Genomic DNA, 230686 nt, shown 5'->3' with positions numbered 1-230686 from the left:
CCACTTCAAAGCTCATTTTTCGAGCGCGTATATCAACGTTTTTTAACACGACCGTTAAATGATCGCCTATGCGGTGAGTGTTCTGTCCGTTGGCGACTTGCTGTTTTTGGGCATCAAACGTATATGTCTCGCCTAGTAGACTCATCATACTGACTAAACCTTCTGCTCCTGTATTTTCAAGCGTCACAAACAAACCAGCATTATTCATTCCTGATATAGAGGCACCAAAAGTGTCACCGATAAAAGGTTGCATGTATTTACACATAAGTGCACTTTCGACTTCTCGGCTAACCGTATCAGCTAAACGTGATTGCCCAGAACAATGGTGACTTAAAAGCGCTACCTCTTCAGCCGTGTAGGGGTATGCATTATTCGGCACAGCCTTGCTGGTTGATACGTTGAGCTTTAATTGACGCAATAACCGTTTGAAACCGGATTCAGACTTGCTGGCGTCATTAGCGAATTTATTGCTTCGTAGCGTTGCTCTTATCGCGCGATGGGTTAACAAATCTGGGTAGCGTCTTATGGGCGAGGTGAAATGTGCATACGCCTCATAGGCTAAACCAAAGTGTCCTTGATTCTCGGGGGAGTATTCCGCCTGGCTTTGCGAGCGTAGTAACAACATTTGAATAAGTTTTGCATCAGCCCTGTGGTTCACTTTTTTCAACAAGTCATTGTAATGTTGCGGGCTTGGACTATCTCCGCCGCCAAGGGTTAAGCCTTTCTCAGTCAAAAATGCACGTAATGCCGTGAGTTTCTTTTGCTGTGGACCTAAGTGCACTCTAAATAAACTAGGAATTTTATGACGTTGTAAAAATTGTGCCGTAGCGACATTCGCGCATAACATAAATTCTTCAATCATGCGGTGAGCGTCATTTCGCTTTACGGGAGAAATACTCGCAATATTTTTGTGTTTGTTCAGCTTGAGTGCAAGTTCTCGCGTTTCAAAATCAATCGCACCGCGTTGCTTACGCTGCTTAATTAGCACCTGAAAAAGAGCATGTAAATCCTTAACATGGGGAACGATGGCTGGGCTAGAAGCGGCGGTGGTTTTGCCAAGCTTACTGTTTGGCTGAGTGACGAGCGCATTCGCTTGATTGTAGGTTAGTCGTGCATGAGATTGAATCACGCCTTCGCTAAAAGCTGCTTGAGTAACGAGCCCTGTTGCGTTGATAGTCATCTCACACATCATCACCAAGCGGTCTTCATGCGGATTCAACGAGCACAAGCCGTTAGACAATGCCTCGGGCAGCATTGGGACAACTTGATCTGGCAGATAAATCGATGTGGCGCGCGCTTGCGCTTCAATATCCAATGCGTCATTGGGTAATACATAATGCGACACATCAGCTATTGCTACCAATAAACGCCAATTTCCTGCTTGAGTTTTTTCACAATAAACGGCGTCATCAAAGTCCTTCGCATCAGCCCCATCGATAGTGACAAACGGCAAACTGCGATAATCTGTGCGCTGTGCTTTGTCCGCTTGTGATACTCGCGTGCCATGTGTATTTGCCTTGTCGAGCAATGTTTTATCCCACTGGTCAGAAATACCGTGGCGATAAAGCGCCAATGTGCTTTCTATGCCAGCATCGGTTGCATTGCCTAATACTTCAGTAATTTCAACTTGTGTTTCTTGGCGAAAGTCAGGGTAGTGGGTAATTTTGCCACTCACATATTGGCCGACGCGCGCTTGGTTTAAGGCGCTGTGTTCAACATGAATTGTGTGTGAAACTTTAACGTCATCGGGCAGTAAAAAGTAATGCTTACCTTTGCGTTGCAACATACCCACAACGTGGGTGGTATTGCGCTTTTGTACTTTAATCAGGTTACTGTAGGCACGTTTTGCGTTTTTCCCAGGCTCTACTAGCACCTGTACCACATCACCATCAAATACATGGTTCAGTTGGCTCTTTGGCAGAAACAAGTCTCTTTCGACATCGCTATAGGTAACAAAACCAAAACCCTCAGGGTGAATACTGATAGGGCCGCTAACCAGCGAATCAGGATCAATTAATTGATAACCCTTGCGTTGAAATGATAGTTGCCCGTCACGCTCCATTGCACGCAAACGTCTTCTAAGCGCTTCTTTTTCTTGAGGGGAATTGAGAGCTAAAGCATCTGCTATTTGTTCGCGATTTAAATGTTTTTTTAGGCTACTAAAAAGACTAAGAATGAACTCGCGGCCAGGGATGGGGTTGTCATACGTACGGATGGTGGATAATTGTGCGGTTTGATTCAAATTAATAAAATTCTCTTTGAGCCGCCGGTTGCTTTGTACTGGGTATTTTCAAATTAGGGATATAAAATTCTTAATGTAGGAAAAGGAATACGGGTTGAAGCATAAGGCGGGATGACTCGGAGTATGAGCCGGAATAGAAAAACGAGGTTTGTTTAAACTCGTTTGACGGGGTATTCAATAGTTGTTTGAGATAAACATAATATTTGTTCCACTCATCACTGAGTATGAGTGAAACGATAGCGCAGCATTTAACTGCGCAGCTTAACAAGGTTTAGATACAAACGATGTTTTCAGCTTGAGGGCCTTTTTGGCCTTGAGTCACGGTAAACTCTACACGTTGGCCTTCAGCCAATGTTTTAAAGCCTTCGCTAACGATTGCGCTGAAATGAGCGAAAACGTCAGGACCAGATTCTTGCTCGATAAAGCCAAAACCTTTATCTTCGTTGAACCATTTTACAGAACCAGTAGTTTTAGTAGACATAATAGATATCCTAGAAATAATTAATAAGTGCGCCAAAAAATTGCGGCGATAAAGCATGTGAGGAAAACGAATATTTTACTGAGGATAACGCGAAGAATTACAAATAAACTAATAACTAGAGTACTACAAATAACTAACATCGTGGGATTCAAAAAATAAGCTTCTTCTCAAGCTCGGCGCAAAGATACTCCTGATTCTTAGTATAAGTCAAGCAAATATTGAAGTCATTAAGGTTTAAATCAAACGCTCTCATCGGGGCGCTTGCAAAACTTGATTGCATGAGAAGTGCAGAATAAAAGTCGTGGTACCGTTATTTTTTTTGAAAAAATGGCGGCAATGTTTAAATTTATATTTGTTTATATTTTGCACGTCACTCGCTCAAAAGTGCGTTTCAAAAACTAAGAGTGATACACCTCTATAATTCACTTTTATAAAGTCGCTTTTAAACACCTTAAATTTTAAAAATATCAATAATTTCATATTCTTGAAGCGATTTAGTTGGCCATTTACACTTTGTTTACATATTATATTTTGACTGATTTTTTTGGGTTTCTACCCTGCAATACTCATGTCGTGAATGGTTAATAAAACACGGCAGATTTCACTCAAATTTAAGGAAGTAAATATGTCGACTGAAGATTTAAACGATTTGCGTATGTCAGAAGATGTGCGTCCACTTTACCTCGCTGTAAAGAAACACATTGAAGAGAATGTTATCCCGATCCAAGAAGAGTTTTATTCAATTGGTGAGAAGCTTGCTGATCGTTGGAGTTACTCTGATCGTCAAATGGAGTTATTAGAAGGGGCCAAAAATAAAGCCAAAGAGGCTGGTCTTTGGAATTTCTTTCTGCCTGATGCGGAAACAGGGCAAGGCCTAACGAATTTGGATTATGCCTATATTGCGGTTGAACTGGGTAAAGCTCCACTCGCCTCTGAAACGTTAAACTGTTCAGCGCCTGACACGGGAAATATGGAAGTGTTAGAGCGTGTCGGTACACCTGAGCAAAAAGAAAAATGGTTAAAGCCATTGCTACGAGGTGAAATACGCTCTTGCTTTGGTATGACAGAGCCTAATGTTGCCTCTTCTGATGCGAAAAACATTTCAACATTGGCGGTTGAAGATGGCGATGACTGGGTCATCAACGGTGAGAAGTACTATATCTCTGGTGCCGGTGACCCGCGTTGTAAAGTCATGATCTGCATGGTGAAAAGCAGCCCTGATGCCCCTGCACACAAACAACAATCACAAATTCTTGTGCCACTAGACACCCCAGGTGTAACAATTGTTGGCCCAATGCATGTCTTTGGTCATGACCATGCTCCTCATGGGCATATGCATATTAAGCTAGAAGATGTACGCGTACCCAAAACCAATATGTTGCTAGGTGAGGGCCGTGGTTTTGAAATATCTCAAGTACGTTTAGGCCCAGGTCGTATTCACCATTGCATGCGTTCAATTGGCCAAGCTGAAGAAGCATTGCAACTTGCCTTAGAGCGCTCAACATCAAGAGAAGCCTTCGGTAAAAAGATATATCAATTGGGCAAAAATGTTGAAGTCATCTCGAAGATGCGAATCGACATTGAAGCCATGCGTATGATGGTACTTAAAGCCGCTAAAGCCATGGATGTATTGGGTAACCAAGAAGCCCGTATTTGGATCCACATGATCAAAGCGATGGTACCTGAGCGTGTATGTGAAATTATCGACCAATCCATGCAAATGCATGGGGCTACTGGTATTTCGCAGTGGTCACCGCTTTCTGCCATGTACGCAGGCCAGCGGACCTTGCGTTACGCTGACGGCCCAGATGAGGTACATCATATGGTGGTGGGGCGAAATGAAGTACGTGAATATGAACGTAATAAGGGTTAACTAAAACCATTTTTTTAAGAGCGCAACATCAACAAGGGTCGGTGATTCTGGCCCTTATCTTTTTCATTCGAGGGCTTTTTTTAAGGAGAGCCAAAATGAGTAAATACAGTATTGCCAAACAATGTATAGCCGATGCATTAGCAGCAGCGAGCGAGGAAAACATTAACGACAGCGACGCATTAGAAGCGTTGATCATTAGTGCTATAGCTCAGATAACCAACACTGCTGGAGCAAAGCGCACAGCCGAGATAATTGATTACGAGCTACGTAATATATCAGGCGCGCTGGACAAAGACTTTTTAAGGGCGAGATAGAAATTATCGGAAGCCACAAGCTATAGGCATTTACCCGGTATTTAATAAGTTGTTGGCGAAACGCTGCGAAGAGGCATCGCCGCCTTTGCTTATCACAAATGAAAGTATTTCCGTTCACAAACGTCATTTTTCATGTGTGAACTCAGGTTTACGTGATCCGTTTTTTTAGTCTTCATCAGTTTCACCTTGCAGCATTTTTACATCATCAATGTAGTAAGTCCCTAGGCCAGATGAGTCATCTTGGGGATCGGTTGGGGAGTAACTTAAATACAGGCTTAAGCGTTCAATAGTGGTATCGGAGGGCAGGTCGCCAGTCGCAGAAAGGCCGCCAAAGAAGAGACTGTATGTTTGAGTGTCAAGATTTATCACAACCACTCCAGAGTGAGGCAAGTTCTCGCGGATATACCCTATCCGTCTTTCTGGACCATTTTGGTCTAATACATTCACGCTTGTCCAACCCTCGCCAGGTCCATCAGGTGTGCGATAAATACGCAAACCGACGAGAGAATAGGCATGCCATTGAGCGGTCTTATAAACGGCAATGAAAAGTGCTTGAGATGACCGATTACCTGGGTACTCAATGACACCGTCCCAAAAAACGTTATAAATACCGTTTGGCTCCGTAGTTGGTCGTGCATGAAAGCCTAAGTGAGGGCCAATCGCTTGTACACTCGTTGCGTGAAACAGGCGCAAGATGTTGTCGCCAGCTTCGCCATTAACGTCTGCAATGACTTTTAACGGAGCCAGCGATGCTGAGCTATTAGCGGTACTACCAGACCACGTGATTTCATCACCAGTAGGATCGCCAGTAAGCGCTAGGTCGGGGAGGTTGCCTGTAGCGTCATTGTCAAAATCAGCTAACAATATCGGTTGTGAAGAGCAGCCTGATAGCAATAACAAAAGCAAGATATTCGAAAGTAAAAAGGTGATAACAGTTGGGTTTTTCATATGATTCTTCCTTGTACGCGTGGCCAAATAAGCAATATTGACATCCATTAATATCGCATCTGTGTACAATTAAGATTAATAAGTAATCTCAATTTCGCAAAGTATTGAGTAAAAAATTACCACGTGTTTCGTCCGAACTAGCTTCGCAACATGGGTTTAATTAAAGGTGTATACGGACTACCGCGCTGTATCAATAGCAGCGAAAAATCCAAAACGAAAAAAGGATTTCGTGGCTTTTACTATCAGCTGCTAAATTACAAGAAAAGGAGTGACCTAGCCAAGACATAAGCCATTGAGCCCCACTGATGCCCCACACATAATCAACATAACTAGGCTCATATTCTGCGCTGACCCTATTACGAACCGCTAAGGTAATGCTGTTTGCCAAGCGTGCTTTAACTAGCGCATTAACCTAGCAATAGTATCTTGCATGGCGTCTGCCCAAACTTGGTATTGTTCGCTGGTTAAATGTAAAAAATCCGGCATGACGGTGTCTAATACTGTTCCATCTTCGGTTAAAAAGACATGGCCTATGTCTAACCAGAATGTGTTTTTATTGTCGGTGAGGTGTTTCACTACATCATTGATGGCATTCACTCTTTTTCGCATGGGCGCATTTTTACTTTTGCTGCGAGGGAAGGTGGCTAATAAAAGTATTTTGCTCTTAGGTAATCGGCTCTGTACCTCATTTAGAATAGCCTTGACCCCAGCGGCGGTGTCTTGGGCTGATTCCACTCTATGCCCGGCGTTATTGGTGCCAATTAATATCACAGTGAGTTTAGGCGTTAGGTTGTCGATTTCACCGTTTTGTAAGCGCCATAGCAAATGCTCAGTACAGTCGCCCGAATAACCTAAATTTAAAGGCTTTAAATGGGTGTAATGTTTGTTCCAAGTGGCCGCGCCAGTGTCCTCCCAAGAGTGGGTAATGGAATCACCTAAGAACAACAAATCCACATCGTCATTTAAGGCTTTTTTCTCATCCATTTTTTGTAAGTGACGCTCCTGCCACCACGGTTCAGTGCGTGCGACTGGCGTAATTGATAGCGCCTTTTCCGAATCAGTCATTTTTGGTTTTCCATGATGGGTAGAAGTGACAAAGGGAGGTAGGGATATTCATCGATGATAAACCAAGTTAACAGCTAACTTCCAATGAGAATCAAGGGACTGTAAGTTCACTATAGTTATCTTGGGGGCTGAATAATTTTATTTCAATTGCTGTAATCTCCCAGTTTCGGCCAACAAGGGTAAATTGGAGCGAGTCAAACTGTATGTAATGCTCGCCATGCGGCTGCTAAATACCCTGTTTTTGAATGTTTGCTTGGTGCTGTATCACTGTGGTTCTTTGCAATGAATATGGCGATCGTGTAACTAGACAGCGCTGCGATTTCCATAACGCACTTCTCTCAAGGGGTAAAAGTAACTGGCTGCAAATGTCCAGATTAACTGCATGCAGCCTTAATAGTTAAAGTGCGCTGATAAAAGCTTTTATAGAGAGTGCAAGCTCTTTGTCTTTTTCAGTACTTAGTTTTCCGTCTACCCAGTGATCATAAAAACTGCCTAAGCTAAATGAACTTCTGACATCAGCGCCCCAAAATGGCATTAACTGCGTTAATGTTTGGATGTTACTTGAACCTCCTCTTGGCCCTGGTGAAGTGCTAAGCAGAAACACAGGCTTATTCGTAGCAAACATTGGATTTTGTAAATCGCCTAAACGTGAAACCCAATCGATTAAATTTTTAAACTCTGCAGGTATTGACCCATTATGCTCCGGAGAAGAAATGATAAATGCATCATATTCAGCGAACAGCGCGCGTACTTGCTTGGCTGTTTCGGGATGTCCTTCGCTTTCCTCTCTATCTAGACTGAAAAAAGGCATTGGATAGTCTCGAATATCTAACATGGCAACTTCATACCCTTCAATTTTGCTTGAAGCCACCTCCAATAACGTCCTATTGATAGAGTGTTTACTATTACTTGCTGACACGGTCAGTATTTTTTTCATAATTAAAATTCCAATGTTTTGTGGGTTTGTTAACAAAATTGAAGGCGAACCTTCGACCATTTTTACAGCGGGTGTATTCTTCGCTAGATTGAGCGCTGTTCATTAGCTGTATTCAAATAAATAAGTGATAAATGAACGTCATCACTCAGCGCGGTAAAATCTAAGTCTTCATCACGGACTAAATAACCATCTTTTACTTCAACACCATTTAGGATCCCTTCACCACCAGTGATATAAGCGATGAACTCGCCCTCTTGAGTCACATTCTTATTTTTACTGAGCAAACCAACTTCAATAATCGTGGGGCTATCAAGTGTGACGTTTTGCGATTTATTGCCACCATAAACACGTACCATTTCATCTTTTTTAAGATCATAAAATTTGTAACTTGCCGGTTCACCTGCTGTTTCGGGTAAAGCCCAAATTTGCAGCATTCTGTTTTCATCAAGGTCTGGATTAATTTCATTGTGAACAAAACCTTCTCCACCAGCACGCTGTGCCTGTACTTGATTGGCCTGCATAGACTTGCCGTTTTCCATTGAGCCCTGATGCTCTATTCTGCCTTCCAACATGACCGTAATAACATCAAGTTCTCTATGGGGATGCATGCGCGTTTCGCCTTGAGGTAAAAAGCGCGCATCAGCCAAATAAATAAAATTACCAAGTCCATTCCATGTATCGTTTTTGCCGCCAATTTTGTTATCAACAATTAAACGGGTTTCTCTTAATCCCGCGAATCCACCTCTGTGTAGTGAATCTTTACGTAATATTTGCATTCTGATGTCCTCTCTCGTTGTGAAGGGGTAAAAATTATTAATTGTTTTGTTTTTTCGAACTGTGCAGCTATCATATTTCTTTTATTTTCGATTAAAAACCAAGTAATACTGACAAATATGTTCGAAAAAACTGAACATTAATGCTAGTGAGGTACGAGTGAAATTATCTTTGGAAGCTTGTGAAGTTTTAGATGCGATAGACAGAAAAGGTAGCTTTGCCGCTGCGGCAGCTGCTTTGTATCGCGTACCATCCACCATTACTTATACGGTACAAAAATTAGAAGAAGATTTAGGGCTCATCATTTATCGCCGAGAAGGCCGAAGATCTATTTTAACGCCTGCTGGTAAAGTATTACTTGAACAAGGGCGAGAATTGCTTAAAGCCGCGCAAAGTATCGTAGAAACAGCGAAGCAAGTGGACAGCGGCTGGGAGTCGCATATCAATATAGCACTGGATACCATTTATGATATTGATGCGTTATATGAAGTGGTTGAGGAGTTTTATGAGCTTAAAACGGGCGTCGAAGTCAACATCACTGAAGAAGTGTTAGCCGGAAGTTGGGAAGCCATTGTTGAACGTAGAGCAGACTTAGTTATCGGTGCCCCACACCCAGAAATAAATACGCAAGGGATTAAATTTGAACAAATCGACGTAGCGAATTGGCAATTTGTCGTAGGGAAGAATCATCCTTTGCGAGAATACGCTCTCCCTTTATCAGAAGAAGATACAAAACCATTTCATTCAATTATTATTCGGGATTCTTCGAAAAAATCTCCTGCTATGACGCATAGAATATTTGAGAAACAAAGCGTTCTGCGCGTTGCCTCGATGGAGCAAAAAATAGCGGCTCAAGTTAGAGGGCTAGGTATTGGTTTTTTGCCAACACATCGCATTATGAATCAACTTAGAACGGGTGAGTTAGTAGCCCTACCCATTTCTAAAGATGCAGCGTTAACGCCGCTATTCATTGGTTGGAGAATCAATAACAAAGGTAGAGCTATCAGGTGGTTTATCGATAAATTTCGTGAGCGTAATCAATAACACAAGACAGGCTGCATCATTTTTATCATGAGTGTCTCTTGATCATCGATTCAGCGTTCCGGTAGTTGTCTCTCTTAACTAAGTTACTTTCATAAAAAATCCGGCTAAATTAGCCGGATTTTTTCTGTGCTTGCTATAACTTTCTATTTTGTCTAAATCATATCTTCAAAAGGGTTTTTCATTCTTAAGTCGATAGGGTTAGCAAATCCAGCAATCCGAATTTCTTGCTCGGTCATTTGAATGTCATCCTCTTTGATAAGATCCTGACCAAAATGATAAATAGTGTCAAAGTTGCCTTGGTTGGCAGATAGGTCATAAGCCATGGCTTTTTCACGTACTTGTTCACGGCGAGACTCATAAGCGGCGATATCTTCACTGCTGTATCGCTTAGCGAGCATGCTATCAACAACGTGAGGCGATAATAACGTCGCAGTGGCATTGTTACCGCCAAATCCTTTGGAGTTCAAAAAGGCGACGTCGATATTTCCTGCACCTTTATCGATATCTGTTATTGAGATATTTAAGCGCTCATCAAACACGTCATCAGCCACTTTATCAATGGTTTTAATACCCGGGATAAATCCATGTTTAAACACCCCAAGACTCACCACTAACTGTTCGGCACTTGCGGGTGACAACGGATGGCCTAAATAGGCTTTTGCCGCAGTCACTGGCCAGTTTTGAATATCAAAAATCTTAGCGACATCATGAAAAATACGTGATTCTGTGGTGCGATTAGCTGGCGTACTTGAACCGTGAGCTTGTATAAACGAGCGCTCACGAACAGACTCATCACCCACAATCGCACGGGCCGCAGCGACAGCCTTAGCCATGGTGATATAGTTACCTGGACCGGGTGCTGATATGGATTTTTTATAACCGTCAGCGTTAATAAATACATCGCTTACTGCGCCATGAATATCCGCCCCTAGCTCTAACGCCAATGCATCGTCCATCAACACCACGTATTGGGTTGATTCTGCTATGGTGAAACCACAATTTTCGCCAAAAGGACGACTAGCGCGGCGATGGTCAACGGTATCAGATTGATCTAAACGTTTTAAATTGTCTTCGCTGGCAAGTGCGCCCATGGTGGCATAACCATCAATGACCTCTGGCAATATAGGGGCTTCGGCATTCCCAACGACGGCCACCCGGCGCTTACCACTTTTTATATCTTCAATGGCCGCACTGAGGTTATAAAGGAAACTGGCACAGGCCCCAACAATTGCACTCGTATGACCTACATTCCCTAATACATAAGCATTCACAAAGTCAGCAGGCATAGTGTTTAAACCTAATGGGCACTGCTTAGTACTGACCCGGCCGCCTTTCAAGCGAGATTGCAGCATGCCACCAAAACCATTTTCATCCAGTTGTGACATAGCATTACTGGCGTATACACCTATTTCGTCTGGTTTGACCGCATCGGCGATTGTTTTCCATTCCATGCCTAATGATCGAATGGCATCTGATGCACCCATAATTGCCATTTGTAAGGCGCGAGGATGAAAGCGGGCATTGTAGTGATCTTCGGGGTTAAATCCGCTGGGTAATTGCCCTGCAACTTTTACTGGGCATTCACGATAAGTGTCTACTTTGAAATCGACTTCGCCGATTATGTTAACCTTCACTCGGTCTTTATCAATATCAGTTAACTGCCAATTTGATGGTATTGGCTCAGGTAATTGTTTACGCGTTAGTTCAAAACAGATACCGGCTTTGTCTGCTGAGTGCATAGTGACGTTTTTTTGCCAATGCACGGCATTAACATCGAAATGGCTTTTTTCGATGGTACGAATCAGCGTCGAATTTAAAATTTGCTCTGAGAAACGCTCAACGATTTCTTCTGGTGTTAAAGTTTGTTGATTATTCTCACGCGCGTTATCAAAAAAGCGCCCGTTTTCAAAACGCACCAACTTCATCATTGTGGCCAAACCAAGCAGGGTTTCTTCTTGTTCACTCGCAGGCAAGCTTTCTATCACCATTCTTTTATAAGCATGATGAAACGAACTGCGACCAGCGGCATTAAAACCACCAAATCCAACGATGACCGGTAATGAAGACATATTTAAGCTACCAATTGTTTGAGTGCCAGCAGTTTACTGCCTAGGTTTAGCTTCTGGCAGGGTCATATTAGCCATAAATCGTGGTGTTTAGGCCACTTGTTCGCTATCTTTGCCAATATCCACAAAATTGAATAAGCCTACTTATGCATAAAATTACCTTTTTACTTTGCGATAATATGCTGGCCACTAGCGCTACTTTGCCTTTTGAAATGTTGCGTGCCGCCGAAAGTGCTGCTCGGGCAAAGGAAGGTAGCCAAGTTGAACCCGTGCTCATTCAAACAACGTCGATAGACAAATTGCCGATTAAAACCAGTATTGGTTTTTCATTGTTACCCGATACCGAACTGGCAGATGTGGGTGACAGCGATATTATTTATTTACCTGCTTTGTGGCGAAACCCCCGGCCAATTGTAAAAAAACATCCCGAAATTTTAGCCTGGTTACGCAAGGCTTATGAAAATGGTGCGATGCTCTCTGCGGTAGGCACAGGCTGTTGCTTCTTGGCTGAAGCAGGATTGCTAAATGACAAACCAGCTACCACTCACTGGCATTATTTTGATCAGTTTCAACGAGACTACCCAAGGGTCAAATTAAAGCGTCAATACTTTATTACCCAAGCTAGCAATCTGTATTGTTCGGCTAGCGTGAATGCAATGGCCGATCTTACCGTGCATTTTGTAAAACGACTCTATGGCGAAGTAATAGCCAGTGTGGTTGAGCGAAATTTTTCCCATGAAATTCGCCGTCCATACGAGAAAACCAGTTATTTTGAAGGCAGCACAAAACAGCACCCTGATGAGGAAATAGTACAAGCGCAAATTTGGCTGCAAGACAATTACAACCGACAGATTAGCCTGAGCGAGGTAGCAGGGCGCTTTGAAATGAGCGTACGCACATTTAATCGCCGTTTTAAAAATGCCACTGGCCAAACACCGCTGCAGTATTTACAAAAAATCCGGATTGAAATCGCCAAAGATTTACTACAAACAAGTAATTTAAACGTAAGCGAAGTAGCAGATAAAATTGGCTATCAAGATGTGGGCTATTTTACCTCTTTATTTGTGAAGCTACTGGCCACCTCACCAAGAGAATACCGAGCAACCGTTCGCGCTAAGTTATTTACTGCTGATTGAAACAGCTTTGTTGTTAACGCTGTGTGCTTTTGTCAGTAAGGCGTAAAAATACCGTTGAGAAAAAGAAGATAAGCGAACATGGTGAACTCGCTAACCTCACAATTTGAGACAAAACAATAAGTAAGCTATCACTGCTCATTTTAAACAATGTCAGTGCTATCATCGCCTGCATGACACATTCATTAAGTATTTAATAGGTCGCTCGACTATGCTTTTTGTCAGCGCCTAGCAATAGGAGAAAAAATGGGGACTTTTGAAACCAGCACTGAAGCCAGTACTGAAACCAGCACCGCAGCGGGCATCGCCACGCAAACATCCGAGCAGGCATTAGCTACATTAAGTGATATGACTCAACACCTTGTGCCTATTCAGTCTGAGGAATACTTACAGCGCATCGCTAAAGCCCAAGCGTATATGCGAGCCCATAATATTGACGCGATTTATCTGAATGCAGGTACAAATCTAACGTATTTTACCGGCATGAAATGGTATGCCAGTGAGCGCATGGTCGGGGCCATTTTGCCAGCAAACGGCGCTGTGCAATATATCGCGCCGCACTTTGAAATTGGCAGTCTAAATGGTTTTAAAGTCATAGACGGCCCCATTCATGGTTGGCAAGAGCACGAGAACCCTTATCGCTTATTTGTTGATGTATTAGAGCAATTAAACATAGCGACTACCGCAACTGTTGGCATAGATGAAAGCGCGCAGTTTTTTATATTCGACGGCATCAATAAAGCCCAAACGGGCTTAACCCTCATTAATGCCCAAGAGGTGACTGCCCACTGTAGAATGCACAAGTCTGATAATGAGTTGGCGTTGATGCAAGGGGCCATGAATATGACACTGGCTGTGCATCAAGCAACCGCAAGTATGTTGCGCCCAGGAATAAGCACTACAGAGGTGGAAGCCTTCATTGAAAAAGCACACCAAAAGGTCGGTGCGCCGGGCAATTATTTTTGTATCGTGTTGTTTGGCGTTGCAACGTCATTCCCACATGGTGTTAAGGATCCGCAAATTCTCAAGGCAGGGGATGTCGTGTTAATCGATACCGGGTGCAAAGTGCACGACTATATATCCGACATTACCCGAACGTATGTATTTGGTGAACCAACGCGTCGCCAGCGACAGTACTGGAACGATGAAAAAGCCGCACAACTTGCTGCCTTTAATGCCGCCCAAATCGGTGCGCCATGTGAAGAGGTCGATGCCGCGGCGCGTCACTATTTAGCCTCACAAGGTTTAGGCCCAGAGTACCAAACACCAGGTTGCCCACATCGCACCGGCCATGGCATTGGTTTAGATATACACGAGTGGCCTTACTTAGTTGGCGGCAATAAAACGCCTTTGGCCAGAGGTATGTGTTTTAGCAATGAGCCAATGCTAGTGATACCCGATGAATTTGGCATTCGCTTAGAAGATCATTTTTACATGACAGACGATGGCCCACGCTGGTTTACCGAGCCAAGCGAGAGTATAGATAACCCGTTTGGGCTGAGAGAAACGGCGGCGAAATAACTCCAGCGTGTTCTATCAAGCAACAAAAAGCCCGCAGACCTTTGGATCTGCGGGCTTTTTTTTAGGCATTCAGAATAGTTCGAACTGGCAGCGCGACGGGTAAACTTACTTCGATTTACCCGAGGTGAATGACCAATTAACTATCACAATACTAGAAGTGGTATGAGGCAGACACTCTAAAACTACGGGGAGTACCCGGTTGTACCCAAGCGTCTGCAAATGAGTTGGTGTAATAATCTTTATCAAATAAATTATCAACTTCAGCGCGTAACGAAATCGACTTTGTTATGTCATAAGCGACGAACGCTCTGGCAGTGGTATAGCTAGGTAGGGTGAAATCGGTACCAAAGTAACCATTTCTTTTGTCTACGTACACTAAGCCACCACCGACTTCGAGGTCTTTACCATCTAGTTCAAGCAATTGAACCAGTTGCAGACTGAGTTGCTGCTCAGGCACATTGAGTAAGTCTGTTCCGGCTTCAATGGTGTAACCAAAATTGCCATCAAAGAAAGCGTTTTTGGTTTTCGCGTCCACATAAGCATAAGAGGCCCAAAGGGTTAACCCGTCAGCTATTTCACCGTTGATGTCTATTTCTATGCCTTGACTTTCGGCTTCGCCAATCGCTGCGTAAGTAAAACTAGTCGGGTCGTCAACCACGAGCAGATTGTCTTGTTCGACTTTGAATATGGAGACCGTTCCAAACAACGCACCATCATTTAGCGTGAACTTAATACCCGCCTCGGCAGAGGTCGACTGGTTTGGCTCAAAGCCGTCACCATTGCTGTCGGTGCCAGATAATGGGCGGAAGTTTTCGCCATAAGCGGCGTACAATGAAAGCGTAACTGATGCTTCATACACTATCCCAAATTGAGGGCTAACCCGTGATTCTGTTTGTTTTGACTGACTTTCAGATAAGCGGTTATTCATTGTTTGTTGATAGTCGTCAAACCGTGCGCCGATACGCACATCAAGCTTGTCGGTTATGCTGATTTGATCTTGTATAAACACACCAAGGGATTCTTGTGTTTCAACGCGATCAATTTGAGTAGAAAAGTCATCTGCTAACGCATTTGCAGCAGTATAAACCGGGGCAAATACGTTGATGTATTGCTCTGTGGTACGGTCACGTAGAGCAAATTGGTCATTCTCAAACTTGTCTGAATCAACACCCACGATTAAACGGTGCTCTACACCTGCTATTTCTAAATTACCGGTTAGCTCAGCGCGAAAGACTTGGTATTTGGCATCATAGTCACGGTAACGGCGAAAACGATTTACTTCATCGTCAACAACGCCAGAAAAACCTGTTTCCGTCGCGAAGCCCTCTAATGAGGTATCACGGTAGTTAGCGCCGAGTAATACACTCCAGTTATCGTCGAAGTCGTGTTGAAACTCTACCTGATGCCCCAGCGTATCAGTTTCAATCGGGCCGTCGGCGGGCTCACCGAGAAAGCGGCTTTGTGGAATGACCCCAAGCTTGTTGTCTATCGCTAACACACCTCGGTCAAAAGGTACTTCTTGATGAGCGTATTCTAATTCGTAAACAAGCGTGCTTTGCTCGCTAATTTCCCACGCAATTGATGGGCTAAAGCCTTCTTTCTTGCTTTTTATCGTGTCACGAAAGCTGCCAGCATCTTCATAGAAGCCGACAAAACGCACCGCTACTTCGTCTGCTAATGGGGTGGTGTAATCTATATCTGCTCGGTATGTATCGTAGCTTCCTGCCGATACCTTTATTTCTCCTGCAGTATCAAAAGTTGGGCGCTTAGTAACAAGGTTAACCGTGCCCCCTGGCTCTCCGCGACCAAATAGTGCGGCACGTGGGCCTTTTAACACTTCAACTGATTCGATACCTGATAAATCGCGAGAGCCGCCAAAGCCTCTGCCTGCATTAAAGCCATTTACCAAATAGTTACTGGGTAGGTTTTCATCACCCACAAATCCCCGCAACGCAAAGCTGTTCCACAGTCCTCCAAAATTATTTTGACGGGCAACAGAGGCCGACAAATCTAATGCTTGGTTTAAATCAATTGCCCCTGCATTTGTTAATGCCTCAGAATTTATTTTCAGTTCTGATTGCGGGGTTTCTAAAGGACTAAAGTTGCCTTGATACGCTTGTCGTGACCCAACAATACTTAAGGTTTCGATAGCATTATCTTGGTCGATGTTTTGTGGCGCAACTTGTTCATCTGCTACAACGCTGTGATGAATAAACAGGCTAGCTAAGCAAGCACTGATATGAGTGAGCTTTAGCCCGTGTGTTACAGGGTTCATGGTAAAACCTTCTTTATAGTTTGAGTGTTATTTATTGGTTGATTGAACGCTATCTGTATTGCGATCGTCTTGTTGTTCAGTAATGAATTTTTCAAAACTTGGCATGTTAATGAGTTCCCTTTTGTCAAACTCGCCTTGAGTAAACAGGAACGGGTAGTGAAACAAACGAAGCTCTTGGTGAAAGTCCCGTACGTGTTGCTCGTATTTAAACGCGGCAACGGCGTCGGTTTCAGCAAGGCGAGTTAACAGGCGTTGCAATAACAAAGGCGGCGAAAGTAAAGATGCATACCCTGCTAATTCATATTTTTTCTTTGCCGCAGCGCGATACTCTTGCGACATTGGAGCTGCGATCTGGTCACCGACTTGTTGAAAGGCGTAATACCATTTCCATTCAAACATGCTTTGCATGGCGACATGGTCTTTCCATTCAGGATAGGTAGCGGTGAACGCATCCATAGTGACTTCTTTAGGCAGATCCCACGCATCATTAACGGCTTCTCGCTGGGTAAACACGATATCGCCACCTTTAGGAGAGTGAACAAGTTTATTAATGCTTAAGTCACCTAAAATTGGAGTAATAAAAGCGAACAATACCCAAATGCCTATTAACCCAGATGCCACTTTTGGGGCGCTGCTTGCGTTCCTGCCCCAGTAAACGCTTAATAACGCCCAAAACACTAAGTAGATAAAGCAGTAGAACGAAACTAACCCTATTGCAGCCAGTGACGTGCCACTGACCCAAGCGCCGACATAAAACGGCAGCATTAAGCACAAGAAAATAGCTATGAAACGTATCGCGCCCCGCGCTCCCCACAACGCCCACGGGGATTTTGCCGTGGTGACGAGTAGGTCGTGCCTACCGCTACTGCGTTCATTGGCGAATAAGTCATGGAACAACAGGATAATAATCAGCGGCGAAAGCGCACTGATCACAAACAGAAAATCAATTTTACCCGCTTGGGTCAGCTCCGCATTTTGGGTATCGCTTTCGTATATTTGCCCTTCGATGGCGAGCATTTTAATACGGTGCTTCCAAGGGTAAATATCGCGCTCCCCCAAGGCCGCAAAGGCTAAATTCGAAGGGGCTGAATAAGTAAGATGGAAGGTGTAATAGGCTAACATCCCAATTTCATCATGCTTATGCTGTGCGTCTGTACGGTCAGCCGCATCGGCTGCTGTTAAGCGCTCAATGGTTTGCTGCTGTTGCTCAATCTCATTTAAGCCACTTTGGACTGAAAACCCAGAGATCAAGATAGCGCAGCCCAGTAGCACCAGTAAGTACTTCTGGCGCAGCATAAATCGCCATTCACGGCTAAGTTGTTTAAACATATAACTCATACTAAGCGTTTCCCTACCCAACGAATGACTATAATGAGCGCTGCTACCCAGGCCAGCAGTTGTAAAAATGCAGGTGCACTGCGTTGTAATCGAAGGCTAGGCTTATCAACAGCGAACGAGAAATCGTCTAACACTTGCCAGTTTGTTGCTGCAACTCGAGCTTTGTCTGACGCATCAAGGTCTTTGTTGCGATTCATGTCATCTTGGTACGTTAGTCGCTCTGCATGCACTTTATTTAAGCTTTGAACAAAGTTAAATCTGAGGTCCTCAGCTTCACGTAAAAACTTATGATGGGTTTCTATGCTTGTACCGGCTGTAAGCATTGATAGTGAGCGAATGGCAACCATAGGTGATAACCAACCGAAATATCTAGATACCTGGGTTTGGTTTACCTCAGTTTGCATGCGTTGCTCGGCAAACTCGTTTAACACCTCTGTTAATTTTGCTTCTGATGTCATGGCGATGACACCTCTATAATTAACTGGCAGTTGCTCAATTGAGTCCACATTGTATTTTTCTAGCAAAGAGGCCTTTATTTGCGCAAATGCAGGGTCGTTGGCGTTGTGACCATCACCTAATTTTCGCAGCTCGGCGATAACAGCAAAATCTGTTTCTAGTTTTCCTGCCGCAGGCACTGTTGTGATTGCCGTTGAGCTAGCAACTCGCGGCATAACCACACACAGTAAAATCCAAGTGAGCGCTAAAGCGGTGAAGCTTTCACTGTTTTTTGAAAGCGCGCTAGAAAATAGCAAAACCAACAAGGCCCATACTGTTAGATAAAGGGCATAACCCAGAATGAAGCCTAAAATAGCGGTGATGCTTTCCCCTTCATGCAGGCTAAAAAGCGCTGAAATGGTTAGCGGCACTAAAATAAGGCCAATGACCGACATTAACGCCAAGCCCTTGCCAGCAATGAGGGTAAACCCTGATGTGCCTTGTGATAACAGATAGGTAAGTGTGTGTGACTCGCGCTCACGACTGACCGAACTATACCCAATAAGAATGAGGAGTAGTGGGGCTAAGGTTTGTACGATAAATGCAGGTGTCAGACTACCCAGCTGAGTTAATGCTGTACCTTGTTTTTGGTCAGCGAACATGGCGCTGTTTTGTCGGTGTCCTTCCAGAAAGATAGAATTTCCAGTGTAGGCATCAACCCCAGGGTCTAACACACTCAGTGGCGATGGAGCTCTAAAAGCATAGTGCCCATAATGCACCATTCTGTGAGGGTGTCTGTCGGGTTGGTCAACAAAAGTTTGATCTGCATCGTTTTGTAATTCATGGCGCGTATGGGTCAACTCCATGGTATTAATGGCGGTAACGATCACAGAAGATAATGTGAGCAATAAGCCGATGGCCAACACGGATATGGCCAATTTAGAGCGCAACCAATATCGCCACTCGTCTTTGGCGACAATCATCATTTTTGCAAGAGGTGCCATTGAAGATGAATGGCCGCTCACGCTGCGCCTCGTTGGGCAAACGCCGCGTGTACTTGTTCGGTTTCAATCTGCCCGCCTTGCGGGGCCGAAAACTCCCCAACAAGTTCACCATCGCGCAATAGGCCGATGCGATCTGCAACTTGGCAAGCACCGTAAACGTCGTGAGTCACCATTAATATGGTGGCGCCGCCAGAGGCAAGCTCACGCACCAGTTGGTTAAATTCATCGATAGCCACAGGGTCGAGGCCCGAAGTGGGTTCATCTAATAAAAAAATGGGGGCTTCGCGCAGCAAGGCCAGCGCGATGGCCGTTTTTTGTCGCATGCCTTTTGAGTAGGTTTGCATGTGACGATCCCGCGCGTTCGTTTGTAAAGCAACGCGATCAAACGCTTGCTCAATCTCTGCATCTGTTTTTTCAATATCTGCTAATGATAAGAAATAATTGACGTTTTCTCTTGCGGTGAGGTGAGTGTATAAGGTCGCAGATTCTGGTAAGTAAGCGGTTTTTTCGCGTACATGGTTCAGGGCTTTCACCACCTCTTTACCATCTACTTTTACCGAGCCACTGCTTGGGGCGTTAAACCCTAAAAGCGTCTTCAGTGTGGTTGATTTACCCGCCCCATTGCCACCAAGCAAAGCGTATATTTCACCCGCTTTAACCTGGAAGTTTAAATTTTTCAAAATAGGGTTATTTTTTATGTTGACGCAAAGCGAACTTGCTTCAATGACAGCCTTAGCCTGGTCTATTTCTATCACACAGAATCCGTATCGTTATAATATAACATAATAAAGATGGCTATGTTATATTATAACGATAAGCATTTGCAACTGACAAATGAGGGCAAGTGAACAATTCTAGCTCATTAATTGGAAACCCCTTAGGTTTGTGCAAAGTGGTCTCGCATCACAATCCAACGAACTGATGGCATGACAAAATTTCACAAACCATTAAATTTGTGGACTTTTTGAAAGCCTCATTTCTTGAAGCTAAAAACCTTTAAATGAGTAGCTCAATGTTTTTGTATTTCTTGAAGCGCATGTAGTCGGTTTATTCAAAAAAGGTTTAAAGACGGAATTTGAATCAGCTTCAGCTATTTTACACTGATCCGTTTCACCCCCCATAAATTCTCACCCATCTTTTTATGTTCAAAATTTGACCAGTAAATCAATTGTGTTTAAATTTGAGTTGAACTCAACTCAGTAGAATGGATTCAAGGGGACTTATGTCAACGCTTAAAACAAAGAATATCGATAACGCATATGCTGCAGGGGACAATGCTGGTAAATATCGACAGACCCAGAGTGAGAAGGTCAAGTTGATACCGGAACATGTGACACGAGCTGATCTAAAACAGGTGGAAGAACACGGCTATATTGTCATCGAGAACGTGTTGTCGAGTGACGAAATTACGACGGTTAAAAATGCAATTTTACCTTTGCTAAATGAAACTGGCAGGAATTCATTTGAAGGATACAAAACACAAAGATTGTACGGCGTTCTGAACAAAACCAGAGCACTGGACCGCTTAGTTGACCACCCGCGCATTCTTGCCTTACTCGACAAATTATTTATGCCAAATTATCTTTTGTCCCAATTGCAGGTCATAAATTTGTTGCCGGGCGAATCTGGGCAGCCATTGCACTTTGATGATGGCTTCTACCCTATCCCTCGGCCTAGGGCACCGCTGGGCGCGGCTACCATTTGGGCAATTGATGACTTTACACAGTCCAATGGGGCAACTGTGATCGTGCCAAATAGCCACACATGGGACGACAACCAAAAGCCCACAGCAGAACAAGCGAAATCAGCAGTCATGAAAGCAGGGTCTGTACTCTTTTATCCCGGAACGTTTTGGCATGGTGGTGGTGCAAACCAGTCAAGTGGTAACCGCCTTGCGGTTACTTGCCAATACTGTGAGCCATGGTTGCGCACTCAGGAAAACTACTTTTTGGGCACACCATTAAACGTTGTTGCGGATTTGTCAGAGGACATACGCAGAATGTTAGGGTTTTCCATTCACCCCCCGTTTATTGGAATGGTCAATGGCATGCACCCCAAAAGACTGTTAGAGAATATGTGATGGAAGGCAAAGCAGCGAAAAAGTCCACTAGAATGCGCTTATTAGAAGCGGCTAGGGTTGAAATTGTTATCGGCAATGGGGATTTAGACGTTGCGAATGTAGCCAAACGGGCAGGGGTCTCTGACGGACTGACATACTACCATTTCGGTAACAAAGCTGGGCTTATCAACGCCATCGTAAATGAATTTTACCACGATTTTGACGACAAAGTTGCAGGCGTCCCCTTTGATGGTGACACATGGAAAGAGAGGGAAAAAGCACGGGTTCATGCCATGGTCTCGTTATTTTATGATGATCCCGTTGCAATGATTGCAGCAACGCGGCTACGAACCGACCCTGCGTTTACCAAAGAAGAATGGCAGCGCAATGACAGGCTAGAGCAATTAGGCGCAAGAAACATCGCCGATGCCCAGCGCAAAGGCGAAATCGATGAAACGTTCAACCCATTAATGTTAGCGTCAATGCTGCTCTCTGGTGTGATGTCAGGTGTTAGAATTGCACTCACCACCAAACCCCCTCTGCCAGTTGCTACAGCCCAACAATCGGTATGGGGATTTGTCGAACGAGCCGCGGGCCTCAAGGGATAGATTTATAATATGAGTAAGCGCATGACACTCAATTGAGTATCAGCAAAAAAAGACGTAGTAGCGCTATCAATAGAGTAGATTGCTGGGTTAATAATTAACTGCATTATTTCATGTACAAACAATAAAGCCTCCGAAATGAAAGTCTTCTTTTACATTTAGCTGCTTTTACAAACACCGAGCAAGCGATTGACCCTGCGCAGCTTAAAACTCGCCGCGTTTACGACCCCGCAAACCCCAGCACACCATCACCAAAGGCTTTGTGGTAAGCATTTTTATCATGGGTGTCCATGTAATTTTTTAATGTAATTATTTTCGGAGCCAGACAATGCGATTGTTAAGCGGCATGCAGGTCTATGGGCCGAACGTTATCGAGATTGATGTTTTGCTTAGCTTGCCAAAGCTCATAGTTATCTTGCATGCTAAGCCAACTCTCAGGGCTTCGACCTAGTACCTTAGATAGTCGCAGTGCCATTTCAGGCGATACTGCACTTTTACCTTTTACCACACGATTAAGCGTAGAAGCTGCAACGCCAAGATGGGTAGCAAGTGTTCTGCAACTGATGCCATGTGGCTCCATGTAGATGGATTCAATAAATTCACCAGGATGGGGTGGGTTGTGCATATTCATTAGTGATAATCCTCGTAATTTAAGATGTAAGCATTCCCGTCCTTGAACTCGAACGTCACTCTCCAATTACCGTTAACTGATATAGACCAAATGTTGGCCCTTTCCCCTTTCAGTTGGTGAAGTGAAAAGCTAGGAAGATTAACGTCATCTATGTCTTGTGCGGTATTGGTAGCAGCTATCTGCATACGAAGCTTCTTCGCGTGCTTTGCTTGAATGCCTGATGTTTTCCCTTTCTCGAAAAACAACTACAGCCCTTATGTTTAAATGACTTAATCATCACCCAAGTGTGGCGCATTGCGCAACACGCTTCAACTGCCCCAACCTAATTAGTTAAATGATAAGTGAAGCACAAACTTTGAGGACATAGTCGCTGTTTTACGTTTTTTACGACTCATACACTCCCAATAACGACTGCGATTTGTCTAATGACAATAAAAGACCGAAATAAAGGACTTCTTTTAGACCTACATACGCATGCGAACCTTTTATAAAGCTGGGGCAGATTACATCACACCGTGTGAACAACCTTGCAAGCCCTAAAATACCTTCTCCAAGGAAATTATGGCTGAGAATTTTGTTATGGGTGTCTTTGTAATTGTTCATGAGTTAGGGAAAACGATGTTTTATGGGGGCTGCTTGAAAGGGCATAAGCTAATTCAACTAAAGAATGTTGTAGATAAAGCAATCAACTGTGTATAATCCTGCGCCATGTTATTAAGCTTGTAAAATTTATTAACTGTAGTGTAAGTTAGTAAGTGATCGATAACTTCAAGGACGATTATGAATAATGTAAACGGCTCGGTTGATACTTTTTTAGGGCTCAAAATCGGGCAGATTCAGAAGAATCATTTTCCTAGGCATGATATTTTGGTCTATTACGGCCCTATCGAGTTTTGGTCTAAGAATCCATTCCGTAATCAACTCGAGGGTTGTGCGTCTGATGAAAATAAGAATGACAGATTACTGATAATTTTACAGACTGGCGGAGGCTCTGCTGAGACAGTTGAAAAGATGGTCGAGATGTCTCGAAATTTTTATGACTGCGTCGATTTTCTTGTACCAGACGTAGCGATGTCTGCTGGAACAATTTGGTGTATGTCTGGCGATAAGATTTATATGGATTATTCATCGTCGCTCGGCCCAATAGATCCTCAAGTTCAAAATAACGAGGGGAAATGGGTACCCGCACTAGGTTATTTGGATAAGTGCAACGAGTTAATTCAAAAAAGTATTGGCCATCCACTCAGTAATGCAGAACTTGTCATGCTAAATAGTTTAGACCTAGCATCGTTGAGACATTATGAACAAGCTCGAGACCTTTCTACTTCACTTCTCAAGAAGTGGTTAGTTGAATTTAAGTTCAAAGACTGGAAGGTGCATCGCACTTCCCCAGACAAGATTGGACAACCTGTGACGGATGATGAGAAAAGGGCTAGGGCAGAAGAAATCGCGACTATACTCAGCAATAATAATAGATGGCATAGCCACAGCAGAATGATAAGCCTCAAAACTCTACAAGAAGAGTTAAGGCTCGAAATTGATGATTACTCCGATGACAAAGATTTGAGAGGGTCAATAAATTTACTGCACGATTTTTGCAATGACTATTTGCACAAAATGGGAAAAGCCGTTTTAGTCGGCTCTAAACACAGCGTTATTTAGTAGGAAGGTTTAACTATGAGTGATTTAGCATTAGAACTTGAAAAAATAATTGAAGCAAAAAAGCAACAGAGCAGTGATATTCGACAGCAATTAGACTTTCTCAAGAAAGCACAGGACAGTGGATTAATCAAAAAACCTGAGTTCAATCTCGCCAGCGTTGTTAACGTAGCTACTGCTATGTGAAAAGCTTAAATTTACTAAAGAGCGTCTCAGCGACGGGGCGTCTTTTAGTTAAATTCAGAGAGAGTAGTTCGCCAATGAAGCTTACGTAGATACCCTTCTTAAAAATTAAATAAATAATTTTCCAGTTTTAAGAAAAAATATCTACAAGAATAGTGAGTGTTTTATCAGAATAATTGTGGATTTTTGCTTGAATACTGAACGTTAAAGAAGGATATGCGCTTGACATCATTCATCAGTTTCTCCGGACCTTCGGCATAGTAGAAGTGTTTTTAAAACTCAGTGGTTCACTGTATCCATTAAGTGCTAACGCCCCCTAATTTTTCCAAAATCGGGCTTAATTTATTATTGTCTTATCCTCACGAATACAGGGCTTTGTTGTAGTCTATGTGCCACACCAACCCTTCATCACTTACTTGATAGAACACAATATGCTTTTCTACAGGAAAGCTTTTTGCTCCATGATAAACATCATCTCTTTCTCGACCAAAATCTGGATATTGAGCTAGTTTCGATAATGCGGATTCAATGGTTTGGGCATACATCTTTGCCTGCAGACTTCCCCAAGCCTCAATCGTTGTTGATATTATTTTAAATAGATCATTTTCGGCTAGAGGGGATAGTTTATAGCTCGGCGTTGTCATTATTGTTCGCTGACTTACTAGCTACCGAGTGAGAAGCTTGTTCAAATATATCCATTACACTGCTATTTGATGATTCGCCAGCAGCTAGCTGCTCGAAGCCCCTAGCGACTTCTTCGCGTAATATTTTCAGTTGCTGGTCTTTAGCAACGTCTTTTTCAAATAACAGCCTCAGACCATCACGGATCACTTCACTTGCGGAGGTATACAGACCATCAGATACTTTTTCAGTGATCCTTCTTTCAAACTCTTTACCTAACGTAATATTCATCACTAACACTCCAATCATTGATGCTCACATTGTGCGCACGATATGCACCTGATTCAAGTTTTCGTAGAATAAAGCGACTAGTAAATGTGTATTCTTTGGCGACGAAGTCGCTGCTTTTGCCTTTCTGCGACTCATACTTTCCCGGTGACGATAGCGACTTGTCAGATGGCCAGACAGGGACGTCTGGACAAGGCGTGTTGCTTTACAGGGATGTTTCCTCACGCCGTTTTGACAATAAAGGCGCTCTTGTTAGCGGATCAGAAAGTGTGCTGGAGCCGGCTTCTTTCTGGTGACTCTTTCTTAGCTGTTGAAGAAAGAGTTACTCGAGCCGCGGGACGCGGTTTGAAAATACGTCATGGATGACGTGGGCGAAGCGCATAAGGTGAGCGAAGCCCATAAGGTGAGCGCAGCTCATAAGGTGCACGTAGTGCATAAAGTAGCTGAAAGCCATAAATAAGCGAAGCGCATAAAGTTCGCGAAGCGAATGCCCCGCACGCGCAGCGTGTAAAGGTGGCCGAAGGCCATAACGTGAGCGCAGCTCATAAGTAAGCAACGCGCATAGTGTGCGCAGCACATAAGTAAGCAAAGCGCATAGTGTGCGCAGCATGTAAAGGTGGCCGCAGGCCATAAAAAACAAGCAATAAAAAACCCGCCGAGGCGGGTTTTCTAAGATTTCAAAGCGGAGCTTTGAGAAACATGATTTACATCATGCCGCCCATTCCACCCATACCACCCATGCCGCCCATATCAGGCATTGCAGGTGCATCATCTTTCGGTGCTTCAGCGATCATCGCTTCAGTTGTGATCATCAAGCTTGCGATTGATGCTGCGAACTGTAGTGCAGAACGCGTTACTTTAGTTGGGTCAAGGATACCCATCTCTAGCATATCGCCGTATGTGTCGTTACCAGCGTTGTAACCGTAGTTGTCAGCGCCATTTTTAACAGCGTTTGTGACGACTGATGCTTCTGCACCGGCGTTAGCGGCGATTTGACGCATTGGCGATTCCATTGCGCGAAGTAGCAATTTAATGCCGTGTGTTTGGTCTTCGTTGTCGCCTTGAAGGTCAACAATTTTAGACGCGGCACGTACTAGTGCAACACCACCACCGGCTACTACGCCTTCTTCAACCGCTGCGCGAGTTGCGTGTAGTGCATCTTCAACGCGGTCTTTCTTCTCTTTCATTTCAACTTCAGTGGCTGCGCCAACTTTGATAACCGCAACACCGCCAGCTAGTTTAGCTAGACGCTCTTGAAGCTTCTCTTTGTCGTAGTCTGAGCTTGATTCTTCGATTTGAGCGCGTATTTGAGCAACACGGCCTTGGATCGCTTCTTCTTCGCCAGCACCGTCAACCACTGTGGTGTTGTCTTTGTTGATAACAACACGCTTAGCTGTGCCTAAATCTTCTAGGGTCACTTTTTCAAGCTCTAGACCGATTTCTTCAGAAATCACAGTACCGCCTGTTAAGGTGGCAAGATCTTGAAGCATGGCTTTACGCCGGTCACCGAAACCTGGTGCTTTAACAGCAGCCACTTTAACGATACCGCGCATGTTGTTCACAACTAGCGTAGCAAGTGCTTCACCTTCAACGTCTTCAGCGATGATTAACAAAGGCTTAGAGGCTTTTGCTACTGCTTCAAGAGTCGGTAGTAATTCACGAATGTTAGATACTTTTTTGTCAACCAATAGGATGAACGGGCTGTCAAGTTCTACAGTGCCGTTTTCTTGGTTGTTCATGAAGTATGGAGATAGGTAACCACGGTCGAACTGCATACCTTCTACCACTTCTAGTTCGTTTTGTAGAGATTGGCCTTCTTCAACTGTGATAACGCCTTCTTTGCCTACTTTGTCCATTGCTTCAGCGATAAGGTCGCCTACTTCAGTGTCAGAGTTAGCAGAGATAGTACCTACTTGGGCAATTGCTTTGCTGTCTGCACATGGAACAGAAAGGGTTTTAAGCTGTTCAACCGCAGCAATAACTGCTTTGTCGATACCACGCTTAAGATCCATTGGGTTCATACCTGCTGCAACGGCTTTTAGGCCTTCAGTCACGATAGACTGTGCAAGTACGGTTGCGGTAGTTGTTCCGTCACCGGCTTCGTCATTGGCTTTAGAAGCAACTTCTTTCACCATTTGAGCGCCCATGTTTTCGAATTTATCTTCTAATTCGATTTCTTTGGCTACTGATACACCATCTTTAGTGATGGTAGGTGCGCCGAATGACTTGTCTAACACTACGTTACGGCCTTTAGGACCTAGGGTAACTTTTACTGCGTTAGCTAGAATGTTAACGCCTGCTAGCATTTTTACGCGAGCGTCATCAGAAAAACGTACTTCTTTTGCTGCCATGATATTAATTCCTCTAAATTTGGTTAACGGTTGATTATTCGACTACTGCTAGGATGTCGTTTTCGCTAAGGATCAATACTTCTTCGCCGTCTAGCTTCTCTGTTTTCACGCCGTAACCGTCGTTAAAAATAACGATGTCGCCGATTTTAACGTCAACAGCTTTCACTTCGCCGTTATCAAGTGTGCGACCATTGCCGACAGCGATAACTTCACCGCGAGTTGATTTTTCTGCTGCTGAGCCCGTTAATACGATGCCGCCGGCAGATTTGCTTTCTTGTTCGTGACGCTTAACGATAACGCGATCGTTTAAAGGACGAATTGCCATTTTCAAATCTCCTGAAAATTCCAATGTTAATAAAGGTTTAAGTTGCCGATTACTCGGACGGTTAAAATGAGCATGGTTTTCACCTTACTCAGAAATTTGTTCTGCGGTCATAAATGGGGTTAGGGGAAATTATCTCAAGTTAAATCGTCAAAAATTTCGTGTTTTTTTACGAAAAGTGCATTTTTTTTTCATTTACCACGGTCTTGCTACTTAGCCCGCTAAGATTCATCGGCATTTTGATGGGCTGATGCTTGCGCCTACATGCCTTTATCTTTGTGAATGCGACCGAATGATTGACTGGCTTTAAAAATGTGTTTTTGGTTGTTGCGCTTGAATATCAGCAAAGCAAGACCAATCTAATGGTTATTAAACGGCAACACGCTACTGTGTTTTGCTGAGCAATTAGGAGTTAAATTATGGCTACCCCCCTTAAAATAGATATCGTTTCTGACGTGTCGTGCCCATGGTGCATCATAGGTTATAAAGCCTTGGATGAAGCACTAGGCAAACTTGACGGTAAAGTTGCAGCGGATATCACTTGGCAGCCGTTCGAATTGAATCCGAACATGCCCCCAGAGGGCCAAGAAATTGTTGAGCATATCACCGAGAAATACGGCATCAGTGTTGAACAAAGTGAGCAGAACCGCGAAATGATTAAGCAGCGCGGCCTAGATGTGGGTTACGAGTTTGGTAATCGAGGCGGTGGTCGTATTTACAATACCTTCGATGCGCACAGGTTGTTGCACTGGGCAGAAGAGGCAGGCAAACAAACAGAGCTTAAGTTGGCCTTGTTCGATTTGTACTTCAAAGAAAGTGGTGACCCAAGTAACCACGAGCAATTGCTCGCTGTGGTTGAGCGTGTTGGGCTTGATAAAGTCGCTGCCCAAGAAGTATTGACCTCGGGTAAGTACACCCAAGAGGTGCGCGAAGCACAGCACTTATACCAATCTAATGGGATTAGTTCAGTCCCTGCGGTTATCGTGAACAACAAACATTTGATCAGTGGCGGTCAGCCTGCTTCCGTGTTTGAGCAAGCATTAACGCAGATTGCCCAAGAAGTGGAAGCTGATAATGTAAACGCCTAACACTCGCTAGCGCGATTGCTGAGTCGATACGTCGGTAATAGATGAGTAAGTAATTAATAAATCAGCAATAAAGAAAAAAGGAGCCTAGGCTCCTTTTTTGTTGGGTACTTTTCTAACGATAACGACAAAGGTAACGATCAAGGTTGCCGCAGCTGCCTATTTACTATCCCAAGCGGTTTTATACAGCGCGATGATTTCATCTTTACTTGCCAAGCGTGGGTTGTTGTTCGGCGAGCCCGAGGCAAGGGCTTGTTCAGCCATTAACGCCAAGGTGTTATTGAACATATCTTTTTGTACGCCAAACTCTGCTAACGTTGGAACCTTCAATGTCGTATTAATAAGCCTGAGTTGGCTAAGCAGTGCTTGGTGCGCTTGGTTTTCATCTGCAAAGTCATTCACCAATCCCATATACAGTGCGCACTGGGCATAGCGTGTAGGGGCGCTGCTGATGGAGTATTCCGTGACGGTGGGCAGCAACATGGCGTTACTTAGCCCATGGGGGACATGAAAATGCACCCCCAATGGGCGGCTCATACCATGCACTAAGGCAACAGAGGCGTTTGAAAAGGCGACACCAGCAAGGGTCGCCCCGAGCATAACGGCTTCCCGGGCTTGCAAATCTGTCGGGTCTTGACAGGTGCGCAGTAAATTCTGCCCAATGAGTTTCATGGCGGCGATGGCCTGCTGATCGCTAAACAGATTCGCTTTGCGACTCACGTACGCTTCTATTGCATGGGTGAGGGCATCAATGCCTGTATCAGCAGCGATGCGCATGGGCAAGCTCAGGGTGAGTTCGTAATCCACTATGGCAGCCATGGGCATTAAGCCTGGCCCCATGCATAGCATTTTCTCGTCTGTGCTGGCATCGGTAATGATGGTGGCTTGGGTCGCTTCTGAGCCGGTGCCTGCGGTGGTAGGAATAGCAATCACTGGCATGCTACGCATATGAACCGTGCGGGGCATTTTGTAATCGCGCATGGTGCCGCCGTGGGTCGCTAATAATGCAATCGCTTTGGCAGTATCAATGGCGCTGCCGCCCCCTAATGCTAGCAAGCAATCGTATTTTTCCTGACGAACCAAATGGACCGCAGGCAGGATGGAATCTTCACTTGGCTCAGCCATGGTCTCGCTAAATAGGCCGTAATCTATGTTTTGCGCTTTTAGTAAGGTAGTGATCTTATCGGTATAGCCAAGGGTGACCATAGTGGCGTCGGTGATGATGCACGGGTATTGGCAGCCAAGGCTTTCAAGGATCGCGGGTAGAGCGTTAATGGCGCCTGCGCCAATTTGCATGATGTTGGGTAGAGTAATCGTGGTCGTCATAGCGCTAATACCTCAATAAGTCATGTGTTTACGCTAACCCATGATCATCAGTAGCGCCATATACAAATATTGTATTGGGTATTTTTTAGGCTAATGGACTAAGTGTGAGTTTTACTGATAAGTGGCAAAGTGAATAGGGTATCGCGCGGTGCCCAAATGACGAAAAAGAGCCACAAAAAAAGGAGCCTAAGCTCCTTTTTATTCAGTGTGGTACGTCAGTAGACTTCGGGCCGCTTACACGCCCATGTAGTCGAGCATACCTTCTGCGGCTTCGCGGCCTTCGAAAATAGCAGTAACGACTAGATCAGAGCCTCGCACCATATCGCCACCAGAGAAGATCTTAGGATTAGACGTTTGAAATGCATACTTTCCTTTAGCAGGAGCGCGTACACGACCCTTTTCATCCAGGATAATACCGTAGTCACCAAACCAGCCCGCAGGGCTAGGCTGAAAGCCAAACGCGATGATGACTGCGTCAGCTTCAATGACATGTTCTGAGCCTTCGATGACAACAGGACGACGACGGCCTTCTGCATCCGGCTCGCCCATTTCGGTTTTCACGCAGCGTACGCCACACGCATTACCATTGGCGTCAAGTTCGATATCCAGCGGTTGTACGTTAAAGGTGAATTCAACACCTTCTTCTTTGGCGTTAACTACTTCACGGCGTGAACCAGGCATGCTGTCTTCATCACGACGATAGGCACAGATAACATCTGTGGCACCTTGGCGAATAGATGTGCGTACGCAATCCATAGTGGTATCACCACCGCCCAACACCACGACCTTTTTGCCTTTCATATCAACGAATTCATCCGCTGATTTTTCAAAGTTAAGGTGACGGTTAATGTTGGCAATCAAGAAGGGCAGGGCTTCGTAAACACCCGGTGCGCCTTCATTCGCAAAACCACCTTGCATTGGCTTGTACGTCCCCATGCCTAAGAACACGGAATCGTATTCATCAAGCAAGGTTTGAAAGTCGATGTCTTTGCCGATTTCAGTGTTGAGTACAAACTCGACGCCCATTTCAGTGAAAATTTCACGACGACGGGTGATCACGTCTTTCTCAAGCTTAAAGGCCGGAATACCAAAGGTCAGCAAGCCGCCGATTTCTGGGTATTTATCATACACAACGGGTTTAACGCCATTACGTACTAGAATATCCGCACAGGCAAGGCCAGCAGGCCCAGCACCGACAATGGCGACTTTCTTGTTGGTGGCTACAACACCTGACATGTCAGGACGCCAGCCCATCTGAAAGGCGGTATCAGTAATGTATTTTTCAATACTGCCAATGGTGACGGCACCAAAGTCATCGTTTAAGGTACACGCGCCTTCACATAAACGGTCTTGTGGACAAACGCGGCCACAGACTTCAGGCAAACTGTTGGTTTTGTGAGAAAGCTCAGCCGCTTCTAAAATTTTCCCTTGGTTGGCTAATTCGAGCCACTGAGGGATAAAGTTATGCACTGGGCATTTCCATTCACAATACGGGTTACCGCAATCTAAACAGCGGTCAGCTTGACCCTCTGTTTGCGATTGGGTCAAAGGCTGATAGATTTCAGCGAATTCTGCTTTACGAACAACGATCGGCTTTTTCGGCGGGTCGATACGTTCTACGTCAACAAATTGGTATACGTTTTTAGACATATGATTCTCGTCCTGCTACTTATTGGGCCTGAATGCTAAGTTCTGATGATGAGCGACTAATGTGCCCCAACAGATTTTTCACATTACTGGTCTTAGGCTTAATTAAGCGGAATTTAGACAACACTTCATTGAAGTTGTTGAGCAAGCCCATGGCGTACTCGCTGCCTGTTTCTTCGTAGTGTTGATTGATGAGGCCACGCAAGTGCTCAGACAAAATAACCTTGTCTTCAATGCCCATAATCTCCACTAGTTCAGGGTTGATACGATGTTCAATATCGTCTAATTCATCCAGAATGTAGGCAAAACCACCTGTCATACCGGCACCAAAGTTAACGCCAACGGCGCCAAGGACCGCAACAATGCCGCCTGTCATGTATTCACACGCGTTGTCACCTGTACCTTCTACAACCGCGACAGCACCTGAGTTACGGACACCGAAGCGCTCACCTGCACGTCCCGCAGCGAACAATTTGCCGCCTGTTGCACCGTACAAACAAGTGTTACCCATTATCGCGCTAACATGTGGGTCAAAGCTGATGTTGGTTGGGTTACTGATAACCAATTTACCACCTGTCATGCCTTTGCCTACATAATCGTTGGCATCGCCCACTAGGTGCATTTCAAGGCCACCCGCGTTCCATACACCAAAGCTTTGACCGACTGTACCGGTAAGCTGAATGTGAATAGGCGCGTCGTGCATGCCTTGGTTACCATGTACTTTAGCAATAGCACCAGAGAGCATGGCACCCACTGAACGGTCAGTGTTGCGAACGTTGTACTTTAATGATGCACCGCGCAATGAAGCGACGGCACCTTGAGCGTCATTTAAAATTTGTACGTTCAAGTCGCCTTTATCCAGAGGGTTATTGGCAATTTCTGAACAGAACAACTTGGTATGCGTACCCGCTTTAGGCTTAGCCAAAATAGGGCTTAAGTCCAAATGGCTTTGCTTGGCGGTTACACCAGGCAGTATTTCAAGCAATTCAGTACGTCCAATCAAGTCATCAAGCTTGGTTACACCAATTGATGCCATGATTTCACGCACTTCTTCGGCAATAAACTTGAAGTAGTTCATTACCATTTCGGGTAAACCAATGAAGTAGTTCTCCCGTAGTTTTTCGTCTTGGGTTGCTACGCCTGTCGCACAGTTGTTCAGGTGGCAAATTCTTAGGTATTTACAGCCTAGCGCTACCATTGGGCCAGTACCAAAGCCGAAGCTTTCAGCCCCCAAAATGGCGCCTTTTATTACATCTAGACCGGTTTTAAGGCCGCCGTCGGTTTGTACGCGTACTTTATGGCGTAAACCGTTTTCAACCAGCGCTTGTTGGGTTTCAGCAAGGCCAAGCTCAAACGGACTACCAGCATACTTAACAGACGTTAGTGGGCTCGCACCTGTGCCGCCGTCATAACCTGAAATGGTAATCAAATCGGCATAGGCTTTAGCAACACCGGTAGCGATGGTTCCCACGCCCGGCTCAGATACTAATTTCACTGAAATTTGCGCAGTCGGGTTAACTTGTTTCAAGTCAAAAATTAACTGAGCTAAATCTTCGATAGAGTAAATATCGTGATGAGGCGGCGGTGAAATAAGCGTCACGCCTGGCACGGCAAAGCGTAGCTCTGCGATGTAGCTGTTGACCTTGTCACCCGGTAACTGACCACCTTCACCTGGCTTGGCACCTTGGGCGACTTTGATTTGAATCACTTCAGCATTGACTAAGTAATGCGGCGTGACCCCAAAGCGACCGGATGCAACTTGCTTGATCTTGGAGTTTTTCTCAGTGTTGAAACGCGCTGGATCTTCACCGCCCTCACCTGAGTTTGATTTGCCACCTAAGCGGTTCATCGCAATCGCCAAGGCTTCGTGAGCCTCAGGGCTCAGTGCTCCGATTGACATAGCAGCGGTATCGAAACGCTTGAATAAGTTTTCAGCCGGTTCAACTTCGCTAATATCAATTGCTGGACTTTGCGCTTTAAGGGCAAGCAAATCACGGAAGTGACTGGGGGAGCGTTCATTCACCAGAGTACTAAACACGCGATAATCGTCGTACTTACCACTGACAACCGCTTTTTGTAAGCTGGTGACAACGTCTGGGTTGTAAGCGTGATACTCACCGCCATGCACGTATTTTAATAAACCACCGTGATCGACAGGCTTGCGTTTTAACCAAGCCACACGGCTTAAGTTAATTTGGTCTTGTTCGAAGTCTTCAAAACCAGCGCCTTGTAAACGACTTGGCACGCCTTGGAAGCACATCTTGGTGACGTCAGCATTGATACCAATGGCTTCGAATAACTTTGAGCTACGGTAGCTGGCAATGGTGCTGATCCCCATTTTAGACATGATCTTGTACAGACCTTTATTAATGCCTTTACGGTAGTTCAACACGCCTTGCATAGCGCTGACACCAAGTTCACCTTTATCTGCCATTTGCTCGATAGATTCATACGCTAAGAACGGATAAATCGCAGTAGCACCTAAGCCTAGCAATACGGCAAAGTGGTGTGGGTCACGAGCCGATGCGGTTTCAACGACTATGTTGGCGTCACAACGAAGTGATTTGTCGATTAAGCGACGTTGCACCGCACCAACAGCCATGGCTGCAGGGATGGTTAAGCGGTTCGCTTTGACATTGCGGTCAGACAAGATAACAAACGCAGCACGTTTAGTTTTGACCAAATATTCGACTTCATTACAAATGCGAGAGATGGCTTTTTTCAGACCTTCTTCCGGCTTGTAGTTTAGGTCAACCACTTCAGAATAATAATGCTCAGCATTGTATTCGCGCAGTTGCTTTAAGTCGGTATAAATTAATACGGGTGAGTCAAACAATACACGATGAGCGTAACCTGAGGTTTCACTAAAGACGTTTTGTTCACGGCCAATACACGTGGCTAACGACATAACGTGATTTTCGCGTAATGGATCGATAGGCGGGTTAGTGACTTGGGCAAATTGCTGACGGAAATAATCGTAAATGGTGCGCTGTTTTGATGAAAGCACGGCCATTGGGGTGTCATCACCCATAGAACCCACTGCTTCTTGACCATCTTTCGCAAGCACTTTAACAATTTGCTGAAGCTCTTCGTAGCTGTAGGCGAACAGCTTGTGGTACGTGGCCATCATGTTGTCGTCAAACACGCGTTGACCAATCAATGACGCATCGCATTGCTCCACAGGCGTTAAGCGACGAATGTTTTCGTCGATCCATTCGCGATAAGGATGGCGGCTTTTGAGCTCTTCATCAATTTCGTTAGAACGCCAAATTTTGCCGTTGTAGGTATCAACCGCCAGCATTTCACCTGGGCCTACACGGCCTTTCTCGACCACGTCTTCAGGTTTGTAATCCCATATACCAATTTCAGAGGCAAGGGTAATCAAACCATCTTTGGTGATGACATAACGTGCAGGACGCAGACCGTTACGGTCCAAGTTGCAGGCAACGTGACGACCATTGGTCAATACGATACCGGCGGGGCCGTCCCATGGCTCCATGTGCATGGAGTTAAACTCGTAAAACGCGCGTAACTCGTCGTCCATGGTGCTGTTATTTTGATATGCAGGTGGCACAAGTAAACGCATGGCGCGGAATAAATCCATACCGCCAGCGAGGAACAGCTCAAGCATGTTATCTAATGAAGACGAATCTGAGCCTTCAGTATTCACAAAGGGGGCTGCATCGGCTAAATCAGGCAACAACGGGGTAACGAATTTGCTGCTTCGGGCTTGCGCCCAATCACGGTTACCACGAATAGTGTTAATTTCACCATTATGAGCTAAGAAGCGGAAAGGCTGCGCCAATGGCCACTTAGGCAAAGTATTAGTGGAGAAGCGTTGGTGGAATACACAAATCGCCGATTGCATGCGCTCATCTGCCAAGTCTAAATAGAACTTTGGCAAATCTTTTGGCATAACAAGGCCTTTATACACAGTCACAAGCGTGGATAAGCAAGCGATGTAAAATTCGCTGTCTTCGCTCATGCGCTTTTCAGCGCGGCGACGTGCCATAAATAAGCGGCGTTCTAAGTCTCGTTTGCGCCATCCAGAAGGCGCATTAACAAAAACGTGCTCAATTTGTGGAACACCTGAAGCGGCTAAATCACCTAGTACAGAGTGATCTGTCGGGACCACACGCCAGCCAGCAACGCTCAATGTTTCGCGTTCTAGCTCTTCGTTCAAAATTTCACGGCCACGGGCCGCTAAGGTGTCGTCCTGATTGAGGAAAATAACCCCTACACCGTATTTTTTACTTAATTTCCAACCGTTTTCAGCGGCTATTTCTTTAAAGAACGCATCCGGTTTTTGAAGTAGCAAGCCGCAACCATCCCCGGTCTTACCGTCGGCGGCGATACCACCACGGTGCTGCATGCGATCCAATCCTTCAATTGCAGTGATGACAAGCTTGTGGCTGGCTTCGCCTTGGGTATGGGCGATTAGACCAAATCCACAGTTGTCTTTGGAATCATTAGGATTATATAAACTCATTGACGTAACTCCTTCAACCGACGACTGGTCAGGGTTGTGTTTTAGGTTGCTGCTGTATTTTTCTATAGCGCTCACGGGTAAACTTTGGCACACAAAAAAAGTGGCCTAATTGCGCCATGTCACGCTATGTATTCTTGTCGTTTTTATTATTGGGGATACCAGTCGAGTATCGAATATTTATACTAAGCAGGCCGTACAAAATACCGAGTTAAAATATATAAATCAATTGAGAAGTGCGAACTTGCTTGAAAAATCCTTACATTAAGTTGGGTTTTACTTATTAACTTCATGCTAAACAGTAGGTTAAGCCTATTCCATTTACTTGGTTATATCCTATGAAATAAAGGTAGTGTTTGCTGTAAAGTGTTAATAAATAGTTAATTTCAGCCTCCGCAAACACCCAGTTCTCCATTGTGATTAGAATAGTTATCCAAAAAAACTGCATAAAAAGTACGCGTATCGATGTGGGAACACTGCTAGAACCTGCCAACAGCGGTGAGATATCTCATTTACACACAGAATAAGCCTACTTGGATTGCCATCGGCCACCAACGATTATCAGTTGACCCTGTGGTCGAACTTGCTAGCATGTCGCGCTTACAGCCTTACATTTAGATTTGAGAGCGATACATGCAGCGAGAAGAATCAGTAGAACCTTGGGCCCTTCGATTCGCCCAGTTTATCAACCGTTTTGGCACCCTGCGTGTCAGCGTACTGTTCGTTATTCTGACCCTAGTGTTTACCATGACCGGTACGTACTTTTTGCGCATTTACATCATTGGTGATGTAAAGCTCGAAGACTTTATGAGTGCGATTATTCTGACTATAGTCAGTGCCCCATGGGTGTTATTTTTCTTCAGTGAGTTGGTTAAGCAGCTTGAGCGCTCCAGAGAGCACCTATCGGACGCAGTGACACAACTTGAACGGCTTCGCGAAGAAGATATTTTGCTTAGCCGAGAGCTACAAAACAATATTAAACAGTTAAATTACGAAATTGAGCAGCGCAAAAATGCACAAGAAGAACGTGAAAATGTATTTGTAGAACTAGAGAACGAAATTAAAGACAGGGCCGAAAAAGAAGAACAGGCTCTGCGTTTATCGACGTTATTACGCTCCATTATCGATGCCTCGCCTGATTTAATTTACTACCGCAATGAAGAAGGACAATTTGCCGGTTGCAACCGCGTCGCCGAGCAAATGACCGGACTGACTGAAGCTGAATTAATTGGTTTAACGCCGCACGAGGTGTGGGAAGAAGAGTTGGCTCGCCAAGTGGCGGCGAGTGACCAAGAAGTCTTAGAGAACGATGTCAGTATTACCGAAGAGATTTGGCTGCGCTTCGCCGATGGTCGCCGTGGGTATTTTGAAATGCGCAAGGTACCTTTTTACGACAAAGACAATAAACGCTTGGGATTATTAGCGTTTGGACGTGATATTACTGAGCGTAAACAAGCTGAGAATATTGTGGCTAAGGCGAGTAAAGATAAAACTAAATTTATCGCCACGATCAGTCATGAATTGCGTACGCCTTTAAACGGCATCGTCGGTTTAAGTCGCATGCTGCGTGACACCAAGCTGGATAAAGAACAATTTGCTTGGGTCAGTACGATTTATGCTAGCGGTATTACGTTAGGTAACATTTTCAATGACATTATTGATATTGACCGCATGGGACGTGACAAGCTTGAGCTGTCTCTAAAAACCGTATCTATCAAAGATTTTACAGAAGAATTGAGCAGCATTATTAAGTTACTTGCGGCAGATAAAGGCCTTGCTTTTGATACCGAGATAAGAGAGCCGCTTCCTGATTTTGTCGAAGTTGATGGCACTCGGTTACGTCAAATTCTGTGGAACTTACTGTTCAATGCGGTCAAGTTCACGCAAAAAGGCAAGGTCAGCCTGAGTGTGGAAGCGCAAACCTCAGGCGATGGTATCAGCCATGTGACCTTCCGTGTGGGCGATACCGGCGTGGGTATTCCGCAAACTGAGCTCGATAAAATATTCGCCATGTATTACCAAGTGAACTTGCCTGAGCATCAAAGTGCCACGGGCACAGGAATAGGTTTGGCTATCTGTCAGCAAATGGTGTCGCTGATGAACGGTGACATTAAAGTCAGCAGTGAAATAGGTAAAGGTACGTGCTTCTCGGTGGAGTTACCCTTGCCGATTAGTAATCGTCCGATGCAAGTGGAAGAGTTGCAAGTACGTGGCCTGAATATCTTGTTGGTAGAGGATATAGAGCTCAATGTAATGGTCGCAAAAGCGCTTTTAGAAAAACTTGATCAGCATGTTGATGTGGCGATGACAGGTGGCGAAGCGATTAAAATGGTACGCGATAAACAATACGATTTGATTCTGCTTGATATTCAACTACCAGACATGACGGGCTTTGATGTTGCAGCTACGTTGCATGAAGAAAGCTTGGTGGAGCAAACCAGTATCGTCGCTTTGACAGCGAATGTGATTAAGCGTCGTCAAGAATACCTTGATAGCGGTATGGATGATGTTATTGCTAAGCCGGTTAAAAAGAGCCGAATCATTGAAGTCTTTAATTCACTCTTTAGTGAACAGCCGTATGAGTCCCACAAACCCAAAGATGAAGAGCCTGATAAAGAGTTAGACGCAATATTGGATTTGGATTTACTGCAAATGTTGGTGGATACCATTGGCCATGAAATGGTCAGCACCAGTGTTAAAGTGTTCGAAGAGAATATGCCTGTTTATTTAGATATTTTGCAGCTCAGCTTAAGTGCCAGTGAAAAAGATGAAGTGTGCTCCCAAGCCCATAAGATAAAAGGCGCAGCTGGGTCTGTTGGCTTGGCTAGGGTGCAGAAAATTGCCAACCAAATACAGCAGGGCGATCACCCCGCATGGTGGGAAAATGTGCATGATTGGGTTGAAGAACTGACCTTTGCCGCCGAAGAAGATATGAAAAAACTTGGTGACTGGCTAACTAAGCAAGATATAGACGATTAAGGGAGAGAGCCGCGAAGTTAGGTGAGTCACTTTATTTAAATCGTCTCTATTTATCTAAACATCCCGTTTTATAGGGCATAAGCATAAATATAGCTTGTGCCCTTCGACCAGTTTATATACAATTCGCGCCGCTTAAAACAGTCACCTTAATTTTAGTTCCTTGTCTCCATACAGTTTGACTGTGCTGTCGAGGCTACAACCGTGAGGAGCAATATGATGCGTCATTACGAAATCGTATTCATGGTTCACCCTGACCAGAGTGAACAAGTTCCTGGTATGATCGAGCGTTATACCGGAATTCTTACCCAGAATGGTGGCACAATCCACCGCATGGAAGATTGGGGCCGTCGTCAATTGGCTTACCCTATCGACAAATTACATAAAGCACACTACGTACTTATCAACGCTGAAGCTTCTGCTGAAGCAGTTGAAGAGCTAGAGACTGCTTTCCGTTTCAACGACGTTGTATTGCGTAACCTTGTTATGCGTACAAAAGATGCTGAAACTGAGCAATCGCCAATGGCTAAAGAAGAGCGTCGTGAAAAGCGTGACGAAAGACCGTCTTCTGAAGACAAGTCTGCAGAACCAGAAGCAGCTACTGCTTCTGACGAACAAGAATAAGGAGACAAAAAATGGCTCGTTTTTTTAGACGTCGTAAATTCTGCCGTTTCTCAGCTGATGGTGTTGTTCAGATCGATTATAAAGACATCGCTATGTTGAAAAACTATGTCACTGAAAGTGGTAAAATCGTACCTAGCCGTATCACTGGAACTAGCGCTAAATATCAGCGTCAGTTGTCAACTGCTATCAAGCGCGCGCGCTTCCTAGCATTGCTTCCATATACTGATTCTCACAAGTAACCCTAGCGAAATTAAGAGGTAGCAAGATGGAAATCATACTACTAAACAAAGTCGCCAACCTGGGCGGCTTGGGTGACAATGTCACTGTAAAATCAGGCTATGCACGTAACTTCTTGTTCCCTCAAGGACAAGCTGTTCCTGCTACTAAAGCAAACGTAGAAAAATTTGAAGCACGTCGTGCAGAGCTTGAAGCAAAAATTGCTGAGCAGCTTGCAGCGGCAGAAGCTCGTGCAGCGAAAGTTGCTGAGTTGGCTGAAGTGACTATCGCTTCACCTGCTGGTGACGAAGGTAAATTGTTCGGATCTGTCGGTACTCGCGACATCGCATTGGCAATTACTGCCGCTGGTGTTGAGATTGCTAAATCTGAAGTTAAATTGCCTACTGGTACTTTACGTGAAACTGGCGAGTTCGAAATCGACCTACAGTTGCACTCAGAAGTAACGGCTACAATCAAATTGGTTATTATTCAAGAAGCTTAATTTAAGCCTGTTTGGATACTAAAAACACTGCCTAGTTGCATTGCACTAAGCGGTGTTTTTTTATGCCTGCAGTTTATTGATTATCGATACGGCGTAGTAGTTTTTGTTGCCATTCTGAGTCTAAGCCTATCGCATTGCTTATTTGGCGTAGTGAATCCGCTGACGTGTTTTGGTCAAAGTGCTGTTGAACAAAAGATGCCACTGATAAAGTTGCATTGGGACGCTCGACAAGTGTGATGCTGTCTCCTAATGTAACTACCCCGTTTTCAAGCACGCGATAGTACCAACCTGTGATCTGCCGGTTTTTAATGAGCTCGACTAAGCCTTTTTGATTCAGTTTTTCTTCAATCTTCCAGCAGGGAATGCGCGGGGAAGTCACCTGCACTGTAATTTCGCCAACGCGATATATATCGCCAATGTTGACGTTTTTATCATGCATATCGGTGCTTGCAAGGTTTTCACCAATGGAGCCCATTACCGCGGTCCTGTGCATCAAAGGGTGGCGCTTTATTATCGTTTCGTAACCACGCAGAGAATATTGGTGTAAAGCGCGCTCAGGGCCACCGTGGTAGCGTTTATCAACCTGAACGTCACCGACAATACCAAGGTGATTTACCTCTGCGCGCTTGACTGGTCGCTTATCAATGCCTGACGGGGCGTGTTTGGGGCCGATGGGGCGGGTAACACCTGTAAATAAACCTAGTACTTTCATATCGCTCTCGTTTTCATTGTCGCTAAACCCGTTGTACTCATTCGCATTTCTTTTTTGTAGCTTTAAACCTTTGTGAGGTAACCTGCGACTCACTTAGTAACCTAGCCAACGAAGATAGAAGATTGACTGAGTATTCGAACGTTGTTGCTGCTAAACATAAGTTTGCCACCGATGAAGAGCGGCAGCTACTGCTAGCAGTAAAAAATGGAAACCGACAGGCATATCATCAGCTGTACCATCAATATATTGGTCAGGTATATGCTTTGTGCTACCGGCTAACGGGAGATAAGGCGTTGGCAGAGGATGCATCGCAAGAGGTCTTTATTCAATTATGGCGGAAAATAGGGGATTACTCAGAGCAAAGCAAGTTCTCGACATGGCTGCATACCGTGACATCCCATATTACGATTTCGTATATTCGTAAGCAGCGTGGCTGGGTTCAGCGCATGTTTAATATAGAAGACTCAAGCGCCGCAAACGATGTTGCTGAACCTTCTGCCGGGGAAGTGGATATTGAAAAGTACGTGACCCGCTTACCTGAGCGCGCTCGTATCGTTTTTGTGTTGCACGCCATTGAGGGTTATCGCCATGAAGAAATCGCGCAAATGACCAATATGGCAGTAGGAACAAGTAAGGCTCAATTCCATCGAGCAAAGCAGTTATTAGAGGAGTGGATGGGGTATGCATAAGCCAGATTTTGAGCAGGTCTTGCAGGGAAAACTCGCCCAGCTAGACACACAAAAGCAACCTGAACGTGATTTATGGCCGGGCATAGAGTTGGCGTTAGTTAAGCAAGAAGACGAAGCGGGTAATGTATTCGACCTAAGCGAGAAGAATGCTCGGGCTAATAGCAATAATCGTTATTGGGCCAAGGCATCAGTGTTGGCAGCGGCTGTCGCTATGCTTGCCTTGGTAAGCTGGAAAGGACTGCTACCTAGTGATGATATGATGAGCGGAGATGAATTAGTGGCCGCTTTAAGCGCTCAGCACGCAGAGCAGAAAAATGCGCTTTTAGTGCAGTTTGAAGGGGAAGTCGCACTCACTAACAATTGGCAGCAGCAATTAACTGAGCTTGATAGTGCCGCTGAGGCGATTAAGAAAGCACTGCAGAACGAACCGAATAACATGGCGTTGTTGAAAATGCTGCAAAGCGTACATCAGCAACAGATCAACTTAATAGAGCGTGTGCATTCACCTAAGTGGTCACAGATCTAGTCAGAATGTTAGGAGTGAAAAATGAAACTAATGATGCTTAAAGGGGCGTTCACAGTAATCGGTATCATGACTGTGTTAAGTGTTTCTGCGGGCGAACAGATCGATCGCACCGTTGAAGCAAACCCTAAGGGATATGTGGAAATAGAACACGTTAATGGACAGGCTGAAATACAGGGTTGGGACAAGCCTCAAGTACAAGTGAAAGGAACGCTGGGCGAGCAAACAGAGCGGTTTGTGTTTGAACGCAGAGGCAACGAAGTGTTAATCAAAGTGAAAGTTAAAAACAGCCGCAAGCACAGCAGTCGCTGGGACCAGGATGACGAAGATCAGCTCGTGATTTTTGTACCGCGCCAAAGCCGCCTAAATTACACAGCCGTGAATGCAGATGTATTGCTCAGCGCTGTTAAAGGAGGTGTTAGCGCAGAAACGGTTAACGGTGACATTAAGGCCAAGCAGCTGGCTGGACGCTTGCGTCTTGAATCGGTCAATGGCGACATTAACGCCAGCGAACTCCAAGGAGATGTGGCTATTCAAACGGTCAATGGTGATATTCGCTCAAGCAGCACCCAAGGCAGTGAAGATAGATATGAAACGGTTAACGGCGACGTGAACGCAGAATCCAGTAGTGAAGAAGTACGGGCTACCACTGTCAACGGTGACGTAAAACTAATGATGCAGACCGTTAAATATGCCAAATTAGAGACCGTTAACGGTGAGCTCAAAATCGCACTAGCACTGGCTGAAGGGGGAGAGCTTAACGCCACTTCGGTGGGCGGAGAAATTGATTTGAATTTTAGGGAAGGGGTTTCTGCGTTGTTTGACATTCGAGCCCACGCAGGCGGAAAAATCACTAACCGTTTAACCCAAGACACAGTACAAAAAGAAAAATACGGTCCCAGTAGCTGGTTAGCCACAAGTACAGGACAAGGCCAAGGTAAGGTATCTGTGTCAACCGTGAATGGTCGAGTGAGTATTTCGAAGGATTGATTCAACTGCCGCCCGAGAGGACAAGCTCGGGCAAAAATACATCGTTTAATATTTTGAATGATTAAGCTACGCGCTCAACCGAAATATGGGCTAGGCCAATTAGCGCTTCTTTATAGACTGACTCTTCAATCGGGGATAAAGCATCGATGGCTTGTTGGGAGGCTTTTAGAGCTTGTTGTTTGGTGTAAGTTAATGCTCCTGTTTGTTCCATAGTCTCTAAAATCGGAGCTAGGTTATCCATGCCGTTACCTGTTTCAATGGCCTCGCGAATAATCGCGGTTTGCTGCTCATTACCATGCCACATAGCATATAGAAGCGGGAGGGTGGGTTTGCCCTCAGCTAGATCGTCCCCCATGTTTTTGCCCATCTCTTCACTGTCAGAAGCGTAGTCCATAATGTCGTCAACAAGCTGAAATGCGGTGCCTAAATACTTACCATAGTCTTGCATAGCGTTTTCAATCGCTTCACTTTGCTTAGTCAGTACTCCAGCTAACAAGGTGGCAGCCTCGAACAAGCGAGCGGTTTTACTATAAATAACCTCCATGTAACTCTCTTCTGTGGTGTCAGGGTCATTACAGTTCATGAGCTGCAGCACTTCCCCTTCGGCAATCACATTGGTCGCATCAGACAATATTTGCATGACGCGCATGCTATCGAGGGTCACCATCATTTGGAATGAACGGGTATAAAGGAAGTCACCGACTAACACGCTGGCTTGATTACCAAACACTTCATTAGCGGTTTCGCGGCCCCTACGCATGGTTGATTCATCAACGACATCGTCATGCAGTAATGTCGCAGTATGAATAAACTCAATGATCGCGGCTAGTGTGTGGTGCTGCTCGGTCTGAATATTCAAAGCCCTTGCCGCTAAGACTGTTAACAGCGGGCGAAGTCGTTTGCCGCCGCTATTAACTATATAAAAGCCAAGTTGATTGATCAGCGAGACATCTGAATTCACCTGCTTTTGGATCAGTTGATTGACTGCGAGCATATCTGGCTCAGCGAGTGAAAGGATGTGGTCTAAATCCATACTTAAAATTCAACTCTGACGATAAGGTATTAATTAGCGTGCGATTTTACAGAAATTACACAGGGTATCCAGCAGACATTATGTAACAATTGCCCGCAAAGACGCGTAGAATATGTGTTGCTGCATATTTGAACAAATAAATTCAATTTGGTACTTGCGACGACTGCACGGTTCACGTACAATTCGCGCCCTGTTTTTGAATATATAGCGCTAAGATTAAGCGCAGAGCGGAGTTAATTATGTACGCGGTTTTCCAAAGTGGTGGCAAACAACACCGTGTGGCTGAAGGCCAAACCGTTCGTCTAGAGAAGATCGAAGTGGCTCCAGGTGAGTCAGTAGAATTCGGTGATATCTTGATGGTGAGCAATGGTGAAGATGTTAAGATCGGTACGCCTTTTGTAAGTGGCGGAAAAGTTACTGCTGAAGTAGTAACACATGGTCGTGGCGAGAAAGTTAAGATTGTTAAGTTTCGTCGACGCAAGCATTCACGTACCCAAATGGGTCACCGTCAGTGGTTCACGGAAGTGAAAATCACTGGTATAAGCGCTTAATAGGAGTTCGAACTAATGGCACATAAAAAGGCTGGTGGTAGTACTAATAACGGTCGCGACTCAGAAAGTAAACGTTTAGGTGTTAAACGTTACGGCGGTGAGTCAGTTTTAGCGGGTAACATTATTGTTCGTCAACGTGGTACTCGTTTCCACGCTGGTAACAATATGGGTATCGGCAAAGATCACACTTTGTTTGCTTTATCAGATGGTAAAGTTCAATTCGAAGTTAAAGGTCCTAAAAACCGTAAATTTGTAAGTATCGTTGCTGAATAATTAGCAATTTTACACAGTTTTAAAGACCCCGCTTGTGCGGGGTTTTTTGTTTGAGACGTCTTATTTATCATTTTGCTTGAATAAGACAAATAAGCACAGTTGTGGTGTAACACCGCAGTAAATGCGAAGTAGTATAAACTCTTTATACTCTTTACTTGAAAGTTGAGTTAACGATGAAATTTGTAGATGAAGCTGAGATCCGCGTAGAAGCGGGTGATGGCGGAGCCGGTACGGTTAGTTTTCGCCGAGAGAAATATGTTCCTGATGGCGGCCCGGACGGCGGCGATGGTGGTGACGGTGGAAGCGTCTACTTAGTTGCAGATGAAAACCTAAACACGCTTATCGATTATCGCTTTGAGAGATTTCATCGTGCTGAGCGCGGTAAAAATGGTCAAAGCGCTGATTGTACTGGCCGTAAAGGAGCTGACCTAGAAGTCAAAGTACCAGTAGGTACTCGTGCAACGGATACCGAGACAGGTGAGCTATTGGGGGATTTGACCAAGCATGGTCAGCGCCTAAAAGCAGCGCAAGGCGGCTATCACGGTTTAGGTAATGCACGCTTTAAAACCAGTACTAATCGCGCCCCACGTCAAAAAACACTAGGTACACCAGGCGATGTACGTATGCTTAAGCTAGAGCTTATGTTACTGGCTGACGTAGGTTTGCTGGGCATGCCAAATGCCGGTAAGTCTACTTTTATACGTAGCGTCTCTGCCGCCAAGCCAAAAGTAGCGGATTATCCGTTTACCACACTTGTGCCTAATTTAGGTGTTGTGCGTTTAGATGCCATGAGCAGTTTCGTGATTGCTGATATTCCTGGTTTGATTGAAGGTGCGTCTGAGGGGGCTGGTTTAGGGATTCAATTCCTTAAACATCTTGAGCGCTGTCGGGTGTTGTTACACCTTATTGACTTGATGCCTGCCGATGGTTCAGACCCAGTGGATAACGCCAAAGCGATAGTGACTGAGTTAGAAAAATACAGTCCTAAGTTGGCCGCTAAACCACGTTGGTTGGTGTTTAACAAAGTCGACTTGATGTTTGAAGACGAAGCACAAGACCTGTGTAAAAAAATCGCGGATGCCATGCACTGGGAAGGTGAATATCACAGTATTTCCGCAGTGCAGGGCAAAAACACTAAAGAGTTATGCATCAAGGTAATGGACTTTATCGAAAGTTTACCCGAAGACGCTATTGAAGAATCTGATGAAGAAGAAGTTGGCTTTAAATGGGATACTTACCATAAAGAGACAGTGGAAAATTATGAAGACGACGATGATTTTGATGACGACGATGATGATGACTTCGATGGAGACGACGATTTCGAAGTGATTTACCAAAAGTAAGCCGCATATGGGTTAGCTGTGAGTGCTCTGTAAAGAGTGCCATGTTAAAAGAGCTCAGCTAACCTAGGTTTACCGAGTGAATAGCAAGTAATGTAGTTGAAAAGTAAGGTGTTCTAGCATGGCAAAGATAGCTATGGTTGCTGCAATGGCAAACCAACGAGTCATTGGTCTTAATAATCAGATGCCTTGGCATATGCCTGCAGATCTAAAACACTTTAAACGTATCACCTTAGGCAAGCCAATTGTGATGGGGCGAAAAACGTACGAATCAATTGGTAGGGCTTTACCCGGTCGCCTCAATATTGTTATCACTAGCGATCAGAATTATCAACTGGCAGATGCGAGCATTGTACATAGTTGTGAGCAAGCAATTGCTGTAGCCACGTCACATATGCGAAATGACGGAATGCCAGAGCACGAGCAAGAAGTGATGGTCATTGGCGGGGGGACGGTTTATCAGCATTTTTTGCCCCACGCTAATCGTTTATATTTGACCTTTATTGATCTAGATACCCCAGGGGACACTTACTTTCCAAATTACTCGGATGGTGCATGGCAAGAGATTGAAAGTGAATCTAACGACCCTGATGAGAAAAACCCCCATTCATATCGCTTTGTTACCTTAGCTAGGTAACCTCTTTGCCTGTTTAGCATCGTTGACTGAGCGTCCTACAAATGTAAACCAATACATATAACCATATGTTCATCTGGAAGTGATGCTAGGTATCAGCGTCAAAAGTGGGGTGGGGGCGTGATTAAAGCCATTGACGCCCAGCGCTAGATTGCCTCACATGGCAATCGGGATAAATGGCACAAACGATGCTCCGAATATTTTCGCTGACACTTTGCCACAGCTTTTATCTCGCCACATAAAAGTAATTATAAGACCTCGCCATTGTTTTCTTTCTTTCGTCCCCCATTTTAATATCTTCAGAACATACATTATTAATCAAAGAAAGTTGGAGAACATATGAGCACAGTGACTTTAAAAGGCAATCCATTTAATACCGTCGGCGCTTTACCAAGTGTTGGTGAAAGTGCGGCTGATTTTCGTTTAGTGAAAACAGATCTATCTGAAACGACCTTAGCTGATTATAAGGGTTCACGCTTAGTTCTGAATATCTTCCCCTCAGTCGATACCCCGACTTGTGCCATGTCTGTTCGTAAATTCAATGAGCAAGTGGGTAAGTTAGAGAACACCAAAGTGTTATGTGTCTCTGCGGATTTACCTTTTGCGGCCGCACGTTTCTGTGGTGCTGAAGGTATCGAAAACGTTGCTACAGGTTCAAGTTTCAGAGGTACATTTGGCACTGACTATGGCGTTGAGTTTGTTGATGGGCCATTAACTGGCTTGTTGTCACGTAGTGTGGTGGTACTTGATGAAAACGGAAAGGTTATTTATACCGAGCAAGTAACTGAAACGGCTGATGAGCCTGACTATGATGCGGCGATTGCTGCGTTGTAATTAATAATTACCTACTAAATTGGTTTTCATTGATATGACTATTTTTTGAAGCCTAAAAAGAAACGAGCCGCTATGCGGCTCGTCTTAGGCGATTACTAACGTAAGTCTGTAATTAAACAGGAACTACGTTGTTCGCACATGGGCCCTTAGGGCTCTGACCAACTTCAAACTCAACCGCTTGGCCGTCGTTCAAAGTTGCATATCCACCACCGCTTTTAATTTCTGAGTGATGAACAAATAAATCTTTTCCGCCGTCTTCTGGAGTAATGAAACCGAAACCTTTGTCCGCATTAAACCACTTAACTGTACCTTGACTCATAATCTACTCTACTTTGTTTAAAATATTGTTTGCAGAAAACCTGCGTTGACCATTGTATAGGTTATTTTTCAGTAAATCCGCTCAATTCCACGTTTACTTCATTTTTTTGCTCGCCAATTTTTCAGACTCCTTGGTTTTCATCAGCTGGCGTGTATTTTGCTCACAGCCCTAGTAGGTCATTAATTTACGAGGTAAAGGCGTCTAAAACGGTAGCGAGAACTAGTCGCAACCTTAGGCATCACGTGCACTAGCTAATTTAACATCGTCTTCTTTAGACTGTGAAAATTTATACACACGCTATGTGTAAATCTTATAAACCTCCATCAATTTTCGCTCGAGTACGCATAGGTATTTAGAGCGAATTAAACTAAAAGGGAACATTATGTCTTATAACGCTTCGTCTTTATTCAAAGAAAATGAAAATTGCTGGCAAACCAGTCAAGCGGCTCATGCTACCCCTTTAATTGACGGAGCTAACTATTATCGGGCCTTACATAAAGCGATTTGTAATGCTAAACGCAGCATTTTCATTGTTGGATGGGACATTGATAGCCGCATTCGCTTATTGCGCGGCGACGAGGAAAAAAACGCCAGCGCCCCATCAGTGATAAGTGAGCTATTAAAATGGAAGGCAGAGCAAAACGAAAATATCAAAATATATTTACTGCGCTGGGACTCATCCCTAGCGTTTTTTAGCCAACGAGAGATGTGGGCAAAAGAAGTGTGGGACAACAAAACCCCAGACAATGTTAAAACCACTCTGGACAGCACGATCCCTATGGGGGGAAGCCAGCATCAAAAGATAGTCGTTATTGATGATGAAATTGCTTTTTCCGGAGGTATGGATGTGTCGACTAATCGCTGGGACACCCGGGAACACCTGATCGATCAACCCGAACGAGTAGGGCCCGACGGTCCTCATGGGCCACTGCATGACGTGCAAGTGCTTACCAGTGGGCCCATTGTTGAAAGTTTCGCTCAGCTTGTCAGGTGGCGCTGGGACAGGATAAACGAGCAAAAAGCGATCCCTTTCTCTCCTGTCAAAAACACTGGCCGCGAGTTACCTGCGTCATGGCCGGACAATTTTCCACCTACCATGGGGGATTTGCCGTGTGCTGTGGCGCGTACGATACCGTTTATGGATGGGGTTGAGCCTGTACAAGAAGTGCGTCGCCTATTGCTCGACCTTATTGCGCAAGCTAAGCGCTTCATCTTCATTGAAAATCAGTTCACCACGCGCCAAGAAGTAGCGGAGGCACTTAATGCTCGTTTAAAGGCGTGTCCAGAATTACAAGTGATAATCGTTAGTTCCTACGAGCCAAAAGGAAAGTTCGAGAGTGAAGCATATTGGGCAAGTAGGATTGATTTCAAACGTATTTTAGAAAACGGGATAGATGAGAATCGCGTTAAAGTGACGTATTCGACGCTGACCAATGAAGCAGGTGAGAGTATCCAAAAGCGGGTGCACTCAAAGGTCATGAGTATTGATGAGCGTTATTTAGTGATTGGCTCATCCAATATTAGCAACCGCTCTATGAGTCTTGATACTGAAGTCGATTTAGTGTTTGCTGGAGACACAAGCCAGAACCAGCAAGATATTATACGCGTTCGTCATGACTTACTTGCCGAGCATACCGGTCGCACCATTGAGCAAGTGGAGCAGATTTTTGAATCGCCAGACCCATTGAATAACCTTTTAAATGACCAAGCGCCTCACGGATACCAACTCGCTGAAGTCCGCGATGATCAATTCACCAACAAGGCGTGGCAACCCGTTTTTAGTTCGTTATCAGATCCAGAAAAACCATTGATTGCACCAATTCAAATGTCCAACGGCAAAGTGGTTGGCGTCGGCAACCCCAAACAAAAAACCATCGTTTTCATGCTGATTGCATTACTGGTACTCGTGCTGGGCGGCTTGATTTTCTGGGCCGGCCATTCCATTCCTTGGCTAACCGCCGATAATTTAGAGCAGTTTTTACAAGACACAAGGGGCACAATGTGGGTCATTCCGACCATTTGTGTCATCTATATCATCGCTGGATTAGTGTTTTTCCCAGTGACGGTTCTATCCCTCGCGGTGGCGGCAGTCTACGGGCCAATATGGGGTCCAGTTTATGGCATGCTCGGCGCTTTGCTTAGCTCAGCAACACTGTTTGGCTTGGGCCATATCATGGGAATTAAAGGGCTGCGCAAAATGGGCGGAGCTAAAGTGCAAGCCGTAGATGATAAGTTTAAAGACAGCGGTGTGGTGGGAGTGGCTGTTATCAGGCTGATTCCTATTGCTCCCTTTAGTCTCGTTAATCTTGTCGCGGGTATTTCATCTATTGGGCTCGTGCAATTTCTGGCAGGTACATTCTTAGGCATGTTTCCTCCAATGATTGCCAAAGGCTTGGTAGGGGATTCATTAGGTAAGATTTTTACAAATCCTTCTCCTGAAACCATAGGTTATTTGGTAGCGGGTATCGCCTTCTGGGCGCTTATGATTTACGTATGCCAAAAGTTAGCACGCATTTATCAGTTGAAAAAAGCAGACGCGAGCTAAGATTTATGCGGATTGTAACTTACAATATTCACAGCGGCGTTGGGGTTGATAAAGTGCAAAGCTACGCACGTATAGGGCAGTTTTTGGCGAGTCAGTGTGTGGATATTGCGCTAATCCAAGAAATGGACACGCGGCCGCCCGAGCGCAGCATTAAGGACGATGTTGAACAATTATGTGCAGGGCACTTTACTCAGCTTATCTCGTCACCCGCTTTGCAAGAATCCAGCGGTTGGTATGGAAATGCTGTCCTGAGCCGTTATCCGGTACTATCCAAAAGAACTTTGGATGTCAGTCAAAGCGGGTTTCAGCCGCGTAATATTCAAGAGGTGGTCTTGGACACAAGTTTAGGCCCCCTTAGAGTCATAAACACCCACAAGGGACTGAAGAAACAAGAAAGACGCAAGCAATTTGCCTTGCTTGCTGAGTACCTACGGGAAAAGATGGCGGGCTCAAAAATACCCATTGTGTTAGGGGGAGACTTTAACGAATGGCAATTTATGACCAAGGCGTTCAAAGATATTAACCAAGTCTTAAATGAAAACCCCGTTCGAGCGACTTTCCCCGTCGCGTGGCCGCTGTTTAGGTTAGACCGGTTGTGGACATCCTTTGATTTAAGCCTCATGAAGAAGCGGGATGCTAACATCAGTAGTATCAGCGCAAGCGTGCTCAAAACGCCACAGACACGTCAGTTTTCAGATCACTATCCGATTTTGCTAGACATAGCACAAAGGCAATAGCGCGTTACTTAAAATCGATAAAGATGTTTGCCGTCAAACGCCCTTGCGCTGGATTGCTACTGATATCGGTTACTGGATTGATTAAGCCCGAGTGCAAAAGATTGCCAGGATAGATGATTAATCGATTTGGTCGATACTCAACTTTGTCATAAAGAGTAAACTGTTCGGTGGAATCGGTAATGTAACCCGCTGCAGGCTCTTCCATACGATTGATGAAGTGTTCGGCAAATTTTAAATAAGTCCGCTCTCTTTCTTCTGAGATACGCTCGAACTGAGTTGCATTGTCCCTAAAAAAGCCTGTTCCACCATGATGGCTGGGACTGATGTAATAAAGCAAGGCAAAATAATAAGGCTGCACGGCATCAAAGTGAGGAATGCGTTGCAAAGTACTTAGATACTTTTCGGGTGTCGCAACCAAAGAGTAGTAGCCTGCTTGGGGTTTAAGTTGCAATGCTTTTGGTATGGCAAAAACTTGCGCTATTTGCCGGTATGTCGCTCGCAGTATCTCAATGATGTAATCTCTGGGCAGCTCTGTGCGAGTTCCTGGGTAATAACCGCTCTTAGCACTGCTAAAGCCGACATCGCCGCAGGCATTTACTTCAATATCTTCTGGGTTTAGCAATAGTTCATCAATAACAATAACCGGCGTTTTTTCAATACCGATGTATTTAACACTAACGCTTCTATTTGGGTTAAGCCTTAATGACGATGCCATTAGCTGGCTATTTTGGTTTGGCAATAGTGACGGATAAAGTCGTTAACATCTGGCCAATTCGACACTTTGCGCTTCACATTATTTTTAATATTATCCAAAAAGCGTTGTAACTCATCGTCACTCATCATGTCTACTATGGGATGGTATTGTTTGGGCATGATGCCTTGGCCTAGCATAACTTGTATCCATGATGTTTCACCAAATAACTCTTCGGCTTTTTTAAAGACTTTTCCGGTACCTTCGAATAATTGCATGCGATGGGATAGCGTATTGGGTATCGGCATGCTTTTGCAATAACGCCAAAACGGCGCGTCTGTGCGCTCTGTTTGATGATAGTGCAAAATAATAAAGTCTTTAATATCTTCCACATCGGCGCGGCTCTGGGTGTTAAATTCATCTACATCGGCTTGTTCTATACCGTTTGAGGGAAACGTCAGCATCAAGCGCACTATGGCGCGCTGAAAAAGATGAATACCGGTGGACTCTAACGGCTCAATAAAGCCAGACGACAACCCTACTGCAATACAGTTTTTGTTCCAATGTTTACGCCGCGTACCGGTTTTATATTTTATAACTCTAGGCTCATTCAGGGTCTCCCCTTCAACATTGGCTAACAAAACCGCTTTGGCTTGCTCATCACTCATGTATTTGCTGCAAAACACTAAACCATTGCCTGTGCGATTCTGTAGCGGTATGCGCCATTGCCACCCTGCTTCACGAGCGATTGAGCGGGTATAAGGTACAGGATTTGGCTTGGCGGTAGTTTGTACCGCGACTGCGCTGTCGCACGGTAACCAGTGGCTCCAATCTTCAAAGCCTGTGTGCAACGCTTGCTCAATCAAAAGGGCACGAAATCCCGTGCAGTCGATGAATAAATCACCTTCTACTACCTCACCAGAGGCGAGTGTGAGCGAACTGATGTCGCCTGAGTTTTCATTTAGATTAACCGTTTGAATTTTACCTTCGATACGCTTACAGCCATGCTGCTCGGCCATTTTTCGTAAAAACTGTGCGTATAACCCTGCATCCAAATGATACGCGTGGTTTTGCTCTTGATTGGCTAACACTGCAAAGCGGCCCTCACGGGAGGCGAGATGCTCTGGCACATAATCGCCAATTTGTGTGACCATGCCTTTTTGTTTGCCTTTAAGCCAAAAATGTTGGAAACCTGCGGCCCAACACCCCTGGCCTAGAAATCCAAACGAGTGAATGTAGTCTTCGCCTTGGGCTTTCCAGTTTTCAAATTTAATGCCCAATTTGAACGTGGCATTGGTGGCCGCCATAAACTCTTGTTCATTTATGCCAAGTAAGCGATGAAAAATATGCAAAGTCGGTATAGTCGCTTCACCGACCCCCACTGTGGGGATGTCGTCAGATTCAATCAGAGAAACCGTTAAATTCTTACCCAGTAACTTAGAGAGTGCAGCCGCAGCCATCCAGCCTGCAGTGCCACCGCCAGCAATGACGACACGTTTAATCGGTTGTTTATCCATCTGTTTATCCTGTTTGTGCGACACGTCGCTCAGTTTATACTTTTAATTTATTCAGCAAACCCGCGCGGATTTTTTTAGCGTTGGGCAAGTCCAGCGGTAGGGTTAGCATGCCTTTGGCATCTGCCGGTATATGCGCATCTTTTAATGAGTCAGGCTCGAATACGTAATGCTCGAACAAGTTCTGCCACGCTTTTCGCTGAGCGTCTGGCAGGCTGCGTAAACTCAATATGGCCAATTCAAGAGCTGCCTCGGGGCGCCCCAAATAAGCGGGGGTATCCCGCCACCAATGTGTAATTAATGCGTTGAACGACTCAAGCCCCGCCACATGGTGCCACCACATACTGGGGATGAATAACGCATCTCCAGGGGCGAGCTCCGTTGTAAGGGATGCATCCAGCGCTTGTTGAAATTTGGGGTAGGTATCAAAGTCAGGATTGTCTAAATCTACCAGACTGATGTCTTGCCCGCCTGGGGATAACTCCATTGGGCCAATATACAGATTTGCCACCTGCTCGGGTGGGAATAACGTAAAGCGCCTGCGCCCTGCAATGCAGCACGCTAGGTTATGGGGGAAGTCATAATGGGCTGCAATCTTGGTTTGGTTGCCTAACCAGATGCTAGTCAGTGGATTAAGCGGGTCTAAGCCTGCATTATTTAAACTGTTAAACTCTGGTAATACACTATTGATTTCAGTGGAGGCGACATAAAAGGTTGGCGGATTTTGCTGGGCCGCTTGTTCGAATAACTTGTCTAGCACTAGGTTCAAATCGACTTTTGAGCCTTGAAAGTTAAAGCCAGTCATTTGTTCATTGTAAAATACGCGGCCGTTATTCTCCGGCGGGCCATAACAGGCAAATACGGGGTTGCCTCGGTATAACCCTCGCAAGTAATCGGCGGCGTGTTTACTGGATTTTCGGGCTTCTTTTACCACTGGCCAATCAGCTGCAAAGTCACGCAGCACTAGAGGTTCGTTCGAGCTAAATACAAAATCAGGAATATTGCCGGGATGGCAATTGGCGATCTCTTTAATGCTTGCTTGTTGACTCATACAAACTGACCCATGTTCGCTAATATAATGATGAGATTAGCGCCTTACATTGCGCTTTGTTTGGCATTTTTGCGATTCAATAGATGGCGTATATTGCCATGAGATGCAATCTGCATATAAATCGCCTGCAAGTAACCTTTTGCATGCAGCTTACTTAGGACGTCTGCACTGAGTTCGCTTAGCTTGTCTTCGTTAATGGTGTAAAAGCCTATCATCTGATGACTAGAGCCATCATTTAGGCCCACCTCAAGGGTAAAGGACTCAAGTAGCTCGTGGGCTAATAATGCATCGATAAAATCCTTGGAGTCGTTTACACCGTGGTGAATGACCTCAAGCATATTGGCAACACTATCTAAATATGGGGTATTACCCCCGTATTCTAGAAACAAGGCTTCTCCGTGCTCGGTGTTGACTCTTGGGTTGTCTAAGTCGATATGCAATACGCGCTGAGTTTTCTCTTGCCCCTCTTCTACAAAGGTTTGATTACCGATAAGAAATGGCTGGCGAGCAACGGTTAATGGAATATAAGCAGCGTCCCACTTTCCATCCTGTAGAAAGAGGTTTTCCTGTTGTTCAAAGCCAAACAAGACTACCGGGAAAAACGCTCCCGTGTTTGCATCTTTATTGAAAAAGATAGGGTAGTAAGTTTGCAAACTTTTAAATTCACTGGGAAAGGTGAGGGCGTACCACACATTGTCACCGTAATCGGCTGAACGCTCAGTGATAACCTTAATATTTTGATGCTCAATACTGTTGAGTAATACGTTATTGGCCATGTTAAACCTCGATTATTGAAAACACAGAGGCCGCTTTTAGCAAGATGCATCCAAGCGGCCTTTATTCGTTATGTGCGTTTTTTATCTTTTACGTAAGACAATATAACGGGAAAATGTCTAACGGTTAGAAGGTATAACGTGCACCTACGCTGTACCGAGCACCGGTTTGGGTAACATCTAGCACGTCAATCTGAGTACGCCCAGAGTTACGGCTGTATTCATTGGTAATATTAATACCTTGAATAAACACGTTTAATCCTTTTATCTGAGGTACGTCATAGCCGATATTGAAATCAATCTGGCTATACTCTTCAGTGTAAACAGGCGCTGGACCCACATCCCCTTGAAAGCCAGATACATAGAACTTATCACGCCAGTTGTATGCAATCCGCGCTGAGAAACCATTCGCTTCATAGAAGGCCACAAAGTTGGCGGTATCACTGATCCCTTGCTCGGCTACTTGATCACCAATAACGAAATTATCATATTCATTCTCGGTATTCACTAAGGTGTAGTTAGTGAACAAACCAAAACCTGTGTCACCAATCAAGTGTTGCAGCGTAAATTCCCAGCCATCAAAGGTACGCTCTTCTGAATCATTCACTGGGGTGAATATATCAAAGTTCATTGCAGCATCAGTGTCTGGGTTGCCAACAATGATAATGTTGCCACTGTCATCTTTGTACACATTAGGGTCAGTTGCGCCGTAAGTGGCAAAGATGTATTCGCGCTGGGCTAAGCCGTCGTTACCGACTGCCGCGAGTGCTTCAGTTTGATACGGGCCATCAGCAGGATTGACAATGTCAAACGTAGTTGAAATCGGTGCAGTAGAAATAAAGTTAGTCACGTCTTTGGTGAAGTAACCCACTGATGCATAGCTGCCTTCTGCGTAATACCACTCGGCGGATAAATCGATGTTGTTTGACTCAAGTGGCTTCAAGCCTGGGTCACCGGTATTACCTGTGCCGCCAGTAATACGTGCGCCTTGGTTCAATGTTTGCCCGCCAATCATGTCACCATAACTTGGGCGACCAATGGTTTCGCTATATGCCGCACGCAGCATGACATCTTCCACCACTTCAATATTGAAGTTAATGCTAGGCAGGGTATGCGTATAACTGCCTGTTCGGGTTTGAAATTCTTGAATGCCGCTGGCCAGAAGGGTGACTTCTGTTGTGCCTTCCCAGCGCGAGCCGTTGTATTCTGGCACGGCAGAGGTGGCGGTAATGTCCGTTTCTTCGTAACGTAGACCAACGTGAACATCGTATGGCATATCGCCAATTTCACCTTGGTAGTTGTATTGAAGATACACAGCGGTCATTTCTTCTTCGGTTAACTGATCCGTCGCTGCTGCGTAGTCACTAGACGGGCAGAATAACGAGCCGCAATCGCCGACTAAGGTGCCATCGGCGAATGATGCCGGTGTAAATAAAGCCTCAGCAGCTGAACGAATACCTTCAAAGTCAAAGGCAAAGTAGGTATTTAAAATGTCGTAGTTTTCAGGGCCGAAGTCGTTAAAGTTGCCACCGTCTACGTCGTCAAATTTGTCGTGAATGGTTTCACGAGGGAATAAAGCATCGTCAAACTGACCTGCAGTCCCTTCGCCGCCCCAGTTATTGCGCTGAACGTTAACTTCTTGGCTATGATTGCTGGCGTCGGTTAACGACACACCGAAATCGATACTGCCGCCATTATCGAACACATATTCACCGCGAAGTTGGGTTTGTTCGATTTCAGCTGTGTTGCGCTCATTGGTAAATACGCTGCCGGTGACAATCATGTCAGACGGTTGTATCGCGTTACCGCCACCTACTGCTAATACAGGGTAATCACCGGTAAAATCTGTTGCTGCTGAAGTACGCACAAAGCCCGCCATGGCCAACTGGTTGCTAGAACCAAGCGGGTTGTTTGGTGTGTTCTTAGCTTCTGAATTATGGTAGTCCAGCTCTAGGCTTAGGCTGTCGTTGACTTGCCAATCTAGATTGACACCGATTGAATCTGTTCTGTCTCGCGTGCCAGCGTCAGACGCACCCATTGAAAGGTCAGTTGGCGTGGCATAGGTTTCTGAGTATAAAAGAGGTGACGCGATAGGGCCGTCAGACCAGACGTTTTCAGATGCGCCAAAGCCATACCATGCTGATACGTTGTTCCATTGGGTATCAATATCACGATTAACATAGGTGTAATCGACAGTCGCAGTAAAGTCATCAACAGGGCTGTATTGCAAGACTAACTGGGCGTTAGTTCGGGTACGTTGTTGCTCTTCAAATTGGTAAATAGTCGTTTGTGGAACGGAGTAAATATCATCATCACCCGGACGGTTCGTTTGGGTATCGTCTTTTGCTACGCCGCCCCATGCCGCATTGCTACCTGACCAGTCATTATCAGCAATACCAGGGAAGCTACGCCAGCCTGTTCCCACACTGGCTTTTTGGCTGCCACTTTCACGCTCTGAGTAACTGGCTGAAATAGCGACACCAAATTTTCCATCGTCAGACGTGTTTGAATATAGGCCAGACAATTCTGGCGTAACAGAGCCACTTTGCGTCGAGGTGTCATCAAGTGCCTGAGCACTGATAGTGGCATGCATACCTGGGTTATTAAGCGGGCGCAACGTAGTAATGTTAATCGTTGCACCGATACCACCGGTGGGCACATGTGCTTGAGACGTTTTGTATACCTCCACGCCGCTAACGCTTTCTGCCGCTAAGTTAGCGAAGTCAAATGAACGTTCACCTGTGGTTGTTGGCAGTTGGCGTCCATTCAACGTCACTAGGTTACGGGTCGGACCAAAGCCGCGCACCGTCACCTGGCTACCTTCGCCATTGTTACGGTCGATTGCGACACCAGAGATGCGTTGTAACGACTCCGCTAAGTTACTGTCCGGGAACTTACCAATATCTTCGGCGTTGATCGCATCAACAATACCTGTTGATGAGCGTTTAACGTCTAAAGACTTGATCATGCTGCCACGTATACCCGTAACGTTAATCACTTCAACGTCGCTTTCGCTCGCTTCTTGAGCTACAGCAGGTGCTAGCATAGTGGCACCTAACAGCACTGATATGCTGCTCGCGAGTCGTGTTTTATAAAATGTTTTAGCTTTCATGTGTGTTCCCGGTTGTCGATGAACGAGTTAGTTGTAAGCGCTTTCATTTACAATTTTAAAAAATGCACTTATGTAAGCGCTTTCATTTAGGTTAAGTTATTTGTTAATCCAGATCAACAAATAATTAACATCAAGCGTGATAACTTTTCGAAAATGCGGCAAGTTATCACCATTTTTTTTAAATAAAGCGGTCTGAAATAGTCATAATGCACTGATTATTGATAACTATTTTGCCGCTTGCCTTGTTTGCGTCACAAGACCTCGCATTTCGAAGTGCGAGGCCTTGTGTTACCTAGACTGTGGGCTGTAATCCGAGTGATTTAATTACTTAGCAGGGCAGCTTATGTCAGCATCACTGGCAGAGTCCGGTACTATGCGGATGTCAGACAGGGAAAGACTCATCGGGCCTTCTGAGCTGAGCGCAAAAGGGATCCCAACCTTGGAAAAGTCTATTGCGCTTAGGGTAAAACACGCTAAATCTACGCTCATGGTTTGCCATGTTTGTTTTTGTTTTAGGTTTGAGCTCAAATCTATGTCGCTAGCGCATGCTCCAGCGCAGTTAAGTTGTAACCATACAGGGGCGTTGATGGCAGAATTCACTTTGTAGTCAAACTGCATCACACTGCTTGCTTCGGTGTAGCTGCGCAAATCCTGTAGGAAGTCATGATAGATGCGCACCTGACCGGCATTTGGCTGTAACCAGTCTATTTTGAATGCATCTTCTTGAACGCGTCTGTCTATGGTTCTGAATTTAAGCCCACCATTTTCTAACATGCTACTGGCTACCGTTGCGCTTTTTTCTGCTGTCACCAGCGCCATTTTCCATGGGGCTTGAACACTTCTATCGTATATCGCAAGAGGTGTTAAGGCTTGGGCATTATCGTTTGCAACTTGCTCAGGAAGTGCCATATCCAAGGTGCTTTTGTCGCCATAATGCAAACCGAATCCGTAGGGTAGTAATGGCGAATCATTTGTATCGAAACGATTAATGTTGGTTTGGGTAGGGCTATTCGGCCATGAGAAAGACAGCTGACCGCTGAAGTCATGCTGAATGTCGCCGTTCGCTGAAGTGAATAATACATCTGCGACACCAGCGCCCTCTGTACCTGGCAACCAAGCAACCACGAACGCATCAGAGGCATTCAATTCAGGGTTAACCCACAGCGGGCGCCCGGTTAAAAACACCGAAACTACCGGTATACCTTGGGCTTTCAGTGATTTAAGTAAGGCTAAATCTGTTTTATTGCCGCGTTGATATTCTAGGTTGTCTAGGTCGCCATTGCCTTCTGCATAGGGCTGTTCGCCAAATACCACTATCGCCACATCAGGTTGCTGAGTGAATTTGCCATCAACTGCAAGCTCGACGTTACCATTTGCTTGAGTAACAGCTTGCTCAATGCCTTGATAAATTGAGGTACCGCCCGGGAAATCCTGGTTGGTGTTACCCGTGCCTTGCCATGTAATGCTCCAGCCGCCTGATTGTTGGCCGATATTATCCGCTCCCCCACCTGCTACGAGCACATTGGCACTAGGAGAAAGTGGTAAAACTTGCTGGTGGTTCTTCAATAACACAAGTGACTCACGCACAGCTTGACGGGCAACGGCTCGATGTTTAGGTGAGCCGATGATGTTTTTATTGCCTGATAAAACCCGTTCCGCTGGAGCAGGTTTATCGAACAAGCCAGCGCGAAGCTTAACCCGTAAAATGCGAGTGACAGCATCGTCGAGACGAGCTTGGCTGATCTCCCCTGATTTTACCTGAGCGATGGTGTTTTCCAGCAACGGTTTCCATGCGCCTGTTGGCACCATGTATACGTCAAGGCCGGCATTCATTGCCTGAGGGCAGCTTTCGTTACTGCAACCAGGAATCTGCCCATGGCCATTCCAGTCACCCACCACGAAGCCGTCAAAGCCCATGCGTTCTTTTAGCACTGAGGTCAGTAGGTAACGATTACCGTGAACCTTATCGCCATTCCAGCTATTAAACGATGCCATTACGGTTTGCGCACCAGCGGTTAAACCGCCCACGTATCCTTGGGCATGAATATCAAACAGGGTTTGCTCATCAGCAATATTGTTACCTTGATCGTCACCGCCCACCGTACCGCCATCACCAATGAAATGTTTAACGGTTGAGATAACCTGACGATCGCCAAGGAAGTTGCTGTTTGCACTGCCTTGTAAGCCTTTTACGATAGAGGCTGAGTAGTCTCTGACGATTTCAGGGTCTTCAGAATAGCCTTCGTATGTTCTGCCCCAACGGTCATCACGAACCGTGGCGACCGTGGGCGCGAAAATCCAATCTATGCCTGTGGCGAGCACTTCTTCTGCGGTGGCTTTGGCAATTTCTTCAATGAGTGCGGGGTTATGAGTCGCGCCCAACCCAATGTTGTGGGGGAAGAGTGTTGCGCCAATAACATTGTTGTGGCCATGTACTGCATCTGTGCCCCACATGGTGGGGATGGTTGAGCCATCTACGCTGTCATCAATGGATGCTTGATACATTTCCTCTGCTAAGCCAACCCAGTCACTGGGGTTAGCGTGTTTGTCGCCATTAGGGAATGCACCGCCGCCATTAAGATAAGAGCCAAACCCGTAGGTACGCATGTCTTCTAGCGTAATGTCACGGATTTCAGGTTGAATCGTTTGCGCCACTTTTTGCGCTAGTGTCATGGTGTTGAGAATATCCGCGACACGCTGTTCAATTTTATCGTCACGTTTAACCGCTATGTCTAACGTGGGCCAAATTTCGATGACGTTTGCGTTGTCTGTGCTGTCAGCTATTTTTGCCGTTGATGTGGTCACGTTTTCTGAAGTAGATTGGCTACAGCCGGCTAACAGCAGGCTCAGGGAGGTGGCCCCCAACATCAGCGCGTGATTAAATTTTAGGTTCATAATGGAAATCTCGTTAAAAAGTTAGACTGATGTTGATGGAGTTGGTTTTGAGCCTTGCACACCATAAAAAGCGATATACAAGTAACAAACCAGTGGCAATACAAAGGATAATTGCAGGCCAATACTGTCAGCTAATATGCCTTGCAGTACTGGCACAATCGCACCGCCGACAATGGCTAAACATAAAACGCCTGAGCCGCGACTGGTTAAATCGCCAAGGCCCGCTAAGGCTAAGCTGAAAATCGTTGGAAACATGATGGAGTTGAATAAGCCCACCATTAATATTGCCCACATAGCCAGCGAACCACTTGATGATATAGCTAAAGCAATAAGGCCCATGGCGCAAACACTGTTGAATGCGAGTAACTTGCCCGCTGGAATTTTTTGCATCACGGCGGCACCAATGAAGCGACCCACCATGGCACCGCCCCAGTAATAACTTAGGTAAGTCGCTGCGGTTGATTCGGCTAAACCTGCAACGTGTTGCTCGCCTAAGAAATTAACAATGAAACTACCGATAGACACCTCTGCACCCACGTAAATAAAAATACACACAGCGCCCAATGTAAGATGGCGATGTTGTAGTGGGCTGCCTGTCGTCGTGCTCTGGCTATTAGCTGTATCGACTGTTTCGGCAGGACTGGTGTCGGGCAGGGTTATTTTTAAAAAAATAATAGCGAGAAAAAACAGCACAGCGGCCAACATGACGTAGGGCAAAATAACACTGTCTGCCGTCATGTTACTTTCATCTATCACCGAGAAAATCAATATTCCGCCAATGATAGGGGCCAAAGTCGTACCCAAAGAGTTGAATGCTTGTGTCAAGGTGAGTCGGCTTGATGCTGTTTCTGGTTTTCCCAGTAGGGTGACAATCGGATTCGCCGCCACTTGCAAAATAGTGATGCCAGAGGCCAGCACAAATAAGGCGCTTAGGAATATCCAGTAGGCGTGGCTGGTGGCTGCAGGCACAAACAGTAAACACCCTATGCAAGCCACAAGCAAGCCAGCGCTAATACCTCGTTGAAAACCTATACGTTTAACTAACCAGCCAGCGGGTACAGACACCAAGAAGTAGGCACCGAAAAAGCAGAATTGAATTAACATAGCTTGGGTGTAACTGAGTGAAAATACACCCTTCAAGTGAGGAATAAGCACATCGTTCATGGCAGTAATAAAACCCCACATAAAAAACAACGAGGTTAAGGAGGTTAACGCAAAACGATAGTTGGGCGTCGCCGCGCCGTTTACTGACTGAGCGGGCACTGCGGTGGTTGGGTTTATCATGTTTTTTACCTGTCAGGTTAAGGTCAATTTAGCAAGTTGAGCTTGTTTTGTTGACCTAAGCGTAACAAAGGAATAACATAAATGTAAGCGCTTTCATTTGGTTTTTTATCTTTGCGTCAAATCAAATAAAGGTTTTGGTAACATCAGATGCGCAATCTGTATTCTTGTAATCTTATATTTACCCTAGGCAACGATTAAGTTAATTATGAAAATATCCCTCGCAGAATCTTCTCCACTCAACCAAGCCGACTTTACCTATGGTGTCGCTACCGCAGCCTTTCAAATTGAGGGGGCTGCCGATTCACGCAGACCGTGTATTTGGGATATCTTTTGTGCCACGCCAGACAAGATCAAAGACGGTTCTGATGGGCTAGTGGCATGTGATCATTTCAATCTTTGGCAACAGGATTTAGCGCTAATTGAGTCTCTTGAAGTAGACGCATATCGTTTTTCAATTTCTTGGCCGCGAGTGATAACACAAAGCGGTGAGTTAGACCCACAAGGCGTGGCGTTTTATATCCAGTTATTGGATGCCCTAAATCAGAAAAATATTAAGCCCTATGTGACGCTATATCACTGGGACTTGCCTCAACACCTAGAAGACAAAGGTGGGTGGCTGAATCGTGAGACGGCTTATCACTTTCGTGATTATGTAGATTTAATCACTCAAGCATTTGGGGATAGAGTTTTTTCATACTCCACCTTGAATGAACCCTTTTGCAGCGCGTATTTAGGATATGAACTGGGCATTCATGCTCCAGGTTTAAAAAGCAAAGCCTACGGCAAGCAAGCTGCGCATCACCTGTTGCTTGCGCATGGGTTGGGTATGCAAATACTTGCTAAAAACAGCCCAAACACCCTAAATGGTATCGTTTTAAATGTGAGCCCGTGCTACCCCAAAACCGATAGCGAGAAAGATAAAAATGCGGCATGGGCGGCGGATCAAAACCTGAACCATTGGTATGCCATGCCCGTGCTTGAAGGGCGTTACCCTGAGTCAATCAACACATTATCTAAAGAAGAACTACCGCCAGTGAAAGAAGGCGATATGGAGCTTATTTGTCAGCCGCTAGATTACCTCGGGCTTAACTATTATACCCGCGAGGTATATGAGGGGGTTGGTAGCAACGATAGGCATAAATGGGTTGACGAATCTCTGCCTTTTACCGAGATGGGCTGGGAGGTTTACCCACAGGGTTTGACTGACATCCTGTTGCAACTAAACAAACAATATACGCTTCCACCTGTGTACATCACTGAGAATGGCGCCGCCATGGCAGATACCTTCGTTGATGGGCAGGTACAAGATACCGATCGTATTGAGTATTTCCAAGGTCATCTGCAAGCCGTAAGCGATGCAGCCGAGCAGGGCGTCGATATTCGAGGCTATTTCGCTTGGAGTTTAATGGACAATTTTGAATGGGCCGAAGGGTACGAGAAACGTTTCGGAATTGTCTACGTAGATTATGATACACAGCAGCGCACCATCAAGGCCAGCGGGTTGGCATATCGAGATTTTATCAGTCGTCGCCACTTAGCTAAAAGCGCTTAGTCGCAAAGGAGTCAGCATGGTTAGCGTTAAAGAAAAAATTGCTTATGGGCTAGGGGATACTGCCAGTAACATTGTCTTTCAAACCGTGATGCTGTTTCTGTCATTTTTCTATACCGACATTTTTGGTATCTCACCGGCGGTGGTGGGCACGCTGTTTTTAGTGGTGCGTATTTTCGATGCAGTGACAGACCCTTTGATGGGGGCTATGACGGATCGCACGGAAACAAAATACGGTAAATTTCGCCCTTATTTACTGTGGTTAGCGTTGCCGTTTGGGGTGATAAGTGTCATGGCGTTCACCACACCTGACTTCAGTGAGCAGGGCAAGATGGTCTATGCCTTTGCCACATACGCATTGTTAATGATTGCCTACACCGCAATCAACATTCCTTACTCTGCACTGGGCGGCGTGATCACCGGGGACCCCAAAGAGCGCGTCTCTGTTCAGTCTTACCGATTCGTTTTTGGCATGCTTGGAGGCTTAATTGTCACGGCCTGCACGCTTCCTTTAGTGGAATGGTTTGGCGCGGGGGATAAAGCCAAAGGGTATCAGTTAACAATTGCCGCGATGAGTGCTGTTGGCGTACTGATGTTTTTAGTTTGTTTTGCCGGTACCAAAGAGCGTGTCGCTGCGCCGAAACAAGATTCTACATTTAAGCAAGACATGGCGTCGTTGTGGAAGAACGATCAGTGGCGAATTTTATCCGGCGTGGCCTTTTTTGTGTTGATTGGCATGGTAATGCGTAACACCTTAGCGATTTACTACGTTAAATACTTCTTACTACGGGAAGACTTAATTACCGCCTTTATTACCCTAGGCATGATTGGCAATATTATTGGTTGCGCGGTTGCCCCTAGCGTGGTCAAACGTCTGTGCAAAATCAAGGTGTACACTGGGGTATTGTTTATCGCAGCAGTCATTTGTGTAGGGAGTTATTGGGTCCAACCTGATCAGTTAATTTTAGCCTTTGTAGTTTATTTTATTGGTAATGTATTTCTGCAAATGGGCACGCCTTTGTTATGGGCTAAAATCGCGGATACGGTGGATTACGGTCAGTTCAAAACGGGTATTCGTATCACAGGTATGACGTACTCTTCGGTGGTGTTTTTCATCAAGCTTGGCCTTGCTGTAGGTGGCGCAATAGTAGGTTGGTTGTTGGCGTATTATGGTTACCAAGCTGATACAACCCAAAGCGCTGAAGCGGTTCAGGGCATACTATTGTCTTTTACTATTTTCCCTGCAGTGGCTTTTATCATTGTATCTTGGGTCATGAGTCGTTATAAACTTGACGATATTAGAGTGACGGAAATTCAACGGAGCATAGTCAAAGAGGCCGTTTGATATTTTCGAGCAAGGTATATTTGAGGTGAAAACAACAGGTTATGGCGACAATTTATCAAGTGTCAGAACTCGCGGGGGTGTCTTTAGCGACGGTATCTAGGGTGATGAATGGTGGTACCCGGGTCAGTGAAAAAACCCGAGAGAAAGTCACCAAAGCCATGGAGGCGCTAAACTATCGCCCTAGTTCTATTGCGCGCTCGTTGGCGTCAAATTGTTCTAATAGCGTGGGGATTTTAGTCTCTGAATTACATGGCCCTATTTACGGCGCCATGATGAGCGGCATAGAAAAGCAACTTCGCACGGCGGGCAAGCACGTTATTATCGCTGCTGGGCACAGTGATGCAGAAAGTGAAAAAGACGGTATCGAGTTTTTGATAGACCGTAACTGCGACGCACTTATTTTGCACGTTGAAGCAGTCAGTGACGAATACCTCATCGAGCTAGCTAAAACTCAACACGCCTTTATTCTAATTAACCGTTACATCCCGCAAATTGCTGATAACTGTATCAGTCTCAATAATCGTCGTGGGGGCTACTTAGCCACCAAGGCCTTGCTAGAAAATGGTCACCGTGACATTGCCTATATTTCAGGACCGTTATGGAAAATGGATGCCAGCAACCGTTACTTGGGGCATCAAGAAGCGCTCTCTGAGTTTGGCATTACCTGTAACGACGCGTTGCTGAGTGAAGGTAACTTCCAAGAGGAAGGGGGCAATGAATGCATGCTGGCGCTACTGAATAAAAATATCCCGTTTAGTGCCGTGGTGTGCGCCAACGATGAGATGGCCGCCGGTGCAATGCAGGCAGCGCGGGACAAAGGCATGGCCGTGCCTAACGATATATCGGTCATGGGGTTCGATAACGTATTGTTAGCCCAGTACATGTACCCGAAGTTGTCTACTGTAAATTACCCTGTGCAGGACATGGGGAAAATGGCTGCAAGTTGGATCTTAAAGAATATTTATCAGGCTAATCAACCCAACATCAGCCACGTGTTTGAGCCTGAGCTGGTTTGGCGTGACTCGGTTATTTCGCTTTAGAAGAGCATTGAGCGCTAGCTTGCGAATATAAAAAGAAAAAACGGCCATTCATGGCCGTTTTTTCATGTTTTGGCGTGTACTTTGTCGCGAAAGACTATTGCACACTCACTTTGGTCAAATAAGCTTTTTGCGCTTGTTGTATTTCACTAATTTCGCCAGTAATTTCAAATGTGTCTTCTAAACGTACATCATCTGAAGCACTGCCGATCATCAGCTTTATTTCACCTGGCTCGACCACAAAACGCATCTGTGCATCGTAAAACGCCAATAGATTGACCGGTAATTCGAATGTGACCTTCTTGCTCTCACCTGCTTTAAGTGCTACTCGCTTGAAGCCTTTTAGCTCTTTCACAGGGCGAGTCACACTGGAAAACACATCGCGAATATACAGCTGAGCTACTTCTTCGCCGTCAACATTGCCGCTGTTGGTTAGTGTAAAGCTTGCGCTTACAGTGCCGTTCGCTGTGGCATTTACGGCATCAATGGACAAATCACCATAGTCAAACGTGGTGTAACTCAACCCATGGCCAAAGGCGAATGCAGGAGCGGTGTCACCAAAAATATAACCACGCTTGGCGGATGGTTTGTGGTTGTAAAACACAGGTAGCTGACCAATCGTTTTCGGCAGGGTTAAGGGCAATTTACCACTAGGGTTTACGTCACCAAAGAGTACATTTGCTACTGCGGTACCCGTTTCTTGCCCTAAATACCAAGCTTCAATAATTGCAGGAGCGTCTTGATACAGGTTACCTAATGTAAGGGGGCGACCATTTGACAGGATCAGCACAGTCGGTGTGCCCGTGGCTAAAATCGCTTCAACCAGTTCGTGCTGTGTACCCAATAAATGCAATGAATCACGATCCCCTAAGTGATTTTCAGCCCAGGCTTCACGGGAGCTCCCTTCATTTGAGCCCACCACGACCACGGCGACATCGCTGCGCTTGGCCAGGGCAACTGCATCATCAATAAGTGCTTGAGCGTTGCTCAAATCGGCAAGCTTCATGTTCTCTTTGTTCCAGCGCTCTTTAGCGTAGCTTTGCGCTTTTACTGACGCGGGTGATGGGTCTTCAATGTCTTGTGTAATAAGGGCACCACGAGAAAACGCGACCTTGACGTTTTTACCTAATTTGTTACGCAATCCGTCTAGAATGGTCACCGTTTGACGTGGAATATCGCTGTAGCCTCCTAATAAGGTTTCATCAGCATGGGGGCCAATGACCGCCACGCTTTTTATTTTGGTTTTATCTAACGGAAGTACCCCATCATTTTTTAACAGCACCATGGCTTTTTCAGCTGTGGTCTGCGCTAAGTCACGGTGCGCTTGGCTGCCAACAATAGCGTTGACTGCGCTTTCATCTGTATAAGGGTTTTCGAATAAGCCTAATTTGAATTTCTCACGCAGAATGCGCGCCACCGCAGTATCGATTTTTTGCATGGATACTTTTTTGTCATTCACCAGTTTTTCAAGCAGAGGAAAGGCATCTCGGTCTGGCATTTCCACATCGACACCGGCATTCAGTGCCATGATAGCGGCATTTTCTTTGGTGCCCGCTAATCCGTGACGGGTGATAAGCTCATTGATCGCATAGTAATCACTGACTAGTAGGCCATCAAAGCCCCATTCATCGCGCAGAATATCGGTTAACAACATTTTATTTGCGTGAGAGGGAACGCCATCTATCTCGTTGTAAGACGCCATCACACTGCCTACGTGGGCTAATGTTACTGCTGCTTCAAAGGGAAATAAAAATACTTCGCGAAGGGCGCGTTCGCCAATTGGCGCGGGGGCGATATTTAAGCCGCCTGTCGGTTGGCCGTGTCCGGCAAGGTGCTTAAGCGTCGCCATAACACGATTTTCAGGAATATTTTGCTCATCACCTTGAAAGCCTTTTACAGCGGAAACACCTAACTCACCGATTAAATATGGGTCTTCGCCCATGGTTTCCTCTATCCGGCCCCAACGAGGGTCGCGAGCAACATCGAGAATTGGGGTCAGGGCTTGGTTGCCACCGCGGGCGCGCACTTCTTGCGCACTGGCTTGATATATATCGTAAATTAACTGTGGGTCCCATGTGCTGGCCATAGCAATTGCTTGTGGGAAACTCGTGGCCTCACTGGCGGCATGGCCATGTAACGCTTCTTCATGAAAAATTGCCGGAATGGATAAACGGGTGTTATTGATTAACCACTTCTGAATCGCATTGGTGTATTTAACGGTATCCGCGGGTGATAGATCTTCACTGGGACGAGCAATGTGGCCTATGCCCAATGGCAGTATTTTTTCGGCCTTGCTGGTCCTAAATGCACCATTTGGTCCTTTTAGTTCACGACCTTCGTGCCACACGGTTTGTAGCTGGGCGACTTTTTCTTGCAGGGTCATTTGACGCAATAAATCACTTACCCTTTGTTCGGTGGGCAAACTGGCGTCTTGGTAACCGCTGGCTGCAAGGCTATTAAATGCTAAGGAGGCCAAGCCCACAGCAAGCACGCTTTTGATCGAACACATTCTCATATTAAATCCCTATTTGGCACTGAAAGTAATGGGGGACGACGTTGGCACTCTTTGGTTGCCGGAATATCCCACGCTATTGACTAGTGTAACGAGATGAAATCATAATGGTCATTGTGACAATTTGTAAATCAATTATTATATTTTAGTAAAAATGCATTTTTTGTCTAAAAAACAAACAGAGGGCTGTTTGTTTACTGATTGTTAATAGAATGATTTTGTTTAAGATGCACTTTGATGTGTCTATCAATGTGTTTATTGGAAAATGTTAGAGCTTGGGGGAAAGCAATTGGATAAAAAAAACAATGACTCATCTAAGCCTCATATGATTGAAGCCTTGTCAGTAGATAATGTGGTTTTGGGAATTGAAAACGGCCGATTGATGGTGTTAACCGCAAAATATAACGCAGGATTAGCCCAAGGTCAGTGGGGATTATTAGGTGGATGGGTCTCGTACGATGAATCAATCGATAATGCGGCTAAGCGCATTTTGAAAATGATTACTGGCGTGGACGACATGTACCTAGAGCAATTTCGTGCATTCGGTGAGGTTCAGCGTTACCCAGCGGAGCGCGTTGTCACTATTGCTTATTATGCGTTGGTGCGCCCTGATTTATATAAGATGATGCCTGGCGGCACCGCGTCGCATGTTGAATGGTGTGATGTACATAATCTACCGACCTTGATTTACGATCACAGCACTATCGTTAAAGCTGTTTTATCTCACCTTAAAAACAAAGTTCGTCACGAACCTGTTGGCTTCAACCTATTGCCAGAAAAATTCACGTTATTACAGTTACAAGAAGTGTACGAGGCGATCCTAGACGTAAAACTCGATAAGCCGAATTTCAGACGAAAAATTTTGAAGATGAATCTTTTAATTGATTGTGAAGAAAAACAGCAGGGCGTGATGCACCGTGCTGCCAGCCTATATCGATTTGATATGGTGGTGTATCAAAAGCTCTGTGAGCACGGATTTAACTTTGAATTTTGATCAGAGCCAGATTGCGCTTTTTAATTCAGGCTTTACTATTTTTGTCATATAAGGGTATTTGAATGGGGTGTGCTAGACAGGGTTTGTCACATATGGTTAACATGACTATAACCAATTTATAGTAGGACATTACAGTGCACACACGTTATTTAACTCTATTGGCTTTAAGTGCCGCAATGCTTTCAGGTTGTTCAGAACAATCTAGCCACAAAGAAGCCGCAAGCGATACGTTGCAAACTACTGCGAGCTCGAACGCGCCTGCAACACATCAACAAAAAACGGCAAAGGTAGAGCACAAAGGCTTGGATGAGTATGGTTCTAAATCTTTACCTTTAGTCAGCAATATATATACCGCAGACCCTTCTGCACATGTGTTTGACGGTAAGTTGTATATCTACCCGTCACACGATTACGAGGCGGGCATCCCACAAAATGATAACGGTGATCATTTCGCCATGCGTGATTACCATATCCTGTCCATGAATGAAGTCGGCGGGGAAGTGACTGAACATGGCGTAGCGCTATCTGTTGATGATGTGCCTTGGGCGGGTCGTCAAATGTGGGCGCCTGATGCTGCCAGCAAAAACGGCCAGTATTACCTCTATTTTCCGTTAAAAGACCAACAAGATATTTTTCGTATCGGTGTGGCTACAAGTGATTCACCTGTTGGCCCGTTTACGCCTGAAGCAGAGCCAATGGCCGGTAGCTTTAGCATGGATCCCGCCGTATTTGAGGATGATGACCAACAGCACTATTTGTTCTTTGGTGGCATTTGGGGAGGCCAATTGCAGCGCTGGACAAAAGGTGAATACAGTTCCCAAGATGACTACCCTGCAGATGATGCACCAGCCCTGATGCCCAAGGCCGTGAAGCTAGCAGATAACATGGTGTCTATGGATGGTGAGCCACAAGACATCATGATTTTAGATGAAAGCGGCAAGCCCATTAAACAGGGGGATTTAGAGCGCCGGTTCTTTGAAGCCGCTTGGGTACATAAGTATCAAGGAAATTACTATCTGTCTTACTCGACTGGCGATACGCACAAAATTGTTTATGCCATGAGTGAGAACCTCATGGGGCCATATACCTTTAAGGGGGTGGTACTTGACCCCGTTATCGGTTGGACGAATCATCATTCTATCGCTGAGTTTCAAGGCAAATGGTATTTGTTCTATCACGATAGCACGTTATCAAAAGGGCAAACCCACTTACGGAGTGTGAAGATGGCAGAGCTGAAATATAACGAGGATGGCACGATTGTCCCTTACCAAGCTTATTATCAATAACGATATTTTTGCCTGAACCTGTGTTCAGGCTTTTTACTTAGTAACGCCCAATTCAAGCTTATAAGTTACCAATAAATAAAGCTTTAATCAGGCGTTATCCACCAGAGATATGAAAGAGGAATAGGTTTTGTCTCAAAATAACGAAAATACACTGATGATCATTCTTGTCAGTTGCGTTGCAACGATAGGGGGGTTCCTATTTGGCTTCGACAGCGGCGTCATAAATGGTACGGTTGATGGATTGCAAGGTGCATTTAATTCCGATAATGCAGGTACTGGCTTCAATGTATCAAGCATGCTGCTAGGTTGCGCTGTTGGCGCATTTAGTGCCGGGCGCTTAGCGGATAGATTTGGACGTCGCCCTTTGCTCATTACAGCAGCCATATTCTTTATTATCAGCGCTTGGGGCTCGGGTGTTTCAACGTCATCGATGGAATTTGTGGTTTATCGTATTCTGGGTGGTTTAGCCGTAGGTGCAGCGTCAGTCATGGCACCTGCCTATATCAGTGAAATTGCGCCGGCGCGTTTTCGTGGCACGTTGTCATCAGTGCAACAAGTGGCCATCATCTTCGGTCTATTTTCTGCTTTTGTGAGTAATTACTTTCTCGCGAATATTGCTGGCTCATCCACTGCCGAGTTTTGGATGGGCTATCAAGCATGGCGCTGGATGTTCTGGATCGAGCTAATTCCCGCAACGCTTTTTCTTGTGGCGTTAATGTTTATTCCAGAAAGCCCGCGTTATTTGGTAATGAGTAAAAACACTGAAAAAGCCAAGCGGGTGTTAAATGCCTTGTACGGCGATGCTCAAGGGCAAACCAAATTGCAAGAAATTGAAGCATCTCGTGAAACGCAAGGATCTAAGCCGAAGCTGACTGACTTGATTGACAAGGTGAGCGGTAAAATACGCCCTATTATGTGGGTCGGTATAGGTCTGGCTGTATTTCAGCAGTTAGTCGGTATTAACGTGGTGTTCTATTACGGCGCTGTTTTATGGCAGGCAGCTGGGTTCTCAGAGTCCGATGCGTTAATGATCAACGTGATAAGTGGTGCAGTGAGCATTGCAGCCGTATTTGTGACTATGTTCCTGATTGATAAAGTCGGGCGCAAACCCTTCTTGTTGATTGGTTCTGTGGGCATGACATTTGCTCTTGGCACCATGGTGTACATTTTTGCTAACTCCGGCCTTGATGCTAATGGCAACTTGAGTTTGGGAGATCAAGGCGTAATTGCACTTATTGCCGCAAATGCTTATGTGTTTTTCTTTAACCTGTCTTGGGGCCCTGTCATGTGGGTGATGTTAGGGGAAATGTTCCCTAATCAAATCCGTGGTTCCGGTTTGGCCGTGGCAGGCTTTGCTCAGTGGGGCGCTAACTTTATAGTGACCTTCACCTTCCCTATATTTTTGGCTTCTATCGGGCTAGCAGGTGCGTACAGCATATACGCACTCGGCGCTTTGATATCCATTGTCTTTGTGTTCAAGCTAGTACAGGAAACGCGAGGCAAAGAGCTGGAAGAAATGCAAGGCTAACCCGTACTGATTTACGCTTAAGAAAGCCGCTGCCTACAGCGGCTTTCTTTTATACGAACTATGTGTCTGGGGTTATTTCACCCACCGCTTTATCCAATACCCCCGCTTTATCCAATACACCCGCTGTATCGCGCAGCACAACACTTTCAACACTGCGCTTTTGCCATCAGCTATGCCCTGACCAATAACAATAATTATCTGCATAATTGAAGCGGGATAGGTGGGTACAGATGAACATGCATAGGCTTCTCTATTCGCTCTGGAATTCTTCGTTGACTCTAGGCAGTAACACTCTGTATCTAAGGAACTCTAGTTAAGTGAGTGCTTTGTACTAGCGACTTAAATGAATAGCGCATCGGTCGAGCAGCTCACTTTCGTGTGCTAATACGCAATCGAATTGATAGCAGGCAAAAAAATAGCCTAACGGGGGTTAGGCTAGTAGGGGGAGCGTATAAACAGGACACTGCTCAGGGGCGAGTCAAAGGCGTGGGAGTGGCCACGTCCTTGATTCAGCTACCCGTCATTAGGTTTTTTAGCCGTATAAAACGTTATTAACCTTGTTCTCTAATAACTCTTGCTGGCCACTGACGTGCTTAGGTTGTAGGTTCTTATCTACGCAGAGGTTAGCGAGTGACTCAAGGTTGAAATCGCCTCCTTGAATACCTTTACCTAGCTCGCCGTTCCAACCTGCGTAGCGATTGCTGACAGCTTGACCAAGGAAGTCATTTTCAATCATCAGCGCGGCTTTTTTCAAGCCCATTGCTAAGTGATCCATGCCGCCGATGTGGGCGATGAACATATCTTGTGGATCTGAGCTTTGACGACGCAACTTAGTATCAAAGTTAAAGCCACCAGATGTAAAACCACCCGCTTTAAGAATTTCATAAATAACCAATGACAATTCTTCAACGCTATTCGGAAATTGGTCGGTATCCCAACCTAGTTGAGGGTCACCTCGGTTGGCATCGATGCTACCAAATAAGCCAAGTGATATAGCCGTAGCGACTTCATGCTGGAACGAGTGGCCGGCCAAGGTGGCGTGGTTAGCTTCAATGTTCACTTTAAATTCGTTTTCTAAACCGTATTGCTTCAAGAAGCCATAAACAGTTGCGGTGTCGTAATCGTATTGGTGCTTAGTCGGCTCTTGAGGCTTAGGTTCGATTAGCAATAATCCTTTAAAGCCAATTTTATGCTTATGCTCAACAACCATGTTCATGAAACGACCGAGTTGCTCACGCTCTTGGCGTAAATCGGTATTTAGCAAGGTTTCGTAACCTTCACGACCACCCCAAAGCACGTAGTTTTCACCGCCTAATCGCTTAGTCGCATTCATAGCGTGCATTACTTGAGTCGCGCCATAAGTGAATACTTCAGGGTTCGGGCTAGATGCAGCACCGCTAGCATAACGTGGGTTACTGAACAAGTTTGCGGTGCCCCACAACAACTTAAGACCCGTTTCTTCTTGTTTGGCTTCTAGTACGTCAGTCATCTGAGCAAAGTTGTTAATGTATTCTTTAATTGAGTTGCCCTCAGGGGAAACATCAACATCGTGGAAGCAGTAATAAGGAATATTCAGCTTTGAGAAAAACTCAAATGCGACGTCAGCTTTTTCTTTTGCGCGCTGCATGGCATCACCTGCTTGCAGCCAAGGGCGATTAAACGTACCTGCGCCAAATACATCAGCGCCGTCCCAACAGAAGTTGTGCCAGTAACACGCCGCTAGGCGTAAATGTTCTTTCATGCTCTTGCCTAGCACCAGCTCTTCTGGGTTGTAATGGCGAAATGCTAATGGGTTATCTGAACTGGTACCTTCAAATTTTACTTTAGGGATATCTTTAAAATATTCAGCCATGAGGCTCTCCTGATTAATGCTGTTGACGTCTCATTGATACACCTCATCATCACAACTGATGGAGTGCGCCACAATTACGTTTTTTAGATTAACTTTTGTGTTTTGTTGGTTTTTAAAATGTCATTGAGCGCGATTTTTCCGTTACTCAATGGGCTAAAAAAATTCTTGGGTTGCCTTGTACAAAGCCGAGAACTTAGCTCGGCGTTGGGCATAAGACTGTGCCTTTTCAAGGTTAGGTTGATACACAGAATCAAGCGTGGGTTGCGGGCAAATCTGTTCGATTGGTTTCTCTGGTTGCATAGCCAATTGCGCTAAGCGAGCGGCACCTAAACCTGGGCCCACATCGCCGCCTTGGCGATAGGTTACTGGGCGCTGCAAAACATCAGCAATAAGTTGTCGCCAATAGGCGCTTTTGGCGCCACCACCAATCAAGGTAATTTCATCCACCTGTACCCCTGACGCATGCAATGCATCTACACCATCGGCGAGGCCAAACGTTACACCCTCTAATACACTGTGGGTCAAAGCCGCTTGTGAGCTCGAGTGGGTCAATCCGAAAAAGGCTCCAGTTGCGTTGGGGTTATTATGAGGAGTACGCTCACCACTTAAGTAAGGTAAAAACAACGGCCCGTTTTGGGTGCTGTCTTGCGTGTTAGTGGTTTGATTTTTGGTGGTTTGCTCCAGTTCTGCTAGCAGCACAGATACTTCTTTTTTAACGACTTGCTCGGCGTACCACTGCAAACAACTGGCAGCACTTAGCATAACGGACATCAAATGCCAGGTCTGGGGCAGGGCGTGACAAAAGCTGTGTACCGCTGACTCAGGATTACTGCGAAAGCCTTCACTTACGGCAAAATACACACCAGAAGTACCAAGTGACAGCATCGCCTGGCCTGGTTTGACAATGCCGACACCAATGGCGCCTGCGGCATTATCGCCAGCACCAGCAACCAGCGGTACGCTTTTCATGTTCCAGCGTTTAGCCACGTCATCAGACAAGGTGCCGGTAATGGCATTGCCTTCAAACAGAGCTGGCATATGAGATTCGTTTAAACCACATACGTTAAGTATGTCAGCATGCCAGCATCGTTTATCTACATCTAACCACATGGTGCCTGCCGCATCTGACATATCCGAGGCAAAATCACCACTGAGTAGCAAGCGTAAATAATCTTTAGGCAGTAGCACTTTATCGATTTTTGCGAACAGTTCTGGCTCATGCTGTTTTACCCATAATATCTTGGGTGCAGTAAAGCCAGGCATAATAATGTTGCCCGTAATCTTCTGTGCATTGGGAACCCGCTGTTCAATTTCTGCGCACTGGGCTTCGCAGCGTCCATCATTCCAAAGTATCGCAGGACGAAGCACCTGTTGGTGTTCATCAAGTAGGGTTGCGCCGTGCATTTGACCTGCAAAACCAATTGCTAGTACATCAGACAGGTCGTGCTGCGCGTGAAGTTTGTCCATAGCAGCGCAGAATCCGTCCCACCAGTCTTGTGGGTTTTGCTCTGACCACAAGGGCTTGGGCCTTGATACTTCAAATGCGCAGGACGCGCTATCTACTATTGCACCGCTGTTGTCGGTTAACACCAACTTGATACCAGATGTGCCTAAATCAACACCTAAAAACATGGGAGTACCTGCCTAATAATGAGTTTGCCAGATACTAGCAGAACGATTAAATTAAACTGCAATGCAGGTAATAACGAAATTTAATAACGAAATTTCGTAATACTCTTAACGAGTAAGGTAGTAGTTACGTGATACAGGCTAATGCACTATACGACCGGACATTGAGAGAGATTAGGTGATTTATGTTTCAAGCGAAGCACAGTATTAGTTTGCTATTTAACGCTAACAAAGTGTATGACCGTCAAGTAATTGAAGGGATTGGCCACTACTTGCAATCTTCGAAAGTGGATTGGGATGTGTACTTAGAAGAGGACTTTCTAATCCGCTTAGAGCACGTCGAAGACTGGGGCGGGGACGGTATTATTGCTGATTTTGACGACCCCTCAATTCAGAGAATGCTCGTGAACAGCAAAATTCCAGTCGTTGGGGTCGGGGGCTCTTATTCTAAAGAAGAGGATTACCCTGATGTGCCTTATGTGGCCACTGATAATTTCGCTGTAGTGCAAGCCGCATACGAACACTTAAAAAAGAAAGGCTTAGAGCGTTTTGCGTTTTATGGCTTGCCCAGTGATAACGATCACCGCTGGGCGGTAGAGCGTGAACAGGCGATCGTTAAATTGTGCCAAGCAGATGGTTACGAATGCTCAATTTATCGAGGACACCCCACGCGACCAGAAACGTGGCAATACACTATGAATCGCTTATCTGACTGGATCCAAGGCTTGCCAAATCCGGTGGGAATAATCAGTGTGACCGATGCTAGAGCGAGGCATTTACTCCAAGCTTGTGAACAGATAGGCAAGTTAGTGCCAGACAACATATCTATTGTAGGCATTGATGATGACGACATTGCACGTTATTTAAGTCGCATTAGCCTGAGTTCGGTGACCCAAGGGTGCTTTGAAATGGGGTTTCAAGCCGCCAAATTACTGCATAGACGATTAGAAAACAGCAACTTGAAGAACAAACGGGTATTGGTGCCACCTGCAGGCGTTTCTGAGCGTCAATCCACCGACTTCAAAGCGCTAAAAGACCCCTACGTGATTCAAGCTATGCACTTCATAAGACAAAATGCCGCCAGAGGCATAAAAGTCGAACAAGTACTGGATTACGTTGGTGTGTCGCGCTCGAACCTTGAGCAGCGTTTCAAGGACGAAAGAGGCCATAGTATCCACACAGAAATTCACAATGAAAAACTCGAAAAAGCCTGTGATATGTTAGTAAAAGGCAGTGCTTCTACAACGGAAATCGCCACATTATGCGGTTACCCTTCATTGCAGTACATGTATGCAGTGTTTAAAAAACATTATGGCAAAACACCTAGGGAATATAGAGAGAAGCACTTAGAGGAGTAATCATCTGTTGGCCTGCTTTGGGTGGCATAAGCAGGCTCTATTTCGCACCTTATTTTCGTTTCCTATTCGTTTTCTGTTTGTGCTTTTACCATTATTTTAGCAGGTAGATACTTACTGAGCATGTCTTCTAAGGCGACTAACTTTAACGGCTTGGTCAGATACTCGTTCATGCCCACTTCTTTGGCTTGTACAAAATCTTCTTTCATTGCGTTCGCGGATAATCCACATATGACCAGGTCAAGAAGACCTTGTTGACGTATTTCAATGGTGGCCTGATAGCCGTCCATGACTGGCATTTGTATGTCCATTAACACCACGTCATAATGCGCGGAATTAATCACTTTTGTGACCGCTTGCTGGCCATTTTCAGCAATATCGAACGTGATGCCAAGCACGCGCAGCATTTCTCCGGTCACAACCTGGTTAATGCTATTGTCTTCTACCAGCAAAATATGACCGTCGTACTCCACTTGCTCATTGAACTGCGGGCTAGGGATATCAGATACGAACTGCTCTTCATTCAGCAGTGAATGAATAAACGAGACCAAGTGACCAGGTGTAAAAGGGTGGGTTAAACAAGGGAAGCTCCAAATATTAATCAGCTTCTGTGGCAAATTACTCGGTTGAGTATCAGTAATAAAGCCAACATTTCTACCATCATCTTTCAGTTTCTGTATCGACGGACCTATGGCTTTGTGTTCAGCTAAGTCCGCCACGTCTATGATAACAATGTCATTCTCTGTTATTTCAGGCAACATCTTCTCAAGCTGCATATGCGGGAAGTGATGATAATCCATTTCGACATTGTTGAAATACTGCTGTTCAATCAAGCCTTTGGGCGTCTTACTGAAATAATACATTTTGCGCTGAGGCTGAGGCGCAATATGAAAAATATTCTGCTCATCAGATTGGACGATTACAGTGAATGTGACCTCAAATGTACTGCCAACATTGAGCTCTGATTGTGCGGTGACATTGCCCCCCATAAGATGCACCAGCTGCTTCACTATCGTTAAGCCCAAACCTGTACCACCAAAATCACGGCTGGTGGTGCCATCGGCTTGGGTAAATGACTCAAAGACTTTTCCTAGCTGCTCTTTAGACATGCCAATGCCTGTATCCTTCACACGAGCCTTGAGCAATACCTTGTCACTGTTGGGTATAACATCATGGGTTATAAATATGGTAATTGAACCATTACGAGTGAATTTGACGGCATTACTGGTTAAGTTCAGTAACACTTGGCTGATGCGCAAAGGGTCGCCAATTAGCGTTGGGGGAATATTGGGATCACATATAAATCGCACATTGAGATTTTTCTCTTGTGCCCGAGCAGAAATATTCGTCAATAAGTTAGCAAACACAGAATTGAGGGAGAACTCCACTTGCTCAATATCTAGTTTGCCCGCTTCAACTTTTGAAAAGTCTAAAATATCGTTGATCAGGCTCATTAATATCTGGCTTGAGTACACTACTTTATTCAAATGCTGGCGCTGGGTGGGTGTTAAATCACTTTTCATAACGACATCTAACAAACCGATTATGCCATTCATTGGGGTGCGTATTTCGTGACTCATATTCGCCAAGAACATACTTTTAGATACCGTGGCTTGTTCCGCTTTGTGTTTTGACTCAACTAATTCCGCATTTAGCATTTCTTGCTCGCTGTTAAGACGCTGGGCCTGAGCGAGTAAGGCGGATGTCTGCTTGTTTTTCTCGTGGAATACATCTGCTGCGTTGGCTAATTGACCGATTTCGTTGTGCCTAGTGATCCCTGGAATGGCATCAACGTCTTCACCTTTGGCAAGCTTTTTAAATACCTCCGTAATGGTGTTGATGGGGATCATGATCCGAGACGCTAAAAAGTAAGCTGTGATACAGGCAAGGAAAATCCCGATAATAGAAAATAAATCACTGCTTATTTGATTCTTTTCAATGTTACTTTTTACTTGCTCATTGGTGTCGCCCAATTTTGAGGTCACAAGGCGATTGAGCTCTCTGGCCATAAATAGAAATTCGTTAGCTGAGCCCGCCATAACCACGTTAACTAAAAACAAATACCCACTTGTGACATTGGTGAGTTGTAAAAACTCACCGTCTACTTTGTCTAGCTTTGTGATTAAGGCAGATGTCATTTCGTCCGGTAAAGCACTTTGTAGTAAGCTCTCCTTCGCTTGACTTAACTCACCTCTGAAACTTTCTACCAATTGGTAATCTGGGTTAAGCAAATATTGATAGGTGACGTTTTCCGCCCGAGTGATATGGTATTTAGTGCGTGATAAACTGAGAGAGGTAGAACTATCCCCTTGGGATAAAGACGCTAATATGTCATTGATATCAACTGTCAGATCTTTCTCAAAGAGCTTGTCACGCTTACTGCGCCCAGTAATTACGTTTGAAAAATTATCTTTGTATTCGGCTATATGATTACGCATTCTAGAAATAAAGCCGTGATAGATATCAGCTTGTTCTTCTTTGCTGGTTAGCGACTCTAGTGTTGCCAGATTATCAATTGAACTTTGAATTAATGAATTGAAACGTGCAATAGCAGATTTACTGGCCGAATCCTTATATATTAATACATTCCGTTGTAAGTCTAATACATCTCGCTCAAGCTCTCGCACCAAGCTTACTTTTATAACGGCTTGATGGGTTAGATCTAAACTGTTTACAAAGGTGCTATGATTGCTGCGAGTAACAAATACTTGTGATACCAGTAAAAGAATTAATATTACCGAAACAAGCAGTATCTGGGCTTTCAGGGTTCTAAACACGTGTTATTTTCTCAGCCATTTCATGAGCTTATAAATTCATACCATTTTTGTAAGGTATAGTCGTAAGTCGGCATAGCCGTATTCCAAACCGCCACATTACTAAAACGGTCAGTATAACTGCCACCTGAGCGCACCTCTCCTCGCATCACAGAGGTGTTTCCATCCGGACCTTTAAGAGGTTGGCTGGCAGGCTTCCCATCATACCAGTAGTCCCATTCGCTTTGCTCAAGGTAATTAGCTGAGCGCTGTGCGTTGGAGATATAATACCCTTGACGAGCGATAAACGCGCCTGGCCAGCCCGACATCCACCAATTCATATATTCGTATGCTACATCTTTTGTGCGCCCTTGGGCATGAGAAGATAAGCACATTACTCCATGCCAGCCGCGATAACCTTCTTTAGGGGCAGCGAATGTGACTGGAATATTTTTTCCATTTAACGTAGATACCGCAGGGGAGAACATGCTTTCAATGTGTACCCGTCCTGCTTCCATGAAATCAATCGACTCTGGCACTGAGTTCCAAAAGCCGCCAAAAAAGTTTTGGTGTTTCAAATCAATCAAAATATCAAACAGGCGATCTAATTCATCGGCAGTAATATTACCTATGTCGGCAAACTTCATTGTGCCGCTCGCATCAGCCGCTAACGCTAGATCAAACAAGCCTATAGTGGGGTCGTTAATAATACCCACCTTTCCACTGTGTTTTTTATCCAGAAGCCAGCCCCAACTTTCTGTTTTGTAGGCTATGCCTTTTTCGATTTCATTGGTGTTATAGCCAAATGAATCGACATTATGAACGTAGGGCAAGAAACTAACTTGGCCAGTCTGTTCAACGCCCAGTGAGCCGTTTGCTTGTACATTGACTATTTTAAAGGGGGCATCTCCGGCACCGTACTTGGCTTTTGGCGTGAGTTTCCCAGTTTTGCATAGCGAATTGATTTCATCCCAATGGGTAATGCGCTTGGTCTCAATTGCTTGGATCGATCGATTTCGCCACAGCGGACGAATACTATTGGACCATTGTTCATAAATATCAAAACTTTCAGGAGAAAGTAACCCACGCTGTAAAACGCCAGGGCTTCCTTTTGCCTCAAACTGAATATCTATCCCCAGGTCACTCATTGCACGCTGCCTGAGTGGCTCTTGCAATGTCACGTGCGTGCCTAATACGCGCAAAGTGTGTTTCTGGCGGGCAAAAACGTAAGGGGCTTTGATGATAGAAGTACCGAGCAGCACACCTTTGCCAATCGTTTCTAACGTGGTTCGTTTGGACTTATCGACAGATGAAGCGCTCACGAGTGATTCCGTTTTACACTGTTTATGCATGTTAGCCTCCAATTGGAGACTAAACAGTATGTGAGAACGGGCGGTGACGCAATATTATCTGACGATAACTTTGGTCTAATTTTTTCCTATTCTACGTAAAATTTATGTTGAAAGTTAAGGACTTGCTGTTCTAAGCCGTCATTTATCTGAACTGAAATACGAAACGTTTCTTGGTCGCTAAAAGGTAACACAGCAAGGTAGTAGATAGCTTCGCCTTCACTCACTTCTTTGAACGTGAGTTTCTTGCTCACACCGAGTAAATTACGTGCGGTTCCCGATAGTACCGCGGACTGTGCCACCTGGTCGGCTTTATCAAGCACTGAAATATTAATGACGCCATTATATTTACTGCGAACAATGCCGTAATGCTTAGCGATATCGGGCGTAATGAAGGTACTGTTAAAAGCAATATAATGTACGTCCCAATTGCCCAGTGTCTCTTTTTGCTCAGAAAGCGCCGCTCCTGAGAAAAACAAGTTTGCCAGCAGCATCACGCTGCCAGCTAAAAACGCACGTTTAGAAATAGCCAAAGACATCACCTAGTAGCTTTTGCAAAAAGATAATCACCAAAATCACCACCATCACTGACAAGTCTAAACCACCTAAATTAGGAAGACGTCGTCTTATGGGGGCCAGCAAAGGCTCAGTCAGCTGACCAAGTACCATATCCATGGGGTTGTAACCTTGGCTTACCCAGCTCATGATGGCGCGAATAATCAATACCCACATCATTAACGACAGCGCTTCTTTGACCACTAAATAGAAAGAGCCAATCACCAAGCCCAAAGGATTGATATTGGTGTTCCCTGCTATTAAATTAAGAACGACTATTTTAAGGCCCGCCACCAGCAGTGCTAGCACTAATGTTGCGGTATCCATTCTACCTATTGATGGTAAAACTCTGCGCAGGGGGCCGACAATTGGGTGTGTGGCTTTCACCACAAACTGACTAAAAGGATTGTAAAAATCCGCTCTAGCCAATTGCAACCAAAAGCGCAGCAGCACTACCATTAAATACAATTCAAACAGGGTATTAACTAAAAACTGCATCGCGCTCATAGATATGTATCTTCCTAAAGACTAATTAAAATAATTTGGCCATTTCTTCGGCTCGAGTGACTGCTGCCTGCATTGCACCAGACACTAAAGTGTCTATACCGTTGTTTTGAAAATGCTCAACGGCTTTGGCAGTAGTGCCACCTTTTGAAGTAACTTGGGCGCGCAATTCACTGATTTCAAGTTGAGGATTGTGACAAACCATTTCTGCAGCCCCCAACATAGCCTGTTGAACAAGTAATCGTGCGGTTTGATGATCAAATCCTTGGCTTTGTGCTTCTTTTTGCATGGCCTCTAAAAAGGCATAGAAATACGCAGGGCTGCTGCCTGCTGCTGCAATGACTCCATTGATCATTGATTCTTTTTCAACCCAAGCAACTTCACCCACTTGCGCCATTAAGTCGCCAGCGTAATCTTTGTCTTCTTGACTAACCTGGGTCGGAGCAAACAAACCAGTCATGCCTTTACCTAGAGAGCTTGGGGTATTTGGCATAGTGCGAACAATATTTGACTGACCGCCAAGCATTTCACTTAAGCGTGAGGTTTCAATGCCCGCAGCGATAGAGATAAACAGTTTGCCGTTTAACGAGACGTTGTCTTTTAAGGTTGAACACATCTGTTCCATCAGTTGAGGTTTCACGGCAAGTACAATCACATCTGCATCTTGAACCGCTTGCTCATTCTGCTGCGTTATTTGGATAGAAAAATCACTTTCTAGGGCGGTTAATTTAGGCATAGATGGATTGCTAGCAATAATTTTATCAGCTGGGTAGCCACTGTTACACATGCCACTGATGATGCTTCTGCTCATGTTTCCTGCGCCGATAAAGGCGATATGTCTATGTTGCATAATTATCCTATGTTGTGGTTTTCGAAGAATGAAAATCGACACCTTTTTTTAAATTTACTAAATTCTATATGCATACTCTATTAACAAATCCTATGGATCTTGCTATTAACGAAAGTAATTGTATTGAGGCTCGATTTTACTGACGGGAACCGAAAATAGCGCTGCCGATCCTTACCATGGTTGAACCGCATTCGATAGCAAGTTGCATATCGTTTGACATTCCCATGCTTAGGGTATCAATTTGCGGATATTTTGTCTGTAGTTGTAAGAATAGCTCGTTCATCACCAACAGACTTTTACGCTGCATACCATCATTTTGTTGTGCCTTTGGGATCGTCATCAGCCCGCGTAACGCTAAATTAGGCATGACACTGATTTGCTCAGCCAACGCACTGACTTCATCCACTGCCACACCCGCCTTACTACTCTCATTATCAACATTAACTTGAATACACACGTTTAGTTTTTTATGAGCACTGCGCTGATCGTTTAATCGCTGGGCGATTTTCAAGCGGTCGATGCTGTGCACCCAATCGAAGTTTTCAGCCACAGGGCGAGTCTTGTTTGATTGCAAAGGGCCGATAAAATGCCATTCAATATCGCTTAATTCCCTGAGCTGCTGAATCTTGTCGACACCTTCTTGTACATAATTTTCACCAAATAAACGGTGTCCCGCTTCATACGCTTGCACGATATCTGATACGGGTTTGGTTTTGGTTACGGCTAGTAATTTGACTGAATTTGCTGGACGATTAGCATTACAAACACTCTGAGTGATTGTTTTCAGTGCGATTTTAAGTCGTTCTGCTATTGTTCCCATATTGCAACTTGTTAACGGAGAATAGGTTTTGGATATTACCGAACTTTTAGCCTTTAGTGTCAAAAATAACGCATCAGATTTACACCTGTCAGCAGGCCTACCGCCAATTATTCGCGTTGATGGAGAGATGCGTCGGCTAAATGTTCCCGCCTTAGATCACAAGCAAGTTCATGCCCTGATATACGAAATCATGAACGATAACCAACGCAAAGAGTATGAAGAAAATTTAGAGACCGATTTCTCATTTGAAGTGAAAGACTTATCGCGTTTTCGAGTTAATGCGTTCGTGCAAAATCGAGGTGCAGCTGCTGTACTGAGAACCATTCCAAGCAAAATTTTAAGCCTAGATGATTTAGGTGCACCGCATATATTCAAGGACATTATTAATCAGCCTACTGGCATTGTATTGGTCACTGGAGCGACTGGCTCGGGTAAAAGTACTACGCTTGCGGCCATGGTTGATCATATAAACCGGCACAAGCGGGAGCATATCCTGACCATTGAGGATCCTATCGAGTTCGTGCATGAAAATAAGCTGTGCGTGATGAATCAACGTGAAGTGCATCGCGATACACACAGTTTCAGTAATGCGCTGCGCTCGGCTTTGCGTGAAGATCCAGATGTGATCCTTGTTGGCGAGCTGCGCGACCTTGAGACTATACGGCTAGCAATATCAGCTGCTGAAACAGGTCATTTAGTGTTTGGTACGTTGCATACCAACTCAGCACCAAAAACCATCGACAGACTGATTGACGTATTCCCCGCAGAAGAGAAGTCCATGGTGCGCTCTATGTTGTCAGAATCATTACGGGCGGTTATTTCACAAACCTTATTGAAAAAAGTAGGCGGTGGACGTGTTGCCGCCCATGAAATCATGCTTGGTATACCCGCTATACGTAACCTTATTCGTGAAGATAAAGTGCCGCAAATGTACTCTGTTATGCAAACCAGCCAAGCTTATGGCATGCAAACTATGGATCAGTGCTTACAAAAAATGGTCGCTCAAGGTTTGATTACCAATGAGGATGCCGCTTCATTATCAATTGATAAAAAGCCGGGCATGAATTTTTAACGCATGCAACAACGCACTTACCAGAGACAACTATGGACTTAACTCCTTACTTGCAAGAAATGACTGATTTAGATGCGTCTGATTTGTTTATCACGGTAGGCATGCCAATCAGCGCGAAAATTAATGGTCAACTCACGCCAATAGGCGGCAGTAAATTGGATGAAGACGGTGCTTGGGGGTTAGTGCAAGATGCTATGACCGATGCGCAAAAAGAGCAATTTGTGCAAACCAAAGAGTGCAATTTTGCGATTGCCAGAGAGGGGATCGGGCGTTTTCGGTGTAGCGCATTTTGGCAACGTGATATGCCGGGCATGGTTATTAGGCGAATAGTGACCGACATTCCTAAAGCAGATGATTTAGGCCTGCCTCCTGTGCTCAAAGATATTATTATGAGTAAACGCGGTTTGGTGTTGTTTGTTGGTGCCACTGGTACCGGTAAGTCTACGTCCTTGGCGGCCTTAATTGGCCATCGCAATCATCATTCCCGAGGGCATATTCTCACCATTGAAGACCCAATTGAATTTGTTCACGAACATCAAAACTGTGTTGTGACCCAAAGAGAAGTGGGTATTGATACCCAATCTTTTGATGACGCATTAAAAAGCTCTTTGCGCCAAGCCCCAGATGTTATCTTGATCGGTGAAATCCGCTCCATGGAAACCATGGAATATGCAATGTCATTTGCCGATACCGGGCATTTATGTGTGGCTACGCTACATGCTAATAACGCCAATCAAGCCATTGAGCGTATTATGCATTTGGCACCACCAGAGCAGCATGAAAAACTGCGTTTTGATTTGAGCTTGAATATGCGTGCGGTCATAGCACAGCAATTGGTACCAACGGTCGATGGCAAAGGACGCGTGGCCGCCATTGAAATATTGCTAAATTCCCCTCTGGTGACTGACTTGATTCAGCGAAACGAAATTGGCGGCTTAAAAGAGGCCATGCGTAAAGGTAAAGAAATGGGCATGCAAAGTTTTGATATGGCACTTTATACCTTGTACCAAGAACAAAAAATCAGCTTGGAACAAGCAATACACCATGCCGATTCACCAAATGACCTGCGCCTGATGATTAAACTTGATTCTGATCAAGGTGACGCATTAGGTTCGTTGTCAAATGTATCTATCGATATGGATTAAGCCAATTTATAGCCACCCCAGCCAATAATTAACCACTGAGCAATTATTCATTGGAATTGCTATTACTATTACTCACGTAGTTTTGAGACATGATGAGAATTTACACAAATAACGACCGCTTCATGGTGTGGCAAGTCAAACAGCTTCTTGATGAGCATAAGATCCCTTGCTTTATCAAAAACGAATTCGCCAGCGGTGCCATGGGAGAGTTATCTCCGTTAGATTGTCAGCCAGAAGTGTGGCTAAACGATGGTAGCTGGCAGGCGCGAGCAGAGATTCTTATCGAACAAATGGAGAACCACACTGCCGTCGAATGGGTATGTTCTGGTTGTGGCGAAACCAATGGTGGAAATTTTGAGGTCTGCTGGCAATGTGGGCAGGAAACACACATTGACCAGTAAGCTTGATAACCATGAGATAATTGAACAATTCTTAGATACGATTTGGTTAGAAAAAGGGTTGAGTGAAAACACCTTAGATGCCTATCGCAGTGACCTGACTAAATTCAGCGACTTCTTAAAGGCGCAATCCTCTGTCGTTAATTTGCTTGATATTCAAACTGAGGATATTAATCAGTACATGGCCGAGCGTTTTGACAATGGTTTGTCTGAGCGCAGTAGCGCTCGTTGTTTAAGTAGTTTACGGCGTTTTTCAGGCTATATGTTGGCACACGGGTTACGTGAAGATGATCCCGTCAGTCGTATGCAAAACCCTAAGCTCAGTAAACCCCTGCCTAAAACGCTTTCAGAACAGCAAGTGGATGATTTACTCAATGCACCACAAACCGATGACCCTATTCAATTGCGCGACAAAGCCATGCTTGAGGTTCTGTACGCTACGGGCCTGCGGGTCACTGAGTTAGTCACATTACGCATCGGGCAATTGAGTATTTCACAAGGAGTGGTCAGAGTAACTGGCAAAGGTAATAAGGAACGCCTGGTACCGCTAGGGGAAGAAGCATTGGATTGGCTCACTACTTACATGAAAGAGGCGAGAGGAGCACTGCTGCGAAATGAAAGCGACGTGTTGTTTCCCAGCAATCGCGGCACGATCATGACGCGACAGACGTTCTGGCATCGTATTAAATTTCACGCCACGCAAGCCAACATCACCAGTGATTTATCGCCACATACCTTACGCCATGCTTTTGCTACCCATCTGTTGAATCACGGTGCTGATTTACGTGTCGTGCAAATGTTATTAGGTCACAGTGATTTATCCACCACGCAAATTTACACCCACGTGGCCACTGCTCGTTTACAGGAATTGGTTGCAGCACATCACCCTAGAGGATAGTGCTCCTACATAGCCGTTAATAGTGTGAGTAATTGTGTCGTGCTCTTGGTATCAAGGGCATTAGCAGTTACTATGTTTGTCCATAAAAATGAAATTATTTTTCCCTACTAGGGTCTTATCTTTATCTGTTCAAGTTGGAATTTATATGAAATATCGTGCGTTATTTGTGGCTGCTTTTGCCTTTTTATCGGTCAGCCTGAGTGTTAGTGCTGCATCAGGTAGCAGTCAAAACCTTGATAGTGTTAAGCAAAAAATTCAAATGTCATTAGGCATGCAAGTCACGTCTATTGGCGATGCGCCGGTTCCAGGCTTATTACAAGTACAAACTGATAAAGGCTTGTTTTACACCAGTGATGATGGCAAATATTTCCTTCAAGCCCGTATATTTAATCTAGATGAAGGCATGCGCAACGAGACAGAAACAACATTGACTAAAATGCGTGTTGATGGGGTGGAGCACTTCAAAAATTCTGTGATTGAATACAAAGCAGAGAAAGAAAAGTACGTGGTGAATGTGTTTACTGATATTACCTGTGGATATTGCCGTAAGTTGCATAATCAAATGGATGAATACAATGATTTAGGCATTACCGTTCGTTATCTAGCCTTTCCTCGCGCTGGCTTAAACAGCAAGCCTTATCAAGATATGGTGTCAGTTTGGTGTTCAGCTAATCCGCAAAAAGCGTTAAATGAAGCGAAAGGCGGCGAAAACGTCGCTAAAGCAAGTTGTTCAAATCAAGTCGCTGAGCAGTATAATTTTGGTCAGAGTGTAGGTGTAAATGGTACGCCTAATATTATTTTACCTGATGGCAGCGTGGTGCCTGGCTACCAACCACCGATGCAATTATTGCAAGCTATTCAAGACGCCTCATAGTATGTTAAGCAGGAGTAAATGCTCCTGCTTTCTGCTTTACCGTTTACCCCTATTTATTGTTATCAACTTAGAGTAAGTTTGTGCAAATACGCCGCCGTTCCCCTGTTTCCGATGAGCATCTACCTGACTCCATCAACCCTACCTTAAAACAAATATACGCCTCTCGCGGCATTACTTCTGAGCAACAACTTGAGCGAAGCGCCAAAGCGCTATTGCATTACAAAGACATGTCAGGCGTTGATACAGCCGTGAGTATATTGGCTGATGCATTAGCCAAGGGTAGGCGGATAATCATTGTTGGGGATTTCGACGCCGATGGGGCAACGAGTACGGCGCTGAGCATGCTGGCGCTGGGCATGATGGGCAGTAAAAATCATGACTATCTAGTGCCAAATCGCTTTAACTTTGGCTACGGACTGAGTCCGCAAATTGTTGATGTGGCACACGAGCAAGGTGCTCAGGTGATCATGACAGTGGATAACGGCATTGCGTGCTTTGCTGGGGTCGAACGCGCCAAGGAACTAGGTATAACCGTGTTGATAACGGATCATCACTTAGCTGCAGAATCACTACCTGTTGCAGATGCCATTGTTAACCCGAATCAACCAAACTGCTCATTTATGTCAAAGAACTTGGCTGGGGTAGGCGTTGCATTTTATTTGATGCTCGCGCTGAGAGCGCATTTGCGCCAAATTGATTGGTTCGCACAGAACAATCTTGCAGTGCCAAATCTAGCAGACTTATTGGATATAGTCGCGTTAGGTACTGTAGCCGATGTGGTGCCTTTGGATGAAAACAACCGCATTTTAGTGCATCAGGGGCTATTGCGTATTCGTAGTGACAAGTGCCGCCCGGGTATTCAAGCCTTGGTAGATGTCGCAGGGCGAGATAAACGTAAAATGGTAGCCTCTGATTTGGGATTTGTTATCGGACCTAGGCTAAACGCCGCTGGACGATTAGACGATATGTCCATGGGGATTGAATGTTTATTGACGGATTCAGATTACAAAGCCAAACAGATTGCCGTTGAGCTAGACAGTTTAAACCGTGAACGTCGTGAAATTGAACAATCTATGCAGCAAGAAGCGGTAACGACCCTCGAAAATTTACAATTATCAGAGCAAGACATGCCCCTCGGCTTGGTATTGTACCAAGCTGACTTTCATCAAGGCGTGATTGGTATTTTGGCTGGGCGTATTAAAGAAAAGTACTTTAGGCCCACCATTGCTTTTGCTCATCAAGATGATGAAATACTTAAGGGGTCAGCGCGCTCCATTCCAGGGGTGCATATTCGTGACCTATTAGAAGAGCTCAGCACTCGCTACCCTGGTGTTATCATCAAATTTGGTGGCCACGCTATGGCAGCGGGTTTGAGCATCGAAGCGCGTAAATTAGACGAATTTAAGTTGCGATTTACCCAACTGGCTGAAGAGCATTTGGCAGGTAAACCGCTGGCTGGCGAGCTTATTTCAGACGGTGAAATACCCGCCAGCTCGTTGACTTTAGAATTCAGCCAATTACTGAAAGACGCCGGTCCTTGGGGACAAGGATTCCCTGAGCCACTTTTTGATGGCGAATTTGAATTGGTTGAACAGCGCATTGTCGGCCAAAAGCATTTAAAAATGATGCTGCGTATGCCGTCGGGAAAATTAATCGATGCAATCGCATTTAACGTTGATACCCAAATATGGCCTAACGAGCAATGCAAACACGTGGAGTTGGCCTACAAATTAGATATTAACGAATTTCGCGGTCGGACTTCTTTGCAGTTTTTAGTCGAGGGATTAAATCCACTTTGATTACCCTGAAATAGGGACGTTAACCATGAGCAGACTGGATATCGTTTTGTCTTCGCTGTGGTGCTATTATATCTACTCTTAGGCAAACAGGGCGCAATGATGGCAAAAAAATCGGAAATCGATAAGCTGCTTAGTAAGCATGATGAGTTGACCCATTCTGAAGATATGAGCGTAGAATCTCACGTGCAACGTAATGAAGATCAATGGTTTGTAAATACCTTGATGATTAAAGGCTACGACGTTCCGTTTCGCTTTCGCCGTAAAAAACAATATAAAAATCTTGAAGGTGCGCGGGTCAATTTAACCTACTATCCCATCACTGAAGATGTCGCCGGGTTTCCTTTTGAAGCTATGAAAGTCGTTAGGATAAAGGTTTCTTAATACTATTTAAAATCCGGTTATTTTCTCCTGCAATTGAAGAGCATCTTGTGGCAGCTGAACAACTCAATGGCTATGTATTGCATCGACGTGCATATCGCGAAACAAGCTTTCTGGTTAACATTTTCACCTTAGAAAACGGTAAAGTGTCTGCTGTTGTGAAAGGTGTTCGCGGTAGCAAAAGCGACAAAAAGAGCCTTCTTCAACCATTTCAGTCGCTGTTGATTGGGGTGTCAGGGCGCTCCGAATTAAAAAACTTACAACAGGTAGAGTCCACCGGCGCAATGATACGCTTGGCCGGGCAAGCTTTGTATTGCGCCTTGTATTTGAACGAAGTTTTGAATCGTGTACTGGCGGATGAGATCCCCCACCCCGAGATTTTCGTATTGTATCAACAAAGTATGCATGCCTTGGTAGCCCAAACAAACTTTGAACCCGTTTTGCGTAGCTTTGAGCTAGGCCTGCTCGATGCATTAGGCTACGGAATTGATCTTACTCATGATGCCGATACAGGCCAGCCTGTTGCTGATAATGGATATTACCGGATAGTGCCTGAGCTTGGCTGCGTATATCAAGGTGACATACGTTTGTCAGGCTGTTATTCAGGCCAAAGTTTATTGAATGTGGCCAGCGAAAACTGGGACAAAGACAGTTTATTAGCCGCTAAGCACATCACTCGAACCACGCTCGGGGAGTTGTTAGGCAGTAAACCGCTAATGAGCAGAGAGTTATTTAAACAAACCCATTTTAAATCGAGAGGGAGAGAGCTTTGAGAGACATTCTTTTAGGGGTCAACGTCGACCATATCGCCACATTACGTAACGCTCGAGGCACGAGTTACCCGGATCCTGTTCACGCTGCTGACATTGCTGAGCGCGCAGGGGCAGATGGTATCACGGTACACTTACGCGAAGACCGACGACATATTATGGACCGAGACGTCGCCCTGCTGCGTCAAACGATCAACACCCGGTTAAATTTAGAAATGGCCGTGACTGATGAAATGGTGGAAATAGCCCTTAATACTCAACCCGAATTCTGTTGTTTAGTCCCTGAAAAGCGTGAAGAGCTGACCACTGAAGGCGGATTGGACGTGGTGGGTAATCAACAGAAAATAGCAGATGCGTGTAAGCAACTTGGTGATGCCGGCATTTTGGTTTCATTATTTATTGACGCTGATTTTGCCCAAATTGATGCTGCGGTAGCGTGCAATGCGCCTTATATCGAAATTCACACCGGCCAATACGCTGAAGCTAAAAATGAAACCGAGCAAGAAGCCGAACTAGCAAAATTAGTGGCTGGCATCGAATATGCTGACGCCAAAGGACTGAAGGTCAATGCTGGGCATGGTTTGCACTATCATAACGTTAAACCTATTGCAGCCATTAAGCAGATCATCGAGTTGAACATTGGCCACGCCATTATTGCTCGCGCAGCATTTGATGGTTTAGACAAAGCTGTGTCAGACATGCGCAGTTTAATGTTAGAAGCGCGCAGTGGGCACTAAATGGGAGAGTCGCAATGGCGGTGATGGGATTAGGCACAGACATAATTGAAATCGGGCGTATCGAGAAGCAATTGACGCGCTCTCATCGTTTAGCACAGCGCGTATTGACCGCTACTGAACTGGCTATTTTTGACGAGCACTCGTTTCCAGCCCGCTATTTGGCTAAGCGTTTTGCCGCTAAAGAAGCTGCAGTCAAGGCATTAGGAATTGGCATAGGTAACGGCATTAGCTTTCAAGATGTTGAAGTGCACAATTTACCCTCAGGACAACCTTTTCTGAAGTTCTACGCAAAGTTTGCCCAACTATGTGAGCAGCGTAATATTACCTCAAGCCATATCTCGATTTCAGATGAGCAGCATTACGCAATTGCCACTGTCATTTTAGAGTCCCCCTAAGACTTAATGCTATGTTTTGGTGCGCGAGTGAAATAGGGCGCACCAAAAATGCAGTATTTACATTAATGAGAGTATATTTTTGCTAGTATTAGGCATCGTTGTCGGCAATTTTCAACTGCGCACCGGCAGTAATGCAGCGAATACGATAAGTTCGCCCCAGTTATCATAGGACTTTCCCGGTTCGGTAAAGTTGGCGCATTTACTGTATATATTTATCATTTTTTCAGCCTAGGCACGCGCGTGGGTGTTAACGTTACTGAATACAAGGATACGTTATGGTTGCTATCCGTAAAGTTCATGAGTCCAAACGGCCCCCTTTCGATGAATGGTTAGATTCACTGTCCCTTTCTGATGTGTGTAAGCATAAATTACGGGAAGTGTCCGACACCCCAGAGATATTGCTTGTGGGTCAAGAAATGGTGGAAATTCTGCATGAATTACACATGGATGATGAGACGCTTCAAGCGTCGCTTGTCTACCCCTATTGCCAAACTCATGAATTAACTGAAGAGCAAATTGAAGAGCGTTTCGGTACGGGCATTCAAAAGCTCATTACTGGCGTTAGGCGTATGGACGCCATCAAGTCTTTACATACTAGAGCCAACAGCGCTCGTAAAAATGATGAAGAGCAAATAGATAACGTACGACGCATGCTGCTGGCTATGGTCGAAGATGTGAGAGCCGTCGTCATTAAACTGGCTGAGCGAATTTGCGCCTTACAACAAGTTAAAAATGAGGACGAAGAAACTCGGGTTCTAGTCGCTCGTGAATGCTCCAATATTTACGCACCACTGGCCAACCGATTGGGGATAGGACAATTGAAATGGGAGCTTGAAGACCTCTCGTTTCGGTATCTGCGCCCAGAAACATACATGCAAATAGCCAATTTATTGGATGAGCGACGCACAGACCGTCAACAATATATTGAAGATTTCGTAGAAGAATTGCAGGCAGTGTTAGATGCACAGCATATCAAGGCGAAAGTGTACGGGCGACCTAAGCATATCTATAGCATCTGGAAAAAGATGCAGAAAAAGCACCTTAGCTTTGAGCAGTTATTTGATATTCGTGCCGTGCGGGTGATCGCCGATCGGTTACAAGACTGTTACGGGGCGTTAGGTGTAGTGCACTCCAATTGGCAGCATATACCCCGTGAATTTGACGATTATATCGCAACGCCAAAACCCAATGGTTATCAATCGATTCACACCGTGGCGCTAGGTAAAGAAGATAAGACCATTGAGATACAAATTCGCACAGCGCAAATGCATCAAGACGCAGAGCTAGGTGTTGCTGCTCACTGGCGCTACAAAGAGGGTACAAGTAGCAGCCGCTCAGGTTATGAAGAGCGTATCAACTGGTTGCGTAAAATCCTGTTATGGCAAGAAGAAGTAGCTGAATCCGGCGACTTAGTCGAGGAATTGCGTAGTCAGGTATTCGATGATCGTGTTTATGTTTTTACGCCCAAAGGCGATGTTGTCGATTTACCACTTGGTTCTACCCCATTAGATTTTGCTTATTATATTCACAGCAATGTGGGGCACAGGTGTATTGGGGCGAAAGTGGGTGGGCGTATAGTGCCATTTACCTACGAATTACGTACGGGTGATCAGGTCGATATTTTGACCGGTAAGCAGCTCAACCCCAGCCGCGACTGGATGCACCCTGGACTTGGTTACGTTCATTCATCCCGTGCCAGGGCGAAAATTCATACCTATTTTAAGAAGCAAGACAGGGATAAAAACTTAGCCGCGGGTAAAGAAATATTTGAGCGAGAATTGCAAAAAGCCGGTATCGACAGCAAAGACATTGCACAGGCATGTACCCGCTATAACATGCATACAGTAGACGATTTGTATGCAGCAATTGGTGCGGGAGATATTCGCTTAATGCAAGTGGTGCATTATCTGCAGCAACTGCATGTGCCACCAACCGAAATTGATCCACGGATTAAACCTAAAAAACCTCAGTCGAGTAAGTTCAAAAAAGATACCGTTGTGGTGGAAGGGGTAGGAAATCTGATGACGCAGATTGCTGGTTGTTGCCAGCCCTTACCGGGGGAAACCATTCAAGGTTATATCACTCAGGGCCGCGGCGTCAGTGTACATAGAGAAGATTGCGAACAACTCAGTCACTTATTAGAGCAACATCCTGAACGAGAGATTGATGTGGACTGGGCAAGTAATATTAATGCCTCTTTCCAGACTTATATTCAGGTGTTTTGCAGTGACAGAGACGGTTTATTACGGGATATCACGACTGTACTGGCCAACGAAAAAGCTGGGTTACTAGGGGTCAATAGTGCAAGCGATGTGAAATTCGGCCTCGCACGGATTTCCCTAAGATTAGAGCTTAAAGACCTGCAGGGGCTGTCACGAGTCATAAGTCGTATTGAAGGGATAAAAGGTGTGTCAATGGTTCAGCGAACAGACAACTAATGAAACCCGAATCAGCGCCAGAGATAAACAATCAACAGGACAAGGGCAGCAATGCGAATGAATGCGCGTTAAGCGAACTGTTAAGCATTATGCGAACCTTGCGTGACCCGACTAATGGTTGCGATTGGGATAAGCAACAGACCTTTGCCAGTATTGCACCTTACACGATTGAAGAAGCATACGAAGTCGCCGATGCCATCGATAAAGGTGATATGGCAGATATTCGTGATGAACTGGGAGATTTACTCTTTCAAGTGGTGTTTTATGCCCAGATTGCACAAGAGCAAGATGCGTTTGCTTTCGAGGATATAGCACGAGGAATATCCGCTAAGTTACGCCGTCGTCATCCGCACATTTTCGCCGATGAAAACGGCAACGTCACGCTAGCAGAAAAAGGCCAATGGGAGAGTATTAAAGCTCAAGAGCGCATCGCCGCGGGTAAAACGGCAGACAACAGTATTCTAGCCAACGTACCTGCAGGCATGTCGCCGTTACTCCGCGCCCAAAAGCTACAACAAAAGTGCGCGAAATTTGGTTTTGATTGGCCTGAGCTGGCGCCGGTCTTCGATAAACTTCAAGAAGAAATTGATGAAGTGATAGTGGAAGTAAATGCGCCAACGCCTGATCAATCAGCGATTGAAGATGAAATAGGTGACGTTCTCTTTTCGGTGGTGAATTTAGCACGCCACGTCAAAGTGGATGCCCAAACGGCATTACGAAAGGCGTCTAATAAGTTTGAGCAGCGCTTTCGGCAAGTTGAGCTTATTGCGCAGGAGCAAGGGAAAGCTATTAGTGACACATCACTGGATGAGCTAGAAGTATATTGGCAGCAGGCGAAAGAACTTTCTAAATAATCTGTTGCCTTAACTTTATGTAGACCGTTGTGCAATCTGCTTAAAGACAATCGATGTTGCTCTTTGTTACAAACTTTGATTTCACTTTTTACATACTCGGTGTAGATTTAAATTTAATCTTATAAAATTCTTATTTTCAAGAGGTGTTGGGTTTAATCAACCGCGTTAGATTATGAATAAGTTACTTGTCCTGTTATTTCCTTTGTTGTTCTCGTTACTCAGTGTTGAGGGACGAGCGGCGAGCAGTGGCAACGTAAATATCGAACGCAGTGCGTTGCTGTCAGACGTATTAGACTCACAATCTTTGCAGTTATCCCAAGAAGCGGATGACCGCGAAGAACATCTCCATATCGGATTCAAACATCCAACACTGCGCATTAAGGCCAAGCAAACACGTTTTTCAGTGGGAGCACAGGCGTCTATTGGGCAAACCGTTGGTTCAACTAGTATTCGCGCCCCGCCTTCCATTCTTTAATTTATCCATATCCAGTTCGCGCATTGTACTTAGCAATGCAGTGACATAAATTAATTGAATTAACACCCCAGCATTAGGTTACCCAACGCTGGGGGAGGAAGAAAATCATGAAAAACATCGCCCTTTACGAATTAAACCAATTAGATGAATTAGCTTGGCCTGAAACGTTTCAAGGGGTTTCCCTTGATTCCCCCGCCACGTCAGTGTTTACTGATTTCAAAAAAACAAAACCAATTGTTATTCAAGCTGATACGCCTATTTCTGAAGTAGAGCAACGTATGATCGAAGAGAAAGTACGCTTGAAAATTGTGCTTGATAGCGCCTACAAGTTTATCGGCGTGATTAGCCTTGACGACTTGAACGATCAAGAAAAAATAAAGCGCATTGCCTCTGGTATTGAGCGCCCAGACTTATGCGTTCGTCACTTTATGCGTACCAAAGCAGATCTAAAAGTGATTTTATTGCGAGAGTTGAAACGCTCTAGTGTCGGTGATTTGGTCGAAATGCTCAAAGCCAACGGTCTGCAGCATTGTTTAGTTGTTGACAGCGAAGCGCATCAGATCCGTGGCATCGTATCAGCCAGCGACTTAGCAAAAGGCTTAGGAATTGCGATGAACTTGAGTGTTAGCCCAACCTTTTTTGACATCTTTAATGAAGTTTATAGTGAAGCGCCATTGTTTAAAGCCTACGGTTAAGAGCCCAAGACTTTTTATAATAGCAATACGAGGAATTTGCTGTGTGGCAAATTCCTCGTATTGCCAGTTGTCACTGACAAATTGAGATAATTTTTCTTGCTATACCCAGCCAAAAATGCGCAATTTCTGCTCGCGTTTCGTAAAAACATCTGTATAATTCGCGCCCTGCCCAGTTACACCCACTTTGGGAAAGTGGAAGAATCGTACGACTCGAAGGGGTCAGTGTATTGATTTTAGCGGTTTCTGAGGTTGCAAACTTCGGTTTGAAATAGCAGAAACAACGTAACATTTAGACATATATTTTTTGGGTAATATTAGATGAAAACTTTTGTTGCAAAGCCAGAAACGGTAAAACGTGAATGGTATGTGGTAGACGCCGCAGACAAAACACTAGGTCGTTTAGCGACTGAAATTGCTAGCCGTTTACGCGGAAAGCATAAGCCTGAGTACACACCTCATGTGGACACAGGGGATTACATTGTTGTGATCAACGCAGAGAAAGTAGTTGTTACCGGCAACAAAGCCAAAGGTAAAATGTACTACTCTCACACTGGTTACCCAGGCGGTCTTAAAGAGACTAACTTTGAGAAGTTACAAGCCTTCAAACCAGAGATGATCATTGAAAAAGCGGTTAAAGGTATGTTGCCAAAAGGTCCTCTTGGACGCGATATGTTCCGCAAAATGAAAGTCTTCGCTGGTCCTGAGCATAAACACGCTGCTCAACAGCCTCAAGTCTTAGACATTTAAGGAGCATAGAAAATGGCAGATACTCAATACTACGGCACTGGTCGCCGCAAAAGCTCTACCGCTCGTGTTTTCCTTCGTGCAGGTAGTGGTAACATCGTTGTTAACAAACGTCCTCTAGATGAATTCTTCGGTCGTGAAACGGCACGAATGATTGTTCGTCAACCACTTGAATTGGTTGAGATGACTGAAAAATTCGATCTATACGTCACAGTTGCTGGCGGCGGAATTAGCGGCCAAGCTGGCGCAATTCGTCACGGTATCACTCGTGCATTGATGGAATTTGATGAGACACTTCGTCCTTCTCTACGTAAAGCTGGTTTCGTAACCCGTGATGCACGTAAAGTTGAGCGTAAGAAAGTGGGTCTACATAAAGCGCGTAAGCGTCCACAGTTCTCAAAACGTTAATCGTTTTTATGAATTCGAAACCCGGCTATTTGCCGGGTTTTTTTTGGTCTATTTTTGGCTAAAATGCCGTCTTGTACAAATTTCCCTCTTAAGTCTCGGTATTTCTTCGTTTTATTGACGAATTCCTTGTATTTATTGTGGGTTTTCTTTTATCATTTTCGGTTAATGACAAAACTATAACTTCTTTTAGTTCGTAAGGTATTGAAAGCCTTTTTTGCAAAGAAGTGTGAGCAAATTCAACCCTCGGAGATTATTGGATGAGCAATGTATCATTAGATGCGAATGATTCGTCTGTTACCGAAAACCAACCGCAAGACAACAATCGACGTCGCTTTTTGACTGTCGCTACGTCCGTTGTGGGTGGTGTCGGTGTCGCAGGTGCTGCTATACCTTTCATCGGTTCATGGAACCCCAGTGTGAAAGCGCGAGCAGCCGGTGCTGATGTAGAAGCAGATATAAGTAAAATCGAGCCTGGACAGCTTATTCGCGTTATTTGGCGTAGTAAGCCAGTTTGGATCACCAGACGTACACCAGAATTGCTTGAATCGTTGACCAAAATTGATGATTTATTGAAAGATCCAAATTCTGAAGAGGATCAACAACCTGAATTCGCTCGTAATTCATATCGTTCCATTAAAGCTGAATACTCAGTGTTGGTTGGGATCTGTACTCACCTAGGTTGCTCTCCTCAACATCTAAAAGATGGCGCTTTTGAAGAGTACGTTGAAGGCGTTCCTGAAGGCTTCCATTGCCCATGTCATGGTTCTAAATTTGATATGGCTGGTCGCGTATTCAATAACGTTCCTGCACCACTTAACTTGGTTGTTCCGCCGTATATGTACTTGGACGACAACACCATTTTGATTGGTTCCGAAGAAGGGGCTGCATAATATGTTTAAAAATTTAATGGATTGGATTGAATACCGCTTACCAATTATGCGTGTGGCAAACATGCATGCGATTCAATATCCTGCACCGCGTAATATGAACTTTTGGTACGTGTTTGGCTTTCTAGCTACCATCGTACTCGTCAACCAAATCGTGACTGGTGTTTGGTTAACCATGAGTTTTGAGCCTTCAGCCGAGCGCGCATTCGCGTCAGTGGAATACATCATGCGTGATGTAGAATATGGCTGGATCTTACGTTATATGCACAGTACCGGTGCTTCTGCGTTCTTTATCGTGGTGTATTTGCACATGTTCCGCGGCATGATTTATGGTTCCTACCAGAAACCACGTGAGTTGCTATGGTTGTTCGGAATGTTCATCTACTTGGCGCTGATGGCGGAAGCGTTCATGGGGTATGTATTACCTTGGGGGCAAATGTCTTACTGGGGAGCGCAGGTTATCGTATCCTTGTTCAGTGCTATTCCTGTTATTGGCCCAGACCTAGTGATTTGGATCCAAGGTGACTATGTTATCTCGGGAGCAACGCTGAACCGATTCTTTGCTTTGCACGTCATCGCGTTACCGCTGGTTATCGTTATTCTCGTGTTTTTGCATATTGTTGCGCTTCACGAAGTGGGTTCGAACAACCCTGATGGAACCGACGTTAAACGTAAAAAAGGCTCACTCACAGAAGCCGAGAAAACTAAATATAAGATGCATGAGTACTACACAGATAAGTACGACATCATTGATGATATCGTACCTTTCTTCCCGCATATTGTGCTTAAAGACTTGGTGGCGTTCAGCCTGTTTTTAATCGCTTTTTGCTATGTCATGTTCTTCAACCCAGGAATGGGCGGCTATTTCTTAGAGCATCCTAACTTTGAAATTGCTAACCCGCTTAAAACACCTGAGCACATTTTCCCTGTTTGGTATTTCACGCCTTTCTATGCAATTTTGAAAGCCGTACCGCATAAACTGGGTGGTGTAATTTGTATGTTCGCAGCGATCGTTGCATTGGCGCTATTGCCTTGGATTGACCGCGGACGAGTTAAGTCTTGGCGTTACCGCTGTGGCTTGCACCGTTGGAACCTGCTCGTATTTGCCGGCGTGTTTATCTTCCTAGGCTACCTAGGTGGTACACCTCAAGAAGCGTGGAAAATTATTGCTTCGCAAATTTTGACCATAATGTATTTCGGCTTTTTCTTCTTATTGTGGATATACAGTAAAAACGAAAGAACCAAGCCAGTTCCAGCGAGGATTACAGGATGAAGAAGTTAATACTCGTTTTAGCATTTTTATTGCCAAATGCAGTATTCGCAGCAGGCGGCGGTGCTCACTTAGACACCGCTGACTACGACTTAACAGACAAGGCATCGTTGCAAAACGGCGCCAAGATCTTTCAGAACTACTGTTTGGGTTGTCACCAAATGCAGTACCAACGTTATCAGCGTGCGTTCGAAGATTTAGGTATCCCTGTTGAGCTTGGTCAAGAGAACTTACAGTTCACAGGCGAAAAGCCCGGCGAGTATATTAAAAATGGTATGCCTGCTGATGCTGCAGCTAAGTGGTTCGGTGCGCCGCCTCCAGATTTGACTCTGGTAGCTCGTGTACGTGGTGCTGATTGGTTGTATACCTATCTACGTACGTTCTACGTCGACGAGAGTCGTCCGTTTGGTGTGAATAACCTAGTGTTCCCTGAAGTGGGTATGCCACATGTATTGCAAGAGTTGCAAGGTGTTCCTCGCAAGACGACTGAAGAGCATATGGTCGACGGCGAAATGGTCGAACGCTATGTAGGTATCAAATCTGATGGTTCTGGGGAATTGAGCCCAGAAGAATATGACAGTGCCGTTTTGGACTTAGTGAACTACCTGGTTTACACCGGTGAGCCTTCACGCTTAGAGTCTGAGAGTATCGGTCGCTGGGTCTTAATATTCTTGTTGGTGTTCTTCGTACTTATTTACTTATTGAAGAAAGATTATTGGAGAGATGTGCATTAATTCTACAAAAGTTAATGTATAATCCGCAAAATTTTAAGGGGCCCCGTGCCCCTTTCTTATCACTGGTAGATTAATTTACCGTTTTGCTGTTAATGCAGCCTCAAGCAGGGTGCAAAAACAGTAATATTGGATATTTCAGCAAGCTTTATTGTAAATATAAACAGCTGGGTATCTGAATTTAGGAGGAAGCTTAATGGCTGTAGCCACAAATAAACGTTCTATCATGACGTTGTTCTCAGACACCATTGATATCTATAGTCATCAAGTGCGTATCGTACTTGCTGAAAAAGGTGTTGGAGTAGAAATCAGCTATATCGAGAAAAACAACTTGTCTGAAGATTTAATTGATTTAAATCCTTATGGCACGGTACCAACCTTGGTTGACAGAGAATTGGTACTTTATAATTCTCATATCATCATGGAATATTTGGACGAGCGTTTTCCTCACCCTCCATTGATGCCTGTATATCCTGTATCTCGTGGCCAAAGCCGCTTGACTATGCACCGTATTCAGAATGATTGGTATGTACTTGCTGAGCAAATTCTAGCGGGTAAAGGCGATGTAGCCGCTGCACGTAATGAATTGCGTGAAGCGTTGTTGAGCTTGGCACCATTGTTCGCAGAGACGCCGTTCTTTATGAGTGAAGAATTCAGTCTTGTAGATTGTTATCTTGCTCCATTATTGTGGCGTTTGCCGTCTCTTGGTATTGAATTGACGGGCACTGGCGCAAAAGATGTACGCACTTATATGAATCGCATTTTCGAAAGAAGTTCGTTCAAAGCATCTTTGACGGACCAAGAACGCGAAATTCATAACCCTCTTTAGTGGGAAATGACAATATGACATCAAATCAGCCTTATTTACTCCGTGCATTCTACGAATGGATTGTGGATAACAATTTGACGCCTTATATCGTGGTTGATGCACATGTTTCAGGTACATTAGTGCCACAAGAACATGTTCGTGATGGTCAGATAGTACTTAATGTTTCTCCCGCCTCTTGTGGTAAGTTGTTACTAGGCAACGACGAGATTACCTTTGATGCTCGTTTCGGCGGTGTGCCACGTAATATCGTTGTTCCATGTAAGGCGGTTTTGGCGATTTACGCCAAAGAAAATGGTGCAGGTACGGTGTTTACACCTGAAGACGATTTTGAGGGCGACGGCAGTGATTTAACGCCAACACCCGTTCAATCATCAGATTCACCGGAAAAGGCGCCAGCCCCAAGTAAAAAGGGTAAGCCCAATTTAACCATTGTTAAGTAAAGTGTTACACATTAAAAAAAGGTGCCAAAAGGCACCTTTTTTTGTGTCTATTGTTCGACAGCTGGCATGCCAGTGCTCTTGCTTGAACACATGAGAGCCCAATACTAATTCCAGTGAACAATTCACTTCTCCGGGAAAAACTTAAAAGGACTTAGTCAAGGCGCTTGAATGACGTAACAGTAAAGGTTTAAAAAATAGCTACGAAACAAAGTAAAAAGTACCTTATGAGGCCGATGTAAAGCGCTCCATGGATTTATCAGGCAGCGCTTTTAATGTAGCCGTTATGTACTGCTAGAGGTATTCAAATGCTTTAATGACTTGTTTCACGCCATCAATACTACGCGCCACTGTGGCTGCTATTTCTGCTTCTTTAGTGCTAACCAAACCCATTAGGAAAACCTCGGAGTTTTCAACCGCCACATGAATGTGGAAGCCGTCTATCCGTTTGTCTGCCACTAGGTTGGCTTTGATTTTAGAGGTTAGCCATACGTCATGGGTGGTGGTGCTGGCTGAAACTGGCGAGCCCAGTCGAATTTGATTGTGCAATTTTTCTATATTTTTCACAGATGTCGCGGCCACTTGGGCTTGATTGATCAAGGCTTCATTCGGTGCTTGTCCGACTAACAAGACGGATCCGTTAAAAACGTGAACATGGATATTCGCTTGCTCGTCAATAGCTTTATTGTCAGACAAGGCGATAGAGATACGACTTGAAACGGTTTTATCGTCAAGCTGAGTGCCTAATGAACGACGATCGTGGGCAGCAGAAGCCGCACCGACCCCAGCGCCTACCACTAATGCAGCGCAGCCTTGTAGAAGGCTAAGGGCTAACAATGTACTGATAAGTAATTTAGGATGATAATTTAACACGTCATTATTCCTGTGAAGTTTCTGGGAAAAGACAATCGTCTACCCCTTCGCATAAGTTATGGATAACCAATAAATGTACTTCGTGAATACGCACGGCGCGACTTGATGGAACACGGATTTCCACGTCATTCGGGCCAAGTAACCCTGCCATTTCACCGCCATCCAGCCCAGTTAACGCAACAATGGTCATATCGCGACTCAAAGCGGCCTCCATGGCGCTAATAACGCTTCTAGAGGCGCCATTAGGTGATATGGCCAGTAGTATATCGCCTGTTTGCCCTAGGGCGCGTACCTGTTTAGAAAACACTTCGTCATAGCTGTAGTCATTGGCAATAGACGTCATAGTTGAGGTGTCTGTGCTTAGCGCAATGGCGGGTAAGCTAGGTCTCTCTCGCTCGTATCGATTCAGCATTTGAGAAGCAAAACTTTGGGCATGGGCTGCTGAACCACCGTTACCGCAAGACAGTATTTTATTTCCGTTGATAAGTGCATTAACCATCATTTGCGTGGCAAGTGCAATGGGCTCAGGTAGTTCTTCTAACGAAGCAATCATAGTTTGAATGCTCTCGGTAAAATTGGCTTTAACACTCTCTAACATTCATGCTCCAGTGCGCGTTGTTGTTATACATACTTTAACCAACTGATTTTATCATTGTTGTTACTTAATACATCTATGCCGACTATATCAATTCTATGGGCGATTAACGAAGGATTCAGCTTATTGTCTAGCATGTAATGCTGTATAGCAGACTCGAATTTACGTCGTTTGTGGGGATGAAAAAACTCCACTGCGCTGCCAAACTGTTGTCCGCTACGGTATTTGACCTCAACGAAGACCAGTTCTTGATGGTCGCGCATGATGATATCAATTTCGCCGCTTCGGCAGCGGTAATTTTGCGTCACTAACGTAAGCCCTTGCTGCTTTAAATAAGCTAATGCCTGGGCTTCGCCTTGCGCGCCCTTCATTAAAGAGCGCAACGGGTTAGTCCATGGCAATGGGGATGACCCGGTCTTGCGCTACTTTCGCCCAGGGCAATACGCGGTGAACTTCCCCATCCGCACTGATACTTAACTCGCCACTTAAGCCTTTTACCGAAGTGATCGGCAGGAGTTTCAAATGGCGCAGCTTAGGCACTAGGTTATAGGCATCGTAACCAAGAGCAAATAGACGTAACAAACTATCTTGGGTTTGAGGCCATAAGGCCTGGGTATCATTTGCTAAGTCTTGCCATGGGTTATTGGGCATCATCCATGGCATATCAATAAAGGTTAAATTGCGTAAATCTCGAATACTGTTTTTGTTTAATTCCAGGGTGTAACTTCTTGATGAGGCGAAAACGGAGATTTCGCGAGCGGCGAAAGGACTCAAGCTCGACTCAATAATAGGGTTAAGTAATTCAGTCTGTTCCGGGTTGGCAAACAAAATTATCGCATCTACATCCCGGCGATTGCGCTCTACTGCGTACACTTCACTGGTGGTAAGTAGTTCTATTTGTTTCACGCGCTGGCGGCTTTGGGCTACATCTAATAACTCAGACACCAACTTGCGCATATTTTTACTATCGGTAAAGGTGCCTGTTGCGGGGACAACGTAATCTTGTTGTTGGTCATTCTGTTGCCATTGTTGAATGAAAGCCTCAGACATGCGCTGGGTGGTACTGGTGTCAGCCGCTAATACTATGGGGTGACGCAGGCCTAGGTCATGGATGTGCTTAGCCAATTGAATGGCTTCATCTTCAGGAGCTAGTGAAAAGTAAAACACTTCTGGCGATGCTGCGGGAAGTGTTTCAAACGCGTTATCAACATCTGGCAGTGTTATGTATTCTGCCGGCACTGCTTGATCCACAATGACGTTATTGACTAGTGCATTGTCCGTCGTTTTATTTTCGATAATAGAGTCAATACGATTTAGCGCTAATACCGATTTATTGGCTGGTAACAACGCTATTAATTGAGCAATCTTCTCTTTTAGTAGCGGCCCAATAATCGTATCGTAGTCAGTGACCTGTTCACTCAACTCCTCGGGTGTTTTTAAGGCTGAATCAAAAAACTGTAATTCAATGTTCTGGGTTGAAGCTTGGCTGTTTGACGTTGACGCGCTATTCAAATGCGCTAGGTACGCTGCAATAATTCCGTCTTTAATTGCGTTCCCTTGGCTAGAAAGCCTACCTGTTAGCGGTAGCAATACCGCCACTCGCTTAGGCGTTATAGTGTCTTGCTCCATGGCGTTGACTAACGCCTCAGGGAGTACCTCAGATAAGGGGTGGGATGAATGCTTATTTTGCCACTGATTGACCTGAACTTTTAGTCTTTGAGGCTGCGTGCCTAGCTGTTGAATAATCGTTTTAAGTTCAACCCATGACTTGAGCCTGGGCTCATCTATCACGGCTTGCTTTTCTTGCTTGTTGGTTAGATTGCCAATCGCCCGCCATAATCTAAGGCTATTTTCTTGATTGAGGTTGCCAGCGGCTAATAAATTTTCACTCGCGGCTAACCAAGCATGTTGCTGTTCGTCAATAAGGGCCTGTAATTCACTGAGCTGAGCTGACTCATGTTTGCTTTTAAGCAATTTATTTACAAGCTTTTGTGCTTGGGATACCGCGGGGGTAGGCAGCTGCATATAACACTGTGCCAACAGCAATTGAGCTTCAGATTGAAGGTCAGGGTGAATAAGTTCAGGCGTAAGGATATTAAGCAACTTTATACTGGCATTGCAATTATCTTCTTGCTGTAAAACAGACGCGGCTTGCAATATCAATCTATTACGCTGAGTAGTGTCACCCGTCTCGGCAAACTGACGTTGCGCTTGGTTTAGGTAATATTGACTGTTAAGCTCACGGTCTGGTTGCACTACCTTGATATCTGGTCGTTTTACCGTGTTTTTTTTGTTCGGCGTATCTGCACAGGAGGCCATAAAAACGACTAGGCTAACAACCACTACCGACCTGATTAATTTCATTTACAGTGCACTCACTTAACATCTTGATAATTCGCCCGTTAGTTTATACCAACGCTGATAAATATCTACCTACTCAGAGCTTAGAGAAATGGGACGTTACAAGGTAAAATAGCGGCATCAATGTCCAACGACATATTTAAAAGGCATACAAAGTGGCAAATTTCGGAAAGCTCTTCATCGTTCCTACTCCTATCGGTAATTTAGAAGATATTACTCTGCGCGCAATTCGTACCTTAAATGAGGTGGATTTGATTGCGGCAGAAGATACGCGTCATAGCCAAAAACTCATGCAGCACTTTGATATATCCACACGCTTAATTTCATTACATGATCACAACGAAACTCAGCGGGCGGCACAATTAATTGAAAAGTTGCAACAAGGTTTAAATATTGCGCTTATCTCTGATGCGGGCACGCCGCTAATTAGCGATCCGGGTTACGGATTGGTGAATCAATGTAGGGCAAACCGTGTTGATGTAATCCCTTTACCTGGTGCATGCGCGGCAATCACAGCATTAAGTGGGGCAGGACTCGCTACCGACAGATTTCGTTTCGAAGGCTTTTTGCCGGCCAAGCAACAAGCAAAAATTCAAGCGCTAGAGTCGATAGAGCGTGAAACTGCTACCAGCGTATTTTATGAATCCCCGCGCAGAATTGCTGATACCGTACAGGCTGTTGTTGATGTGCTAAGGGCTGAACGCAAGGTGGTGGTAGCCAAAGAGCTGAGTAAGACCTTCGAGACCTTCTATTCAGGTACGGCAGGTGAAGCCCTTGAGTGGTTGCATGCGGATTCGAATCATCAACGAGGTGAGTTTGTGCTGATGATTGCGGGACATAAATCTGATGTAAGTGATATTCCAGAAGAGGCATTGAAGTTGCTTAAGTTATTGATGGCTGAATTGCCACCCAAGAAAGCGGCTGCCATTGTTGCCCAGCAATATGGCTTAAAAAAGAATACCTTGTATCAAATTGGTTTAGAGTTTGGCAGTGAGTCATAACGTTATTGTACAAAAACTCTTAGCATGGAAGTGGCGTTGGAAGGTATGAATGGAGGAGTCTAAATTTAGTGCGCAGTAGTATGATTTCACCTATCATCCTCGACATTGAGGCAAGCGGATTTGGTGCCAGTAGTTATCCTATTGAAGTGGGCGTTGCACTGGACCCAGATACACGCTTCTGCCGACTTATTCGCCCGCAGAATGACTGGCAACATTGGAGCAAAGAGGCACAAGGGCTACATGGCATCAGTCGGAGTATGTTGCTTGAAAAAGGTGCGCCTGTACATCAAGTATGTATCGAACTTAATCAACTGCTGAATGGACTCACTGTTTATTCCGATGGGTGGGTGGTAGATAGTCCATGGTTATCGCGCTTATATGAGAGTGCAGGCATGAGCATGTCTTTCGAATTAAGTCAGCTTGAAATGATATTAAATGAACATCAAATGGATAATTGGCATTTGGCAAAGTCCCGAATTTTATCTGAAACGGGAGAGCAACGTCATCGCGCGAGTTTTGATGCTTCTATCATTTTACAAACCTATTTAGCCACACGTAACATTTAATTTAACTGCCAATACTGGCGCGCTCGCAAGAGTGTAACCCTCGGCCTTTCAGCCATCCATTAGGATTCCAAATACATGCAAACACATGAAGCCGGTTGCTTAAATGAGCAAGTGATCGTGTATATCTGTGAGCAGCTTACCATTTCAGGTTACTGCGTCGTTTCTGACTTTTTACCAGAGCTGGTGATAAATGCACTTTATCTTGAAGCGAGTAGTGATGTGCGCCTCAACTTTAAGCAAGCAGCCATCGGCCGTGAGCAACTTCAACAAGTGAATACCGGTGTGCGCAGTGACAGTATTGCGTGGATTAACAGTCAAAGTGAATCTCAAGGCTTATTTTTAAAGTTGATGGAAAACCTGAGAATAGAGATAAATCGGCGTTTATTTTTAGGATTATTCGATTACGAAAGCCATTATGCTCATTACGGCCCAGGTGATTTTTATAGACGTCATGTGGATGCTTTTAAAGGAAACAGTAATCGTCTGCTTAGCAGTGTTGTGTATTTAAACGCTGATTGGGTTAAAGCTGATGGAGGGGAATTACTTATGTTTCATGATGATCAAGTATCACCTTTTTTGATAGTAGAGCCTACTTTTAACCAATGTATTATTTTTTTGAGTGAGCAATTTCCCCATGAAGTCCGCGCGGCTAAAAGGGATCGTTACAGTATTGCGGGATGGTTTCGCACCAACAATAGCATCGGTGGACAAATCGATCCTCCGCGCTAAACATATTTGAATACAAGATCTGTGTTGCTTTAAATATTACAAATAATATAAATTTCATAATAAGCCAATGAGCGTGACAATAATTCGAAAAAAGACATAAATAAGAGAAAAAAATGAAGATATTTAATCCTACTGCACTCCTTACAGCACTGACCATGATATCGGTAAGTTGCCTCGTTCAAGCGGACGAACAGCTATACACTGTCCAGCCATCTATTACACCGGAACTTGCATTTGCAGGGCAATACACAGTTGGTGTGCAAACGCTCAACGTAACCCACGAAAAGCAACTTGATACACAGTCGTTTACATCACGTAAAGACCGCCCACTGACCTTAGAGGTGTGGTATCCAGCCGATCCTAAAGCGACTGCAGCCTCAACTGCTACTTATGAAAACGTCACCCGTCTGCACAAACCCTTTAGCTTAATAGGTACGGCTCATCGAAACGCTGCTCCTCAATCATCAGGTCAATTTCCTTTAGTTGTGCTGTCTCATGGTTATACTGGCTATCGAACGATCATGTATTATCTTGGTGAACATTTAGCCAGTCATGGCTATATCGTTGTAGGTATTGACCATACAGACTCGACCACTGGGGATGTAGATTTCGTAAATTCAGGTTTCTCTGGTTTTCCTAGCACTTTAATAAACCGGGCGCGGGACCAGCAATTTGTGCTCGATTATTTTAGCCAAGACAGTTCAGACATCGCTAAGATCGCTGATACCGACGATGCAGCAGTCATTGGCTATTCCATGGGCGGCTTTGGTGCAATCAATACTATTGGTGCTTGCTACGACTTTCATCAAGAGGGGTTACAACGTCTGGGTTTCCCTGAAGATGCGGCCAAACAACTATTGCCGGTATTTAATAGTTGCAATGGGGGACGGGAGTCAGTGGACCCTCGCTGGAAAGCGATGATTGCTTTCGCACCTTGGGGCGGTGAAACCTCTGTACACGATGCGAAATCGATGGCGAATATTACGGTTCCAAGTCTTTATGTATCAGGGGATCAGGATGATGTATCCGGCTATGAAGACGGCGTTAAAAAACTTTTTGAACAAACCGGTAGTGATAACAAGTATCTGATGGTGTTTGAAAATGCACGGCATAACATTGCGCCACATCCAGCACCTAAAGTGGCATATGAAACTGACGCTGACCTGGGCCATTACATTGAGGCTAGTTGGGACAACGAGCAGCTTAACCGCATCAATGAACACATGAGTTTGGCATTTTTAGATTGTTTCGTGAAAAATGACCAGAGCAAATGCGCCTACTTACCCACGCGCGACAATGCTACTCAGATGAAAGATAGTGACGGTAAACTTAGCGAGGCATGGCCAGGGTTCGCTGATCGCTGGGCAACAGGAATTCGCTTTTACCGCGGCAAAAACGCCAAGTAGGGTTAGGGTATTGAGTCAGACAATATTGGATTGAATAAAAGCTAATTCATTACAAAGCCCGTTCAGCGAGTCGTAAACGGGCTTTTTATTATGCATAAGTTAATTAATGCTGTTCTGCGTAAGTTTCCACTGCTTGCCAAACACGTAAGAAATTACCACTTAGTATTTTCTTGATATCCGCTTGTGAGTAATCTCGATCCATTAAACCTTGTACCAAATTGGGATAGGTAGACACGTCCTTCAAGCCTTCTGGCAATGAGTCACCTACACCGTCATAATCTGAACCAATACCCACATGGTCAATGCCGATAAGTTCGACTACGTGGTCAATGTGATCTAGCACGGTATCCACGTTGGCGAACGGGAAGGGGTTTTTAGCCGTGTATTCTTCATCAAAATCAGTGACTAATGGACTGTCTTTACCTTCTTTTTCCACAAGCGCTTTACGCTTAGCCGTCATCTGATTACGCCAGTTTTGTGAAATTTTGCTGACAAAAGTAGAGCCAAAGTTGATTTGAATGACACCGCCGTTATCACCTAGGGCTTTGATCATGTCATCGTCCATATTACGTTCGAAGCCTGGGGTGAACTTACGTAATGAAGAGTGAGAAGCGATAACAGGCACCTTGCTCACTTCGATAGCTTGATAGAATGCTTTATCAGATACGTGCGAAATATCTACCATTACGCCTATGTTGTTCATTTCTTCGACCAAGGTTTTACCAAAAGGGCTCAAGCCCTTCCATTTACGACGGATATCGTAAGATGAGTCAGCAATATGGTTGCTTTGGGAATGAGCGAGGGTGATATAGCGAATACCGCGCTCATGAAATGTTTTAAGATTATCCAAGTCACCTTGAATAGGAGAGCCATTCTCCATCCCCATGGGCAGTGAAATCAAACCTTGTTTAAACTGCTCTCTTACATCCGCAACGCTCTTCGCAATCGCAAATTTATCCGGTGCACGCCCGACAATCGCCTCTACATAATCAATCAGTTTATGGGCAAGCGCAGTGGACTCATCAGAATCATCAAGGCTGGCTGGCACATAAATAGACATAAAAGGCGCATTTAAGCCACCTGCTTTTGCTCGTGGATAGTCAAAATCGCCGCCATCAGTGGCCTGTGTAACATCGACCCATTTTTCACTGACGCGATAGGGCACATCTATATGCGAATCTATCAGAATGGTGTCTTGGGCTAGCTGAGTTGCCTTTTCTGACGCCTGGTAGGCTGCGCTCACCGGGCTCGAAAAAGCCAGTGTGCAGGCAATAAATAATGCAGTTCTATGTAAGGTGTTCATGTCGTTCCTTTGTTTGAATTTTTATTTAGTGTGTTTTTATTGCTTTTGCACTTACTCGCGCAGGCGATTTACCCGCTAGGCATATCCCCTGATACGCTTTATACATTTCAGCGTATTCAGTGATGGTATAAAGGAAGCTAGGGTAATGTAAAGCATGAGGTAATACGTGGGCGTGTATATCTCAGCGTGAAAATAACAGAGCGAATTTACTAAATTGGAAAAATAGCATACTAGCGTAGAGGAAGTTAGAGTCAGAAGGAAACAGAAACCGCGCTAGCCAAATCAGCAAGCGCGGCACAAATCTAATGCGTTACACTTTTGTAAGATGGAACAGCAAACTGCTTTGTGGCGTCAACAATGGCATTTGCATACCCAATTGCATCAATAATTCACCACTAAAGACGTGACCATCAACTGCACCAAGGTGATTAGCGAAACCAAACAGACCAGATTTTGGCCATTTGTCAGTGTTCTTTATTGGCCAAATGATATCGAGCTTGTATTGGCTGTTCTTGTCTAAACCTGCAAACTTATATTGATCGGGTAAGGTGGCCGAGCTGCATGCCACCAAACTGTACGAGAACAGTGCTTGTGACTTGTCTTTGGCAACGATACCTAGCCCATTCATATAAGCCGGAAGCTCTAAGCGGAACAAATCGCCGCTGTGCACTAATGCACGATGTTGTTTGTATAAGTCGGTCATAGCTTTGAGCTCGACTTTCTCGGCATCTGTTAGCTCACGTAAATCCATTTCCATGCCCATGTGGCCGAACAAGGTCACTGAAGCGCGCATTTCCATTGAAACAGTGCGGTGGGTAATGTGACACTCTCTTGGGCCTACGTGTGAGCCCATTAGCTCTGAAGGCAAGAAATACGAGAAACCATTTTGAATTTTTAGGCGCTCAAGTGCGTCGTTAGAATCTGAAGTCCATACGCGGTCAGTGCGCGCCAGTACGCCATAGTCAGCACGACCGCCACCCGATGCACAGCTTTCAACTTCCACTTGCGGATGGGCTTCACGAATTTTATCCAATAAGCGATACACCGCATGTATTTGATTATGGCCACCTGGCTTACCGCTATGGTTGCCTTGATGGTTCAAATCACGGTTCATGTCCCATTTTACGTAGCTAATATCGTATTCTGATAACAAAGAGTCTAAACGCTCGAACAAATATTCGAATACTTCTGGGCGAGATAAATCGAGCACCAATTGATTACGGCAGTCTATCTGCTTGGCGACTTCGTTGCCTAACACCCACTCAGGGTGCTGGCGGTATAGGTCACTATCTGGGTTGACCATTTCTGGCTCGAACCACAAGCCAAATTCTAAGCCTTGGGCTTTGACATGATCAATAACAGGCGTTAACCCTTCTGGGTAAAACGCTTTGTCCACGTACCAGTCTCCTAATCCTGCTGTGTCATCGTTACGGCCAATAAACCAACCATCATCTAATACAAAACGCTCGGCGCCCATTTCTGCGGCTCTTTCGGCCAAGTCTTTCAGTGTGTCTACGTCGTGGTTGAAGTAGATGCCTTCCCAAGTGTTGTAATGCACCGGTCGAGGTTTGTCGTGCACGCTTTGGCGAATGATATGCGTGCGCACATATTGATGAAACTGCTGAGATAAAGCTGATAAGCCTTGGTCTGTGTAACTGGCAAACAGAGTCGGCGTCTGGTAACTCTGATTTTTACTTAACACTATTTCACCTGGAAATAACAACTCGCCCATCTGCACATAAGAGCGACCATCAGCCATTTTTTCAGCGACGATTTTGTGATTACCACTCCAACCTAAATGAAAACCATAGGCTTCACCTTGAGCTTGATTGGTGGTTTTAGGGTGCAACAATAGGGCTGGATAGCTGTCGTGTGAGGTTTTGCCACGACGATTTTCGCGCACGTATGAGCCAAAGAATTTATCCAGCGAGTGTTGTTGAAACTCACCCGCCCAATGGCCTTCAAAGCCGATAATTTGATCAAAGTCCGCTGGGGTTGGAATAGTGGCTGCTGCGCACCAGTCAAGCGTGATGGTTTGCTCAGTGATGTTATTTAAAGCGGTATCAAATGTCAGTACATCTGTGTCTGGGTCTAGTTTTATGGTGACAACGACTTCAACACCGCGAGCGGCATCTATGCTGGTAAGCGTGACGCTGTATTCATTATTCTGTGTCACTTTCTTTAACATAGGGTTGGCAGCCCACTGGTCGCTGCTGCCATGCAAACTTAGCCCAGGTAACCCAGTAAAGCCTTGGCCAGATGTAGGTGTGATGCATAGGTCAAGTTCAACAATAGGGGAGACTGGCGCTTCTTGACGTAAGCGAAGCGCGCGCATCATATCGCCAGTGGATTGTTCTGACAGCTTAGCGCGCCAGTAAATTATTTGTGGTGTTTCATACCCGACGTCTAAAACTAGGCTGCTCTTTTGCCCATGAAGGGCAATGAATTGTGCTGCATGTTGCGTCATATAGGGTCCTTAAATAAAGTAAATTTGTTCAGAATAAAGTGAATAGGACATTTTACTCGGTTTTAAAAGCATATAAATAGTATTATTTAACTTTCGGTAACATTCCGTGAAGCTTATTTGATATTTTTAATGTGCATAGTCAGCGTCAGAGCACACTAAATTCAAGGATCACGTAAATTTTACTTTTAATTAACCCAAGCCAAAAGCGTTCTAATAATTAGTGACTATGCTGTTAAAAATTGTTTTTGATTGAGTACATTAATGTCGTCTTTATTTTTCCTCAACCAGATGAAAAACAACAAGTTTATAGCTGCTTTCCAACCATTTTTATTTTTTACGATAAATAGTATTTTACACCTTAACCATGTTGCACATATGTTGACAAATTGTATTAATACTATTTAACATACATATCAGTAGGAAAGCTGAGTGGCATGATCCTATAGTTATGCGAGTAGTTTGAGTGGAACGGTAAACTTGCAAAGCGCCAAAAAAACAAAGAACACATCATATTAACAGGACACAAACGGGGCACATCCCATGAAAAAATCATACATCTGGTCGGCAGTAAAAACCGCCCTATTAGTACCTACTGTTGCTGGTTTAGCTATGCAAGCATCAGCACAAGAAGCAAGCGACGATAGTAACCTTGAAGTGATTCAAGTACGTGGAATCGTCAGCAGTTTAAAACGCGCCATGTCAGATAAAAAAGAATCATTAATCGTATCTGATGGCATCGCAGCCGAAGATTTGGGCAAATTCCCAGATTTGAACGTGGCTGAATCTTTACAGCGTATTACGGGGGTTTCAATTGACCGTAGTGGCGGTGAAGGGCAGTTCGTTACAGTTCGCGGTTTCGGCCCTCAATTTAACAATGTATTGGTTAATGGCCGTCAACTTGCGACTGAAAACCCGGGCCGTGAGTTCAGTTTTGATGTGCTAGCAGCTGAAATTATTACTGGCGCTAATGTTTATAAAAGTACAAATGCGACACTTCAAGAAGGGGGCATTGGTGCAACGATCAACGTTAGTACTGCAAGGCCATTTGATTATGATGGTTTTAGAATGGCTGGCTCACTTAAGGGGACTTACGAAGATTTAAATGAAAAAACATCTCCAAGTGCATCTTTCCTTGTAAGCAATACTTTTGCTGATGACAAAATGGGTGTGTTACTAGCCTTATCTCACCAAAAACGTGATGTCGATATTAACTCAATCGGCACCAGTGGCTGGCGTCCAGGGATTACGGTTTCTAATACCGCAGGTGATGTATTAGCCAGTAATATTTATATTCCACGTAACGTTGATCATATTTCTGATGTCCAAGAACGTACACGGACTAATGCTTCACTGGTGTTGCAATACGCGCCAACAGAAGAAGTATCTATTACCTTTGACGGCTTCCTATCTGAATTCGAAGTTGACTCTTTGCAACATGATTTAGCCGCTTGGTATGAACCAACGCGTGTTGGCGCAGTTGAATTTGACGAAGCTACTCGTACAGCGACTTATATTGATCAAGTAGGCGGAAATGCAGCAACTGATTTCGTCGAAAGTACCGGCAACAGTCGCGATGTATCAATCGAAGCATTTGGTCTAAATGTTGAGTGGGATATTCGTGATAATCTTAAAGCCAATTTTGATGTATCTACTTCTACTGCAGAGAATGATACGTCTAACGGCGATACTTTTTTCACCGTTATCGGTATCGTAAATAATTATCAAACTACCCTAGAAAATGGTAGCTTTTTGACTCAGCATGACGGCATTTCTTCAGCCGGACTGCCATCATCTGATCTAGGTCGTGCTCACGTATATGGTAAGAGTGGCGATAATGACAAAGATGAAATCACCGAACTAAAAGCTGACTTCGTCTATACGCCTGATAGTGATACGTTCACCCGCATGACGTTTGGTGCTTATTATCAAGACCGTGAAAAATCTATTCAAAACTATTCTCAAACTAATGAACTAGGCCAAATGTTTGGTTTGTTCGGTGGTTACCGGGTACCGGTTCCTGCGGGAACGTTAACACCTTATACGGCTAATAATTTCTTTAGCGGCGTAACGGACACTTGGTACACCTATGATGCCGCAGGCTTTTTTGATGTCTTAGCATCTAACACCGAGATGCAAGCTTCGAATGATGCAAGTGCAGGCCTAGCGCCAGGTACTACTGCAGCAATTATTGCTGCAAACAATGCTTGGGCTCCTGAGCGTCTTGATGATTTCTCAATTATTAGCGAAGAAGTTACCAGTTTGTATATGGATTTCGTATTTCAAGGCGATTTGGCTGATATGCCTTGGACGGTAAACGTAGGTGCTCGTTACAGTGAAACCACAACATCCGTTGACGGTGTTGAGCGTATTTTAGCTGACGTGATTGCGACCAGTGATACCACTTTGTTCGCGAATGTGTTCAGTGAAGCCACGTCACCCATTACAAAAGGTGGCAGCTACGCAAACTTACTACCTAGCGTTAACTTCAAGCTAGATGTGCAAGACGATATGGTATTGCGTTTCTCTATATACGATTCTTTGACTCGCCCTACCTTGTCTCAATTGTCTCCTGCTACGACTATCGGCGAACCTCGTTTACAAAACTTAACGGCTTCCGGTGGTAACCCCGCCCTGAAACCATTTAAGTCTGAAAACTGGGATCTGTCTTTTGAATGGTACTTTGCTGATGCGAGTTCATTAACGTTTGCTTATTTCAATAAAGAAGTCGATGACTTTATTGTCACTTTACGTGGGGATGAAACGTTTGTACTAGGCGATCGAGCTAACACGCTAGGTAATATTTGTGGAAACTGTGCCGCGGACGATCTTCCTCCAGGTGCCGTTGTTGCCGATGAGCTTCAAGGTATATCTGAAGACTTCTTAGTGAGCCGTCCACAAAATGGCGAGACAGCTGAAGTCAATGGCTTCGAAGTAGCTATTACTCATGTTTGGGACAATGGCTTTGGTTTCACAGCTAATGCCACGGTTGTTAACAGTAATGCAGCTATTGATACCAGTGTTTCTCAAACTTTCGCACTAGAAGGTTTAGGTGATTCTCAAAACTTGATCCTGTTCTACGAGCAAGACGCTTGGCAAGCTCGTATTGCTTTCAATAACCGTGAAGCGTTCTTACAAACTCTGGCTGCTGGTACAGGAGAACCTGAGTTTGTTGATACCTATGGTCAGTGGGATGCGAGTGCAAGTTATGATATCAACGAGAACGTAACAGTGTTCTTTGAAGGAATTAACTTAACTGGTGAAGAAACGGTTAAGCACGGTCGCTTTGCAAATCAGATAACACAAATTCAAGATACTGGAACACGATATGCCGTTGGTGTACGCGCTAGTTTCTAAGTTTGCTGAAAATAAGCGCAACGCGTGGATACGTGATGCGCTTATCTGATAACAACATCATGGCTCGCCAGTATTAAGCGGGCCATTTTTCCTATAAAATAACACGTTAAATAAATTACCTCATAAAGGATGTCAGGCTTTATTAGGTAGGCCATTTAATGGCGATTTAAGTATTAAACCCTTACTTAGATTGAAGCAATGCTGGAGTGCAACACGCAATGCTCCACACTCGTTACTACGCGGATTAATTCATTCATGTCAAAGGCTGTTAAGAAAATTGTCATCGTTGGTGGCGGCACAGCAGGCTGGTTAACGGCTGCTATTGTTGCTGCGCAGCATAGAACAGATGATAACAACGGGTTACAGATCCTATTAGTTGAATCTTCTGATATTCCCACAGTGGGAGTCGGCGAAGGCACTTGGCCCACCATGAAGAATACCCTGCAGCAAATAGGGTTAAAAGAAAGCGAGGTTTTTGCTCGCTGTCATGCTGGGTTTAAGCAAGGGGGGAAATTTGTGGATTGGGTCCACGGTAATGGAGATTTTTACTATCATCCTTTTACTGTTCCTCTTGGTTACGGCCGAATAGATCTTGCTCCATATGTAGAAAACATCGAAAATTATGCCGTAGAATCCAACTTTCAACATCATGTTTGCGAAGCCGGTTTAGCGCCGCGTTCAATGGCTGAGGCCGAATACAAGGGGCAGTGTAATTACGCGTATCACCTTGATGCGGGGGAGTTTGCTGAAGTACTTAAAGAACACTGTAAAAACGCCTTAAATGTGACTCAAATCATAGGCACAGTTGATAAGGTCAATTTAACCGAAGATGGCGCTATTGGCTCAATTACGTTGACTAACCATAAGCAGATCGACGGTGATTTATTCGTAGATTGCACTGGCTTTGCTTCTTTACTCTTAGGCCAAGCATTAGATGTCCCCTTCATTTCAGCAGACAAAGTCTTATTTAACGACTCAGCATTAGCTTTGCATATGCCATACGAAGACCCGACCAGCCCGATTGCCAGCCATACCATAGCAACAGGGCAAAATGCGGGATGGATATGGGACATTGGCTTAACGCATAGGCGTGGCGTGGGTCATGTGTATTCTAGCCAGTATTTATCAGATGATGAAGCTGAAGCAAATTTGCGCCGTTATCTAGGCCCAAGATCTGACGATATTCCAGTACGTAAAATTAGTTTTAAATCTGGACATCGCGCGCAAGTATGGAAGAAAAATTGCGTAGCTGTGGGCATGGCCGCGGGTTTCGTTGAGCCTTTAGAGGCCACTGCCATTATGTTAGTTGAAATCTCGGCTCGGTTTATTGCCGATAATATCCCGCCTGATACCCGTTTGACCCCAATAATCGAAAAGCGATTTAATCAACAAATGGCCTATCGTTGGTCGCGAATTATCGACTTTCTTAAATTGCACTACATGCTAACTAAGCGCCCTGAACCTTATTGGCAGGCGCATACCGATCCCGATTCTATACCAGAGTCATTGCAAGAAGATTTAGCCCTATGGAAGTTTCGAGGACCGATTACGGCCGACTTTGACGCTGCTGTAGAGTTATTCCCCGCTGCCAGTTATCAATATGTACTGTATGGCATGGGCTTCAAGCCAGATTTTAGTCGTCAACCTCATTTGTATAATGAGCAAGGGAACGCGCAGAAAATTATTCATCGTAATCAGCAGCTTACTCAGCAGTTGTTGCAAACGCTTCCTCCACACAGAGAATACATAGAGCGGTGGTTAAGCACCCAACGTATGAGATAACCATGAGCACACTTGTCGAATTAAGTAATACCGTACACAAAGATTTAAAGCTTAAAGAAAATAGCCTAGCGCAGTTTGCCGCCAGCCAGCAAATTATGCGTCTTCGGGTGCCTGAGGTAGGCAAGGCTGCCACTAATTTTCCGCTGTTTTTTTCACGTAATCAGCAAGATGGCAGTTGGGTGTTAACAGCACTTAGCAGTTTTGAGCCGATGCAAAATTTGTTTGTTGATGAAGGGCGTTGGAATGCGATTTATCAACCCATCAGTTTACAAACGTTTCCGTTTTATTTAATGCAATCTCCCAAAGTAGAAAATAGCTACACCATAGGGATATTGGAGAGCAGTGACGCTTTCTCTACTGAAGCGGGTGAAGCCATATTCGATAGTGCCGGTAGAGCATCATTGTATCTCACTAAAGCAAAGAATTTATTAGAAGCAGGCATTAAACAGGACATAGACACCCATCGCTTTATGCAAGAAACAGAATCGTTAGGTTTGATAAAAGCCATTGATCTGCAATTGGTGTTTGAAGATGGTAATACACAGAATATCGCAGGTTTGTGCACAATCGATGAGGACAAACTGCATAGTCTAGCCGCTGAGAAAATAACGGTACTAAATGACAGCGGTTACCTAATCGCTATTCATGCCATGTTGCTGTCGATTTATCAGTTAAATCTGTTACTTCGAAAGCACAATGAACGGAATACCCACAATAAGATCACTCAACTTAAAATCGAAGTAGCAAAAGACAGAGTGGCGTCTTAACCCTTAAAATTTGTTTCGTGTTTGCCACATTTCTGGGTGGTATACAGCGGATTATCAAGCACATAAATAGTAATCAATGTACACACAGCATGATTACAGAGGAAATATCAGATGTCAGAAAATATGGTTCAAGCGGCAGTATTCGCACTGGTTACGGGCATAATTGGCTTGTTAACGTATTTGAAGTGCCGTGGACATGGACATAACCAGCAAAGCCAAAATAAGGAGTACTTTCTAGCTGGTGGTGGTTTAACGTGGATGTTTGTTGCGGGCTCTATCACTTTAACTAACTTGAGTACCGACCAACTTGTTGGCATGAACGGTAACCAAATGGCTTTGCTAGCATGGTGGGAATTTGCCGCGGTTATTGGTTTGATTATTTTGGCTAAAGTGTTTATCCCCATTTATTACAAATACAATTGTACAACGACCACAGAACTGTTGGAAAAACGATATAAAAACAAACATATACGTGCAGTGATTGGGATGTTGTTTTTCCTAGGTAATGCATTGATATACATGCCTGCGGTCATTTATTCTGGCTCGCTGTTTATGCAAACCATGTTCAATGTTGATATTCCACTCATGTATATTGCTATTGCGTTTGCTGCGCTGGGTGCGGTGTACGCTATTTTCGGCGGTTTACGTGCGGTAGCAGTGTCTGATACTTATTCAGGTGTATTATTACTGACCATGGCAGTGTTAGTGGTGTTCTTATCTCTTGCTGCTATCGACTTCGACTTTACAGGCATTCCTGCAGAGCGTTTAACTCTAGTGGGCGGCCCTGACTCACCGTTACCTTGGCCAACACTGCTTACCGGCATGATATTCATCCAAATGTATTACTGGGGCACCAACCAAACAATTACCCAGCGCGCTATGGCTGCACCTAATGTCAAAGAGGCGCAAAAAGGTGTGTTCGCAGCAGCTGCAATTCGTATCCTTATTGTTCCGGCAATTATCGTTCTACCAGGTATTGTGTCGTTCAAACTGTATGGCGATATCGGTGATGCTGCATACGGTCGTATCGTTGGCGATGTTATGCCATTGTGGCTAACTGGTGTGTTTGCAGCGGCGATGGCTGCGGCCGTACTTTCAACCTACAACAGTTTATTGAACTCAGCGACGGCTTTATACGTATGTGATATTCATGAGGCATACGTTAACGATAACCCTAACGTAGTGCGCTTAAGTGGCTGGGTAACGGCTATGTTGACAATATTGTCCTTGGTACTGGTACCTATTTACCAGCAAGCCGACAGTATCATTAACTTGTTGCAACAGTTAAATGGTTTATTAAGCATGCCAATATTGTCAATATTCGTAGTTGGATTGGTGTTCAAAGATGTGGATGCACGAGCGGGTATTGCCGCTGTGATTTTCGGCGTATTGCTTTACGGCTCACTGACTTTCGATTTCTCGCCTGTGTATACGACGTTGCACTACATCCATCTTATGCCAATCACTTTAGTGTCATGCATCAGCTTCGCATTGTTCATTAATCGTTTTGTATTAGGACAACGAGCAAAATTAGCCTGGGGCAGTAACGACGGCCTCGAAGCAGCAAAATAACGCATAAATTAAATTTAATTATCGGAAGAGAAATGAACAACCTGAGAAAGAGTAACATCCGTAAATTGCCGAAAGGGACATTTGACACATTGATCATTGGCGGCGGCATTAATGGCGCCGTGGCCGCGGCGGCACTCGCTGCTAAAGGTGTGAAGGTCGCGTTGATTGATAAAGGTGATTTCGCGGGCTTTACCAGTTCTAACTCTTCAAATTTAGCCTGGGGTGGCATTAAATATCTTGAAAGTTACGAATATGGTTTGGTCAACAAGTTATGTAAAAGTCGTAATCATTTAATGCGCAGTTACCCGTCTACAGTGAAAGAAATCCGTTTCTTGACCAGTATTCAAAAAGGCTTTCGTTTTCCACCTGCCTTCATATACATGGGCACCTTACTGTACTGGGTAATGGGCCGACTGTTTACTAAAATGCCTAACTACCTCACGGGCGGTAAAATCAAGTCGCTAGAAAGCGTGATCAATACCCAAAATGTCACCGGTGGCTTTGAATACTCTGATGCCTATCTGCAAGACAATGATGCACGTTTTGTATTCAATTTTATTCGCTCAAGTATGAGTTATGGATGTATTGCGGCAAACTATGTTGAGTCACTTGGGTCAACTCGCGAAAATGATATGTGGGTAACAAAAGCAAAAGATGGCATCACTGGCGAAGAGTTTGAGATAACGTCTAAGGTCCTAATCAACGCAGCAGGGCCGTTCGTTGACCCGTTAAATGAATTGAATGAAGAAAAGACGGATCATCATCATGTCTTCTCAAAAGGTATTCACTTAATAGTGGATAAAGTAACCGACAGCAACAAGGTACTTACCTTCTTTGCCGATGATGGGCGCTTGTTTTTCGTTATCCCTATGGGGCCAAAGACCTGTATAGGTACCACGGATACGCAGGTAGACAACCCTTATGCACATGTCACAGAGGCTGACCGCCAATTTGTACTCGACAACGTTAATAAGCTTCTAGCGCTTGATAAGCCATTAACCAAAGATGATGTTATTGCCGAGCGTTGTGGTGTGCGTCCATTAGCGATTAAAGGCTCTGGCGGAAAAGCTGATTGGGTACAATTGTCACGCAAACATGCGATTGACCAAAACGCTCAGCACAAATACATGTCTATTTTCGGTGGCAAACTCACTGATTGCATCAATGTGGGCGATGAAGTAGCCGGCATTGTAAAAGAGTTTGGTATCGATCTGCCCTATGCCGATTTCAAATGGTATGGCGAGCCAGATGATACTGTGCGCGATGAATTCTTTCACCGTGCCAAGTTAATGAACTTTGATGCTTTAACACCTGCAACTTCTTCTGAGCCGCTAACGTCGCGCTTTTGGCGCCGTTATGGGCGAAACGCCATCAACATGCTTGAAGCGATTCGGGAGAATCCACATAAGGCAGAGCTACTGATTGAAAACTCAGAGTATTTACGGGTTGAAATAGAGCACGCTGCCCAGCGTGAAATGGTCACTAAACTTGAAGATTTTCTGCGTCGACGTTCGAAAATTTCTTTGGTGGTGCGACAAGAAGATATTCTTAATGCGCCGGGCTTACGTGAGGCCTGTGAAATATTATTCGGTGATGAAGCAGAGGCTAAATTGCAGGAATATATTAGCAGTGTACGTAAAGATGTTAGTCCCGCCGCAGATGTGATAGCTTAAGCTTATTCGAGGCGCTTCATCATCTGTGGCGCCTTGTTTCAGCAAGATAAAGAGCATATTGCCTGCTTTTGTAGCGGCTTTGACAAGTGTATGAACAATTTAACTATATTTCATTTACATTCGTGACATCACTCAATAAATAAAAGATACTTGCTGTTGTGACATTAGCATTAGGGACTGCATATATAATGGCCTTGAGCCATTTTTTTGTACCTGTATAGCAGAATTTACCGAATCAGTCGGTTTGCTAATTGGCTATTAAAAGCAACCAGTTTTGAACATTAAAGTAAGAGATATCCTCTATGACAATCAGCTACATCCCTCTTGATAAAGAGAAACATAAAGATCTAAAAATCAACCTTCAGCACGACTTCGGCTATGCAAAAGAAGCCCATATTGCTGCGGCATCAATCCGTGAATACGCTCAACTAGCTAGCGTAATGCCGGTTGTTTTTGTAAAAGATCCAAATTCTGAGAACTTCCATTCTGTGGCTATGTTGGGAACTGAAAAAGGCTCAAACCTTTTCGTTCATGAAGGTAAATGGCAAGTACATTGTCTGCCTATGAATATTCAACGTTACCCGTTTGACGTGCGTCCTGATGGTGAGAAGTTAGGCGTATTCTTCGACGAAAACAGCGCACTTATTACAGACGACGGTGAGCCAGTTTTCACCGCTGAAGGCGAGCCGAGCCCGTTTTTAGAAAACCGCCAGCAGTTGCTTTCTGAATTAGCAAACAGCGAAATGGCAACACAACGTTTCATTAAAAAATTGGTTGAGCTAGATTTACTCGATCCAATCGAATTATTAGTTAACTACGCTAATGGCGAAAAGCGCAATATTACTGGCATGTTCAGTGTGAGCGAAAAACGTCTGCAAGATCTTAGTGAAGAGCAAGTGGTTGAGCTACATAAAAGTGGTTTCCTAGGGGCAGCGTATGCAGTCCTTATGTCACTTGGTCAGCTTAATCGTTTGGTTCACTTGTCGAACAATACGGACAAGGCGATTCAAAACTTACAGTTGCGCGTAGGTGATGCCATCACTAAAGAGCAAGCGGCAGAGCAACCTGCAAACGCTTAGTGTTTCTATCGTCCTTCTAAACCCGCTTCTCGCGGGTTTTTTTATGCCCTAAATTCAGATGTTGTTACATCTTTTGTTCCATAAGGTACAAAAACCCATTAGGCTAACGCTTGGTTTTACACTGTCAGTCCCAATTAACTATTGAGACTCATCAAAACAGCCGAGGAAACTCAAATTATGTCTGATCCTACGTATACCCCTCCAAAAATATGGTCTTTTGACGCTGAGAATGGCGGGAAATTTGCCAATATTAATCGACCTAGTGCAGGCGCTCGTTTTGATAAGACGCTTCCTCGAGGCAAGCATCCTTTTCAGCTGCATTCGATGGCTACGCCGAACGGTGTGAAAGTCACGGTCATGTTTGAAGAGCTACTTGAAGCAGGCCACAGCGGCGCTGAGTACGATGCGTATCCGGTTAATATCGGTGATGGCGATCAATTTGGCAGTGGCTTCGTAGACATCAATCCAAATTCAAAGATCCCGGCATTAATTGACACCACTACGACTCCAGAGACCAGAATATTTGAGTCAGGCTCTATTCTGCTTTATTTGGCGGAAAAATTCGGCGCGTTCATACCCAAAGATCCAGCGGGACGCACCGAATGTATGAATTGGCTATTTTGGCAGATGGGCAGCGCGCCATTTTTAGGTGGGGGCTTTGGACACTTCTATGCCTATGCTCCAGAAAAATATCAATACCCCATTGACCGTTATGCGATGGAAGTAAAACGTCAGTTAGATGTACTTGATAAGCAATTAGCCCACAACAAGTTTATTGCGGGCGATGAATACACGATCGCTGATATGGCAATTTGGCCTTGGTATGGTGCGCTAGTACGTAACGTGGTTTACGAAGCGGCTGAGTTTTTACAAACCCATAAATATACTCATCTCGTTCGCTGGGCGAATGAAATAGCTGAGCGTCCGGCTGTTAAACGTGGATTGATGGTAAATCGCACTTGGGGTGAGCCTGAAACACAAGTGCCTGAGCGCCACTGTGCAGCAGATTTTGACGGAAAAATTTAACGCTTAACGTGCTTAAATTGAATGGATTAAAGCCACTTTAAAGTGGCTTTTTTACACTCATTGATAAATCTTCTTAAGCGAGACTAATACCAATTCCAGAAAGTAATTTACCACTGGGCAATCATGTATGGAATTGCTGTAACGCATCACAGCATATTAATAGGTTGTCGATGCTTTCTTGGTTAAGAGACCCAACCTTACACTACACTTTAACTACCCGTTTGATGCATGATCTAAGCGCTTAGATTGACGTAAACAAGATATACCGGGTAGTAGGACCAACACATTAATATTAATCAAACAGGTATTCATCATGATTGAATTTTCATTAAACGGAAAAAAAATCACAACCGATGCTGAGGCTGATACGCCTTTGCTTTGGGTTATACGAGACGAGTTCGGCTTAAAAGGCACCAAGTTTGGTTGCGGGATCGCGATGTGCGGAGCATGTACTGTGCATTTCAACGGTTCACCCGTTCGTTCCTGTTCACTGCCCATTAGTGCAATTGCTAATGCTGAAATACGTACCATTGAAGGCTTGGAAGACCAGCACCCACTGCAAAAAGCGTGGGTAGAGCATCAAGTGCCTCAGTGTGGTTACTGTCAATCTGGGCAAATCATGCAAGCCGCAGGTTTACTTGCGACCAATGCTGACCCCAGTGAAGAAGAAATAGAGGCTTACATGAGCGGTAACTTATGCCGTTGCATGACCTACGCCCGCATCAAAGAAGCCATCCAAGACGTTGCGTCACAATCAGATTCCGTGGTGCAGATATACAACCCTAAACGCGAAGCGCAGGGAGTAAGCTAATATGACCCGATTACGTAAAGATAAGGTTGAGCATAGCCGTCGTAGTTTTTTGATTGGCTCAGTTGGTAGCGGCTTACTTATGGCCTTTGCACCCAGTATTAATGCCCTTGAAGTCGCCACTGGCGGAGCCTCAAAGCAATTAGCAGCGAAATCATTTAGCCCGACAGTATGGTTTGAAATAAACACTGATGGCCAAATTCTGGTGAATATTGCCCGAGCTGAAATGGGCCAGCATGTTGGCACAGCAATAGCCCGTATCGTCGCTGATGAGCTAGGGGCTGATTGGGACAATGTTGAAATTAAGCATGTGGATACGGATCCCAAATGGGGATACATGGTCACCGGCGGTTCTTGGTCAGTATTTCAAACGTATGTTCCCATGTCGCAAGCAGGTGCAGCAGGGCGTACAGTACTCATCGAGGCGGGGGCGACATTATTGGGCGTTAAACCGCAAGATTGTACAACCAAAAACAGTCAAGTCGTGGCGGGTGATAAGTCGATAAGTTTCGCCGACGTAGTCAAAAATGGCAATATTGAGCGTACCTTTAGTGCTGATGAACTCGCAGAGTTCAAACCTAAGAGCCCTGCTAGTCGTCAGTTAATTGCGAAATCCAGCCAGGCGTTGGATATCCCAGCCAAAACCAATGGCACAGCACAATACGGTATCGATATTGAACTCGAAGGCATGGTTTATGCGCGCCCGGTCATTCCACCGACCCGTCACGGCAGCAAGGTGAAGAGTGTCGACGACAGTTTGGCTAAATCGGTAAAAGGGTATCAAGGCTATGAAATACTCCAAGACCCAAGCGATACGGTTCAGGGCTGGGTAACAGTACTAGCAGACACCTATTTCGGTGCAGTTAAAGCGGGCAATGCGATTAAGGTTGAATATGATGTCGGCGAGACAGCAAACGTCAATGAGCAGGACATCATCAGTCAAGGGGAAGCATTAGCTAAAGATAAAACCTCGGGCACGCTGGTGGTGGATAAAGGGGACATTGCTAGCGCCGCAAAAGATGCGAAGACATCCCATGAGTCAGTTTACAAAACGTCCTCTGTGCTGCATTTTACTATGGAACCAGTCAACGCCGCAGTAGAGTTTAAAGACGGTATCTGCCATGTGCATTGTGGTAACCAGTGGCAGTCGTTATTTTTACCCGTTGTTGCAAAAGCCGTTGGTAATACTGATGACAACGTTATTATTCATCAGTATTACCTCGGAGGGGGATTCGGTCGTCGCCTTGCTGGGGATTATATGGTTCCTGCGGCGCTTACGGCAAAAGCGCTTGGTAAACCAGTGAAATTGGTTTTTACCCGCGAAGACGATACACGTTTTGACTGCGTGCGTTCACCGTCTGTGCAACAAATGAATGCATACTGGGATGCCGACGATAAACTGCTCGGTATTGAGCATGGCGCAGCTGCTGGCTGGCCGACGCTTGCCATGGCGCCTGGGTTCATGCCTGAAGGCGTGGATAAAAAAGGCAAATTTGACCCATTTTCAATTGCAGGTGCTGATCACTGGTATACCCTGAAAAATCACCGAGTACGTGCGATCAATAACCCATTAGCACAAAAAACCTTTGTGCCAGGCTGGCTGCGCGCGGTAGGTCCCGGCTGGACAGGTTGGGCGGTAGAGTCGTTTATGGATGAAATAGCCCACAAGCAAAATGTGGATCCCATCGATTTTCGCTTATCTATGCTTGATGCCAGCGGAAAAAATGCCGGAGAAGCACCCGTATCTGTTGGTGGCGCAAAGCGTTTAGCCAAAGTATTAACAGATATTCGTGGCAAGGCGAATTGGGGACAGACATTACCTAAAAATCAAGGAATGGGGATAGCGATATCATCAGGGCAAGAGCGAGATATGCCCACGTGGGGAGCGTGTGTTGCTCATGTAGAGGTTGACGTTGAATCAGGTGCAGTAAAAGTGCATAAATTAACTGGCATACTTGATTGCGGCACAGTTGTTCACCCTGATGGGGCGCTGGCACAGACCCAAGGCTCTATGCTATGGGGATTGAGCTTAGCGCTGTTCGAAGGAACCGCTTTTGAAAACGGCCAAGTGAAGGATACCAACCTTAATACCTACTCACCGCTTAGAATGAATAACCTACCTGAACTGGATATTAGTTTCGTGCAGAATACCGAGTTTCCAACGGGCTTAGGTGAACCTGGGCTAATTGCTGTTGCACCAGCAATTGCAAATGCGATATTTAATGCGGTGGGTGCTCGGGTGAGAGATTTACCTATACGCCCTGAAGCGGTGTTAGCTGCGATGCCAAGCTAAACTAAACTATAACCCTCAAAACCTTAATATGGCGTGTATCAGCCGATGCGCGCCGCTTTATCCCCCCTGGACTGTACACATTTAGTGTGATAGACGGTCCTCATCCGGCCTTGTTTCGTACGTATCTCATGTACTTGGCTTAACAATGATCTTTCAAGCATTTAACATTCTTGCAAATTCCCCCCAGCTTTAGTAGTTTGCTGTTCACTCAATCAAAAATAACAATAATAAGAGATGTACTATGTCAGTCGACACTATCTATAAGGTAATCCTTTATCCCTTCATTAATGAATCTCTCGCTAGCCTGAAGGCTATGACCAACCTGACGGGTACTGCTGGCGAGCCTTTCATGGATAGCGTGGAAGATTTTCGTTTCAAAGGATATGCCGTTTGTTCTGAGGTAACAGGGAACTTAGACGGGGTAATCATGATGCATCATTATCCAGAAACGGCTATCTCTATCGGAAACTCCGTTTGCCAGAGTATGTTCGACGAGAAATATGACCACCAAGAAATGACTGACGATCTTCGTAACGCTTTGGCTGAATGGGGGAATACCATAGTCGGCCGTTCTACCGATTTACATAGCCGTTATAGCTTAGAGTATGGATTTTCCAGCCCTTATTTTGTTGAAGACTTAAGTCAGATGGACAAGTATCTCAAAGGTGTTCAACAAGTGGTCACCGTACCTATTTCCATTGAGGGAGTGGGGCGATATTATTTTAATTTATTGGTACGAAGTGTCGATTATCGCGAAGGCGGTATTAAACGTGAAGAAAGTGTGGGGATCGAAAACCCCCATGATGTTGACTTAGCCAAAGACAGTCGTATCTTACTGGTGGACGACAGCGCCATGATCCGCAAAGCGCTTTCACGCTTCTTACATGAATTGGGCTACACCAATGTCGTTGAGGCAGATGATGGTAAGGGCGCGGTTGAAATGGTAAAAAGTAACCCGCCTGATTTCATTTTCATGGATGTGGTGATGAATGAGCTCAATGGAGATCAAGCCTTAGCTGAAATCCGCCGCTTGGGTTCTGATGTGCCAATCGTAATGCTTTCCTCTGTTACCGATCAATTATTAGTGAAATCTTGCCAAGCCCATGGTATTTCAGGTTTTATTTTCAAACCTATTCATGCCAACAATGGCAGTGAAACAATTCAACGTTATTTAAAAGTGGCTGCGTAATATTTTCGGGGGCGTTACACATAAGCATTTCATGGCGTTAATAATTCCTTAAGAATTAAACAATACACTTAGTTATTGATTAATTTGGGCATGCCCGAACTGCCATCGATGAGATAGCGTTTCATCTGACGTGAACTCTACTTTGGCGGCTTATATTTGGTAGTGTAAAATGGAATTGTCTGTTGTTATTCCTGCAAAAAATGAGGCGCAAAATGTTGCGCCACTTATCCATGAAATTATCGATGTACTTGGCGGTGTGGCTGAATTCGAAATTGTCTATGTAGATGATGGAAGTGACGATCGCACGATAAATGAATTGTATAGAATCATTGATGCGGGTTTTGATTGCATTCAACCGGTAAGACACAAAGTTAGTGTGGGACAAAGTACAGCCATTATGAGTGGGGTGAAAGCCGCCTGTGGTGAGCTTATCGTGACCATGGATGCAGATGGCCAGAATGATCCAGCGGATATTCCAACGTTATTAAGCGCTGCACGAAGTGTTGTTCAAGGCTCCGATTATTGTGTCGCGGGGTATCGCCGCAAACGCAAAGACACCCCATGGAAACGTTTTCAATCTAAAGTGGCCAATGGTGTGCGTGCTCGCCTATTAGGGGATGGCACGCCTGATACTGGCTGCGGTTTGAAAATCATACCCAAACACACCTTCATGAAACTACCGTACTTTGATCATATGCACCGCTATATTCCGGCTTTAGTGAAGCGTATACATGGCCAAGTGATTGTGATTGAAGTTAATCATCGAGACCGTCAAGCCGGAGAATCGAAGTACAATATGTTGGGACGTCTTCAAGTAGGGATCGTCGATATCTTTGGAGTACTATGGCTACAACGTAGGGTCAAAGTACCAGAATATTTGGATTAGTTGATGTACCAAAAAATATGCTCACTGTTTGCTTCGAAAGCACTGCAAAAAGGATTACTGTTTCTACTAGTTTGCGCCACTTTAGGCGGCCTAATCAGCACCTTGCCCTTGTTTGACAGCTTTAATCGACAATGGATTGACTCAGCCATTCGTAACAATGGCGCATTAGGTGTAGGGTATTTCATCATTTTCAGCGCTGGTGCAATGGCGATTGGTTGCCCCCGTCAAGTGATGGCATTTTTAGGCGGCTACGCTTTTGGCTTTATGCAAGGCACACTGCTATCCGTCGCGGGCGCAGTAATTGGCTGCACGCTGTGTTTTTTTATCTCTCGCTTTTTACTTAGGCCGTTTATCAAACGCCGTTATGCACAGCGGATTTTTCGCGTAAACGATTTCTTAAAAGACAAACCAATGACCAAAACCATCGTCATTAGGCTGTTACCCGCGGGCAATAATCTATTAACGAATATACTCGCTGGTGTGACTGACGTAAAAGCACGTCACTTTCTAATGGGCTCGGCAATTGGTTATATTCCGCAAATGGCTATTTTCGCCTTAATGGGCAAGGGCATAGTGGTGTTGTCTATCTGGAAAATCGGCTTGAGTGTGCTGCTATTTTGCATATCAACTGCGTTAAGTGTGCGTTTGTATAAGCAATACAAGCACTCAAAACTTATTCAAGTAAAAGCGGCTTCACCGGATAGTGAGCCGGTTCGTGCTTAAGCTATTCGCTGAGAGATTAACCGTATGATAAGTGCTTTCCCTAGGTTATTTAGCCGGCAGAATTTCATTTCAGGTCAGGACCGTACTTTTAATCTTATTTGGTTACTGACCATTTCCTGTTCTTTGATCTTAGTCGGCTTGGGTTTGCGAGATCCCTGGCCTGCGGATGAACCACGCTTTGCGTTAATAGCCAAAGAGATGGTCGACTCAGGTCAATGGTTTTTCCCCATGCGTGGCGGTGAGCTTTACCCAGACAAACCACCGATATTCATGTGGTGTATCGCCCTATTTTACGCGCTGTTAGGCTCGGTGAAACTGGCTTTCCTGTTACCCAGTGCGATCGCTGGGATAGTGACGGTTTTACTGACCTACGATATTGGTCGCAGGCTGTGGTCTGAGCAAATTGGTTGGTATGCAGGTTTGTTGTTGCTTGCTACATTGCAATTCACCCTACAAGCGAAAACAGCTCAAATTGATGCTTTGGTTTGCTGCTTTATTACCATGGGGTGTTATGGTTTATTACGTTTTTTGCTGCTCAACGGTAGCTGGTCTTGGTATTTTCTAGCGTGGTGCTTTATGGGCTTGGGGATTATTACTAAGGGGGTAGGGTTTTTACCACTGCTCATGCTGATACCATTTACCGCGCTTCGGTTTAGTCAGCAAACATATAGGTCAAGCCCTGTAAGGGGATGGACATGGCATTGGCTGCTAGGGCCTGTGGTGATGTTAGGGTGCATCGGGCTATGGGTCTTACCCATGCTTTATTGGGTAGATGTTCAACAGAACCCGCTTTTCGATGCCTATCGAGACAATATTCTATTCAAGCAAACGGTTACCCGCTACGCGGATTCTTGGCACCACTTAAAGCCATTTTGGTATTACCTAACCAATGTTATTCCAGTTTTTTGGTTACCTTTATGTCTCTTTTTTCCATGGCTTATCACGCCTTGGGTGAGGGCGATAAAAGAGGGGGACTGGCGGATTACTTTGATACTGGGTTGGGTCGTATTGTTATTGATTTTTTTCAGTATAAGTCCAGGCAAACGTGGCGTGTACATCTTGCCTGCCTTGCCTATGCTCGCGTTAATCACTGCGCCATACTTACCCCAGATTATGCGCAGTAAAATCGTAAATGGTCTTGTTTATTCGGTTGTTTTGTTATTGTCACTGGCGCTATTAACCTTTGGTTTAGCAGGACTTTTTGATGCAACATTTACCAGCAAACTCAGCATTAAATACTCAATTGAGCCTTGGGGGTTTTTGCTCACCATGGGCATAGTAGGCGTACTGATATGCACTTTTCTGTTGATGGTAAGGAAGTATCGGGTGAGTTTATCGTGCAGTTGGTTGCTGTTTATACCTGTGCTATGGATGGGTTATTCCACATGGGGATATACGCTCTTGAATGACGTTAAAACGCCCAAAAGTGTTTTTGCGAAAATGGAGTTGTTGGCACCTAAAAGTAGACCTCTGGCGCTAGTGAATTTCTCCGAGCAATTTATTCTTTTTTCACCCTATAATGTGACTCATTTTGGCTATCACATGCCAACTGAACTTCAAGTACAGGCAGCGTGGCGCTGGCAAAAATCTCACCCAAATGGACTCATTTTGCTTGATGCACAGACACCCACTGATTGTTTTAATATGACGCAGGGGCACCCTGTAGGCTTGGCTCACCGAGTAAATTGGCTGTTACTTGATAGTTCTGCTAGGCAAGCATCGTGCCCAAAGCCGAGCATTAGGGTCAATGTTTACCATGCAGCTGCATTAGGCACTCATTGATACTTCACTTGGTGACTGATTAAAATGGCGTTTGAATTCGCGGCTAAACTGAGAGGCGCTGGTGTAACCGACTTGAAATGCCGCTTCGTTAGCGCGACTGCCATTGGCAGTGATCAAATCTTTTGCTTTGACTAGACGCACTTTCTTTAAATATTGCAAAGGTGACTCAAACGTCACTTGTTTAAACGCTCGGTGAAAGGCCGATACACTCATGTTGACGTCATCAGCTAGGGTTTCTACCGTTATAGGACTGGCGTAATTAGCGTGTAAAGACGCTAGCGCTCTTGCGACTCTCGCGTAGTGGCCATCGTGCTGAGCGAGACCAAATAGGGTCTTTCCTTGTGGACCACATAACACTCTGTATACCAATTCTTTGACCACATCTGCCCCAAAAATATCAGTTTCAACAGGATTTGCCAGTACCGCCAGTAAGCGCTGAATTGTGTGCTCCAAGGGTGCGTCTACTTTAGCCGCTTGGGCGCAACTTATTTGGCTACATGGCTCGCTTTGGGTATATCGTTGGTGCTGCTGCATATGATTAACTAGTTGATGTAATAACGCGGGCTTAACATCTATAGATAACCCCATGATAGGCAGACCATTGTCCACAAAGGCTTCACATTCCAATGGCATTGGCACCCCGAGTACTAGGTAGTCGCCCGCACCATATTGAATGTGGTGATCTGGAAAATGGATCACCTTTCTACCTTGCACCACTATGATAATGCCAGACTGATAAACCAGTGGTTGCCTCGGACTCCCCTTACTCGCGCGAAAGAAACGCACTCCAGACAGTGCTGTTTCAACGTGCCCCTCAAGGTTGAGTAATCCGGCTTTTTCCGCGAAAACGTGGATCGCATCGACCAAAATGCTCATATTTTTCTCTCTAAACTCGTTAAGAGTTTAAATTATACCACTTGATAGTTTTAGGCAAGCTTTTGGCGTTATTTGCTCTTTTATACTGGATGTTCTGTCTATATTATACATTTACTGCCTGGTGAGAGAGCCACCGATATTGGCTAAGAACGTTAGCCAAATTAATCACAAAGATGAGGAAAATACGATGAAATTTAGTTATGTAAACCCAACCAAAATTCAATTCGGTCAAGGACAAATTGCGTCTTTGGGTGCACTTATCCCAAAAGCGCAAAAAGTGCTGGTGGTATATGGTGGCGGCTCAATTAAAAACAATGGCGTATACGATCAGGTTGTTGCAGCCCTTGAGGAGCACGATTGGCTAGAGTTTTCAGGAGTGGGTGCTAACCCGACAATTGAAGTGCTTGATAAAGCCGTTGCAATCGCTAAAGAACAGAACGTTGATTTCGTACTCGGCGTTGGTGGTGGCTCTGTTATTGATGGAGTTAAATATATCGCAGCGGCTGCAATTTATGACGGCGAAGGTTGGGATATTCTTCAAGGAAAGCATAAAGTCACCTCAGCGTTACCCTTAGGTGCAGTGCTGACTTTGCCTGCTACTGGGTCTGAGTCAAATTCAGGCTCGGTTGTCAGTAAAGCTGCCACCCAAGAGAAGCTTGCGTTTATGGCACCTGCAGTTCAACCAAAATTCGCGGTAATGGACCCAGACGTAATGAAAACATTACCTCAGCGCCAGTTAGTTAATGGTTTAGTCGATGCATGGGTTCATACTTGTGAGCAATATCTGACCTTCAATGCGGGAGCGCTGGTACAAGATGGCTACGCTGAAGCATTGCTTAAAGCCTTGAAAACTCTGGGCGATAATTTTGATAAACAGGACGATGCATGGCGTGCCAATTTAATGTGGTCAGCTAATCAAGCATTGAACGGTTTAATTGGCTCTGGTGTCGCTCAAGATTGGGCTACACACATGATTGGTCATGAGTTGACCGCTTTGTACGGCGTAGATCACGCACGTTCATTGGCCATTGTTCAGCCATCATTATTGCGTAACCAATTGGGTGCGAAAAAAGCGAAATTAGAGCAAATGGGTAGAAATGTGTTTGGTCTGACTGAATCAGATGATCTAGCAGAACGCACCATTTCAGCTATCGAAGCCTTCTATCATAACTTGGACGTGGCTACTCAACTGACCGAGCACAATGGTGACAAAGCACAGGCAGTAGAAGCTGTTGTGTCACAACTTGAAGCTCACGGTATGAAAGCGTTAGGCGAAAACCAAGCAATTACGCTGACTGAAAGTCGCGCAATACTGGAACAAGCGGTTGCCTAATTTGCGGTGGGTAACATTACTTTCAATGTTACTTTCAATGTCACCTACAAAATAGTTTTGTGTGTTGTCGCTACGCCTTCTTTCTATGGCGTTAGCGGCCTTTTTATTTAGCAAAACAAAAAGGGTTACACAAATGTGTAACCCTTTTTTATGTGCTGTTTTTGTTCAGCATCCAGTCTAACTTTTTGGCTAATAATACCTGTTAACTGTTTTCTTGAATGATATGCACATCTCGCTGAGGGAATGGAATGGTTAAGCCCACTTCTTCTACAGCAGATTTAAGCATCGGGCGTATATCAAAAAACAGTGACCAGTAGTCATCCGTTTTAACGAATGCACGCACTAAGAAGTCAACCGAACTCGATCCTAAGTCGACCACAGCGACCACATTGCCTTCTTCTTTGAGAACGCGGGGGTCGTTCATGATGGCTTGTTCCATCGCTTCTTTACCTTTGGCGATATCGTCTGAATATGAGATACCGATAGATATTTCCACTGCTCTTATGCTGCTAGCGGTGTAATTAGTAATATTGCCATTGGCTAAAGGCCCATTTGGTACAATGATGATACGCTTATCAAACGTTTCAAATGTGGTAACAAAAATGCCGATATCTAAAATAACCCCTTCAACGTCTTGCGCACCAACATAATCCGCTACTTTGAAAGGACGGAAGATGAGGATCATCACGCCGCCTGCGAAGTTAGATAAACTGCCTTGCAGAGCGAAGCCGACTGCCAAACCTGCGGCACCCAATATCGCCACAAATGAAGTGGTTTCGATACCCACCATTGATGCCACACTAATGACAAGAAGTACTTTGAGAACGACCTCAAATATATTAGTCAAAAATTGGGCGAGAGTTTCATCAGGTAGCCCTTTAACTGCGTGGCGCCTAACGGCATTACTGACTTTACCGATTACCCACAGGCCAACCACTAAAACAACGATGGCTAATATAAGTTGGCCGCCGTACTCGGTGCCAAGCGTGATCGCTTTATCGTAGAAAGTTTGCAACTGATTTTCGAATGAGTCCATGGAACATCCCTTTTATCTATTTCGAGCGAACGACGACTTGTGTTCGCTTTGTGTTTTGCAGTGCACCTTGCGCGCTACAGTGTTTGCCATTAGCAATGATTACTATTTTGGCCAAGGTAAAACTTTACGAAGGATGGGCCGTAAGTGCTATTAGACAATAGTGGACTGTTGCAGTGTAAATGAGGGTGAAAGTGACGTTAAAGCACAAAAAATAAAGACAAAATGAAAGAATATAGCGTTAAACGAACGCAAATCCCTGCACTGAGCTGGACTCACTCAGTGCCTAAGGCAAAATACAATGTCAGTGTATAGGATGGGGGAGCTGCTGAAAAAGCTGCTCAATTTGCTGCTCCACAACTTGAGTGTCTCTTGTCGCTTTGAGATAAGAACGCCAACCGATAATGCTTATCTGCAGAGTTCTGGCCGTTGCGACGACATCGGTGTTAGCTGGTAATTGACCTTGCTCTTTTGCTTTAGTAAACACGACTGCAAACTTGGCCTCGACTTGATTGAGTAAAGTGCGTACCAAACTCAATATTTCACGATGGCTTTCATCGAGCTCTGCCAGCGTTTTAGCCAGCATGCACATTTCGCTCGGTCTAGTGCTATTTGGGCATAACACCAGGTCGTGGATCAGTTGCTGGAACGCTTGTAGAGCGTTCGCATTGTTCATCACTTGCGTGTTCAGTTGTTCTGTCAGTGCTTGTGCGTAATGATTGAGTACGCTAGCGAATAAATCGGCTTTGCTGCCAAATGCGGCATAAATACTGCCGGGTCGCATATCAAGCGCACTTTGTAATTCACGGGTCGAGGTGCCTACATAGCCCCTCTCCCAGAATAACTGAGTGGCTTTTTCAAGCACGTCTGTCCTATTGAATTTTGAAACATTAGCCATGCTTACCTCTCGTTCGCATAATCTCTTTTCGACCCGCTGACAAACTTGATGGATAGCGCATATGGATTTTCAGCGAAATAAAATAGCTGATTAAGTATTGCCTGAGCCGCACAAGGATTGTACTTTATCTTTTGAACGAATGTTCAAGTAATAAAAGGTTACTCGTGGGTCTCGTTTATGTCAAATCGACGCGTGAAGAACCCACGACAATATTTGCTGCCCATTAGATGGATTTCAATATCAACAGCCCAAGCTGTGAGTCTTAATCTTCAGATTTAAACTAAAGGCCAAGAGGAGCGTTTTTCACTATTGTTTTCCGTAGTGTAATGTTACGCCACCACACCAATAAGGTGGCCAATTTTACTGCTAAATGCCGTCAACATGTGCGATTACACTTTTAATCATGCTTACTTGGGTTAATGGATATAAATACTTTAATGTCAATGTAACTTTAGTATATAGTTACGCCGCAAATACGCAATAAAATCAATTAGTAATGCTTGCAATCGCATAGTGCAGTCGGTTTACTATAATCATGTAAACAACTAAATCTATTTCTTCGTACGTCTATCTTCACAGTGAGTCAAATGCTTAAAAACGCTGAAAAAGCGCGAATATTAATAGTCGATGATGAACCGATCAATATTCATGTTTTATCGAACACATTAACGGATACATACAACGTCTTTGCGGTCACCTCTGGGCGAGAAGCGATCGCGTTTTGCATGACGCACGCCCCCGATTTGGTGTTAATGGATATGGATATGCCTGACATCAACGGCGTAGAAGCCTGTAAAACGTTAAAAGAAAAAAGTGAAACACATGATATCCCTATCGTATTTGTGACAGGGCACGGTGATTCAGATGCGGAAGACAAATGTTGGGAAGCAGGCGGCGTTGATTTTTTAACCAAGCCGGTAAACGCTAATACCTTAAATCATCGTATTAAGTCGCATCTCGCGTTAAAAGAGTTAACGGATGAGCTGCGTCGTATGGCCTACCAAGATGGATTAACCCAAGTCAGTAATCGGCGTTATTTCGATGAGTACCTGTTGCGCCAACAAAAGTTGAGCCAACGCAGTGGAAGTTTTTTCGCTCTGTTGATGTTCGATATCGACTTTTTCAAGTATTACAATGATCACTATGGCCATTTAGCCGGTGATGACTGTTTGCGCTTGGTGGCTAAGGTATTAAAGCAGTCTGTAGAGCGCCCTGGGGACTTCGTTGCTCGGTTCGGTGGGGAGGAATTCGCAGTTGTACTGCCTGAAACCGGCATAGCAGGTGCAATTCTGGTGGCTACAAAGCTGCTAACGAGTGTGCGTGAGCTGGGAATTAAACACAAAGGTTCACCCTTTGGTGTGGTCACAGGAAGTATCGGTATAGCAGCTAGTGACGGTGGCAAAAAGACCCTGCAAGAATTAATTGATACGGCGGATCAGCGTTTGTATCTCGCTAAAACCAACGGACGGGATCAATTCGCTTCTCAATAAGGTCGGTTTACATCACCTTGGCGTATCTATCATTTCCATCTGATGAGTTAACATTGTTGTTTGCTCATCAGAATGATTTTGCGTATGCGATGTTCAAAAAGTCCATTCCAGGATTCTTACTCCCTAGACCGCCGTTAGAATAATGCATATATCGTAGCGCCAAGGACGAAGTGTTATTCTGTCCAAATTCGACTTTTACCCCCAATCTATCTTCGAATTGGTAGTGAGAGCCAATGTCTTTTCCGGCAAATTTTCTATCTTTCACTAGACTCACGCCGATACCTGCTTCCCACTTTACTGGGTATTGGTCCCACAACGTAGTAAATTGCTTCGATATAACCGGTGACAGAGATATCGCGTAATTTGTTTGGTGGCTATTTTGCTCTCCGTACTCCCAGAAATTGGCGCTGACTTCCCAATATAAATCCACCTTACCCAGCCAAGGTATTTCGGCCACCTGATGCGTGAAGGGTCGGTATGCCAAACGGATCCCCTGCGTGCTCCCTTCACCATTTAGAAAGTCAATGGCGTACCCTTGCTCTCTAGCGTGAACAGCTCCTGAGAGTATGACCAAGAAAAGTGATAACCCAAAAATATACGACTTGCGCATGATACTCCAACAACAATGGTTAATGATTTGCTGTCTCGGGAGCAGAATAAATGCCATCTCAAATGCTAGTTTAAATAGAATTTAAAAATCAATAAGTTAGTTCATATTTCGGGTGGTGTAGCAAGGTAGGGGATAATGCTATTTTGCAAAATTTCAAATCGAAGAAAGTAAATTTTTCTTATGGTTGGCGTTACTTTCATACAAAATAGCGCCAACTAATGAACATAAACGCTGTTTCGTCTATGTCGATAAATACACTGATTTAATTCACTGAACCCGCGCTAAGTTCATATTCAAGTGAAGGGTCAACGAGGAACTTTCCGGCCATTGCTTCGCGCCCGAGCAACATCAAATAGGTCATTTCAGAGCGATCTGTGAGGGTCAATTGAATGTCCCATGTTAAATCGGCCATTTGGATTTCAGTTTTAATGGTATAGCGTTTTTCAAGGGTGGCGGTTGAGCTTTTGACTCGCTTGATGGCTTCTACTTTTGCTTCGCGGCGAACAATGTCAGCCACATTGTGGATATTCGGATGAATGTCGAAGCTGACCCAAGTATTACCACCACGTTCAAACTCTTCAATATTGTCTACGTGCAGAGATGAGGTCGTAGCGCCTGTATCAACCCTAACGTTTAACGACTGGATCGTCAGTTCTGGTAAGTCACACAACTCAAGGGTGCCGACTATGGGTTTATTTAAATATCTATGCATCGTTGTATCTCTTAAAAGATGGGCGCACTGGCAGGCTTTAAACAAAGCGCGCCTACGGTGGACCGTGGCGTCTAGCCTTTGCCTCGGGTCTTGGTATTATTTGGCTTGGCATTTTTTACAATAAATTCGATGATCATGCTAGCAACATCTTTGCCTGTCGCCGTTTCAATTCCTTCGAGGCCTGGGGATGAATTCACTTCCATCACGACCGGTCCATTGTTTGAACGAAGAATATCCACACCGCACATGTTAAGACCCATGGTTTTTGCTGCATCAATAGCCGTTTTACGTTCTTGTGGCGAAAGGCGTACTAAGCTGGCTGAGCCCCCTCGGTGTAAATTTGAACGAAATTCCCCTGCCGCAGCTTGGCGCTTCATTGCAGCAACAACTTTACCGCCTACGACTAAGCAGCGAATATCCGCTCCGCCGGCCTCTTTGATATATTCCTGCACTAATATATTTGCGTTCAAGCCCATGAACGCTTCAATGATAGATTCTGCGGCTTTCTGCGTATCGGCTAGCACTACGCCTATGCCTTGAGTGCCTTCTAATAATTTAATAACAACTGGGGCGCCTCCTACGTTTTTTATCAAATCATCGATACGGTCAGGCTGACGAGCGAAGCCTGTACGTGGCATTCCAATACCTTTGCGCGACAATAGCTGCATTGAGCGCAATTTGTCGCGAGAACGGCTAATGGCCACAGACTCGTTAATACTAAAAGTACCCATCATTTCAAATTGACGAACCACGGCTGTTCCATAAAACGTCACAGATGCACCAATGCGCGGAATTATGGCGTCGTAATAGGGCAGTGCTTCCCCTTTAAAGCGAACGGCCGGGCGATTGCTGCTGATGTCCATGTAGCAATGAAGGGTGTCAATAACATCGACTTCATGGCCCAAGCTCTCACCTGCTTCTTTGAGGCGTTTGGTGGAATATAGATTTTGGTTACGCGATAAAATAGCTATTTTCATGTGGATCTCTTGAAAATCAATGAATGTATACTGAGCCTAAACCCTGAGGGTGAATGAAACAAACCCACGATTAATGGAGCTTATTGACAGGATTTGAAGTCACTGTTACTAGTCGTTTGTGAAGTGACGACCGAATCTGTGTAGTGTACACCTTTTAAGATTTTTTAAACCTTGAGACGGTAAAAAACAAGTTTGCATACACAAAAAGGTGCTTTATATTCGCCACACTTATCGTCCGGTGGGAGCGACACCATGCAGCATCAGCAAGAACAGAACTCAAATCAACGCGATAGCTTTTTATGGGCGTATTATTTTACGGACGGCTCGGCCAGCCCTGTCGATTTAGCAGGGCTGAAAGCGACAGAGAATAAACCGGGCTTTTCTTGGGTGCATTTGCAGTCGGACTCGATTGACGCAGAGCAAACAATGCATGACCTAGGGTTATCGAAAAACGTTGCTGACTCCCTGATCGCCCTAGAGACGCGGCCTAAAACCTTAAGTATTGATGGTGGTTTAGTCGTTTACTTACGCGGTATTAATACTAACCCTGATGCTGATCCAGAAGACATGGTGTCGTTGCGCTTGTGGCTAACCGAAAAAGGCATTGTGTCAGCCAGGCGTAAAGATAGAAAATTATATTCAGTACAAGACGTTAAAAATGATATTGACCAAGGTACTAAAATAACCAGTGCTGGTGATTTGCTGCTAGAAGTGATTGAGCGAGTGGTCGTCCATATAAGCGAAATGGTTGATATTTTAGATGAAGAGCTAGTCGATTTTGAAACATCAGAATCTATGGATAGCAAAGCGCGTCAACGTTTGTCCACTGTGCGTCGACAAGCTGCCTCAATACGCCGCTACTTGGCACCGCAACGCGACGCTCTGGATACATTGTACCGCAGCAACCAGTTTTTAAACTCCGAGCAAGCATTTACGTTAAGAGAGCTAAGCGACAGAGCCACGCGCTATGTAGAAGATTTAGATCTCGCCCGTGAACGTGCAATCGTATTGCAAGACGAAGTACGCAACCGAATTGCCGATCGCCAAGGCATGGTGATGTACGTTTTGTCGCTAGTTACGGCGATTTTCTTGCCTCTGTCATTTCTGACCGGCGTTTTTGGCATGAACGTGGGCGGATTACCCGGTATTGATAACCCGCATGCGTTCAATGTTTTAACCTTCTCTATGTTGGGGCTTGTTGCCTTATTAGGCGGCTTTATGGTGTGGAAAAAGTGGTTCTGATGGTTGTTTATTTATTCACACCGCCAGCAATACAAATATCATCGTACACACTAGAAACAATCCGCCAAAGCCAGGGCCGGATAATAAAATGCAATTAACGACAAACTTTTTCGGTCCTTAACCGTAATGACCAGTCATAGTTTTCATCATTACCGTTGTGAAGAGGGTATTAGCTAAAGTGAAAGGGCCGCGGTGCAAAAGGTAGCAGTATCATCTCAGAGTCAGCAAGTCAGCCAGCAAGTGCTTCGTCAATTGTTGCAATGCTTTGCCGACTTAGGGCTAACGCCTTTGGTGCATGTGGAGCTAGAAGGGGTCTATGAAACCGCGTCAGCGAAGCATTCTTTAGACTTTGCGAGAGTAAACCAGTCATTGCTGGATTTGGGCATCAACGGTGCCTTGAAAACAGAATTTTGGCATCAGCAATGGGAATACGTTTCCTTGTTTAACGGTCAATCTCCCCTCAAAGAGGCGCAAGATTTAGCCAGTGCAATGCAATTGCTACCGACTATTATGCGGCGCTTTGGCGCCAGCAATGTCTTGCTAAAGCCCGTCGCTTGGGCAGCTGACAAAGGGCGATATGTACCAGGTTCTGGCGCAATATTTTCAACGGACACTCGCTCTGTTCATATTCCTAATGCAATTCAAATGAATGTAAGTGTGGCCGATAACACAGGCAGTAACCTGATACCGCATTCAAATTTAGGTGAGTGGATACAACACCATCTGCTGACCAATAGTTTTCACTGCTGTTTGTTATTTTTACCCGAAGAGGACGCCTTCAAACGCCTCTCCCTGCGCAGCGACTACGGCCTTGATGCTGAATTGAGTTCTCCGTTTATGTTGTCTGGCGGTCATCAGGGAAGTATCGCCTTGTATAAAAAGGTGGGCAAGCACAACCAACCTATGGGGCAAGAGCCGTTATTCTACGGAGCCAATAATCAGGTACTGAGTTATAGCCATAACTGGCAAAAGACGGCGCGAGTAGAGCACCGAGTTGGGGCAACGAGCTCTGCTTATGATCCCTATCTGAATATGATCTTTATCCTATTAAATGTATTACAAGCCATTCAGAGTTGGCAGCGTAAAGATGAATTACCCCCGGCCTTTTCTAGCCGAGCATTTCCACCTTCCTTGCATGATAGTCAAAAGAGCGATGGGTCGGTGGTATCAGGAGCATTGGCGCTATTTTCTCAGCAGAGCTGGTTTGCTCAGCAAGTGGATTATTATTGCCAACAGGCCTTTTATGGGCAATTTGAATCAGTAGGCACCTGGCTACAAACACAATTTTTGCGACGTTATTCGCCAAAATTGATCACATAATTAAAGAAGTTAATCATATGCATGCACAACGACTAAACACAATCGCTGAACCAGAAGTAGAGCAACTGCCTAGGCTGAACAAACCTCCCTTGCTCAGTGGAACCGATGTTGCTGTTAAGCGCAGTGAATTGAAACGTTACTTCCTACAAAATTGGGCACTGTATGAGTCACTGTTTGACTTGATTAATGACGACTCGGCATTCTATTTAAGGCCGGAGTCTCTGCGACATCCACTTATATTTTATTTTGGTCACACAGCTGTTTTTTACGTTAACAAGCTAATGTTGGGGAATTTTATCGACGAGCGAGTCGACACGCATATAGAGTCTACGTGTGCGGTGGGTGTGGATGAAATGTCGTGGGACGATTTATCCCCTGATAATTACCAGTGGCCGACAGTCAGCGCTGTACGCGACTACCGACATAAAGTAAGAGCCATGGTCAGTCAGTTTATCGATGACATGCCGCTGACATTGCCAATCACCCAGAACTCACCAGCATGGATTATTCTGATGGGGTGTGAGCATGAAGGTATTCACATTGAAACCTCTTCGGTCATTTTGCGTATGCTCGACACAAAATACCTGACTGATAATGGCCAATGGCCGGCTTGCCCTGATTTCGAATTTGTTGAACCGCAAAACCAAAAAAATCGGTTAGTAACTATTCCACCTCAAGACATTCGATTGGGTAAACCTAGCAGCAATGACACCTATGGCTGGGATAACGAATATGGAATTTCAGATATTTCAGTGGATACATTTCAGGCAAGCCAAACCTTAGTGTCTAATCAAGAATTTTTGCAATTTGTTGATGCCGGTGGTTATCAAACACCTGAATTATGGACCGAAGAGGGCAGGGCTTGGTTGAATTATACCCAAGCGACTATGCCACGCTTTTGGTTGTTACGAGAGGGGACTTATTACCAGCGCAATCTTATCCACGAGGTCCCGTTGCCAGCAAGCTGGCCGGTTGAAGTCAATTACCTCGAAGCCAAAGCGTTTTGTAATTGGAAAACACAATCGTCACAAGGCTTCGTGCGCCTGCCAACCGAAGCCGAGTGGCAAGTACTAAGAGATACCGTAGAGGGCGATTTACCTTATTGGGACACTGCGCCAGGTAATATCAATCTTGAGCATTTCGCGTCCTCATGTCCCGTGGACTTGTACCCTCAAGGCGGTTTTTTTGATGTGATAGGGAACGTATGGCAATGGACCGAAAGCCCGATGGACGGTTTTGAAGGCTTTGCGGTGCACCCTCTTTACGATGACTTTTCGACTCCAACATTTGACGGTCAGCATAATCTAATTAAGGGCGGCTCTTGGATTTCTACTGGCAATGAGGCGACAAGAGATTCGCGCTATGCCTTTAGAAGGCACTTCTTCCAGCATGCTGGGTTTAGGTACGTTGAGTCAAACAAGAACGATATTCCCATTACCGCGGTCAATCCCTACGAAAGCCAAATTGATATCAGTCGAATGCTGCATCATCAATATGGCGTTAACAGTGGTAACGAAGACCATGATATTCAGCAGGTGCTATCTCACTGCCAAACGTTGTTAAGCAGCGCAACATGCAACAATACTAAAGCGTTAGATATTGGCTGTGGCACTGGGCGCTTAAGTTTCGAGTTGAGTCATATATTCAAGCAGGTGGATGGCATAGATTTTACCGCGCGCCATATTCAGCATGCTTTGCAACTGAAAAAGCGTGGTCAGCTACGTTATGCATTACCTAGTGAGGGGGAACTGCAGCAATTTGTAGAAGTCGGTTTGCAAGACGTCAATCTGAACGCGTGCTATGACAATCTGCACTTTACTCAAGGAGATGGGCACAACTTGAAGGCGCATTTTGATGGTTACGATCTGATCGTTGCTCATCGCGTGCTTGATGTACTTTACGATCCGCAACTATTCATTAATCAAATGTTAGGCCGCCTGAATCAAGATGGGATCTTACTGCTCTCTAGCGCGTATCAGTGGTTAGAAACGCTGACCCCTAAGCAGAAATGGCTAGGTGGCTTCAAAGCTAACGGTGAAAATCAAACCAGCGAGACACATTTAAAGCAAATATTAGCAGTGCACTGTGAATTGCTTACGGAATCTGACGTTATGAGTGATGTTCAGTTAGATAATAGAAGTAGCCAGCGACAGCGAAATCATTTAACGGTGTGGAAAAAATACTAAGCGCGTTCTAAAGCATTAAGATGAAACGCATTAAAACGCGGTATTTTACGGCGTTTTATGCTCTTAATGCTGATAAACTTTGCACACAGGTTAAGCACCGCGAAGCTACCCGTGAAACTATTCGCCCGAAAACTATTCGCGAATTTACAGTGCGATGGGCGAATTTATAGTGCGATAAAATGGTGAACATGCTTTATGCCTAAAAAAGTGATTATCGCTGGTGGCGGTATTGGCGGTTTAAGCGCAGCACTTGCGCTAAACCTCCAAGGTTTTGACGTACATGTTTTTGAGCAAAGTGATGCATTAAAAGAAGTCGGGGCGGGTATACAGCTGAGCCCTAATGCCATGCACGCGCTAACGGCGTTAGGTGTGCAGGATCAGATCATAGCAATCGGTTTTTTGCCGCAAAATGCCACGATGCGTCATTATCAAACAGCAAAAACGTATTTACAGATGCCATTAGGCGCTGCGATTGAGCAAAAATATGGTGCCCCCTATGTCCATATTCATCGCGCTGACCTACACAAAATCCTTTACCAAAGCGCTTTAGAGCGCGGCGTAAAGATAATATTAAATACACGCGTAATATCTTATCAGCATGTTAATACAAGCAATGCACAGCGAGTAAACGTTGAATTGGCCGATGGGGGTGAATTGCACTGCGATGTATTAATTGGTGCTGATGGCATTCGCTCGTCAATAAAAAAGTGCATGTTGCCCCAATCCGAAATCCATTTTACTGGGCAAGTGGCATGGCGGGGGACTATAAAAACTAAGAACGTCCCCAAGACACTGGTGAAGCCTGAGGCTAACTTATGGGTTGGCCCAGGAGCGCACGTGGTGAGTTACTACGTGCGAGGTGGCGATGAAATTAACGTTATTGCCGTGCAAGAGCGTGAACAGTGGAACGATGAACGCTGGAACGTTGATGGCGATATTACAGCCTTGCGCGCTTTGTTTTCGAATTGGCACCCTGATGTGCAGCAACTTCTGAGTAAAATGGATGACTGCTTCTTATGGGGCTTATTCGGCAGCGCACCATTAGAAACCTGGGTAGACGGCCAGGTTGCCCTTTTAGGCGATGCCTGCCATCCCATGTTGCCATTTGTGGCACAAGGTGCTGCGATGGCGATTGAAGATGGGGCGTGTTTAGCTAAAGCGCTATTAAGTGAACCACGAATAAATCATGCTCTTTTGAATTACCAATCTCAGCGCATCGCTCGAGTGACTAAAATACAAACTATGGCCGCTAACAATGCGGCTTTATATCATATGCATGGCGTGAGTAATAAAGTGAAACTACAGGCTTTGAAGCTCTTAAACATGATTTCTGCAGACCTTGCTTCGCTCCCTATGTCATTTATTTATCGCTATAACCAATAGCGTTAATCTAATAAACGACAAAGCTAATTGGTCAAGCTAGTTTGCGGGGCAGTGTCTCAAGCATACGCCGATTTTTCTTCCTTCGCTTATGACCGAAGAACGTATTCATACTCACTAACCGCCACATTTATTGGCACTACACTGAGCAGTGAGAAAATAGCGACGAATAAACTTTTTTAACAAAAAAGCTAAAAAAACAACAATTGGTAAAGCCAAAGTCAATTAATTGGTTGACAATGAGTGCGGTAATTAGTTAGTTTAGCTTTGTAGACTTGGATTGGTAATGTACTTAGGCGGGCTGTGCGGTGCTCCTTGGGGAACTGATTGAAAGTTTATGTATATACTAATTTGAAAACCCAGTGGAGAATATTATGACAATGAAAGGCAAAGTAGCCATAGTGGCAGGTGGTGGGCGTGATATTGGCCGCGCTTGTGCATTAGAATTGGCCGGCCGTGGTGCAGATGTGGTGATTACTTATCTTGCCAGCGAAGCTACCGCACAGAGTGCAGTTGAAGAAATAGAAAAACTTGGTGTTCGTGCTGTCGCAATCAAAGCTGACTTGACACAACAGCAAGATGTTGATGCATGTGTGCAAAGCACTGTTGATAAATTTGGCAAAGTCGATTGCCTAGTGCATGTTTCAGGTGGATTGGTTGAGCGTGTTAAAGTAGCAGACATGAGTCTTAGCCACTTCCATAAAGTGATGGACTTAAACCTAACGTCACTTTTCATGATGACTCACGCATGTATACCTCACATGCCTAAAGGCAGCAGCATAGTGACATTAGCATCTCAAGCTGGTCGTGATGGCGGCGGTGGTGGTGCAGCGATTTATGCTACTTCTAAAGGCGCGGTAATGACATTTACACGTGGTCTAGCAAAAGAGCTTGGTCCTGACATTCGTGTTAACGGCGTTTGCCCAGGCATGATCAGCACAGGCTTCCACGATACTTTCACCCCTGACGCAGTGCGTGAGAAAGTTGCTGGCTCTACAGCGTTGCAACGTGAAGGTAACTCTGAAGAAGTGGCTAAATTGGTTGCCTTCTTGGCATCTGACGAAGCATCTTATATGACAGGTACTAACGTTGATATCAACGGTGGTATGTTGTTCTCATAATCGACTTATCGTTTATGTAAAAAAAGCCAACGTATGTTGGCTTTTTTATTGGCTGGAATTCATCACAATGAACGAGGGCTCTTAAAGCTAACGTACGCCTATGCTTGTTTAATGACGTGCGACAGTGAATATAAGCCTCTGGTCTCAATCGTTTGACGGCGCACTTCTTCTAACGCTTGCGCTTCTTTAGCTTCGAATAATGCGTTTATCAATCGATTAAAATGCTGGTGCATAGCAGCGCGAGCGGCTTGGTTATCACGCTTCTTAAGAGCTTGATATATGACCGTATGCTCGTGTAATCGTTTTGAACTACTTTGGCTACAAACACCTTTATAAGCTGCCTTGACCTCGGCATTGGTATCACGTACTTGCCACAAGTTCTCAACGGCAAGCAATATGGCATTATTACGTGTCGCACGAGAAATAATCATATGAAAATCACGATCAGCGTGTTCTGGGTTTTCTTCTTTTTCCATTGCGTCGAGTGTGCTTTTTAAATCACGTAATTCATCATCAGTGATGGTTGTAGCTGCAAGTGCTGCAGCTTCGCCCTCAACTAAAGCACGGGCTTGAGTGAGCTCAAAGGCACTAATGTTATTCAACGGCTTTGGAGCATGTTTGCTGGCCAACACGTAAACACCAGAGCCTGTTTTTACTTCAACTCGTTCCCTTACTTCCAAAGCAATAATCGCTTCACGAATGGTAGGACGGCTGACGTCGAAGGTTTCTGCTAACTCGCGTTCTGGGGGTAAGCGGCTTCCTGGCTGGTATAAACCGGACTCAATAAGCTGTTCTATTTTTTCGACTATATTCCAGAATAATCGACGACTCTTCATTTTAGACATCCCGCTCTGTTTCTTATCTATCTACTACTTGCTGGCATTCTACCACAATTGCAGATTATGCAAGCGCTTTAGAAATAGGTATAGCATATTTTAACAACTATGTAGCAAATACTTAACTATCATTATTACCAATGATGGTTTTATTGGTAATAACATATTTGTTAAATTGGTTAATATTAGTTTGACATTTAATTCGACTATTGGTTACATTGGAGGTGTGGTATACGGATAATATTGCCAGCGCATATTAAAGTGATGCACGAGCAAAAGAATAAAAAGGCGTATGCAACATATAACGGGTTAGATCGCCAATTTACACAAACCCTCTGTACCCTACATTTATTGTGTACTTTGGCGATTTTTTTCGACCCTGCTGTCATTTTTAAAGTGCGCTTTACATCCGCACATGTAAAGCGCACTTACTATTTGTGCTAAGGCGGCAGACATGCAGCAATCAAGATGGTAAGCATCAGATTGTTCGTTAATTTTCATAACAGAATTGGGCACTCATTTTATGCGCGCGAATTTTCACTTTATTTCTTTGGCTCGTCCGGCTCTGCTGTCGATTGTATTCATCGCGTGTCAAAACGCCTTGGCAGCAGATACTTTAGTCAAAACGCCTGAAGCCTATAAAGATGCGCTAAAAAGCGTTCAACCTGGTGACGCCATCATTTTGGCTAACGGTACATGGCAAAACTTTGAAATTTTGCTCGATGCCAAAGGCACCAAAGAGCATCCCATAACCCTACGTGGCGAAACACCCGGTAAAGTATTTCTTACTGGGCAGTCAAACTTGCGTTTAGCCGGTGAGCATCTTGTGGTCAGTGGACTAGTGTTTAAAGATGGTTATACACCCACTGGTGAAGTTATCGCGTTTCGCCGTAATAAAGACAAGCTCGCTAACCACAGTCGCGTAACCCAAGTCGTCATTGATAATTACAGTAATCCTGAGAAGTTCGAACAAGACAGCTGGGTGATGGTATATGGCCGACATAATCGGTTTGACCATAATCACTTAGTAGGTAAGCGCAATAAAGGTGTGACGATGGCAGTGCGTTTGACTAGCGAGTCTAGCCAGCAAAATTATCATCGCATTGACCATAATTACTTCGGCCCGCGTCCTATTCTAGGCTCTAATGGTGGCGAAACGTTGCGTATTGGTACCAGTCATCATTCGTTAACGAATTCTTTTACCACCATCGAAAATAACTTTTTTGACCGCTGTAACGGCGAAGTGGAAATCATCTCTAATAAGTCGGGCAAAAACAGTATCCGTAACAACGTATTTTTCGAATCTCGAGGCACGTTAACCTTACGCCACGGTAACGGTAATATTGTTGAAAATAACGTGTTCTTCGGTAATGGCGTTGACCATACGGGGGGCATACGAGTTATCAATCGTGATCAAACTATTCGAAATAACTACCTTGAAGGTCTAACTGGCTACCGCTTCGGCAGTGGCTTAACAGTGATGAACGGCGTACCGAATTCAAAAATTAATCGCTACCATCAAGTCGACAATGCCCTGATCGAAAACAACACTCTGGTTGATGTAAAGCATATTCAATTTGCCGCAGGCAGTGACAAAGAGCGTTCGGCAACGCCAGTCAACTCATTAGTGAGAAACAACTTGATCCTGAGTGAGCAGGGCACTGACGGAATAACGGTGTTTGATGATATCAGTGGCATTACGTTTGAAGACAATTTGCTTAATCAAGATACCAAAGCGACCCTTGAGGAAGGATTCAAGCAGGCCGAGATTACCATGAAGCGGGCGGATAACGGCCTATTGTATCCAGCAGATGAAGCACAGCGTAAGTTTGGTGTGAGCTCTGATATAAAACCGATTGCTAAAAATGACGTCGGAGTGAGTTGGTATCCAAAAGTGGAGCCAGACGTCGCCTTCGGTTCAGGGACAACGATCCCTGTGGCGCCAGGAGATAATACCTTGTTCGATGCGATCGCTTCCGCGCAGTCAGGTGACGTTTTAATTCTACAAGGTGGAGAGTATAGGGTTTCAAAAATTCTAAAGTTGGACAAAACTCTCACTATCCGTGCACAAGATAATGCTGCTGCGGTGATTTATCCTCAACGCTCGACGCTCATTGAAATCAATAATATGGGTAACTTAACATTGGACGGCGTGCGGGTTGATGCTAAAAATGCCCCGGATGCGGCAGGGAACACGCTTATTCGCACCACCCGTTTACCTATGCAACGTAATTACCGGGTGGCGATAAAAAATAGCACTTTCGATAACCTCAATATTAACCACTCCTATCACTTTTTTGATGTAGGCAATCGCAGTTTTGCAGACTACATTCAAGTGACTAATAGCCATTTCTCTCATATTACCGGTGACTTATTCCGCCTAGACAAGGAGACGGATGATCTGGGTATTTACAATGTTGAATATCTCACCATTGAGGATTCCACGGTAACGGATCTTGATGGAGCGATAGCAAAGGTTTATCGCGGTGGAACAGATGAAAGCACCTTTGGCCCTCATGTTGTGCTAAACAACAACACATTTAGTGAAATTGGCAAAGGTAAGCGTAATAAAAGTAAAGCGAGTTTGGTATTGCACGGTACTCAGGTGAATAAGGTAACGGCGAATAAGTTTATTAATACAGCTCCTGTAATCTTTGAACTTACCGTTGGTGAGCCGAAAACTTGGATAACCGATAACGTATTTGAAGGGACATCAGAACCCATCGTCAAAGACCTATTTCCACTTAGCGGTGTAACAACAATTATCAGCGGAAACAAAACGCTATAGTGCCCTAATGTGTTTTTTAGCCTAATAATAACGTTAGGCAAACAAGAGTATAAAAATATGAAAATGAAAAATTTGCGTTGGTGGGTAGTGTCTCTGGTTGCCTTAGCAACCGTGATTAACTACATAGATCGTTCTGCATTAAGCGTACTTTGGCCAGATATCGTGCAAGATCTCTTTCCAGATAAATCAGATTTAGAACGTAAACAGATATACGCAAATATTTCGATTGTATTCATTTTATCTTATGCCTTTGGCCAAGCGATATTCGGTAAAATATTCGATTGGGTAGGTACTCGATTAGGCTTCGTTTTGTCTATTGGCGTGTGGTCTTTGGCAACTGCTGCTCATGCCTTCGCTCAGGGCGTACTAAGTTTCAGTATTTTTCGCGCCATTCTTGGGGTTGCAGAAGCAGGTAACTGGCCAGGCGCCGCTAAAAGTAATGCTGATTGGTTCCCCAGTAAAGAACGTGCGCTTGCCCAAGGTATTTTTAATTCAGGCGCCGCTATAGGCGGCATCATAGCTATCCCTCTTATTGCCTATCTGACCGTGTTCTTCAATTGGCAGATGGTCTTTGTGGTGATCGGTTTGGTGGGCTTACTGTGGCTTGTTCCTTGGATTATTCTGGTAAAGGCTCCGCCCAAATCTCATCCATGGATCACGGAAGAAGAGCGTGCCTACATTTTAAGCGGTCAGCGCACAGTAGAGTCAGATACCACTAGTGAAGAAGACGAGTACAACCCAACTACAAAGGAGTTGCTGTCGCGCAAACAAAGCTGGGGCGTGATTATTGCCTCTGCTGCGATTGATCCCATCTGGTGGTTATTTGTTTTTTGGATCCCTATTTACTTGAACGAAGTGTACCAAATGGATGTAAAAGCGATTGGTATTTACGGTTGGGTACCTTATGTAGGGGCTATGATTGGCGCGTGGTTTGGTGGTTTGTTGGCGCAAAATCGCATCAAAGCGGGTTGGAATGTGGACAAAACCCGCAAGCTCACCATTACATTAGGTTGCCTGATCATGTTGCCCGCTTTATTAGCTATGGCTGACCCAGGCGGCCCAACGACTGCGGTTATTATCATGGCTGTTATTTTGTTTGGCTTCCAAACTGCGATAGGTAACGTGCAAACGCTACCCAGTGACCTTTATGGTAAAAAAGCGGTGGGTACTTTATCTGGCTTTTCAGGTATGGCAGCAAAATTAGGTGCTTTGGGGTTAACTGCATTAGTGCCGATTTTAACGGCAGACGGCAACTATACCCCGGCCTTCGTTATCGGAGCTTCACTGGCTGTAATTGCGATGCTGGCGATTTGGGTATTGATCCCGAAAGTAGAGCCATTAAAAAGTCAAAAGTAACTCGTTTAACCAATATTAATGAAGTTCATAGCGCTTCATTAATCACTTATACCCAGGGTGTGTTATGCAAAAAGTTGTGTTGATAGGCGAGTGCATGTTGGAACTGCGCGAAGGTAAAGATGGTGTTATGCATCAGTCATTTGCAGGGGATGCATATAATACTGCGGTTTATCAGAAGCGTGGTTTTGCGGAGCAAAATGTATGCTTCATGAGCGCAATTGGCCAAGATGTGGTCAGTGATAAATTACTCCAGCACTGTGAGAAGGCATCTCTGAACACCCAGTACTTGTCACGCAAAAGTGAACAAAACCCTGGGGTTTACATGGTGCAAACCGACGAACATGGCGAGCGTTCATTCCTCTATTGGCGAGAGAACTCAGCCGCTCGCCAACTTATGCGCTTCGTCGACAGTGAAATGGTCAATTCTATGCTCGACAGTGATTTGGTTTTTTTCTCAGGCATTTCATTGGCTGTGATACACCCAGATGACCGTCCCGCATTTTGGGCAATGCTTAAAAAATTAAAAGAGAATGGGGTCAAATTGGCTTTTGATCCTAACTACCGCCCAAGACTGTGGGCCTCGCCAGAAGAAGCGCAACAGCAATTTCATTACGCTTATCAGCTGACCGATATTCTTTTACCCGGGATTGATGACTTCGCTCAGTTGTATGACCTAACGCAACTCAGTGAAATTCTAGAGTTTTGCCAGCCTTATGACATTCACGAATTAGTCATAAAAAATGGTGCTAATAGCGTTTACTGTCAGTTGGGCAGCAATCTTATCCACCTCCCCATCGCACCTGTAGAGCACGTTGTCGACACCACCTCAGCGGGGGACTCGTTTAACGGTGTTTATCTTGGAGCCAGATTAGCAGGTAAAGAGATAGAGCATGCTGTGAGCCTAGCATCTAAGGCTGCTGCAATCGTTATTCAGTATCCCGGCGCCATCACGCCTGAGTCAGAATTTATTGAGCGTCTTAATCAATAATAGTTGACATTCATCACTGCAATTAATGTAAGTCTACGTTTTTATAACGATTTTTACATATTCTATATAACTAAACTGAATTATTAACTTGCACTCGAGCAGTGCATAGTTTGTGCACTGTTGTGAGTCAAATTGTAACAAAACTTGGAGGGCCTATGCCTATTATTGCATTTCCGGCTGAAATGAAAGCAGGTGAAAAACGCTGTGCGCTTTTACCTGTTAACGTAAAGGCATACAAATTACTGGGTGCTGATGTGCTGATTGAATCTGGCTTAGGTCAGCACATTAATGTTACTGATAATGAATACGTAGAGGCGGGAGCGAGCGTTGCTACCAGCCGCGCAGAGTTGTTGAGCAAAGGTGACATTGTTCTGAGTTTACATAAGCTCAGTGCAAACGAAGTTTCGTTGTTAAAGCAAGACGCGCTTGTGGTGAGCTATTTGGACCCTTTCAATGAGCCCGCGTTCGTGGATACGCTATGCCAAAAGGGTGTAACCAGTATCAGCATGGAAATGATCCCGCGTATTAGCCGTTGTCAAAAGATGGATGCGCTAAGCTCCCAGGCCAGTTTGGCGGGCTATGTGATGGTCATGCAAGCCGTAAATACGTTGCCGACTGTACTGCCTATGATGATGACGCCCGCGGGTACATTAAAGCCAGCTAAGGTATTTATTATCGGTGCTGGTGTCGCTGGATTACAAGCAATCGCCACCGCGAAACGCTTAGGGGCAAGTGTAACTGCATTCGATACTCGTACCGTGGTAGCCGAGCAAGTACGGTCGTTAGGCGCTAAGTTTTTGGACATTGATTTGGGTGAAACGGGCGAAACCGGACAAGGTTATGCCCAAGCACTGACACCTGAGCAAATGCAAATTCAACAACGTGAGCAAGCCAAATGTATTTCTGATTCAGATATTGTGATCACCACAGCACAACTGTTCGGACGTAAGCCTCCAGTACTGATTAACCAAGAAACAATAGCCTCTATGCGCCCTGGCAGTGTGATTGTTGATATGGCTGCTGAGACTGGCGGTAACGTGCAAGGCAGCGTATCAGGGGAAACAGTTGATATTCATGGTGTGAATGTTATCGGCACAGGCGCATGGGCGAATGGCGTAGCAAAACACGCTACTCAGATGTATGCCGCTAACTTATATAACTTGATCAGCGAGTTTTGGTCGAAAGACGATAACCGCTTCGCTTTGGATATCGAAGATGAAGTGCAATCAGGTTGTATTATCACTTATCAAGGAAAAGTGGTGAATACCATGATCAGTGATTTTTATGCGTCTCAAAAACAAACTACAAAAGACGGGGTAGCGTAATGGAAGCCATTTATTTGCTATTTATTTTATTGCTGTCGATTTTCGTCGGCTTCGAATTAATTCAAAAAGTGCCTGCTACTTTGCATACACCCTTGATGTCAGGGGCGAATGCGATTTCTGGGATCACAGTAGTGGGTGCTCTGGCCTTAGCTGGAGATGAAACCTTGGGCGAATATGCCATGTACTTGGGTGCGTTTGCCGTATTTTTGGCGACGATTAACGTTGTGGGTGGGTATTTAGTCACCGATAGAATGTTAGCCATGTTCAAGAAAAAGCAGTAGGTGGAACAAGATATGACATCAAATATAGATTTAGTGATCAATTTCACTTATGTAATTTCTGCAGCCTTATTCATATTCGGCTTAAAACTTCTTGGTCACCCATCAAGCGCGCGTAAGGGCAACCTTGTTTCTGCTGTCGCTATGTTATTAGCAATAGTCGTGACCTTACTTGATAACAATATTGTGAATTTCCAATGGATTGCCATCGCCATGCTTGCTGGTGGTGTTGTTGGGTTCTTTGCCGCGCGTCTAGTGGCCATGACAGACATGCCTGAAATGGTGTCTTTGTTAAACGGTGTGGGCGGCTTAGCCAGTGTATTTGTTGCTTGGGCGACCATTCAAAGTGGTGCTGGGTTAACCGCCTTTATTTTAATCGTTACCTTTTTAGCTTTGCTGATTGGTGGCGTGACATTCTCAGGTAGTATCGTGGCTTGGGCCAAGTTGAGTGAGCGTATCACGGGCCGTGCGGTAACGTTTAGCGGCCAAGCCATTGTTAACGTGATTATCGTTTTGGCGATAGTTGCCACGGGGTACGCCTTTGTTGCACAACCCGATTTTGCCTTATCGTCAGCAGAGGTTTTGTATGTTGCTTTAGCGTTGTCCCTGCTATTTGGCATCATGCTTGTTTTGCCTATCGGCGGCGCCGATATGCCCGTGGTTATCTCATTGCTTAACAGTTATTCAGGTTTAGCGGCTTGTGCAGCCGGTTTTGCACTGCAAAACAATATCCTAATTGTTGCGGGTTCACTGGTCGGGGCAAGCGGTATAATTTTGACCAACATTATGTGTAAAGCAATGAATCGTTCGTTGAGTAACGTACTGTTCTCAGGTTTTATGGCCGTGCATAAATCAGACATGGTTATCGAAGGCGAAGTGAAACCTCTTTCTGCTGACGATGCCTTCTATGTGTTAGAAGCAGCGCAGTCAGTAGTGGTTATTCCTGGCTACGGTATGGCGGTTGCACAAGCACAACACGTAATGAAAGAGTTGCAAATTCAGCTTGAAGAAAACGATTGTGAAGTAGCTTACGCTATTCACCCTGTTGCTGGGCGTATGCCTGGGCACATGAACGTACTACTTGCTGAAGCTGACGTTTCTTATGAGCATCTGTTCGAGATGGACGATATTAATAAGCGCATTGAAAACTTCGATGTGGCTATGGTTATCGGTGCGAATGACGTGGTTAATCCTGCCGCTCGTGAAATGAAAGGCAGTCCTATATATGGCATGCCAGTTATTAATGCTGATTTAGCCAAGAACGTATTTGTACTTAAACGTGGTATGGCGTCGGGCTTTGCAGGGATTGATAACCCGTTATTCTTTAAACCCAATACACGCATGATATTTGGTGATGCAAAAGAAACACTGAGCAGTATCGTTAGGCAGTTTAATGATTAATCTGCCTGTGTTTGGATGACGTAAATTCACTCCAAACAACGAAAAGCCCTCTTGGCATCAGTATGCCAAGAGGGCTTTTTTATGTGGGTTTGAGACCAACTCAATTAAATATTTGGCCACTCAGCGAAAATGTAGTGGAATTGATATGAGTGTTTATCGACTTTCGAAATTTGCTAGCTTTTCGCGGTACGGCGTGCACCCTTCATAAGCTTCTTTATAATGCCACTGCTCAATGATTTTTTTCTTATCTGTGATGACGGTTAACGCACACTCAACATTGACTTGTGAAGGCTGCATCATGTCTTTGGCGATAAGGGGATCTTGGCCTTCTAAACCGTTTGCTTGCTCTGTCTCGGTCACTAAACCAATGTGATTACGTTCAATGTGAAAGGTATGAATGATTTTATTATCAATCAATTCTATATCATCAGGGAAACCAATTACACTAAAAAGCTGATTAACAGGCTGCCCCTTGAATGGCGTTAAGCCATCTTCTAGCGGTATCAATGTGGCGCATCCAAATAATGCCACAGGAGCAAGTATTAAGGAAAAGTAGTGTTTCATAAAGCGGCGTATTCTCAATGGATAAAGGCTGTTTAAAAGACAGAGTTTGCACGCTCAAGTTCAATTTATGCAAGCGTGCTAGCGCAATAAAGCTAAACATTTACACTTTGCATACTTTGCATACTTTGCATACTTTGCTAGAGGAAATGAAAGACAATGAGATTTGTGATAGTTATATCGCAACGTTAGAAATTGGATCCATCACTCAGATCATGACTCAAGTAAAAGAATCACAGCATGCGCATACTCATACTGAGCAAGGACATCCAGAACATGGGCATGCTCACCATGGTCACTCTCATCACGGACACCATCACTTCGACCCTTCATCAGATCGTATTGGCTGGGCATTTTTGCTCAATGTCACCTTTACTATTATTGAGTTCATTGGCGGCTGGTTAACCAACAGTACCGCGATCATGGCGGATGCCGTACATGATTTAGGCGATAGTCTGTCCATTGGCACCGCTTGGTTTTTACAGCGCGCGGGCAATAAACAAGCGACAGCTCGATTTTCCTACGGCTTTAAGCGACTGTCATTGTTGGCTGCCATGCTTAACGGCGTGGTACTGGTGTGCGGGTCGATATGGGTACTGATTGAAAGCATACCGCGCTTGTTTGCCCCAGAAATGCCCCACACTGAGGGAATGTTTTTACTTGCCTTACTAGGCGTTGGCGTAAATGGGTTTGCTGCTTACAAATTAAGTGCAGGAAATACGCTGAATGAGCGCGTGCTAAATTGGCACTTAATTGAAGATGTTATGGGTTGGGTAGCGGTGCTGATAGTGTCAGTGGTGTTGATGTTTGTTAATTTGCCCATTCTGGATCCGTTACTTTCTATCGCGTTTACCTTATTCATTTTGTATAACGTGGTGCGCAACATTAACCTGACCCTTGGGCTATTTTTACAAGGCGCACCCGATGAACAGGTTCAACTGCAAATTAAACAAAGGTTACAACAAATAGCGTTTGTTGACGGTATACACCATCTGCATTTTTGGTCATTAGACGGTGAACAGCACGTGTTAACTGCGCATCTGGTGTTGAAGCAATTACTGCAGCCCGAGCAACTCGTGGCGATTAAATGTGAAGTGGCAGAGTGCTTAAGCGAATACAAGCTTTCCCATACCACTATCGAATTTGAGTTTCCTGAGGAAGCATGCAGAGATGACTAATCTTGCCTAATCATTAATACATTCGCTGTGCTTGGCCAATAAAAGAAAAAGGGTGATTGCCTGTTAGTGGTAATCACCCTTTTTTGACTGTTGGCTCGTTAAAAAACAAAAACTAACTCAGCAAACGCAGGTATATAATTAAGACCCTGTATAGAAATAGGGGCCAGTCCAGCTGAATACCTTACCGTTCACCTTAAGTTTGTGTTGTTTGCTTTTCGTGGCGTCTTTGTTCGCTAGAATAAATACGCTTTTAACGCCTTTAAGGCTTTCAATCGATACAGCGGTATATGCGTCATCATCATGCACCACGCTCAGCTCGGCAATACTACTGTCAGAGTTAACCGACAACTCAGACACCGGGCTATAGCTGCCATGGGGTTCAACAACTGAAGCAAAAGTGGTATTGCCGCTGTCTTTCCTGCGCAGCATGAATGCGGCATCTCTACGTAAATTGAAATCTGGATCATTCGCTCCTAACCGAGTCAGTAACAACTCGTCAGACTCCTCTGTGGCTGAGGTCAAAGTGTAGTATTTACCATCACCTAACCAAGAAAACTGCGTGGTGTTTGAAGACGGTTTGCCTTTTCCCTCTAAATACAGATGTTGATAACCATTTTGGTCACCTAATGGGTTTAAGGAGGTAGGCGAGTCATACTCAAAATTGTCGCTCAATACCTGACCCATATAATAAAATGGTAGGTCGTACTGGTTTTTGCTATCAGATTTGACCTTCATAATATCCAGTAGAAACGGCTTTTCGAAACCCTCATTTTTAATAATGGCCATAGTACGGTGCATCTTTGTACCTGGATAAGCGTTACTCTCTGTTGCACTAACAACTTTTACATCATCCTTTGTATCATCATAAAAATAGAGATCAGAGTGATGCTCACTGGCAATTTCGTATTTACCACTGAAATGCATTTTTTCGTTTATCGACAAGGTGTTGTGAGCAATGGTTGTTTTAGCCCAGGTTTTATTTTCTTTTAAATAGTTACCGCCACCTTTCTGACCTATGTTAACAAAGCGCGCTAGGCCATAATCTTGCAGCACTTCATCGCCACTTTCATAAAGGGAAAACGAAAGTTTGTCATAATGACCGTGACTAAGCCCTTGTGCGGCATATTTGAATACTAAGGTAAGCTCTTCATTGCCATAGCGTAATACACTCACGCCTCCTTGATCACCTTCTTGGCCGTCACTGAGGTTAATAGAATTTTTCACAAACGGTTGGGCTTTTCCATCTCGAATCCCCATGGCGACGGCCAAACCAGACTGGTCTAGCAGTACTTGGTTTTGCTTTTCAGCAATACTTAATAATTGCGGATTTTGTTCACCGTATTGATAGGCAATATCAACTGCTGTTACCAAAGCTGGAGTGTAGTAAGACATGCCTTTTTGGCCGTCATTAAGCGGGAAGAACTCGCCATCAGCGTCGGTTAAATTTAGCAATGCGTCGACACCTTTAAGCAGCACGTTATCTTTGTGGGAAAACACCTTCATTTCAGGTTTAACATGATTCATGGCCAAACCGAAAATGAGGAAAGGATACATGGCGTAGCGCTGATAATAGGGGCCTTCGGTATAATAACCGTCGGGTGAAAAGGGGTCCTCCAAATTCGCTAAGAAACCGGCTTTCTGACCAGCCACTTTAATAAAGCCGCCGTCATTATCACGGCCACCCAACTCAAGGCCGTCGTCTTCGATGCCGTATAGCGCTCTGTCTAGCAGTTCTTCATCGTTCATCACAAGAGCGATCATACCTACTGCTGCGTTTCCCCACGTGCTGTGGTTGTGTACTCGGTTGTAAAATTGCGGATTCTCAACCGAGATGAAATCTGCGAAGGGGCGAAAAAGATTGTTTTCGAGTTTGTCTCGCTCTTGTGCTGAAAGGGTATCGTAAATGGCATCATAAGCTTGAGCCATATACACCAGCCAGTTACTGTCATTCAGACATTGCCAAAATAGCTTGCCGCGAGCGTAAGAGCGTTCTTGTGGATGAACAGGCAAATCTTTATACATAGCTTCGTATTGAAATAACATGTCACGAATATATTTCGCGTATTTATCGTCCTGCAATATTTGATACAGCGCGCCGGCTTTCTGCGCCGTTAGAAAGTTGAGCTTGTGTCTTTGATGAGTGTAACCACCGGAAAAGTCTTTTGGGATGGGGGTGTCTATGCCTAACGCAATTTCAGCGTCCACTTCATTCTTTACACTTTGTACTGAGGCATCAAATAAAGGCACATTGCCTAAGTTCTGTCTGACTTTTTCAATACCAGATTTGGTCATAATCAGATTTGGATGCTCCTGCGCCTGCAATGCCAAAGGCGCATTGAGTGCAGCTGCCACTAACAGTAGGGCAGTCATTTTCATTTTTTTCATCGCTATTTTCTCCGATTAAGTACACGTTATAGAAGGAGTAATGGTTTAATTCAGCGGATTAACGGATGCATATCCGAGCAGGTTAGTGTGTGGTAGTCGGTACGTATTTATGTACTTTCTTCACAACGGGATGCTTTATTGTGCAACTGCAAGATCTGAAAAAACTATATTAAATAGTTGAGTCGTAAATAACAGCTAACCCCAGCACTGCGCTGGGGTTGGCTTTTACTTTTACTTGCGTATCACTGTGTCTGTTTGAGCTCTCGCTCTAACAATTTAGAAGCGATAACTTGCACCAAAGGTAATCCGACGGTCTGTTATACCCTGAGCACACAGTAAAGCATCTTCGTTCACGCAAGACTGAGTAATATCAGACTCGGTCAAGTTGACGGCTTCAACACCCAAGTTTAACTGATCGTTCACATCATAACTGATACTGGCATTAAGCTGTCCTCTGTCATGTGTTACAACTGGGAAACCTAACGTTGAGTTCAAGCTCGCACCCGCTGCTGTATCCTCGGTGCGGAATGCTTCACGCCATGTATAGCGCACGCGAGCTGATAAACCATACTTTTCATAATACAAAGTAAAGTTGTAGGCATTCTCGGAAAAGTCGAGTAAGCCTCGCTCGGACGTCACTTTTACAAATTGACTGTCATCGTAAACACCGTTTATTGCATTGAATACATCAGTACCGCGGGTGGCTGAGGTGTAGAAAGCTGAACCGCCGTCAAATTCTTGCACAGTGTAGTTAGCTAGAATACCGAAGCCTGACGCCCAACCTAGATCATCCTCAAAGCTAGAAAGGTCATACTGAAATGCCATTTCTACACCTGATTGAGTGGTTGTAGCTGAGTCATTAAAGAACGTTTCAACGTCAACACATAAGCCTGTTGTGTTTGGGTCACCTAACACGTTTGGTTGAACAGCAGGGTTGTAGATACCGCCACCTGAACAAGCAGGGTTGCTATCTCGTAACCCGTTAGCATCAAGGGTTGCACTTTCTAAGTTAGTCACAAATAAGTTGGTACGATCTTTCTTGAAATAACCGATGCTGACAACCGCAGCTTCAGCAAAATACCATTCAGCTGACAAGTCAAAAGAGGTTACTTCTTCTGGTTCAAGCCCTGCATTACCAATTTCAACAGACTGGTTCTCGTTGGTGCCAAACGATACAGATGTGTTTAAGTCACCGAAGTTAGGACGCAAAATATCTTTACCCCAACCAAGACGCAACACAACGTCTTCGGCAACATCTGCAACAAGGTTTAAACGAGGGAGTGTATAACTATAATCGCCTTTGTTTGTTACTGCAGAGACAACACCATTTATTTCAGTGTTACCTATAGATTCAATATCTGTTTCTATATGGCGAACCCCGATGTTACCGCGGAGCATTTCGTACTCAAAGTTAGCTTGTGCATACAAAGCATGAGTTTTCTCTTCGATGCTAAAAATCTCAGAAGAATCAGGTACTAAGTTTGCTAAATCTTGATTACCGCCGTGGGCAATAATAGCCGACTCCAGTATCTCCAAAGTTCCATCTCGATCACTGAAAGCACGGTCTGGGTCGACAATCAAGAAATTACGAAAAGCTAATTCTCTACCATCAGCATCCCCAAAATGATCCGGGCCTTCAACTAATAACTCTGAGAACAATGAGCCATTAGGGCTATCTACTAACTTACTGAATCCTCCAATACGGTCTGAAATGCTGACTGCGCTGTGTTCAGTTTTATTGTAGCGATAACCAAAATCTACAGAAGTAACAATGGAATCATCTATGAAATAAGTAAAATCGGTGCGAAAGGCATCTTCTGAGTTTTCAGTTGTACTGCGCGTCAAATCGACCTGATCAAGCACTACGTTGTTAGGATTTAATAAATCGGCTACGGTGGGTGCAAATGGTGAAGCGAAATCTATGCCAAACGCCAATGAATCACCGGTTAGATCATAAATAAATGGCACACTATTGTCGTTGCTGGTGTCAGCGGTTGGGTTACCGTCTTCATCGAGATTGTCCAGCGGTGTAAGCGGATTCGGATTAATAAAGTTCAACTGAGTATTAAGTGAAGGAGTTTCAGTATCAGAGCTCGCGCTTGAAAACTCAAAACTTGCGAACAAGTTTTCACCTTGCCATTCACCACCTAATCTAAATATTTCAGTGTCTGTGATCCGTGCTCCAGTATCACTGTTAAAGCGAAGATTAGGATCATCATCGTCAACACCCAAATTAGGCTGAATTGTGCCTCTCACTGCAGCTTGAATACTGCCTAAATTCACGCCATCAAGAGAGCCAAAATTAACGGTCTCAAACTCAGTTGGCAAACTATAGTTCAATACGCTGCCTACTCCAGACGCCTGTACACGAGTGCTATCTTGACGACGCTCTTGGTCAGTAATGACCGCATCGAAGAAAAATTTCATGTTGTCGTTCGGTGCAAATTCAAATGTAGTCGCGATGTTGGTCGTTTCATACTCGAAGTTTTCCAATTCTTGGTTCAAGAATTGAATACCAAGAAAATCGAACGATTGGGCTATAGGTCTATCTGCAGCTTGATCCTCTAACTCCCCGCTTCGAATAACATCTGCGTTAACATTTTCAACTAAGCTGCCATCACGATCGAGGCGTGGACGAAATGAAGTCGCTTCTTGTTTGGTATAGCTACCACTGATAACAAAACCAAATCTACCAGAGTCAAGTTCCCAGTTATCGCCATATGCACCTGAAACCCTTGGCTGCACGCCATCAGTTGTCAAGCTACTGTCTTCACCTTGCAAGCGGATAGAGCCCAAAGTCTCCGTTAATTCAAGAGGACGAATAGTACGTAGATTGATCGTGCCGCCTATAGAACCTTCGGTGGTTTTTGCTTCCGGCGCTTTGGTTATTTCAACTCCTGCAATGATCGCCGCAGACAAATCCTCAAAATTCATTCCGCTACGACCAGAACCTGAACCTACCGTTGAGGCCCCGTTAATTTCAACTCGGTTAGCATTGCTGCCTCGAATCTGCACGCCGGTACCGATACCTGCTGTTCTCGTAATTTGAATACCTGTTACGTTTTCCAGTACCTCAGCCAAGTTTTGGTCTGGTAACTTGCCGATGTCTACCGCTTCAATGACTTCGATCAGGTTATTTGTTTCACGCTTTTCTAGAAGAGCACTCGTAAGTGAACTACGTATTCCTGATACAGCGATGACTTCGACGTCTCTCTCTTCAACTGGCTGAGCTTCTTGAGCAAGTGCGGATGAAGCGAAACTTAACGAAGTAGCTGATAACACCGCTAAGGTAATTTTAGATAGTTTGTGTCCCATTTGTGTCTCCTAGTGCAGCGAATAAAGGATTGAGTGGACCCTTTCACACCACATTGTTAATTTTTAGTTTTTGCACCTTGCAACATCAAGATTACATAAGGCCTGCAAAACGCTAACAAGGTTGTTACAAAAGTATTCCATAAAAACAAATTGGTCAACCCTTAATCAGGGTGATAAGACTAAAGTAGGTTTATTTTGGTAAGGCCAATATGATCGGCTATATATTACCTGTCATCATGACTAGCTAATGGGTGGGGCTTAATATCATCTGAATCAATAGGTTATGTTGATTTTCATAGTGAGCGTCAGTTCTTGATTTGCTCAGAGCCTAGTATAAAACTAGGCTATTTAATTTTTGGTTATATCCTATGCACTAGACTTTAGTTTTGAAATGGTCATAATGGTTTTGTTAACATTTAAGTTTTCGCTCGTCTTATTGGTAATAATGTAAAGTTCCAGTAAATTATAGTCGCAGGGTGGTGTTGGGGCGACTTTTTTACCGCTTTTTTAACTATCGATTCGTTAAGCCATGTAAATAGGACGAATGTTACGAAAGTGATACAGAACTCTAACTGAAATGAGTCTATGAAAGAGCGGGCACTCAAACGTTCTAGTTAAGTGCTTTTTACGCAAAGACTATATTATGTAATCTGAGAATGAGAATTGATGAACATAGAACGACTAAGCATTTCTTCCATGCTAAATGTGGCCGACACCGTTCAGAAGCCTAACTATGCCCTAGGTGCTGTTTTGCCTAGTATTGTCCATTTTGGTGCAGGTAATTTTCATCGAGCTCATCAAGCCGCATATTGCGACGCACTGCTCAATCAAGGTGAAACGCGTTGGGGAATAACAGGTGTATCTCTTCGCTCAGCAAAAATGCGTGACAACCTTGCCCCCCAGAACTGTTTGTATACGCTGGCGATTTTAGGTGAAAAAGAGACTCGTTTTCGTGTCGTTGGCGCGATTCAAAATATGTTGGTGGGGCCTGAAAATCCACAAGCGGTAATTGATTTACTGGCGAGTGAACCAACCCAGTTAGTTACGACGACTATCACCGAAAAAGGCTATTACCTTAAAAACGGTGTTATTGATCTTGAAAGTACCGATGTAGCCAACGATCTAGCATCGCTTACAGCACCCAAAACTACCTATGGTTATCTGGCCGCAGGCCTAATTAAAAGGGCCTCCAAGGGGGATAGCCCAATAACGCTACTGTGTTGCGACAACATGAATGCTGGTGGTGAGCGCCTACGGGATGGGGTGCATATGTTACTGGCGAAGCACAGCCCAGAAACGGTGAGTTGGGTAAATGAAAATGTCGCTTTTAGCGCGTCGATGGTAGATAGAGTCACCCCAGCGACCGACGAGCTATTAAAAACTGAAGTCGCCCAAGAGCTAGGCGTTCAAGATGCCGCGCCCGTCGCCGCAGAACCCTTCACCCAGTGGATTATCGAAGATAATTTTGCAGGCGACCGCCCGCCATTTGATAAGGTGGGTGCGCTTTTTGTTGACGATATAGCGCCTTTTGAACGGGTTAAATTACGCTTTCTCAATGCGGGGCATTCCATGCTTGCAGCGCTTGGGTATTTAGTTGGGGACCGCTTTATTCATGAAGCGCTAAAACGTCCAACACTTGCCCAATTCACCGAGCAAGCACTCAAACTAAATGTAATGCCTGTGACCAGCGTGCCTGATGGCCTTCAAGCTGAGCACTATATAGCCCAGGTGTTTGCTCGTTTTCGAAATGGCAACCTTCCTTACGCCGCCTTACAAGTGGGAACAGATAGCTCACAAAAAATCCAACAACGCTGGTTCCCCAGTATCGATGATGCACTCAAGCAAAGTGTTGATACCCGCTATTTAGCTTTCGCTGTTGCCGCTTGGGTATGTTTTATTCATAAAGCGTTGGTAAGAGGCGACCTTAACGACCCGTTAATCGATGAGTTCACGAACTCTTCATCAACCGGTGCTGCGTCTGATGTGCTGGCATTTCTTACCTTGGCGGGGGCAAACAAGTTTAGCTTTTTCAGTGACACGGGCTTTATGGCGTCAGTACACGGATACCATGATTATATCAATGGCATGGGAGTCGAAGAAGCAATCGTGCATTGTTTTGCATAACAAACTTGAAAACCAATTTACATTACTGAACTGAGAATAATTATGCGTGAATCCTGGAGATGGTTTGGGCCGAGTGACCCCGTGACCATAGACGAAATAAGACAAACTGGCGCTACAGATGTGGTGAGTGCGCTGCATACTATTCCTACCGGTGAGGTTTGGAGCATTGAGGCTATACGCCAACATCAAGCGTTGATTGAAGAGTGCGAGCAAGGTCTAGCGCCGTTAACGTGGAGTGTGGTTGAAAGTATTCCTGTTCACGAAGACATCAAATTGGCGCGACCAGGCCATGAAAAATACATAGAAAACTGGATCCTCTCTATGGAGAATCTGGCAAAGTGTGGCATTAAAACGATCTGCTACAACTTTATGCCCGTCATTGATTGGACGCGCACAGACCTTAATTTTAAGCTGCCAACAGGTGCTTATGCTTTGCGTTTTGATCAGAAAAAGTTTGCCGCTTTTGATTTGTTTATTTTACAGCGCGAAAACGCAGAAGCTGAATACAGTGCAGAAGAACTCAAAGAAGCCAAGCACGTTTTTGATGAAATGTCAGAGCAAGAAAAAAACAAACTGACCAATAACATCATTGCGGGTTTACCTGGGCGAATGACAGACAGTTATGGAATAGACGATTTTCGCGCCATGCTTGCCAATTACAAAGACGTTAGCAGTGATGTGCTGCGCAGTCACTTGTTTGCATTTCTATCTAAAGTACTGCCTCGGGCTGAAGCCATGGGCGTCAAGCTTGCCATCCATCCAGACGATCCCCCTCGAGACATGCTAGGCCTGCCACGGATCATCTGTACCGCTGATGATTTAGAGCTGCTGTTTGCGGCGCTGCCTAGTGAATCAAATGGCATTACCTTGTGCGTGGGCACTTACAGCAGTAGGCCTGATAACGATTTACCTGCAATGGCTAAACAGTTTGGCCCGCGTATCCATTTTTCACATTTGCGTGGGGTGAGTCGTGACCCAGATGAACAGCGTTCGTTTTATGAAGCCAGTCACCTTGATAGCGACATCGACATGGTGCAGGTCGTTAAAGAGTTGCTGAATGAAGAAACGCGTCGTTCAAAAGAAAGTGCTGACAGCTTAGGCATTTTCATTCGCCCAGATCACGGCCATCAAATGATGGGAGATATTGGCAAAACCGTTAACCCTGGATATTCAGGCATAGGCCGCATGAAAGGCTTAGCTGAAGTGCGCGGCGTTATTCGTGCTTTATCAGTGCTGCAATAGCGGTTTTGTATAATTGGCGGGCTGTAAATTAACTGGCGTCCCGTCAAAAAAGACGAATCATGTCGGTCGTGGTAAAGATTAAATTCGTCTCTTTTTATCGTCCCCTAACAATAATACGAAATGGTACGAACTAATATGAGCAACATGAAGACGTTTTTTAAATCGCTACTGCCCGGCATATTTTTGTTTGGGTTCACTGTGGGCACGGGCAGCGTTACTGCCATGGCAAAAGCAGGTGCTGATTATGGCATGTCACTTTTATGGACCATCTTTATCTCCTGCGCCATTACCTACTTTCTTATTCAACTGTTTGGCAAGTTTACCCTCGTCACCGGTTTAACCGCGTTGCAGTCCTTCAAAAGACATATACATCCAGCGGTCAGTATTTTCTTTATTGTGGCCCTTACCACTCAAATTTGCGGAAGCGTAATAGGCGTAATGGGTATTCTTGCTGACGTGTGTTACGAATGGTCAAAGAACTTCGTTGGAGGGGGGATTTCTCAGCTGTACTTTGCACTGTTTTTTATCGCCTTTGTGTATGTGATTTTTCTAATTGGTAAAACGGAAGTATTCGAAAAGGTACTGGCTCTGTTCGTAGGCATCATGGCGTTATGCTTTTTAATTAACTTCGCTATCCTAATGCCCCCCGCAATCGAAATACTCCAAGGGATGGTACCAAACGTACCGGATACTGCGCCCGGCAAAAGCTCATTTCTGGTTATAGCATCTATGGTGGGTACTACGGTTTTCTCAGGGCTGTTCATTCTGCGTACCATACTGGTAAAAGAGGCGGGTTGGACTTTGGCAGATCTGAAAACTCAAAATCGTGATGCGCTGTTCTCAGCTTTTTTAATGTTTATTGTAAGCACATCAATAATGGCAGCGGCAGCAGGCTCTTTGTATGTACAAGGGATTACCTTGGTTCATGTTACCCAAATGATAAATCTGCTAGAGCCTTTGGCGGGCTCTGCAGCGGTGGCCATATTCACTATCGGGCTGATTGCCGCTGGCGTATCGTCGCAGTTTCCTAATGTGGCTTTACTGCCTTGGTTGTTAGATGATTTTCATGAGCGTAAGCCGGACTTAAAAAGACCAAGCTATCGCATTATGGCGCTTGTGATCTCTTGCTTGGGATTAATTGTGCCGATTTTTAATGCTAAGCCCATTGCGGTAATGGTCAGCTCTCAAGCATTTGGCGCCTTAGTGTTACCGGCGACAGTGGGTTGTATTTTTTACATCGGCAATAAGAAAGCGTTAATGGGCAAACATCAGTTTTCCACTATAACCAATGTTTTCTTATCGCTGATCTTTGTCTTTGCGTTGGTCATGAGTTACATGAGCTACAACGGCATTCTTTCTACCCTGCAAGCGATGTAAATTCACAACGCTCTGGGCGCCTATTGACTGTGTTAATTGAGTAACAGCACTCACTTAAAGACTTTTATTCTGTAGTTATTAGAGCTGTATTTTTCGAATTTTCGGCTGATGAGGTCAACTCTCATTTCCGATACTAGTCATGGAAATAATCTTATGAGTCAGATTTTTAAATTCAATGCCAATCGTGTGTGGCGTACCTATCAAGGCGGTAAGCTGCTAGATACTATCGAAGGAAAAGAGACCCCCGAAGATTCTAGCTTTCCAGAAGACTGGATTGGCTCCACGGTTGAAGCGCGAAACGTCGGCCGCGAGCACATTTCTGAAGGGCTAGCCATGGTCACTGGTGACGACGGGCAGACGGTACCTTTTCGAGATTTACTGACCCAAAAAAAGGACTATTTTTTGGGTAAAACGAATGACACTGAGCGTACGCTTGAGGATATTCCGCTGGTTAAGTACCTCGATAGCGCCACGCGATTGCATTTTCAGGCGCACCCCACACGACAATTTGCCCAAGAGCGTTTGGGTTTACCAAGGGGCAAAACAGAGGCTTACGTTATTCTACAAACCCGCGAAGATGTCAGTGAGCCTTATATTTACGCGGGCTTTCAGCGGCCGCCTAGTCGCGCTCAGTTAAAAGAGTGGATAGAAAACCAAGATATTAAATCAATTGAAAGCTGTTTCGATCCCATTCCCGTCAAGCCGGGGGATGTGTTTTTGCTCCCCGGAGGCCGCCCGCATGCGCTGGGCGAGGGCATTCTGATGTTGGAGATAATGGAGCCTTCTGATCTGGCGGTCAGATTTGAGTTTGAGCGCTGCGGATATGTTATCCCCGAGCAAGCGAGGTTCATGGATCGGGGAATTGAGACCGCATTAGATGTGTTTAATTTTAGCCCAGTACCAGCTGAGCAAGTTGATGCTGAATTTCGTTGTCACCCCAAGGTGCTTAGCTCTGATGAGCAAGGTAATACGTTAGAAGAGCTGATCGGTGCTAAGGATACCTCTTGTTTTACCGTTAGGCGTGCCACCGTGAAAAGTACGTTCAAGCGCAATGAAGAGGCTTTTTTCTATGGCGTGGTAACACAAGGCGCGGGTACGTTGCGTATTGGTGATGACGTAACAAAGTTAAAACAGTGGGAGCGCTTTTTCTGCCCTGCGGGAGTGACGGAGTTTGAGTACGAATCGACATCAGGTTTGTCGATTTTAGAGTGCTATCCCGGTAACACATAGCCTGCTAACGCTTAGATTCGTCGCATTTCACTAGAAAATAGCTAGCAAGCGCTGCTTGTTTAGCTCGCTTATAGTTATAGTGTTATCACAACGCAAAAAGCCATCAAACTAGCGTACTTAATAACGGCTGATTTGATGGCTTTTTTGCTGTTTGATTTCTCTGTGCTCTTTTATTTTTGCGGTTCTTTAGCAGGTCCAACTATTAAACGCGAGAATGTCACTTGAGCATAGTCGCCATTTTTCTTATCTGTTTGCCAATCACCCGTGCCTAAACATGCTGGGTACCACATCCCTGGGTCGTCTTTAATACTGCACTGATCGTATGCTCCGGCCTTGAAGAAATTCGCATCACCAGAGTAACCGTTCGGGTGGTCAAGCTTATCTACTTGCCCATTGGCATCGATGTTATTGGCTAGGTTTATCTCAAATTCCTTTGTACCAAGACGCTCACTAGTGAACGTTAAATACATGGTATTGTGATATACGTTCACTTCATAACTAAAGGATTCATCAAGGGCGATACCTTGCTCACCTGGGTCTGTTGGTTCATCCCACGGGGTGCCCCAAACCGAATAGCTTATATCTTGGCGGTCTGGGTTTTCTTTGGCGAGATTACGCTCGTAATTCCAAAAAACCGAACCGTACTTATGTTTTGGCCATTTTTTATAGTAGATTTTCAACGGCTCGTTGCCATAACCATAGCCCTTACCTTCAGCGACTCTTTCTTTGTCCTTGGTGGCATGAATCTGGCCCACAACAACAGAGAACGCAGGTGGCTTATTCGGGTACTTAGCGCGTTTCGCCACATGGTTGACTGCAAGGCTAGCTTGTAAGTTACCGCCTATTTGACCGTACTGCTGTGCGTCTTTGTTATTTTGCAAAGCAAAGTTATCCGCGAATTTATCACTCTTGGCATCCATGTCAGCAACGACTTGATGTAACTCACTGCGAGTGTTGCTGGAGTTGGGTGTAGTAAAAGCTTTGTTCGGAACGGCGAAAACCATATTGCCGTCACCATTAAGATAAAAGAAGTCAGGATGCTGGAAGGTTTGTATTTTCGCCGCGCTTATCCCGTCGACTTTCCCGTCATGGTTGTTATCCGTGGGGATGGTAATTTTCCAATGGGTTAGATCAAATTTTTCGGCGGGCACTACTGGCGTTTTTGCACTTTCGTTATTGGTCGTATTACACCCAGCCAGTGTTAGCAGGCTCAAGGCTATCACGCCTATCGTTTTAGTCTTCATAATGGGTACTCCTTTAATTTCTGATTCAACTTAGCGTTTACAGCCTATTTGCTGGGTCCTCAAAACAGGACTTAAGAGTCAGCTAAGCGTGCCACGATTGATTGCACTATATTTTCTGGTGGGGCTTGTATATCCACTACAGACACATCATTGGGTAGCTCTAATGTTGTGAGCTGCGATTCGAGTAATTTAGGCTCGAAAAAGTGCCCTTTACGCGCGCCTAAGCGCTCAGTAAGTAGGGCTTTTGAGCCATGTAGGATAATCCACTCGATAGGGCCGGCGCATTTTGCCGCCAGTGTTTCTCGGTATGCCGCTTTTAATGCAGAGCAAGCAAGTACGGCCCCTTTTTTATGCTCCCAATTAGCTAACTCAGTAGCAAGGTCTTCAAGCCACGGTTGCCGGTCCTCGTCATTTAACGGCCTGCCACTTTGCATTTTTTGTACATTAGCCTCAGGGTGAAAGTCATCGGCGTCATAAAAGGGGAGTGCTAGGGCGTCAGCTAGCATCTTACCTATGGTTGACTTTCCTGTTCCTGAAACGCCGCAAACAATTACAATCATGATGTACCCTTATTTTTCTTCATTACTCTAATAAGCCAAGAATACCGTTAAATGAAATCAAAATTGAAAACATAAACGCTAAGCCTAATACGATGTTGAGTAAGTATCCCGCGGCATGCTCACCCATCATCTTCTTCTTATTGATCATTAAAATGATACCTAGAATAACCAATGGCAGAACAAATACATTAAAGACTTGGGTTAATAACTGTCCTTTAACAGGGTTAAAACCAAATACCGGGATCGTGAGGGCAAATAACGCAGCGAGACCTGTGATGATACGAAACTGCGTAGATTGTGTGTCTAATTTACCCGAGCGGTAATCTTCAATTAACAGCGGGGCAATCAACATACAAGGGAACACTGACGACAAACCCGCTGCGAGCGTACCGAAAAAGAAAACCGTCAGGGCAAATTTACCTGCTATGGGTTCAAGGGCATTCACCATATCCAGCACGTCTGTCACTGGTTTTCCTTCATGAAACAAGGCCCCTGCGGCGACGGCCATAACTGAGCCGCTAATAATAAACACCAGTACTGCGGCAACAATCGCATCTTTCTTTTGTTGTGCTCTGTCAGCAATACCCCAGCCCTTGCCTTGAATAAATAAAGGTCTAGACAAAAACGTCGCCGAGGCCATGGTGGTTCCTACAAATGCAGCCACCATCATTTTTCCGCCGACGACATCAGGTATAACGGGGATAAGTCCGCGTACGACTTCTGCGGGCATGGGGTGCACAACAAACAGCGACAATATGAAAGATAGCCCCATGCAAGACACAAAAATCACTAGTATCTTTTCAAATAATGAGTACTTACCTATGAGTAATATTGCATACATAATGCTGATAACGAGCACAGCAATTGTTACTACTACAGCATACTTGTGCGGAACTACTGCGGGGAAGTACAAGGCGATCATTTCAAATAAAATATTGGAAGAAATCCCTAATATACCGGTCAGGGAATTCCACTGACCAAAGGACACGCCTATGATGATGAGGATCGCAATCACCTTACCGAATTTAAGGTGTTTCTTAAAACTATAAAGCGCGGTTTCTCCTGTAACTAAGGCAAAATTACCGTAGGCGTAAATAAGCACCCCTGAAAATAAGCAGCTTAACAATAAAACCCATAACAGCTGCATGCCAAAGGTACTGCCTGCGACAATCATTGCCGTCACACTGCCAGTGCCAATGGTGTAGCCAATGGCTAAAAACGCTGGACCAAAACTCAGAATAGCTCTAATGAATGCTGACACTATTATTCCTCAAAAATGAACGTAAATATTATTATTTGTAGGCTTTCATAGCCTGCTTTAGGTGCTTCTATTGTGCTTTGTTGTTCTTTAGCGTAATCGATTAAAAACGACTCTCTTCTGCCATTTTTACGACACCAACCGTCAATATCAGGTTGGCAAATCGGCGTTGTTCACCGGTTTGAATAATCAAGGTGGTGGCTGGGTCACGGATTTTGTCGTAGAACGCCCAGCGCTCCATGGCTTTCCAAGTCACATCACCTAATAGAGCTTGGTATGCCGTGTGAATTTCGGCATTTGCCTCAGGAGGCTTTTCCATCACGATAGCCCCTTGAATCGGGCATACTTCAAGAATGCCCTCGAGTACGCTTAATGCATCTAACATTCCTGGGCGAAAGTTTAAGTGCACTAAGGTTGAGTTTGGTCCGGTCATGGCAGCCACAGGCAAATTACCATCAGCGATAACAACTTGCGCGAAGTGACCCGAGCGCCCAAGCGCCTCTAAAATACTAGGATGTATTACTGCTGTTTTAAGCATGTGTTTACTCGTTTAAAAATGCCCATAAGGCGCTTACATGTTGTAAACGCCACCGTTAATATCCAGCGTCGCCCCTGTGATGAAGCCATCATATTCTGAGGCCAAATAGACCACAGCTCGCGCTACGTCATCGGCGTTGCCTGCTCGTTGGATAGGAATTCCGGCGATGGTTTGATCAGCCGATTCTTTAGTGGTGTGGGTATTGTGAAATGAGGTACCTAAAATCAGCCCAGGTGCGACCGCATTAACGCGCGTTCCTTGTGGTCCTAACTCCGCGCTTAGTGCGCGGGTCAGAGTTAAAATAGCCCCTTTGCTGGTGGAATAAACTAAAGAGCCGGCGTGGCCACCTTTACGACCTGCAAGAGACGCTAAATTGACGATACTGCTATTTTCATTTTTTGCTAAGTAAGGCGCAGCAGCGCGGGTCACAAACATCATGGAGGTTAGGTTTATATCCATGACTTTGTGCCAAAACTCGGCATCCATATCGTTGAGCGAGCGCCTTGCCACCAAAGAGCCCGCATTATTAATCAATATATTGATGCCCCCGAGGGCCTCTACTGTTTTTTCGATAAGGCTATTGGCTTCGGCTTCATCGGTTAGATCGCCCTTGATCGCAACGGCTTTTACCCCTTTACTCGTTGCATATTCAAGTAATTCATTAGCCGTATCACTGCTAGAAAAATAATGAATAGCCACGTTTGCACCGTTATCAATCAGGTGCTTGCTGATCGCTTCGCCGATACCTTGTGCACCTGCAGTAATAAGTACGTTTTTTCCAACAAGTTTTGTCATGTCTAGTCTTCCTGAATCTATAATTTTTTGCTGCTATTGACCTTGCTTCTGCTCGCGGCGTGGGCAGGGGCATTAGGCGAAAATGCATTCAACCTGATGCTGACTCCTGCCATTCTCTACTTAACCGGACACGCTAGTCGTAGGTCACATTTGAGCTTTCATATTCGTCATTATTTGCGCGGATTTTATCGGTGTTCTTCATCTCAACATTGTCAATCACTGTGATGGGGCCACCATTGGTCAAGAACAGTTCCAGTGGTGCGCTGTTATCCCATTTTGTGTCAGAGATATTGAGTTTTTGCACACCGTGAAAATACATAGACGCGCCTGATCTGTGTGTAGAGCCTTTGCCTACATTGTTCAGAGTGTTGTTGGTGATGGTTACCATCGGGCCAAAGGTACTTTCATCGGTACCACCGCGATATACGGTGACCACTTCTTCTTTTACATTGGTGAAGGTGTTGCCCGAAATCACAAGGTTTTCAACGCTGTACACACCTAAATCGTCGACTTCACGGTTTAATTGCAGAATGGCACCCGTAATGTTGCTAAATTCTGAATCGATGATTTCAATGGAGTCAGCAAAGGTGCCTGCGTTGGCTTTAAAGAAGTAAAAATAACCATTCACATCCAAGTCGGTCACTTTCACGTTACGCACTGACAAGTTGTAGTTAATATTCATCGAGTAGCCACTGGTGCCTATGATGGTGTTCCCTTTGTAATCAGGAGATTCAGCGCCATCAAACCACAGATTTTCAACTTCTAAGGCACCGCCATTTTCGATATTGATGAAGTTAGGCTTTTGTGAGCGAATAACCGGTTTTTTGCCTTCTTTAGCCATGATTGTCACTGGGTGGTGTACTTCGGCAAACTTGGTGAGCAGGTAATCAGCGCCGTTTTCGAGCACCAGCACGTCTCCACCTTGGCTCGTTGCCAGAGCGCTGGTCAGAGTATCTGTACCTGCTTTTACGTGGATGGTTTTACCGCTTTGAAATGCCACCAAAGCCTCATTTTTAGGATAAAAATCAGCGCCTACTTCTTCTTTTGTTACTGGCAGCTTCACTTCGCCAAAACCAATTTCTTCGAGTAATGCTTTATCGGGAGATTTTAAGCCGTATTGGTTGGTCGTAACTGAATAAGGCGTGCTAGCAAAACCTGTTTTAATGGGGGTACTGGCTTCGTCGTTTAGGTAATTACCCTCGAAATTAATCCCTGACATATCGTCGTACAACGTAAAAGGTTCAAGATTAGACTTACCCAGTATGATGTTGCCTTTAAATTCAGAAGTGCTAGGCGCAGCAGAGCGCTCGGCATCGGCACCTGCGCCGAGTTCAATGTGGTCGCTGTTGATAACAATGTTGTTGTTCATAGCCGAATCAATAACGGGATCGTAGCGGTTCGGTGGTGAGTTAGGTACGCCGTTCATGATCACTAACGCACCACGCAAGCGTTTACCGGTTAACCCGTACATATAGTTGTTACTCACGGTTTGGCTTTCGTTAATAATGCGAATGCCGCCGGTATTGGGTTTACGGTTACCTAAAAAGTAATTGCCTTCCACCTTAGTGAAATGGCCGTGGCGCATGGTTAACGTGCCTTGGGTTTCAAAAAAGACATTTTTGATAAGTGAATTGCCGCTGGACTTATTGGAGATGATTTCGTGCTCGCCGTTTGTGCGGTCAAAGTAATTGTACTGGGCTGTGGTGTTCGAGTACTCGCGAGAAAAATGACTGGTGCCGATACGCAGGGTTTCACCGCCGTTGGCGCCGAGTATTTGTCTAGGGCCAAAGTAATTGTACTCAATGATGTGATGATTTTTGCGACTGGCTTCAGAGTTCATTCGCACGGCAACTGTTACGCCGCGGTTACGTTTGTTCACTAAGGAGTTGTGGTCAAGGCGATTATGCTTGCCGTACATGGCCACCCATAAATCAGACATTTGACGTAAATCGGTGCTGAAGTTGTCAATCACGGTATTGGTCACACGTGAGTGATTTGCGACGTCTTCGTTTGATGTGCGAAACGAGATGACTTCGCCTGTTGGTGTTGCACCGTCTTTAAACACTAAGCCAGAGATCACAATATACTCGCCAGAGAACGCCAAATTAGATTGCCCTGTGATAATGACTTTGCCCGGCGTTTGCGCTTTTAACGTAATGGGTTTGTCTGGCAAACCTTTACCTTTTAGCACGAGCTCTACATCATTCCATGAGCCATTTGCGAGGACGATTTCGTCCCCTGGCTTAACGGACGATACAGCGTCATTGAACTGTTTGATGTTTTCAACTAATGCAGCGTGACTCAATTGAGAAAACGTCAGCAGTGGCAACGCCAGCGCGAGTGCTGGTAGTCTTACAGATCGTATTAAAATGGATGATAAACGGCTTTTAGGCACTTTGGACATGTTGCTTATACTCCTGATTTTCTTTTGTACCCCTTGCAAACGAAAAGGCATGGCAAGTAATGAGTTCAGTTCTGTTTTTATGGTCACTTAAGTGCTCCAGTAGTGCCTTGAGCAGGCGTTGCAGGGCTAACCTTTAATGAAGAAAATGTGACTTGGGTATAGTCACCGTTGGCTCGGTCTGTTTTCCAATCGCCAGTACCGGAACAACCTGGGTAGCGAAAGCTAGGGTCGTTTTGCTTAGTACTGCACTGGTTATACGCTCCCGCTTTGAAATACAGCGTTTCGTCTTGGTAAGCCAAAGGATAATCCGCTTCGTCAATATTGCCATTGGCGTCGATGTTATCCGCTAAGTTAATGTGTTGATGAACTGTGCCGTGTTCGGTACTGGTGAAAACCAAGTGCATGACATTTTCAACGATGTTTACTTCATAGCTGAACTCTTCACCCAGTGCGATGCCCTTGTCACTCGGGTCGCTAGGGTCATCCCAATTACTGCCCCAAACAGGGTAAGCAATATCAATGCGGTTAGGATCGTTGGTGGCTAAGTTTCTCTCATAGGTCCAAAATACCGACCCTGTTGAGTGGTTTGGCCATTTTTTATAAGAAATTTTTAGAGGTTCATTACCCCAACCAAATCCTGCTTTTTGCTGCTCATCATCCAATTGGAAGGCATGCACTTGGCCGATGACAACGGAATAAGCGGGCGGCTTATTTGGGTATTGCGCATTTGTGGCTACGTGGTCAACGTGTAAGGTTGCCTCTAACTTCCCGCCAATAGCGGCAAACTGCTGAGCATTTTTATGTGCCGCTAAAGCGAAGTTGTTGCCAGGAGCGCCCTCAGGAATGGACGTGTCTTCACCCCGAAGCATGTAGCGTAATTCGCTGCGCGTATTGGTTGATGTGCGCTCTGTGGCCGCTCGATTTGGTGTAGCGAACACCATATTATTTTGCTCATCAAGGTAGAAAAAATCTGGATGAGAGAATCTCTGCAAATCCGCCACATCATATATGTCAGACACTTGGTCGCCGTCCTCATCAAGCGGAACGGTGAGATACCAATGGCTTAAATCAAACGAACTGCCAGGGGCTTTTTGTGATTCTATCGAACTGGTTAGTTGAGCTTGAGTAGAAGAAGTTGTGTGCGTACCACCACAACCGATTAGCGACATACACGTCAGTGATGTAGCAAGTACAACGCTTTTATTGGTCATATATTATCCCGTATTTATCGACTCGCTTTAATGGCCTTTGGGTCAAGCCGCGCTTACATAAGACTGTATTTGAATCAACTGTACTCGAATAAAAAGAAGAGCCTATTGCATGAATAGGCTCTATGTTCTTTGTGAGTAATGGGTACTCAGTTACGCGCGATTAACTAACGCATTGAGCCTAATTAGAACTTGGCTCTTACACCCACAGTCATTCGACGATCTGCTTCGCTGTATTGCCAAATGCTACCCAGCTCAGTGACCTGACGAATAGGCTCGCCTGTCAGGTTTACAGCGTTTGCTACTAGCGTTATGTTTTCGTTTACATCGTAACTCGCTGAGAAGTCGAATTGGCCACGCGCATCCCGGTAATTATTGCCCAGTGTTGGGTCGTAGAATTCAGCATTAGGATCCGTTCGGTTATAGATACCCGTTGCAAGGGCGCCTACTGGGCGAACACGTTTTTCGTCTTGAGTATCGAGGTACTCGTCACGCCAGTTGTAAGCTAAGCGCACCTGCCATCCTTCGTATTCCCAATACACTTGAGCATTGACCGTGTTGTTAGAAATATCTAATAGTGGGTTACCATCTGGTTGCTCACTATCGGCGTAAGTGTAGTTGGTGCTAATGCCTAGGCCAGACCATGCCCCTGGTAACGAGCTAAATTGTTGTTGGTAGGCTAATTCAATACCAACGATTTTACCGCTACCGCCATTTACGTCAGTGTTGATAACAATACCGGTTAGGCCTGCATCGCGTTGGCCTTCGACATAGGCGAGGTCTTGATCACTTGAAGCGTAGTTAACATTGGTTTGGCTCACGCCCGCAGTATCGAGCAGACACACGTTGACGTATTCAGTCACGTTTTGTCCTTCAATAGTGTCTGCGCTTGCTTGGCACGAACTGCTGCTAACCGTAAATGATTCTACGTCTTTATAGAAAATAGCCGCCGACATTAAGCCGCCTTGACCAAAGTAATGCTCCGCAGATAAATCGTATTGTGTAACGCGGTAAGGGTCCAATTTATAGGAGCCTTGAGTGCCCGTTACAATCGAATTATCCACGTTTAATGCAGGACTCAGCTCACCAAATTCAGCACGGCGCATCACTTTAGCTGCAGCAAAGCGTAGAATCGTTTCTTCAGTAAGATTGTACGTCGCGTTGATGCTGGGTAAGAAGTCTGAATAGTCGTGTTCAGCGGTCTCATTAAATGTGCTCGAGGTTAAATCTGTGGTCACATAACGCGCCCCAATGATTGCGGTTAAACGATCAAAGTCCAAATTGAACTGGGTATATACGGCTTTGGTTTCTTCTTCAATTTTCGCGTAAGAACCTGTGTTGCGAGCCATGTTCTCGTCTAACGTGCCAGTCAACTCTAGGTTACTGCCGGCGAGCATTTGCTTCACTCGGTCGTAGGTACCATTAATGTCATACGCTAACGCTGCACCGTCATACACAAAGTAATTGGTTAATGCGTTATTGCCTGAAATACCGGCTTGATCGAATGAGTTTGAGTGGTTAATGGCTTTAAACCCACCGAAGGCATCATTGAAATCACCTATCCAAGTTGGGGTAACAACACCGTCATACGATACGCTGGTTTGCAAGTTTTTAAGCTCACTGCCGTTGTTGCGTAAGTCGTATCTGTCTAGTTCATACTCGCTATCAGTGGTGCGCACACCGGCCTTGATAGAGCGAAGGAAGTCCAAACCGGCAAACGGTTCAATGTATTCCACGTCGAAACGAATAGCGGTTTCTTCGTTGTCCTCTGAGTAGCGTTGATGTGTGAACTGACGAATAGCTAAGTTATCTGGGTCAAGCAGGGCATCTTGGTCTGAAAATGCAAGCCCCGGTACTTGGTCACCGTCTTGGGTCATGGTGATGGTGAATAAATGCTCAGTGATGGTGCCGTCGGCATCATATTGTTCGCGAGAAATAGGGCGCAAGTTAAATTCAGAGTTTCTACGTTTTGCCTCAGACTTTGCGTACGAAATTTCGCCAGATACTTTTATCTGATCCGTTAGCTGAAATTCACCGCCCAATGCATTGGAGATTGATTCATTAGTGGTAAAGTCAGACCAGGTTTTAGGCTGTACAAATACACTGCCTGAACCGAAGTTATGCAGTTGCCCTTGACTGTCGCCGTATGCGTTATCAAGCACTAAATCGCCATAGTCTTTACTGTCGTTCAGCACTGAGTAAGCTTCTTGGCCGCCGTCGAGTTCTGTGGTGTTAATGTCTAAATAAATAAAACCGTCAGTGTCTTTAGGTGCCCATTGTAAGGACAATCCTAATGCCGTACGTTCACGCTTCTCAGTTTTCTGCTCAACCGTGTTTTGGCTTCTGACAAGGTAATTGCCACTAGCTGTGTTGGCTTGGTCGCTCGTGCCGTCACCATCTAAATCAAGCTCGGTGGGTGTGACGAGGTTGATGAATTCGTCTCGGCGTAACTCGCGATCCTGATATGCCACCACAAACGAAGCACCGAATGTACCTGCATCGCCTAAGTCCCAGTTCATGCCTGCTGCGGCATTGACCATAGGTGCCCAATTCTCAGTTTTGTCAGCGTACTCGCCATCTAAAGTGAGAGCGATAAGCGGCTCTTCCAACTCTAAAGGACGCACTGTTGTCATGTTGATTGTGCCGCCTAGCGCGCCTTCAATCATTTCAGGCGTAGGGGATTTAATCACTTCGACGGTTTTTAAGAAGCTAGAAGGAAAGTCGTCTAAGCTAATACCGCCACGTCCACTACCTGAGGTGGAGCGGCCGTTTAATTCAACGCGGTTTTGAGAAATACCACGAATAGTGACAGATTCACCCACACCAAAATCGGTACTTATCGACACACCAGTGATTCTTTGTAGTGCCTCTGCAATGTTGTTGTCAGGCAATTTACCAATATCTTCAGCAACGATGGCGTCGACGATGCGAGAATCAAAGCGCTTTTGTCGTGCTGACTCCGCTAAACTGCCGGCGATACCTTTTACTTGAATCACTTCTAAATCTTCATTGGCTGAGACGTCTTCGCCTTGCGTTTGCGCTGCTAGAGAAGGCGCGATAAGCATAGCCGATAATGCTGTGCCGAAAATCGCAATATTACTGGCGGTTATTCTGGCTTTGTTGAATATGGCACTGACTTGATTGAGTTTCATGGTTGAGCGTTGCATTGTGGTGTCCTTGTCCTGATTGGTATGACCAAAACTGTGTTTTCAGTAAAGCTTGGTTACGTAATTGGTATTCAAAACGGTAAGCGCATTTATATCTCATTAACCGTAGGTTTACAATTATGTATTACCAATTAGTCTAAATTTTGTAATATATGTAGCTAAGTTGTTAGTTATATTGAATATTTATTTTTGTGGCATGCCAAGGGAGATAATCAGAGTGTCTTTTGGCTGAAATTTCATTTTATTTTTTATTCAATTTTTGATTCGCGTGTACCCTTTTAAGCCTATGAATTTAAAAGAGTAATGTGTTATTTTCGTTTAGTGCTCTATGATTCAGTGGGTTGTGATTCTCTTTACTGGTGAGGTGGTTAAGGGAAATCGAGTAGATACCTGCTGCGTTAAATATTTACATTTTGCGGCGGTACGAAGGATGACACTATCAACGAAATTAAGATGCTTTCAACACTTCTACTTATGTTATTGGTAATACAATTGTATTTATTTGGTTAATAGGTTCCTGAGCATGCTGTTCACGTTTAGGGAGAAGGGTATTTAATATAATTCCGTGCAGGAGAGCAGGAGAGCAGGAGAGCAGGAGTGAAGGGAAGTAAGCGGATTAGTTTGAAATAACGGAAAACGCCCAGCAGCTCTCTTACGAGTAAGGGAGCTGCTGGGTTGCTTAAACGTTGCTGGTAAAGGCTAAAACGCTAACTGATAACCGAGTGTAAGCATGTTATCCATGTCCATTTGTACGCCATTAGCGTGATAATTAATGGGTACCTGATATTCCAAACCAATTCTATGCTTGTTCATCAACACGGTATTCACCCCAATGGCGGCTTGTAAATTGTAACCGCCGTAATTAGCTGGATTTGCTGTGGTGACTGGGGCCATTATTTGGTTGTCTTGACCCTTGATGTCTTCACTGTGATTGTAAATCAATCGTAGTGACACACTCGTTGATTGGGGCAGTTGATATGCTAGCCAGCTGGACATGTGGTATTTGTCACCCACTGTGTAGCCTTCATCATTACGCTCAAGGGGGGTGGTGGTGAGCATTTGCGCACCCCAGCTTAATTGCTCGTTTTTACCCGTGTATGTCAGGCCGAACTCGGCTTGATCGCTGCCCGCACCCAGTTGCATAGAATAGGGTAAGCGCATGGTCATTCGCATGTTCATAGGGGTAAGAACATCATCGGTTTCATCCGTCGAGCCGTTTGCGATAACCCAAGCTAAGTTAAAATGCAGGTGGTGATTACCTTCATCATATAGGCGGTAGAGCAGGCCTAGTTTACTGTCAGCCAAACCGGACACCTCAGTGGAAAACTGCCCTAGTGCTGTGTCTCCCATCATGCCCTGAAACGTAGTTAAATCCATGTCACGCTCTATGTAATTGAGCATGGCCATCAAGGTAATGTCATCGTTGGGGGCATACATAAAGCCCAACATATGCATATTGGTGGTCATGTTTTTTGGCACTACGCGCACTGTGGCTGGTGGGGCAAAAGGATTAGCCACGCTGGTGGCAATATCACTGGCTGAAATACTGTTGTTGCCTTGTATCATGTCTGACATATTCATGCGCATAAACCGATAGGAAAACATGAATTCACCTGCAGCATGCATGTGATCCCCCATGACGCCGATGGGCGCATGATCATCTGGGCGCAATGGGTTGTGGTTGCTGCCTGAGTCGGCGAAAGCTATAGGGCAAGAAAGTGCTGCAAAACACGCACTTAGAATAGTTAATTTGTTCATGTGTTTACTCTTATTCGCAATAGTTAACGTGTGCCATTTGGGCACATTTTATTTTTGGTATCTTATTTTTAGTATCGATCGTTGCGTTTAAGAAAAAACAGGGGGAGCGCGGGTACTGGCTAAAGAATATGGATGGGTTTTTACAAAAGAAAGTTTAGGTAAAAAAAGACTATTTTGAATCAGTGGGGCAGCACCAACAACGTTTGTTGCGACAAGCGCTTTATCATTGTGGCAATCGGCTAGGTAGGCAAAAGTACACTTAATTCCATGGGCATTGTCGGGGGCGTCTTCTGGAGGCTGGATAAATTCTAATGTGCCCGTTTGCTCAAACGTGCTGAGTGAAATCCATTTAAATTGATGACCAGTACAAATCAGCACTGCATCGTCGTTGGCAAACGTTTGGGCTTGATTAACGATGCTATTTGACGCAAATAAAGCACCTGTGGCATTGAACAACAAAGCGCACAACAAAGCGCAAAACAGGAACATTTGCGCGAAATGCTTCAGCCAACCCAGTCTCTTGTTGTACTTTATTGTGCGAATAAAATTGCCACGTTATGTCCGTTAACTTAGCGTTAGTCTACTGTTTTAAAAAGGGAACTTCTAGCTGTGATGATTGAAATAACAGCAATAAAAAAGGGGCCTTTCGGCCCCTAAAATTGTTGTTTACGTCATTATTCACATAGTGAGTGTTTGATTACATTTCAAATTCTTTCTTGAAACGTAAACCAAACTCACGTCTGTCGTTACTGCGTACAATACCTACAAAACCATTTTGCTGTAAGCGGCCTTGGTCGTAAATTTCATCCGTTACGTTTTCGCCGTAAAGGCTTAATGACCAGTCCCCATTGACCGAGGTGTAGTTGATATCAAAACCAAGAATACTGCGAGAATCGATCGTTTCGTTCGGGTTAAATACTGACTGGCCTTGCATCTCATCACGGAACGAGTAATCCGCTTTAAATGCCAGTGTAGCGCCGCTGTCTAAGTCCATGTAGTAAGAAGGCGCTATCATGAGCGTCCATTCTGGTGTTAGGGCGGGTGAATCACCTACGCCAACGCCGTTTACATTTTCGTCTACTTGAGTGATTTCAGCATCTAAGAAACCAACCGCAGCGCGAACAGAGAAGTTATCAGTTACGTCAACCGTGGCTTCAAGCTCGATACCTTTGGCTTCAGATTTACCCGCATTTTCTGTGATAGTCACAAAACCACCACCCGCTGTAGGGTCAGAGAAAGGCAATGCTAAGTCGTCGTATTTAGTGATAAATATAGCGGCAAGCAAAGAGACATTTTCAGCAACCTTACCTTTTAAACCGGTTTCGTAATTGACAGATGTGGTTTCATCAAACTGAACGAACTGGTCAGAACCACCAAATGGACGCGGCGGGAAACCACCTGTTTGATAGCCTTTTTGTACTTGAGCGTATACGTTCAAACCGTTATCAAACTGGTATGCCGCGTTTACATCCCAAGTGACTTCGCTGAATTCGGCACTACGATAGGCGCGCTCAGCAAACGACGGGAACAATGCGTCTGCGTCCTTTTTATCTTTCGAGTAACGTAAACCACCGCCCACGGTCAGCTTTTCTGACACATCATATGAAGCGTTAGCGTAAATCGCGAAAGCGTCTGTTTCTTGATGTAAATCGAAGAAACCATAATCGCCACCGAACCCAGTTGGCGTGCCATCATTATTCAATGCGCCTGGCGTATTGAACGGGCTAAATACCCAAGGGCCTGATGAAGTTGAGCCTTCTTCGTTGAAGAAGTACACACCTGATACAAAGTCGTAGTTATCAAAGGTACCATTCACTTGCAGCTCTACCGAGTACTGATCGGCTTCACCTGTTTCTGGGAATTCAGACAGGTTAAGCGGTGAGGCATCATCATCAAGGCCGCCTTCATAATCAGAGCTGCGGAAGCTCGAGATCAACTTAGTGGCATAGTTCTCGTTGATATCCCAATTGGCGGTGATTGACGCGCCCCAACCAGCAGACGCGGTAGACTCAAGGCCAGGTACTGTGGTGCCTAAATCATCGGGATCTGAAGGGATTAAATCAGGCGTTAATAGGGGGAAGTCACCGTTAAAGACATCTGTCGGATCAGGGCTTGGGTCAGTAAATTCGATGGTATACGGCGATTGGCCACTTTCGTTATCGTAGCCATCTACGGCGAATAATAGTGAGAAGCTATTGCTGACGTTCCAGTTAGCAGATAAGCGGCCACTGAATTCTTGCTCTTCACCGATTTCTTTTTCAGGGTTGGCTAAGTTAACAGCCTTGCCTACACCGTCGCGTTTTTTGAATGAGCCACTGGCAGCAATGCTGACATCGTCGTTAATGTCACCATTGATGTATAAATCAGCGGCTACACGACCTAGGGTGCCGACCTTGGCAGCCACACTGGCCATGGACTCATCGCCTGGTTTTTTAGTAATAATGTTAACCGCGCCACCTAGGGTGTTTCGACCATATAATGTGCCTTGTGGACCACGTAATACTTCAACGCTTGCGATGTTAGGCAGGCTTAGGTTAGCGCCCATTTGACGACCTAAATATACGCCATCAACATACACGCCCACGCCGGGATCGGTAGTGATGATGTGATCCTGCAAGCCAATACCACGAATAAAGATAGATGCGTGGGCAGAGTTACCACCACCATAACGACTGACGTTTAAATTGGGCACGTATTTGCCCACGTCATCTAAGTTACTGATGTTGGCATCTTCCATGAAGCTGTCACTTAAAGATGTGATCGCAGTAGGGGATTCAAACAAGCTTTCTGTACGTTTACGGGCAGTGACTGTGATGTTCTCGAAGTCGTCGTTCGATGCTTGCTCGGTTTCTGTAGTCTGTGCGCTAACATGACCGGCTAATGCTAACGAAATAGCTGCGCCAAGTAAGCTAATGTTGCATGAACGTGTGTGTGTGTTCTGTTGTGGGCCCAAGGGTGCTCTCCAAGTTGTTCTGACGCGCAGCAAAGCAAGAAGCTAATGGATTAACTGCTTGGGATGATTACGTCATTAGAATTATGCTTCTTTGTTACTCAGCATCGTGGCTATCATTACCAGCAAATCACATGAGTAAAAAAAGGATATCGAGAAGGGTCTCTTAGGCGAATAGTATAAACTAATGTGCTATTTAAGTTTACGTTTTATTACACTTTTTAAATGCCACAGTTTGGTGATTTATCCTTCTGGGGGCTGGCATAAAGGTTTATTTTTTAACACGGGCGCTACTGCATACCTTTGCTGGCTCGGTTAACGTACAATGCATTCTTTGAACACGCGAGAGAGCAGGGTTATATGTCGATTCATTGGTATCCTGGGCACATGCACAAAGCCCAGAAGGAAATAAAAGAATTATTGCCGCAAGTAGATTTACTGATAGAAGTGCTTGATGCGCGAATTCCTTATTCCAGTGAAAATCCAGCCATTGCCGCTATTCGTGGTGACACGCCTTGCATCAAGGTGTTGAGTAAATCTGATTTAGCTGACCCTGATGTAACCGCAATGTGGCAAGCGCATCTTGAACAAGAGCGCGGAGTGAAAACATTCACTACCACCACAGAACAACCGCAAAAAATGAAGCAGATCATCGATTTGTGCCGCAAAATGTTGCCTGAAAAAGACGCCAGCATTAAGACCATTAATACCATGATTTGCGGTATTCCTAACGTGGGCAAGTCTACCCTTATCAATATATTGGCAGAGCGCATCATAGCCAAAACAGGGAATGAACCGGCGGTGACAAAAGCTCAACAAAGGATCAACCTAGGCAGCGGGATTATTCTTTTTGATACGCCAGGTATTTTATGGCCTAAGGTGGAAAACCCGCAAAGTAGTTATCGTTTAGCCACAACCGGTGCAATTAAAGATACCGCGATGGAATATGACGACGTGGGCTTTTTTGCAGCAGATTACTTAATCAAAGCTTACCCAGATTTACTTAAAGAGCGCTACAAGCTTGAACATATTCCTGATACGGAAATAGAATTTCTAGAAATGGCCGCAGCTCAGCGCGGCGCATTGCGCGCAGGCGGGCGAGTGAATTTGCATAAAATATGCGAAGTCTTGGTTAACGAATTTCGCTCAGGCAAGTTAGGTCGCATTAGTCTTGAAACCCCTGACATGATTGTGAAGGAAGAGGCTGAAATGGCCGCTGCTGAAGCAAAGAAAGCAGAAGAAAAAGCGCTGCGTAAAGAGCGCTTTAAAACTGGCTCGCTGACGCGTGATAAAAAAGCCCAGAAAGAGCACCGTATTGAGCGCGTGCAACGGCGCAGCAAAGAGAAGCAAGCGCGCAAAAAATAACGGCTTATCGTACGGCGATCCCTTGCAGAATACTGTGCATTTGATGCTGCAAAGCTAAGCTGGTGGATAAAGGCATTAACTTGGCTTCTTTTTCACCCGCTAAAATACTTTTACTGGCAGCGTCTATTTCGAACTCGAAACCAAAACCAGCTCTTTTGTGCTGAAAATCATCTATTTTTTCATCCAGTTGAAATAAGCTACAACGGTCAGCACGCCAAAAGTCAGGGATTTCGATGTAACCATTTTCACCTATGATGTGCGCTGAATTTTGTAATCTTGCTCTAAAGGAGCAGGCTAATGTAGTGGTAACGTCAGGATATTGCGTGACAATCGTTACATCATCTTCTACCCCGGTTTTAGCCCGCCTGTGACTATAAATACTGCGTTCGGACTGCTGGCTAATCAAGTGCTGGCTAATCAAGTGCTGGCTAATAGACTGCTGGCTAATAGAGTGCTGACGAGTAAACATCTGCGCTATGGCTAAGGTATAAATTCCCATATCCAATAGGCAGCCCCCAGCAAGCGCTGGGTTATACATGCGATCCCCTTCAACATACTTTACCGGGTAACCAAAATCGGCTTTGATGTGAACGATTTTTCCAATGCGTCCCATATCTACCCATTCTTTTGCCTTGATAATAGCGGGCAAAAAATAGCTCCACATGCCTTCCATAAGAAAACAGTCGTTGTGCCGTGCGATATCGATTAACTGTTGGCATTGCTCAGGTGTCACGGTAATTGGTTTTTCACACAGCACATGTTTGCCTGCATTAAGCGCTGCGCTTGCTTGCTCAAAATGGAAATTATGCGGTGTGGCAATATAGATAGCATCTATGTCTGAGTGTTGGTACAAGGCTTGATAGCCCTGCAACGCATTAGGGATATTATAGCTTTTTGCAAAGTGCTGGGCATCTTTAAGGTTACGAGAAGCGACAGCGGTTAACGCAGCAAATTGTGTATGCTGAATGTCTTTACAAAATGTTTGGGCAATACGCCCTGCGCCTAAAACGCCCCAGCGGATTTTTTTGTTTTTTCGTAGCGCTTGTATACTTGGGCCTTTCTCTGTCAGTTTTTGCTCTCTCATTGCAAACTCATCTTCATCTTCAATAAGCCGTAAACTTACTCGCTAAGGGAACGCTTTGCATTTGCGATTTTTTAAATTACCCAAATCTAAATAGACAGAAAACGAAATTTGACCCGTTATAAGGTATTAGGTGGCATACCTAAGTATCGCCTTATAGATTTTACCATTGGCGAGATTGGGTTTTAATTGCCTCAACGAAACGAGATAACCCATTGAACCAACCGAGGAATTGACCATGTTGAAAATAGTTAAAACTTCTATCGCTATCGCCGCCACTTCATTATTTATGTCGGGTGCAGCACAAGCTGACGTAGCAGAAGCATTACAGAATATTTGTACCATAGTAAAAGCAGACGACAAAGGTGAGCTTCGTAAGAAAATGAAGCGTGTACAGTCTGACTATCGTTTGAAATTGCAAGATTACTACTCAGGTATTTCTTGTGGTGGCAACAGCTTAATTCGCACCGCGATGTTAAGTGATGCTGTTGAAGCTGGCACCTTATTAGTAAAGAAAATGCCTAAAAGTGAATTATCTACCCCTGAGCAAGACGGCAAAACCGTTATCGCCTGGGCATCTGAAAATGGTTTGAATGCTTCACCTATTATGAGTGTGCTTAACGACCGCATCTAATTTTTATCACTGTTATCGTCACACTTAGGCGAACAGTGGTATCGATTTCAACATGGTAAGCAAGTAGCGCTACTTGCTCCTTAAGAAATGGCCCCTTTTGGGGCTATTTTTTTATCTGGCTTTATCTCCTTCCACGTTAATAAGTCATGACTTAGCGAGAGTTTAAAAGGGGGTTGTATATCCGATATCAGCTATTCAAGTGACGTTGAGTTACTCAGTGTGATCTTTATTCAACGGCCGGATGAAATTAACTCCCTCTTGATAAATATACACTCCCACTTGTCAAATATGTTTGCACAGGGCATTTAGCACCAGCTAACTCAAGGGAAAGTAATCACTCACAATTTCACGAACTTATTTGAAAAAATTGAGTCTGCTTAATTATATTTGTACCTAGTCTTTCAGATAATTTATATGCTATTTTGAGATGATATTTTTGGGGCTCAGCTGACAGAGGATAGCGATTGATCAAGGTTATATGGATTTGTACTGTATTGATTTTTTGGGTGCCGGTGAAAGCGTTTGCGGCCCAAGCTGTGGTGTATAGCTTTTCAGATGAATACCAATCCCTCACGTCAAGATTAACCACCGCGCCTCAACAAGTCTTAACACAGTTAATAAATTCAGCGCCGCAACATGACGCAAGTAACGTGGTTAAAGCTGAGTACTATGCCATTTTAAGTGACACTTACTACGCGCTAACGTATCCGCAAAAAGCAATTGAGAGCGCGCAACAAGGTCTGAGTTTTATCACCGAAGAATCAGAACCTTGGTTGTACCATAATTTGAAATTAATCGAAGCGACGGCGATAGAGATGGCGGGTGAGCCCATTGATGCGTTGTTGGCTGTCAATAAAGCAGTGGCGTGGGCAAAAGATAACCACAGCGAAGCAACATACATACTCGGTTTATATGTTAGAGGCTTGTTATTTACCTCGTTAAATGAGTATAGCGGCGCTGCAGAGAACTTCTTAGAAGCCTACAGTTTGTCTACCCAATATACCGGTAAAATTTCCAAGGCTAATATTGCTGGCATGATTGGGGTTATGTACGAAAATCGCGGTGATTATAAACTGGCGATCCCTTATTACGCCGAAGCTGTTGCCCACGCACGTAAAAATAACGAACCCCTGAATTTAAGCATCGTATTGTTTGGTCTCGGCTCAGCTAATTTTCGCGCAGGTAATATTGATTTAGGCGAAACGCAACTTATTGAATCCGCGGATATTGCACGCTCATTGGATGACTCCCAAGGGGTTGGGTATGCGCTCAAGCAGTTAGCAAAAATCAGTATAAAGAAACAAGACTACGCATTGGCCGAAAAGCGCTTGAAAAGAGCGGCTGACATTTTTGCTGAGAGCGAAAATAGACCGATAGATTTTCAGATTTCAAAAAGTTTGTTTGAAGTGGCTTTAGCGACAGGGGAACTCGAAAAAGCCGAGCGACATCGTGATAGCGCAAAAGAATATTTAAATCCTGCCACCATGCCTAGCGACACCATAGAGATAGAGCAACTCGAAGCTGAGTTAGCAGCTGCCCAGGGGGATCTAGCCGCGGCTTATGCACACATGCAGCAAGCCCTAACCTTGAGTAGTGAATATCATGCGACCAGAAACTCTGAACAACTTCATCGTTTGCGAGCCATTTATCGCGTGCGCGCCTCAGAACAGGAGAACAAGATACTAGAGCATCAAAATCGCTTGCAGCGTTTTGCGCTTAGTGCTCAAGAGCAGCGCAATATTTATTTGTGGGCGTTTCTGGGTATTGTATTGGTAGTGTGTTGTTTATTAGCTGTGATGGTTTATCGGGTCAAGGCGCAAAGTAGGGCACTTACTAAACTTGCGATCACAGATGATCTAACCGGCTTGTACAACAGGCGTCACATTATCGAGCAGCTTGAGCGACAAGTACATGCAGCGAACCGCTACAAGTATGATTTGTGTGTCGCGATTATCGATTTAGATTTCTTCAAGAAGATCAACGACAGCTATGGCCACGCAGTGGGCGATCGTGTGTTAATTGAATTCAGTGATATATGCAGTAAAAATCTACGGCAGTCCGATATTATCGGGCGCATCGGTGGTGAAGAATTTTTGGTCATTTTACCGCACACCAATTTGCAAGATGGGTATAATGCACTAGACGGTTTACGCCATAAAATATCTATGGTGAATAATGTGGTTGATATCAAGGATTTATCCATCAGTGCTTCAATTGGTTTGACCTTCAATACCGATAGCCGAGAGAGCATGCAATTAATGGCCGATGCCGATACCGCACTTTATCAAGCCAAAACCCAAGGACGCGATCAGGTCGTGATCCATCCACAGAGCACGCCAGTTAATTCGTAAGCAGGTTCACCAATCAATGATGGGAAACACTAATCGAGGATTTATTCTTACCTCGGATCAGCGCGATATTGGCGCAAAGACCTGTCTTGAATTTTGGTTGTTGAGCGACAAAGGGCCAATCAAAGTCACTACTGAAGCTCAGCAGTCGGTTTTCTTTATCAGTCAGCAAGATACACAGAAAGTATCCGATATTCTGGCCTCAAGTGAAATCCGCTTTACCCTTAAAGCCTTGCCCTTAAAGCGTTTTGACCAACAGTTGGTTAGTGCAATTTACTTTGCTAGAACGAAGCAAGCTTATGCCGCTAAAGAGCGTTTAAGAGTGCACGAGGTAGCGTTTTACGAAGCCGATATACGCTTAGCTGACAGATATTTAATGGAGCGCTTTATCTATGCAAGCGCCGATATCAGAGGTGTTCAACAAGGAACATCGCCTTATGTCACGTATACTCAAAGCCACTTAAAACCGGCCCAATACACCCCCTCTTTTTCAGTGCTCTCAATTGATATTGAGTGCAGTGAAAAAGGGGAGCTGTATTCAATTGGCCTAGCGCAGAGTCACTACCAAACAGTATTTATGATTGGTAAAGCCGAAGAAGGCCCAAAGTGGTTGCAATGGGTTAATAATGAAGAGGCGCTAATTCGGTCTCTTATTACTGAGGTTAATCGTATTGACCCAGACATTATCATTGGCTGGAATGTGGTCAATTTTGATTTTCGGCTGCTTATTGAGCGGGCCCAGCTGTATAGGCTAAAGCTTACATTAGGCCGAGGTGGCGAAGCCGTTTACTGGCGCGACGCCCCAAATGAAGTGAATCAAGGCTATATCAGCATGCCTGGCCGGGTGGTGATAGACGGTATAGATGCGCTTAAAACCGCAACGTATCAATTTAGCAGTTTCAGCTTGGAGTTTGTTGCCCAAACGCTGTTGGGTAAAGGCAAACTCACGGATGACGTTGATGACAGGCTAGCCAAAATTAAGCACGACTTTTTATATAACAAAGTCAAACTAGCTGAATATAATCTGCAAGACTGCCAACTCGTACTAGAGATTTTTGAGCATACAAAAATGTTGGACTTTCTGACATTGCGCAGTCAATTAACGGGCCTTGAATTAAATCGCGTGGGTGGCTCTGTAGCCGCTTTTGTTAATCTGTACTTACCAAAACTGCATCGCGCTGGGTATATATCGCCGAACCGCCCTATTGACGGCGGCTTAGCCAGCCCAGGTGGATATGTCATGACCTCACAGCCGGGTCTGTATCGTAATGTACTGGTGCTCGATTTTAAGAGCTTGTATCCATCAATTATTCGCACATTTAAGATAGACCCCCTTGGTTTGGTAGAAGGCCTGCGGCATCCGGAGGCCGGCATACAAGGGTTTAAAAACGCTGTTTTCTCTCGAGAGCAGCACTTCTTACCAGACATCATTACCTCTTTATGGCAACAAAGGGATACGGCCAAACGCGATCAAGATGCGGCGCGCTCTCAAGCGATTAAAATACTAATGAACTCGTTTTATGGGGTGCTTGGCTCAGGCGGCTGCCCCTTTTACGACACGCGTTTGGCCAGTTCAATCACCTTGCGCGGTCATGAAATCATGCAAACTACAGCCACTTGGGTTGAAAGCATGGGCTATAAGGTAATTTATGGCGATACCGATTCCATTTTCGTTTGGTTGGGTGATGATATTACCGCTGATGAAGGGCATAACATCGGGCAGCAATTGCAGGGTGAAATTAATCAGCGTTGGACTCAATCCATCACCGAACAACATCAATTACAGAGTTATTTGGAAATTGAATTTGAAACCCAGTTTGAGCGCTTTCTTATGCCAACGATACGTGGCTCTGAGCTGGGTAGTAAGAAGCGCTACGCTGGCCTGAAGCGGCAAATAGGAGGGCAAGCTGAACTTGTCTTCAAAGGGTTAGAGTCGGTACGTTCTGACTGGACGCCTATGGCGAAGTCGTTCCAATTGGCTTTGTACGAGCGGGTATTTGCGGATCAAGACGTGAAAGAATATGTGCTGCGCGTCGTAGAGCAAACACGAAATGGTGAATTGGATGAACAACTGGTATATCGCAAGAGGATCAGGCGTCCCTTGGTGCAGTATATTAAAAATGTCCCGCCTCACGTCAAGGCCGCGCGCCTAGCAGACGAACAGAATCAACAACTGGGCAAACCTCTGCGCTATCAACATAAAGGGCAAATTGCTTATGTGATTACCTTAAACGGCGCGCAGCCTGTTGAGTATCAAAACAGTGCGTTAGATTACGAGCATTATATTGATAAACAAATACGACCTATTGCTGAGAGTATTTTGCCCTTTATCGGGCTATCTTTTACTGAGATAACCAGTGCTCAATTGGGTTTATTTTAGTAAGCTAAGTGACTCACCTTGGTTTCAGTTGTAGTCAATTTTAAGGAGAAAATGTGCACGATGTAAATGTAATGATAATTGATGATGATGATATTACGCTAACATTGCTTGAGCACATTGTGGAGGAATTGGTCAGTGGTGAAATACTCGCTTTTTCAAGCAGTATTAAAGCCCATGCTTTTTTATTGACCGAAGATGCACAACGTATCAACTTAGTGATTTGTGACTGGCAAATGCCCAGTGTCAGCGGTATTAAAATACTAGAAACCTTGCGTGTGAAGTTGGAAAATTGCCCATTTTTAATGGTAACGGCAATGCCTACCCGAGATTTAGTAATGAGCGCCAAACGCCTTGGTGTGACAGATTTCATCGCTAAGCCCTTCAGTTCTGATGAGCTTACTCAGAAGCTTTCAACACTACTTGAGAAAATTAGTCCAGCTTAAAGAAGAGATGTATTGAATTATGCAGTTTGACAAAATTATTGATAGAACCCCCTCAAATGCCTACAAATGGGAACGCTACAAAGGTCGAGATATTCTCCCTATGTGGATTGCCGACACAGAATTTCGCTGTGCAGAGCCTATTCTTGATGCATTAAAAGCCCGTGCTGAACATGGATTACTTGGCTACACCTTGCCTAATCACGCGGCTGGCGCAATTCAAGCTGTGGTTGATTGGATGGCCAAGCAATATGATTGGAAAATTGAGCCTCAGTGGCTGGTATGGACTCCAGGGGTCGTGCCTGGCTTTAACATGGCGTGCCAAGCTTTCTGCCAACCCGGCGACAAGGTTATTGTGCAAACTCCAAATTACCCACCTATGTTAGCGGCCCCAAAACTGAATGGATTAGCGCGTGCTGATGTACCCACGGTGGAAGTGGACGGTAAGTGGATGCTTGATTTTGATGTGCTAGAGCAGCACGCTAAAGATCCAAAATGCACCTTATTTATTTTGTGCAACCCAATGAATCCAGTAGGCAGTGTGTTAGACGAGGCACAACTTACCCGCGTGGCAGAGATATGCGCGGCTAACAATGTAATGCTATGTTCTGATGAAATTCACTGCGATCTGATTCTTGATAAAGAAGCGAAGCATATTCCTGTAGGTAAGCTCGCCGATGCAGAAAATAACTCAGTCACCCTAATGGCAGCCAGTAAAACCTTTAACGTGGCAGGTTTGGGTACGTCATTTGCGATTATTCCTGATGCTAAAGTGCGTCAGCGTTTTACTCAAGCGGGGCAAGGTTTAGTGCCTTGGGTGAACGTAATGGGCCTAGCGGCGACAGAAGCGGCGTTTACTCAATGTGATGATTGGTTGGCTGCCCAGTTAGATTACTTGCGCGCTAATCGTGACTACCTAGTGGAGCAAATTAACCAAATCGACGGCTTACGCGTTATTGCCCCACAAGCGACTTTCCTCGCTTGGATCGACGCTAGCGGCTTAGGCGTGGAAAATCCTCAAACATATTTTGAAGAAAAAGGTGTCGGGCCATCACCCGGTATCGATTTTGGAGATAAACAGTTTGTGCGCATAAATTTCGGTTGCCCCCGTTCACAACTAGAGCAAGCGATTAACTGTCTTAAAGCCTAACCTTTTCTTAGAGAAACACGAAAAAGGCGCTCAACCCGTGCAGGTTTAGCGCCTTTTTTATTGAATTAATACCCATTCCAATACCAATACCAATACCAATAAATTTTCGCTGAGTGGCTAATTATTTAATGGCGTTGGTATAAGACCCGCTTAGAAGTTAACTCGAGCACCCAGAACAAAAGAGCGACCAGGTAGTGGTGCCACATCTTTTAAGAAAGAAGAATGCACCCGTGCAACCCTGTCAGTCAGGTTATTGCCTTTAACAAACAAGGTCACATCTGAATCAGCCACTGTGGTGTAGTAATTCATCGAGGCTGACACCAAGGTGTAACCCTCAGTTTGGGTTTCATACGATGCAAAATGACTCTGTTTGGCATAATGAGTCGCTCCTAGCTCCGCATGCCAATCGTCGGTTTCCCAATGAAACTCCATCCCTAGGCGCATTGCAGGTATGCGCGGTACGTTACGGTTACCTTCCTCGCTGGCGGCTTCATCTAACTTGGCGCGAGTGTAATCGGCAAAGCTCTCGATTCGCAGGTTATCATTTAAGTGCCAGTCTAGCTGGGCTTCAAAACCATATAAAACCGCGTCTTGCTGACGGAAGATAAACACTGGCGTAACCTCTTCTTCATGATCGTGCTCATCTTCTAATTCTTCTTCTTCGTCGTGTCCGTGCAGTTGCTCACTGTCTAGTCCCGTGTCTTGCTCATACAGGTAATTAGCGATGTCGTTGTAGAAAAAGCTTACATCAGCCGTGATCGTATCCCCGTGATAGCGGTAACTTAAGTCGACGTTGTTTGACACTTCGTTCTCAACACTTCTGGTGGACTGGACTAATTCATAGCCGTCTTCGTCCAACTCAATATCAAACCCCGCACCGACTTCGAAGGTACCTGTGCTGATATGAAGGCCGTTAGAAAATATTTCGGACGCTGAAGGTGCACGCTCAGAGCGGGCATAGTTGAAGGCCAATGAGCTTCTATCATTCAAGGTGTACACAAGACCCGCTGAGAAACTATTAGCGTTAAAAGACCCATCAGAGAAGTTGATCTCGCCGTGCTCTTCTTCGTGTTCCTCTTCCTCTTCGTGATGTTCTTCTTCAGCGAAAAAGGTGTTATCTGGCTGATGTTTGGTATGCTCGAAGCGTGCCCCGAGTTGCCATAAGAACGCGCCTGTTTGCTTCTCTTCTAATATAAATAGCGCACTAGAGGTGGTTTTAGTACTGGGTGTGAATGCCTCATCCCCCAGAGCAGAAAAGTCAGATGAGGTGTAATGAATACCTACCACGCCTTCCCATCCACTTAGTGGTGCATGCTTTGCCCATAAACGAGACTCTTTTGCTTCATTGCTGAACGTTGTACCCACTGCGCCATCTTCAATTTCACTGTGCTCATAATCTGTATATGCATTGAGCCAATGTACCTGAGTAAATGGCCCGTCAATGTTTTGCCAATCGACTCTAGATTGATAACGGTTTTGCTTTAAGCGTGCAAATACGCTTTCTTCTTCATGCTCATCAGCATGCTCGTCGTCATGATCGTCCTCATCATGGTCTTCTTCGTCGTGCTCGTCTTCCTCATGGGCATGCTCATGACCCGGTATGCCATATTCGTTATCCAAACGGGCATATGAAAAGGCTACATTGACGTCGTCACCTATCCAGCCAATACCCAAGGTGCCACCAGTGGCATCAATGGCTGAGTTTTCTAATTTACCTATGCTGTCAGAATCTGCATCACTGGCTTCATTAGGGATGTCGTAGTCATCGCTGTCACGGGTAAAACCGTCAGCATGAAAAGCAAAATTGCCCACGCCACCGTTGATATCACCTGACAACATCTTTTCGTTCGACACGGTATCGTAAGATGTGGCCACTTCACCGTTAATGTCTTCTTGACGCTCGCGAGGTAAACGATTATCTACCACGTTGACCACACCGCCAATTGCACCACTGCCATAAAGTAAGGTGGCAGGGCCACGTAATACTTCAATTTGAGTGGCCGTTGAGGCCTCAACCGTGGTGACATGATCAGGGCCGACGCGAGACGCATCAGAAGCGTCTAATCCATTTTGCAATACTTTAACTCGTGGACCATCTAAACCGCGAATAATTGGGCTACTAGCGACAGGACCAAAGTAGGTGCTGTTCACGCCGGGCAGACCTTTGAGGGTTTCACCTAACGTAGCCGCTTGAGAATTATCTAATGCTTCGCCGCCTAAAATCGTTACAGGGGTAGCGGATTCAAGCACCGAACGGCCAATGGGGTTGGCAGTGATAACTAAGGTCTCAATACTTTGTTCATCTTTTTGGATTGGTTTTTCTGCGGCATAAACGCCTGCACTGATAAGCGCGCTGCATAACGCGGATAGTTTTAACACTGACATGTGAGGACCTTACTGCATCTTATAATTGGCTGGTGATGTTATAATATAACACCAGAAAAGGCGGTTTTCGTCAATTATTTATTCAGTTTTTTACGCTTGGCAATAATAGGTGTGAGTTTCTGGGTATGTTTAGACCCGAAAATCCTAAGTTAATGACTCGTTTTGCATTCAGATATTCCCTGCTGCCTACGCAGTAGCATTGACACTGGGTTCTATTCCATCCAAGCCGTTTATTTTCTTTACTCCCGCTATTCTTTCTCATCCAAAGTTTGCGCTAGGTGCCTACGCATTTCGAGCGTGGGCACAACGACTATCGTTGATTTGGTGATGGCGTCCGTCACCGCTCTTTCTCAGAGCCGTTATTCAGCAGGATGATGTAAAGCACTATGTGTTAAATGTTTCAAATTATTAGTTAGCTTGCTAAGTAATTTTTAGCCTCTATAATGCTTAGCATGCTAAGTAAATAGTCTGCATTCCCTTGATAAAGAAGGCAGAAGAAATGTGAGGTCGAAATGGCGGGTGAAAACAGTGAATACAGAAAGCTTAATAATCCAGCTTTGGGTTGGTTGTTAGGGCGTGTATTTCGCCTGTGGCGAAGTGCTATATCCCATTCGGTTAGGCCAATGGGAATGACCGAAGCGCGCTGGTCGGTGATGATGACTTTAAGAAACCTAGGCGAGGGCGTATCTCAGCATACGCTGGCGAGTGAGCTTGGAATCGAACTGCCGTCTCTAAATCGCACAGTGAACCAGCTAGTGGAACGCAATCTGGTTGAGCGACGTGCGCATCCGAGTGATAAGCGCTGCAAATGTTTGTGGTTTACTGACGCGGGTAATGAACAACTGCAAACACTGGAAAGTTGCGTAGGGAAAGTGCGTAGTCAGTTAACCGACGGGATCACCGAGGAAGAGCTTGATAGCATGTTTAATGTATTGAAAAAAATTGAAAGTAATGCCTGTGCTTTGCTGGATAAGCCAACAGAGGGAGGACAATAACCATGGCACCTGATCAAATGTTTAAGCGTTGGGTACACATTGCTCTTGCTGTGTTTGCTTTGTCGTTTGCCTACTTTTTAGCGGCAGATTTATGGATGCCCGTTAGCACTCAGGCTAGGGTGCTGCACCCTGTGGTGAATATTTCTTCCAAGGTTAGCGGGCAGGTTAGTGATGTGTTGGTTGAAAATAATCAGCTAGTCGAAGCCGGACAGGTGTTATTTAGTCTAGATAAACGTCCTTACGAAATTGCGGTGGACAAGGCTAAATTGGCGGTTGAAAGCGCCAGCCAAACTAATCTACAACTTGACGCATCTATTGCTGCAGCTGAGGCACAGGCTTTAGCGTCAAAGGCCGACGTGGAAGAGCTGAAGCTGGAAGTAGAGCGTGTGGAAAGCTTGATTAAATCCAACACGGTTTCACGTCAACTATACGACCAAACCAAGGCCAACTACCGGGTTGCACAAGCCCAAGTCGAGGCTGCGCAGGCAGACGTCGTCAAGTATCGCGCTCAACGGGGTAAAGATGGCCATGACAACTTATTGCTTCGCCAAGCCGAAAATACGCTGCAAAATGCGCAATTGCAGCTAAATTACGCCGATGTGCGCTCACAAGTAACAGGGCGGGTGACAAACCTACAACTGCAACCAGGGAATTACGCTCAAGCCGGCTCAAGTGTTGCCGCAGTCGTGGTCGAGAAAGGTGACATTGTCGCTGATTTTAGAGAAAAATCGTTAAGCCATGTGCAAATTGGCGATCTCGCCTCCATTGTATTTGATGCTCACCCTGGGCGTGTTTTTGACGGCCAAGTATCAGCTATTGATGCCGGGGTAAAAGATGGTCAGATAAGCGCTGATGGCTCATTGGCTAATCCTGAAAACTCAGATCGTTGGGTACGTGATGCCCAGTACATGCGCACGCATATTACGTTACTTGAAGCGCCTGATCTGCTGAAGTCATTGCCCTCTGGCGCACGGGCGACCGTACAGCTTCATCCTGTGGGTGGCTTAGCCAGTTGGTTAGGAGCAGTGCAAGCCCACGTGATCAGCATCATTCACTACATATATTAGGTTGAACTGATGTCTAAATCGTTACTGAGATTACCGTTTATTCGTAAAGGGAGCGTCAGTAGGCCTGCGCACCGAGCGTTGACGGCCAACGAAGTGCGCCAATGTTTGCGCGTGGCTTTTGGCGCGACACTTGGCTTTACCATCAGCAAAATAATGGGCTGGAATTACGGTACGTTTTTTACGGTGTATCCCATGCTGCTTCTGGGTTTAGTACCGATTTTAAACAGTCACATTATTCGCCAGTTTCTGGCAAATGCCGTCTTGGTCACTACCTTTGTATTTGTGGTGCAAGGTATGTTTGGCGATCAACCTATTCCCATGACGATTACGGTTGTGATGATCTTCGCTTTTATGTTTCGCTGCATGTCTAACGGGGCAAATTTTTTGTTTGGCGCCGTGGGCATGGTGGGCTTATCAATGCAGCTACACTTCGCCAGTTACAGCAGTGCATCGGTAAGCGATTTGGTGATGTCGAATGTGGCCGCCACAGTGCTCACTGTATTCGTCGCCATGTTAATGCATTTACTGATCCCTGATGTAGAGGCCAGACCAAAGCCCCCAGTGATAAACAAACCTGACAGCAACCGCCGACATGAGGTTATTTTAGCCACTACCGTGGCGACGTTATCCTACATCGTGTTTCAAGTGCTGGATTTACAAGGCTCGCTATCGGCTCAGGTGTCATCTGTGTTGATTCTGTTTCCGTTAAATTGGCATGGGGCAGGACGCGCAGCGGTAAATCGCGCGATAGGCACATTGGTGGGCTGTAACATTGGTTTGGCTTGGCAGTTTATTTTGCTCGACCATAGTGGGATCTTGTGGTTTGTGAGTATCGCCCTGTGGATCAGTGTGATGCTGTTTGCTCGCTATCATATGTTAGAAGGCGGCGGCTCGGGTGCAGGTTTTGGCGCGATGACGACCATGGGAATATTGTTCGGCCAGTATTTATCGCCTCAACAAGACCTGGTATACAATGCCCTTTATCGTTTTACCTCTGTCACCGTGTCGGTGGTATTAACGCTTCTAGCTGTGTATGGCATGCATAGGTTACTGAATAAATTCGCTAATACGCGCTTTATTCTAGATAGCGGGTCTACATAAAATGCTAGTCTATATAAGCACCTAACATCGGTAGTAAAAAAAACAGCAAAAAAAAGAGACCCTAGGGTCTCTTTTTTAGTGGTATTTGCAAATACGCATTAGCTATTGGCTTGCCTAAAGCGCGCAATCAAGGCGTTCGTTGAGCTATCAAAACTGAGGGCTGCATCCGTGTTAACAATTTTATCTAACACTTGGTTGCCAAGTTCTTTGCCTAATTCAACGCCCCATTGGTCAAACGAGTTAACACCCCATATTGCCCCTTGCACAAATACCTTGTGCTCGTACATGGCCACAAGAGAACCCAAGGTTTTCGGATCCATCTGCTCAAACAACAAAGTATTGCTTGGTTTGTTGCCTGGCATAGTTTTATGGGTGGCTAATTTAACTCGCTCGGCCTCATCAAGGCCCTTACCTTCAAGGTCTGCATAACACTCATCAAACGTTTTACCCTGCATCAATGCTTGGGTTTGACCAAAGCAGTTTGACGCCAGCATAGCGTGATGGGTGTTATCTTGGTTCGGCACATTCAATGGCAACATAAAGTCCGCGGGGATCAACAAGGTACCTTGATGAATAAGCTGGTGGAATGAGTGTTGGCCATTCGTCCCTTCGCTGCCCCAAATAATTGGACCAGTGGCGTAATCTACGGCTGTGGTGTCGCCGCTGATATTCTTACCATTACTTTCCATGTCTAACTGTTGAACGTACGCAGGGAAACCACGTAAATAGTGGTAATAAGGTAAAAGAACGTGACTTTGGGCACCAAAGAAATTGATATACCACACACCTAACAATGCAGTCAGCATGGGTAAGTTTTGCTCTGCAGGAGCCGTTTTGAAATGCTCATCCATTTCAAAGGCGCCTTGAAGCAATTGACGGTAATTGTCATAACCTAATGTTAGGGCAATCGGTAAACCGATAGCAGACCATAAAGAGTAGCGCCCGCCAACCCAGTCCCACATAGGGAATATGTTGTCTTCAGCCATACCAAAGTCTGTGGCAGCCTTGATATTAGAAGACACAGCGATAAAGTGTTTGGCGATATCTTGCTGGGTGCCCCCAGCGTTTAAGAACCAGTCTTTAGCCGTTAGGGTATTCTGCAAGGTTTCTTGGGTGGTGAAAGACTTCGACGACATCACGACCAAGGTTTCTTCGTGATCTAGGTTCGCGAGTACATCTTGAATATGGCAGCCATCTACGTTAGCCACAAAATGCACTTTAACGCCATCAAACCAATAAGGTTTAAGAGCTTCAGACATAATTTTAGGACCTAAGAATGAACCGCCAATCCCTATGCTTACGATCTGTTTTAGGGCTTTGCCTGTGTAACCTTTACGCTCGCCGCTGTGAATACTGGCAACAAAATCTTTGATTTTGTCTTGGCAAGCAAGTACTTCAGGCATGACGTCTTGACCATCAACATAAACGGGCTCACCTGAGAAGTTACGTAATGCAGTATGTAAAACCGCACGTTTTTCAGTGTGGTTAATGATGTCGCCTTTAAACATCGCGTCGCGTTTCTGCGAGACTTGGCTTTCATCGGCTAAAGCGAACAAAGCTTTTAGTACATCATCAGTGATCAGGTTTTTAGAAAAGTCTAGTTCAATCCCGCAAGCCGTTTGCTGGTATTTACTGGCACGAGAGGTATCGCTGGCGAACCAGTCGCGCATGTGTTGCTGTTTAACATCTTCAGCTAATGAGGCAAGCGTTTGCCAAGTAGGGGTGTCAGTCAGCGCAGTCATGCAGGACTCCTTTGGGTGTTAATTTGATTTTATAAAGTAAAAAAAAGCGCCTAAACAGACGCTCTTTTGATGCTGTTTCTATTACACGTAGCTTTTAAGTAGCGTTTCAAGTTTCACTTGGTCTGCCGCAAAGTTACGAATACCTTCAGACAACTTCTCAGTTGCCATGGCATCTTGGTTCATTTCCCAGCGGAATGCAGCTTCATCAAGTGGCGTACCAGGGGTCGTTGTTGCTCCCGTGTCTTTCAGCTTCACTTCAAGTGGGGCATCGCTGTTGGATAACTCTTCCAACAAACCCGGGCTGATGGTTAAGCGGTCACAGCCAGCAAGTTCGGTAATTTCACCGATATTACGGAAGCTTGCGCCCATAACGACGGTTTTATAGCCGTGCTCTTTGTAGTAATTGTAGATCTTAGTCACTGATTGCACACCAGGATCTTCACTGGCTGCATATTCTGTTTTACCGGTTTTGGCTTTATACCAATCAAGTATACGGCCAACGAAGGGTGAAATTAGGTAAGCACCGGCTTCAGCACAGGCTTGGGCTTGGGCGAAACTAAACAACAAGGTTAAGTTACAATTGATACCTTCTTTTTCAAGGTGTTCTGCGGCTTTAATACCTTCCCATGTTGACGCTAATTTGATTAAGATGCGGCTTTTATCTATGCCTGCTTCTTTATACAAAGCGATAAGCTTGTGCGCTTTTTCGATGCTGGCTTGCGTGTCAAACGATAAACGGGCATCTACTTCTGTAGAAATACGACCAGGAACGATATTCACAATATCGGTCCCTATGGTCACCGCTAGCTTGTCACCAGCATCAATGATCTGCTGGTCAGCGTCATCAGATTGCTCTTTTGCCCAAGCAACCGCATTTTCAAGATGCGAGCGATATTGCTCCATCTCAGCCGCTTTAAGCAACAATGAAGGGTTGGTCGTCGCATCAACGGGTTGATACTTTTTGATCGCTTCTATGTCGCCAGTATCGGCAACAACAGTGGTGATATCGCGTAGTGCTTGTAATTGATTGGACATGCTAACCTCGAATTCATTATGTTGTAAAATTACAACATTTTAATCAACAAATGTATATGTTCTCAAATTTCCTAAGTTAATAGTGGGGCGTGATCGCGTCACTATCAATACTGCCGGCGAATTAAATCTTTATGACGGTATGTGAAGAATAACCAAGATCAGGAGAAAACAAACAGGTAGCATAGAATATAACCCTTGGCCTGCATACGCGAGTAAAACACCTTCAATGTCAGCAAAAATAACCCTATTACAAGAAGACATAAACCAACTGCCTGTAGATGCCTTAGTGCGATGCCAATATTCACAGGGAGATTCTCTCTATCAATCTCATCACGACCAAGACGAGCTTAAGCAAGGTGAGCTTGAACAACCTGAGCTTGGGCAACCTGAGCTCGGACAAAGAGCTGTCATCAAGATTACTCGACCCGCTGATGCGCAGTGGGTAGCCGATGATATGTTGTTGCTAAAAGCCAACTGGGATTCAGCCGCTTCCCAGGAAAAAGCATCGCTTATTGATACTGCGTATCACCAGGTACTTGAGTTTGCGGATACCTCAAACATTCGAAGTGTGGCATTCAATGTATTAGGCGCTGAGAGTGAAATTGATGACGCGACCCTAGCGCAGTTATGTGAGCTGGCCGTAAAACGTGTCAGTGAAGCATCGATTACCTGCAGCAACCTTAGAAAAATTATAGTGTGCGCGCGCAATGAGCAAGAATATCGATACTTAGTCAGTGCATTACAAACCTTGCAACTGCATTAGTATATTCTTAGGCGGAATCGGCTTTGCGACTTAAATTGAATTAACCCTGCTGCTGAGAATAAATCCACCATTTACAAACTCATTATTAAGATGGGTTGATCCATACGGGCAAGAGCCTCACTGTTAATAGAAATTAATAATCAAACTCATCTATTTTAATCGGTTGTACCTAGCGTAGCTGTTGGTATCATAATGCCATCTGATTAAGAGTAAGGAATTTACATGCTACTTGTTGTATCACCAGCCAAAAATCTCGATTTTGAGAAGCACAGCAATGCACCTTCGTCGAGCCAGCCTGAGTTGCTAGAGCACAGTCAGCAGCTGATTGATCGCAGCCGTAAGTTGAGCCCAGCGCAAATTGGCTCACTGATGAAAATAAGCGATAAACTCGCCGGCCTAAATGCCGACCGCTTCGCTGCATGGCACACGCCTTTCACCGATGAGAATGCCAAGCAAGCGGTATTAGCATTCAACGGTGACGTGTACGGTGGTTTAGATGCCGCCAGTTTTAGTGAGCAAGACTTTTCATATGCACAAAAGCATATGCGTATCTTGTCGGGGTTGTATGGTTTATTGAAACCACTGGATTTGATGCAAGCTTATCGCTTAGAGATGGGCACCAAGCTAGACACTGAGCGAGGCACTAACTTGTATCAATTTTGGGGGAACATCATCACCGAAAAGCTCAATCAGGCATTGGCAGAGCAGGGTGATAACGTGTTGGTCAATTTGGCCTCTAGCGAGTATTTCACTGCGGTTAAACCAAAAGCATTAGACGGCGAAATTATCGAGCCGGTATTTAAAGATTTTAAGAACGGCCAATATAAAATTATCAGCTTCTACGCTAAAAAAGCCCGGGGCCTGATGGCACGTTATATCATTCAAAATAAAGTCAGTGAGGTTGCCAAGCTTAGAGATTTTGACACGGCAGGGTATCACTTTAGCGAAGAGCAAAGCGCAGGCAATAAGCTGGTGTTCTTGCGCGACGAACAATAACCCCCACCGAGATAGTCATTTGAGGTAAATCGCTAGCAGCTCTAGCTGAATGACCAATACTGCTAGTGATTTCATCTTTGTTGTGTGGGAGTTACATAGGTGTCTTCGAATCTTAGCTTTTATTAAGTGGGCTTTCACGAGATAGATTTTCTCGACGCAGGTTTTCAAACAGCGAAGGCTCCCACGGGCGCATGGCCATTAGTAAACCAAAGTGCTGGCGTTTACTCAATGGCAAACTGGCATCTTCTTGGTTTAGTACCGCAGCCTCTTTGGTTAGTTGATTAAGTTTTCGCTGGATAATATCCACTGATGTCTGTGAGTAACGCCCACGCAGGTAAAATCGAAAAGTCCATGGCTCTTCCTTCTTAGGTGCCATAAATTTCACCATGACCTCTCGCTCCATAAATCGCTCTAATGGCCCGCCGGGTATCCATCTGAAATCTTGTGCAATCAGAGACTTGTAGTGATTGTTAGGCAGTAAATCGATAATTTTAATGCGATCTAACTTAGCCAGTAACTGCACACATTCATGAGTGTCGATAGCGTAATGCCCAACGATTTCATCGAAGGTCCAAGCATCGCGCACGCACACGGCAACGAGTAACAATTTAGTGTCAGCCAATAATTCATTTTCTTGTTCTTCGGTGAGCTGAGTCAGTTGCTGGGTTTGCTTTTGGGCGATGATGAATAAGTCAGAAAGGCTCATCTGCAAAATCTCACAAATTTGCTCTAAGCGGTCCAAGGCAAAGCTGTTCGTTGAGAAGATGCGTTTTACGTTTGCTTCGCTCATGTCGAGTTTTTCGGCAATGTATTTATACGTTATCTGATGCTGACGTAGCAACTGCTTTAAGGTGTTGCTGATTTGGCTAATCTGACTCATAAATCCCTTTAAGTAGCGTATTAATATACTTTTGGTTGCGACTGAGTATACATAAACGGTCATTGTTTACACAGGTAATACTGGTGCTTAATCTGTGTCTCGTCTCTTGGCAGCGCCATTAGGCAACAAACAATATCTACTGATAACAATGAAAAAGGATGACCGATGAAACTTATCAATACGCTACTTACCGCGACATTTATACTTGGCACCACTGTTATTGGCGCTGGCAAGGCCAACGCTGCGGGCTCAGTACAGCATAGTGCTCAAGCGAGCAAGTATTCTGCATTAGCGGTAACAGAAGGCGTCGCATCCACTGCCAAAGTGGCCAGTGTTGCCGTGGCAGCCCCACTGATCGTTGCTGGTGGGGTGAGTTTGGTTACCGGCAGCGTTATTGTCGAAGCCGCTGATAGCATCAAAAGTAGTCATAGCAGCAACAGCCATGCTGATAAAAATACGCAGCTTGAGCCATTAGTCATAAGTGATGCAACTGTCACCGCTGACCCTGCGCCAAACCAGGTCATCGTTATTCAAAACAACAACACGCAAGGTCAATAATGATGACTATGTCTTCTAAACAATGGCTAACAGCGTTAGTCCTTACATTAACCTTTTCTTTCACTGCGACAGCGGGCAGCCAAGCGAATAAAGTGGCAACACATGAGCCAGAGCAGATCGTTCGCTTTGCTAAAAATGTGGAGAAGTACGCGGCCAACCAAGGAGCAAGAGCATTTATTATTGCTAGAGTGGGCCGACCGCAAAAAGATCTGCCCAAAGGGATACGCTTCACTCATACGGCGGTGGCTGTATATTCAGATATCACCCTAGATGACGGTGAACTGGTCAAGGGTTACGCGATTTATAATCTGTATCAAAAAAGCGGCGAGTTAGACAAAAGCCAGTTAGTCACCGATTACCCAGTTGATTTTTTTTGGGGCGCTGCACAGCTAAGCGCAGGAGTGATTATACCCACGCCTGATATGCAAACGCGTTTAATTGACATCATTAGCACAGGTAAAAATGCGCAGTTGCATAACGAAAACTATTCGGTGATTGCTAACCCCATGAACAGGCAACTGCAAAACTGCACCGAGCATACGTTGGACATGCTCAATGCCGCGATTTATCAAACGACAGATATAGATAAATTAAAAGCCAATACCCAAGCATATTTTACGCCCCAGCGTGTGCATACCAGCCGTTTTAAGCTGATGTTTGGTGCAATGCTGCAAGATGATGTGACCACGAAAGATCATACTGGCAAAGTGTCCACCACGACCTTTACATCTATTGCCCAGTATTTAGCTAAATACGATTTGGCCAGTCAGAGCGTTATTTTAGGCAGTGACGGACAAGCAGTAGAAATTATGTCTGGTTCGAAATTTGTGGCCAGTGCAGCGAATTCATCAATATAAGACAAAGCTGGGTTCAGACTGTTCGGCAAATGAAGTTAAGAGAAATGAAAAATAAAAGCACTAAAGTATCGTAATAATAAACTTTCGGTGTAGCTATGCTCAACAAGCATCAATAGGGTTTATTTAGTCTGAACTAAAAGGCATATTCGTCTCACCCCAGCAAGACGCAGGGGTGCAAACAACTAATCAAAGAAGGACAAACACATGACAATTCAAGCACCGACGAAATCATATACATTGGCATCATTAGCGGCATTACTGATTGGCACGGTTGCCTACAGTATCGGCTTGTTCAATGCACAGATGGCGCTAAATGAAAAAGGTTACTATTTGATCATCATGCTCTACGGTTTGTTCTCAATGGTATCCCTGCAAAAAACAATCCGTGATAAAGCCGAAGGCATTAAAACCTCAAGCATGTATCAAACGTTATCATGGGCATCATCTGGTTTTGCTATCGCGTTATTAGCAATCGGCTTATACAACGCAGAATTAGCATTAAGTGAAAAAGGCTTTTACGCCATGGCGTATGTGCTGAGTTTGTTTGCCGCTGTGACAGTACAAAAGAATGTACGTGATAAAGACGCATTGGCCGGAAAACAAAAGGAAGTGCAGCAAGCTGAGTTCGCTACAGAGCAAGTGAGCTAATAAAGAAACTAAAAAAATAGCGCTGAGTTAAAAAGCCGAGGGAAGCATATGCTTCCCTCGGCTTTTTTTGGTATTTCTGATTCAGTCGCTTAACGTTATGTGATTAACGCAATAGCATGCAACTCAAGCCTACAATTTACTCGGAAGTTTGCTCCCGGCCTAACAAGGCGAGAGCCGCTTCTTTCGCGGGTTTACCTTGGTACAGCACTTGGTATATTTGCTCGCAAATGGGCATTTCAACTTGGTGCCTTGCAGCCAACTGGTGCACCTCCTTGGTGTTGCGGTAACCTTCAACCACTTGGCCAATTTCTGCAATCGCATCGTCTATGCTTTTGCCTGCGCCTAAGGCCAGCCCGAAGCGTCGATTACGTGATTGATTATCCGTGCAAGTCAATACCAGATCGCCTAAACCAGCCATACCCATGAAAGTTTCTGGTTGTGCGCCTAAGGTGATGCCTAAGCGGGTTAACTCTGCCAAACCTCGGGTAATCAACGCGGTTCTGGCATTGGAGCCAAAGCCTAATCCATCAGCTAATCCAGCGCCGATGGCAATCACGTTTTTCACTGCACCGCCGAGTTGAACACCCACAAAATCATTGTTTTTGTAAACGCGGAAAGAACGAGAGCAGTGCAGCATGTTGGCAAAATCAGTAGCCAACTGTTCATCGGTAGAAGACACAGAAATGGCAGTGGGTAGACCTGCGACCATTTCTTTGGCAAATGTAGGGCCTGAAACAACCGCAAGGGGAATAGCGTCGCCGAGTATTTCTCGGGCCACATCTTGCAACAATCGACCGTTTTCTGGGTCGAGCCCTTTGGTGGCCCAAATGATTCTATGTGCCGGAGTGAGCATGGGTTTGATTTGGCGCAGCAGTGCCGAAAAACCATGACTTGGCGTCACGATAAGCAAATCATTGTTAAGGTTAACCGCTTTGAGCAAGTCAGCTTCAATCACTAATGGATCGGGAAATGTAGCACCGGGTAGGTATTTTTGATTGCATCTGGCTGTAGCCATATCTTGCATTTGCTTTGGGTCTCGCCCCCACAATGTAGTGGCAACGCCATTTCTGGCCAGACAAAAAGCAAGGGCGGTGCCATACGACCCCGCCCCTAACACTGAAACTGTTTGTTTCATTGGCTAAGTACTTACGCGTCTAACTGCGTAGGTGCTTGTTCTTGCGCCTGCTGAGCCGCACGTTTTTGCATGTATGCTGCAAAAATAGCGTCAAAGTTTACCGGCGCAAGGTTAAGAGGAGGGAAAGTACCACGATTGACTAAATTAGAAATCGTTTCGCGTGCATAAGGGAAAAGCGTGTTCGGGCAGAAAGAGCCCAACATATGCGCTTTATTTTGCTCAGGCATTTCGCCAATCGCGAAGATACCCGCCTGCTGTACTTCACACAAAAAGGCTGTTTCTTCACCTAACATAGCCGTTACAGTGACAGCCAAAACGATCTCGTAGACATTTTCTTCGATCAGCGCACTACGGGTGTCCAAATCTAGTTGAACTTCAGGTTTCCATTCTTTTTGAAAAATCGCCGGTGAATTAGGCGTTTCAAAAGAAATGTCCTTGGTGTAAATGCGTTGAATTGCGAATTGAGGTCCCTGAGCGGCTTGTGCTGCGTCAGCTGGGGTTGTTTGGTTTTCTTCAGCCATTATGCTTCCTTAAATTTTCTGCTTATGCAGAAAGTAATGTATCTAATTTATTTTGTGATTCTAGTGCGAACATTTCGTCACAACCACCTACATGATGCTCACCGATAAATATCTGTGGCACGGTTGAACCACCATTAGCACGGTTGATCATCTCTGGGCGAAGCTCAGGTTGAACATCCACTTTAAATTCGGTGTACGTCACGCCTTTTTGCTCCAACAGGGCTTTAGCTCGGTGACAGTAAGGACAATGCCCTTTGGTGTAAATTTCGACTTTACTCATGTTAAAAATACCTTTTGTTTATTTGCTAATCGGAAGACTCGCGCCTTGCCAGGCGTTCATCCCACCTTTAAGAACGGATACCTGCTCAAAACCTTCCTTCAGCATTTGGTTTGCGGTACGTTTACATGTCATTCCCATTGCACACACAACAATAATGGGTTTGTCTTTTTGTTTTTCAAGGCCGGTAAAATCGCCTTTGGTTACCTGCTCAGGTTTGATCTGTTTCGCGCCTAAGATGTGGCCCTTTTTAAATTCAGCGACAGGGCGAATATCCAGCACCATAGCATCATCTTTATTCATTAGAAGAGTGGCTTCATGGGTGCTTAGCTCTTTTAGTTTTGAAAATGAACTCGCCACTGTGGAGTAAAGTAAAGCTACTAACAAAGCGACGAATAAACCCGCTAAAATGTAGTGATTTGTAGCAAACTCAATCACTTGTTCCATAATTATTGCGCCTCATAGATGCAGTCAGGGTAAAAAAATGAGTGCAAAGTATATAGAAATTATCGCCTAAAACCAGTGGCAGGGCGCATCCTTGGCATAACTTATAAAATAAGCTTTTGTAAACCTACGATTTTTCCATTAATTGGCCGTGACGCGCCACCACACACAGGATAATATGGCGCCTGCGGTGGTAAAGTGCTTACTTGCACTTTGTATTCTATCTATCTGCCCCCAAGTTAACTTTTACAATCTTATTTAGCGGAGACAAACATGAGCCAAAGCAAAAAAACGGTAGCCCTCATTATTATGGATGGATGGGGTCACAGAGAAGACACCACCAACAACGCTATCGCCCATGCCAAGACTCCCGTGCTTGACCGCTTAACCAAAGAAACCACCAATACCTTGATATCCGCATCCGGTATGGATGTAGGTTTGCCAGGTGGGCAGATGGGGAACTCGGAAGTGGGTCACGTTAATTTAGGCGCAGGTCGCGTGGTTTATCAAGATTTTACGCGCGTAACGAAAGCCATTGAAGACGGGGATTTTTTCGAAAACGAGGTTTTGGTGAGTAACGTCGACAAAGCCATCAAGCAAGACAAAGCCGTGCACATCATGGGGCTTCTTTCGCCGGGTGGCGTTCACAGTCACCAAGACCATATTTTCGCCATGATTAAACTGGCTGCCAAGCGCGGCGCGAAGAAAATTTTCTTGCATGCCTTCTTAGATGGCCGCGACACCCCTCCGCGCAGCGCCAAAGCACCACTTGAAGCTGCCGACAAAGTATTCGAAGAATTGGGCGTGGGTAAAACCGCCACTCTGGTTGGCCGTTACTACGCTATGGATCGTGATTCACGTTGGGATCGCGTCGAAAAAGCATACAAGGTTATCGCTAAAGGTGAAGGCGCGTTCAACGTAGCCAGCGCTATTGAAGGGTTAGAAAATTCTTACAGCCGCGATGAAAACGATGAGTTTATGCAACCTACTGTTATTGGTGATGCTGCGCCAATTGAAGATGGTGATGCGTTAGTCTTCATGAACTTCAGAGCGGATCGCGCCCGTGAAATTAGCCGTCCATTTGTGGAAAAAGATTTCAGCGATTTCGAGAAAGGCGAGCACATCGATTTAAGTGCATTTGTGATGCTCACTCAGTATGCCGAAAGTATTGACGCACCAGCAGCATATCCGCCGGTTGCTTTGGTAAATGTAATGGGTGAATGGTTGGCTAATCACGGCAAGACCCAGTTACGTATTTCTGAAACTGAAAAGTTTGCCCATGTAACGTTTTTCTACAGTGGGGGCAAAGAGGATTTATACGAAGGTGAAGAGCGTATATTGATCCCGTCACCAAAAGTCGCGACATATGACTTACAACCTGAAATGAACTCAACTGAACTGACTGACAAACTGGTTGAAGCTATTGAATCTGGCAAGTTTGATGCAATCATTTGTAATTACCCTAACGGTGATATGGTGGGGCACACAGGTAACTTCGACGCTGCGGTTAAAGCATGTGAAGCCGTTGATACCTGCATTGGCCGAGTAGTTGAAGCCATCAAAAAAGTCGGTGGCGACTGCTTAATCACAGCTGACCATGGTAATGCCGAGAAAATGGCGGATGAAACCACTGGCCAAGCGCACACGGCGCATACCAGTGAGCTCGTACCGTTTTGGCATGTAGGGCAGGAAACCACAGCCCGTTCAGGCGGCACCTTAAGTGATGTTGCACCCACCATGTTGCATTTGATGGGCATGGAACAACCCGCAGAAATGACCGGCAAGCCTATAGTTACTCTGGTTAAGTAATTCCTTTGCTACCATTGTTGTTATGGTTGAAACAAACAAAAGCACCATGCTTATGGTGCTTTTTGTTTGTTTGCTTGTTACCCATTTATGCCAACGGCCAGTCCAAAGATGAACTACAAGCATTGCAAAAACAGATAAAGCAAAAGCAGCAACACGTTGCCCAGCAGTTAGCAAAAGCGAAAAGTTTACAATCTGATTTAAAGCAAATTGAACTGAAGATCGCCAAAGCGGCGACGGCACTCAATGCCACTGAGCAAGAGCTTAAGGACAATCAGGAAGAGCAAAAAAGGCTTAAAAAACGCCAAAGTGATATTCAGCAAAAATTAGCCCAGCAACAAGATGTGCTATCCAGGCAAATTCGTAGCGCGTTTATGACAGGCAACCATGACTACGCCAAGATGCTACTTAACCAAGAAAACCCAGGCAAGTTCGAGCGCACCATCACCTATTATCAATACCTGAATGAGGCGCGTCGTGAATTAATTGACGAGTTTTTGCTACTGGGTAAAGAGCTGACACAGGTCAATCTAACCTTGATTGAAAAGCAAGACAGCCTACAAAATCTGCTCGATCGCCAGCAAGCGCAACAAGCCACGCTAAATCAAGGGCAAAAGAGCCGTAAGCAGACGTTAAGCAAATTACAGTCTGCCATTGAAAGCGATGCGGCCAAAATTGAAGAACTGCAAGCAAATGAGCAAAATCTACGAAAAGCCATCGCTGAAGCGGAGCGCTTGGCAGCCCAAAAACCGACCAGCTTCGACGGTTTAGCCAAACTAAAAGGCAAATTGTTGAAACCAGCAGATGGCCGAGTGCGCAAATTATTTGGTACAAAACGTGAGGGGCAGATACGCTGGAAAGGCATTATTGTTGAGGGAAATGCAGGCAGTAATGTTATCGCGATCCACCATGGTAAAGTTCTGTACGCTGATTGGTTGCGGGGCTTTGGTCTGGTCACTGTGCTCGATCACGGTAATGGCTACATGAGCTTGTATGGCCACAATCAAGCTTTACTGCATCAGGCCGGTGATACCGTGGCCGCTGGTGAGCCTATTGCGCTTGTTGGTCAAAGTGGCGGGCAAACCTCCCCTAATTTATATTTTGAAATTCGCTACAAGGGCGACCCTGTTAACCCCACGCAATGGATTAAGCTTTAATGGGCGCTCTGGTCATATGTTGAACTTTTCATTCCGCCTCTGGTGCATATCGCTCTTGCTGACTTTGCTCCCGACTTCGGCGGCGCTAAGCGCGCAGATCGCTATTATCATTGATGACGTTGGCAACAACAGTCATCGAGATGCAGCAGCCTTGGGGTTGCCCATTAACGTTGCTATTTCGATTTTGCCTCACAAGCATCTAAGCCAAAAATACGCCCTGATGGCGCACGAGCAGCACCGAGAATTCCTACTGCACATGCCGATGGAGTCGATGGCGGGTACCAAGCAAGAGTCAAACGTGTTGTTGGCTAGTATGAGTGATAAGCGGATTGTGCAAACCTTAAATGATGCGTTTGCCAGTGTGCCCAATGCACTGGGATTGAATAATCATATGGGGAGTCGTTTAACACAGTTAGAAACCCCGATGCGCACCACCATGAGCTACTTACATAGTCACGGCCTCATTTTTGTCGACAGTCGCACAACGGCATTGACCCGAGCAGAAGCTATTGCTAAGCAAACGAAGGTACCTGCACTGCGGCGACATGTATTCTTGGATAACGACTTATCCGAAGCAAAAATAGAGCGCCAGTTTAATATATTGGTCAAAAGAGCGCGTAAATACGGGCGCTCTCTGGCGATTGGTCACCCTCATATGCAGACGATTGCCTACCTGAAAAAAAGGCTACCAACGTTAGCCCAAGACGATGTACAGTTAATTCCCCTCAGTGCTATGTTGACTCCTCAAGTGGATAACGCTAAACCGCTGCATATAGGTGATTAGCGCAGTAAATTTACACTGAACTTTTTTTTCGATTTATATTTAGGAGCCAAGCATGGCCGCTGCAAACCTACTCGCATTGATTGATGACATTGCTACCATTCTTGATGATGTAGCCGTGTTATCAAAAGTGGCTGCCAAGAAAACAGCCGGTGTGTTAGGCGACGACTTAGCCTTAAATGCCGAGCAAGTATCCGGAGTAAAAGCTGAACGTGAGCTTCCGGTTGTATGGGCTGTGGCGAAGGGCTCGTTCTTAAATAAGTTAATTTTGGTACCCTCAGCCTTACTGATAAGCGCGTTTCTTCCTTGGCTTATTGTTGTGTTGCTGGTGATTGGTGGTTTGTATTTATGTTTTGAAGGGTTCGAAAAAGTTGCTCACAAATGGCTGCACAGTGAAGAAGAACGGGAAGCAGAGCATCAGGCCCAATTAAATGCGATTGCCGATCCTAAAGTCGATTTGGTCGCTCTTGAGAAAGATAAGATTAAAGGGGCCATTCGAACAGATTTTATCCTATCCGCAGAAATTGTAGTGATCGTCTTAGGCACGGTACAAGACCAACCGCTCACAACGCAAATCGCAGTGGTCTCGGCACTTGCGATTGCTATAACGATTGGGGTTTACGGTTTGGTTGCAGGGATCGTAAAACTTGACGATGCGGGTTTGTACATGCTGAGAAAATCGGTCTCCGGCTCGTTTAATACAATTCAGCGTTTCATCGGCCGAAGCTTGCTAATTATTGCACCTATGTTGATGAAAAGCTTAGCTATTATTGGTACTGCAGCCATGTTTCTTGTTGGAGGGGGCATTGTGGTGCACAGCGTGCCTTTCATCCATCACATTGTTGGGGATATGTTGTATCCAGCTACTGAGAACGGCGGTGCGCTTGCAGGTATTTTACCTGTAGTAGCAGACGGCGTCGTGGGAATTATTGCTGGTGGTTTAGTGTTACTGGTGGTCACGCTAGCAAGCAAGGTCATCAATGCTGTTCGTGGCAAATAATCCTTTGTAAATTTTGCTACTCTGTTGTGCTATTTACTTAAGTATTAGGAGAGAATGTTAGCAGGGTTTCTTGTGATATCTTAACGTCACATCTCGCATAATCACTATTGGTAGGCGTCGCGACCCGCCATTGTAAATGACCAAATTATCGGAATCCTTTTTGCTTTATTCACGTTTTCAATTGTGACGAAAAGAAGGATCATCCCATGCCATACGATTCACATAAAGACCTCCCCGAAAGTGTACAAAATGTGTTGCCCCCTCATGCCCAAGATATTTATCTCGCTGCTTTCAATAATGCCTGGGACGAATACAAAGACCCAGATGATAGACGTGGCAAGCAAGGTCGTGAAGAAGTCTCCCATAAGGTGGCTTGGTCAGCTGTGAAGCAGTCTTTTCACAAAAATGATGATGGCATGTGGGTCAAAAGCAGCTAGGCCATACATAATCAGGAAATGCGCTCGCTGCTGATAAATTTATGTCAGCGTAATACATTTGTCGTGGTGATGGTGTTTCATTGGTATCTCTGATGATTTGTCACATTAGTATGATATATCCTATAGTTCTCAATCGACGCACTATATAAAAACAGGTCATACATGAAAAAAACCAATCAATTTTTACTCGCCTGCGTTGCCAGTACTTTACTGGCAACCAATGCATTTGCCGACATCCGCACTACTAACCCTGAGAAAGTCGGTATGTCAGAAGCGCGTTTAGAACGTATCGAGCCCGTGATGCAAGCGTTTGTGGACGAGCAAAAGCTTGCCGGCACACTCACCTTGGTCGCGCGAAAAGGCAAAGTGGTTCACCTTGAAGGTGTGGGCTTTAGGGATCGTGAGGCTAAAACGCCTATGACAGAAGACACGATTTTTCGTATTTACTCCATGACAAAACCTATTACCGCTGTTGCCGCATTGACCTTGTGGGAGCAAGGTAAATTTCAGATGAACGATCCGGTCAGTAAGTACTTACCAGAGTTGGCAAACCTGAAGGTGTTCGCTGGAATGGATGGTGAGAATATGATCCTTGAATATACCAACAAGGTGATGACCATCAAGCAGCTGTTCACCCATTCTGCTGGTTTCAGCTATGGCTTTAGTCAAAGCCCAGTGGACAAGTTATACCAACAGTCGGCACTTTTTTCCGGTGAAACAAAGCGTGAAGACCTGCTGAAAGAGGTCGCAAAGTTACCGCTTAATCATCAACCCGGAACGAAGTGGAATTACAGCATAGGTACCGACATTATAGGTGTATTAGTGGAACGCTTGTCGGGGCAAACCTTGGGAGAATACTTCGAACAGCATATCTTCAAACCGCTCAAAATGAGTGACACGGGGTTTTATGTGCCGAAAAGTAAGCAAGATCGCTTAGCACAAATTTATGTCATCAATCAGCAAGGTCAAACCGTTCCTATGGAGAATGAACCCCTAGGTGATTACTTGTCTGCCCCTGAAATCGAATCAGGTGGCGGTGGTTTAGTGTCAACCATCGCAGATTACTATACATTCACTCAAATGCTGTTAAATGGCGGGGAATACAAAGGAAAGCGTATTCTGGGTCGTAAAACCGTAGCGTACATGCGCACTAACCACTTACCAGCGAGTCTGATCCCGTTTGAACCCTCTTCGACAGGTGAAGGTTATGGACTTGCTATGTCTGTTACGGTTGACGAACAGGGCGCAAATACGATGGGTTCTAAAGGCGACTATGGTTGGGCTGGTGCGGCTTCAACTTACTTTAGAATTGATCCAAAAGAGCAAATGATCGTCATCGCTATGACCCAATTAATGCCCTCGAGTTTCTTCTCGTACAATAAGGACTTCAAAAATATGGCTTATCAGGCGCTGGTTGATTAGTGCATTGCTAAGCTGAGAGTCACATTATGCAAACTTGTAAGCCACTGTTTTTTCCAGTGGCTTTTTTGTATCACTCGGTGAGTGACTTTTTCGTTGCACTGTCCCATTTTTACGTTGATCACACACTACAAATGATCCAGTAGTACGTTAAAAAATTTGTGACTAATATATTGATAAAGCTCAATTTTGCCCGCATGACTACAGGTATGGTGCGTTTGTAGGCGTGGGTGCAAACATTTTATGGGTATGTGTTTATCCATTTTAATTGGGCGTAATTATTGCAAACCTCGTATGTTAAGAATGCAAATACCCTGAATAAGCAACGAAAGGCGGCAACATGAAAAACGAAATGGACAGTAAATTTATTCTATCAATATTCGAAAAGATCCGTGAAAACGGAGAAAAGAAAGGAGATGGCTACTTTCTGGGTGGCGTCACCGCATTTAGTGACTACGATGGCTACACCATCTTTATGGAAGATCAGCAAGTGAAGCTGCGCTTCGGTTTTCATAACCAGTATCACTTTGATTATGAAAAAGAAGAGCACATGCAGCAATTCGAGAAAAAATTAAACGCCATAGCCAATGATTATTAAGCGATAGCGCATACTGGTGCTTGTTAAGCTAACCACTTGATGAGCTCAGCCCTCAACTCAGTTAACACGATTGGCTTAGTCAAATAAGCATTCATGCCAGCAGCTAAGCAGGCTTCTTTATCTCCCTTCATGGCATTGGCGGTCAATGCGATGATAGGCAACGTTGATGCGTAATTACTATGCTGACTTTTGCGAATGGTACGGCTCGCCTCGTAGCCGTCCATGATGGGCATTTGGCAATCCATCAATATCGCATCAAATTTCGCTTCTGATTCTTGCAAAGTATGAATTGCTTCTTGGCCATTCTCAGCCACCTGTACGCTGCAGTGCAGCTTTTTAAGCATCTCAATAACCACTTGTTGATTAATAAAGTTATCTTCTACCAATAAAATATGTGGCGCTTGGCGATATTTGTTGAGTAGTTTGGTCTCGGGTAGGGCGGTAATGAGCTTGGTGTTATCGCCGTTTTCCAATGCTCCAGTAAACGCTCCTTTGAGTGTCTCTGGCTTAACCGGTTTCGCTATATAACTAACAGGGTCAGCTAGTTGGCTTGACGTACCTTTCTCAAGCCAGTCGTGGGGCGTCATCAATATGATGTGTAACTTGGCAAAGAGGTCGTTGCTGCGGATCGCTTTGGTGAGTTCAATTCCATTAATGCCAGCCAAATTACTATCAATTAATGCGACGTCTATTTTCGTCGTTTTTAAATGCGACTGTCTGAGTGCTTTTAGCGCACTTGATGCACTCTCAGCGTGTTGTACCACCATGTTATTTGATGTGAGCCATTTACCTAAAACTGTGCTTAACGTGGGGTTGTCGTCTACCAATAAGACCTGCAGCGGCGCTTCGCGCTCAGGAAACAACGGACTAAATTGTATTTGGTTTTCGTTCAACGCTTCAGGCGCTATGGTAAACCAAAAAGTAGAGCCTTGTTGCCACTGACTAGATACGCCGACTGTGCCACCTAAAAGTTCACTCAGTTGTTTGCTGATGGCCAACCCGAGCCCTGTGCCACCGAAGTGGCGTGTGGTTGATGAATCAACCTGCATAAATTTAGAGAACAACGCTTTTTGATTATCTTCGTGAATGCCAATCCCAGTATCTTGCACGAAGAATTTAAGTTGATTATCCCCCTCTAGTGCAACCCGCATAATGACTTCACCGTGATGAGTAAACTTGATGGCATTACCTAATAGGTTGTTCAAAATTTGCCGTATACGACCGGGATCGCTTGTTATCCATTGGGGCACATCCATCTGTAAATCGAACACGAGCTCAAGCCCTTTTTGTTGGGCGCGACTAGCAAATGTATCAATAATATTGCCCAACAAAAGATGTAGATCAAAGTAGATAGACTCAATACTTAATTTGCCTGCCTCGATTTTAGAAAAATCTAGGATATCGTTGATCAGTAACAATAAAGATTCACTACTACTGTGCACTAATTCAGCAAAATGACGCTGTTTGTCGGTTAATTCAGTGGCTAGTAATAAGTCGTTCATGCCAACGATCCCATTGATAGGAGTACGTATTTCATGGCTCATGTTAGCCAAAAATTCGCTTTTCGCGCGGCTCGCTTCTTTGGCTTGCTCTTCGGCTTTTTTCATTTCGGTGATATCTTGAAAAGCGCCTCTCAATACAACAGGTCGACCGTTTTGATATTCTGCATAGCCAACAGCTCGGACCCAAATATGTTTACCTTTGGCCGTAATAAAAGGAACCTGCAGATCCCACTTTTTGCCGGCAGCTATGGAGCTATCAATGGCTTTTTGCACTAATGGGCGAACATCCTCAGGATAAAACTTCATCGCGCTGGAGAGGTCTACATCTGAACCGACCGGTAATTCATGAATCCGGTAAACTTGGTCTGACCAAGTGACTTCATCGGTCTCGAGATTTAATGCCCAACCTCCCAGATTAGCCATTTCGCCTGTGGTTTCTAGTAAATCTTGTTGGTGGCGGCGCTCTTTTTCAAATTGCTTAATTTGGCTGATATCTCGGCCAACGAGTAAGTAGCGTTCTACCTGATTATCGGGTGACATGACCCCGGTAACCGTGACCTCCATAGGAACTTGAACATTGTTTTTGGTTACGAATGTCCACTGATTTTCATCCACTTGCCCTTGAGAGGCTAGATAGAAGAAGGCGTCGAGTGATGAACCTTGTCGCTGGGTGCTGACTTGCATGAAATCAATCAGCTCATTTTGCATCATAAACTGCTGAATATTGCCGCTTTGTTTTAGTTCTGCTTTGGTATAGCCCAATGCTTTTTCTACAGTTTGATTGCAGGTCAGTATTTTGCCTTGCGCATCACATGAAATCATTAACAGGTGAGCACTATCAAGTATGGCTTTTTGAATCTTATTGGCTTTAAGCAGAGCTAACTCTGCATTTTTCTGCTCGGTGATATCACTTTGGATGGCAATGAAACCGTTAAACTTGCCGCCTAGGTACATAGGGTGACTATTGATTTTCAACCAAATATGCTCGCCGTCTTTGCGATAGTTGAGAATTTCCACATTGAATCGTTCTCGTTTTTCAACGGCTCTGCGCATAATAGCTATTTTGTCAGGGTTGCTTTGTGAACCTTGCAGCACGTGGCCAGGGTTTTTACCTAAGATTTCCTCAAGGTAATAACCTGTGATACGAGTGAAGCCCGGGTTGACCCATTTTATTTTGACGTTCTCGTCCGTGATGATGACAGCGTTGTCAGTTTCTCGTAAAACTTTAATAAACAGTTCGTTGCTTTGCAGCCCATTTTCCAACCATTGCTGGTGTTGCTTCTGTGCACCAATGTCGTAATTCACTCCGATAATCTTCGCCACATTGCCCGTTGGGCTGCGCAATGGCCTAGCAAAGGCGCGCATATGCCGAGTTTCGCCACAGGGAGTAACAATACGAAAGGCAATATCAAGTTTAGCAATCTTCGTTAAAGAATGATTTAAGGCACTCAGCGCTTCTTCTTTATCGTCAGGGTGAAGCAAATCACTCCACTGACTTAATTCACCACTAACGACCTTGGGGTTGCAACCATATAGCGTATACATTTGCTCGTCCCATATGAGTTTTTGCTCATCAAGGTTGAACTCCCAAATGCCAATTTGCGCCACGGTAGTGGCTACGTTAATGCGGTGAATGATGTCGTAAATTTCATTGCCCGAAGGAGGGCGAACATTGTCTGGGTCAATTGTGACGACGTATGAGGAGTCATCATCAAGCCAATCAACAGATTTAACACTGGCTTGTGCTATGAGGTATTCGCCGCTTGCAAGTGTGCATTTGAATATGCCCTCAAGCAGCTTGTTGCCCTTGGCTTCTGAGTAGAACAGATTATTATTCAATGCATGATCATTGCTAGAGTAAAAATTCTCCAATAACCGCTCGACCGGTATATTAATTAACGATTTGCTGTCTAGCCCAAACAACTCGCAAGCAGCTTCATTCGCAAACAATACAATTTGATCTTTGGTTATGTGCAGTGTCGCGCTACTTACGGCTTCTAATCCACAGTAGTACGCGTCTAGCAGGTTTAGTCGTGGCATATATGTTCCGAATAATTAAGATTCTACCGTTTTGTTCGAGCTTGGACGTATTTCTTAACGGTACAGGCAAGCGCCAAAAAAAATCCATTTCAATATATATAGAGTAAAGTAAATGAAAATATATACCCAGTTAAATAGGCGCTGTTTAACGTTGGTGTACGAAATTTGGACTATATGGAGTATTTTAAACACGAAACGGTCACTAGCAATCAGTCTTTAGTCGATTACAATAGCCGACACTTTTGATCCACCGGAGCCGACCTTGAGTCCGTCTTTCGTTCAAGCCCCCACGTTTACGCTTGCATTTTTTCATCCTCGGTTTTGGCTAACCTGGGTGGGGATCGTTTTATTGTATGCAATATCTTGGTTACCCTATCGTCTACAAACCTATGTTGGCAAAGGGCTAGGAAAGCTGTTGTTGGTATTTGCAAAGAAACGCGTAAACATTGCTAAACGAAATTTAGCATTGTGTTTTCCAGATTACACACCGGCGGCACGTCAAAAAATACTTGATGCCAATCTTGATAACGCAGGCATGGCGATCCTTGAGGCCAGCATGGGGTGGTGGTGGCCGACTTGGCGTATCGAAAAAATGAGTGAGTTTGAGGGATACGAACATATCGACGCTATCTTGGCTAAAGGTAAAGGCGTGTTGGCGTATGCGATCCATAATATGAACTTAGAGTTTGCCGTGCGTGTGGCAGGGCTTCGAAACCCCTCTGTGGCTTTTTATCGCAGACACAACAACCCGCTAATGGAGTACATGCAATACCACGGCAGAAACCGCTCAAACAAATATATGATACACAAGCGAGATGTACGCGGGCTCATTCAAGCGTTGAACGAGGGGGAAGTGTGCTTTTACCTACCTGACCAAGATTACGGCCGCACTAAATGTGAATTTGCCCCCTTTTTTGCGGTAGAACACACCGCCACCACAACCGGCTCTTTGTTATTTGCAAAAGAAGCGAATTGTGAGACCGTATTTCTTGCGCCGATTAAAACGGCCAGCGGTTACAAAATTAAAGTGGTCCCAGGGCTGGAGAATTTTCCCTCTGGTGACGATAAAGAAGATGTAGCGCGAATGAATAAAATGGTTGAATCACTCGTTTTAGAAGCGCCCGAGCAATATTTGTGGATGCACAAACGGTTTAAGACGCGTCCCAACAAGAGCGACCCGTCGCTTTATGACTAATATCCCGCTGGGTGCGTTGCGGTTTAATTTCAGCGTACATTTAATCAAGTGCAGTTTTGATAAGTAGGCAATGTGAGTAACAAGGTTTCCATGAAATACAATCCCAGTGAATCTCAGTCATTTGTATGGTGGCGCCACGCGTTATTAGCGCTGGCGCTCATATTAATTGCTGTGTTTGTGATTGTGCTGCAACAAATAAATGTGAATGCGCCCATTCCTGAAGGAGGAGAAGGCCCTAAATCCGTGTCGCAAAACATGACTGATTTTTACGCTGAGTACCGCTTGTCGTCTCGCCACCCCAGAGAAGAGAACATCGGCGATTTCGTGAATGTGGTGAATATATCCGATACGCCCCTGGCTGAACGTTTGAAAAGAATGGAAAGCCTGCAAAAGCCATTACCTGCGAACTGGGTTGGGGAATACAAACATCGTTCTTTTAAAGCCGGCAGTACCCTGCGAGACAGCATCATTACTTATGCGCAATCAGAAGGGATGCAAGTGATTTGGGAGCTTAACCGGGATTTTATTATCAAACACCCCTTTCAAATTGATAACTCAATTGTAGGTAGCCTAGACGAGATCGGCCGGGCGATTGATAGCAATTTTGACGGAACCGTCAAAACCTATGTGTGCCCAAAGCAGCGCTCTTTGGTGATTACCGCCGTCAACAGCAAGTATCTGCAACAGAACTGCAAAGTCGTAAGTTAATATCTCAAACCTATGTTTGTTTCACAAAGACCTGCTGCCAAATTCGATTCACACCATCGCGTAAATCACTAAACTCGCTGGCATCTGGTGCTTGGTCAGCTTGTTGAAGTACTAACCTGTGATTAGTATTACGGTAGGTTAAATAGGCATCATTGAGTAGCTGGGTGTCTTCAACGCTTAATAACCCACTTGATTGCAGTTGTTGCAAAATTCTTACGTTGTCTGGCCATTTGGTCAGCCCAGGAAATTCACAGGCATAAGCCAACACATAATATTGCACGATAAATTCAATGTCGGCGATCCCGCCGAAATCCTGCTTTAAATCAAATCCTGACTTAGTTGATGAGCCCAAATGCTTGCGCATTTTCTCACGCATACTAGCAACGCTCTCTCGCAGTGGTCCAAGGTCACGTTTTTGGGCGAGTATTTGATGGCGCACCACCGAAAATTCTTGGGCAAGGCTAGGGCTGCCCACAATAAAGCGAGCGCGAGTAAGCGCTTGGTGCTCCCACGTCCATGCTGTTTGAGTTTGGTATTCGCTAAACCCATCGATATGGCAAACCAGCAATCCTGCATTACCAGAGGGGCGCAATCGCATATCAACTTCATACAACTGACCCGACGCGGTCTTAGTGTTGAATAAGTGTAAGATCCGTTGTGCAAGTTTAAGATAAAACAACCCAGATTCTATGGCTTTCGGGCCGTTGGTTGGCGCTCTGCTGGTGCAATTATGCAGAAAAACCAGATCGAGATCAGAACCATATCCCAGCTCATACCCCCCTAACTTACCGTAACCAATAACAGCAAAGCCGCGACTGAGCATATCGTGTTGCTCGTTGGGCAGATCTGCGTAATCGGGTTCACCGTATTTTTCGGTCATTTGTTGCCATGCCAAATTAACCACTTGCCTGACAATACTTTGGGCTAGGTAGGTAAGGTGGTCACTCACCTTCATCACAGGTAGTGCCCCTGTAATATCGGCGGCGGCAATTTTCAGCTGCTGGCACAGTTTAAATTGGCGCAAGGCTTCCATTTGCTGTTCAAGGTCTGTTTCATCAATGCGCAACATGGCCAATCTAAGTTCAGCGCTATATTCGGTCAGCTGCGTCGGGTTAACCAACTGAGCAGGATTAAGCAATTCATCCAGAAGCAGCGGAAAGCGGCTGATCTGCTCAGTTACCCACGGGCTAGCAGAACATAAGCTCACCAATTGCTTTAACGCCCCTTGGTTTTCAAACAGCAAATCTAAGTAGGCTGTGCGCCCATAAATAGCGCGAAAAACCTGTAAGCAACGATTTAGGCTATGACTTGCTGCGTCTGGTGCTTGTTGCAAAATAATCAGCAACAACTGAGGTATCAGTTTGTTTAAAATGTTTTCGCCGCGCTGACCAATGCGACTCGCACTTAAGTTATTACCAAAAGCCACAAGTGATGAATTAAACAGTTCAGCTTGCTCGGGGGAGAGCCATGCACTGAGTATTTCCAATTGTTCTTCAGGTGCTAATGGTAATAACCATAAGTCTTCTAGGGGGGAAAGGATGTCATCGTCTTTGACAAGTTCAGGGGCGGCATCTTCACCAATTAACAGTAGGAATTGTTCATGAATAAGGTGTGTATGTTCCCTTAGCTGCTCCGTAAAGTGTGAATAATCTTTTAGCCCGAGTATGGTGATTAAGCGCAATTCATCGATATCGTTGTCGGGAAGGACTTGGGTTTGCTTGTCGTCAAATTGCTGTAAACAGTGCTCTACCTTGCGCAGCCATAAATAGCTATTTTTCAATGCACTGGCGTCGTCCTCAGGTAATATATCCATATCAATCAGGACCTGCAGATTATGCAGCAACCCTTGTTCTTGCAGCGCAGGCTCACGACCGCCACGAATAAGCTGCAAACTTTGCACAACAAATTCGGCTTCACGAATACCGCCTTGGCCAAGCTTAATGTTGTTACTAAGCTGACGTCTGCGTACTTCTTTTTTAATCATCGCTTTCATCTTGCGAAGCGAATCTAGCGCACTGTAATCCAAGTAACGGCGATAGATAAACGGCCTCAGTATGTTGGCAATTTCTGGGTAGTAAGTGGCGTCAGGGTTGAGTATTCGGCCTTTCACCATGGCGTAGCGTTCCCACTCGCGACCTTGTTCTTGGTAGTAGTCCTCCATAGCGGCAAAATGCATCACCAGAGGGCCACTTTCGCCAAAAGGACGCAGGCGCATATCGACCCGATACACTTGGCCATCTACGGTGATTTGATGCAATGCTGTGATCAGTTTTTGCGCTAGTTTAGTAAAAAACTGCTGGTGCTCAATAGACTTGCGCCCACCTTGGGTCACGCCTTGTTCTGGATAGGTGAAAATCAAATCGATGTCTGATGAAAAGTTAAGTTCACGGCCACCGAGTTTACCCATGCCGATGATGTACATAGGTTGCTCGCCCAAATTCCCCATGGGCAAACCAAAGCGTTTAGATAAGTCATTTTTCAGCCATAAGCTGGCGTGTACGATAAGCGCTTGAGATAATGCAGACACGCGTTTAAGTGATTCTTCAATCGTTTGGGTGTTGGTCACGTCGGCCCATGTGATAAGCGCCATATGTAAATGGCGAAACAAGCGCAACGTTTTATGTAGCTGATCTTCAGTGGTAACGTGTTCTAACGCAGCATCCAGTAAAGCGGGGTAATCTGGTTGCTGGTTATTGTCTTCGAGTAATGAAAGTAGCTCTCCCACGAAGCGCGGGTGCTGAATACATTGACGCGCCACGAAGTCGCTCAAACCGAACACTCGACATAGTTGCGCTTTATGCACTTGCCATTGGGCCTCAAATAAATCGTGCTCTGACAGCGCCTGCCAATGGCGCTCCCCTATAACTAACAGTGCTTGAGGGAAAGGGGACATTTGTTGAAGGTTTTGCATACAGAAGGCCTATTTGGGGAGTCGTAATGACGACATTACTTTTCGGCTAATATAAACGCTAACACTCAGTCTTATCAACGGTCGCGAGTGGCGCAGTGTCAGTCTCAAACGGGCTAACCAGCCTACCACTGACTAACTGTACTTTTTTCGCTTTCGTGAGTTTTTTTACCCACAGTTCCATTTTTAATGCATCAGAGTGATCAACTAACTCAACGGCGTAAATCATCTTCAATGGGCCTTTACCTCGCAAGGCTTTTGCGCACAGCGGGCCGCTACTATTATGCTGAGCAAAACGCTTGCTCAAGTCCTTACAAATGCCAGTGTAATAATGCTGATATTTGTTTTCAATGATGTACAGAAACCAAGGTTGCACGTCGCGTATGACATCCTGAATATGAAAACGGTAAAGTTTCACATATAAACGCCAACCATAAAACAAAAAAACAAATCGTGTCGCCCAAAGTCCAAAGTCCAAAGTCCAAAGTCCAAAGTCCAAGGCGCAGGGCAATGTAAATTAACGTAAAGTCTCACGCGATGGCTGTGAATTTAACCTCGCCTTAACCCATGGCTGATTACCCTTCGCGCATTCGATGACGTCAATACGGTTAAATCATGTACCTCTACAAGCCTATGGCGATGCTATTAATCGCCGTTACCTGCGGGTTGGCCGCGTGCAGTAGTCAACCTAGCTACAAAGCCAAAGATACTGAGCAACTGCTTAAACAGCACGAGCAGTGGCAATACACTCAGCAAAATGCACAGCAGGTTACTTATCTAACCGATCTGGTTAGCATTGACGAGCTTAAGCCGATTATTGCCCAAGCATTGGCGAATAACCCATCTTATAACCAAATGCGGGTGGCCTTGAAATTGGCTTATGCACAACGTCAAGTCACGGCGGCGAACCAATGGTTTAATGTGAATGCAGATGTTAACGCTCAGCGCAGCGAAGAAGAAGGTACGCAATATTCATCATCGTTAGGTGTGAGCTGGGAAGCCGACGTGTGGCAAAAAAATGCTGACAGCGTCTCGGCTCAAGACATGACTATTGCAAGTACTCAAGCGGATTATCAAGGTGCGCGCGATACGCTGGTGGCCAGTGTCATACGCACTTATCTGAACATCATTTTACGCCAAGACCTACTCGATATTGAACAGCAGCGCTTAGTGATGCTCGAAAACAACGAGCAAAGCATAATCGAGCGTTATCAACTTGGGTTAGGTGATTTAGAAGCGCTTGATACGGCGCGCACCAGCACGGCTTCAACGAGGGCAACCATCGCTGATTACGTTGAGCAAATTGCTCAGTCGAAACGCGCTATCGAAGTGCTATTGGGGGTTGATACGTTGAACGATCTCTTCGTCTCATCAGCAATGCCTAATGTGCTGCAACCCTTGGCTAACCTCCCCGTACAGGATTTGTCTCGTCGTCCTGATCTACAAAGTGCGTTTTATCAAATTGAAGCAAAGCGATATTTGGTGGAGGTATCTTATAAAGCGCTATTACCGTCAGTTACTTTATCGGCATCACTGAGCGATTTAGCCAATACACCCAGCGAAGCCTTACTGAAGAGTCCGTTGTGGACGTTATTGGGTAATTTAAGCGCACCGTTATTTCAAGGGGGCGCACTTCGTGCTCAAATTGATATTGCAAAACTCAATGCCGAACAGGCATTTTGGAACTATCAAGACACACTATTAACGGCCGTTAACGAAGTAGAAAATGCCTTAGGGCAAGAGCAATCCCTTAAGACCCAGCAAGCGCAAATAAACAGTGCATTGCAAAGCGCCCAGCGCAGCTTCAGTAACTATCAAAGCAAATACCAGCAAGGTTTAGTCAACATTTTAGACTTACTCACAGTGCAACAAACTGTGTATGACCTGCAAGCTCAACTAGCACAACTTAATTACACCCTACAAACCAATCGCATTGATTTAGGCCTCGCACTGGGCCTTGGAGTATCTTCATGAAAATTTCGCCAACCCCAATCCTGGTCACTGTTGTTGCAGTCGTGTGTATTGGTTTAGCTATTATGTATAACGGCTACAAAATGGCCGAGAGCGCTAATGCGCCGCGCCCAGCAGAGACGAAGGTTAGCGCACCAAACGTATCCGTGGTGCTCGCCACCCCCGGTCATTATCAGGCCTATGTCACCGGGCACGGTGAAGCTCAAGCTCACTGGGCACTCACGCTAAAAGCGCAGGTGCAAGGCGAAGTGATTGACATGAGTTCACAGTTCGCCACAGGCAATATCGTCGAAAAAGGCACCGTGTTAGCTACGCTTGACAGCACCCAATACGCCCAAGCGCTGGCTAGTGCGAAAGCCACACTGGCAGAGGCGGAACTTGCTTTACAGGAAGAAAAAGATTTAGGGACACAAGCCAAACGTGAATGGCAGCGTTCAGGTGTTACCCAAGCGCCAAGTTCACCCTTGGTATATCGCACGTTACAACTAGAGGCAGCCCAGGCCAATGCTGATAACGCTTTATTTGCATTAAAAACGGCCCAGCGAGATGAAAGAAATACGCGTATATCAGCCGCCTTTGACGGCGTTATTTTAAGCCGAGATATCGATTTAGGCAGCTACGTAAATATTGGCGATACCATCGCCACACTTAACAGCACGGATAAAGTGGAAATAGCCGTGCCTTTATCTTTAACCCAGTGGCAAAATTTAGGCGGTGAATTGGCTGCGCCTGTCACTTTGCAAGATGTGACCACGGGCACACGTTGGATAGGCTATATTGCCCGTTTCGAACAGCATTTAGATGCTAACTCCCGTCAGCGCAACGTGATCGTGGCCCTAGACAAGCCCTTTGAACAGGCGACCCCCTTGCTGCCTGGAACGTTTTTATCAGCTGAAATTACAGGTAAAAAACTGAGTAACGTGTTGAAGTTGCCTGCTTCTGCGGTCTCTCAAAATGGACAAGTCTGGTTTGTAAATGAGCAAAATATTTTAGTTAATGT

General features: G+C 44.9%; 189 protein-coding genes and 1 pseudogene (2 of these 190 only partly in view). 112 read left to right on the top strand and 78 right to left on the bottom strand.

The genetic code is table 11. From position 1 onward, the window contains the following. Together rnr and AC0L6N_RS17305 are read right to left on the bottom strand one after the other, a co-directional pair. Nucleotides 1-2242, bottom strand: the 5' portion of a protein-coding gene (rnr, locus tag AC0L6N_RS17310) for a ribonuclease R (RefSeq protein WP_473476318.1). It extends 5 nt beyond the left edge of the window; 2242 of the gene's 2247 nt are visible here — the first part of the coding sequence; the start codon lies at nucleotides 2240-2242; its stop codon lies beyond the left edge, outside the window. Nucleotides 2243-2513: 271 nt separating this feature from the next. Then, complete coding sequence (locus AC0L6N_RS17305; RefSeq protein ID WP_006991744.1) at nucleotides 2514-2723, bottom strand: cold-shock protein; 210 nt, start codon at nucleotides 2721-2723, stop codon at nucleotides 2514-2516. Nucleotides 2724-3348: 625 nt separating this feature from the next. On the opposite strand from AC0L6N_RS17305, the gene AC0L6N_RS17300 reads away from it, so the two are divergent. Then, complete coding sequence (locus AC0L6N_RS17300) at nucleotides 3349-4596, top strand: acyl-CoA dehydrogenase family protein (RefSeq protein WP_473476315.1); 1248 nt, start codon at nucleotides 3349-3351, stop codon at nucleotides 4594-4596. Nucleotides 4597-4691: 95 nt separating this feature from the next. Further along, nucleotides 4692-4910 carry a hypothetical protein gene (locus tag AC0L6N_RS17295; RefSeq protein WP_006991742.1) on the top strand — a complete coding sequence of 73 codons (219 nt, stop codon included), beginning with the start codon at nucleotides 4692-4694 and terminating at the stop codon, nucleotides 4908-4910. A gap of 165 nt (nucleotides 4911-5075) precedes the next feature. Here AC0L6N_RS17295 and AC0L6N_RS17290 read toward each other — a convergent pair whose 3' ends face one another. The 4 genes from AC0L6N_RS17290 to AC0L6N_RS17275 form a co-directional block, all read right to left on the bottom strand. Beyond that, nucleotides 5076-5858, bottom strand: a complete 783-nt coding sequence (locus AC0L6N_RS17290) for a hypothetical protein (RefSeq protein ID WP_473476313.1) — start codon at nucleotides 5856-5858, stop codon at nucleotides 5076-5078. Between the two features lie 399 nt (nucleotides 5859-6257). Further along, entirely contained in the window at nucleotides 6258-6923 is a 666-nt protein-coding gene (locus tag AC0L6N_RS17285) for a platelet-activating factor acetylhydrolase IB subunit (protein WP_473476311.1), read from the bottom strand. A 397-nt stretch (nucleotides 6924-7320) separates the two neighbouring features. Beyond that, entirely contained in the window at nucleotides 7321-7860 is a 540-nt protein-coding gene (locus tag AC0L6N_RS17280) for an NADPH-dependent FMN reductase (protein ID WP_473476309.1), read from the bottom strand. Nucleotides 7861-7943: 83 nt separating this feature from the next. Then, entirely contained in the window at nucleotides 7944-8636 is a 693-nt protein-coding gene (locus AC0L6N_RS17275; RefSeq protein ID WP_473476308.1) for a pirin family protein, read from the bottom strand. Nucleotides 8637-8793: 157 nt separating this feature from the next. On the opposite strand from AC0L6N_RS17275, the gene AC0L6N_RS17270 reads away from it, so the two are divergent. Then, nucleotides 8794-9678 (top strand): LysR substrate-binding domain-containing protein, encoded by an 885-nt coding sequence (locus tag AC0L6N_RS17270; protein WP_473476306.1) that lies wholly within the window; start codon nucleotides 8794-8796, stop codon nucleotides 9676-9678. Between the two features lie 152 nt (nucleotides 9679-9830). On the opposite strand, the gene AC0L6N_RS17265 is transcribed toward AC0L6N_RS17270, so the two are convergent. Continuing rightward, nucleotides 9831-11747 carry a beta-ketoacyl synthase gene (locus tag AC0L6N_RS17265; RefSeq protein WP_473476304.1) on the bottom strand — a complete coding sequence of 639 codons (1917 nt, stop codon included), beginning with the start codon at nucleotides 11745-11747 and terminating at the stop codon, nucleotides 9831-9833. A 143-nt stretch (nucleotides 11748-11890) separates the two neighbouring features. On the opposite strand from AC0L6N_RS17265, the gene AC0L6N_RS17260 reads away from it, so the two are divergent. Together AC0L6N_RS17260 and AC0L6N_RS17255 are read left to right on the top strand one after the other, a co-directional pair. Further along, on the top strand, nucleotides 11891-12880 hold the full coding sequence (locus AC0L6N_RS17260) for a GlxA family transcriptional regulator (RefSeq protein ID WP_473476302.1): 990 nt from the start codon (nucleotides 11891-11893) through the stop codon (nucleotides 12878-12880). Between the two features lie 243 nt (nucleotides 12881-13123). Further along, nucleotides 13124-14398: a M24 family metallopeptidase gene (locus AC0L6N_RS17255; protein ID WP_473476301.1), complete on the top strand. Its 1275-nt coding sequence runs from the start codon at nucleotides 13124-13126 to the stop codon at nucleotides 14396-14398. A gap of 151 nt (nucleotides 14399-14549) precedes the next feature. Here AC0L6N_RS17255 and AC0L6N_RS17250 read toward each other — a convergent pair whose 3' ends face one another. Genes AC0L6N_RS17250 through AC0L6N_RS17235 form a run of 4 tightly spaced genes read right to left on the bottom strand, consistent with a single transcriptional unit; the run spans nucleotide 14550 to nucleotide 20205 of the window. Beyond that, nucleotides 14550-16673: a TonB-dependent siderophore receptor gene (locus AC0L6N_RS17250; RefSeq protein WP_473476300.1), complete on the bottom strand. Its 2124-nt coding sequence runs from the start codon at nucleotides 16671-16673 to the stop codon at nucleotides 14550-14552. A 27-nt stretch (nucleotides 16674-16700) separates the two neighbouring features. Next, the gene (locus tag AC0L6N_RS17245; RefSeq protein ID WP_473476299.1) at nucleotides 16701-18011 is read right to left on the bottom strand and encodes a DUF3526 domain-containing protein; all 1311 of its coding nucleotides are present in this window, start codon (nucleotides 18009-18011) and stop codon (nucleotides 16701-16703) included. Beyond that, on the bottom strand, nucleotides 18008-19450 hold the full coding sequence (locus tag AC0L6N_RS17240) for an ABC transporter permease (RefSeq protein ID WP_473481368.1): 1443 nt from the start codon (nucleotides 19448-19450) through the stop codon (nucleotides 18008-18010). Before AC0L6N_RS17240 ends, AC0L6N_RS17245 begins: the two co-directional genes overlap by 4 nt. A gap of 17 nt (nucleotides 19451-19467) precedes the next feature. Beyond that, a complete protein-coding gene (locus tag AC0L6N_RS17235; protein ID WP_473476297.1) occupies nucleotides 19468-20205 on the bottom strand; it encodes an ABC transporter ATP-binding protein in 738 nt (245 codons plus the stop codon). A gap of 467 nt (nucleotides 20206-20672) precedes the next feature. On the opposite strand from AC0L6N_RS17235, the gene AC0L6N_RS17230 reads away from it, so the two are divergent. Together AC0L6N_RS17230 and AC0L6N_RS17225 are read left to right on the top strand one after the other, a co-directional pair. Next, nucleotides 20673-21530 carry a phytanoyl-CoA dioxygenase family protein gene (locus tag AC0L6N_RS17230; RefSeq protein WP_473476296.1) on the top strand — a complete coding sequence of 286 codons (858 nt, stop codon included), beginning with the start codon at nucleotides 20673-20675 and terminating at the stop codon, nucleotides 21528-21530. Next, nucleotides 21530-22117: a TetR/AcrR family transcriptional regulator gene (locus AC0L6N_RS17225; RefSeq protein WP_473476293.1), complete on the top strand. Its 588-nt coding sequence runs from the start codon at nucleotides 21530-21532 to the stop codon at nucleotides 22115-22117. Before AC0L6N_RS17230 ends, AC0L6N_RS17225 begins: the two co-directional genes overlap by 1 nt. A gap of 334 nt (nucleotides 22118-22451) precedes the next feature. Here the strand turns inward: AC0L6N_RS17225 and AC0L6N_RS17220 are convergent, their stop codons facing one another. Together AC0L6N_RS17220 and AC0L6N_RS17215 are read right to left on the bottom strand one after the other, a co-directional pair. Beyond that, complete coding sequence (locus AC0L6N_RS17220) at nucleotides 22452-22745, bottom strand: HigA family addiction module antitoxin (protein WP_473476291.1); 294 nt, start codon at nucleotides 22743-22745, stop codon at nucleotides 22452-22454. Next, nucleotides 22745-23022: pseudogene (locus AC0L6N_RS17215) on the bottom strand (type II toxin-antitoxin system RelE/ParE family toxin). Before AC0L6N_RS17215 ends, AC0L6N_RS17220 begins: the two are co-directional and overlap by 1 nt. Before the next feature lie 503 nt (nucleotides 23023-23525). Here AC0L6N_RS17215 and AC0L6N_RS17210 point away from each other — a divergent pair. Both AC0L6N_RS17210 and AC0L6N_RS17205 read left to right on the top strand, forming a co-directional pair. Next, nucleotides 23526-24407, top strand: coding sequence for an SDH family Clp fold serine proteinase (locus AC0L6N_RS17210; protein ID WP_473476289.1), 882 nt, complete (start codon nucleotides 23526-23528; stop codon nucleotides 24405-24407). Nucleotides 24408-24422: 15 nt separating this feature from the next. Continuing rightward, nucleotides 24423-24590 carry a hypothetical protein gene (locus AC0L6N_RS17205; RefSeq protein WP_473476288.1) on the top strand — a complete coding sequence of 56 codons (168 nt, stop codon included), beginning with the start codon at nucleotides 24423-24425 and terminating at the stop codon, nucleotides 24588-24590. Nucleotides 24591-24946: 356 nt separating this feature from the next. Here the strand turns inward: AC0L6N_RS17205 and AC0L6N_RS17200 are convergent, their stop codons facing one another. The 4 genes from AC0L6N_RS17200 to AC0L6N_RS17185 form a co-directional block, all read right to left on the bottom strand. Continuing rightward, a complete protein-coding gene (locus AC0L6N_RS17200) occupies nucleotides 24947-25231 on the bottom strand; it encodes a type II toxin-antitoxin system RelE/ParE family toxin (RefSeq protein WP_473476286.1) in 285 nt (94 codons plus the stop codon). Further along, a complete protein-coding gene (locus AC0L6N_RS17195) occupies nucleotides 25212-25499 on the bottom strand; it encodes a type II toxin-antitoxin system ParD family antitoxin (RefSeq protein WP_473476285.1) in 288 nt (95 codons plus the stop codon). Before AC0L6N_RS17195 ends, AC0L6N_RS17200 begins: the two co-directional genes overlap by 20 nt. 701 nt (nucleotides 25500-26200) lie before the next feature. After that, entirely contained in the window at nucleotides 26201-27847 is a 1647-nt protein-coding gene (gene groL / locus AC0L6N_RS17190) for a chaperonin GroEL (protein ID WP_473476282.1), read from the bottom strand. A gap of 34 nt (nucleotides 27848-27881) precedes the next feature. Next, complete coding sequence (locus AC0L6N_RS17185) at nucleotides 27882-28172, bottom strand: co-chaperone GroES (protein ID WP_006991724.1); 291 nt, start codon at nucleotides 28170-28172, stop codon at nucleotides 27882-27884. 416 nt (nucleotides 28173-28588) lie between these two features. On the opposite strand from AC0L6N_RS17185, the gene AC0L6N_RS17180 reads away from it, so the two are divergent. Continuing rightward, the gene (locus AC0L6N_RS17180; RefSeq protein ID WP_473476280.1) at nucleotides 28589-29257 is read left to right on the top strand and encodes a DsbA family oxidoreductase; all 669 of its coding nucleotides are present in this window, start codon (nucleotides 28589-28591) and stop codon (nucleotides 29255-29257) included. Between the two features lie 156 nt (nucleotides 29258-29413). Here the strand turns inward: AC0L6N_RS17180 and AC0L6N_RS17175 are convergent, their stop codons facing one another. The 3 genes from AC0L6N_RS17175 to gltB all read right to left on the bottom strand — a co-directional run bounded on the left by AC0L6N_RS17175 (nucleotide 29414) and on the right by gltB (nucleotide 36716). After that, nucleotides 29414-30580: an iron-containing alcohol dehydrogenase gene (locus AC0L6N_RS17175; RefSeq protein WP_473476278.1), complete on the bottom strand. Its 1167-nt coding sequence runs from the start codon at nucleotides 30578-30580 to the stop codon at nucleotides 29414-29416. A 234-nt stretch (nucleotides 30581-30814) separates the two neighbouring features. Then, entirely contained in the window at nucleotides 30815-32230 is a 1416-nt protein-coding gene (locus tag AC0L6N_RS17170) for an FAD-dependent oxidoreductase (protein WP_473476275.1), read from the bottom strand. A gap of 19 nt (nucleotides 32231-32249) precedes the next feature. Beyond that, on the bottom strand, nucleotides 32250-36716 hold the full coding sequence (gltB, locus tag AC0L6N_RS17165) for a glutamate synthase large subunit (protein WP_473476273.1): 4467 nt from the start codon (nucleotides 36714-36716) through the stop codon (nucleotides 32250-32252). Nucleotides 36717-37346: 630 nt separating this feature from the next. Between gltB and arcB the strand changes: the two genes are divergently transcribed. The 4 genes from arcB (at nucleotide 37347) to rplI (ending at nucleotide 41031) form a co-directional block, all read left to right on the top strand. Then, a complete protein-coding gene (gene arcB, locus AC0L6N_RS17160) occupies nucleotides 37347-39692 on the top strand; it encodes an aerobic respiration two-component sensor histidine kinase ArcB (protein ID WP_473476272.1) in 2346 nt (781 codons plus the stop codon). Nucleotides 39693-39908: 216 nt separating this feature from the next. Then, complete coding sequence (gene rpsF, locus AC0L6N_RS17155) at nucleotides 39909-40313, top strand: 30S ribosomal protein S6 (protein WP_191917690.1); 405 nt, start codon at nucleotides 39909-39911, stop codon at nucleotides 40311-40313. An 11-nt stretch (nucleotides 40314-40324) separates the two neighbouring features. Beyond that, nucleotides 40325-40552: a 30S ribosomal protein S18 gene (rpsR, locus tag AC0L6N_RS17150; protein WP_006991716.1), complete on the top strand. Its 228-nt coding sequence runs from the start codon at nucleotides 40325-40327 to the stop codon at nucleotides 40550-40552. A gap of 26 nt (nucleotides 40553-40578) precedes the next feature. Continuing rightward, complete coding sequence (gene rplI / locus AC0L6N_RS17145; protein ID WP_011576461.1) at nucleotides 40579-41031, top strand: 50S ribosomal protein L9; 453 nt, start codon at nucleotides 40579-40581, stop codon at nucleotides 41029-41031. Nucleotides 41032-41104: 73 nt separating this feature from the next. On the opposite strand, the gene AC0L6N_RS17140 is transcribed toward rplI, so the two are convergent. After that, nucleotides 41105-41836: an MOSC domain-containing protein gene (locus AC0L6N_RS17140; RefSeq protein ID WP_473476268.1), complete on the bottom strand. Its 732-nt coding sequence runs from the start codon at nucleotides 41834-41836 to the stop codon at nucleotides 41105-41107. A 29-nt stretch (nucleotides 41837-41865) separates the two neighbouring features. On the opposite strand from AC0L6N_RS17140, the gene AC0L6N_RS17135 reads away from it, so the two are divergent. From AC0L6N_RS17135 to AC0L6N_RS17125, 3 genes are read left to right on the top strand one after another with little or no spacing between them, the layout of a single operon-like run. Further along, complete coding sequence (locus AC0L6N_RS17135; RefSeq protein WP_011576459.1) at nucleotides 41866-42432, top strand: RNA polymerase sigma factor; 567 nt, start codon at nucleotides 41866-41868, stop codon at nucleotides 42430-42432. Next, nucleotides 42425-42958, top strand: coding sequence for a hypothetical protein (locus tag AC0L6N_RS17130; RefSeq protein ID WP_473476265.1), 534 nt, complete (start codon nucleotides 42425-42427; stop codon nucleotides 42956-42958). The genes AC0L6N_RS17135 and AC0L6N_RS17130 overlap by 8 nt, the downstream gene beginning before the upstream one ends. 21 nt (nucleotides 42959-42979) lie before the next feature. Next, nucleotides 42980-43945 (top strand): DUF4097 family beta strand repeat-containing protein, encoded by a 966-nt coding sequence (locus tag AC0L6N_RS17125; RefSeq protein WP_473476262.1) that lies wholly within the window; start codon nucleotides 42980-42982, stop codon nucleotides 43943-43945. Between the two features lie 61 nt (nucleotides 43946-44006). On the opposite strand, the gene ispB is transcribed toward AC0L6N_RS17125, so the two are convergent. Then, nucleotides 44007-44978 carry an octaprenyl diphosphate synthase gene (gene ispB, locus AC0L6N_RS17120; RefSeq protein ID WP_473476259.1) on the bottom strand — a complete coding sequence of 324 codons (972 nt, stop codon included), beginning with the start codon at nucleotides 44976-44978 and terminating at the stop codon, nucleotides 44007-44009. A gap of 239 nt (nucleotides 44979-45217) precedes the next feature. Here ispB and rplU point away from each other — a divergent pair, with 239 nt between their 5' ends. The 5 genes from rplU (at nucleotide 45218) to tpx (ending at nucleotide 48610) form a co-directional block, all read left to right on the top strand. Further along, complete coding sequence (gene rplU, locus AC0L6N_RS17115; protein ID WP_006990965.1) at nucleotides 45218-45529, top strand: 50S ribosomal protein L21; 312 nt, start codon at nucleotides 45218-45220, stop codon at nucleotides 45527-45529. A gap of 15 nt (nucleotides 45530-45544) precedes the next feature. Further along, on the top strand, nucleotides 45545-45802 hold the full coding sequence (gene rpmA / locus AC0L6N_RS17110) for a 50S ribosomal protein L27 (protein WP_006990966.1): 258 nt from the start codon (nucleotides 45545-45547) through the stop codon (nucleotides 45800-45802). A 173-nt stretch (nucleotides 45803-45975) separates the two neighbouring features. After that, nucleotides 45976-47145 (top strand): Obg family GTPase CgtA, encoded by a 1170-nt coding sequence (cgtA, locus tag AC0L6N_RS17105; RefSeq protein ID WP_473476256.1) that lies wholly within the window; start codon nucleotides 45976-45978, stop codon nucleotides 47143-47145. Nucleotides 47146-47263: 118 nt separating this feature from the next. After that, nucleotides 47264-47779 carry a type 3 dihydrofolate reductase gene (gene folA / locus AC0L6N_RS17100; protein ID WP_473476254.1) on the top strand — a complete coding sequence of 172 codons (516 nt, stop codon included), beginning with the start codon at nucleotides 47264-47266 and terminating at the stop codon, nucleotides 47777-47779. A gap of 336 nt (nucleotides 47780-48115) precedes the next feature. After that, the gene (tpx, locus tag AC0L6N_RS17095; protein WP_011576453.1) at nucleotides 48116-48610 is read left to right on the top strand and encodes a thiol peroxidase; all 495 of its coding nucleotides are present in this window, start codon (nucleotides 48116-48118) and stop codon (nucleotides 48608-48610) included. A 112-nt stretch (nucleotides 48611-48722) separates the two neighbouring features. Here tpx and AC0L6N_RS17090 read toward each other — a convergent pair whose 3' ends face one another. Next, nucleotides 48723-48929 (bottom strand): cold-shock protein, encoded by a 207-nt coding sequence (locus tag AC0L6N_RS17090; RefSeq protein ID WP_006990971.1) that lies wholly within the window; start codon nucleotides 48927-48929, stop codon nucleotides 48723-48725. Between the two features lie 382 nt (nucleotides 48930-49311). Here AC0L6N_RS17090 and AC0L6N_RS17085 point away from each other — a divergent pair, with 382 nt between their 5' ends. Together AC0L6N_RS17085 and AC0L6N_RS17080 are read left to right on the top strand one after the other, a co-directional pair. Beyond that, nucleotides 49312-51474: a VTT domain-containing protein gene (locus AC0L6N_RS17085; protein WP_473476252.1), complete on the top strand. Its 2163-nt coding sequence runs from the start codon at nucleotides 49312-49314 to the stop codon at nucleotides 51472-51474. Nucleotides 51475-51479: 5 nt separating this feature from the next. After that, nucleotides 51480-52211, top strand: coding sequence for an endonuclease/exonuclease/phosphatase family protein (locus AC0L6N_RS17080; protein ID WP_473476250.1), 732 nt, complete (start codon nucleotides 51480-51482; stop codon nucleotides 52209-52211). Between the two features lie 4 nt (nucleotides 52212-52215). Here the strand turns inward: AC0L6N_RS17080 and AC0L6N_RS17075 are convergent, their stop codons facing one another. The 7 genes from AC0L6N_RS17075 to AC0L6N_RS17045 form a co-directional block, all read right to left on the bottom strand. Continuing rightward, nucleotides 52216-52926 (bottom strand): DUF6445 family protein, encoded by a 711-nt coding sequence (locus AC0L6N_RS17075; protein WP_473476247.1) that lies wholly within the window; start codon nucleotides 52924-52926, stop codon nucleotides 52216-52218. Next, entirely contained in the window at nucleotides 52926-54419 is a 1494-nt protein-coding gene (locus tag AC0L6N_RS17070; RefSeq protein ID WP_473476244.1) for a tryptophan halogenase family protein, read from the bottom strand. Before AC0L6N_RS17070 ends, AC0L6N_RS17075 begins: the two co-directional genes overlap by 1 nt. A 34-nt stretch (nucleotides 54420-54453) precedes the next feature. Further along, nucleotides 54454-55467: a cupin-like domain-containing protein gene (locus AC0L6N_RS17065; RefSeq protein WP_473476241.1), complete on the bottom strand. Its 1014-nt coding sequence runs from the start codon at nucleotides 55465-55467 to the stop codon at nucleotides 54454-54456. A gap of 44 nt (nucleotides 55468-55511) precedes the next feature. Beyond that, complete coding sequence (locus AC0L6N_RS17060; RefSeq protein WP_473476239.1) at nucleotides 55512-56243, bottom strand: SapC family protein; 732 nt, start codon at nucleotides 56241-56243, stop codon at nucleotides 55512-55514. 124 nt (nucleotides 56244-56367) lie between these two features. Then, complete coding sequence (locus AC0L6N_RS17055; RefSeq protein WP_473476237.1) at nucleotides 56368-59352, bottom strand: TonB-dependent receptor; 2985 nt, start codon at nucleotides 59350-59352, stop codon at nucleotides 56368-56370. A gap of 324 nt (nucleotides 59353-59676) precedes the next feature. Further along, entirely contained in the window at nucleotides 59677-62247 is a 2571-nt protein-coding gene (locus AC0L6N_RS17050; protein WP_473476234.1) for a glycoside hydrolase family 3 protein, read from the bottom strand. Between the two features lie 21 nt (nucleotides 62248-62268). Beyond that, complete coding sequence (locus AC0L6N_RS17045; protein WP_473476232.1) at nucleotides 62269-63531, bottom strand: sugar MFS transporter; 1263 nt, start codon at nucleotides 63529-63531, stop codon at nucleotides 62269-62271. A gap of 205 nt (nucleotides 63532-63736) precedes the next feature. Here AC0L6N_RS17045 and AC0L6N_RS17040 point away from each other — a divergent pair, with 205 nt between their 5' ends. Genes AC0L6N_RS17040 through AC0L6N_RS17030 form a run of 3 tightly spaced genes read left to right on the top strand, consistent with a single transcriptional unit; the run spans nucleotide 63737 to nucleotide 67465 of the window. Continuing rightward, nucleotides 63737-65083, top strand: coding sequence for a GH1 family beta-glucosidase (locus tag AC0L6N_RS17040; protein WP_473476230.1), 1347 nt, complete (start codon nucleotides 63737-63739; stop codon nucleotides 65081-65083). Nucleotides 65084-65099: 16 nt separating this feature from the next. Continuing rightward, complete coding sequence (locus AC0L6N_RS17035; RefSeq protein WP_473476229.1) at nucleotides 65100-66425, top strand: glycoside-pentoside-hexuronide (GPH):cation symporter; 1326 nt, start codon at nucleotides 65100-65102, stop codon at nucleotides 66423-66425. A 41-nt stretch (nucleotides 66426-66466) separates the two neighbouring features. Then, a complete protein-coding gene (locus AC0L6N_RS17030; protein WP_473476227.1) occupies nucleotides 66467-67465 on the top strand; it encodes a LacI family DNA-binding transcriptional regulator in 999 nt (332 codons plus the stop codon). A gap of 94 nt (nucleotides 67466-67559) precedes the next feature. Here the strand turns inward: AC0L6N_RS17030 and AC0L6N_RS17025 are convergent, their stop codons facing one another. Next, the gene (locus AC0L6N_RS17025) at nucleotides 67560-69977 is read right to left on the bottom strand and encodes a glycoside hydrolase family 3 N-terminal domain-containing protein (protein ID WP_473476226.1); all 2418 of its coding nucleotides are present in this window, start codon (nucleotides 69975-69977) and stop codon (nucleotides 67560-67562) included. 286 nt (nucleotides 69978-70263) lie between these two features. Between AC0L6N_RS17025 and AC0L6N_RS17020 the strand changes: the two genes are divergently transcribed. The 3 genes from AC0L6N_RS17020 to AC0L6N_RS17010 all read left to right on the top strand — a co-directional run bounded on the left by AC0L6N_RS17020 (nucleotide 70264) and on the right by AC0L6N_RS17010 (nucleotide 73782). After that, nucleotides 70264-70968: an NUDIX hydrolase gene (locus AC0L6N_RS17020; RefSeq protein ID WP_041714610.1), complete on the top strand. Its 705-nt coding sequence runs from the start codon at nucleotides 70264-70266 to the stop codon at nucleotides 70966-70968. Between the two features lie 134 nt (nucleotides 70969-71102). Then, nucleotides 71103-72254 (top strand): glycoside hydrolase family 43 protein, encoded by a 1152-nt coding sequence (locus AC0L6N_RS17015; protein ID WP_473476223.1) that lies wholly within the window; start codon nucleotides 71103-71105, stop codon nucleotides 72252-72254. A 127-nt stretch (nucleotides 72255-72381) separates the two neighbouring features. Then, nucleotides 72382-73782 (top strand): sugar porter family MFS transporter, encoded by a 1401-nt coding sequence (locus AC0L6N_RS17010; protein WP_011576447.1) that lies wholly within the window; start codon nucleotides 72382-72384, stop codon nucleotides 73780-73782. 532 nt (nucleotides 73783-74314) lie between these two features. Here AC0L6N_RS17010 and xylA read toward each other — a convergent pair. Next, nucleotides 74315-75634 carry a xylose isomerase gene (xylA, locus tag AC0L6N_RS17005; RefSeq protein WP_473476221.1) on the bottom strand — a complete coding sequence of 440 codons (1320 nt, stop codon included), beginning with the start codon at nucleotides 75632-75634 and terminating at the stop codon, nucleotides 74315-74317. A gap of 153 nt (nucleotides 75635-75787) precedes the next feature. Beyond that, nucleotides 75788-77266 carry a xylulokinase gene (xylB, locus tag AC0L6N_RS17000; protein ID WP_473476219.1) on the bottom strand — a complete coding sequence of 493 codons (1479 nt, stop codon included), beginning with the start codon at nucleotides 77264-77266 and terminating at the stop codon, nucleotides 75788-75790. Nucleotides 77267-77448: 182 nt separating this feature from the next. On the opposite strand from xylB, the gene AC0L6N_RS16995 reads away from it, so the two are divergent. Next, complete coding sequence (locus tag AC0L6N_RS16995) at nucleotides 77449-78621, top strand: XylR family transcriptional regulator (protein ID WP_011576444.1); 1173 nt, start codon at nucleotides 77449-77451, stop codon at nucleotides 78619-78621. 62 nt (nucleotides 78622-78683) lie between these two features. Here AC0L6N_RS16995 and AC0L6N_RS16990 read toward each other — a convergent pair whose 3' ends face one another. From AC0L6N_RS16990 to AC0L6N_RS16965, 6 genes are all read right to left on the bottom strand, one after another. Beyond that, a complete protein-coding gene (locus AC0L6N_RS16990) occupies nucleotides 78684-81395 on the bottom strand; it encodes an ATP-binding protein (RefSeq protein WP_473476217.1) in 2712 nt (903 codons plus the stop codon). A gap of 20 nt (nucleotides 81396-81415) precedes the next feature. Further along, complete coding sequence (locus AC0L6N_RS16985; protein WP_011576442.1) at nucleotides 81416-82723, bottom strand: ABC transporter substrate-binding protein; 1308 nt, start codon at nucleotides 82721-82723, stop codon at nucleotides 81416-81418. Between the two features lie 86 nt (nucleotides 82724-82809). Beyond that, nucleotides 82810-83259 (bottom strand): DUF4426 domain-containing protein, encoded by a 450-nt coding sequence (locus tag AC0L6N_RS16980; RefSeq protein WP_473476214.1) that lies wholly within the window; start codon nucleotides 83257-83259, stop codon nucleotides 82810-82812. Then, nucleotides 83240-83782: a YggT family protein gene (locus AC0L6N_RS16975; RefSeq protein WP_011576440.1), complete on the bottom strand. Its 543-nt coding sequence runs from the start codon at nucleotides 83780-83782 to the stop codon at nucleotides 83240-83242. Before AC0L6N_RS16975 ends, AC0L6N_RS16980 begins: the two co-directional genes overlap by 20 nt. A 25-nt stretch (nucleotides 83783-83807) precedes the next feature. After that, nucleotides 83808-84629: a pyrroline-5-carboxylate reductase gene (gene proC / locus AC0L6N_RS16970; protein ID WP_011576439.1), complete on the bottom strand. Its 822-nt coding sequence runs from the start codon at nucleotides 84627-84629 to the stop codon at nucleotides 83808-83810. 136 nt (nucleotides 84630-84765) lie between these two features. Beyond that, nucleotides 84766-85449 (bottom strand): YggS family pyridoxal phosphate-dependent enzyme, encoded by a 684-nt coding sequence (locus AC0L6N_RS16965; protein WP_473476211.1) that lies wholly within the window; start codon nucleotides 85447-85449, stop codon nucleotides 84766-84768. Between the two features lie 28 nt (nucleotides 85450-85477). Here AC0L6N_RS16965 and AC0L6N_RS16960 point away from each other — a divergent pair, with 28 nt between their 5' ends. The 21 genes from AC0L6N_RS16960 (at nucleotide 85478) to AC0L6N_RS16860 (ending at nucleotide 103686) form a co-directional block, all read left to right on the top strand. After that, nucleotides 85478-86521 (top strand): type IV pilus twitching motility protein PilT, encoded by a 1044-nt coding sequence (locus tag AC0L6N_RS16960; RefSeq protein WP_473476210.1) that lies wholly within the window; start codon nucleotides 85478-85480, stop codon nucleotides 86519-86521. 32 nt (nucleotides 86522-86553) lie between these two features. Then, a complete protein-coding gene (locus AC0L6N_RS16955; protein WP_473476207.1) occupies nucleotides 86554-87666 on the top strand; it encodes a PilT/PilU family type 4a pilus ATPase in 1113 nt (370 codons plus the stop codon). A gap of 92 nt (nucleotides 87667-87758) precedes the next feature. Then, the gene (locus tag AC0L6N_RS16950) at nucleotides 87759-88067 is read left to right on the top strand and encodes a putative signal transducing protein (RefSeq protein WP_041714088.1); all 309 of its coding nucleotides are present in this window, start codon (nucleotides 87759-87761) and stop codon (nucleotides 88065-88067) included. After that, nucleotides 88057-88962, top strand: a complete 906-nt coding sequence (gene xerD, locus AC0L6N_RS16945; RefSeq protein WP_473476204.1) for a site-specific tyrosine recombinase XerD — start codon at nucleotides 88057-88059, stop codon at nucleotides 88960-88962. Before AC0L6N_RS16950 ends, xerD begins: the two co-directional genes overlap by 11 nt. A 145-nt stretch (nucleotides 88963-89107) precedes the next feature. Next, on the top strand, nucleotides 89108-89836 hold the full coding sequence (gene dsbC / locus AC0L6N_RS16940; protein WP_041714085.1) for a bifunctional protein-disulfide isomerase/oxidoreductase DsbC: 729 nt from the start codon (nucleotides 89108-89110) through the stop codon (nucleotides 89834-89836). An 80-nt stretch (nucleotides 89837-89916) separates the two neighbouring features. Then, on the top strand, nucleotides 89917-91635 hold the full coding sequence (gene recJ, locus AC0L6N_RS16935) for a single-stranded-DNA-specific exonuclease RecJ (RefSeq protein ID WP_473476202.1): 1719 nt from the start codon (nucleotides 89917-89919) through the stop codon (nucleotides 91633-91635). Nucleotides 91636-91734: 99 nt separating this feature from the next. Then, on the top strand, nucleotides 91735-92016 hold the full coding sequence (locus AC0L6N_RS16930) for a hypothetical protein (protein ID WP_006991004.1): 282 nt from the start codon (nucleotides 91735-91737) through the stop codon (nucleotides 92014-92016). A gap of 47 nt (nucleotides 92017-92063) precedes the next feature. Beyond that, complete coding sequence (recO, locus tag AC0L6N_RS16925) at nucleotides 92064-92786, top strand: DNA repair protein RecO (protein WP_473476199.1); 723 nt, start codon at nucleotides 92064-92066, stop codon at nucleotides 92784-92786. Then, nucleotides 92783-93520 carry a pyridoxine 5'-phosphate synthase gene (gene pdxJ / locus AC0L6N_RS16920; protein WP_473476198.1) on the top strand — a complete coding sequence of 246 codons (738 nt, stop codon included), beginning with the start codon at nucleotides 92783-92785 and terminating at the stop codon, nucleotides 93518-93520. The genes recO and pdxJ overlap by 4 nt, the downstream gene beginning before the upstream one ends. Nucleotides 93521-93534: 14 nt before the next feature. Further along, nucleotides 93535-93915 carry a holo-ACP synthase gene (gene acpS, locus AC0L6N_RS16915; RefSeq protein ID WP_011576429.1) on the top strand — a complete coding sequence of 127 codons (381 nt, stop codon included), beginning with the start codon at nucleotides 93535-93537 and terminating at the stop codon, nucleotides 93913-93915. Nucleotides 93916-94190: 275 nt separating this feature from the next. Continuing rightward, on the top strand, nucleotides 94191-96353 hold the full coding sequence (gene relA / locus AC0L6N_RS16910; protein ID WP_473476196.1) for a GTP diphosphokinase: 2163 nt from the start codon (nucleotides 94191-94193) through the stop codon (nucleotides 96351-96353). Then, nucleotides 96353-97207 (top strand): nucleoside triphosphate pyrophosphohydrolase, encoded by an 855-nt coding sequence (gene mazG, locus AC0L6N_RS16905; protein ID WP_473476195.1) that lies wholly within the window; start codon nucleotides 96353-96355, stop codon nucleotides 97205-97207. The genes relA and mazG overlap by 1 nt, the downstream gene beginning before the upstream one ends. Nucleotides 97208-97379: 172 nt before the next feature. Further along, the gene (locus AC0L6N_RS16900) at nucleotides 97380-97682 is read left to right on the top strand and encodes a hypothetical protein (protein ID WP_011576426.1); all 303 of its coding nucleotides are present in this window, start codon (nucleotides 97380-97382) and stop codon (nucleotides 97680-97682) included. 107 nt (nucleotides 97683-97789) lie between these two features. Then, nucleotides 97790-98377, top strand: a complete 588-nt coding sequence (locus AC0L6N_RS16895) for a CBS domain-containing protein (RefSeq protein ID WP_011576425.1) — start codon at nucleotides 97790-97792, stop codon at nucleotides 98375-98377. A gap of 318 nt (nucleotides 98378-98695) precedes the next feature. Then, entirely contained in the window at nucleotides 98696-99124 is a 429-nt protein-coding gene (gene rplM, locus AC0L6N_RS16890; protein WP_006991012.1) for a 50S ribosomal protein L13, read from the top strand. A gap of 12 nt (nucleotides 99125-99136) precedes the next feature. After that, nucleotides 99137-99529, top strand: a complete 393-nt coding sequence (gene rpsI, locus AC0L6N_RS16885; RefSeq protein ID WP_006991013.1) for a 30S ribosomal protein S9 — start codon at nucleotides 99137-99139, stop codon at nucleotides 99527-99529. Between the two features lie 257 nt (nucleotides 99530-99786). Beyond that, complete coding sequence (petA, locus tag AC0L6N_RS16880) at nucleotides 99787-100419, top strand: ubiquinol-cytochrome c reductase iron-sulfur subunit (RefSeq protein ID WP_006991014.1); 633 nt, start codon at nucleotides 99787-99789, stop codon at nucleotides 100417-100419. Between the two features lies 1 nt (nucleotide 100420). Next, on the top strand, nucleotides 100421-101689 hold the full coding sequence (locus tag AC0L6N_RS16875) for a cytochrome b (RefSeq protein WP_473476191.1): 1269 nt from the start codon (nucleotides 100421-100423) through the stop codon (nucleotides 101687-101689). After that, nucleotides 101686-102420 (top strand): cytochrome c1, encoded by a 735-nt coding sequence (locus AC0L6N_RS16870; protein ID WP_473476189.1) that lies wholly within the window; start codon nucleotides 101686-101688, stop codon nucleotides 102418-102420. Before AC0L6N_RS16875 ends, AC0L6N_RS16870 begins: the two co-directional genes overlap by 4 nt. Before the next feature lie 193 nt (nucleotides 102421-102613). Further along, nucleotides 102614-103246, top strand: coding sequence for a stringent starvation protein SspA (sspA, locus tag AC0L6N_RS16865; protein WP_011576422.1), 633 nt, complete (start codon nucleotides 102614-102616; stop codon nucleotides 103244-103246). 14 nt (nucleotides 103247-103260) lie between these two features. Then, nucleotides 103261-103686, top strand: coding sequence for a ClpXP protease specificity-enhancing factor (locus AC0L6N_RS16860; RefSeq protein WP_011576421.1), 426 nt, complete (start codon nucleotides 103261-103263; stop codon nucleotides 103684-103686). A 291-nt stretch (nucleotides 103687-103977) separates the two neighbouring features. Here the strand turns inward: AC0L6N_RS16860 and dolP are convergent, their stop codons facing one another. From dolP to AC0L6N_RS16840, 4 genes are read right to left on the bottom strand one after another with little or no spacing between them, the layout of a single operon-like run. Further along, nucleotides 103978-104556, bottom strand: a complete 579-nt coding sequence (dolP, locus tag AC0L6N_RS16855; protein ID WP_473476185.1) for a division/outer membrane stress-associated lipid-binding lipoprotein — start codon at nucleotides 104554-104556, stop codon at nucleotides 103978-103980. A gap of 4 nt (nucleotides 104557-104560) precedes the next feature. Beyond that, the gene (locus AC0L6N_RS16850; RefSeq protein ID WP_011576419.1) at nucleotides 104561-105154 is read right to left on the bottom strand and encodes a phosphoheptose isomerase; all 594 of its coding nucleotides are present in this window, start codon (nucleotides 105152-105154) and stop codon (nucleotides 104561-104563) included. A gap of 23 nt (nucleotides 105155-105177) precedes the next feature. Then, nucleotides 105178-105552, bottom strand: a complete 375-nt coding sequence (locus tag AC0L6N_RS16845; protein WP_041714081.1) for a YraN family protein — start codon at nucleotides 105550-105552, stop codon at nucleotides 105178-105180. Continuing rightward, the gene (locus AC0L6N_RS16840; protein ID WP_473476182.1) at nucleotides 105539-107515 is read right to left on the bottom strand and encodes a penicillin-binding protein activator; all 1977 of its coding nucleotides are present in this window, start codon (nucleotides 107513-107515) and stop codon (nucleotides 105539-105541) included. The genes AC0L6N_RS16845 and AC0L6N_RS16840 overlap by 14 nt, the downstream gene beginning before the upstream one ends. Nucleotides 107516-107667: 152 nt before the next feature. Here AC0L6N_RS16840 and rsmI point away from each other — a divergent pair, with 152 nt between their 5' ends. The 4 genes from rsmI to AC0L6N_RS16820 all read left to right on the top strand — a co-directional run bounded on the left by rsmI (nucleotide 107668) and on the right by AC0L6N_RS16820 (nucleotide 111214). Then, nucleotides 107668-108513 (top strand): 16S rRNA (cytidine(1402)-2'-O)-methyltransferase, encoded by an 846-nt coding sequence (gene rsmI / locus AC0L6N_RS16835; RefSeq protein ID WP_473476179.1) that lies wholly within the window; start codon nucleotides 107668-107670, stop codon nucleotides 108511-108513. Nucleotides 108514-108581: 68 nt separating this feature from the next. Next, entirely contained in the window at nucleotides 108582-109079 is a 498-nt protein-coding gene (locus AC0L6N_RS16830) for a hypothetical protein (protein ID WP_473476177.1), read from the top strand. Between the two features lie 75 nt (nucleotides 109080-109154). After that, nucleotides 109155-109808, top strand: coding sequence for a 2OG-Fe(II) oxygenase (locus AC0L6N_RS16825; protein WP_473476175.1), 654 nt, complete (start codon nucleotides 109155-109157; stop codon nucleotides 109806-109808). A 113-nt stretch (nucleotides 109809-109921) separates the two neighbouring features. Next, entirely contained in the window at nucleotides 109922-111214 is a 1293-nt protein-coding gene (locus tag AC0L6N_RS16820; RefSeq protein ID WP_473476173.1) for an alpha/beta hydrolase family protein, read from the top strand. A 103-nt stretch (nucleotides 111215-111317) separates the two neighbouring features. On the opposite strand, the gene AC0L6N_RS16815 is transcribed toward AC0L6N_RS16820, so the two are convergent. Continuing rightward, nucleotides 111318-112517, bottom strand: coding sequence for a dipeptidase (locus AC0L6N_RS16815; RefSeq protein WP_473476170.1), 1200 nt, complete (start codon nucleotides 112515-112517; stop codon nucleotides 111318-111320). Nucleotides 112518-112827: 310 nt separating this feature from the next. After that, complete coding sequence (locus tag AC0L6N_RS16810; RefSeq protein WP_473476167.1) at nucleotides 112828-114984, bottom strand: alpha-galactosidase; 2157 nt, start codon at nucleotides 114982-114984, stop codon at nucleotides 112828-112830. A gap of 540 nt (nucleotides 114985-115524) precedes the next feature. Between AC0L6N_RS16810 and AC0L6N_RS16805 the strand changes: the two genes are divergently transcribed. The 13 genes from AC0L6N_RS16805 (at nucleotide 115525) to AC0L6N_RS16745 (ending at nucleotide 133918) form a co-directional block, all read left to right on the top strand. Continuing rightward, nucleotides 115525-118338 (top strand): TonB-dependent receptor, encoded by a 2814-nt coding sequence (locus AC0L6N_RS16805; protein ID WP_473476164.1) that lies wholly within the window; start codon nucleotides 115525-115527, stop codon nucleotides 118336-118338. A 255-nt stretch (nucleotides 118339-118593) separates the two neighbouring features. Further along, nucleotides 118594-120120 carry a tryptophan halogenase family protein gene (locus tag AC0L6N_RS16800; protein ID WP_473476162.1) on the top strand — a complete coding sequence of 509 codons (1527 nt, stop codon included), beginning with the start codon at nucleotides 118594-118596 and terminating at the stop codon, nucleotides 120118-120120. Between the two features lie 2 nt (nucleotides 120121-120122). Further along, nucleotides 120123-120887, top strand: a complete 765-nt coding sequence (locus AC0L6N_RS16795) for a SapC family protein (protein ID WP_011576408.1) — start codon at nucleotides 120123-120125, stop codon at nucleotides 120885-120887. Nucleotides 120888-120998: 111 nt separating this feature from the next. Continuing rightward, nucleotides 120999-122459 (top strand): SLC5 family protein, encoded by a 1461-nt coding sequence (locus tag AC0L6N_RS16790; protein ID WP_011576407.1) that lies wholly within the window; start codon nucleotides 120999-121001, stop codon nucleotides 122457-122459. A 32-nt stretch (nucleotides 122460-122491) separates the two neighbouring features. After that, on the top strand, nucleotides 122492-124132 hold the full coding sequence (locus AC0L6N_RS16785; protein ID WP_473476160.1) for a glycerol-3-phosphate dehydrogenase/oxidase: 1641 nt from the start codon (nucleotides 122492-122494) through the stop codon (nucleotides 124130-124132). A gap of 302 nt (nucleotides 124133-124434) precedes the next feature. Then, nucleotides 124435-125211, top strand: a complete 777-nt coding sequence (locus tag AC0L6N_RS16780; protein ID WP_011576405.1) for a SapC family protein — start codon at nucleotides 124435-124437, stop codon at nucleotides 125209-125211. 177 nt (nucleotides 125212-125388) lie between these two features. After that, nucleotides 125389-126237, top strand: a complete 849-nt coding sequence (gene yghU, locus AC0L6N_RS16775) for a glutathione-dependent disulfide-bond oxidoreductase (RefSeq protein WP_473476158.1) — start codon at nucleotides 125389-125391, stop codon at nucleotides 126235-126237. Nucleotides 126238-126550: 313 nt separating this feature from the next. Continuing rightward, entirely contained in the window at nucleotides 126551-127048 is a 498-nt protein-coding gene (locus AC0L6N_RS16770; RefSeq protein WP_473476156.1) for a (2Fe-2S)-binding protein, read from the top strand. A gap of 1 nt (nucleotide 127049) precedes the next feature. Further along, entirely contained in the window at nucleotides 127050-129338 is a 2289-nt protein-coding gene (locus AC0L6N_RS16765; RefSeq protein ID WP_473476154.1) for a xanthine dehydrogenase family protein molybdopterin-binding subunit, read from the top strand. Nucleotides 129339-129579: 241 nt separating this feature from the next. Further along, entirely contained in the window at nucleotides 129580-130527 is a 948-nt protein-coding gene (locus AC0L6N_RS16760) for a response regulator (protein WP_473476152.1), read from the top strand. A gap of 169 nt (nucleotides 130528-130696) precedes the next feature. After that, complete coding sequence (locus AC0L6N_RS16755; protein ID WP_473476148.1) at nucleotides 130697-131413, top strand: glycosyltransferase family 2 protein; 717 nt, start codon at nucleotides 130697-130699, stop codon at nucleotides 131411-131413. 3 nt (nucleotides 131414-131416) lie between these two features. Then, the gene (locus AC0L6N_RS16750) at nucleotides 131417-132136 is read left to right on the top strand and encodes a TVP38/TMEM64 family protein (protein ID WP_473476146.1); all 720 of its coding nucleotides are present in this window, start codon (nucleotides 131417-131419) and stop codon (nucleotides 132134-132136) included. Nucleotides 132137-132160: 24 nt separating this feature from the next. After that, nucleotides 132161-133918, top strand: coding sequence for an ArnT family glycosyltransferase (locus AC0L6N_RS16745; RefSeq protein ID WP_473476144.1), 1758 nt, complete (start codon nucleotides 132161-132163; stop codon nucleotides 133916-133918). On the opposite strand, the gene AC0L6N_RS16740 is transcribed toward AC0L6N_RS16745, so the two are convergent. Beyond that, nucleotides 133904-134794, bottom strand: coding sequence for an AraC family transcriptional regulator (locus AC0L6N_RS16740; RefSeq protein WP_473476142.1), 891 nt, complete (start codon nucleotides 134792-134794; stop codon nucleotides 133904-133906). The two genes, AC0L6N_RS16745 and AC0L6N_RS16740, sit on opposite strands and share 15 nt — an antisense overlap. Before the next feature lie 187 nt (nucleotides 134795-134981). On the opposite strand from AC0L6N_RS16740, the gene AC0L6N_RS16735 reads away from it, so the two are divergent. Then, nucleotides 134982-136127, top strand: coding sequence for an iron-containing alcohol dehydrogenase (locus AC0L6N_RS16735; RefSeq protein ID WP_473476140.1), 1146 nt, complete (start codon nucleotides 134982-134984; stop codon nucleotides 136125-136127). Nucleotides 136128-136329: 202 nt separating this feature from the next. Here the strand turns inward: AC0L6N_RS16735 and AC0L6N_RS16730 are convergent, their stop codons facing one another. Both AC0L6N_RS16730 and AC0L6N_RS16725 read right to left on the bottom strand, forming a co-directional pair. Beyond that, nucleotides 136330-137163, bottom strand: a complete 834-nt coding sequence (locus AC0L6N_RS16730; protein WP_011576395.1) for a mechanosensitive ion channel family protein — start codon at nucleotides 137161-137163, stop codon at nucleotides 136330-136332. Between the two features lie 301 nt (nucleotides 137164-137464). Continuing rightward, nucleotides 137465-138058 carry a TetR/AcrR family transcriptional regulator gene (locus tag AC0L6N_RS16725; protein ID WP_473476138.1) on the bottom strand — a complete coding sequence of 198 codons (594 nt, stop codon included), beginning with the start codon at nucleotides 138056-138058 and terminating at the stop codon, nucleotides 137465-137467. Between the two features lie 587 nt (nucleotides 138059-138645). Here AC0L6N_RS16725 and AC0L6N_RS16720 point away from each other — a divergent pair. Next, nucleotides 138646-139548, top strand: a complete 903-nt coding sequence (locus AC0L6N_RS16720; protein ID WP_473476137.1) for a GGDEF domain-containing response regulator — start codon at nucleotides 138646-138648, stop codon at nucleotides 139546-139548. Between the two features lie 67 nt (nucleotides 139549-139615). Here the strand turns inward: AC0L6N_RS16720 and AC0L6N_RS16715 are convergent, their stop codons facing one another. From AC0L6N_RS16715 to rimK, 3 genes are all read right to left on the bottom strand, one after another. After that, nucleotides 139616-140158, bottom strand: a complete 543-nt coding sequence (locus AC0L6N_RS16715) for an acyloxyacyl hydrolase (RefSeq protein ID WP_473476135.1) — start codon at nucleotides 140156-140158, stop codon at nucleotides 139616-139618. Nucleotides 140159-140420: 262 nt separating this feature from the next. Continuing rightward, a complete protein-coding gene (locus AC0L6N_RS16710; protein WP_473476132.1) occupies nucleotides 140421-140870 on the bottom strand; it encodes an ATP-dependent zinc protease family protein in 450 nt (149 codons plus the stop codon). 71 nt (nucleotides 140871-140941) lie between these two features. Next, entirely contained in the window at nucleotides 140942-141847 is a 906-nt protein-coding gene (rimK, locus tag AC0L6N_RS16705) for a 30S ribosomal protein S6--L-glutamate ligase (protein WP_011576390.1), read from the bottom strand. Nucleotides 141848-142099: 252 nt separating this feature from the next. Between rimK and AC0L6N_RS16700 the strand changes: the two genes are divergently transcribed. The 5 genes from AC0L6N_RS16700 (at nucleotide 142100) to AC0L6N_RS16680 (ending at nucleotide 149096) form a co-directional block, all read left to right on the top strand. Beyond that, entirely contained in the window at nucleotides 142100-143089 is a 990-nt protein-coding gene (locus AC0L6N_RS16700) for a zinc transporter ZntB (protein ID WP_473476129.1), read from the top strand. Between the two features lie 192 nt (nucleotides 143090-143281). Continuing rightward, nucleotides 143282-144409: a hypothetical protein gene (locus tag AC0L6N_RS16695; protein ID WP_473476127.1), complete on the top strand. Its 1128-nt coding sequence runs from the start codon at nucleotides 143282-143284 to the stop codon at nucleotides 144407-144409. 17 nt (nucleotides 144410-144426) lie between these two features. Next, nucleotides 144427-146595, top strand: coding sequence for a 5-histidylcysteine sulfoxide synthase (gene ovoA / locus AC0L6N_RS16690; protein ID WP_473476124.1), 2169 nt, complete (start codon nucleotides 144427-144429; stop codon nucleotides 146593-146595). Nucleotides 146596-146790: 195 nt separating this feature from the next. Then, on the top strand, nucleotides 146791-147978 hold the full coding sequence (locus tag AC0L6N_RS16685) for an FAD-dependent monooxygenase (RefSeq protein ID WP_473476122.1): 1188 nt from the start codon (nucleotides 146791-146793) through the stop codon (nucleotides 147976-147978). Nucleotides 147979-148349: 371 nt separating this feature from the next. Beyond that, nucleotides 148350-149096, top strand: coding sequence for an SDR family NAD(P)-dependent oxidoreductase (locus AC0L6N_RS16680; RefSeq protein WP_006991060.1), 747 nt, complete (start codon nucleotides 148350-148352; stop codon nucleotides 149094-149096). Nucleotides 149097-149194: 98 nt separating this feature from the next. On the opposite strand, the gene AC0L6N_RS16675 is transcribed toward AC0L6N_RS16680, so the two are convergent. Further along, entirely contained in the window at nucleotides 149195-149932 is a 738-nt protein-coding gene (locus AC0L6N_RS16675; RefSeq protein ID WP_011576385.1) for a FadR/GntR family transcriptional regulator, read from the bottom strand. A 523-nt stretch (nucleotides 149933-150455) separates the two neighbouring features. On the opposite strand from AC0L6N_RS16675, the gene AC0L6N_RS16670 reads away from it, so the two are divergent. From AC0L6N_RS16670 to AC0L6N_RS16645, 6 genes are all read left to right on the top strand, one after another. Then, nucleotides 150456-152720, top strand: coding sequence for a chondroitinase-B domain-containing protein (locus tag AC0L6N_RS16670; protein WP_473476119.1), 2265 nt, complete (start codon nucleotides 150456-150458; stop codon nucleotides 152718-152720). Between the two features lie 57 nt (nucleotides 152721-152777). Further along, on the top strand, nucleotides 152778-154076 hold the full coding sequence (locus tag AC0L6N_RS16665; RefSeq protein ID WP_011576383.1) for an MFS transporter: 1299 nt from the start codon (nucleotides 152778-152780) through the stop codon (nucleotides 154074-154076). 64 nt (nucleotides 154077-154140) lie between these two features. Continuing rightward, nucleotides 154141-155064 carry a sugar kinase gene (locus AC0L6N_RS16660; protein WP_011576382.1) on the top strand — a complete coding sequence of 308 codons (924 nt, stop codon included), beginning with the start codon at nucleotides 154141-154143 and terminating at the stop codon, nucleotides 155062-155064. A gap of 155 nt (nucleotides 155065-155219) precedes the next feature. Then, a complete protein-coding gene (locus tag AC0L6N_RS16655; RefSeq protein ID WP_473476117.1) occupies nucleotides 155220-156389 on the top strand; it encodes an NAD(P) transhydrogenase subunit alpha in 1170 nt (389 codons plus the stop codon). Continuing rightward, complete coding sequence (locus AC0L6N_RS16650; protein WP_006991067.1) at nucleotides 156389-156670, top strand: NAD(P) transhydrogenase subunit alpha part 2; 282 nt, start codon at nucleotides 156389-156391, stop codon at nucleotides 156668-156670. Before AC0L6N_RS16655 ends, AC0L6N_RS16650 begins: the two co-directional genes overlap by 1 nt. A 12-nt stretch (nucleotides 156671-156682) precedes the next feature. Next, a complete protein-coding gene (locus tag AC0L6N_RS16645) occupies nucleotides 156683-158068 on the top strand; it encodes an NAD(P)(+) transhydrogenase (Re/Si-specific) subunit beta (RefSeq protein WP_006991068.1) in 1386 nt (461 codons plus the stop codon). A gap of 153 nt (nucleotides 158069-158221) precedes the next feature. Here the strand turns inward: AC0L6N_RS16645 and AC0L6N_RS16640 are convergent, their stop codons facing one another. Continuing rightward, nucleotides 158222-158632, bottom strand: coding sequence for a hypothetical protein (locus AC0L6N_RS16640; RefSeq protein WP_473476114.1), 411 nt, complete (start codon nucleotides 158630-158632; stop codon nucleotides 158222-158224). Between the two features lie 212 nt (nucleotides 158633-158844). On the opposite strand from AC0L6N_RS16640, the gene AC0L6N_RS16635 reads away from it, so the two are divergent. Then, nucleotides 158845-159807: a cation diffusion facilitator family transporter gene (locus AC0L6N_RS16635; RefSeq protein WP_473481367.1), complete on the top strand. Its 963-nt coding sequence runs from the start codon at nucleotides 158845-158847 to the stop codon at nucleotides 159805-159807. A 138-nt stretch (nucleotides 159808-159945) separates the two neighbouring features. On the opposite strand, the gene AC0L6N_RS16630 is transcribed toward AC0L6N_RS16635, so the two are convergent. Next, nucleotides 159946-162192, bottom strand: a complete 2247-nt coding sequence (locus AC0L6N_RS16630) for an alginate lyase family protein (RefSeq protein ID WP_473476112.1) — start codon at nucleotides 162190-162192, stop codon at nucleotides 159946-159948. Nucleotides 162193-162468: 276 nt separating this feature from the next. Further along, entirely contained in the window at nucleotides 162469-165507 is a 3039-nt protein-coding gene (locus AC0L6N_RS16625) for a TonB-dependent receptor (protein ID WP_011576376.1), read from the bottom strand. A gap of 666 nt (nucleotides 165508-166173) precedes the next feature. On the opposite strand from AC0L6N_RS16625, the gene AC0L6N_RS16620 reads away from it, so the two are divergent. The 4 genes from AC0L6N_RS16620 (at nucleotide 166174) to AC0L6N_RS16605 (ending at nucleotide 171480) form a co-directional block, all read left to right on the top strand. Continuing rightward, the gene (locus AC0L6N_RS16620) at nucleotides 166174-167631 is read left to right on the top strand and encodes a mannitol dehydrogenase family protein (RefSeq protein WP_473476110.1); all 1458 of its coding nucleotides are present in this window, start codon (nucleotides 166174-166176) and stop codon (nucleotides 167629-167631) included. Nucleotides 167632-167673: 42 nt separating this feature from the next. Beyond that, nucleotides 167674-168873, top strand: a complete 1200-nt coding sequence (gene uxuA / locus AC0L6N_RS16615; RefSeq protein ID WP_473476108.1) for a mannonate dehydratase — start codon at nucleotides 167674-167676, stop codon at nucleotides 168871-168873. Nucleotides 168874-169008: 135 nt separating this feature from the next. Continuing rightward, nucleotides 169009-170250 (top strand): Nramp family divalent metal transporter, encoded by a 1242-nt coding sequence (locus tag AC0L6N_RS16610; protein WP_473476106.1) that lies wholly within the window; start codon nucleotides 169009-169011, stop codon nucleotides 170248-170250. Nucleotides 170251-170403: 153 nt separating this feature from the next. Beyond that, complete coding sequence (locus tag AC0L6N_RS16605) at nucleotides 170404-171480, top strand: class I mannose-6-phosphate isomerase (RefSeq protein WP_473476103.1); 1077 nt, start codon at nucleotides 170404-170406, stop codon at nucleotides 171478-171480. 170 nt (nucleotides 171481-171650) lie between these two features. On the opposite strand, the gene AC0L6N_RS16600 is transcribed toward AC0L6N_RS16605, so the two are convergent. The 11 genes from AC0L6N_RS16600 to AC0L6N_RS16550 all read right to left on the bottom strand — a co-directional run bounded on the left by AC0L6N_RS16600 (nucleotide 171651) and on the right by AC0L6N_RS16550 (nucleotide 187365). Next, nucleotides 171651-172724: a polysaccharide lyase family 7 protein gene (locus AC0L6N_RS16600; RefSeq protein ID WP_473476100.1), complete on the bottom strand. Its 1074-nt coding sequence runs from the start codon at nucleotides 172722-172724 to the stop codon at nucleotides 171651-171653. A gap of 71 nt (nucleotides 172725-172795) precedes the next feature. Further along, nucleotides 172796-173284 (bottom strand): gluconokinase, encoded by a 489-nt coding sequence (locus tag AC0L6N_RS16595; RefSeq protein ID WP_473476097.1) that lies wholly within the window; start codon nucleotides 173282-173284, stop codon nucleotides 172796-172798. A gap of 22 nt (nucleotides 173285-173306) precedes the next feature. Beyond that, nucleotides 173307-174545: an Nramp family divalent metal transporter gene (locus AC0L6N_RS16590; RefSeq protein ID WP_011576369.1), complete on the bottom strand. Its 1239-nt coding sequence runs from the start codon at nucleotides 174543-174545 to the stop codon at nucleotides 173307-173309. A 100-nt stretch (nucleotides 174546-174645) separates the two neighbouring features. Continuing rightward, the gene (locus AC0L6N_RS16585; RefSeq protein WP_473476095.1) at nucleotides 174646-175080 is read right to left on the bottom strand and encodes an RbsD/FucU family protein; all 435 of its coding nucleotides are present in this window, start codon (nucleotides 175078-175080) and stop codon (nucleotides 174646-174648) included. A gap of 33 nt (nucleotides 175081-175113) precedes the next feature. Then, complete coding sequence (locus AC0L6N_RS16580; protein WP_473476093.1) at nucleotides 175114-175875, bottom strand: SDR family NAD(P)-dependent oxidoreductase; 762 nt, start codon at nucleotides 175873-175875, stop codon at nucleotides 175114-175116. Between the two features lie 133 nt (nucleotides 175876-176008). After that, complete coding sequence (locus tag AC0L6N_RS16575; RefSeq protein WP_473476091.1) at nucleotides 176009-178279, bottom strand: polysaccharide lyase 6 family protein; 2271 nt, start codon at nucleotides 178277-178279, stop codon at nucleotides 176009-176011. 83 nt (nucleotides 178280-178362) lie between these two features. Continuing rightward, nucleotides 178363-179490, bottom strand: coding sequence for a polysaccharide lyase family 7 protein (locus tag AC0L6N_RS16570; protein WP_473476089.1), 1128 nt, complete (start codon nucleotides 179488-179490; stop codon nucleotides 178363-178365). A gap of 182 nt (nucleotides 179491-179672) precedes the next feature. Then, the gene (locus AC0L6N_RS16565) at nucleotides 179673-182654 is read right to left on the bottom strand and encodes a TonB-dependent receptor (protein ID WP_473476087.1); all 2982 of its coding nucleotides are present in this window, start codon (nucleotides 182652-182654) and stop codon (nucleotides 179673-179675) included. A gap of 699 nt (nucleotides 182655-183353) precedes the next feature. Beyond that, a complete protein-coding gene (locus AC0L6N_RS16560; protein ID WP_473476085.1) occupies nucleotides 183354-184412 on the bottom strand; it encodes a transporter family protein in 1059 nt (352 codons plus the stop codon). An 87-nt stretch (nucleotides 184413-184499) separates the two neighbouring features. After that, a complete protein-coding gene (locus tag AC0L6N_RS16555; RefSeq protein WP_473476083.1) occupies nucleotides 184500-184901 on the bottom strand; it encodes a hypothetical protein in 402 nt (133 codons plus the stop codon). Nucleotides 184902-185109: 208 nt separating this feature from the next. After that, nucleotides 185110-187365: a TonB-dependent receptor gene (locus tag AC0L6N_RS16550; RefSeq protein ID WP_473476081.1), complete on the bottom strand. Its 2256-nt coding sequence runs from the start codon at nucleotides 187363-187365 to the stop codon at nucleotides 185110-185112. Nucleotides 187366-187722: 357 nt separating this feature from the next. Between AC0L6N_RS16550 and ylqF the strand changes: the two genes are divergently transcribed. Further along, on the top strand, nucleotides 187723-188727 hold the full coding sequence (gene ylqF / locus AC0L6N_RS16545) for a ribosome biogenesis GTPase YlqF (RefSeq protein WP_473476079.1): 1005 nt from the start codon (nucleotides 187723-187725) through the stop codon (nucleotides 188725-188727). 4 nt (nucleotides 188728-188731) lie between these two features. On the opposite strand, the gene AC0L6N_RS16540 is transcribed toward ylqF, so the two are convergent. Next, a complete protein-coding gene (locus AC0L6N_RS16540; protein WP_473476077.1) occupies nucleotides 188732-189811 on the bottom strand; it encodes a Gfo/Idh/MocA family protein in 1080 nt (359 codons plus the stop codon). Nucleotides 189812-190046: 235 nt separating this feature from the next. On the opposite strand from AC0L6N_RS16540, the gene AC0L6N_RS16535 reads away from it, so the two are divergent. The 5 genes from AC0L6N_RS16535 (at nucleotide 190047) to AC0L6N_RS16515 (ending at nucleotide 196760) form a co-directional block, all read left to right on the top strand. Next, nucleotides 190047-190442: a DUF3718 domain-containing protein gene (locus AC0L6N_RS16535; RefSeq protein WP_011576358.1), complete on the top strand. Its 396-nt coding sequence runs from the start codon at nucleotides 190047-190049 to the stop codon at nucleotides 190440-190442. A 464-nt stretch (nucleotides 190443-190906) separates the two neighbouring features. Then, entirely contained in the window at nucleotides 190907-192793 is a 1887-nt protein-coding gene (locus tag AC0L6N_RS16530) for a diguanylate cyclase (protein ID WP_473476075.1), read from the top strand. 19 nt (nucleotides 192794-192812) lie between these two features. After that, nucleotides 192813-195170, top strand: a complete 2358-nt coding sequence (locus AC0L6N_RS16525; RefSeq protein ID WP_473481365.1) for a DNA polymerase II — start codon at nucleotides 192813-192815, stop codon at nucleotides 195168-195170. Between the two features lie 53 nt (nucleotides 195171-195223). Next, nucleotides 195224-195613, top strand: a complete 390-nt coding sequence (locus AC0L6N_RS16520; protein ID WP_011576355.1) for a response regulator — start codon at nucleotides 195224-195226, stop codon at nucleotides 195611-195613. A 19-nt stretch (nucleotides 195614-195632) separates the two neighbouring features. Beyond that, a complete protein-coding gene (locus tag AC0L6N_RS16515; RefSeq protein WP_473476072.1) occupies nucleotides 195633-196760 on the top strand; it encodes a MalY/PatB family protein in 1128 nt (375 codons plus the stop codon). A 150-nt stretch (nucleotides 196761-196910) separates the two neighbouring features. Here the strand turns inward: AC0L6N_RS16515 and AC0L6N_RS16510 are convergent, their stop codons facing one another. Then, complete coding sequence (locus tag AC0L6N_RS16510; RefSeq protein WP_473476069.1) at nucleotides 196911-199145, bottom strand: TonB-dependent receptor; 2235 nt, start codon at nucleotides 199143-199145, stop codon at nucleotides 196911-196913. 512 nt (nucleotides 199146-199657) lie between these two features. Between AC0L6N_RS16510 and AC0L6N_RS16505 the strand changes: the two genes are divergently transcribed. The 3 genes from AC0L6N_RS16505 to AC0L6N_RS16495 are packed head-to-tail and all read left to right on the top strand — an operon-like array spanning nucleotide 199658 to nucleotide 202308. Next, on the top strand, nucleotides 199658-200140 hold the full coding sequence (locus tag AC0L6N_RS16505) for a MarR family winged helix-turn-helix transcriptional regulator (protein WP_473476066.1): 483 nt from the start codon (nucleotides 199658-199660) through the stop codon (nucleotides 200138-200140). Between the two features lie 2 nt (nucleotides 200141-200142). Then, nucleotides 200143-201207 carry an HlyD family secretion protein gene (locus AC0L6N_RS16500; protein ID WP_473476064.1) on the top strand — a complete coding sequence of 355 codons (1065 nt, stop codon included), beginning with the start codon at nucleotides 200143-200145 and terminating at the stop codon, nucleotides 201205-201207. A gap of 9 nt (nucleotides 201208-201216) precedes the next feature. Next, entirely contained in the window at nucleotides 201217-202308 is a 1092-nt protein-coding gene (locus tag AC0L6N_RS16495; RefSeq protein ID WP_011576350.1) for a DUF2955 domain-containing protein, read from the top strand. A gap of 98 nt (nucleotides 202309-202406) precedes the next feature. On the opposite strand, the gene pgi is transcribed toward AC0L6N_RS16495, so the two are convergent. Both pgi and tal read right to left on the bottom strand, forming a co-directional pair. After that, entirely contained in the window at nucleotides 202407-204050 is a 1644-nt protein-coding gene (gene pgi, locus AC0L6N_RS16490; protein WP_473476061.1) for a glucose-6-phosphate isomerase, read from the bottom strand. 81 nt (nucleotides 204051-204131) lie between these two features. Then, complete coding sequence (tal, locus tag AC0L6N_RS16485; protein WP_473476058.1) at nucleotides 204132-205085, bottom strand: transaldolase; 954 nt, start codon at nucleotides 205083-205085, stop codon at nucleotides 204132-204134. Between the two features lie 226 nt (nucleotides 205086-205311). Between tal and AC0L6N_RS16480 the strand changes: the two genes are divergently transcribed. Both AC0L6N_RS16480 and yaaA read left to right on the top strand, forming a co-directional pair. Next, nucleotides 205312-205848 (top strand): macro domain-containing protein, encoded by a 537-nt coding sequence (locus tag AC0L6N_RS16480; RefSeq protein ID WP_473476056.1) that lies wholly within the window; start codon nucleotides 205312-205314, stop codon nucleotides 205846-205848. A 222-nt stretch (nucleotides 205849-206070) separates the two neighbouring features. Continuing rightward, nucleotides 206071-206844, top strand: a complete 774-nt coding sequence (yaaA, locus tag AC0L6N_RS16475) for a peroxide stress protein YaaA (RefSeq protein WP_473476054.1) — start codon at nucleotides 206071-206073, stop codon at nucleotides 206842-206844. A gap of 112 nt (nucleotides 206845-206956) precedes the next feature. Here the strand turns inward: yaaA and AC0L6N_RS16470 are convergent, their stop codons facing one another. Next, nucleotides 206957-207724, bottom strand: coding sequence for a helix-turn-helix domain-containing protein (locus AC0L6N_RS16470; protein WP_473476052.1), 768 nt, complete (start codon nucleotides 207722-207724; stop codon nucleotides 206957-206959). 165 nt (nucleotides 207725-207889) lie between these two features. On the opposite strand from AC0L6N_RS16470, the gene AC0L6N_RS16465 reads away from it, so the two are divergent. The 3 genes from AC0L6N_RS16465 to yiaA all read left to right on the top strand — a co-directional run bounded on the left by AC0L6N_RS16465 (nucleotide 207890) and on the right by yiaA (nucleotide 209787). Then, nucleotides 207890-208282, top strand: coding sequence for a hypothetical protein (locus AC0L6N_RS16465; RefSeq protein WP_473476049.1), 393 nt, complete (start codon nucleotides 207890-207892; stop codon nucleotides 208280-208282). Next, nucleotides 208282-209139 (top strand): DUF2145 domain-containing protein, encoded by an 858-nt coding sequence (locus AC0L6N_RS16460; RefSeq protein ID WP_473476046.1) that lies wholly within the window; start codon nucleotides 208282-208284, stop codon nucleotides 209137-209139. The genes AC0L6N_RS16465 and AC0L6N_RS16460 overlap by 1 nt, the downstream gene beginning before the upstream one ends. A 204-nt stretch (nucleotides 209140-209343) precedes the next feature. Beyond that, nucleotides 209344-209787 carry an inner membrane protein YiaA gene (gene yiaA / locus AC0L6N_RS16455; protein ID WP_473476045.1) on the top strand — a complete coding sequence of 148 codons (444 nt, stop codon included), beginning with the start codon at nucleotides 209344-209346 and terminating at the stop codon, nucleotides 209785-209787. 136 nt (nucleotides 209788-209923) lie between these two features. Here yiaA and gpsA read toward each other — a convergent pair whose 3' ends face one another. From gpsA to AC0L6N_RS16435, 4 genes are read right to left on the bottom strand one after another with little or no spacing between them, the layout of a single operon-like run. Further along, complete coding sequence (gene gpsA / locus AC0L6N_RS16450) at nucleotides 209924-210922, bottom strand: NAD(P)H-dependent glycerol-3-phosphate dehydrogenase (protein ID WP_473476043.1); 999 nt, start codon at nucleotides 210920-210922, stop codon at nucleotides 209924-209926. A gap of 11 nt (nucleotides 210923-210933) precedes the next feature. Beyond that, nucleotides 210934-211443 carry a protein-export chaperone SecB gene (secB, locus tag AC0L6N_RS16445; RefSeq protein WP_011576340.1) on the bottom strand — a complete coding sequence of 170 codons (510 nt, stop codon included), beginning with the start codon at nucleotides 211441-211443 and terminating at the stop codon, nucleotides 210934-210936. A 22-nt stretch (nucleotides 211444-211465) separates the two neighbouring features. Continuing rightward, nucleotides 211466-211723 (bottom strand): glutaredoxin 3, encoded by a 258-nt coding sequence (gene grxC / locus AC0L6N_RS16440; RefSeq protein ID WP_473476040.1) that lies wholly within the window; start codon nucleotides 211721-211723, stop codon nucleotides 211466-211468. A gap of 18 nt (nucleotides 211724-211741) precedes the next feature. Continuing rightward, a complete protein-coding gene (locus AC0L6N_RS16435; RefSeq protein ID WP_006991801.1) occupies nucleotides 211742-212167 on the bottom strand; it encodes a rhodanese-like domain-containing protein in 426 nt (141 codons plus the stop codon). A 270-nt stretch (nucleotides 212168-212437) separates the two neighbouring features. On the opposite strand from AC0L6N_RS16435, the gene gpmI reads away from it, so the two are divergent. From gpmI to AC0L6N_RS16400, 7 genes are all read left to right on the top strand, one after another. Next, on the top strand, nucleotides 212438-213973 hold the full coding sequence (gpmI, locus tag AC0L6N_RS16430) for a 2,3-bisphosphoglycerate-independent phosphoglycerate mutase (protein ID WP_473476039.1): 1536 nt from the start codon (nucleotides 212438-212440) through the stop codon (nucleotides 213971-213973). A gap of 62 nt (nucleotides 213974-214035) precedes the next feature. Continuing rightward, a complete protein-coding gene (locus tag AC0L6N_RS16425; RefSeq protein WP_473476037.1) occupies nucleotides 214036-215127 on the top strand; it encodes a murein hydrolase activator EnvC family protein in 1092 nt (363 codons plus the stop codon). 16 nt (nucleotides 215128-215143) lie between these two features. Beyond that, nucleotides 215144-215911, top strand: coding sequence for a divergent polysaccharide deacetylase family protein (locus tag AC0L6N_RS16420; protein WP_473476034.1), 768 nt, complete (start codon nucleotides 215144-215146; stop codon nucleotides 215909-215911). Between the two features lie 52 nt (nucleotides 215912-215963). After that, on the top strand, nucleotides 215964-216908 hold the full coding sequence (locus AC0L6N_RS16415; protein ID WP_473476032.1) for a DUF808 domain-containing protein: 945 nt from the start codon (nucleotides 215964-215966) through the stop codon (nucleotides 216906-216908). 206 nt (nucleotides 216909-217114) lie between these two features. Then, nucleotides 217115-217345, top strand: a complete 231-nt coding sequence (locus AC0L6N_RS16410; RefSeq protein WP_473476030.1) for a ChaB family protein — start codon at nucleotides 217115-217117, stop codon at nucleotides 217343-217345. Nucleotides 217346-217507: 162 nt separating this feature from the next. After that, entirely contained in the window at nucleotides 217508-218767 is a 1260-nt protein-coding gene (locus AC0L6N_RS16405; protein ID WP_473476028.1) for a serine hydrolase domain-containing protein, read from the top strand. Nucleotides 218768-219104: 337 nt separating this feature from the next. Further along, entirely contained in the window at nucleotides 219105-219362 is a 258-nt protein-coding gene (locus tag AC0L6N_RS16400) for a DUF3081 domain-containing protein (RefSeq protein ID WP_011576332.1), read from the top strand. Nucleotides 219363-219385: 23 nt separating this feature from the next. Here the strand turns inward: AC0L6N_RS16400 and AC0L6N_RS16395 are convergent, their stop codons facing one another. Next, the gene (locus AC0L6N_RS16395) at nucleotides 219386-222904 is read right to left on the bottom strand and encodes a PAS domain-containing hybrid sensor histidine kinase/response regulator (RefSeq protein WP_473476027.1); all 3519 of its coding nucleotides are present in this window, start codon (nucleotides 222902-222904) and stop codon (nucleotides 219386-219388) included. A 262-nt stretch (nucleotides 222905-223166) separates the two neighbouring features. Between AC0L6N_RS16395 and lpxL the strand changes: the two genes are divergently transcribed. Beyond that, the gene (gene lpxL, locus AC0L6N_RS16390; protein WP_473476026.1) at nucleotides 223167-224099 is read left to right on the top strand and encodes an LpxL/LpxP family Kdo(2)-lipid IV(A) lauroyl/palmitoleoyl acyltransferase; all 933 of its coding nucleotides are present in this window, start codon (nucleotides 223167-223169) and stop codon (nucleotides 224097-224099) included. A 90-nt stretch (nucleotides 224100-224189) separates the two neighbouring features. Continuing rightward, the gene (locus tag AC0L6N_RS16385; protein WP_011576329.1) at nucleotides 224190-224807 is read left to right on the top strand and encodes a TcpQ domain-containing protein; all 618 of its coding nucleotides are present in this window, start codon (nucleotides 224190-224192) and stop codon (nucleotides 224805-224807) included. A 10-nt stretch (nucleotides 224808-224817) separates the two neighbouring features. Here the strand turns inward: AC0L6N_RS16385 and glnE are convergent, their stop codons facing one another. Continuing rightward, entirely contained in the window at nucleotides 224818-227718 is a 2901-nt protein-coding gene (gene glnE, locus AC0L6N_RS16380; RefSeq protein WP_473476023.1) for a bifunctional [glutamate--ammonia ligase]-adenylyl-L-tyrosine phosphorylase/[glutamate--ammonia-ligase] adenylyltransferase, read from the bottom strand. A 58-nt stretch (nucleotides 227719-227776) separates the two neighbouring features. Next, on the bottom strand, nucleotides 227777-228091 hold the full coding sequence (locus AC0L6N_RS16375; RefSeq protein ID WP_473481363.1) for a GIY-YIG nuclease family protein: 315 nt from the start codon (nucleotides 228089-228091) through the stop codon (nucleotides 227777-227779). Between the two features lie 239 nt (nucleotides 228092-228330). On the opposite strand from AC0L6N_RS16375, the gene AC0L6N_RS16370 reads away from it, so the two are divergent. Then, complete coding sequence (locus AC0L6N_RS16370; RefSeq protein WP_473476022.1) at nucleotides 228331-229689, top strand: TolC family protein; 1359 nt, start codon at nucleotides 228331-228333, stop codon at nucleotides 229687-229689. Beyond that, nucleotides 229686-230686, top strand: the 5' portion of a protein-coding gene (locus tag AC0L6N_RS16365; RefSeq protein ID WP_473476021.1) for an efflux RND transporter periplasmic adaptor subunit. The gene runs 190 nt beyond the window's last position; 1001 of the gene's 1191 nt are visible here — the first part of the coding sequence; the start codon lies at nucleotides 229686-229688; the stop codon falls past the right edge of the window. The genes AC0L6N_RS16370 and AC0L6N_RS16365 overlap by 4 nt, the downstream gene beginning before the upstream one ends.

The organism is Paraglaciecola sp. G1-13 (genome assembly GCF_055809255.1).
This window is presented reverse-complemented; position numbering and strand designations above follow the sequence as displayed.

What these genes read in the sequence shown, in the direction of transcription:
- AC0L6N_RS17305 (WP_006991744.1), bottom strand. Translation starts at nt 2,723, where the DNA reads ATGTCTACTAAAACTACTGGTTCTGTAAAATGGTTCAACGAAGATAAA.
- AC0L6N_RS17300 (WP_473476315.1), top strand. Translation starts at nt 3,349, where the DNA reads ATGTCGACTGAAGATTTAAACGATTTGCGTATGTCAGAAGATGTGCGT.
- AC0L6N_RS17295 (WP_006991742.1), top strand. Translation starts at nt 4,692, where the DNA reads ATGAGTAAATACAGTATTGCCAAACAATGTATAGCCGATGCATTAGCA.
- AC0L6N_RS17290 (WP_473476313.1), bottom strand. Translation starts at nt 5,858, where the DNA reads ATGAAAAACCCAACTGTTATCACCTTTTTACTTTCGAATATCTTGCTT.
- AC0L6N_RS17285 (WP_473476311.1), bottom strand. Translation starts at nt 6,923, where the DNA reads ATGACTGATTCGGAAAAGGCGCTATCAATTACGCCAGTCGCACGCACT.
- AC0L6N_RS17280 (WP_473476309.1), bottom strand. Translation starts at nt 7,860, where the DNA reads ATGAAAAAAATACTGACCGTGTCAGCAAGTAATAGTAAACACTCTATC.
- AC0L6N_RS17275 (WP_473476308.1), bottom strand. Translation starts at nt 8,636, where the DNA reads ATGCAAATATTACGTAAAGATTCACTACACAGAGGTGGATTCGCGGGA.
- AC0L6N_RS17265 (WP_473476304.1), bottom strand. Translation starts at nt 11,747, where the DNA reads ATGTCTTCATTACCGGTCATCGTTGGATTTGGTGGTTTTAATGCCGCT.
- AC0L6N_RS17260 (WP_473476302.1), top strand. Translation starts at nt 11,891, where the DNA reads ATGCATAAAATTACCTTTTTACTTTGCGATAATATGCTGGCCACTAGC.
- AC0L6N_RS17255 (WP_473476301.1), top strand. Translation starts at nt 13,124, where the DNA reads ATGGGGACTTTTGAAACCAGCACTGAAGCCAGTACTGAAACCAGCACC.
- AC0L6N_RS17250 (WP_473476300.1), bottom strand. Translation starts at nt 16,673, where the DNA reads ATGAACCCTGTAACACACGGGCTAAAGCTCACTCATATCAGTGCTTGC.
- AC0L6N_RS17245 (WP_473476299.1), bottom strand. Translation starts at nt 18,011, where the DNA reads ATGAGTTATATGTTTAAACAACTTAGCCGTGAATGGCGATTTATGCTG.
- AC0L6N_RS17240 (WP_473481368.1), bottom strand. Translation starts at nt 19,450, where the DNA reads ATGGCACCTCTTGCAAAAATGATGATTGTCGCCAAAGACGAGTGGCGA.
- AC0L6N_RS17230 (WP_473476296.1), top strand. Translation starts at nt 20,673, where the DNA reads ATGTCAACGCTTAAAACAAAGAATATCGATAACGCATATGCTGCAGGG.
- AC0L6N_RS17225 (WP_473476293.1), top strand. Translation starts at nt 21,530, where the DNA reads ATGGAAGGCAAAGCAGCGAAAAAGTCCACTAGAATGCGCTTATTAGAA.
- AC0L6N_RS17220 (WP_473476291.1), bottom strand. Translation starts at nt 22,745, where the DNA reads ATGAATATGCACAACCCACCCCATCCTGGTGAATTTATTGAATCCATC.
- AC0L6N_RS17210 (WP_473476289.1), top strand. Translation starts at nt 23,526, where the DNA reads ATGAATAATGTAAACGGCTCGGTTGATACTTTTTTAGGGCTCAAAATC.
- AC0L6N_RS17205 (WP_473476288.1), top strand. Translation starts at nt 24,423, where the DNA reads ATGAGTGATTTAGCATTAGAACTTGAAAAAATAATTGAAGCAAAAAAG.
- AC0L6N_RS17200 (WP_473476286.1), bottom strand. Translation starts at nt 25,231, where the DNA reads ATGACAACGCCGAGCTATAAACTATCCCCTCTAGCCGAAAATGATCTA.
- AC0L6N_RS17195 (WP_473476285.1), bottom strand. Translation starts at nt 25,499, where the DNA reads ATGAATATTACGTTAGGTAAAGAGTTTGAAAGAAGGATCACTGAAAAA.
- groL (WP_473476282.1), bottom strand. Translation starts at nt 27,847, where the DNA reads ATGGCAGCAAAAGAAGTACGTTTTTCTGATGACGCTCGCGTAAAAATG.
- AC0L6N_RS17185 (WP_006991724.1), bottom strand. Translation starts at nt 28,172, where the DNA reads ATGGCAATTCGTCCTTTAAACGATCGCGTTATCGTTAAGCGTCACGAA.
- AC0L6N_RS17180 (WP_473476280.1), top strand. Translation starts at nt 28,589, where the DNA reads ATGGCTACCCCCCTTAAAATAGATATCGTTTCTGACGTGTCGTGCCCA.
- AC0L6N_RS17175 (WP_473476278.1), bottom strand. Translation starts at nt 30,580, where the DNA reads ATGACGACCACGATTACTCTACCCAACATCATGCAAATTGGCGCAGGC.
- AC0L6N_RS17170 (WP_473476275.1), bottom strand. Translation starts at nt 32,230, where the DNA reads ATGTCTAAAAACGTATACCAATTTGTTGACGTAGAACGTATCGACCCG.
- gltB (WP_473476273.1), bottom strand. Translation starts at nt 36,716, where the DNA reads ATGAGTTTATATAATCCTAATGATTCCAAAGACAACTGTGGATTTGGT.
- arcB (WP_473476272.1), top strand. Translation starts at nt 37,347, where the DNA reads ATGCAGCGAGAAGAATCAGTAGAACCTTGGGCCCTTCGATTCGCCCAG.
- rpsF (WP_191917690.1), top strand. Translation starts at nt 39,909, where the DNA reads ATGCGTCATTACGAAATCGTATTCATGGTTCACCCTGACCAGAGTGAA.
- rpsR (WP_006991716.1), top strand. Translation starts at nt 40,325, where the DNA reads ATGGCTCGTTTTTTTAGACGTCGTAAATTCTGCCGTTTCTCAGCTGAT.
- rplI (WP_011576461.1), top strand. Translation starts at nt 40,579, where the DNA reads ATGGAAATCATACTACTAAACAAAGTCGCCAACCTGGGCGGCTTGGGT.
- AC0L6N_RS17130 (WP_473476265.1), top strand. Translation starts at nt 42,425, where the DNA reads ATGCATAAGCCAGATTTTGAGCAGGTCTTGCAGGGAAAACTCGCCCAG.
- AC0L6N_RS17125 (WP_473476262.1), top strand. Translation starts at nt 42,980, where the DNA reads ATGAAACTAATGATGCTTAAAGGGGCGTTCACAGTAATCGGTATCATG.
- ispB (WP_473476259.1), bottom strand. Translation starts at nt 44,978, where the DNA reads ATGGATTTAGACCACATCCTTTCACTCGCTGAGCCAGATATGCTCGCA.
- rplU (WP_006990965.1), top strand. Translation starts at nt 45,218, where the DNA reads ATGTACGCGGTTTTCCAAAGTGGTGGCAAACAACACCGTGTGGCTGAA.
- rpmA (WP_006990966.1), top strand. Translation starts at nt 45,545, where the DNA reads ATGGCACATAAAAAGGCTGGTGGTAGTACTAATAACGGTCGCGACTCA.
- cgtA (WP_473476256.1), top strand. Translation starts at nt 45,976, where the DNA reads ATGAAATTTGTAGATGAAGCTGAGATCCGCGTAGAAGCGGGTGATGGC.
- folA (WP_473476254.1), top strand. Translation starts at nt 47,264, where the DNA reads ATGGCAAAGATAGCTATGGTTGCTGCAATGGCAAACCAACGAGTCATT.
- tpx (WP_011576453.1), top strand. Translation starts at nt 48,116, where the DNA reads ATGAGCACAGTGACTTTAAAAGGCAATCCATTTAATACCGTCGGCGCT.
- AC0L6N_RS17090 (WP_006990971.1), bottom strand. Translation starts at nt 48,929, where the DNA reads ATGAGTCAAGGTACAGTTAAGTGGTTTAATGCGGACAAAGGTTTCGGT.
- AC0L6N_RS17085 (WP_473476252.1), top strand. Translation starts at nt 49,312, where the DNA reads ATGTCTTATAACGCTTCGTCTTTATTCAAAGAAAATGAAAATTGCTGG.
- AC0L6N_RS17080 (WP_473476250.1), top strand. Translation starts at nt 51,480, where the DNA reads ATGCGGATTGTAACTTACAATATTCACAGCGGCGTTGGGGTTGATAAA.
- AC0L6N_RS17075 (WP_473476247.1), bottom strand. Translation starts at nt 52,926, where the DNA reads ATGGCATCGTCATTAAGGCTTAACCCAAATAGAAGCGTTAGTGTTAAA.
- AC0L6N_RS17070 (WP_473476244.1), bottom strand. Translation starts at nt 54,419, where the DNA reads ATGGATAAACAACCGATTAAACGTGTCGTCATTGCTGGCGGTGGCACT.
- AC0L6N_RS17065 (WP_473476241.1), bottom strand. Translation starts at nt 55,467, where the DNA reads ATGAGTCAACAAGCAAGCATTAAAGAGATCGCCAATTGCCATCCCGGC.
- AC0L6N_RS17060 (WP_473476239.1), bottom strand. Translation starts at nt 56,243, where the DNA reads ATGGCCAATAACGTATTACTCAACAGTATTGAGCATCAAAATATTAAG.
- AC0L6N_RS17055 (WP_473476237.1), bottom strand. Translation starts at nt 59,352, where the DNA reads ATGAAAGCTAAAACATTTTATAAAACACGACTCGCGAGCAGCATATCA.
- AC0L6N_RS17050 (WP_473476234.1), bottom strand. Translation starts at nt 62,247, where the DNA reads ATGAACCTAAAATTTAATCACGCGCTGATGTTGGGGGCCACCTCCCTG.
- AC0L6N_RS17045 (WP_473476232.1), bottom strand. Translation starts at nt 63,531, where the DNA reads ATGATAAACCCAACCACCGCAGTGCCCGCTCAGTCAGTAAACGGCGCG.
- AC0L6N_RS17040 (WP_473476230.1), top strand. Translation starts at nt 63,737, where the DNA reads ATGAAAATATCCCTCGCAGAATCTTCTCCACTCAACCAAGCCGACTTT.
- AC0L6N_RS17035 (WP_473476229.1), top strand. Translation starts at nt 65,100, where the DNA reads ATGGTTAGCGTTAAAGAAAAAATTGCTTATGGGCTAGGGGATACTGCC.
- AC0L6N_RS17030 (WP_473476227.1), top strand. Translation starts at nt 66,467, where the DNA reads ATGGCGACAATTTATCAAGTGTCAGAACTCGCGGGGGTGTCTTTAGCG.
- AC0L6N_RS17025 (WP_473476226.1), bottom strand. Translation starts at nt 69,977, where the DNA reads ATGAGAATGTGTTCGATCAAAAGCGTGCTTGCTGTGGGCTTGGCCTCC.
- xylA (WP_473476221.1), bottom strand. Translation starts at nt 75,634, where the DNA reads ATGGCTGAATATTTTAAAGATATCCCTAAAGTAAAATTTGAAGGTACC.
- xylB (WP_473476219.1), bottom strand. Translation starts at nt 77,266, where the DNA reads ATGTTTTTAGGTGTTGATTTAGGCACATCTGGTATCAAGTTGGTGTTA.
- AC0L6N_RS16995 (WP_011576444.1), top strand. Translation starts at nt 77,449, where the DNA reads ATGTTTCAAGCGAAGCACAGTATTAGTTTGCTATTTAACGCTAACAAA.
- AC0L6N_RS16985 (WP_011576442.1), bottom strand. Translation starts at nt 82,723, where the DNA reads ATGCATAAACAGTGTAAAACGGAATCACTCGTGAGCGCTTCATCTGTC.
- AC0L6N_RS16980 (WP_473476214.1), bottom strand. Translation starts at nt 83,259, where the DNA reads ATGTCTTTGGCTATTTCTAAACGTGCGTTTTTAGCTGGCAGCGTGATG.
- AC0L6N_RS16975 (WP_011576440.1), bottom strand. Translation starts at nt 83,782, where the DNA reads ATGAGCGCGATGCAGTTTTTAGTTAATACCCTGTTTGAATTGTATTTA.
- proC (WP_011576439.1), bottom strand. Translation starts at nt 84,629, where the DNA reads ATGCAACATAGACATATCGCCTTTATCGGCGCAGGAAACATGAGCAGA.
- AC0L6N_RS16965 (WP_473476211.1), bottom strand. Translation starts at nt 85,449, where the DNA reads ATGGGAACAATAGCAGAACGACTTAAAATCGCACTGAAAACAATCACT.
- AC0L6N_RS16955 (WP_473476207.1), top strand. Translation starts at nt 86,554, where the DNA reads ATGGACTTAACTCCTTACTTGCAAGAAATGACTGATTTAGATGCGTCT.
- AC0L6N_RS16950 (WP_041714088.1), top strand. Translation starts at nt 87,759, where the DNA reads ATGAGAATTTACACAAATAACGACCGCTTCATGGTGTGGCAAGTCAAA.
- dsbC (WP_041714085.1), top strand. Translation starts at nt 89,108, where the DNA reads ATGAAATATCGTGCGTTATTTGTGGCTGCTTTTGCCTTTTTATCGGTC.
- AC0L6N_RS16930 (WP_006991004.1), top strand. Translation starts at nt 91,735, where the DNA reads ATGGCAAAAAAATCGGAAATCGATAAGCTGCTTAGTAAGCATGATGAG.
- acpS (WP_011576429.1), top strand. Translation starts at nt 93,535, where the DNA reads ATGGCGGTGATGGGATTAGGCACAGACATAATTGAAATCGGGCGTATC.
- relA (WP_473476196.1), top strand. Translation starts at nt 94,191, where the DNA reads ATGGTTGCTATCCGTAAAGTTCATGAGTCCAAACGGCCCCCTTTCGAT.
- mazG (WP_473476195.1), top strand. Translation starts at nt 96,353, where the DNA reads ATGAAACCCGAATCAGCGCCAGAGATAAACAATCAACAGGACAAGGGC.
- AC0L6N_RS16900 (WP_011576426.1), top strand. Translation starts at nt 97,380, where the DNA reads ATGAATAAGTTACTTGTCCTGTTATTTCCTTTGTTGTTCTCGTTACTC.
- AC0L6N_RS16895 (WP_011576425.1), top strand. Translation starts at nt 97,790, where the DNA reads ATGAAAAACATCGCCCTTTACGAATTAAACCAATTAGATGAATTAGCT.
- rplM (WP_006991012.1), top strand. Translation starts at nt 98,696, where the DNA reads ATGAAAACTTTTGTTGCAAAGCCAGAAACGGTAAAACGTGAATGGTAT.
- rpsI (WP_006991013.1), top strand. Translation starts at nt 99,137, where the DNA reads ATGGCAGATACTCAATACTACGGCACTGGTCGCCGCAAAAGCTCTACC.
- petA (WP_006991014.1), top strand. Translation starts at nt 99,787, where the DNA reads ATGAGCAATGTATCATTAGATGCGAATGATTCGTCTGTTACCGAAAAC.
- AC0L6N_RS16875 (WP_473476191.1), top strand. Translation starts at nt 100,421, where the DNA reads ATGTTTAAAAATTTAATGGATTGGATTGAATACCGCTTACCAATTATG.
- AC0L6N_RS16870 (WP_473476189.1), top strand. Translation starts at nt 101,686, where the DNA reads ATGAAGAAGTTAATACTCGTTTTAGCATTTTTATTGCCAAATGCAGTA.
- sspA (WP_011576422.1), top strand. Translation starts at nt 102,614, where the DNA reads ATGGCTGTAGCCACAAATAAACGTTCTATCATGACGTTGTTCTCAGAC.
- AC0L6N_RS16860 (WP_011576421.1), top strand. Translation starts at nt 103,261, where the DNA reads ATGACATCAAATCAGCCTTATTTACTCCGTGCATTCTACGAATGGATT.
- AC0L6N_RS16850 (WP_011576419.1), bottom strand. Translation starts at nt 105,154, where the DNA reads ATGTTAGAGAGTGTTAAAGCCAATTTTACCGAGAGCATTCAAACTATG.
- AC0L6N_RS16840 (WP_473476182.1), bottom strand. Translation starts at nt 107,515, where the DNA reads ATGAAATTAATCAGGTCGGTAGTGGTTGTTAGCCTAGTCGTTTTTATG.
- AC0L6N_RS16825 (WP_473476175.1), top strand. Translation starts at nt 109,155, where the DNA reads ATGCAAACACATGAAGCCGGTTGCTTAAATGAGCAAGTGATCGTGTAT.
- AC0L6N_RS16820 (WP_473476173.1), top strand. Translation starts at nt 109,922, where the DNA reads ATGAAGATATTTAATCCTACTGCACTCCTTACAGCACTGACCATGATA.
- AC0L6N_RS16815 (WP_473476170.1), bottom strand. Translation starts at nt 112,517, where the DNA reads ATGAACACCTTACATAGAACTGCATTATTTATTGCCTGCACACTGGCT.
- AC0L6N_RS16810 (WP_473476167.1), bottom strand. Translation starts at nt 114,984, where the DNA reads ATGACGCAACATGCAGCACAATTCATTGCCCTTCATGGGCAAAAGAGC.
- AC0L6N_RS16805 (WP_473476164.1), top strand. Translation starts at nt 115,525, where the DNA reads ATGAAAAAATCATACATCTGGTCGGCAGTAAAAACCGCCCTATTAGTA.
- AC0L6N_RS16800 (WP_473476162.1), top strand. Translation starts at nt 118,594, where the DNA reads ATGTCAAAGGCTGTTAAGAAAATTGTCATCGTTGGTGGCGGCACAGCA.
- AC0L6N_RS16795 (WP_011576408.1), top strand. Translation starts at nt 120,123, where the DNA reads ATGAGCACACTTGTCGAATTAAGTAATACCGTACACAAAGATTTAAAG.
- AC0L6N_RS16790 (WP_011576407.1), top strand. Translation starts at nt 120,999, where the DNA reads ATGTCAGAAAATATGGTTCAAGCGGCAGTATTCGCACTGGTTACGGGC.
- AC0L6N_RS16785 (WP_473476160.1), top strand. Translation starts at nt 122,492, where the DNA reads ATGAACAACCTGAGAAAGAGTAACATCCGTAAATTGCCGAAAGGGACA.
- AC0L6N_RS16780 (WP_011576405.1), top strand. Translation starts at nt 124,435, where the DNA reads ATGACAATCAGCTACATCCCTCTTGATAAAGAGAAACATAAAGATCTA.
- yghU (WP_473476158.1), top strand. Translation starts at nt 125,389, where the DNA reads ATGTCTGATCCTACGTATACCCCTCCAAAAATATGGTCTTTTGACGCT.
- AC0L6N_RS16770 (WP_473476156.1), top strand. Translation starts at nt 126,551, where the DNA reads ATGATTGAATTTTCATTAAACGGAAAAAAAATCACAACCGATGCTGAG.
- AC0L6N_RS16765 (WP_473476154.1), top strand. Translation starts at nt 127,050, where the DNA reads ATGACCCGATTACGTAAAGATAAGGTTGAGCATAGCCGTCGTAGTTTT.
- AC0L6N_RS16760 (WP_473476152.1), top strand. Translation starts at nt 129,580, where the DNA reads ATGTCAGTCGACACTATCTATAAGGTAATCCTTTATCCCTTCATTAAT.
- AC0L6N_RS16755 (WP_473476148.1), top strand. Translation starts at nt 130,697, where the DNA reads ATGGAATTGTCTGTTGTTATTCCTGCAAAAAATGAGGCGCAAAATGTT.
- AC0L6N_RS16750 (WP_473476146.1), top strand. Translation starts at nt 131,417, where the DNA reads ATGTACCAAAAAATATGCTCACTGTTTGCTTCGAAAGCACTGCAAAAA.
- AC0L6N_RS16745 (WP_473476144.1), top strand. Translation starts at nt 132,161, where the DNA reads ATGATAAGTGCTTTCCCTAGGTTATTTAGCCGGCAGAATTTCATTTCA.
- AC0L6N_RS16740 (WP_473476142.1), bottom strand. Translation starts at nt 134,794, where the DNA reads ATGAGCATTTTGGTCGATGCGATCCACGTTTTCGCGGAAAAAGCCGGA.
- AC0L6N_RS16735 (WP_473476140.1), top strand. Translation starts at nt 134,982, where the DNA reads ATGAAATTTAGTTATGTAAACCCAACCAAAATTCAATTCGGTCAAGGA.
- AC0L6N_RS16730 (WP_011576395.1), bottom strand. Translation starts at nt 137,163, where the DNA reads ATGGACTCATTCGAAAATCAGTTGCAAACTTTCTACGATAAAGCGATC.
- AC0L6N_RS16725 (WP_473476138.1), bottom strand. Translation starts at nt 138,058, where the DNA reads ATGGCTAATGTTTCAAAATTCAATAGGACAGACGTGCTTGAAAAAGCC.
- AC0L6N_RS16720 (WP_473476137.1), top strand. Translation starts at nt 138,646, where the DNA reads ATGCTTAAAAACGCTGAAAAAGCGCGAATATTAATAGTCGATGATGAA.
- AC0L6N_RS16715 (WP_473476135.1), bottom strand. Translation starts at nt 140,158, where the DNA reads ATGCGCAAGTCGTATATTTTTGGGTTATCACTTTTCTTGGTCATACTC.
- AC0L6N_RS16710 (WP_473476132.1), bottom strand. Translation starts at nt 140,870, where the DNA reads ATGCATAGATATTTAAATAAACCCATAGTCGGCACCCTTGAGTTGTGT.
- rimK (WP_011576390.1), bottom strand. Translation starts at nt 141,847, where the DNA reads ATGAAAATAGCTATTTTATCGCGTAACCAAAATCTATATTCCACCAAA.
- AC0L6N_RS16700 (WP_473476129.1), top strand. Translation starts at nt 142,100, where the DNA reads ATGCAGCATCAGCAAGAACAGAACTCAAATCAACGCGATAGCTTTTTA.
- ovoA (WP_473476124.1), top strand. Translation starts at nt 144,427, where the DNA reads ATGCATGCACAACGACTAAACACAATCGCTGAACCAGAAGTAGAGCAA.
- AC0L6N_RS16685 (WP_473476122.1), top strand. Translation starts at nt 146,791, where the DNA reads ATGCCTAAAAAAGTGATTATCGCTGGTGGCGGTATTGGCGGTTTAAGC.
- AC0L6N_RS16680 (WP_006991060.1), top strand. Translation starts at nt 148,350, where the DNA reads ATGACAATGAAAGGCAAAGTAGCCATAGTGGCAGGTGGTGGGCGTGAT.
- AC0L6N_RS16675 (WP_011576385.1), bottom strand. Translation starts at nt 149,932, where the DNA reads ATGAAGAGTCGTCGATTATTCTGGAATATAGTCGAAAAAATAGAACAG.
- AC0L6N_RS16670 (WP_473476119.1), top strand. Translation starts at nt 150,456, where the DNA reads ATGCGCGCGAATTTTCACTTTATTTCTTTGGCTCGTCCGGCTCTGCTG.
- AC0L6N_RS16665 (WP_011576383.1), top strand. Translation starts at nt 152,778, where the DNA reads ATGAAAATGAAAAATTTGCGTTGGTGGGTAGTGTCTCTGGTTGCCTTA.
- AC0L6N_RS16660 (WP_011576382.1), top strand. Translation starts at nt 154,141, where the DNA reads ATGCAAAAAGTTGTGTTGATAGGCGAGTGCATGTTGGAACTGCGCGAA.
- AC0L6N_RS16655 (WP_473476117.1), top strand. Translation starts at nt 155,220, where the DNA reads ATGCCTATTATTGCATTTCCGGCTGAAATGAAAGCAGGTGAAAAACGC.
- AC0L6N_RS16650 (WP_006991067.1), top strand. Translation starts at nt 156,389, where the DNA reads ATGGAAGCCATTTATTTGCTATTTATTTTATTGCTGTCGATTTTCGTC.
- AC0L6N_RS16645 (WP_006991068.1), top strand. Translation starts at nt 156,683, where the DNA reads ATGACATCAAATATAGATTTAGTGATCAATTTCACTTATGTAATTTCT.
- AC0L6N_RS16640 (WP_473476114.1), bottom strand. Translation starts at nt 158,632, where the DNA reads ATGAAACACTACTTTTCCTTAATACTTGCTCCTGTGGCATTATTTGGA.
- AC0L6N_RS16635 (WP_473481367.1), top strand. Translation starts at nt 158,845, where the DNA reads ATGACTCAAGTAAAAGAATCACAGCATGCGCATACTCATACTGAGCAA.
- AC0L6N_RS16630 (WP_473476112.1), bottom strand. Translation starts at nt 162,192, where the DNA reads ATGAAAAAAATGAAAATGACTGCCCTACTGTTAGTGGCAGCTGCACTC.
- AC0L6N_RS16625 (WP_011576376.1), bottom strand. Translation starts at nt 165,507, where the DNA reads ATGGGACACAAACTATCTAAAATTACCTTAGCGGTGTTATCAGCTACT.
- AC0L6N_RS16620 (WP_473476110.1), top strand. Translation starts at nt 166,174, where the DNA reads ATGAACATAGAACGACTAAGCATTTCTTCCATGCTAAATGTGGCCGAC.
- uxuA (WP_473476108.1), top strand. Translation starts at nt 167,674, where the DNA reads ATGCGTGAATCCTGGAGATGGTTTGGGCCGAGTGACCCCGTGACCATA.
- AC0L6N_RS16610 (WP_473476106.1), top strand. Translation starts at nt 169,009, where the DNA reads ATGAGCAACATGAAGACGTTTTTTAAATCGCTACTGCCCGGCATATTT.
- AC0L6N_RS16605 (WP_473476103.1), top strand. Translation starts at nt 170,404, where the DNA reads ATGAGTCAGATTTTTAAATTCAATGCCAATCGTGTGTGGCGTACCTAT.
- AC0L6N_RS16600 (WP_473476100.1), bottom strand. Translation starts at nt 172,724, where the DNA reads ATGAAGACTAAAACGATAGGCGTGATAGCCTTGAGCCTGCTAACACTG.
- AC0L6N_RS16595 (WP_473476097.1), bottom strand. Translation starts at nt 173,284, where the DNA reads ATGATTGTAATTGTTTGCGGCGTTTCAGGAACAGGAAAGTCAACCATA.
- AC0L6N_RS16585 (WP_473476095.1), bottom strand. Translation starts at nt 175,080, where the DNA reads ATGCTTAAAACAGCAGTAATACATCCTAGTATTTTAGAGGCGCTTGGG.
- AC0L6N_RS16580 (WP_473476093.1), bottom strand. Translation starts at nt 175,875, where the DNA reads ATGACAAAACTTGTTGGAAAAAACGTACTTATTACTGCAGGTGCACAA.
- AC0L6N_RS16575 (WP_473476091.1), bottom strand. Translation starts at nt 178,279, where the DNA reads ATGTCCAAAGTGCCTAAAAGCCGTTTATCATCCATTTTAATACGATCT.
- AC0L6N_RS16570 (WP_473476089.1), bottom strand. Translation starts at nt 179,490, where the DNA reads ATGACCAATAAAAGCGTTGTACTTGCTACATCACTGACGTGTATGTCG.
- AC0L6N_RS16565 (WP_473476087.1), bottom strand. Translation starts at nt 182,654, where the DNA reads ATGCAACGCTCAACCATGAAACTCAATCAAGTCAGTGCCATATTCAAC.
- AC0L6N_RS16560 (WP_473476085.1), bottom strand. Translation starts at nt 184,412, where the DNA reads ATGAACAAATTAACTATTCTAAGTGCGTGTTTTGCAGCACTTTCTTGC.
- AC0L6N_RS16555 (WP_473476083.1), bottom strand. Translation starts at nt 184,901, where the DNA reads ATGTTCCTGTTTTGCGCTTTGTTGTGCGCTTTGTTGTTCAATGCCACA.
- ylqF (WP_473476079.1), top strand. Translation starts at nt 187,723, where the DNA reads ATGTCGATTCATTGGTATCCTGGGCACATGCACAAAGCCCAGAAGGAA.
- AC0L6N_RS16540 (WP_473476077.1), bottom strand. Translation starts at nt 189,811, where the DNA reads ATGAGAGAGCAAAAACTGACAGAGAAAGGCCCAAGTATACAAGCGCTA.
- AC0L6N_RS16535 (WP_011576358.1), top strand. Translation starts at nt 190,047, where the DNA reads ATGTTGAAAATAGTTAAAACTTCTATCGCTATCGCCGCCACTTCATTA.
- AC0L6N_RS16525 (WP_473481365.1), top strand. Translation starts at nt 192,813, where the DNA reads ATGGGAAACACTAATCGAGGATTTATTCTTACCTCGGATCAGCGCGAT.
- AC0L6N_RS16515 (WP_473476072.1), top strand. Translation starts at nt 195,633, where the DNA reads ATGCAGTTTGACAAAATTATTGATAGAACCCCCTCAAATGCCTACAAA.
- AC0L6N_RS16510 (WP_473476069.1), bottom strand. Translation starts at nt 199,145, where the DNA reads ATGTCAGTGTTAAAACTATCCGCGTTATGCAGCGCGCTTATCAGTGCA.
- AC0L6N_RS16505 (WP_473476066.1), top strand. Translation starts at nt 199,658, where the DNA reads ATGGCGGGTGAAAACAGTGAATACAGAAAGCTTAATAATCCAGCTTTG.
- AC0L6N_RS16500 (WP_473476064.1), top strand. Translation starts at nt 200,143, where the DNA reads ATGGCACCTGATCAAATGTTTAAGCGTTGGGTACACATTGCTCTTGCT.
- AC0L6N_RS16495 (WP_011576350.1), top strand. Translation starts at nt 201,217, where the DNA reads ATGTCTAAATCGTTACTGAGATTACCGTTTATTCGTAAAGGGAGCGTC.
- pgi (WP_473476061.1), bottom strand. Translation starts at nt 204,050, where the DNA reads ATGACTGCGCTGACTGACACCCCTACTTGGCAAACGCTTGCCTCATTA.
- tal (WP_473476058.1), bottom strand. Translation starts at nt 205,085, where the DNA reads ATGTCCAATCAATTACAAGCACTACGCGATATCACCACTGTTGTTGCC.
- AC0L6N_RS16480 (WP_473476056.1), top strand. Translation starts at nt 205,312, where the DNA reads ATGTCAGCAAAAATAACCCTATTACAAGAAGACATAAACCAACTGCCT.
- yaaA (WP_473476054.1), top strand. Translation starts at nt 206,071, where the DNA reads ATGCTACTTGTTGTATCACCAGCCAAAAATCTCGATTTTGAGAAGCAC.
- AC0L6N_RS16470 (WP_473476052.1), bottom strand. Translation starts at nt 207,724, where the DNA reads ATGAGTCAGATTAGCCAAATCAGCAACACCTTAAAGCAGTTGCTACGT.
- AC0L6N_RS16465 (WP_473476049.1), top strand. Translation starts at nt 207,890, where the DNA reads ATGAAACTTATCAATACGCTACTTACCGCGACATTTATACTTGGCACC.
- AC0L6N_RS16460 (WP_473476046.1), top strand. Translation starts at nt 208,282, where the DNA reads ATGATGACTATGTCTTCTAAACAATGGCTAACAGCGTTAGTCCTTACA.
- yiaA (WP_473476045.1), top strand. Translation starts at nt 209,344, where the DNA reads ATGACAATTCAAGCACCGACGAAATCATATACATTGGCATCATTAGCG.
- gpsA (WP_473476043.1), bottom strand. Translation starts at nt 210,922, where the DNA reads ATGAAACAAACAGTTTCAGTGTTAGGGGCGGGGTCGTATGGCACCGCC.
- secB (WP_011576340.1), bottom strand. Translation starts at nt 211,443, where the DNA reads ATGGCTGAAGAAAACCAAACAACCCCAGCTGACGCAGCACAAGCCGCT.
- grxC (WP_473476040.1), bottom strand. Translation starts at nt 211,723, where the DNA reads ATGAGTAAAGTCGAAATTTACACCAAAGGGCATTGTCCTTACTGTCAC.
- AC0L6N_RS16435 (WP_006991801.1), bottom strand. Translation starts at nt 212,167, where the DNA reads ATGGAACAAGTGATTGAGTTTGCTACAAATCACTACATTTTAGCGGGT.
- gpmI (WP_473476039.1), top strand. Translation starts at nt 212,438, where the DNA reads ATGAGCCAAAGCAAAAAAACGGTAGCCCTCATTATTATGGATGGATGG.
- AC0L6N_RS16420 (WP_473476034.1), top strand. Translation starts at nt 215,144, where the DNA reads ATGTTGAACTTTTCATTCCGCCTCTGGTGCATATCGCTCTTGCTGACT.
- AC0L6N_RS16415 (WP_473476032.1), top strand. Translation starts at nt 215,964, where the DNA reads ATGGCCGCTGCAAACCTACTCGCATTGATTGATGACATTGCTACCATT.
- AC0L6N_RS16410 (WP_473476030.1), top strand. Translation starts at nt 217,115, where the DNA reads ATGCCATACGATTCACATAAAGACCTCCCCGAAAGTGTACAAAATGTG.
- AC0L6N_RS16405 (WP_473476028.1), top strand. Translation starts at nt 217,508, where the DNA reads ATGAAAAAAACCAATCAATTTTTACTCGCCTGCGTTGCCAGTACTTTA.
- AC0L6N_RS16400 (WP_011576332.1), top strand. Translation starts at nt 219,105, where the DNA reads ATGAAAAACGAAATGGACAGTAAATTTATTCTATCAATATTCGAAAAG.
- AC0L6N_RS16395 (WP_473476027.1), bottom strand. Translation starts at nt 222,904, where the DNA reads ATGCCACGACTAAACCTGCTAGACGCGTACTACTGTGGATTAGAAGCC.
- AC0L6N_RS16385 (WP_011576329.1), top strand. Translation starts at nt 224,190, where the DNA reads ATGAAATACAATCCCAGTGAATCTCAGTCATTTGTATGGTGGCGCCAC.
- glnE (WP_473476023.1), bottom strand. Translation starts at nt 227,718, where the DNA reads ATGCAAAACCTTCAACAAATGTCCCCTTTCCCTCAAGCACTGTTAGTT.
- AC0L6N_RS16370 (WP_473476022.1), top strand. Translation starts at nt 228,331, where the DNA reads ATGTACCTCTACAAGCCTATGGCGATGCTATTAATCGCCGTTACCTGC.